Source organism: Paenarthrobacter sp. E2MeOHC11 (assembly GCF_058744955.1).
The window spans coordinates 2,455,184-2,676,803 of sequence record NZ_CP196673.1 but is presented as its reverse complement, the minus strand read 5'-3'; the positions used below and the strand labels follow the sequence as shown (position 1 = coordinate 2,676,803).

At 63.5% G+C, this 221,620-nt stretch carries 225 protein-coding genes, 1 pseudogene and 1 riboswitch (2 of these 227 cut by a window edge); of the genes and pseudogenes, 113 read left to right on the top strand and 113 right to left on the bottom strand.

Features of this window, described 5'->3' with window-relative positions:
- The 7 genes from ACSSVG_RS12575 to ACSSVG_RS12545 form a co-directional block, all read right to left on the bottom strand.
- Nucleotides 1–493, bottom strand: the 5' portion of a protein-coding gene (locus ACSSVG_RS12575) for an SGNH/GDSL hydrolase family protein (RefSeq protein ID WP_492415088.1). It extends 332 nt beyond the left edge of the window; only the first 493 of its 825 coding nucleotides appear in the window; the start codon lies at nucleotides 491–493; the stop codon falls past the left edge of the window.
- On the bottom strand, nucleotides 490–1,320 hold the full coding sequence (locus tag ACSSVG_RS12570; RefSeq protein WP_492415087.1) for an SGNH/GDSL hydrolase family protein: 831 nt from the start codon (nucleotides 1,318–1,320) through the stop codon (nucleotides 490–492). The genes ACSSVG_RS12575 and ACSSVG_RS12570 overlap by 4 nt, the downstream gene beginning before the upstream one ends.
- Nucleotides 1,321–1,523: 203 nt before the next feature.
- Nucleotides 1,524–2,579, bottom strand: a complete 1,056-nt coding sequence (locus tag ACSSVG_RS12565) for a siderophore-interacting protein (protein ID WP_492415086.1) — start codon at nucleotides 2,577–2,579, stop codon at nucleotides 1,524–1,526.
- Entirely contained in the window at nucleotides 2,576–3,400 is an 825-nt protein-coding gene (locus ACSSVG_RS12560) for an ABC transporter ATP-binding protein (RefSeq protein ID WP_492415085.1), read from the bottom strand. The genes ACSSVG_RS12565 and ACSSVG_RS12560 overlap by 4 nt, the downstream gene beginning before the upstream one ends.
- A gap of 1 nt (nucleotide 3,401) precedes the next feature.
- Nucleotides 3,402–4,511 carry a FecCD family ABC transporter permease gene (locus ACSSVG_RS12555; protein ID WP_492415084.1) on the bottom strand — a complete coding sequence of 370 codons (1,110 nt, stop codon included), beginning with the start codon at nucleotides 4,509–4,511 and terminating at the stop codon, nucleotides 3,402–3,404.
- The gene (locus tag ACSSVG_RS12550; protein WP_492415083.1) at nucleotides 4,508–5,623 is read right to left on the bottom strand and encodes a FecCD family ABC transporter permease; all 1,116 of its coding nucleotides are present in this window, start codon (nucleotides 5,621–5,623) and stop codon (nucleotides 4,508–4,510) included. The genes ACSSVG_RS12555 and ACSSVG_RS12550 overlap by 4 nt, the downstream gene beginning before the upstream one ends.
- A 5-nt stretch (nucleotides 5,624–5,628) precedes the next feature.
- Nucleotides 5,629–6,699, bottom strand: coding sequence for an iron-siderophore ABC transporter substrate-binding protein (locus ACSSVG_RS12545; protein WP_492415082.1), 1,071 nt, complete (start codon nucleotides 6,697–6,699; stop codon nucleotides 5,629–5,631).
- 447 nt (nucleotides 6,700–7,146) lie between these two features.
- On the opposite strand from ACSSVG_RS12545, the gene ACSSVG_RS12540 reads away from it, so the two are divergent.
- A complete protein-coding gene (locus ACSSVG_RS12540; RefSeq protein ID WP_231341735.1) occupies nucleotides 7,147–7,641 on the top strand; it encodes an FBP domain-containing protein in 495 nt (164 codons plus the stop codon).
- Nucleotides 7,642–7,726: 85 nt separating this feature from the next.
- On the opposite strand, the gene ACSSVG_RS12535 is transcribed toward ACSSVG_RS12540, so the two are convergent.
- From ACSSVG_RS12535 to ACSSVG_RS12505, 7 genes and pseudogenes are all read right to left on the bottom strand, one after another.
- Nucleotides 7,727–8,047 (bottom strand): 2Fe-2S iron-sulfur cluster-binding protein, encoded by a 321-nt coding sequence (locus ACSSVG_RS12535; RefSeq protein WP_231341736.1) that lies wholly within the window; start codon nucleotides 8,045–8,047, stop codon nucleotides 7,727–7,729.
- A 28-nt stretch (nucleotides 8,048–8,075) separates the two neighbouring features.
- A complete protein-coding gene (locus ACSSVG_RS12530; RefSeq protein WP_492415081.1) occupies nucleotides 8,076–9,311 on the bottom strand; it encodes an NAD(P)/FAD-dependent oxidoreductase in 1,236 nt (411 codons plus the stop codon).
- Nucleotides 9,304–10,575, bottom strand: coding sequence for a cytochrome P450 (locus ACSSVG_RS12525; protein ID WP_231341738.1), 1,272 nt, complete (start codon nucleotides 10,573–10,575; stop codon nucleotides 9,304–9,306). Before ACSSVG_RS12525 ends, ACSSVG_RS12530 begins: the two co-directional genes overlap by 8 nt.
- Nucleotides 10,576–10,709: 134 nt before the next feature.
- Nucleotides 10,710–11,489: an IclR family transcriptional regulator gene (locus ACSSVG_RS12520; RefSeq protein WP_492415080.1), complete on the bottom strand. Its 780-nt coding sequence runs from the start codon at nucleotides 11,487–11,489 to the stop codon at nucleotides 10,710–10,712.
- Nucleotides 11,490–11,511: 22 nt separating this feature from the next.
- Nucleotides 11,512–14,985, bottom strand: a complete 3,474-nt coding sequence (locus ACSSVG_RS12515) for an ATP-binding protein (protein ID WP_492415079.1) — start codon at nucleotides 14,983–14,985, stop codon at nucleotides 11,512–11,514.
- A 260-nt stretch (nucleotides 14,986–15,245) separates the two neighbouring features.
- Nucleotides 15,246–16,085, bottom strand: a pseudogene (locus tag ACSSVG_RS12510) (DUF4194 domain-containing protein); the annotation flags it as partial.
- The gene (locus ACSSVG_RS12505; protein ID WP_492415078.1) at nucleotides 16,078–17,535 is read right to left on the bottom strand and encodes a DUF3375 family protein; all 1,458 of its coding nucleotides are present in this window, start codon (nucleotides 17,533–17,535) and stop codon (nucleotides 16,078–16,080) included. The gene ACSSVG_RS12505 and the pseudogene ACSSVG_RS12510, both read right to left, overlap by 8 nt.
- 247 nt (nucleotides 17,536–17,782) lie before the next feature.
- Between ACSSVG_RS12505 and ACSSVG_RS12500 the strand changes: the two genes are divergently transcribed.
- Entirely contained in the window at nucleotides 17,783–18,085 is a 303-nt protein-coding gene (locus ACSSVG_RS12500) for a hypothetical protein (protein ID WP_231341742.1), read from the top strand.
- Between the two features lie 62 nt (nucleotides 18,086–18,147).
- Nucleotides 18,148–20,112, top strand: a complete 1,965-nt coding sequence (locus ACSSVG_RS12495) for an acyl-CoA dehydrogenase family protein (protein ID WP_492415077.1) — start codon at nucleotides 18,148–18,150, stop codon at nucleotides 20,110–20,112.
- Nucleotides 20,113–20,116: 4 nt separating this feature from the next.
- Here ACSSVG_RS12495 and ACSSVG_RS12490 read toward each other — a convergent pair whose 3' ends face one another.
- Complete coding sequence (locus ACSSVG_RS12490) at nucleotides 20,117–20,572, bottom strand: YchJ family protein (protein WP_492415076.1); 456 nt, start codon at nucleotides 20,570–20,572, stop codon at nucleotides 20,117–20,119.
- Between the two features lie 135 nt (nucleotides 20,573–20,707).
- Here ACSSVG_RS12490 and ACSSVG_RS12485 point away from each other — a divergent pair, with 135 nt between their 5' ends.
- Nucleotides 20,708–21,601 (top strand): hypothetical protein, encoded by an 894-nt coding sequence (locus ACSSVG_RS12485; protein ID WP_492415075.1) that lies wholly within the window; start codon nucleotides 20,708–20,710, stop codon nucleotides 21,599–21,601.
- Here the strand turns inward: ACSSVG_RS12485 and ACSSVG_RS12480 are convergent.
- Nucleotides 21,598–22,113 carry a hypothetical protein gene (locus tag ACSSVG_RS12480; RefSeq protein WP_492415074.1) on the bottom strand — a complete coding sequence of 172 codons (516 nt, stop codon included), beginning with the start codon at nucleotides 22,111–22,113 and terminating at the stop codon, nucleotides 21,598–21,600. The two genes, ACSSVG_RS12485 and ACSSVG_RS12480, sit on opposite strands and share 4 nt — an antisense overlap.
- A 64-nt stretch (nucleotides 22,114–22,177) precedes the next feature.
- On the bottom strand, nucleotides 22,178–22,669 hold the full coding sequence (locus tag ACSSVG_RS12475; protein ID WP_231341747.1) for a flavin reductase family protein: 492 nt from the start codon (nucleotides 22,667–22,669) through the stop codon (nucleotides 22,178–22,180).
- A 273-nt stretch (nucleotides 22,670–22,942) separates the two neighbouring features.
- On the opposite strand from ACSSVG_RS12475, the gene ACSSVG_RS12470 reads away from it, so the two are divergent.
- The 3 genes from ACSSVG_RS12470 (at nucleotide 22,943) to ACSSVG_RS12460 (ending at nucleotide 25,702) form a co-directional block, all read left to right on the top strand.
- Entirely contained in the window at nucleotides 22,943–23,977 is a 1,035-nt protein-coding gene (locus ACSSVG_RS12470; RefSeq protein WP_492415073.1) for an aldo/keto reductase, read from the top strand.
- Nucleotides 23,978–24,141: 164 nt separating this feature from the next.
- Entirely contained in the window at nucleotides 24,142–25,245 is a 1,104-nt protein-coding gene (locus ACSSVG_RS12465; protein ID WP_492415072.1) for a sulfite oxidase, read from the top strand.
- Between the two features lie 79 nt (nucleotides 25,246–25,324).
- Nucleotides 25,325–25,702 (top strand): RNA-binding S4 domain-containing protein, encoded by a 378-nt coding sequence (locus tag ACSSVG_RS12460; RefSeq protein WP_018779945.1) that lies wholly within the window; start codon nucleotides 25,325–25,327, stop codon nucleotides 25,700–25,702.
- A 199-nt stretch (nucleotides 25,703–25,901) separates the two neighbouring features.
- Here ACSSVG_RS12460 and ACSSVG_RS12455 read toward each other — a convergent pair whose 3' ends face one another.
- Nucleotides 25,902–26,036, bottom strand: coding sequence for a hypothetical protein (locus ACSSVG_RS12455; protein ID WP_492415071.1), 135 nt, complete (start codon nucleotides 26,034–26,036; stop codon nucleotides 25,902–25,904).
- Nucleotides 26,037–26,052: 16 nt separating this feature from the next.
- Between ACSSVG_RS12455 and ACSSVG_RS12450 the strand changes: the two genes are divergently transcribed.
- A complete protein-coding gene (locus ACSSVG_RS12450; protein ID WP_492415070.1) occupies nucleotides 26,053–26,484 on the top strand; it encodes a DUF6318 family protein in 432 nt (143 codons plus the stop codon).
- 182 nt (nucleotides 26,485–26,666) lie between these two features.
- A complete protein-coding gene (locus tag ACSSVG_RS12445) occupies nucleotides 26,667–27,425 on the top strand; it encodes a PKD domain-containing protein (RefSeq protein ID WP_492415069.1) in 759 nt (252 codons plus the stop codon).
- Between the two features lie 22 nt (nucleotides 27,426–27,447).
- Here the strand turns inward: ACSSVG_RS12445 and ACSSVG_RS12440 are convergent, their stop codons facing one another.
- The 3 genes from ACSSVG_RS12440 to ACSSVG_RS12430 form a co-directional block, all read right to left on the bottom strand.
- Nucleotides 27,448–27,909 carry a DUF3817 domain-containing protein gene (locus ACSSVG_RS12440; RefSeq protein ID WP_492415068.1) on the bottom strand — a complete coding sequence of 154 codons (462 nt, stop codon included), beginning with the start codon at nucleotides 27,907–27,909 and terminating at the stop codon, nucleotides 27,448–27,450.
- Between the two features lie 37 nt (nucleotides 27,910–27,946).
- Entirely contained in the window at nucleotides 27,947–28,582 is a 636-nt protein-coding gene (locus ACSSVG_RS12435) for a hypothetical protein (RefSeq protein WP_492415067.1), read from the bottom strand.
- 78 nt (nucleotides 28,583–28,660) lie between these two features.
- Nucleotides 28,661–29,167, bottom strand: coding sequence for a hypothetical protein (locus ACSSVG_RS12430; protein WP_492415066.1), 507 nt, complete (start codon nucleotides 29,165–29,167; stop codon nucleotides 28,661–28,663).
- A 199-nt stretch (nucleotides 29,168–29,366) separates the two neighbouring features.
- On the opposite strand from ACSSVG_RS12430, the gene ACSSVG_RS12425 reads away from it, so the two are divergent.
- The 5 genes from ACSSVG_RS12425 to ACSSVG_RS12405 all read left to right on the top strand — a co-directional run bounded on the left by ACSSVG_RS12425 (nucleotide 29,367) and on the right by ACSSVG_RS12405 (nucleotide 35,067).
- Complete coding sequence (locus tag ACSSVG_RS12425) at nucleotides 29,367–30,086, top strand: FadR/GntR family transcriptional regulator (RefSeq protein WP_231343380.1); 720 nt, start codon at nucleotides 29,367–29,369, stop codon at nucleotides 30,084–30,086.
- Nucleotides 30,083–31,114 carry an asparaginase gene (locus ACSSVG_RS12420; RefSeq protein ID WP_492415065.1) on the top strand — a complete coding sequence of 344 codons (1,032 nt, stop codon included), beginning with the start codon at nucleotides 30,083–30,085 and terminating at the stop codon, nucleotides 31,112–31,114. Before ACSSVG_RS12425 ends, ACSSVG_RS12420 begins: the two co-directional genes overlap by 4 nt.
- A gap of 13 nt (nucleotides 31,115–31,127) precedes the next feature.
- The gene (locus tag ACSSVG_RS12415; protein ID WP_492415064.1) at nucleotides 31,128–32,561 is read left to right on the top strand and encodes an aspartate ammonia-lyase; all 1,434 of its coding nucleotides are present in this window, start codon (nucleotides 31,128–31,130) and stop codon (nucleotides 32,559–32,561) included.
- 126 nt (nucleotides 32,562–32,687) lie between these two features.
- Nucleotides 32,688–34,196, top strand: a complete 1,509-nt coding sequence (locus ACSSVG_RS12410) for an amino acid permease (RefSeq protein WP_492415063.1) — start codon at nucleotides 32,688–32,690, stop codon at nucleotides 34,194–34,196.
- A 199-nt stretch (nucleotides 34,197–34,395) separates the two neighbouring features.
- The gene (locus ACSSVG_RS12405) at nucleotides 34,396–35,067 is read left to right on the top strand and encodes a FadR/GntR family transcriptional regulator (RefSeq protein WP_231340285.1); all 672 of its coding nucleotides are present in this window, start codon (nucleotides 34,396–34,398) and stop codon (nucleotides 35,065–35,067) included.
- A 13-nt stretch (nucleotides 35,068–35,080) separates the two neighbouring features.
- Here the strand turns inward: ACSSVG_RS12405 and ACSSVG_RS12400 are convergent, their stop codons facing one another.
- The 5 genes from ACSSVG_RS12400 to ACSSVG_RS12380 are packed head-to-tail and all read right to left on the bottom strand — an operon-like array spanning nucleotide 35,081 to nucleotide 39,802.
- Nucleotides 35,081–35,944, bottom strand: a complete 864-nt coding sequence (locus ACSSVG_RS12400) for an amidohydrolase family protein (RefSeq protein WP_492415062.1) — start codon at nucleotides 35,942–35,944, stop codon at nucleotides 35,081–35,083.
- Nucleotides 35,937–36,902, bottom strand: a complete 966-nt coding sequence (locus ACSSVG_RS12395) for an aldo/keto reductase (RefSeq protein ID WP_374110759.1) — start codon at nucleotides 36,900–36,902, stop codon at nucleotides 35,937–35,939. The genes ACSSVG_RS12400 and ACSSVG_RS12395 overlap by 8 nt, the downstream gene beginning before the upstream one ends.
- On the bottom strand, nucleotides 36,887–37,201 hold the full coding sequence (locus ACSSVG_RS12390; RefSeq protein ID WP_231340282.1) for an L-rhamnose mutarotase: 315 nt from the start codon (nucleotides 37,199–37,201) through the stop codon (nucleotides 36,887–36,889). Before ACSSVG_RS12390 ends, ACSSVG_RS12395 begins: the two co-directional genes overlap by 16 nt.
- A complete protein-coding gene (locus ACSSVG_RS12385; RefSeq protein ID WP_492415061.1) occupies nucleotides 37,194–38,501 on the bottom strand; it encodes an alpha-L-fucosidase in 1,308 nt (435 codons plus the stop codon). Before ACSSVG_RS12385 ends, ACSSVG_RS12390 begins: the two co-directional genes overlap by 8 nt.
- Complete coding sequence (locus ACSSVG_RS12380; protein ID WP_492415060.1) at nucleotides 38,498–39,802, bottom strand: L-fuconate dehydratase; 1,305 nt, start codon at nucleotides 39,800–39,802, stop codon at nucleotides 38,498–38,500. The genes ACSSVG_RS12385 and ACSSVG_RS12380 overlap by 4 nt, the downstream gene beginning before the upstream one ends.
- 141 nt (nucleotides 39,803–39,943) lie before the next feature.
- On the opposite strand from ACSSVG_RS12380, the gene ACSSVG_RS12375 reads away from it, so the two are divergent.
- Together ACSSVG_RS12375 and ACSSVG_RS12370 are read left to right on the top strand one after the other, a co-directional pair.
- Nucleotides 39,944–40,867 carry a fumarylacetoacetate hydrolase family protein gene (locus ACSSVG_RS12375; protein ID WP_492415059.1) on the top strand — a complete coding sequence of 308 codons (924 nt, stop codon included), beginning with the start codon at nucleotides 39,944–39,946 and terminating at the stop codon, nucleotides 40,865–40,867.
- 4 nt (nucleotides 40,868–40,871) lie between these two features.
- A complete protein-coding gene (locus tag ACSSVG_RS12370; protein ID WP_492415058.1) occupies nucleotides 40,872–41,633 on the top strand; it encodes an SDR family NAD(P)-dependent oxidoreductase in 762 nt (253 codons plus the stop codon).
- A gap of 16 nt (nucleotides 41,634–41,649) precedes the next feature.
- On the opposite strand, the gene ACSSVG_RS12365 is transcribed toward ACSSVG_RS12370, so the two are convergent.
- Nucleotides 41,650–42,756: an FG-GAP repeat domain-containing protein gene (locus ACSSVG_RS12365; RefSeq protein WP_492415057.1), complete on the bottom strand. Its 1,107-nt coding sequence runs from the start codon at nucleotides 42,754–42,756 to the stop codon at nucleotides 41,650–41,652.
- Between the two features lie 259 nt (nucleotides 42,757–43,015).
- Here ACSSVG_RS12365 and ACSSVG_RS12360 point away from each other — a divergent pair, with 259 nt between their 5' ends.
- A complete protein-coding gene (locus tag ACSSVG_RS12360) occupies nucleotides 43,016–44,314 on the top strand; it encodes an ATP-binding protein (RefSeq protein WP_253464865.1) in 1,299 nt (432 codons plus the stop codon).
- Nucleotides 44,315–44,429: 115 nt separating this feature from the next.
- The gene (locus ACSSVG_RS12355; RefSeq protein ID WP_231340275.1) at nucleotides 44,430–45,674 is read left to right on the top strand and encodes a low temperature requirement protein A; all 1,245 of its coding nucleotides are present in this window, start codon (nucleotides 44,430–44,432) and stop codon (nucleotides 45,672–45,674) included.
- A 26-nt stretch (nucleotides 45,675–45,700) separates the two neighbouring features.
- On the opposite strand, the gene ACSSVG_RS12350 is transcribed toward ACSSVG_RS12355, so the two are convergent.
- Nucleotides 45,701–46,237: an HD domain-containing protein gene (locus ACSSVG_RS12350; RefSeq protein ID WP_492415056.1), complete on the bottom strand. Its 537-nt coding sequence runs from the start codon at nucleotides 46,235–46,237 to the stop codon at nucleotides 45,701–45,703.
- A 101-nt stretch (nucleotides 46,238–46,338) separates the two neighbouring features.
- Entirely contained in the window at nucleotides 46,339–47,130 is a 792-nt protein-coding gene (locus ACSSVG_RS12345) for an SDR family NAD(P)-dependent oxidoreductase (RefSeq protein ID WP_231340274.1), read from the bottom strand.
- Between the two features lie 103 nt (nucleotides 47,131–47,233).
- Here ACSSVG_RS12345 and ACSSVG_RS12340 point away from each other — a divergent pair, with 103 nt between their 5' ends.
- Nucleotides 47,234–47,863 carry a TetR/AcrR family transcriptional regulator gene (locus ACSSVG_RS12340; protein WP_231340273.1) on the top strand — a complete coding sequence of 210 codons (630 nt, stop codon included), beginning with the start codon at nucleotides 47,234–47,236 and terminating at the stop codon, nucleotides 47,861–47,863.
- A 47-nt stretch (nucleotides 47,864–47,910) separates the two neighbouring features.
- Here ACSSVG_RS12340 and ACSSVG_RS12335 read toward each other — a convergent pair whose 3' ends face one another.
- Together ACSSVG_RS12335 and gluQRS are read right to left on the bottom strand one after the other, a co-directional pair.
- The gene (locus tag ACSSVG_RS12335; RefSeq protein WP_492415055.1) at nucleotides 47,911–49,056 is read right to left on the bottom strand and encodes a serine hydrolase domain-containing protein; all 1,146 of its coding nucleotides are present in this window, start codon (nucleotides 49,054–49,056) and stop codon (nucleotides 47,911–47,913) included.
- A gap of 25 nt (nucleotides 49,057–49,081) precedes the next feature.
- The gene (gene gluQRS, locus ACSSVG_RS12330) at nucleotides 49,082–49,969 is read right to left on the bottom strand and encodes a tRNA glutamyl-Q(34) synthetase GluQRS (RefSeq protein ID WP_492415054.1); all 888 of its coding nucleotides are present in this window, start codon (nucleotides 49,967–49,969) and stop codon (nucleotides 49,082–49,084) included.
- Between the two features lie 370 nt (nucleotides 49,970–50,339).
- Between gluQRS and ACSSVG_RS12325 the strand changes: the two genes are divergently transcribed.
- From ACSSVG_RS12325 to ACSSVG_RS12315, 3 genes are all read left to right on the top strand, one after another.
- Nucleotides 50,340–50,798, top strand: a complete 459-nt coding sequence (locus ACSSVG_RS12325; RefSeq protein WP_231340290.1) for an Lrp/AsnC family transcriptional regulator — start codon at nucleotides 50,340–50,342, stop codon at nucleotides 50,796–50,798.
- A 100-nt stretch (nucleotides 50,799–50,898) separates the two neighbouring features.
- The gene (locus ACSSVG_RS12320; protein ID WP_492415053.1) at nucleotides 50,899–52,380 is read left to right on the top strand and encodes a WXG100 family type VII secretion target; all 1,482 of its coding nucleotides are present in this window, start codon (nucleotides 50,899–50,901) and stop codon (nucleotides 52,378–52,380) included.
- Nucleotides 52,381–52,523: 143 nt separating this feature from the next.
- Nucleotides 52,524–53,036, top strand: coding sequence for a hypothetical protein (locus tag ACSSVG_RS12315; RefSeq protein WP_492415052.1), 513 nt, complete (start codon nucleotides 52,524–52,526; stop codon nucleotides 53,034–53,036).
- A gap of 21 nt (nucleotides 53,037–53,057) precedes the next feature.
- Here ACSSVG_RS12315 and ACSSVG_RS12310 read toward each other — a convergent pair whose 3' ends face one another.
- Entirely contained in the window at nucleotides 53,058–53,513 is a 456-nt protein-coding gene (locus ACSSVG_RS12310; RefSeq protein ID WP_492415051.1) for an Lrp/AsnC family transcriptional regulator, read from the bottom strand.
- A gap of 101 nt (nucleotides 53,514–53,614) precedes the next feature.
- On the opposite strand from ACSSVG_RS12310, the gene ACSSVG_RS12305 reads away from it, so the two are divergent.
- Complete coding sequence (locus ACSSVG_RS12305) at nucleotides 53,615–54,271, top strand: LysE family translocator (RefSeq protein WP_231340268.1); 657 nt, start codon at nucleotides 53,615–53,617, stop codon at nucleotides 54,269–54,271.
- Here ACSSVG_RS12305 and ACSSVG_RS12300 read toward each other — a convergent pair.
- From ACSSVG_RS12300 to ACSSVG_RS12290, 3 genes are all read right to left on the bottom strand, one after another.
- Nucleotides 54,268–54,735: an SRPBCC family protein gene (locus ACSSVG_RS12300; RefSeq protein ID WP_231340267.1), complete on the bottom strand. Its 468-nt coding sequence runs from the start codon at nucleotides 54,733–54,735 to the stop codon at nucleotides 54,268–54,270. The genes ACSSVG_RS12305 and ACSSVG_RS12300 overlap by 4 nt on opposite strands.
- A 32-nt stretch (nucleotides 54,736–54,767) precedes the next feature.
- Nucleotides 54,768–55,118 (bottom strand): ArsR/SmtB family transcription factor, encoded by a 351-nt coding sequence (locus ACSSVG_RS12295; protein ID WP_492415050.1) that lies wholly within the window; start codon nucleotides 55,116–55,118, stop codon nucleotides 54,768–54,770.
- A gap of 107 nt (nucleotides 55,119–55,225) precedes the next feature.
- Entirely contained in the window at nucleotides 55,226–56,197 is a 972-nt protein-coding gene (locus tag ACSSVG_RS12290; RefSeq protein WP_231340265.1) for a hypothetical protein, read from the bottom strand.
- A gap of 156 nt (nucleotides 56,198–56,353) precedes the next feature.
- Here ACSSVG_RS12290 and ACSSVG_RS12285 point away from each other — a divergent pair, with 156 nt between their 5' ends.
- The gene (locus ACSSVG_RS12285; RefSeq protein ID WP_159708264.1) at nucleotides 56,354–56,833 is read left to right on the top strand and encodes a DUF4383 domain-containing protein; all 480 of its coding nucleotides are present in this window, start codon (nucleotides 56,354–56,356) and stop codon (nucleotides 56,831–56,833) included.
- Nucleotides 56,834–56,922: 89 nt separating this feature from the next.
- Here the strand turns inward: ACSSVG_RS12285 and ACSSVG_RS12280 are convergent, their stop codons facing one another.
- From ACSSVG_RS12280 to ACSSVG_RS12270, 3 genes are all read right to left on the bottom strand, one after another.
- Nucleotides 56,923–57,726 carry an IclR family transcriptional regulator gene (locus ACSSVG_RS12280; protein ID WP_492415049.1) on the bottom strand — a complete coding sequence of 268 codons (804 nt, stop codon included), beginning with the start codon at nucleotides 57,724–57,726 and terminating at the stop codon, nucleotides 56,923–56,925.
- Nucleotides 57,727–57,812: 86 nt separating this feature from the next.
- Nucleotides 57,813–59,069: an aminopeptidase P family protein gene (locus tag ACSSVG_RS12275; protein WP_492415048.1), complete on the bottom strand. Its 1,257-nt coding sequence runs from the start codon at nucleotides 59,067–59,069 to the stop codon at nucleotides 57,813–57,815.
- Nucleotides 59,070–59,097: 28 nt separating this feature from the next.
- On the bottom strand, nucleotides 59,098–60,462 hold the full coding sequence (locus ACSSVG_RS12270; protein ID WP_492415047.1) for an MFS transporter: 1,365 nt from the start codon (nucleotides 60,460–60,462) through the stop codon (nucleotides 59,098–59,100).
- A gap of 471 nt (nucleotides 60,463–60,933) precedes the next feature.
- Here ACSSVG_RS12270 and ACSSVG_RS12265 point away from each other — a divergent pair, with 471 nt between their 5' ends.
- Nucleotides 60,934–62,133, top strand: a complete 1,200-nt coding sequence (locus ACSSVG_RS12265; protein ID WP_492415046.1) for an IS110 family RNA-guided transposase — start codon at nucleotides 60,934–60,936, stop codon at nucleotides 62,131–62,133.
- Nucleotides 62,134–62,458: 325 nt separating this feature from the next.
- Nucleotides 62,459–63,658, top strand: a complete 1,200-nt coding sequence (locus tag ACSSVG_RS12260) for an IS110 family RNA-guided transposase (RefSeq protein WP_492415046.1) — start codon at nucleotides 62,459–62,461, stop codon at nucleotides 63,656–63,658.
- Between the two features lie 299 nt (nucleotides 63,659–63,957).
- On the opposite strand, the gene ACSSVG_RS12255 is transcribed toward ACSSVG_RS12260, so the two are convergent.
- Nucleotides 63,958–64,629 (bottom strand): GntR family transcriptional regulator, encoded by a 672-nt coding sequence (locus ACSSVG_RS12255; RefSeq protein WP_492415045.1) that lies wholly within the window; start codon nucleotides 64,627–64,629, stop codon nucleotides 63,958–63,960.
- 152 nt (nucleotides 64,630–64,781) lie between these two features.
- On the opposite strand from ACSSVG_RS12255, the gene glyA reads away from it, so the two are divergent.
- Genes glyA through purU form a run of 7 tightly spaced genes read left to right on the top strand, consistent with a single transcriptional unit; the run spans nucleotide 64,782 to nucleotide 73,724 of the window.
- A complete protein-coding gene (gene glyA / locus ACSSVG_RS12250; protein ID WP_492415044.1) occupies nucleotides 64,782–66,176 on the top strand; it encodes a serine hydroxymethyltransferase in 1,395 nt (464 codons plus the stop codon).
- Entirely contained in the window at nucleotides 66,173–67,393 is a 1,221-nt protein-coding gene (locus ACSSVG_RS12245; protein WP_024818500.1) for a sarcosine oxidase subunit beta family protein, read from the top strand. The genes glyA and ACSSVG_RS12245 overlap by 4 nt, the downstream gene beginning before the upstream one ends.
- Before the next feature lie 21 nt (nucleotides 67,394–67,414).
- On the top strand, nucleotides 67,415–67,846 hold the full coding sequence (locus ACSSVG_RS12240; protein WP_492415043.1) for a sarcosine oxidase subunit delta: 432 nt from the start codon (nucleotides 67,415–67,417) through the stop codon (nucleotides 67,844–67,846).
- 2 nt (nucleotides 67,847–67,848) lie between these two features.
- Nucleotides 67,849–70,794: a sarcosine oxidase subunit alpha family protein gene (locus ACSSVG_RS12235; RefSeq protein ID WP_492415042.1), complete on the top strand. Its 2,946-nt coding sequence runs from the start codon at nucleotides 67,849–67,851 to the stop codon at nucleotides 70,792–70,794.
- A complete protein-coding gene (locus ACSSVG_RS12230) occupies nucleotides 70,787–71,431 on the top strand; it encodes a sarcosine oxidase subunit gamma (RefSeq protein ID WP_492415041.1) in 645 nt (214 codons plus the stop codon). Before ACSSVG_RS12235 ends, ACSSVG_RS12230 begins: the two co-directional genes overlap by 8 nt.
- Nucleotides 71,431–72,822, top strand: coding sequence for an L-serine ammonia-lyase (locus ACSSVG_RS12225; RefSeq protein WP_492415040.1), 1,392 nt, complete (start codon nucleotides 71,431–71,433; stop codon nucleotides 72,820–72,822). Before ACSSVG_RS12230 ends, ACSSVG_RS12225 begins: the two co-directional genes overlap by 1 nt.
- A 2-nt stretch (nucleotides 72,823–72,824) precedes the next feature.
- Nucleotides 72,825–73,724 carry a formyltetrahydrofolate deformylase gene (gene purU / locus ACSSVG_RS12220; protein ID WP_231340255.1) on the top strand — a complete coding sequence of 300 codons (900 nt, stop codon included), beginning with the start codon at nucleotides 72,825–72,827 and terminating at the stop codon, nucleotides 73,722–73,724.
- A 92-nt stretch (nucleotides 73,725–73,816) separates the two neighbouring features.
- Here the strand turns inward: purU and ACSSVG_RS12215 are convergent, their stop codons facing one another.
- The gene (locus tag ACSSVG_RS12215) at nucleotides 73,817–75,286 is read right to left on the bottom strand and encodes a PucR family transcriptional regulator (RefSeq protein WP_492419197.1); all 1,470 of its coding nucleotides are present in this window, start codon (nucleotides 75,284–75,286) and stop codon (nucleotides 73,817–73,819) included.
- 108 nt (nucleotides 75,287–75,394) lie between these two features.
- Between ACSSVG_RS12215 and ACSSVG_RS12210 the strand changes: the two genes are divergently transcribed.
- Complete coding sequence (locus ACSSVG_RS12210) at nucleotides 75,395–76,930, top strand: purine-cytosine permease family protein (RefSeq protein WP_253464882.1); 1,536 nt, start codon at nucleotides 75,395–75,397, stop codon at nucleotides 76,928–76,930.
- Nucleotides 76,927–77,880 carry a polysaccharide deacetylase family protein gene (locus tag ACSSVG_RS12205; RefSeq protein WP_492415039.1) on the top strand — a complete coding sequence of 318 codons (954 nt, stop codon included), beginning with the start codon at nucleotides 76,927–76,929 and terminating at the stop codon, nucleotides 77,878–77,880. Before ACSSVG_RS12210 ends, ACSSVG_RS12205 begins: the two co-directional genes overlap by 4 nt.
- A gap of 84 nt (nucleotides 77,881–77,964) precedes the next feature.
- Here ACSSVG_RS12205 and ACSSVG_RS12200 read toward each other — a convergent pair whose 3' ends face one another.
- Nucleotides 77,965–78,468, bottom strand: coding sequence for a DUF456 domain-containing protein (locus ACSSVG_RS12200; protein WP_492415038.1), 504 nt, complete (start codon nucleotides 78,466–78,468; stop codon nucleotides 77,965–77,967).
- Between the two features lie 256 nt (nucleotides 78,469–78,724).
- Between ACSSVG_RS12200 and ACSSVG_RS12195 the strand changes: the two genes are divergently transcribed.
- Nucleotides 78,725–80,293, top strand: coding sequence for an alkaline phosphatase family protein (locus ACSSVG_RS12195; RefSeq protein ID WP_492415037.1), 1,569 nt, complete (start codon nucleotides 78,725–78,727; stop codon nucleotides 80,291–80,293).
- 88 nt (nucleotides 80,294–80,381) lie between these two features.
- Here ACSSVG_RS12195 and ACSSVG_RS12190 read toward each other — a convergent pair whose 3' ends face one another.
- Nucleotides 80,382–81,572, bottom strand: coding sequence for an NAD(P)-dependent malic enzyme (locus ACSSVG_RS12190; protein ID WP_492415036.1), 1,191 nt, complete (start codon nucleotides 81,570–81,572; stop codon nucleotides 80,382–80,384).
- A gap of 281 nt (nucleotides 81,573–81,853) precedes the next feature.
- Nucleotides 81,854–82,462, bottom strand: coding sequence for a TetR/AcrR family transcriptional regulator (locus ACSSVG_RS12185; protein ID WP_231340249.1), 609 nt, complete (start codon nucleotides 82,460–82,462; stop codon nucleotides 81,854–81,856).
- 207 nt (nucleotides 82,463–82,669) lie between these two features.
- Here ACSSVG_RS12185 and ACSSVG_RS12180 point away from each other — a divergent pair, with 207 nt between their 5' ends.
- The 5 genes from ACSSVG_RS12180 to ACSSVG_RS12160 all read left to right on the top strand — a co-directional run bounded on the left by ACSSVG_RS12180 (nucleotide 82,670) and on the right by ACSSVG_RS12160 (nucleotide 89,613).
- Nucleotides 82,670–83,797: an FG-GAP repeat domain-containing protein gene (locus ACSSVG_RS12180; protein ID WP_231340248.1), complete on the top strand. Its 1,128-nt coding sequence runs from the start codon at nucleotides 82,670–82,672 to the stop codon at nucleotides 83,795–83,797.
- 51 nt (nucleotides 83,798–83,848) lie between these two features.
- Entirely contained in the window at nucleotides 83,849–84,997 is a 1,149-nt protein-coding gene (locus tag ACSSVG_RS12175) for an FG-GAP repeat domain-containing protein (RefSeq protein ID WP_231340247.1), read from the top strand.
- 8 nt (nucleotides 84,998–85,005) lie between these two features.
- Nucleotides 85,006–86,850 carry an FG-GAP-like repeat-containing protein gene (locus ACSSVG_RS12170; RefSeq protein ID WP_492415035.1) on the top strand — a complete coding sequence of 615 codons (1,845 nt, stop codon included), beginning with the start codon at nucleotides 85,006–85,008 and terminating at the stop codon, nucleotides 86,848–86,850.
- A gap of 143 nt (nucleotides 86,851–86,993) precedes the next feature.
- Nucleotides 86,994–88,268 (top strand): FG-GAP repeat domain-containing protein, encoded by a 1,275-nt coding sequence (locus tag ACSSVG_RS12165; RefSeq protein WP_231340245.1) that lies wholly within the window; start codon nucleotides 86,994–86,996, stop codon nucleotides 88,266–88,268.
- Nucleotides 88,269–88,440: 172 nt separating this feature from the next.
- Nucleotides 88,441–89,613 carry an FG-GAP repeat domain-containing protein gene (locus ACSSVG_RS12160; RefSeq protein WP_492415034.1) on the top strand — a complete coding sequence of 391 codons (1,173 nt, stop codon included), beginning with the start codon at nucleotides 88,441–88,443 and terminating at the stop codon, nucleotides 89,611–89,613.
- A 2-nt stretch (nucleotides 89,614–89,615) separates the two neighbouring features.
- Here ACSSVG_RS12160 and ACSSVG_RS12155 read toward each other — a convergent pair whose 3' ends face one another.
- Nucleotides 89,616–90,917: an MFS transporter gene (locus ACSSVG_RS12155; RefSeq protein WP_231340243.1), complete on the bottom strand. Its 1,302-nt coding sequence runs from the start codon at nucleotides 90,915–90,917 to the stop codon at nucleotides 89,616–89,618.
- Between the two features lie 158 nt (nucleotides 90,918–91,075).
- Between ACSSVG_RS12155 and rraA the strand changes: the two genes are divergently transcribed.
- The 3 genes from rraA to ACSSVG_RS12140 all read left to right on the top strand — a co-directional run bounded on the left by rraA (nucleotide 91,076) and on the right by ACSSVG_RS12140 (nucleotide 95,157).
- Complete coding sequence (gene rraA, locus ACSSVG_RS12150) at nucleotides 91,076–91,549, top strand: ribonuclease E activity regulator RraA (protein WP_231340242.1); 474 nt, start codon at nucleotides 91,076–91,078, stop codon at nucleotides 91,547–91,549.
- A gap of 132 nt (nucleotides 91,550–91,681) precedes the next feature.
- The gene (locus ACSSVG_RS12145; RefSeq protein ID WP_492415033.1) at nucleotides 91,682–93,334 is read left to right on the top strand and encodes an MDR family MFS transporter; all 1,653 of its coding nucleotides are present in this window, start codon (nucleotides 91,682–91,684) and stop codon (nucleotides 93,332–93,334) included.
- A gap of 353 nt (nucleotides 93,335–93,687) precedes the next feature.
- Nucleotides 93,688–95,157 carry a sugar porter family MFS transporter gene (locus ACSSVG_RS12140; protein ID WP_492415032.1) on the top strand — a complete coding sequence of 490 codons (1,470 nt, stop codon included), beginning with the start codon at nucleotides 93,688–93,690 and terminating at the stop codon, nucleotides 95,155–95,157.
- Nucleotides 95,158–95,229: 72 nt separating this feature from the next.
- Here the strand turns inward: ACSSVG_RS12140 and ACSSVG_RS12135 are convergent, their stop codons facing one another.
- The 4 genes from ACSSVG_RS12135 to ACSSVG_RS12120 all read right to left on the bottom strand — a co-directional run bounded on the left by ACSSVG_RS12135 (nucleotide 95,230) and on the right by ACSSVG_RS12120 (nucleotide 98,989).
- Nucleotides 95,230–96,468, bottom strand: coding sequence for an MFS transporter (locus ACSSVG_RS12135; protein WP_492415031.1), 1,239 nt, complete (start codon nucleotides 96,466–96,468; stop codon nucleotides 95,230–95,232).
- Nucleotides 96,469–96,515: 47 nt separating this feature from the next.
- Nucleotides 96,516–96,956 (bottom strand): MarR family winged helix-turn-helix transcriptional regulator, encoded by a 441-nt coding sequence (locus tag ACSSVG_RS12130; protein WP_231340238.1) that lies wholly within the window; start codon nucleotides 96,954–96,956, stop codon nucleotides 96,516–96,518.
- Between the two features lie 27 nt (nucleotides 96,957–96,983).
- Nucleotides 96,984–98,297, bottom strand: coding sequence for an HNH endonuclease (locus ACSSVG_RS12125; RefSeq protein WP_492419195.1), 1,314 nt, complete (start codon nucleotides 98,295–98,297; stop codon nucleotides 96,984–96,986).
- Nucleotides 98,298–98,482: 185 nt separating this feature from the next.
- The gene (locus ACSSVG_RS12120) at nucleotides 98,483–98,989 is read right to left on the bottom strand and encodes a GNAT family N-acetyltransferase (RefSeq protein ID WP_231340237.1); all 507 of its coding nucleotides are present in this window, start codon (nucleotides 98,987–98,989) and stop codon (nucleotides 98,483–98,485) included.
- A 103-nt stretch (nucleotides 98,990–99,092) separates the two neighbouring features.
- Here ACSSVG_RS12120 and ACSSVG_RS12115 point away from each other — a divergent pair, with 103 nt between their 5' ends.
- The 5 genes from ACSSVG_RS12115 (at nucleotide 99,093) to cycA (ending at nucleotide 102,976) form a co-directional block, all read left to right on the top strand.
- A complete protein-coding gene (locus ACSSVG_RS12115; RefSeq protein ID WP_141283837.1) occupies nucleotides 99,093–99,422 on the top strand; it encodes a PadR family transcriptional regulator in 330 nt (109 codons plus the stop codon).
- Nucleotide 99,423: 1 nt separating this feature from the next.
- Nucleotides 99,424–99,789 carry a DUF1048 domain-containing protein gene (locus ACSSVG_RS12110; RefSeq protein ID WP_231340236.1) on the top strand — a complete coding sequence of 122 codons (366 nt, stop codon included), beginning with the start codon at nucleotides 99,424–99,426 and terminating at the stop codon, nucleotides 99,787–99,789.
- The gene (locus ACSSVG_RS12105) at nucleotides 99,786–100,583 is read left to right on the top strand and encodes an ABC transporter ATP-binding protein (RefSeq protein WP_492415030.1); all 798 of its coding nucleotides are present in this window, start codon (nucleotides 99,786–99,788) and stop codon (nucleotides 100,581–100,583) included. The genes ACSSVG_RS12110 and ACSSVG_RS12105 overlap by 4 nt, the downstream gene beginning before the upstream one ends.
- Nucleotides 100,580–101,341, top strand: coding sequence for an ABC transporter permease (locus ACSSVG_RS12100; protein ID WP_253464898.1), 762 nt, complete (start codon nucleotides 100,580–100,582; stop codon nucleotides 101,339–101,341). The genes ACSSVG_RS12105 and ACSSVG_RS12100 overlap by 4 nt, the downstream gene beginning before the upstream one ends.
- Nucleotides 101,342–101,515: 174 nt before the next feature.
- A complete protein-coding gene (gene cycA, locus ACSSVG_RS12095; protein ID WP_492415029.1) occupies nucleotides 101,516–102,976 on the top strand; it encodes a D-serine/D-alanine/glycine transporter in 1,461 nt (486 codons plus the stop codon).
- 78 nt (nucleotides 102,977–103,054) lie between these two features.
- Here cycA and ACSSVG_RS12090 read toward each other — a convergent pair whose 3' ends face one another.
- The 7 genes from ACSSVG_RS12090 to ACSSVG_RS12060 form a co-directional block, all read right to left on the bottom strand.
- Complete coding sequence (locus ACSSVG_RS12090; protein WP_231340233.1) at nucleotides 103,055–103,813, bottom strand: iron ABC transporter ATP-binding protein; 759 nt, start codon at nucleotides 103,811–103,813, stop codon at nucleotides 103,055–103,057.
- 13 nt (nucleotides 103,814–103,826) lie between these two features.
- The gene (locus ACSSVG_RS12085) at nucleotides 103,827–104,843 is read right to left on the bottom strand and encodes an iron chelate uptake ABC transporter family permease subunit (RefSeq protein ID WP_231340232.1); all 1,017 of its coding nucleotides are present in this window, start codon (nucleotides 104,841–104,843) and stop codon (nucleotides 103,827–103,829) included.
- On the bottom strand, nucleotides 104,836–105,843 hold the full coding sequence (locus ACSSVG_RS12080) for an ABC transporter permease (RefSeq protein ID WP_492415028.1): 1,008 nt from the start codon (nucleotides 105,841–105,843) through the stop codon (nucleotides 104,836–104,838). The genes ACSSVG_RS12085 and ACSSVG_RS12080 overlap by 8 nt, the downstream gene beginning before the upstream one ends.
- Before the next feature lie 26 nt (nucleotides 105,844–105,869).
- Entirely contained in the window at nucleotides 105,870–106,820 is a 951-nt protein-coding gene (locus ACSSVG_RS12075; RefSeq protein WP_492415027.1) for a siderophore ABC transporter substrate-binding protein, read from the bottom strand.
- Nucleotides 106,821–107,141: 321 nt separating this feature from the next.
- Nucleotides 107,142–108,290, bottom strand: coding sequence for a mannitol-1-phosphate 5-dehydrogenase (locus ACSSVG_RS12070; RefSeq protein WP_492415026.1), 1,149 nt, complete (start codon nucleotides 108,288–108,290; stop codon nucleotides 107,142–107,144).
- Nucleotides 108,290–110,323, bottom strand: a complete 2,034-nt coding sequence (locus ACSSVG_RS12065; protein ID WP_231342401.1) for a PTS mannitol transporter subunit IICBA — start codon at nucleotides 110,321–110,323, stop codon at nucleotides 108,290–108,292. Before ACSSVG_RS12065 ends, ACSSVG_RS12070 begins: the two co-directional genes overlap by 1 nt.
- Nucleotides 110,324–110,389: 66 nt before the next feature.
- Nucleotides 110,390–111,112: a TetR/AcrR family transcriptional regulator gene (locus ACSSVG_RS12060; RefSeq protein WP_018780189.1), complete on the bottom strand. Its 723-nt coding sequence runs from the start codon at nucleotides 111,110–111,112 to the stop codon at nucleotides 110,390–110,392.
- A 129-nt stretch (nucleotides 111,113–111,241) separates the two neighbouring features.
- Here ACSSVG_RS12060 and ptsP point away from each other — a divergent pair, with 129 nt between their 5' ends.
- The 9 genes from ptsP (at nucleotide 111,242) to ACSSVG_RS12015 (ending at nucleotide 116,954) form a co-directional block, all read left to right on the top strand.
- A complete protein-coding gene (gene ptsP, locus ACSSVG_RS12055) occupies nucleotides 111,242–112,942 on the top strand; it encodes a phosphoenolpyruvate--protein phosphotransferase (protein WP_492415025.1) in 1,701 nt (566 codons plus the stop codon).
- Between the two features lie 29 nt (nucleotides 112,943–112,971).
- Nucleotides 112,972–113,250 (top strand): HPr family phosphocarrier protein, encoded by a 279-nt coding sequence (locus tag ACSSVG_RS12050; protein WP_231342384.1) that lies wholly within the window; start codon nucleotides 112,972–112,974, stop codon nucleotides 113,248–113,250.
- 29 nt (nucleotides 113,251–113,279) lie between these two features.
- The gene (locus tag ACSSVG_RS12045; protein WP_492415024.1) at nucleotides 113,280–113,981 is read left to right on the top strand and encodes a DUF8817 family protein; all 702 of its coding nucleotides are present in this window, start codon (nucleotides 113,280–113,282) and stop codon (nucleotides 113,979–113,981) included.
- 51 nt (nucleotides 113,982–114,032) lie between these two features.
- Nucleotides 114,033–114,452, top strand: a complete 420-nt coding sequence (locus ACSSVG_RS12040; protein ID WP_492415023.1) for a helix-turn-helix domain-containing protein — start codon at nucleotides 114,033–114,035, stop codon at nucleotides 114,450–114,452.
- An 80-nt stretch (nucleotides 114,453–114,532) separates the two neighbouring features.
- Entirely contained in the window at nucleotides 114,533–114,784 is a 252-nt protein-coding gene (locus ACSSVG_RS12035) for a hypothetical protein (protein ID WP_159706486.1), read from the top strand.
- A 3-nt stretch (nucleotides 114,785–114,787) separates the two neighbouring features.
- Nucleotides 114,788–115,102: a hypothetical protein gene (locus ACSSVG_RS12030; protein WP_231342372.1), complete on the top strand. Its 315-nt coding sequence runs from the start codon at nucleotides 114,788–114,790 to the stop codon at nucleotides 115,100–115,102.
- Between the two features lie 18 nt (nucleotides 115,103–115,120).
- Nucleotides 115,121–115,780 carry a maleylpyruvate isomerase family mycothiol-dependent enzyme gene (locus ACSSVG_RS12025; protein WP_492415022.1) on the top strand — a complete coding sequence of 220 codons (660 nt, stop codon included), beginning with the start codon at nucleotides 115,121–115,123 and terminating at the stop codon, nucleotides 115,778–115,780.
- Nucleotides 115,780–116,601: an alpha/beta fold hydrolase gene (locus ACSSVG_RS12020; protein ID WP_492415021.1), complete on the top strand. Its 822-nt coding sequence runs from the start codon at nucleotides 115,780–115,782 to the stop codon at nucleotides 116,599–116,601. Before ACSSVG_RS12025 ends, ACSSVG_RS12020 begins: the two co-directional genes overlap by 1 nt.
- 80 nt (nucleotides 116,602–116,681) lie before the next feature.
- The gene (locus tag ACSSVG_RS12015) at nucleotides 116,682–116,954 is read left to right on the top strand and encodes a DUF6480 family protein (protein WP_253464924.1); all 273 of its coding nucleotides are present in this window, start codon (nucleotides 116,682–116,684) and stop codon (nucleotides 116,952–116,954) included.
- On the opposite strand, the gene ACSSVG_RS12010 is transcribed toward ACSSVG_RS12015, so the two are convergent.
- The gene (locus tag ACSSVG_RS12010) at nucleotides 116,955–118,019 is read right to left on the bottom strand and encodes an ATP-dependent DNA ligase (RefSeq protein WP_253464928.1); all 1,065 of its coding nucleotides are present in this window, start codon (nucleotides 118,017–118,019) and stop codon (nucleotides 116,955–116,957) included.
- A gap of 45 nt (nucleotides 118,020–118,064) precedes the next feature.
- Between ACSSVG_RS12010 and ACSSVG_RS12005 the strand changes: the two genes are divergently transcribed.
- Nucleotides 118,065–118,295, top strand: a complete 231-nt coding sequence (locus ACSSVG_RS12005) for a hypothetical protein (protein ID WP_253464931.1) — start codon at nucleotides 118,065–118,067, stop codon at nucleotides 118,293–118,295.
- Between the two features lie 129 nt (nucleotides 118,296–118,424).
- Nucleotides 118,425–118,571, top strand: a riboswitch (cyclic di-AMP (ydaO/yuaA leader).
- Between the two features lie 2 nt (nucleotides 118,572–118,573).
- On the top strand, nucleotides 118,574–119,887 hold the full coding sequence (locus ACSSVG_RS12000; protein WP_492415020.1) for a hypothetical protein: 1,314 nt from the start codon (nucleotides 118,574–118,576) through the stop codon (nucleotides 119,885–119,887).
- 188 nt (nucleotides 119,888–120,075) lie between these two features.
- Here the strand turns inward: ACSSVG_RS12000 and ACSSVG_RS11995 are convergent, their stop codons facing one another.
- A complete protein-coding gene (locus ACSSVG_RS11995) occupies nucleotides 120,076–121,290 on the bottom strand; it encodes a PucR family transcriptional regulator (protein WP_492415019.1) in 1,215 nt (404 codons plus the stop codon).
- A gap of 209 nt (nucleotides 121,291–121,499) precedes the next feature.
- On the opposite strand from ACSSVG_RS11995, the gene ald reads away from it, so the two are divergent.
- A complete protein-coding gene (gene ald / locus ACSSVG_RS11990) occupies nucleotides 121,500–122,618 on the top strand; it encodes an alanine dehydrogenase (protein WP_231342354.1) in 1,119 nt (372 codons plus the stop codon).
- A gap of 84 nt (nucleotides 122,619–122,702) precedes the next feature.
- Here ald and ACSSVG_RS11985 read toward each other — a convergent pair whose 3' ends face one another.
- The 4 genes from ACSSVG_RS11985 to ACSSVG_RS11970 form a co-directional block, all read right to left on the bottom strand.
- Nucleotides 122,703–122,963, bottom strand: a complete 261-nt coding sequence (locus tag ACSSVG_RS11985) for a DUF559 domain-containing protein (RefSeq protein ID WP_492415018.1) — start codon at nucleotides 122,961–122,963, stop codon at nucleotides 122,703–122,705.
- A 454-nt stretch (nucleotides 122,964–123,417) separates the two neighbouring features.
- A complete protein-coding gene (locus ACSSVG_RS11980) occupies nucleotides 123,418–124,260 on the bottom strand; it encodes a hypothetical protein (protein ID WP_492415017.1) in 843 nt (280 codons plus the stop codon).
- Entirely contained in the window at nucleotides 124,257–124,808 is a 552-nt protein-coding gene (locus ACSSVG_RS11975; RefSeq protein WP_492415016.1) for an RNA polymerase sigma factor, read from the bottom strand. Before ACSSVG_RS11975 ends, ACSSVG_RS11980 begins: the two co-directional genes overlap by 4 nt.
- Nucleotides 124,809–124,896: 88 nt before the next feature.
- Entirely contained in the window at nucleotides 124,897–125,607 is a 711-nt protein-coding gene (locus tag ACSSVG_RS11970) for a hypothetical protein (RefSeq protein ID WP_492415015.1), read from the bottom strand.
- Between the two features lie 298 nt (nucleotides 125,608–125,905).
- Here ACSSVG_RS11970 and ACSSVG_RS11965 point away from each other — a divergent pair, with 298 nt between their 5' ends.
- The gene (locus ACSSVG_RS11965; RefSeq protein WP_492415013.1) at nucleotides 125,906–127,117 is read left to right on the top strand and encodes a WXG100 family type VII secretion target; all 1,212 of its coding nucleotides are present in this window, start codon (nucleotides 125,906–125,908) and stop codon (nucleotides 127,115–127,117) included.
- A gap of 34 nt (nucleotides 127,118–127,151) precedes the next feature.
- Complete coding sequence (locus ACSSVG_RS11960; RefSeq protein ID WP_231342337.1) at nucleotides 127,152–127,634, top strand: hypothetical protein; 483 nt, start codon at nucleotides 127,152–127,154, stop codon at nucleotides 127,632–127,634.
- Here the strand turns inward: ACSSVG_RS11960 and ACSSVG_RS11955 are convergent.
- From ACSSVG_RS11955 to ACSSVG_RS11930, 6 genes are all read right to left on the bottom strand, one after another.
- Entirely contained in the window at nucleotides 127,618–128,664 is a 1,047-nt protein-coding gene (locus tag ACSSVG_RS11955; protein WP_492415012.1) for a Gfo/Idh/MocA family protein, read from the bottom strand. The genes ACSSVG_RS11960 and ACSSVG_RS11955 overlap by 17 nt on opposite strands.
- Nucleotides 128,665–128,855: 191 nt before the next feature.
- Nucleotides 128,856–130,583, bottom strand: a complete 1,728-nt coding sequence (locus tag ACSSVG_RS11950; RefSeq protein ID WP_492415011.1) for an ABC transporter family substrate-binding protein — start codon at nucleotides 130,581–130,583, stop codon at nucleotides 128,856–128,858.
- A gap of 79 nt (nucleotides 130,584–130,662) precedes the next feature.
- Complete coding sequence (locus tag ACSSVG_RS11945; protein WP_231341931.1) at nucleotides 130,663–132,822, bottom strand: ABC transporter ATP-binding protein; 2,160 nt, start codon at nucleotides 132,820–132,822, stop codon at nucleotides 130,663–130,665.
- Nucleotides 132,819–133,781 (bottom strand): ABC transporter permease, encoded by a 963-nt coding sequence (locus ACSSVG_RS11940; protein WP_231341930.1) that lies wholly within the window; start codon nucleotides 133,779–133,781, stop codon nucleotides 132,819–132,821. The genes ACSSVG_RS11945 and ACSSVG_RS11940 overlap by 4 nt, the downstream gene beginning before the upstream one ends.
- Nucleotides 133,781–134,764, bottom strand: coding sequence for an ABC transporter permease (locus ACSSVG_RS11935; RefSeq protein ID WP_492415010.1), 984 nt, complete (start codon nucleotides 134,762–134,764; stop codon nucleotides 133,781–133,783). Before ACSSVG_RS11935 ends, ACSSVG_RS11940 begins: the two co-directional genes overlap by 1 nt.
- A gap of 333 nt (nucleotides 134,765–135,097) precedes the next feature.
- Nucleotides 135,098–135,703, bottom strand: a complete 606-nt coding sequence (locus ACSSVG_RS11930) for a TetR/AcrR family transcriptional regulator (protein WP_231341928.1) — start codon at nucleotides 135,701–135,703, stop codon at nucleotides 135,098–135,100.
- Nucleotides 135,704–135,828: 125 nt separating this feature from the next.
- On the opposite strand from ACSSVG_RS11930, the gene ACSSVG_RS11925 reads away from it, so the two are divergent.
- A complete protein-coding gene (locus tag ACSSVG_RS11925) occupies nucleotides 135,829–136,395 on the top strand; it encodes an NAD(P)H-dependent oxidoreductase (RefSeq protein WP_492415009.1) in 567 nt (188 codons plus the stop codon).
- Here the strand turns inward: ACSSVG_RS11925 and ACSSVG_RS11920 are convergent.
- Nucleotides 136,392–136,883 carry a hypothetical protein gene (locus ACSSVG_RS11920; protein ID WP_492415008.1) on the bottom strand — a complete coding sequence of 164 codons (492 nt, stop codon included), beginning with the start codon at nucleotides 136,881–136,883 and terminating at the stop codon, nucleotides 136,392–136,394. The genes ACSSVG_RS11925 and ACSSVG_RS11920 overlap by 4 nt on opposite strands.
- Nucleotides 136,884–136,992: 109 nt before the next feature.
- On the opposite strand from ACSSVG_RS11920, the gene ACSSVG_RS11915 reads away from it, so the two are divergent.
- Nucleotides 136,993–137,406, top strand: a complete 414-nt coding sequence (locus ACSSVG_RS11915; protein WP_253464937.1) for a GerMN domain-containing protein — start codon at nucleotides 136,993–136,995, stop codon at nucleotides 137,404–137,406.
- A gap of 40 nt (nucleotides 137,407–137,446) precedes the next feature.
- Nucleotides 137,447–137,920, top strand: coding sequence for a DUF1990 domain-containing protein (locus tag ACSSVG_RS11910; RefSeq protein ID WP_231341925.1), 474 nt, complete (start codon nucleotides 137,447–137,449; stop codon nucleotides 137,918–137,920).
- Nucleotides 137,921–137,925: 5 nt separating this feature from the next.
- On the opposite strand, the gene ACSSVG_RS11905 is transcribed toward ACSSVG_RS11910, so the two are convergent.
- The 3 genes from ACSSVG_RS11905 to ACSSVG_RS11895 form a co-directional block, all read right to left on the bottom strand.
- Nucleotides 137,926–138,465, bottom strand: a complete 540-nt coding sequence (locus ACSSVG_RS11905; RefSeq protein WP_231341924.1) for a hypothetical protein — start codon at nucleotides 138,463–138,465, stop codon at nucleotides 137,926–137,928.
- Nucleotides 138,446–139,477 (bottom strand): hypothetical protein, encoded by a 1,032-nt coding sequence (locus ACSSVG_RS11900; RefSeq protein WP_231341923.1) that lies wholly within the window; start codon nucleotides 139,475–139,477, stop codon nucleotides 138,446–138,448. The genes ACSSVG_RS11905 and ACSSVG_RS11900 overlap by 20 nt, the downstream gene beginning before the upstream one ends.
- 87 nt (nucleotides 139,478–139,564) lie before the next feature.
- The gene (locus tag ACSSVG_RS11895; protein ID WP_492415007.1) at nucleotides 139,565–140,413 is read right to left on the bottom strand and encodes an isocitrate lyase/PEP mutase family protein; all 849 of its coding nucleotides are present in this window, start codon (nucleotides 140,411–140,413) and stop codon (nucleotides 139,565–139,567) included.
- A 111-nt stretch (nucleotides 140,414–140,524) separates the two neighbouring features.
- Between ACSSVG_RS11895 and ACSSVG_RS11890 the strand changes: the two genes are divergently transcribed.
- The 3 genes from ACSSVG_RS11890 to ACSSVG_RS11880 all read left to right on the top strand — a co-directional run bounded on the left by ACSSVG_RS11890 (nucleotide 140,525) and on the right by ACSSVG_RS11880 (nucleotide 142,741).
- Nucleotides 140,525–141,832, top strand: a complete 1,308-nt coding sequence (locus tag ACSSVG_RS11890) for an aminotransferase-like domain-containing protein (protein WP_492419193.1) — start codon at nucleotides 140,525–140,527, stop codon at nucleotides 141,830–141,832.
- Nucleotides 141,829–142,257 (top strand): universal stress protein, encoded by a 429-nt coding sequence (locus tag ACSSVG_RS11885; protein WP_231341920.1) that lies wholly within the window; start codon nucleotides 141,829–141,831, stop codon nucleotides 142,255–142,257. Before ACSSVG_RS11890 ends, ACSSVG_RS11885 begins: the two co-directional genes overlap by 4 nt.
- Nucleotides 142,258–142,429: 172 nt before the next feature.
- A complete protein-coding gene (locus tag ACSSVG_RS11880) occupies nucleotides 142,430–142,741 on the top strand; it encodes a hypothetical protein (RefSeq protein WP_231341934.1) in 312 nt (103 codons plus the stop codon).
- Here ACSSVG_RS11880 and ACSSVG_RS11875 read toward each other — a convergent pair.
- Nucleotides 142,738–144,141, bottom strand: a complete 1,404-nt coding sequence (locus ACSSVG_RS11875) for an APC family permease (protein ID WP_492419099.1) — start codon at nucleotides 144,139–144,141, stop codon at nucleotides 142,738–142,740. The two genes, ACSSVG_RS11880 and ACSSVG_RS11875, sit on opposite strands and share 4 nt — an antisense overlap.
- Before the next feature lie 212 nt (nucleotides 144,142–144,353).
- Here ACSSVG_RS11875 and ACSSVG_RS11870 point away from each other — a divergent pair, with 212 nt between their 5' ends.
- Nucleotides 144,354–145,445, top strand: coding sequence for an amidohydrolase (locus ACSSVG_RS11870; RefSeq protein WP_492419097.1), 1,092 nt, complete (start codon nucleotides 144,354–144,356; stop codon nucleotides 145,443–145,445).
- Between the two features lie 39 nt (nucleotides 145,446–145,484).
- On the opposite strand, the gene ACSSVG_RS11865 is transcribed toward ACSSVG_RS11870, so the two are convergent.
- The 5 genes from ACSSVG_RS11865 to ACSSVG_RS11845 form a co-directional block, all read right to left on the bottom strand.
- Nucleotides 145,485–146,081: a phosphatase PAP2 family protein gene (locus ACSSVG_RS11865; protein ID WP_492419191.1), complete on the bottom strand. Its 597-nt coding sequence runs from the start codon at nucleotides 146,079–146,081 to the stop codon at nucleotides 145,485–145,487.
- Between the two features lie 73 nt (nucleotides 146,082–146,154).
- The gene (locus ACSSVG_RS11860; protein ID WP_492419095.1) at nucleotides 146,155–147,732 is read right to left on the bottom strand and encodes a dihydrolipoamide acetyltransferase family protein; all 1,578 of its coding nucleotides are present in this window, start codon (nucleotides 147,730–147,732) and stop codon (nucleotides 146,155–146,157) included.
- Nucleotides 147,733–147,787: 55 nt separating this feature from the next.
- The gene (locus ACSSVG_RS11855; RefSeq protein WP_159706430.1) at nucleotides 147,788–148,768 is read right to left on the bottom strand and encodes an alpha-ketoacid dehydrogenase subunit beta; all 981 of its coding nucleotides are present in this window, start codon (nucleotides 148,766–148,768) and stop codon (nucleotides 147,788–147,790) included.
- Nucleotides 148,768–149,961 (bottom strand): pyruvate dehydrogenase (acetyl-transferring) E1 component subunit alpha, encoded by a 1,194-nt coding sequence (gene pdhA / locus ACSSVG_RS11850; RefSeq protein ID WP_231341916.1) that lies wholly within the window; start codon nucleotides 149,959–149,961, stop codon nucleotides 148,768–148,770. Before pdhA ends, ACSSVG_RS11855 begins: the two co-directional genes overlap by 1 nt.
- A 151-nt stretch (nucleotides 149,962–150,112) precedes the next feature.
- On the bottom strand, nucleotides 150,113–151,231 hold the full coding sequence (locus ACSSVG_RS11845; protein WP_231341915.1) for a histidinol-phosphate transaminase: 1,119 nt from the start codon (nucleotides 151,229–151,231) through the stop codon (nucleotides 150,113–150,115).
- Nucleotides 151,232–151,303: 72 nt separating this feature from the next.
- Between ACSSVG_RS11845 and ACSSVG_RS11840 the strand changes: the two genes are divergently transcribed.
- Entirely contained in the window at nucleotides 151,304–151,732 is a 429-nt protein-coding gene (locus ACSSVG_RS11840; protein WP_090824234.1) for a phage holin family protein, read from the top strand.
- A gap of 32 nt (nucleotides 151,733–151,764) precedes the next feature.
- Here ACSSVG_RS11840 and ACSSVG_RS11835 read toward each other — a convergent pair whose 3' ends face one another.
- Together ACSSVG_RS11835 and ACSSVG_RS11830 are read right to left on the bottom strand one after the other, a co-directional pair.
- Nucleotides 151,765–153,114, bottom strand: coding sequence for a hypothetical protein (locus tag ACSSVG_RS11835; RefSeq protein ID WP_492419092.1), 1,350 nt, complete (start codon nucleotides 153,112–153,114; stop codon nucleotides 151,765–151,767).
- Nucleotides 153,114–153,425, bottom strand: coding sequence for a hypothetical protein (locus ACSSVG_RS11830; RefSeq protein WP_492419090.1), 312 nt, complete (start codon nucleotides 153,423–153,425; stop codon nucleotides 153,114–153,116). Before ACSSVG_RS11830 ends, ACSSVG_RS11835 begins: the two co-directional genes overlap by 1 nt.
- A gap of 166 nt (nucleotides 153,426–153,591) precedes the next feature.
- On the opposite strand from ACSSVG_RS11830, the gene purB reads away from it, so the two are divergent.
- The 4 genes from purB to ACSSVG_RS11810 all read left to right on the top strand — a co-directional run bounded on the left by purB (nucleotide 153,592) and on the right by ACSSVG_RS11810 (nucleotide 157,038).
- Nucleotides 153,592–154,998, top strand: coding sequence for an adenylosuccinate lyase (gene purB, locus ACSSVG_RS11825; RefSeq protein WP_231341912.1), 1,407 nt, complete (start codon nucleotides 153,592–153,594; stop codon nucleotides 154,996–154,998).
- A gap of 239 nt (nucleotides 154,999–155,237) precedes the next feature.
- A complete protein-coding gene (locus tag ACSSVG_RS11820; RefSeq protein ID WP_492419088.1) occupies nucleotides 155,238–155,894 on the top strand; it encodes a histidine phosphatase family protein in 657 nt (218 codons plus the stop codon).
- 127 nt (nucleotides 155,895–156,021) lie between these two features.
- A complete protein-coding gene (locus ACSSVG_RS11815) occupies nucleotides 156,022–156,525 on the top strand; it encodes a GNAT family N-acetyltransferase (protein ID WP_231343476.1) in 504 nt (167 codons plus the stop codon).
- Between the two features lie 78 nt (nucleotides 156,526–156,603).
- Nucleotides 156,604–157,038, top strand: a complete 435-nt coding sequence (locus tag ACSSVG_RS11810; RefSeq protein WP_159706417.1) for an acyl-CoA thioesterase — start codon at nucleotides 156,604–156,606, stop codon at nucleotides 157,036–157,038.
- Between the two features lie 25 nt (nucleotides 157,039–157,063).
- Here the strand turns inward: ACSSVG_RS11810 and ACSSVG_RS11805 are convergent, their stop codons facing one another.
- From ACSSVG_RS11805 to ACSSVG_RS11780, 6 genes are all read right to left on the bottom strand, one after another.
- Nucleotides 157,064–157,297 (bottom strand): hypothetical protein, encoded by a 234-nt coding sequence (locus ACSSVG_RS11805; protein ID WP_231343473.1) that lies wholly within the window; start codon nucleotides 157,295–157,297, stop codon nucleotides 157,064–157,066.
- Nucleotides 157,298–157,427: 130 nt separating this feature from the next.
- Nucleotides 157,428–158,177: an SDR family oxidoreductase gene (locus tag ACSSVG_RS11800; protein ID WP_492419086.1), complete on the bottom strand. Its 750-nt coding sequence runs from the start codon at nucleotides 158,175–158,177 to the stop codon at nucleotides 157,428–157,430.
- An 82-nt stretch (nucleotides 158,178–158,259) separates the two neighbouring features.
- Nucleotides 158,260–159,600 (bottom strand): MFS transporter, encoded by a 1,341-nt coding sequence (locus ACSSVG_RS11795; protein WP_492419084.1) that lies wholly within the window; start codon nucleotides 159,598–159,600, stop codon nucleotides 158,260–158,262.
- Between the two features lie 56 nt (nucleotides 159,601–159,656).
- Nucleotides 159,657–160,670 carry a 5-oxoprolinase subunit C family protein gene (locus tag ACSSVG_RS11790; RefSeq protein ID WP_492419082.1) on the bottom strand — a complete coding sequence of 338 codons (1,014 nt, stop codon included), beginning with the start codon at nucleotides 160,668–160,670 and terminating at the stop codon, nucleotides 159,657–159,659.
- Nucleotides 160,667–161,389, bottom strand: coding sequence for a 5-oxoprolinase subunit B family protein (locus ACSSVG_RS11785; protein WP_231340883.1), 723 nt, complete (start codon nucleotides 161,387–161,389; stop codon nucleotides 160,667–160,669). Before ACSSVG_RS11785 ends, ACSSVG_RS11790 begins: the two co-directional genes overlap by 4 nt.
- A gap of 1 nt (nucleotide 161,390) precedes the next feature.
- Entirely contained in the window at nucleotides 161,391–162,179 is a 789-nt protein-coding gene (locus ACSSVG_RS11780; RefSeq protein WP_492419080.1) for a LamB/YcsF family protein, read from the bottom strand.
- Nucleotides 162,180–162,446: 267 nt separating this feature from the next.
- Here ACSSVG_RS11780 and ACSSVG_RS11775 point away from each other — a divergent pair, with 267 nt between their 5' ends.
- Nucleotides 162,447–163,391: a LysR substrate-binding domain-containing protein gene (locus ACSSVG_RS11775; RefSeq protein WP_231340881.1), complete on the top strand. Its 945-nt coding sequence runs from the start codon at nucleotides 162,447–162,449 to the stop codon at nucleotides 163,389–163,391.
- Between the two features lie 124 nt (nucleotides 163,392–163,515).
- Complete coding sequence (locus ACSSVG_RS11770) at nucleotides 163,516–163,737, top strand: hypothetical protein (RefSeq protein WP_090824211.1); 222 nt, start codon at nucleotides 163,516–163,518, stop codon at nucleotides 163,735–163,737.
- A 228-nt stretch (nucleotides 163,738–163,965) separates the two neighbouring features.
- Here the strand turns inward: ACSSVG_RS11770 and ACSSVG_RS11765 are convergent, their stop codons facing one another.
- Together ACSSVG_RS11765 and ACSSVG_RS11760 are read right to left on the bottom strand one after the other, a co-directional pair.
- Nucleotides 163,966–164,640 (bottom strand): 4-carboxy-4-hydroxy-2-oxoadipate aldolase/oxaloacetate decarboxylase, encoded by a 675-nt coding sequence (locus ACSSVG_RS11765; protein ID WP_231340880.1) that lies wholly within the window; start codon nucleotides 164,638–164,640, stop codon nucleotides 163,966–163,968.
- A 13-nt stretch (nucleotides 164,641–164,653) separates the two neighbouring features.
- The gene (locus ACSSVG_RS11760) at nucleotides 164,654–165,862 is read right to left on the bottom strand and encodes an aspartate transaminase (protein WP_492419077.1); all 1,209 of its coding nucleotides are present in this window, start codon (nucleotides 165,860–165,862) and stop codon (nucleotides 164,654–164,656) included.
- Nucleotides 165,863–166,169: 307 nt separating this feature from the next.
- Between ACSSVG_RS11760 and ACSSVG_RS11755 the strand changes: the two genes are divergently transcribed.
- Both ACSSVG_RS11755 and ACSSVG_RS11750 read left to right on the top strand, forming a co-directional pair.
- A complete protein-coding gene (locus ACSSVG_RS11755) occupies nucleotides 166,170–166,712 on the top strand; it encodes a hypothetical protein (RefSeq protein ID WP_492419075.1) in 543 nt (180 codons plus the stop codon).
- 53 nt (nucleotides 166,713–166,765) lie between these two features.
- On the top strand, nucleotides 166,766–167,122 hold the full coding sequence (locus ACSSVG_RS11750) for a nuclear transport factor 2 family protein (RefSeq protein WP_492419074.1): 357 nt from the start codon (nucleotides 166,766–166,768) through the stop codon (nucleotides 167,120–167,122).
- Here ACSSVG_RS11750 and ACSSVG_RS11745 read toward each other — a convergent pair whose 3' ends face one another.
- From ACSSVG_RS11745 to ACSSVG_RS11715, 7 genes are all read right to left on the bottom strand, one after another.
- Nucleotides 167,123–167,560 carry a hypothetical protein gene (locus ACSSVG_RS11745; RefSeq protein WP_231340876.1) on the bottom strand — a complete coding sequence of 146 codons (438 nt, stop codon included), beginning with the start codon at nucleotides 167,558–167,560 and terminating at the stop codon, nucleotides 167,123–167,125.
- Between the two features lie 66 nt (nucleotides 167,561–167,626).
- Entirely contained in the window at nucleotides 167,627–168,430 is an 804-nt protein-coding gene (locus ACSSVG_RS11740; RefSeq protein WP_492419072.1) for an aldolase/citrate lyase family protein, read from the bottom strand.
- Entirely contained in the window at nucleotides 168,415–169,200 is a 786-nt protein-coding gene (gene hpaH / locus ACSSVG_RS11735) for a 2-oxo-hept-4-ene-1,7-dioate hydratase (RefSeq protein WP_492419070.1), read from the bottom strand. The genes ACSSVG_RS11740 and hpaH overlap by 16 nt, the downstream gene beginning before the upstream one ends.
- Before the next feature lie 4 nt (nucleotides 169,201–169,204).
- A complete protein-coding gene (gene hpaD, locus ACSSVG_RS11730; RefSeq protein ID WP_492419069.1) occupies nucleotides 169,205–170,299 on the bottom strand; it encodes a 3,4-dihydroxyphenylacetate 2,3-dioxygenase in 1,095 nt (364 codons plus the stop codon).
- Between the two features lie 104 nt (nucleotides 170,300–170,403).
- Nucleotides 170,404–171,915 carry a 5-carboxymethyl-2-hydroxymuconate semialdehyde dehydrogenase gene (hpaE, locus tag ACSSVG_RS11725; protein ID WP_144652317.1) on the bottom strand — a complete coding sequence of 504 codons (1,512 nt, stop codon included), beginning with the start codon at nucleotides 171,913–171,915 and terminating at the stop codon, nucleotides 170,404–170,406.
- Between the two features lie 34 nt (nucleotides 171,916–171,949).
- A complete protein-coding gene (locus ACSSVG_RS11720) occupies nucleotides 171,950–172,633 on the bottom strand; it encodes a GntR family transcriptional regulator (RefSeq protein WP_492419066.1) in 684 nt (227 codons plus the stop codon).
- Nucleotides 172,626–174,107 (bottom strand): fumarylacetoacetate hydrolase family protein, encoded by a 1,482-nt coding sequence (locus ACSSVG_RS11715; RefSeq protein WP_492419189.1) that lies wholly within the window; start codon nucleotides 174,105–174,107, stop codon nucleotides 172,626–172,628. The genes ACSSVG_RS11720 and ACSSVG_RS11715 overlap by 8 nt, the downstream gene beginning before the upstream one ends.
- Before the next feature lie 227 nt (nucleotides 174,108–174,334).
- On the opposite strand from ACSSVG_RS11715, the gene ACSSVG_RS11710 reads away from it, so the two are divergent.
- Nucleotides 174,335–174,901, top strand: a complete 567-nt coding sequence (locus tag ACSSVG_RS11710) for a YdeI/OmpD-associated family protein (RefSeq protein WP_492419064.1) — start codon at nucleotides 174,335–174,337, stop codon at nucleotides 174,899–174,901.
- A gap of 42 nt (nucleotides 174,902–174,943) precedes the next feature.
- The gene (locus tag ACSSVG_RS11705) at nucleotides 174,944–175,648 is read left to right on the top strand and encodes an alpha/beta fold hydrolase (protein ID WP_492419062.1); all 705 of its coding nucleotides are present in this window, start codon (nucleotides 174,944–174,946) and stop codon (nucleotides 175,646–175,648) included.
- A 7-nt stretch (nucleotides 175,649–175,655) separates the two neighbouring features.
- On the opposite strand, the gene ACSSVG_RS11700 is transcribed toward ACSSVG_RS11705, so the two are convergent.
- Nucleotides 175,656–176,087, bottom strand: coding sequence for a DUF4555 domain-containing protein (locus ACSSVG_RS11700; protein WP_253464956.1), 432 nt, complete (start codon nucleotides 176,085–176,087; stop codon nucleotides 175,656–175,658).
- Nucleotides 176,088–176,675: 588 nt separating this feature from the next.
- On the opposite strand from ACSSVG_RS11700, the gene ACSSVG_RS11695 reads away from it, so the two are divergent.
- From ACSSVG_RS11695 to ACSSVG_RS11685, 3 genes are all read left to right on the top strand, one after another.
- Complete coding sequence (locus ACSSVG_RS11695; RefSeq protein ID WP_231340868.1) at nucleotides 176,676–176,945, top strand: GlsB/YeaQ/YmgE family stress response membrane protein; 270 nt, start codon at nucleotides 176,676–176,678, stop codon at nucleotides 176,943–176,945.
- Nucleotides 176,938–177,198: a hypothetical protein gene (locus ACSSVG_RS11690; RefSeq protein ID WP_492419060.1), complete on the top strand. Its 261-nt coding sequence runs from the start codon at nucleotides 176,938–176,940 to the stop codon at nucleotides 177,196–177,198. Before ACSSVG_RS11695 ends, ACSSVG_RS11690 begins: the two co-directional genes overlap by 8 nt.
- Before the next feature lie 161 nt (nucleotides 177,199–177,359).
- Nucleotides 177,360–178,223 carry an AraC family transcriptional regulator gene (locus ACSSVG_RS11685; RefSeq protein WP_492419058.1) on the top strand — a complete coding sequence of 288 codons (864 nt, stop codon included), beginning with the start codon at nucleotides 177,360–177,362 and terminating at the stop codon, nucleotides 178,221–178,223.
- Nucleotides 178,224–178,241: 18 nt separating this feature from the next.
- Here ACSSVG_RS11685 and ACSSVG_RS11680 read toward each other — a convergent pair whose 3' ends face one another.
- From ACSSVG_RS11680 to ACSSVG_RS11670, 3 genes are all read right to left on the bottom strand, one after another.
- Entirely contained in the window at nucleotides 178,242–179,045 is an 804-nt protein-coding gene (locus tag ACSSVG_RS11680; protein ID WP_231340865.1) for a DUF1206 domain-containing protein, read from the bottom strand.
- Nucleotides 179,046–179,163: 118 nt separating this feature from the next.
- Complete coding sequence (locus ACSSVG_RS11675; protein WP_492419056.1) at nucleotides 179,164–179,358, bottom strand: hypothetical protein; 195 nt, start codon at nucleotides 179,356–179,358, stop codon at nucleotides 179,164–179,166.
- 120 nt (nucleotides 179,359–179,478) lie between these two features.
- A complete protein-coding gene (locus ACSSVG_RS11670; protein WP_492419054.1) occupies nucleotides 179,479–181,413 on the bottom strand; it encodes a DUF2264 domain-containing protein in 1,935 nt (644 codons plus the stop codon).
- A gap of 164 nt (nucleotides 181,414–181,577) precedes the next feature.
- Here ACSSVG_RS11670 and ACSSVG_RS11665 point away from each other — a divergent pair, with 164 nt between their 5' ends.
- From ACSSVG_RS11665 to ACSSVG_RS11600, 14 genes are all read left to right on the top strand, one after another.
- Nucleotides 181,578–182,057 (top strand): Asp23/Gls24 family envelope stress response protein, encoded by a 480-nt coding sequence (locus ACSSVG_RS11665; protein ID WP_231340862.1) that lies wholly within the window; start codon nucleotides 181,578–181,580, stop codon nucleotides 182,055–182,057.
- Nucleotides 182,054–182,245 carry a DUF2273 domain-containing protein gene (locus ACSSVG_RS11660; RefSeq protein WP_024818603.1) on the top strand — a complete coding sequence of 64 codons (192 nt, stop codon included), beginning with the start codon at nucleotides 182,054–182,056 and terminating at the stop codon, nucleotides 182,243–182,245. Before ACSSVG_RS11665 ends, ACSSVG_RS11660 begins: the two co-directional genes overlap by 4 nt.
- On the top strand, nucleotides 182,242–182,676 hold the full coding sequence (locus ACSSVG_RS11655; RefSeq protein WP_492419052.1) for a hypothetical protein: 435 nt from the start codon (nucleotides 182,242–182,244) through the stop codon (nucleotides 182,674–182,676). The genes ACSSVG_RS11660 and ACSSVG_RS11655 overlap by 4 nt, the downstream gene beginning before the upstream one ends.
- Nucleotides 182,673–183,254 carry a hypothetical protein gene (locus ACSSVG_RS11650; protein ID WP_492419050.1) on the top strand — a complete coding sequence of 194 codons (582 nt, stop codon included), beginning with the start codon at nucleotides 182,673–182,675 and terminating at the stop codon, nucleotides 183,252–183,254. The genes ACSSVG_RS11655 and ACSSVG_RS11650 overlap by 4 nt, the downstream gene beginning before the upstream one ends.
- A complete protein-coding gene (locus ACSSVG_RS11645; RefSeq protein WP_231340859.1) occupies nucleotides 183,251–183,856 on the top strand; it encodes a hypothetical protein in 606 nt (201 codons plus the stop codon). Before ACSSVG_RS11650 ends, ACSSVG_RS11645 begins: the two co-directional genes overlap by 4 nt.
- Before the next feature lie 95 nt (nucleotides 183,857–183,951).
- On the top strand, nucleotides 183,952–184,182 hold the full coding sequence (locus ACSSVG_RS11640) for a CsbD family protein (RefSeq protein ID WP_231340858.1): 231 nt from the start codon (nucleotides 183,952–183,954) through the stop codon (nucleotides 184,180–184,182).
- Between the two features lie 111 nt (nucleotides 184,183–184,293).
- On the top strand, nucleotides 184,294–184,878 hold the full coding sequence (locus ACSSVG_RS11635; RefSeq protein ID WP_492419048.1) for an RNA polymerase sigma factor: 585 nt from the start codon (nucleotides 184,294–184,296) through the stop codon (nucleotides 184,876–184,878).
- Nucleotides 184,875–185,504 (top strand): Asp23/Gls24 family envelope stress response protein, encoded by a 630-nt coding sequence (locus ACSSVG_RS11630; protein WP_492419046.1) that lies wholly within the window; start codon nucleotides 184,875–184,877, stop codon nucleotides 185,502–185,504. Before ACSSVG_RS11635 ends, ACSSVG_RS11630 begins: the two co-directional genes overlap by 4 nt.
- Complete coding sequence (locus ACSSVG_RS11625) at nucleotides 185,501–185,869, top strand: hypothetical protein (protein ID WP_253464981.1); 369 nt, start codon at nucleotides 185,501–185,503, stop codon at nucleotides 185,867–185,869. Before ACSSVG_RS11630 ends, ACSSVG_RS11625 begins: the two co-directional genes overlap by 4 nt.
- A gap of 84 nt (nucleotides 185,870–185,953) precedes the next feature.
- Nucleotides 185,954–187,054: a substrate-binding domain-containing protein gene (locus tag ACSSVG_RS11620; protein ID WP_492419044.1), complete on the top strand. Its 1,101-nt coding sequence runs from the start codon at nucleotides 185,954–185,956 to the stop codon at nucleotides 187,052–187,054.
- Nucleotides 187,055–187,199: 145 nt separating this feature from the next.
- Nucleotides 187,200–188,513, top strand: a complete 1,314-nt coding sequence (locus ACSSVG_RS11615) for an ABC transporter substrate-binding protein (protein ID WP_492419042.1) — start codon at nucleotides 187,200–187,202, stop codon at nucleotides 188,511–188,513.
- Nucleotides 188,514–188,573: 60 nt separating this feature from the next.
- Nucleotides 188,574–189,530 carry a carbohydrate ABC transporter permease gene (locus ACSSVG_RS11610; RefSeq protein WP_231340852.1) on the top strand — a complete coding sequence of 319 codons (957 nt, stop codon included), beginning with the start codon at nucleotides 188,574–188,576 and terminating at the stop codon, nucleotides 189,528–189,530.
- Nucleotides 189,527–190,441, top strand: coding sequence for a carbohydrate ABC transporter permease (locus ACSSVG_RS11605; RefSeq protein ID WP_492419040.1), 915 nt, complete (start codon nucleotides 189,527–189,529; stop codon nucleotides 190,439–190,441). Before ACSSVG_RS11610 ends, ACSSVG_RS11605 begins: the two co-directional genes overlap by 4 nt.
- Entirely contained in the window at nucleotides 190,438–191,442 is a 1,005-nt protein-coding gene (locus tag ACSSVG_RS11600; RefSeq protein ID WP_492419038.1) for a hydroxyacid dehydrogenase, read from the top strand. The genes ACSSVG_RS11605 and ACSSVG_RS11600 overlap by 4 nt, the downstream gene beginning before the upstream one ends.
- An 81-nt stretch (nucleotides 191,443–191,523) precedes the next feature.
- Here ACSSVG_RS11600 and ACSSVG_RS11595 read toward each other — a convergent pair whose 3' ends face one another.
- The 4 genes from ACSSVG_RS11595 to ACSSVG_RS11580 form a co-directional block, all read right to left on the bottom strand.
- Nucleotides 191,524–192,003 carry a hypothetical protein gene (locus ACSSVG_RS11595; protein ID WP_492419036.1) on the bottom strand — a complete coding sequence of 160 codons (480 nt, stop codon included), beginning with the start codon at nucleotides 192,001–192,003 and terminating at the stop codon, nucleotides 191,524–191,526.
- A 516-nt stretch (nucleotides 192,004–192,519) separates the two neighbouring features.
- The gene (locus ACSSVG_RS11590; protein WP_492419034.1) at nucleotides 192,520–193,614 is read right to left on the bottom strand and encodes a DUF998 domain-containing protein; all 1,095 of its coding nucleotides are present in this window, start codon (nucleotides 193,612–193,614) and stop codon (nucleotides 192,520–192,522) included.
- The gene (locus ACSSVG_RS11585) at nucleotides 193,611–194,039 is read right to left on the bottom strand and encodes a DUF7793 family protein (protein WP_492419032.1); all 429 of its coding nucleotides are present in this window, start codon (nucleotides 194,037–194,039) and stop codon (nucleotides 193,611–193,613) included. Before ACSSVG_RS11585 ends, ACSSVG_RS11590 begins: the two co-directional genes overlap by 4 nt.
- 109 nt (nucleotides 194,040–194,148) lie before the next feature.
- Nucleotides 194,149–195,564, bottom strand: a complete 1,416-nt coding sequence (locus tag ACSSVG_RS11580) for an MFS transporter (protein WP_253464989.1) — start codon at nucleotides 195,562–195,564, stop codon at nucleotides 194,149–194,151.
- Nucleotides 195,565–195,641: 77 nt separating this feature from the next.
- Here ACSSVG_RS11580 and ACSSVG_RS11575 point away from each other — a divergent pair, with 77 nt between their 5' ends.
- Both ACSSVG_RS11575 and ACSSVG_RS11570 read left to right on the top strand, forming a co-directional pair.
- Complete coding sequence (locus ACSSVG_RS11575) at nucleotides 195,642–196,871, top strand: GAF domain-containing sensor histidine kinase (protein WP_492419030.1); 1,230 nt, start codon at nucleotides 195,642–195,644, stop codon at nucleotides 196,869–196,871.
- An 88-nt stretch (nucleotides 196,872–196,959) separates the two neighbouring features.
- Nucleotides 196,960–198,414 (top strand): polysaccharide deacetylase family protein, encoded by a 1,455-nt coding sequence (locus ACSSVG_RS11570; RefSeq protein WP_492419029.1) that lies wholly within the window; start codon nucleotides 196,960–196,962, stop codon nucleotides 198,412–198,414.
- A gap of 64 nt (nucleotides 198,415–198,478) precedes the next feature.
- On the opposite strand, the gene ACSSVG_RS11565 is transcribed toward ACSSVG_RS11570, so the two are convergent.
- Nucleotides 198,479–199,858, bottom strand: coding sequence for a serine/threonine-protein kinase (locus ACSSVG_RS11565; protein WP_492419027.1), 1,380 nt, complete (start codon nucleotides 199,856–199,858; stop codon nucleotides 198,479–198,481).
- A 222-nt stretch (nucleotides 199,859–200,080) separates the two neighbouring features.
- Nucleotides 200,081–200,722, bottom strand: coding sequence for a TetR/AcrR family transcriptional regulator (locus ACSSVG_RS11560; protein WP_492419025.1), 642 nt, complete (start codon nucleotides 200,720–200,722; stop codon nucleotides 200,081–200,083).
- Between the two features lie 112 nt (nucleotides 200,723–200,834).
- Here ACSSVG_RS11560 and ACSSVG_RS11555 point away from each other — a divergent pair, with 112 nt between their 5' ends.
- The 5 genes from ACSSVG_RS11555 to ACSSVG_RS11535 all read left to right on the top strand — a co-directional run bounded on the left by ACSSVG_RS11555 (nucleotide 200,835) and on the right by ACSSVG_RS11535 (nucleotide 206,760).
- Nucleotides 200,835–202,292, top strand: coding sequence for a purine-cytosine permease family protein (locus ACSSVG_RS11555; protein WP_492419023.1), 1,458 nt, complete (start codon nucleotides 200,835–200,837; stop codon nucleotides 202,290–202,292).
- A complete protein-coding gene (locus ACSSVG_RS11550; protein WP_492419021.1) occupies nucleotides 202,289–203,497 on the top strand; it encodes a serine hydrolase domain-containing protein in 1,209 nt (402 codons plus the stop codon). Before ACSSVG_RS11555 ends, ACSSVG_RS11550 begins: the two co-directional genes overlap by 4 nt.
- Nucleotides 203,494–205,119, top strand: coding sequence for an amidohydrolase (locus ACSSVG_RS11545; RefSeq protein WP_492419019.1), 1,626 nt, complete (start codon nucleotides 203,494–203,496; stop codon nucleotides 205,117–205,119). The genes ACSSVG_RS11550 and ACSSVG_RS11545 overlap by 4 nt, the downstream gene beginning before the upstream one ends.
- A 64-nt stretch (nucleotides 205,120–205,183) precedes the next feature.
- Nucleotides 205,184–206,179, top strand: coding sequence for an alpha/beta fold hydrolase (locus ACSSVG_RS11540; RefSeq protein ID WP_492419017.1), 996 nt, complete (start codon nucleotides 205,184–205,186; stop codon nucleotides 206,177–206,179).
- Complete coding sequence (locus ACSSVG_RS11535; RefSeq protein WP_231340837.1) at nucleotides 206,167–206,760, top strand: histidine phosphatase family protein; 594 nt, start codon at nucleotides 206,167–206,169, stop codon at nucleotides 206,758–206,760. Before ACSSVG_RS11540 ends, ACSSVG_RS11535 begins: the two co-directional genes overlap by 13 nt.
- Before the next feature lie 31 nt (nucleotides 206,761–206,791).
- Here the strand turns inward: ACSSVG_RS11535 and ACSSVG_RS11530 are convergent, their stop codons facing one another.
- The 4 genes from ACSSVG_RS11530 to ACSSVG_RS11515 all read right to left on the bottom strand — a co-directional run bounded on the left by ACSSVG_RS11530 (nucleotide 206,792) and on the right by ACSSVG_RS11515 (nucleotide 209,022).
- Nucleotides 206,792–207,337: a hypothetical protein gene (locus ACSSVG_RS11530; RefSeq protein ID WP_492419015.1), complete on the bottom strand. Its 546-nt coding sequence runs from the start codon at nucleotides 207,335–207,337 to the stop codon at nucleotides 206,792–206,794.
- Nucleotides 207,334–207,897 carry a hypothetical protein gene (locus ACSSVG_RS11525; protein WP_492419013.1) on the bottom strand — a complete coding sequence of 188 codons (564 nt, stop codon included), beginning with the start codon at nucleotides 207,895–207,897 and terminating at the stop codon, nucleotides 207,334–207,336. Before ACSSVG_RS11525 ends, ACSSVG_RS11530 begins: the two co-directional genes overlap by 4 nt.
- A gap of 178 nt (nucleotides 207,898–208,075) precedes the next feature.
- Nucleotides 208,076–208,360 (bottom strand): hypothetical protein, encoded by a 285-nt coding sequence (locus tag ACSSVG_RS11520; protein ID WP_492419011.1) that lies wholly within the window; start codon nucleotides 208,358–208,360, stop codon nucleotides 208,076–208,078.
- 17 nt (nucleotides 208,361–208,377) lie between these two features.
- Nucleotides 208,378–209,022: a TetR family transcriptional regulator gene (locus ACSSVG_RS11515; protein WP_159706320.1), complete on the bottom strand. Its 645-nt coding sequence runs from the start codon at nucleotides 209,020–209,022 to the stop codon at nucleotides 208,378–208,380.
- Nucleotides 209,023–209,135: 113 nt separating this feature from the next.
- Between ACSSVG_RS11515 and ACSSVG_RS11510 the strand changes: the two genes are divergently transcribed.
- Both ACSSVG_RS11510 and ACSSVG_RS11505 read left to right on the top strand, forming a co-directional pair.
- Nucleotides 209,136–210,710 (top strand): APC family permease, encoded by a 1,575-nt coding sequence (locus ACSSVG_RS11510; RefSeq protein ID WP_492419009.1) that lies wholly within the window; start codon nucleotides 209,136–209,138, stop codon nucleotides 210,708–210,710.
- On the top strand, nucleotides 210,711–211,613 hold the full coding sequence (locus ACSSVG_RS11505; protein ID WP_492419007.1) for a carbon-nitrogen hydrolase family protein: 903 nt from the start codon (nucleotides 210,711–210,713) through the stop codon (nucleotides 211,611–211,613). It abuts the gene before it with no gap.
- A 93-nt stretch (nucleotides 211,614–211,706) separates the two neighbouring features.
- Here ACSSVG_RS11505 and ACSSVG_RS11500 read toward each other — a convergent pair whose 3' ends face one another.
- Together ACSSVG_RS11500 and ACSSVG_RS11495 are read right to left on the bottom strand one after the other, a co-directional pair.
- A complete protein-coding gene (locus tag ACSSVG_RS11500; RefSeq protein ID WP_231343064.1) occupies nucleotides 211,707–211,937 on the bottom strand; it encodes a DUF6458 family protein in 231 nt (76 codons plus the stop codon).
- 111 nt (nucleotides 211,938–212,048) lie between these two features.
- The gene (locus ACSSVG_RS11495; RefSeq protein WP_231343063.1) at nucleotides 212,049–212,945 is read right to left on the bottom strand and encodes an SDR family oxidoreductase; all 897 of its coding nucleotides are present in this window, start codon (nucleotides 212,943–212,945) and stop codon (nucleotides 212,049–212,051) included.
- Between the two features lie 113 nt (nucleotides 212,946–213,058).
- On the opposite strand from ACSSVG_RS11495, the gene ACSSVG_RS11490 reads away from it, so the two are divergent.
- Both ACSSVG_RS11490 and ACSSVG_RS11485 read left to right on the top strand, forming a co-directional pair.
- Complete coding sequence (locus tag ACSSVG_RS11490; protein ID WP_492419005.1) at nucleotides 213,059–213,682, top strand: helix-turn-helix domain-containing protein; 624 nt, start codon at nucleotides 213,059–213,061, stop codon at nucleotides 213,680–213,682.
- 50 nt (nucleotides 213,683–213,732) lie between these two features.
- Nucleotides 213,733–214,605, top strand: a complete 873-nt coding sequence (locus ACSSVG_RS11485; RefSeq protein ID WP_492419187.1) for an EamA family transporter — start codon at nucleotides 213,733–213,735, stop codon at nucleotides 214,603–214,605.
- Nucleotides 214,606–214,660: 55 nt separating this feature from the next.
- Here ACSSVG_RS11485 and ACSSVG_RS11480 read toward each other — a convergent pair whose 3' ends face one another.
- Entirely contained in the window at nucleotides 214,661–215,713 is a 1,053-nt protein-coding gene (locus ACSSVG_RS11480; RefSeq protein WP_492419004.1) for an NAD(P)-dependent alcohol dehydrogenase, read from the bottom strand.
- A 117-nt stretch (nucleotides 215,714–215,830) separates the two neighbouring features.
- Between ACSSVG_RS11480 and ACSSVG_RS11475 the strand changes: the two genes are divergently transcribed.
- Nucleotides 215,831–216,496, top strand: coding sequence for a TetR/AcrR family transcriptional regulator (locus ACSSVG_RS11475; protein ID WP_231343060.1), 666 nt, complete (start codon nucleotides 215,831–215,833; stop codon nucleotides 216,494–216,496).
- Between the two features lie 10 nt (nucleotides 216,497–216,506).
- Nucleotides 216,507–218,366: a glycoside hydrolase family 15 protein gene (locus ACSSVG_RS11470; RefSeq protein ID WP_492419000.1), complete on the top strand. Its 1,860-nt coding sequence runs from the start codon at nucleotides 216,507–216,509 to the stop codon at nucleotides 218,364–218,366.
- On the opposite strand, the gene ACSSVG_RS11465 is transcribed toward ACSSVG_RS11470, so the two are convergent.
- Nucleotides 218,335–218,535: a hypothetical protein gene (locus ACSSVG_RS11465; protein ID WP_231343054.1), complete on the bottom strand. Its 201-nt coding sequence runs from the start codon at nucleotides 218,533–218,535 to the stop codon at nucleotides 218,335–218,337. The genes ACSSVG_RS11470 and ACSSVG_RS11465 overlap by 32 nt on opposite strands.
- Nucleotides 218,536–218,667: 132 nt before the next feature.
- On the opposite strand from ACSSVG_RS11465, the gene gad reads away from it, so the two are divergent.
- Nucleotides 218,668–220,068 carry a glutamate decarboxylase gene (gad, locus tag ACSSVG_RS11460; protein ID WP_231343053.1) on the top strand — a complete coding sequence of 467 codons (1,401 nt, stop codon included), beginning with the start codon at nucleotides 218,668–218,670 and terminating at the stop codon, nucleotides 220,066–220,068.
- Nucleotides 220,069–220,088: 20 nt separating this feature from the next.
- Complete coding sequence (locus tag ACSSVG_RS11455; RefSeq protein WP_492418998.1) at nucleotides 220,089–220,955, top strand: class II glutamine amidotransferase; 867 nt, start codon at nucleotides 220,089–220,091, stop codon at nucleotides 220,953–220,955.
- Between the two features lie 84 nt (nucleotides 220,956–221,039).
- Here the strand turns inward: ACSSVG_RS11455 and ACSSVG_RS11450 are convergent, their stop codons facing one another.
- Nucleotides 221,040–221,620: the end of an MFS transporter gene (locus ACSSVG_RS11450; RefSeq protein WP_492419185.1), read on the bottom strand. Its footprint extends 802 nt past the window's final position; 581 of the gene's 1,383 nt are visible here — the last part of the coding sequence; the start codon falls outside the window, past its right edge; it ends in the stop codon at nucleotides 221,040–221,042.

Genomic DNA, 221,620 nt, shown 5'->3' with positions numbered 1-221,620 from the left:
CCTGGAACTTCTCGAAGCACCAATAGTCCACCAAGAGCGTTTGGTACTTCGCCGCAATCCGCCGGATGGTGCGGTTGTAGATTGCCGTGCGAACTTTGAGCGGCTCAAGCAGGGGCGACAAGGGAACGTTGTAGCCCGTGAACAGCAGGATCGTGGCACCGCTCGCTTTGAGGCGCCTGACCGCATCCTCGTAGTCCCTCATGAGCTTGGCCATGTCCAGCCGTGCCATGAGGAGATCATTGCCGCCTGCGTAGAAGCTGACCAAGGTGGGGTCCATGGCCAAGGCCGGCTCGATTTGTTCGTCCATGATCCGATGGAGGCGCCGGCCGCGGATGGCGAGGTTGGCGTAGCGCGTTGCGGCATCATTCCGCGCCATTTCTTCTGCAACACGATCAGCCCAGCCCCGGCAGTTGTTGGGGAGCCTGAGATCGTTGTCGCCCACACCTTCGGTGAAGGAATCGCCGAGGGCAACGAACCGGACCGGCTTCATCATTGCTTCGCCTCTTCCATGAGTTTCTTCAAACCACCCTTGCGGGGCACCTTCACGGGCTCCGGCCAGCGGGGGGTGAGCGTATCGCCGAGTGTGACCCCGCGCAGCTTGCGCCCAAACAGAGGAACCACCCAGTCGTTCACCCAGCGGCGCTGCCGGCGTTCCCATTCGCGCATGGACATTCGGGAGGGCGGGTCCCATTCCTTGGGCGAGATCTTGTGCGGGACGTCGAGGTGATCCAACACTTGGGCGGCCAAGTACTTGTGGCCTGCCTTGGACATATGCAGCCGGTCCGGGGCCCACATCCGCGAGTCTTTGTAGGCATCGAAACACCAATAGTCCACCAAGACGGCGCCGTATTTGGCTGCGATGTCGCGGACCCTTTGGTTGTACAAGGTGTTGCGCTTCTTGAAGGGTTCCAGCACGGCTGAAACCTTAACGTCGAACCCGGTGAACAGGACCAGGGTGGCGCCGGTTTCGCTCAGGCGTGCGACGAGCAGCTCGTAATCGTTGAGGAGCGCATCCATGTCAGTACCAAAGTCCAGGATGTCGTTGCCGCCCGCGTAGAGCGTGATCAGCGTTGGTTCCATGGCCAACGCAGGCCCAAGCTGTTCGTCGATGATGTGCCGGAGCCTTTTGCTGCGTACTGCCAGATTGGCGTACTCCCAGCCCGACTGTGCCTTGGCCAACTTCTCGGCAACCCGGTCGGCCCATCCGCGGACCCCGTTGGGCAGCACCTTACTGGGGTCCCCCACGCCCTCGGTGAACGAATCCCCGATGGCGACAAACCGCCGTCGAACGTTGTTCCCATCCCCGAAGTCGTCCCGCACCCCACCGAAGCTACCCGCCCCCGGTTAAGCCCGAACCAACCCAAAGTGAACACAGAAACCACCCCAAACCCGACGGAGAAGGAGAGGGCAACGAAAGGTGCGGCACGGCCGGTTGGCGGGCATCCGGCAGCGTGCGTCAAAGCGACGAAGGAGCAGCACGCCGAGGATGGCCGACAATCGGCCACCCAACGGTGGAGCTGGACTTAGCCCTCTGCCTTGCCCCGTCGCCAGTACCCCATGAAAGCAACTTGCTTACGGTCAATGCCAACGTCCCGGACCAGGTACCGCCGCATTTCCTTGATCACGAACGCTTCGCCGGCGATCCAGGCGTAGAACGGCAGGGCACCGGCGGGAAGGGTGGGGTTCTTGCTTGCTTCGATGGCCGCGGTGTCCATGCGCTGCGGGGTTTCCCAGAGGATGTCCTGGTCCACGTTGACGTCCTCGGGCTCGGGGCCGGCGGCGGTCCCATCACCCTTGATGCCAACCCAGCCCGGCACGGGAACGGCCTTGGCCACGGCTTCCTTGAGGAGTTCACCGTGGGGGCGCGAGCGTCCGATGGCGGCACCTCGCGCGAGCCACGTGATTTCGATGTCAGCTGCGGTGTTGATGTCCTGGAAGTCGGCGGCTTCGGGGACTTCGAGGAAGGCATGGCCGGTCATGTCGGCGGGCAAGCTTTCGAGGATGGCGCTGATCGCGGGGACGGCGGTTTCGTCGCCGGCCAGCAGGATGCGCTGGGCCAGGCCCGGACGCCATTCAATACCGCCGTATGCGCCGGCCGTGGTGCACTGGGCTGCGCGGTTGTTGGGGCCGATGATGGTGAGCGCGTCGCCTGGTTTCGCTCCAAGTGCCCAGTTGGCTGCGGGTCCACCGTGTCCGGCGTCGTCGAAGTGCATGACGAAGTCGATGTCGATTTCCGGGTACACAGCGTCAAGACGCTCGGACCGGACGGTGTACGTGCGCATGTCACCACGGACGGACGGGTCCATGGCCAGCCATTCCTGGTACCAACCGGCTTCTTCCATCCTGAAGGCAGGCAGCGGGATCTGCTGTCCGGCGGCGTCGGAGGACGGAATCATCAGTTTCACGCGCAGGTCCAGGGTGTCGCCTGCTACGCCGAAGTCGCGCAGCGAGTAGCCGCCGAACGTGATCCGGCGGAAGTTGGGGCTGAGCTCCTGCACCGCAGTGACCGTGACGTCGAAGGCAAGGGTCATGGGTTCCACTGCGGCACTTGCTTTGGCCTGGGTCGGTTGTGCACTCATGAGGCGATCTCCAGTTCGTTGGTTGAAGCGGGGCGTGCGTGGTGGCGTCCGATGGGGACGATCAGCGGTGTACCTGAGATGGGGTCTGGAACCACACGGGATTCCAGGCCGAAGACGTTGAAGACCAGCTCTTCGGTCACTACGACGGGAGCAGGACCTTCGGCCACGATGCACCCGCCCTTCATGGCGATGACGTGGTCTGCATACCGGGCTGCCAGGTTGAGGTCGTGGAGCACGATCGCCACCGTGGTGCCGCGGCTGCGGTTGAGGTCGGTGACCAGGTCCAGGACTTCCACTTGGTGCGCGAGGTCGAGGTAGGTGGTCGGCTCGTCCAGCAGCAGGACCTCGGTTTCCTGGGCCAGGGCCATGGCAATCCACACGCGCTGGCGCTGGCCGCCGGACAGTTCGTCGATGCTCCGCTCAGCGAGTTCCAACGTGGCGGTGGCGTCGAGCGCGCGCTGCACCGCGGCGTCGTCGGCTGCGCTCCAGCTGCGGAAGAAGCCTTGGTGCGGGTAGCGGCCGCGCCCCACAAGGTCCCGGACGGTGATGCCGTCGGGAGCAGTCGGGTGCTGCGGGAGCAGGCCGAGCGTCCGCGCTAGTTCGCGGGCGGGACGGGTGTGGATGTCCTTGCCGTCGAGGGTCACCGAGCCGCCAGCCGGCTTGAGCAGGCGGGAGAGGCCTCGCAGGAGCGTGGATTTTCCGCAGGCGTTGGCGCCCACGATCATGGTCACTTTGCCCTCGGGGATTTCGGTGGAGAGCCCCTCCACCACCTTGCGATGCTCGTATTGGAGCGTCAGGTCCTGGGCATTAAGGATGGCCATGTCAGGCCTCCTTTCGGTTCGACGTGACCAGCAGCCACAGCAGGAAGGGTGCACCGAGGGCGCCGGTGATGACGCCGACCGGGAGGACGGTTCCGTCGAGGATGACGGGGGCGATGTTGGAGGCGAAGAAGTCAGCGAGGAGCACGATCAGCGCACCGGTAAGGGCCGACGCCGGGAGGCTGGGTTTGCGGACGATACGACGCGCGATGGGTCCGGCGAGGAAAGCGACGAACGCCACCGGACCGGCAGCAGCAGTTGCGACGGCGGCGAGTCCGACGGCGGTCAGCACCAGTCCCAGCCGGGCGGCGTTGACCTTAATGCCGAGGCCTGCGGCGGCGTCGTCCCCGAGTTCGAGGATGCGCAGCGGGCCGGCCAATGCAATGACGGCAGGAATCAGGACCAGCAGGGAGGCCGCAAGGACGCCTGCCCGGTCCCAGGTGGAGGAGTTCAAGGATCCGTTGAGCCAGATGAGGGCGTCGGCGGCGGTGCGGATATCGGCGCGGGTCATGAGGAAGTTGACCACCGCATGGAGGGCTGCGGCGATGCCCACGCCCGCCAGGATGAGACGGTTGCCGGCGGCATTGCCGCGGCTGCCTCCGCCCGCGCCCGAACCGGTACCGCGGGAGATCGCGTAGATGATGGCTGCGACGCCGAGCGCACCGCCAAGTGCGGCTCCGGAAACCACTGCTCCGGAAGCTCCGAAAATCACGATGGCCGTCACGGCTGCCGCGCTGGCGCCGTAGCTGATGCCGATGATGTCCGGGCTTGCGAGGGGGTTGCGCAACATGGTTTGGAAGAGCGCCCCTGCCAAACCGAAGGCGACGCCGATCATCGTGCCAACCACTGCACGGGGCAGCTTGTGCTCCATGACGATGAAGCTGGCCCCCGGGATCTTCTCGCCGCCGGTCAGGTGGTTGATGACGATCGTGAAGAAGTCCGGGATGGTGACGGTGTAGCTGCCCAGGAGCACGTACACCGCGAACATAACGACTACAGCGAGCCCGAGGAAGAAGGTGGGGCCCAGCACGCGCCGAAGTGACAATTGATGGCCATGTTTGCCGGGATTATTGGCGTTAAGTGCCATATCGGGAGCGGCTTTGAGGGCGGTCATAGTCCGGCCCCCTTTCCACGACGGATGAGCCAAATGAAGACCGGGGCCCCGATGAGCGCGGTCATGATGCCGGCGGGCACTTCGCCCGGCAGCAGGATGACGCGGCCAACGATGTCGGCGCTGATCAGGAGGATGGGGGCCGCAACCGCGGAGAACGGCAGGATCCAGCGGTAGTCCGGCCCGGTCAGCGAGCGGACTGCGTGGGGGATGACAAGCCCCAGGAAGGCAATCGGTCCGGCCACAGCCGTGGCAGATCCGCAAAGCAACACGATGCCCAGCCCGGTGATGGCACGGGAGAGAGCGACGTTCTGGCCGAGGCCGCGGGCAATGTCGTCGCCGAGCGCCAGGCTGTTCAGAATGCGGCCGCCGGCCAGGACAATCACGGCCCCGATGGCAAGGAACGGCAGCGCAGGAAGGAGGACGGACCAATCACGTCCACCGATGGTGCCCACCTGCCAAAAGCGGAAACGGTCGAAAGTGTCCTGGCTCGAAACCAGGATGACGTTCATCAGGGAGAACAGTCCGGCGCTCAGGGCCGCACCCGCGAGGGCGAGCTTGACCGGCGTCGCACCGTCCCGTCCACGGGACGCAATGGCGTAAACGACGACGGCGGCCGCTGCGGCGCCGATGAAGGCGAACCAGATGTACCCGGACAGGGACGTGATGCCGAAAACGTAGATGCCGACTACCACTGCGAGGGCGGCACCGGCATTAAGTCCCAGGATGCCGGGATCGGCCAGCGGGTTGCGGGCCACGCCCTGCATGGCTGCGCCGGCCAGGCCAAGGGCAGCACCGGCCAGCAGGCCCAGGACAGTTCGGGGAATCCGGGCGATGACCACAGCATGGTTACCGTCGGCCGGATTGAAGTTGGTGAGTGCTTCCCACACTGTGTTGAGGGGAAGTCCGCGCGCGCCGATCGCCAAGGAGGCGGCGCTCACTGCGGCGAGTACGACGACGGCCACCAACAGCCAAGCAGTGCGCTTGCCTGCGGTGCCCCGGGAACCGCTTCCCCCTCCGGTTCCCACGGCGCCAGGGGTGATGCCTCCCGGGCCAGCCGGCACCGAAGTGCCGTTGCCCCGCCCCTGGGCCGCCGTCGTCGTACTCAGTTTCATTGCAGTTACTTGCCCGCTGCGTCAGCGGCCTTACCCAGCTGCGGCAGGAACGTGTCCAGTGCCCACGGCAGGCTCAGCGGCGAGGAGGCGGAGATGGAGAGAGTCAGTGTCTGGTCGGAATCAGCAACCAAGGCGCCCTTCTTGATGGCCGGGATCTGGCCAAGCAGCGGGTCGGCCTTGATGGCGTCAGCGGTGGTGGCATCCGGAACCCAAGTGACGAAAACGTCGGATTCGAGCTCATTGGCCTTTTCAGCAGACCACGGGATGAAGAATTCCGTAGCGCTCTTGGTGTTCTGCTCCACCACGGGAGCCAGCTTCATGCCGATTTCGGAGAGGAAGCGGGGGCGGTTGTCGATCGCGGTGTAGACATTGACGCCGTCGCCCTTGGCAGGTTCAAGGTTGCCGTAAATGAAGGTCTTGTCCTCAAGCTGCGGGAACTTGGAAACCTTGTCCTTGACAGTGGTTTCGGTGTCCTCGATCAGCTTCTTGGCTTCGGCTTCCTTGCCCAGAGCCTTTCCGATGAGGGTGGTGCTTTCCTGCCACGGCGTACCGTAGGCGAGCTCCGGCTGCGCCACAACGGGGGCGATTTCGCTGAGCTTCTTGTAGTCAGCTTCTTCCAGGCCGGAGTACGCGGCCAGGATAACGTCCGGGCTGAGCTTGGCGATCTCGGTGAAGTTGATGCCGTCCGCCTCGGAGAACTGGACCGGAGCCTTGTCGGTGCCAAAGCCGGCGCCGAGCTTCTCCAGTGCTGCGTCCTTCCAAGGGGTAGAGCCCTTGTCGTTATTGCCCCACTCGTTCTTCGGAACACCCACGGGAACAACGCCCAGTGCGATCGCGACGTCGTCATTGACCCACGAGACGGTGACTACGCGCTTGGGCTGTTCCTTGATGGTGGTCTCACCAAAGACATTCTTGATGGTCACGGGGAAAGCAGAGGATGCTGCCTGCTCAGTGGCCGGTGCGGACGTTGCCGGACCAGTGGAGCAGCCGGTGAGGGAAAGAGCGACGGCGGCCAGGGCGGCCGTCGCGGTTCCTGCTGTTTTGAGCAGGGCGCGGCGTGGGAGAAGGGAAGCCACGGGACTCCTTAAGTAAGTGATGCGAACCTAAGTAAGGCTAGCCTAGCCTGCCGATAATTAAGAAACGTTTGCGTCACGTAATCCTCCCATCGTGGCCCCTTTTCCGCCCAGTGAGAGGCAGATCACACCCTCGATCACCTCCCGGTGGACAGCATCACCGCAATTTTGGGAGGATAGCGGCAGCGGACTACCGCTTCCAAGGAATACGACGAGGGGTTGAGCATGCGCGCTGTTTCAGTTGCCGCTGCCACGGTTAGCGAGGTGGCCACTTTGGCCTGCTTGGCACTCCCCCTTACGTCGGCATCTTCCTGAGCTCACCAGGCACCCTGGTTTAAGGGGTCTTGTCGCTGTGCCCTGCAGCTCGCAAGATGACCGACGGCTTCTGCCATTCCGCGCGCTCCCACTGTGGCCGCGCGGACGTCGACCATTCCCGAAAGAAGCTTTGCCATGCAGAAAATCACTGCCCAACAGATCCGTTCGTCCTTCATCAACGCCAGCCGCTCCGAGGCCGCCAAGCTCAACCTTCCGCGCAACTTCGAAACCCTCGACTGGGACAACCTCGAATTCCTTGGTTGGCGCGACGAGAAAATGCCCCAGCGCGGCTACCTCGTGGTTCCGCACCGGGGCAAGCTCACCGGACTCCTGCTCCGGGCTCCTGAAGGCGGGTCCGGGAAGAGGCGCGTAGTCCTCTGCGAACTGTGCCGCGACGTTTTCTCCAAGGACGACGTTTACCTGTGGGTCGCCAAGAAAGCCGGGCAATCCGGCAAAGACGGCAACACCGTGGGAACCCTGATCTGCGCCGAGTTCGGCTGCAGCACCAACGTGCGCAAGGAACCGCCCGTCAACGAGATCAACCCGGACCCGGCCGCCGTCGTGGTTCGGCAAATCGCCGGACTGGAATCCAGGACCGGACAGTTCCTGGACCGGGTCCGGGCCAAGTAACCAGCTAGTCCCCAGTAGGTAGCAGCAAGCGCCGTTTAGAACCCTCAAAACGGCATGACCTGCTACCTACTTGGGCGCGCCGGACCTACTCCGGTGCGATGGTGACAGTGGCCCCTTCGCAGGAGCTCTCGAAACCCAACTGGCAGGACAACCGGGACCGATCCTCGACGTACGTGTCCGTTTCGACGAGTAATTCCAACTCGTCCTCGCTGCGCTCCCCGGCGGAAGGGAATGCTTCCTTCTCAAGGAACACATGGCACGTGGCGCAGGACGCGGTGCCGCCGCAGGACGCGAGGATGGGGAAATCGTTATCCCGCAGGACTTCCATGAGGGACTGATCGGCTGACCACTCGACGGCGTGTTCCTGGCCTTCACGGTCAATGACGTTAATGTTCTTGGTGCTCATTGCAGGATCCCTTTCCTGGGTCGAAAAATCAGATTGCGGCTTCTGCCAATGGGGTGCCCGGGACGGATGCGAGAACCGGGTCGACAGCTGCCCCGGCTGCGATCAGCTTCTTGGCAGCCATGAAGTCCTTGAGGGAATCAACTGTGTCCACCGCGGACAACCTGCCGCCGCGAAGGTAGACCACAGAGAATTTCCTGTCCTCCACGTTCCCCCGCACAATCACGTCATCGTCCGGGTGCCGTACGCCGGCGGTCTGGAGGCGAACGCCGTGCTGGACGGTCCAAAACCACGGAATGTCTGCGTCCTTCCTCGGTTTCTCCACGATGTGGTGGACGATGCTGTCGGCCTGGGCCTGCGCGTTCTGGATGCATTCCAGGCGGAGGCTCGATCCGTCGAAAGGACTCGTAAAGCGGGTGACGTCGCCTGCGGCATAGACCGACGGATGCGACGTCCGCCCGTGCTCGTCCACCAGGATGCCGTCGTTGCACTCCAGCCCGGCAGCTTCGGCCAACTGTTGGTTGGGCACCACGCCTATTCCGGCAATCACGACGTCGGCTGGGTAGCTTTCGCCGTCGGCCGTCAGTACCCGCTCGACCCGGTCGCCGCCCTCGACTGCTGTTACAGCGGCACCGAAAACGAAGCGCACCCCGTGGTTCTCGTGGTGCTGCTCGAAGAACCGTGAAACAGGCTCGGACGTCACGCGGCTCATGACACGGTCCTGGAATTCAAGGACCGTAACGTCACATCCGAGCGCAGCCGCGGCGCCGGCCACTTCCAGGCCGATGTAGCCTGCCCCGATGACAACTACTTTGGCACCAGGGGCGAGCCGGGCGCGGAGGCGGGTGGCGTCGTCGAACGTTTTCAGCGTTTGCACGCCCGGAAGGTCACCGCCCGGGATCCGCAACGCCCGCGCCGTGGAACCTGTGGCGATCACCAGCCGGTGATAGGCCCGGCTCGTACCGTTGGACAGCGTGACTGAGCAATTTTCGACGTCGACCACCCGGACTTCCAGCCCCAGCAACGTCTCGATGCCCCGTTCCCCGTAGTATCCAGCACGGCGCAAGGGTGTGACCTGGTCCGTGGCGCCGGCCTTCAGCAATTCCTTGGACAACGGGGGCCGCTCGTAGGGAAGCCGGTCATCGGCGTCGACCAGCAGGACTCCGCCTTCCCAACCTTGGCTGCGAAGCCCCGCTGCGACGGAGACACCTGCGTGCCCGGCCCCCAGGATGATGATCGGTTCTTCAGGGACGTGCGGCTCATGCATTGGACTTCTCCATCGTGACGAACAGGTGCTCCGGACCGGAGTTGGTGAGGTTGTTGCCGCGGACATACTCGATCGGCTTGTTGGGATCCAGCACCATAGTGGCGAGCCTCTGCGCCAAAAGCCCGATGGTCACGGTGGTTTCCAGGCGGGCCAGCGGGGCTCCGAGGCAGCTGTGCACGCCATGGCCGAAACCAAGGTGTCCTTCCGGCCTGCGGTCGATGTCGAATACTGCCGCGTTGGGATACTTCCGGTCATCCCAGTTGGCGGCAGCGGGCATGAGGCGAACCACTGAGCCCTTGGGGAGGGTGACTCCGGAGACCTCAACGTCCTCGGTAGTGATGCGGCTGACCCGCTGCACCGTTCCGCGGTACCGCGCTAGTTCCTCCATGAACAGTTCGGCGTCCTCCGGTGTTTCCCGGATGCGCTCCAGAAGTTCCGGATTCTCAGCGAACACACGGAAGGCGTTGGCGATCAGGATGGTGGTGGTGTCATGACCGGCCACGAAGACGAAGGCGCACAACTCCTTGGCTTCCTTCTCGCTGAGCAGCCCGTCCTTCCACATCCGCGCGATTTGCCCACCGACAGACTGGTTCTCCTCCGCATGCAGCCGCTCGAGGTTCTCCTTGAGGAAGTCGAAGAAGGCGAATGCGCTCTGTTCGTCGGTTCCTGTGCCATTGGCGTTGCGGGCGAGACGGCCGAAGTAGCTGAACGTCTCGTCGGACCAGAATTTGAGCTTGTCGAAGTCCGGGTTGGGGACGTCCAGGAGCGCGCTGATGGTGGACATGCTCAGGGGAATCGCGTAATCGTCAACGGCGTCACCACCACCGGCGGCGAGCATGTCGTCCAAGTACATGGTGGCGTTCTCCCGCACCCTTTCTTCAAAGGTCGCTACGGCCTTGGGTGTAAACGCCTGGGCCACCACCTGACGCAGCCGGCCGTGGTTGGGAGCATCGAACAAGGTCAGGAAGGTCAGCGGGATCGGGTCCACCACCTGGGACGAGAACATCTTGGGTGCACGGAGGCCTTTCCTCACGTCGTCGTAGCGGGTAATGAACCAGACATCGGACTGCGGCGTGAAGCAACGCAACACGGGAGCGTTCTCCAGCATCCACTGGTAGTGCGCGTACGGGTCGCCCTGGCTTCCGTCGTCCACCACCTTGAACGGCTCCAGCCCTTCGGGCCATTCCAGTTCATGGGAGTACGGCGGCAACTCGCGCGGTTCGTGCTCGACGGCGGCGACGGGGCACGTCAATGGCTCAGACATCGTTGTCCTACTTTCGGGCTGGTGGCGGGATCTGCGTGGTCGCCGCCGGGTTGATGTGGTGCAGGTCTCCAGTCTGTGGATCTGCGATCAGCGAATGAACAGCCCTTCCGCTCAGCGGAATGAGTCGCGTTAAATCAGAGCCTCCGCGAGCCCGGAAGCCTGTTGTCGGCACCAAGGCTCCGCGAGATGCCGTGGGCCGCCGTCAGCAGCGACGGGATGATGGCCGGTACGTTGGCCTCATCGCGGGGGACGATCGCATTCAGCGAGGCCGCAATTTTGCCCGATGCTCCGAAAACCGGAACCGCGATGCCAATCCAATCCATATGTCCGATGCCAGGGATGGCAACGTGCCCGCGCTGCCGGATCTCGGCCAAGTGCTTCCGGATGAGGGTTGGATCGGTGATGGTATCCGGGGTGACGGCTTCGAGGGGCTGCGAAAGAATCCCATCCTGGTAGGCCTTGTCGGAAAAAGCGAGGAGAACCAAACCGGACGATGCCGCGTGGATCGGCATGCGCTGGGCAATGTGGGCAGCATCCAGCGGAGATTCAGGATCCGACAACCGTTCGACGTAAAGGACCGATCCCCTGTCCAGCACGGCCAACGTGGTGTGTTGCCGGACGGTGGCCTGGACGTCTTCCATGTAGGGCAGTGCCACTTCCTGCAGGCCCAACGCCATGGATCCCCGGGCCCCGAGTTCCCACATCCGCATGCCGACGCGGAGCTCATCCCCGGAGACCTTCTCGATCAAGCCATGACGGGCCAACTCCTGGACAAGCCGATGGGTAGTCGTCAGTGGAAGGTCTGCCCTCCGGGCCAAACCCGACAAAGTCATGGTGGGCAGGGCTCGGTCGAAGGCCGACATCAACCGGACCACCCGGCTGATGACGGATTCCCCTGGAGTGGATTCGGTCATGCAGCGAGTTTGCCACGGACCTCTACCGCAGGACGATGTCCACCGGGTTGGCCTCCGACCGCCACGCGCCGGGCTCGCCCGGTCCGGCGATCACCGGTGCCGTGAGCACGCCCGAACGGTTGGTGCGCTTGTCCCTCAGGATTTCCGTGACGGACCCGAGGTGCCTGGACAAGTCGATCACGTTTTCAGGAGCAGCCAGCAGGAGCTGGAACCCGAACTCGTGAAGGGCCTTGATCCCGGCGCCGGCGAATTCCTCGGAAGCCAACACGAACGCTTCGTCCATCATCACGGTGCCGTACGTCGTGAAGCCCTGCTCGGCGATCCCCAGCTGGTAACTGAGTGCGGCGGCCATGATGAACGCGGTGAAACGCTGGCGCTCACCGCCGGACATGGAGCCAGTATCGGCATGCATGAAGACTTCGGTCTTCCGCTTGGCTGCCTTGCCGGTGCCGGCTTTGCCCGATTTCGAAGCAACCTCGCGGTGCTCCTTGCACTGGATGAACAGGTGCCCGCGAACGTCCAGCACCTCGGCCCGCCAGCGACGATCCTCCGGGGTCTGGGAGCCAAGACGCTTGACCAGGGTTTCCAGTGACTTATAGCGCGCGGTGAGCTCGGCGTCGTCGTCCATGTCTGTTGGTGAAACGGCAGTGCCGCGGGACGGACGCGTGTGCTTCGCCTTCAGGGCGTTCTGGATCGCATCCTTGAACTGCTTGGCCGTGGCCGGGAGCGTCTGCTTGATGTCCAATTCCAGGAAGCTGCCCTCGTGGAAGTTCACCTCGGACAGGATCCCGTTGAGGGGCAGGATGCGGCTGGTGATGCTGCGCCGTTCCTCATCGAGCAAGTGCAAAAGCGTGCTGAAGGACTCGTGCGTGCGCTGGTTGAAGAACAGCCGGAACTCGGCCTCCTGCGCGGGCAGGCCGTCGCTGACGATTGCGTGGTACCGGGATTCGAAATCCCCCGCGGCCCCGATCGACGTGCCGTGGTCGGCGCTGATGGCGCTGCCCCAGTCGCGGACGAAGGCCTCGAACATGCGGGTCAACCGTTCGGCCGTTGCCTGTCCACGCGATTCCGCGGCATGCAGTTCGTCGAGCAGTTTGTTGCGGACAGTGTTGGCGAGGTTGTCGAGTTCGTACAACTCGGAGACCTCGCCGACGCCCGCGAAGTACGGCTCAAGCGCAGTGACGGTGGAGCCCGACGGCGGTGCTTGCTCAAGCTTCAGCCTCGCGGCATCGAGCAGGCCGTCAGCTGTGGTCATCTTGTGGTCGAGCGCCTTGTATTCGCTCTGCAGCACCGCGGCCGCCCCTGTGGAGGACTGGTGCTTCTCGCGCACGGTCTCGATGTTTGCACGCAACGGCTCAAGGTCCGCCTGTGCGGCCAGGGCGTCCGTGAGGCGCTGTTCGATCCGTGCGAGCTCCTCGGCTGCGACGGCAGCGGAGACCTGCTCCCACGGGCGCTCATCTTCTGCAACCCGACGGAGTGCTTCCAACTGCCGGGCCATGCCCTGGTGCGAATCCTCGCGGCTTTGGGCCAGCTCCGCGGCTTTGGCCAGCTCGTTCTCCAACTCGCCCACGCGGGCCGCCACAAGCTCCAGCTTGGAGGCGTTGTCGAAACCGAGAACGTAATCCTGGCGGCCCGTGAAACGGTCGTCCTTCTCCACGGTGTGCCGGTTGCGCTTGACCACGCCGCCCAGGCTCAAACCCTTGTCCATCCCGGCGAGCTCGTCGGGATCTTCGACACACGGGTAAGCGAAGTCCAACGCGATCCGCTCGCGGATCCATTCCCCGGCGTCGGCATTGGCACCTGAGGTGAGGATGCTCAGCTTAGTCAAGAGGTCGCCGTCGGACACGTCCTCCACAGCCAGCGCGCCACCGGCGAGCGGCTTGGACACGTCGACCGCCCGGAGGGCACCGCGGACGGTGTTGTCATTGAGGTAGCGCGTCACAGCAGCAAAGTGCTCGCCCGGAACCAGCAACGTGGTGGCAAGGTTACGCAAGGCACGTTCGGCAGCCGGGCGCCAGTGATCCTGCCCCTCGTCAAGGTCAATCAACTCACCGCCAAACGGCATCCGCTCTTCCGGGACACCTGTTGCGGCCGCGATGGCAGCACGGTTTTCAATGCTCGAGGGCGGCAGCAAGGACTTGCGCGACCGCAACGACAGCAACTCCTGCTGGGCTGCTGCGAGTTCACGCTTCTTGGTCGCGTGGCCGTCGAAAGCCTCGAACCGAAGCTCCTTCAGGGCCTCCGAATCGTCCTTCAGTTCGGCCGATCGGGCCGCCGCCTGCTCATGTGCCTGGTCCCAGCCCTCGGCGGACCATTCGAGGTTCAAACCGGCCTCGGCCAAAGCCTTCCTCGCCGAATCCTCCACCTGCTGGCGCAGCTTCAGGCCAACTTTGGCGTTCTCCAACGACTGCTCAATCGCCGAAATCGCGTTGCCGCCGCGGTTGTTGTAATCCAGTTCAAGGTCGCGGAGTTCCTTGGCCAACGCATCCCGCACCGTACGCTCAGCGGCGAGTTCCTGGGCCTTGGACTGCGCCAACTCCTTGAAACGGGCCAACGTCTTGGCGTGGACCGTGACCGCAAGCTGCTGTTTGTAGGCCTCGAACTCCCCGCCGGCCAACTCGCGGAGGCGGTTCGCATCCAGCAATGCCTGCGCGTACTCCTTGTTCAGCCCTGGAACCGGAGCCAATTGGTCGCGCTGTTGCCGCACGTCCTCCAGCCGTTGACGAATCGACATCAGGTTGCTGAACTCTTCCACCACGTCATCCGCGGCAGCCAGCGTAGCCGGAGCGTCGAGCACCTGGTCGCGGAAGAACGTGTTTACACTGCCACCCAGGCCCTTACCGGCCTGGATCACGCGAAGCAGCGGCAGCGCCTGGTCGGAGTTGATTCCCAAGAGCCTCCGGAAACGCTCCGCGAACGCCTTGTGGACGTCGAAAACCTGGCCATCCGGGAAGATCGACTCCAACGCGCCCTTGGTAAACCGCTTCTGCGCGATCCCCTCAATGGCCTCAAGGTCCAACGGTTTGCTGTCGATCACATAGAAACGCCCGACACTCGACTCCGTGCCGTTCTTCGGCAAATCGAACAGCGCCGACACCGTCACCTTCGTGCCGGCCGCGTTATCAAACGTCAGCGCGACGGCGGACCAGGTGGCACCCGGGCGTTGGAAGGCACTCGCCGAGCTATCCCCCACCGCCTTATCACCCACCTTGCCGCGCATGTAGGTGAACGTGGTTCTCTTGTCCTCCACAGCGCCGCCGGACCGCTGGGCTGCAGCCTCATTCGAGCGCGGACGGGCATCGAAAACACGGAGCATCGCATCAAAGAGGGTCGACTTGCCGACGCCCGAGTTGCCAGTGAGCAGGGTGCCCTTGCGGTCCACGTGCATGGTGTGGGCGCCGTGGAAGGTGCCCCAGTTGACCACCTGCACGAGCGCCAAACGCATCTGGCCGGGGTTCGTGAGCTCGCCGAGCGGGAGCATGCTTGCGATGGTCACTTCTGTGTCCCTTCAGCGTCGGTTGTGTCCGCAGCGGTACCGTCCGCACTTGGGTCGCCTATCGCGGCGGTACCGGACACATGCTCTGCATGCTCGCTCGTACCTCGCTCAGACGCATGCTGCCGCATGTCTCCGGCATCGCCGCTCGCTTCGGTGAGGTGCTCGCGCGAGGTAGACGACGCCGATGCCGCCCCGGGAGTGGCTTCGGGCCTGTCGGAGCCGGCAGCATCGTCCGCAGGACGAGTGCTGTCCGGCGAAGGGGCGGGGGCGTCATCGGCGTCGTCGTCCCCATCCGCGGAGGATTCAGAGGGGTCCAGGTCCAGGAGGGGTTCTGTTCCGGATTCGTCGGCTGCTACTGCTATCAGGGCCTCTATTTGGGCTGGGATGTCGCCGATGTTTTCGAAAGGGAGCGCCAGGGGTAGGGCGTTGCTGATGGTGTAGCTATCGTCCAGCGGGGTGGGGAGGAGGAGCTGGCGGGCAAGGAGCTTGGTGATGGTGCGGGTGACCACGTCGGAGTCGCGCAGGGCGTCTTGCTGGCCCGCGGGAGTGTAGTTGGCCACGAGGTCCGAGATTTCCTCGCGGGTGATCGTTGGGTCCGTCTGGGCGGTGACGTGGCGGTCCAGCAGCAGGCGAAGGCGGAGCAGGACGATGGTTTCCACTCGGCTCAGGGCTCGCTGCTGCCGGAGGATGCTGGACCGGGAGCTTGCTCCGATGATGTCGGGATCGACCGGGCGGAGAACTGCGATCTTGCGGTCGTGATCGAGCTGGAGGGTGAGGAACAGCTCGGAGAGTCTGCTGCGGAGGATCAGCTGGTTGTCCAGGAGCGTGGTCCACAGTTTCTCGTCCCGGCCACCGTCGATGTACGGGCCTTTCAGGAGCTTCACCAGTGCATGCCGCACCTTCATGGGGAGCACCCCGGTGTCACCGGGGAACAGCGCCGCACCGTCCACGAACGAGTCGCGCGGTGTGACCCGGAAGGGATCCGCATGAGTGATTTCAGCAGCGGGCTCGGCCACCGGTTCGGCCGCGGCGGTCTCAACCACCTCTTCGGTGGCCTCATCCGCGTCGGTGACGTCCGTCGTCGTGATTTCCTCAGTCATCAGAATCCTCATTCAGCGTGACGACGGGCAGGTACGCCGTGCGGATGCTGCCGTCGATTTGTTCGAAGTCGATGTGTTCCCAGGCTGCCCGGTCGAAGCCAGCGCCCGATTGCAGTGCGATGGACAACAGGGTGCGGACCGTGTTGATGTGCCGTTCCTCGGCGGGCAGGTTGTCCCAGGCATCGCCCAAGGTAGCGGCACCCCCCATGGCAGCCCGCACAACAGCGGGTTTGGCTTTGCCTGTGCGGGCGGAGCGCACCCGGTCCGAGTCGCTGAAAGCGATTGGGTCCGCGAGTCGCGGAGGTGTGGCGAATTCGTCGGGGTCGAAGAGTTTGACCATGGCCAATGACTCGAACCCGGCGTTGAACAGGACGGGCCCGCGGACCAGTCCGGGACGGTCGCGTTCGTACGGCAAGGAGCGGATCGCCTGCTCGGCCTCTGCCAGCACCTTGCGCAGGCTGACGGATTGCCGGACGTCGTCGCTTTGGATGTACGTGTTCAGGCTCTCGGAGAGTTTGCCGTAGATCCTCTGGATGTGGCTGTGCTGCGTGCGCAGTTCGGCCACCAGGTTTTTCAGCGTCTCGCGGTCCTCGTGGGAGAGGTCATCCGCGAACTGCCGGCTCAGCACCTCACCGATCGCCGAGCGGAAGCGCAACTGCTGCTGCGGATCCTCCAGGAAGGCAGTGAAGGAGCGGAAGGTTCGCCCTTCGGGGCTCTGGCGCAGGCGCTTGTCGGCCTCCAAAACCTGGGCCATCGTAGCGCCCTTGCTCAGCGACTCCTCGATGATCTGGTTGCGGAGCTCGCCCACCAGTTCCTCGATGCGGTCACGCATCTTCTTGTAGTCCGCGGGCAGGCTGGCGGCGAGATCCAGGATGTTGCCGGCCGCTTCAACAGCTTCCTCGTCGTCCAGGAGACCGTCGAACTCCCCGGAGCTGATGTCCTCCACCAGCTGCTGGCGCTCGTGGATTTCCTCCTCCAGGGCCTCCAGGCGCGCGCTTTGGTCCGGGTTGGTTTCGTTGGCGAGCTTCTCCACATCGCCCAGAAGTGTGCCGAGCCGCGAACCGTTCAGCGTGGAACGTTCGCTGGACAGGCTGTCCAGGAAGGCGAGCACGCGGGCCGCGGGTTCTGTGACTTCGTAGACGATGTGGCCGGACTGGTTCCTTCGCGTCAGGAACTGCTTGCGCGTCCATTCATCTCCGAACAGCTTGCCGTTCTGCTGTCCACCGAGGGTGGGATCCTGGCGGCGGAGCTGCTCAAGGAAAGCGTCGACGTCGGCATGGAACTCTTCGAGCGGAAGCTGCGGCCGGGTGCGGGTGAAGGATGCTTGCAGCACTGCGATGACCCACGGCGCCGAACGCGTCAGGGCCCACGCTGGGCCCTTGGTCAGCTGTTCGAGGTCGCGAAGCCTCGCGCTGATGGCATCGGCGGAGGACATGGCTGAACGGGACAACTACTCTCCTTCAGCTGCTGCGAAACCTGACTGGCAGCGGAAACTGCCCCGTACAAGGTTAACGCAGAGCGTCAGAACCTCCCCACCGCAACCATTTCGTAACCTACCGCACGGTATGGTTTCGATCCCATATCAACGGAGCCGCGACGCGTTTCCGCTCTGGCCCGAAGGCACCCCCACCCCTAGTGTCAGAACATCGACGCAGCCACGCCGCGCCGACCCACGCACCGTCGCTCCGGGGGGAACCATGGATTTCGATTTCACTGCGCTGGAAACAGGCACATACGTAGTTATTGGAACGCTGCTGTTTGCTGCACTCTTGGTGGCCTTCATCGCAGCAGCAGCAATGGCAACAATCATTCTTATCGGGGCCATGGGCATGGCCTGGTACGCCGTTAAAGGCGTCCTCGGCGGCCTGGTCCACGGCATTAACTTTGCGTGGGAACGCCTTGTTCACCACGCTGGACAAGTGGAAATTCCGGCCGAATTCCAGCCGCAGATTTCCCCTAGCACGGGTAGCTACTCGCGGGTAGCATTGAGGGACAGCTGAAGGGTTCCCACCCAAGGCGGACCCTGGCTCCATCCGGCACAACCGGCTAGAGGAGTTACCCCATGACGTCCGCCACTGACAACAGCCTCGCCGCAGCAAGCGTCAATGCCACCGCAGAGGAAGCCCGCGCCGTCGCCGAAGCCGCGCGCGAAACCGAGTGGAACCGGCCCAGCTTCGCCAAGGGCCTCTACCTGGGCAGCTTCGACCTCAGCCTGATCCACCCATGGCCACAAGCGCGGGCGGACGATGTGGAGCGGGGCGAGGAGTTCATGGCCCGCTTGCTGACGTTCGCCAAAACCATGTCCGGCCGCACCATTGAAAAAGACGCCAGGATTCCGGATGAGTACCTCAAAGGGCTCGCGGACCTCGGCGTTCTCGGCATGAAAATCCCACGTGAATACGGCGGCTTGGGCTTGTCCCTGGTCTACTACGGCCGTGCGCTTGCCCTGCTGGGGTCGGTGCATCCAAGCCTCGGGGCCCTCATTTCCGCACACCAGTCCATCGGTGTCCCGGAGCCCGTGAAGGAATTCGGCACACCCGAGCAGAAGAAGGAATACCTGCCGCGTTGCGCCGCCGGAGCCATCACTGCCTTCCTCCTGACAGAGCCCGACGTCGGCAGCGACCCAGCGCGGATGGGCGCCACTGCCGTACTGTCGGACGACGGCGGTTCTTACGTTCTGGACGGCGTAAAACTTTGGACCACCAACGGCGTGATCGCTGAGCTCGTGGTGGTCATGGCCAGGGTTCCCGCACATACCGACGTTGACGGGACCGAGCACAAGGGCGGAATCTCCGCGTTCGTGGTGGAGATGGACTCCCCCGGCATCACCGTGGAGAACCGCAACGCCTTCATGGGCCTGCGCGGGATTGAAAACGGCGTGACCCGGTTCCACCAGGTGCGGGTACCAGTTGCCAACCGGCTCGGCCGCGAGGGCCAAGGACTCAAGATCGCCCTCACCACCCTTAATACCGGCCGGCTTTCCATTCCCGGTCTCTGCGTTGCCGCTGGGAAGTGGAGCCTGAAGATTTCCCGCGAATGGTCCAACGCCCGGACCCAATGGGGTCGACCGGTAGGCAAGCACGAAGCCGTGGGAAAGAAGATCGCCTTCATCGCCGCGACGACTTTTGCCCTGGAGGCCGTGTTTGAACTATCCGCCGAGATGGCCGACGCGGGCCAGAAGGACGTTCGCATCGAAGCGGCTCTTGCCAAGTTGTGGTCTACGGAGTTGAGCTGCCGGATCGCCGATGAGCTTGTCCAGATCCGTGGCGGCCGTGGGTTCGAAACCGCAGAGTCCCTTGAAGCCCGCGGCGAACGTGCCGTCCCGGCCGAGCAACTGCTCCGGGACCTCCGTATCAACCGGATCTTTGAAGGTTCCAGCGAGATCATGAAACTCCTGATCGCCCGCGAGGCAGTGGACGCGCACCTTGCCGCTGCGGGCGACCTCGCCTCAGCGGATGCGAGCTTGCAGGACAAGGCGAGGGCCGCCGTCGGGGCCTCTGGCTTCTATGCCAAATGGCTGCCGAAGCTTGTGGCCGGAGCCGGGATGGATCCCCGGTCCTACGCGGAGTTCGGGCGTCTGGCCAAGCAGCTGCGGTTCGTTGAGAGGTCCTCGCGGCGGCTTGCCCGGCAGACCTTCTACGGCATGGGCAGGTGGCAGGCAAAGCTGGAATATAAGCAGGCGTTCCTGGGCAGGATCGTGGATATCGGCGCCGAGCTGTTCGCCATGGCGGCCTGCTGCTCCCGGGCCGAAATGCTGCTCCGCAAGCACCCGGAGCAAGGTGCCGCCGCCTTTGAGCTGGCCGAAGCATTCTGCGAGCAGGCGCGCGTGCGGGTGGACGAATACTTCGACCAGTTGTGGAGAAACACGGACGACGTCGATCATGACCTTTCACGCAAGGTCCTCACCGGCGACTACGCATGGTTGGAGGCCGGGGTCCTGGACCAGTCCGAGGGAACCGGGCCGTGGATCGGCGATGCTGCCCCGGGCGCGTCAACCAAGGAAAACCTGCACCGCAAGTATCGGTGAGGCGCTAGCGAACGTCCCCGTCGACGTAAAACCAGCGTTTGCCTTCCCGAACAAAACGGCTGGCTTCGCGCTGGACGCCGCGTTCGCCGTCGAGCCTGTAGTGTGCGGCGAATTCCACGATGCCCGTCGTGTCCAAAGGTCCGCCGTTGGCGGTGCCGACGATGTCCAACCGGCGCCACAGCATGTCCGGATCGAGGTCCATGGATTTCGGTCGCGTTGAGGCGTGCCAGGTGCGCAGGAGGTAGTCGGGGTCCAGGACAACGAAGGCCGAATACCGGGAGCGCATCAATTGCTCCGCAGTGGGCGCGTCGGCGTCGCCGCGGTGGAAGCGTGCGCAGCAATCGTCATACTGCTCCCCGGAGAGGCAGGGGCACATGCCGTTGCGGAGTCGGGCAAGTTCAGGGGTCACGAGTTCCCAATCTGAGGCTGTAAATGAGAGCTGGGCAACATATTTTCCCACGCCATATAACAGCTTTGAAACAACCCCGCCAGAGTAGGGGGCGGGGCGTGATTCCGTCGGTGCTGGACCTTAGGCTAGATACGCAAGCTGGGTGGGCAATGCGCGCATCACAAAACGACAGCCAGGGGAGGCTACGTGGAGGATCCGACAACACTCGCCATCAACCTGACGTATTTGGGAACACTGGGGCTCGCCGTCCTGATGTTCCTGGGTCTCGGGTTGATCATCATCATCACCCTGGTGGTGGCTGGAGTTGGGCGACTGCTGTCGATTGTCCTCCTGGCGATGGTGGGAATCTTCCCCAAGAAGGAAACCACTCCCATCGTCCAGTTGCCCCCGCGTCCCGCCCGCGTTCCAGTCCCGGTAACGGGCGGCGTTGAGTCTGTCGATTCTCCGCTGGATGACCTCGCCTACCTCGAAACGGGATCCACCGCGCAGGTGCAGGCTGCGACAACTGTCGCACCGGCTTCAGCCCCAGCCAAGGAGCCTGCTGCCGCGCCATCGACGCCCGCGGCACCCAAACGGGACCTCTTTGGAGACGTTCGACGGCGGCTCTCGGGTACGGCGGCCGCACTCAAGGAAGGCGCATGGAAGTCCAAGGTTGACCCCCGAAACCTGCCCAAACCGGCAGAGGTCAAGTCAGTGGTGGGAAACCAGACCGCGCATCATCCAATCGTTGTGGCAGCAACCAAGGAACCCCCTGTCCTGTCCAAGGACTGGGCCGAAGCGGTTGCCAAAGCAGACGAACGGGCAGCCGCCCGCGCAAAGTCCGAGCAGCCGCCCGCCATCAAGGTCACAGTCCGCGACCTTGACGAGCCCACCCCTTCCTCCAACGGGAAAACGCCCGGACCGAAGCGGCCGGATGCCCCGGCCAAGAAGCCTGACGGCGGTCCCGCCAAGCCAACCGATGCCAAGACCCCGGTTCAAGGCAACGACGCACGGAAATCGGGCCCGAACACTTCCAAGAATGGGAAGTCTCCGAGCCCGATCCGAAAAGGGTCCCTCAGCAGCGCCAGCCGCAACTCTTAGGCGGGCTTCTGGGCGGTGCGTGGTCGGGCCCTCCCCTGGAGCGCCCACCTGTCAGCAACCCAAGCACCCATCGCAGCGCCGAGGACGAGTCCGGGTAGCCACACAATCACATGACCTATCCACATCCCAGTCGTGAAAATGTTCACCATGATATCGGCGGAGTCTACTGACCCACGGGGCGAATCGCCGTCGAGCATGAACACACCGTGGCGGTCCATCCAGACTGCTCCCTCAACTGCGAGCACAGCCAACAGGGCAACAGTGCTGGACAAGAAGGCGAAGGATCCGGTCATGAGCCCAACGCGGAATGAGCCAGCCAGGAAGGCTGCTGTTACAGCGGCAAGGAAGATGATGACGGCCGGCACAGGAACAGTCGCCAAGAGGACTCCGGGACCGCCGTCGCCCAGTTGAAACCGCGAGGTGACGAACACAATCGCAGCGACCAAAACGCCAGCGCCCAGCGGCAAGGTCACGGCCAAACTCCAGGCGGCGTGCCGAGGATTGCTCTCCATAAAGCTACTCTAGGTACGCAGCCTCCGGGTGGCCAGAGTATCCGCCCGGGCTTCGCGGGAACGGCTACGCGGCCAACTGCCGGAACGACGCGCCGTGGTAGATGAGCGGCTTGGATTCGAGGTTGATGGTGGTCGCTTTGACCTCCAAGACCACGATCGCGTGGTCCCCTGCAGGCGTCTCCGAGACAACTTCGCATTCAAAGCCCAGCACGGCGCCGTCGATCAGGACCGCGCCTGAGTCGCTGACGCTCGTGTCCAGCCCCGCGAACCGGTCCCTCGTTTTGGAGGCCAGCTGCAGCGCGGCACCTTCCTGGCCCTCGGCAAGGACCGAGACACCCAATCGTTGAGCCTGGCGGAGCTTCGGCCAGGTGGTGGAGGAGTTCTGCACGGCGAACATCACCAACGGCGGTTCCAGTGAAACGCCCACTGTGAAGGACGATGCCACCAGAGCTTCCGGCGTGAAATCCACCATCGCGCTGAACGCTGCGACTCCGGACGGGAACTGCGCAAATGCAGCCTTGATGGCTGCCGTTTCTTCCACTGTGGTCTGTGTCATTCCGCTGTCCCCTTCGTGCGTTGCTTGAGTTCCTTTCCATAATTCACCTGCATTCGGGAACGGCAATATTTGTTGATCCGGAAGACATTTGTGTTGCCGTGTGTCAAGAAATGTCGCGAAGTAAGGCCTCCTCCATTACCTCCCAAGACGAAAAGCGAAGAAGTTCTACCGCTTGCGTTTATGCCTCCGGCGGCCGTGTGTAGCCTCGATTGAACATCCAGGGCCACCGACTCAGGCCTGGACCCCAGCACTGTCCCACCACAGGAAGCCGACATGAGCCTCAACGAGCTACGAACGCTTGGACGCACTGGCGCCCTGATCAGCCCCCTCACGCTGGGCACCCTCAACTTCGGCACCGGCGCCGCACCCACGGGGCCCGCCGAGAGCATCCGCATCATCAAAGCAGCGCTCGACGCCGGTATCACCAGCGTGGACACCGCGGACATCTACTCCCAGGGCGAGGCCGAGACCATGGTTGGCCAGGCTATCCACGGCCGGCGCGATGACGTTTTCCTCGCCACCAAGTTCCACGGCCAAATGGGTTCCAACCCGGCGCACGCCGGCAACTCCCGCCGGTGGATCGTCCGGGCTGTGGAGGACAGCTTGCGGCGCCTGAACACAGACCGGATCGACCTCTACCAGGCGCACCGTCCGGACTACAACACCGATCTTCTTGAGACCATCACCGCCCTGAACGATCTCATCCGGCAGGGCAAGATCCTGTACTACGGCACGTCCGTGTTCAGCCCCGCCCAGCTTGTTGAGGCGCAGTGGATCGCCAACACCAACCACCTGACCCCGCCGGTAGTTGACCAGGTACCTTATTCCCTTCTGGTGCGCGCCAACGAACGCGACGTTTTCCCCATCACCCAGCAGTACGGCGTCGGGGTTCTGAGTTACGGACCGCTCGACGGCGGGTGGCTGGCCGGTAGCTACCGCGTCGGCGCCGGCCAGCCTGAAAGCTCTCGATCGGCTGCCGTTCCGGGGCGTTTCGATGTCAATGCGCCCTTCAACCAGGGCAAGCTGCACGCGGTCGACGCCTTGTCACAGTTGGCGGCCCGCCACGGGTTGACCCTCATTCAGCTGGCTGTGGGCTTCGCCCTGAACCACCCGGCGGTGACCAGCGTGGTCATCGGGCCACGCACCGAAGACCACCTGACTGACTACCTGAAGGCAGCAGACGTAGTGCTGAGCGAGGCCATCCTCGACGAAATCGACGACATCGTTGCCCCGGCTGTGAACTTCCTGGAGCGCGACGCCGGCACCGTGGCACCCCACCTTGAGTACCCGGAATTACGACGCCGGTAGTCGCCTTCCGTTGTGAGGCCCGGTTTGCGCGTTACGTGCTTCCGTAAGGGCGCAGAGCAGGCCTCACAACGAGCTATTGACGCAGGTTCGCCCGTGGCGTGATCCTTGTCCTAAGTGCTGCGGCACTCCGCAGCGATTAGCTTCCAGTAGAACGCCGCCGTCCCATGTCCAAACACCATGTCAAGCAAAGAGCAGCGAAAGCCGCCACCCCCGGACAGCCGACCGAAGGTCCCCTGACCCACGAAGAACTGCAACTTTCAGGGCGGAACCATTCCATGCCGCTGGAAGCCCTGCACGACGACATCACGCCGGCAGGCCTTCATTACTTACTCATCCATTTCGACATTCCGCACGTTTCCGTTGAGACATGGAGGCTGCGGTTGGGCGGGGCTGTTGAACACGGTCTTGATTTGAGTCTTGAGGACATCAAAGCCAGACCGGCTGTCACCCTGCCTGTGACCATGGAATGCGCAGGCAACGGGAGGTCGCTCCTGGCACCGCGACCCCTGAGCCAGCCTTGGGTCCATGGTGCGGTGGGCACAGCCGAGTGGACCGGAACTCCCTTGGCACCCCTGCTGGAGGAGGCAGGGTTGGCGAGTGACGCCGTCGAACTTGTCTTTACCGGTGCCGACAACGGTATCCAAGGCGGCGTCGAAGAGCAGTATGCCCGCAGCCTGACCGTCGCTGAGGCGATGCATCCCGAAGTGATGCTGGTCTACGCCATGAACGGGAATCCCCTGCCGATCCAGCACGGATTCCCCCTGCGGCTGCTGGTGCCGGGTTGGTACGGCATGGCGAGCGTGAAGTGGCTGACGTCGATTGAAGCCGTGACATCCCGGTTCATGGGGTTCCAGCAGGCGGTCGCTTACCACTATCTGCAAGGTCCCGACGGCCCAGGCCTGCCCGTGACGCACATCCGTGTTCGCTCCCTGATGATTCCTCCCGGGATTCCTGATTTCTTCACCCGACGCCGCATCGTTGACGCCGGTCCCGTTATGCTGCACGGCCGCGCGTGGTCAGGACACGGCGAAGTGGAACGGGTGGAGGTGGGGATCGACGGCGAATGGATGCCTGCACATGTAGATCCGCCGCTGGGTGATTTCGCGTGGCGGTCGTGGTCCATGGTGTGGGTAGCCAGTGCGGGCGAGCATGTGCTGCGCTGCCGGGCGATGGATACCTCGGGCGCACTGCAGCCCACCGACCAAGTGTGGAATTACCAAGGCATCGGGAACAACATGGCGCAGCGTGTTGAGGTGACGGTGCGGTAGGTGTCTTTTGGGCAATCTGCCGCGCTGCTTTCCGGCGTTCTCGCCTGCCCGCTCCGCCGCGGTTAGACTCGTTCCAATCATGAGCATCCCGTCTTCTTCCCCAGCCAACGTCCGAGTCGACGCCTGGTTGTGGGCGATCCGCGCCTACAAGACCCGCTCCGCTGCCACGGCCGCCTGCCGTGCAGGGCACATCCGCATCAACGGAAACCCGGTGAAGGCTTCGCAAAGCGTGATCATCGGCGACACCATCCGGGTCCGCGAATCCGGGTGGGAACGGATCCTCGAGGTGCGGCGCCTGATCGCCAAGCGCGTCGGAGCCGAAGCCGCCTCACACTGCTTCACCGACCACACTCCCCCGCGCCCCGTCGCCCCCAAACTCGGACTCCCCCAACGCGACCGCGGCGCCGGCCGACCCACCAAGAAGGACCGTAGGGATATGGAGAAGCTGCGGGGGTAGGTTGGGGTGTCGGGCACTTATCCACAGGCCGCCATTTCTGACATGAAACCTTCTCCGACCCCGGCCTAGACTGACCGGCACACCGCCAAACAGCTGCTGGGGAGCCTGTCATGCCACGCCTTTCGTCTGCCACTTTTCGTTTATCGAATGCCGGGACACTGGTCACGGGAGTGGCATTGGCGCTCCTCCTGAGTGGTTGTCAGGGCGCTTCCACGCCCAGCACATCACCCTCAGAAACAAGTTCGACGACGGCGTCGCCCACCACGAGCGCTACGGTTCCGGCGGCTTCGGCTACTCCTTCGGCGGCGGCCGCGTACAAGCCCGCGGATGCCAAGGGAAAGGCACAGAATGTGCCGGTTCCCGTGATGCCCGACCTGGCGAAGGAGAACTCGAAGGCTGGGTTGGAGGCGTTTATTGGGTACTGGTACGCGACATACTCTTATGCGACCGAAACCGGCGACCTGGGGCCATGGAGTCGGGGCACGGATGTCACGACGGTGTCCGGCGCCGCATACAAAAGGGCTGTAGAGCTCAACTACACGGAAGGCCGCTGGGTAGTCGGCGGCCGCATCACCACACCGGTCATAGAAGTCCTCTGGCGAGACGGGCTGGACCCGCAGGCCGCTAAGGTGCAGGTCCTTCAAGAGCAAATACAGTATTTTGACGCTGATGGGAGTTCCGGACAACAGTCGACGCCCGATTACAACACTGCCGAAGCTGTCAAGGTTAGCTATCGGAACGGCGGTTGGCAGGTCATCGACAACGGATTGATCGTGGGTTAGTTGTGCGAGTGTCTCACCGCGGCCTGATCGTTCTGGCGGCCATGACAGCGCAAGCCGTTTTCGGCAGTGTCCCATCGTTTGCAAAAGACGAGCCTCGGGTCAGCATCGGAAAACACGACACGGCCATAAATATCAGTGCCGAGTTCATTCTTGATCCAGTCACTGGCATACCTTCAACGAACATGGCATCAGACACGGCCGCCACACAGGACCCATACCAATACAAGGCTGACACCATGTGCCGCGTCGGTGGTGGAGGTCTGGGGTGCCAAGGACTTCAATGCCCGCCCACCACACCAGACAGCCCCGAGGGAACTCCCGTGGTCTGGAAGAAGGCTCCAAAGGCCATCACCAACCCAGACTGGACAGACTACCGAGCGATCACCGGCCCCACCTGTCTCTACGACCCCCAACCCGAGAACGTCCTGGCCAACATCGCCGCCAGAATCCTCAACGACTTCCGCCAACTACCCGTAAATCCAGGAACCCTCGAAGCCCAACCCTTCCCACACACCCTCAAAGGCGGACCCACCAACTTCTACGCCACCGCAGGAGAACAGGCTTTCGACCTCACCATCCTCGGCCAAGCCGTCCACCTCACCGCAACACCCGTTAGTTACACCTACACCTTCGGCGACGGAACAACCCTCGGACCGACCCCGGTAGCTGGCTACTCCATCCCCGAGACCGAATGGCTCAGCAACGAGACCCGCACCAGCCACATCTACACCGAAACCGGCAACTACCAAGCCACCCTCACAGCAAGCTTCACCGGCACCTACTCCGTCAACAACGGCCCACCACTACCCATCAACGGAACACTCGACATCAGCACAACGCCCAAAACCATCCAGGTCTGGAAAACACAGAGAGCACTCGTCGCCGACACCTGCGAAGAGAACCCCAAATCCTGGGGCTGCCCCGGCGCAGAGAGCGGATAACCCGTGAGCGGCTCGGCGGAGCCTAGGAGAACCAGGTGTCCGGAGGGCCCATGAACAGCAGGAAGCTAAACACTGCGCCCACGGCCACGAGTGTCACAACAACGGCAAGGATGGGATTCCTCAACACCCAGGCCTGGGCTTTTTCGAACCCTCCCTTAGGCGCGTCGCCACCGGCGGCCAAGCGCCAACCGCCGGCGAGGAGGCCTCGGTGGTCGAGCGACTTTTCCATGGGGATGGTGGCGTAAGGAATGACAGCCGACGCAATGGCAAGGAGTCCTGTGCGGGTTGTCCACTTCTGGTTGATCCAGGTGAAAGCGGCAGTCGCTGCATAGCAAAGGAACACGAAGCCGTGGATGCCTCCGGCGATACTCACCCCCACGTCGGTGGTCCGCGTGACGTACTTGAGGAACAGCCCGATCAGCAACAACGTCCATGTCACGGCCTCGGCAAAAGCGACGGTACGGAACAAGGTGCGGGGCTGCATGGAAGTCCTCAGGTAGAAAACGGGAGACACATCCAATTTACCGTGGTGGACGGACTCCTGAGGAATCACCCGGTATGGCAAGCGCCTGCCGGTTGCGGATGCGGGAATCACCGAATTCGATGGCAACCGGAGCGATTTCGACCACAGGCTCGTGCCGCGTACGGGCTTTACCCACAGCAATATGTGGAACCCACCGTGGTGACCTGTAGCCAAGAGCGGGTGAGCTCAGGATGAAGTCGTCAATGTTGTCGAGGCCCAGGTCGTCCAGCAAGACGTGCAAACCCTGCAACAAGAGCGCCTGGCAGTCGTGGACTTCCTGAGGAACGTCCACTTCGAGACCCATGACGCGTCCGCCGCCCAAAGGAATCAGCTTGTCTGACTTGCCTAAAAACGCGGCCAGGACGGGGATCTCCGTCAGCCAACTGGCAATTTCAGGAAGCACGTCCTCCGGCTTCGCTGCTCCCTTGGTCCACGCTGCGATGTCATGGGCCAGGTCGTCGAGAATCCCGACATGCAGCAGGGTCATATGTAAGCCCGAGGGATTTCGAAGCGAATCGACGAAGCGGTTAAGGCCCTCGTAGTCCGAGGCACCGGCCCCAACACGGAGAACGGGTACCTCAACGGTGACGCGAGGTCCATGCGGTTTGCTTCCAGTGGGGTTGCTGGCCGTCATGGTTGCCATTATGCGCCGGCCGCGAAGCAAGCGGGAGGCCGACGGCGGAACTCGGCTTCCGCCGTCGTGCGTTGTTCCTTACTTCTTGGAGCGGGCCTGGACCAGGTTGGCGAACGGAAGCCGACCGAAAGCCGCAATGAAATCAGCGTGGTAGGTCGCTTCGGCGGCATTGACTTCGCTTGCAGGAAGTTCCTTCCATGCAATCACCAAGTCCAAGGCATCACGCAGTTGCCAGATGAGCCGCGCGTCCCAGACAACGGTCGGACGTCCGCGGCCGTAATCCATGAACTCCTGGATCTGCTTGCGGAGCCCGCGGTTACCCTGGCTGCCGGCACTCGCTTTGCCGAGGTACACCACAGAAGCGTCCGGAATCCACTCTGCTTCCAGTGCTTCCCGTTTGAGGGAGGGGTCCTTCTTCTTGAACGTGCCAGCGGCGCTCTTGCTAAGGAACATGGGCTCGAAGTCGGCCGGGCGGAGGATCGCAAAGATGCCGGGGCCTTGGGGGATCCTCATGGGGTCGAGTTCGTCGAGCGGCCGGAAACCGGTGAACCCGTCGTCAGTGAGCGACTTTTTGGTGAAGAGCATGGTCCATTGTGTCAAGGATGGGTGGTCGGGTGGATGGCCAAGGCGGCTTCCCGTACCGCTGTGCCGTATCCGGGAAGTCGGCGTACGGCGACATTTGCGAATGTCGCCGTACGGCGACAGAGGGCAGTACCAGCCTCCAAACCCTGAAGCGGTTCTTTCAGCGTTGACAGGCCCTTGTGACCCGTGCCATATTCAAAGCGTGAACCTGTCAGACAGCCGGACAGCCGGACAGCAAGAGCCCCAGGGTGCGCATATGCCCATCTCCCGCATCTCCGCAGCTGAAGCGGTCTTCGCGGCCCTGAGGCGAGCCATCGAGGGCGGCCAGTTCGATATCGGCACCAAGTTGAGCTCCGAAGCAACGCTCGCTGGTCAGTACGGCGTCAGCCGCTCCGTCATCCGGGAAGCGCTGAGGTCCTGCAACACGTTGGGCCTCACGGTCACCAAAACCGGCAAAGGCACGTTCATCGTGGCGAACAAGGTTGCTAACGACCTTACCTTGGGTCAGTACAGCGCACGGGATCTCAACGAGGCACGTCCGCACATCGAGATTCCGGCGGCCGGGCTCGCCGCCCAGCGCCGCACTGATGAGGAGCTGGAGCACCTCAAGGAAATCGTCCAGGAAATGCTCAGCGAGAACGACCCCGAAGCCTGGGTGAACCTGGACGCGAGCTTCCATTCAGCCGTGGCCCGCGCCAGCGGAAACCGGGTGTTCGCCAGCGTCGTCTCGGATATCCGTGAGGCACTGGCCCACCAGTCCGAAACCCTTAACCTCGTAGCAGACCGGCAACACCGCTCGGACGAGGAACACGTTGCCGTGCTCAACGCGATCGAAGCGGGCGACTCCGAAGCCGCAAGTAAAGCCATGGCCGCCCACCTGCAGGCCGTCAGCGTGGCACTGGACACGATCCTCAGCAAATGACACACCCCAAGGACACCATCACCATGCCCGTCCCCGAAGCAATGGCCACACCCCAGGCCTCCGCGCCCCAAGCCCCCAAGCATGTCCCGCTCGTCGAGGTAACCCGCGACGGCTTGGTGGAGAGCATCCACTACGGTTCGCTGATCGCCCTGCGGAGCAACGGCACCACCGCAGTGGAGGCCGGCGAGCCTGACGCCCCGATGTACCCGCGTTCAAGCCTGAAACCATTGCAGGCCGTAGCCCTGCTCAAGGCCGGCTTGGATATCCCCCAAAACCTCTTGGCCCTCACGGCGGCCAGCCACTCCGGTGCGCAGATGCACCAGGCTGGCGCCACTGAAATCCTGAAGCTGCACGGCCTCACAGAAGCGGCTCTGGGTAACAGCACGGACCTCCCGTACGGCGTCCCCGAGCGCGAAGAGTGGCTCCGCCAGGGCAACGGCCCTACCCAAATCGCGCAAAACTGCTCCGGCAAGCACGCCTCCATGACTGCCGTGTGCGTCATCAACGGCTGGCCTGTGGAGGGGTACCTGCATCCCGAGCACCCGCTGCAGGTCCTGGTCCGCGACACCATCACCGAACTCACCGGGGAGGAAGCGGCCGCAGTGAGTACTGACGGCTGCGGGACCCCGCTCTTCGCACACTCGCTGCACGGCATGGCCCGCGCTTATGGCCGCCTCGCGGCCGCCGACGAGAGCACTGACGAAGGCAAAGTCGCCCACGCCATGCGCCGCTTCCCGGACATGGTGGCCGGCGAGGGCCGCGACGTCACCGCCCTGATGCGGGCCGTGCCAGGTCTGCTCGCCAAGGACGGCTTTGAGGGCCTCCAACTGGTGGGGCTCCCGGACGGCACGGGCATCGCCGTGAAGATTTCCGACGGCGGCGATCGCGCCCGCATGCCCGTCACCGTTGAGGTTCTTCGCCGGTTGGGCGTCGACGGCGGCAGCTTGGACACGCTCCAGAGTCCACCCGTGCTGGGTGGCGGCCTTCCGGTCGGCGAACTCCGCGTAGCCCAAATTTTCAGCAACTAAACCAAGGACAGCTATGACCACCGTCGATCAGGCAATCCCACTCCGCTCCGAACACGACCTTCTGGGGGACCGAAACGTCCCTGCGGATGCTTACTGGGGCGTTCATACGCTCCGGGCTATCGAGAATTTCCCCATCACCGGACAGCCCCTCTCAACCAACAAGCACCTCGTCAGGGGTTTGGCTGCCGTGAAGCAAGCTGCGGCCCGCACCAACCATGAGCTTGGCCTCCTGGATGCCGAAAAGGCGGATGCCATCGAGCAGGCGTGCCAGGACATCATGGACGGCATGCTCCATGAGCAGTTCATGGTGGACGTGATCCAGGGCGGCGCGGGCACCAGCTCAAACATGAACGCCAACGAGGTCATCGCCAACCGTGCACTGGAAATCCTGGGTCACCCCAAGGGGGATTACTCCAAGCTGCACCCGAACGACCACGTCAACCTGAGCCAGTCCACCAATGACGTCTACCCGACGGCGGTGAACCTCGCCACGATCTTCTCCGTCAAGGAACTCCTCCTGGCACTTGAAGAACTCGAGGTCGCTTTCGCCGAGAAGGGCCGCGAATTCAGGACCGTGGTCAAGATGGGCCGCACCCAGCTCCAGGACGCCGTGCCCATGACCCTGGGCCAGGAGTTCGGCGGGTACGCAGTGACCATTGGCGAGGACCGCGCACGCCTGGACGAGTCGCACATGCTGATCCACGAGATCAACCTGGGTGCCACCGCAATCGGCACTGGCTTGAACGCCCCGGCCGGTTACGCCGAAGCTGCCTGCCGCCACTTGGCTGAAATCACAGGCCTTCCCCTCCTCACCGCTGCGGACCTCATCGAGGCCACCCAAGACGTGGGCGCGTTCGTTCACCTGTCCGGCGTCCTCAAGCGCGTGGCAGTGAAACTCTCCAAGATTTGCAACGACCTCCGCCTGCTGTCCTCCGGACCGCGTGCGGGTTTGGGCGAGATCAACCTTCCGGCTGTGCAGTCCGGCTCGTCGATCATGCCCGGCAAGATCAATCCGGTGATCCCGGAAGTGGTCAGCCAGGTGGCGTATGAAGTCATCGGCAACGATGTCACTGTCACCATGGCCGCGGAGGCGGGCCAGCTTCAGCTGAACGCCTTCGAACCGATCATTGTGCACAGCCTGCACAAGAGCATCTCCCACCTGGAAGCAGCGTGCCGCACCCTTACGGCACGCTGCGTCCGGGGCATCACCGCAAACACCGAACGGCTACGGCTTACCGTGGAGCAGTCGATCGGTCTCGTCACGGCATTGAACCCCCATATCGGTTACGCCTCCGCCACCGCTATCGCCCAGGAGGCGCTGGCAACGGGCAAGGGTGTGGCAGAGCTCGTTCTGGAGCACGGCCTGCTGACCGCAGCGCAGCTGGAAGAACTTCTCAGCCCCGAACGTCTGGCAAATCTCAGCAAACAGGTCGAAACTGACCACTAAGCCCAGCGGCTTTAGTCAGCCGTCCCGCCCGATGAGGCATACCGCCACGAGGCGCTGTCTTGCGTGCCCGAATCCCTGACCGGACGCGCCCAGGACACCCCCAACAGGACACTCCTAAGGATTCCAATGACCAATCCCATCACGGACCACACGGTCCCGGCCCAAGCGCACGCCAGCGAAAAAGCCCTCCACCAGGAGGACTCCGGCTACCACAAGGACCTCAAGCCCCGCCAGATCCAGATGATCGCGATCGGCGGCGCTATCGGCACCGGCCTGTTCCTGGGCGCCGGTGGCCGGCTCAATGCGGCCGGCCCGTCCCTTGTCATTGCGTACGCAGTCTGTGGCTTCTTCGCTTTCCTGATTCTTCGCGCCCTTGGTGAACTCGTTTTGCACCGCCCGTCGTCGGGGTCGTTCGTCTCCTACGCCCGTGAGTTCTACGGCGAGAAGGCAGCATTCGTCTCGGGTTGGTTCTACTGGATCAACTGGGCCACCACCACCATCGTGGACATCACCGCAGTGGCGCTATATATGAACTTCTTCGGCAAATACATCGCCTGGATGGGCGCCGTTCCGCAGTGGGCCTGGGCGCTCATTGCCCTGGTGGTGGTCCTCTGCCTCAATCTGGTGTCCGTGAAGGTCTTCGGCGAAATGGAGTTCTGGTTCGCGCTGATCAAGGTGGCCGCGCTGGTGGCCTTCCTCCTTGTCGGCACCTACTTCGTCATCTTCGGCACCCCGGTGGAAGGCCAGGAAGTGGGCTTCAGCCTCATCTCGGACAACGGCGGTGTCTTCCCGAACGGCATCCTGCCCATGATCATCCTCATGCAGGGTGTGCTGTTCGCCTACGCCTCGATCGAGCTCGTGGGAACCGCTGCTGGTGAAACTGCCAACCCGGAGAAGATCATGCCCAAGGCCATCAACTCCGTGGTCTTCCGCATCGCGGTCTTCTACGTTGGCTCCGTCATCCTGCTGGCCCTGCTCCTCCCTTACACCTCGTACGAGAAGGGCGTCAGCCCCTTCGTGACATTCTTCGGCTCCATCGGCGTCGAAGGCGTAGACGTCATCATGAACCTCGTGGTGCTCACCGCCGCCCTGTCCTCGCTGAACGCCGGGCTCTACTCCACGGGCCGCATCCTCCGCTCCATGTCAGTGGCCGGCTCCGCCCCGAAGTTCGCGCAGCGCATGAACAAGGCAGGCGTCCCTTATGGCGGCATCGCCATCACAGCAGGCGTTTCGTTGCTCGGCGTTCCGCTGAACTACCTGGTTCCGTCCGATGCCTTCGAAATCGTCCTCAACGTTGCCTCCGTGGGCATCATCGTCACCTGGGCCACGATCGTCCTTTGCCAGATGCAGCTCAAACGCTGGTCCGACAAGGGCTGGTTGAAGCGACCGTCGTTCCGGTTGTTCGGCGCCCCCTACACGGGCTGGCTGTCCTTGGTCTTCCTGCTGGGTGTCCTGATCATGGTGTTCATCGAGTCCCCGCTCACCATGCTGGTCACTGCGATTGCCTGCGGACTCATGGTCTGGGGCTGGTTCCTGTGCCGTAAGCAGATCCACGAACTCGCTGCCACGCGCGACGGTTACACCGGCAGCGCACCGGTGATCGCCAATCGCCCGCTCCCCGGCGGCGATAAGTAGCAAGCAACAACCGCTGAGTCACGACGGCGGCACCCACGTTCCGTAACAGCGGAACCCGGGTGTCGCCGTCGTCGGTTAACGCGCCCAAGCAGGTCGCACTTCAGGTCGTTCCGAGCGCTGGGAACGACCTGAGCTGCGACTCAGTGGGTGCGGACGCGGCGGAAACAGACATCGGATCATTCGTGGCTACTATTGGTCCATGGCTGTCACAGACGAGGCGATCAGCAAGATCAAAGACATGCTGATCCGCGGGGAACTTAAGGCTGGCGACCGACTTCCGCCGGAAAAGGAACTGAGCGAGAGGCTTGGCCTTTCAAGGAGTTCGTTGCGGGAAGCCGTGAAGGCGCTCGAGCTGATCCGCGTGTTGGACGTCCGTCGCGGAGATGGCACTTACGTCACCAGCCTGGACGCCAAGCTGCTCAATGAAGCCGTGGCATTTGTGGTGGACCTGCACCAGGACAGGTCCATCCTTGAGCTCTTTGAGGTCCGACGAATCCTGGAACCGGCCACCGCACACCTGGCGGCGGGCAAAATCGGACCCGGGCAACTGCTGGCCCTCCGCAGCACCATGGACGGTATCGACGAAAACACGGACGTGGAAGAACTCGTGGCCCATGACCTCGAGTTCCACAGCATTATCACCGAAGCCGCCGGTAACGACTACCTCGGCAGCCTCCTTGAAGCCCTGTCAAGCAGCACAGTCCGGGCACGGATCTGGCGGGGACTGACCCAGGAAAAGGCTGTGGCGCACACCTTGGCCGAGCACCACGCAATCGCGGACGCCCTGGAACGGGGCGATGCCGAACTGGTGCGGGCTTTGGTTACCGTGCACATCAGCGGCGTGGAAAACTGGCTGCGGCAAGCCCTCTAGCTTTCCTCGCGCTCTAGGCGCCAGCGTGCGGAGCAAGGCCGTAGGTACGGATCGCAGTCCCTTCAAGCACAGCGTCCTGCTCGGCCGGACTCAGGGTGGAAACGAGTTCCAGCAGGACGTCCAGGGTCCGCCCATACGGCGCTCCGAGCGTACTGACCGGCCAGTCGCCGCCGATCATCAACCGCTCCGGGCCGAAGGCCTCCAGAGCTGATTCGAACAAGGTCAGCAAACTGTCCGCCGAGTACTCAACGCCCGGCACGTGAAGTCCGGACAGCTTGGCCACGGCGTTCGGCTGGCGCCCAAGGGAACGGAAATCGGCGTGCCACGAGTCCATGGCCCTGGGGTCGGCAAGAGGCGGCTTGCCCAGATGATCGAGCACTATGGTCAGTTGGGGCATCTCACGGGCCAGCCGGACCGCCGACCCCAGATGCCGGGGAAAGGCATCCGGGACATCGAAGGCGAGCCCGCGCCCTGCCACCAGCGCCAGCGACTCGCGAACGGCCGGCAGGTGGAGGAAGTCAGCCCGGGGATCCTCATGGATCAGGTGCCGGACGCCCTTGAAAACGGGGTGGGCGCCAAAACGGGCCAATTGCTCGGCGGCCTCGGTCGGTGACTCCAGCCGCACCCAACCCACCACTCCCAGTACCCAGGAATTCCGCGCGGCCACAGCCAACATGGCCTCGGTGTCGGCCTCGGTGTCGTCGGCCTGCACCAGGACGGCTCCCCTGGCCCCGGCAGCATCCAACACCTCATGGGCCTCGTCCTCGCCGTAGCTGCGGAAGAGCGCACCGTGCTGCGGACCGAGCCAGGAATAGGGGCGCGCTCCGCCGGTGACGAAGGTGTCCAAGGCCCACAGATGCAGGTGCGAGTCAATCACGCCCGGACGCCTCCAGTGCTTCCCACAACTCGTCGGGAACGGTTTCCTCCATCCGGGCCGCGTTCGTGGCGACCTGCTCGGGAGCGCTGGCTCCGGCGGTCACGTTCACCACGGCGGGATGCCGCAACGGGAACTGGAGTGCCGCCGTCGGAAGTTCCACGCCAAAGTCGCGGCAGACCGTCGCCAGGTGACGTGCCCGTTCCACCAGTGCTTTCGGTGCCCGGTCGTAGTTGTAGTGGGCGTCGTCGGGGACTTCCGCTCGGGCCAGCAGCCCGGAGTTGAAAGCACCAACGCTGACGACGCCGGTGCGGCGCTCCACACAGCGCTCAAGCAGCGGGACGCTGGGCTGCTCAAGCAGGGTGTAGCGTCCGGCGAGCATGACAAGGTCCAGGTCTGCGGCTTCGACGCATTCGAGCGCAGCCTCGGCCGAGTTGATGCCCACGCCGATTGCCTTGATCAGGCCCTCGGACCGCAGCTTTTCCAGTACCGGCAGCGCCTGGGAGATTCCGGCTTGGAGGTCGTGGACGTCGGGATCGTGGAGATACGCGATGTCCACATGGTCCAGGCCGAGGCGCTCCAAGGAGTCTTCGATGCTGCGCCGAATGCCGGCGTCGGAGAAGTCCCATACTCGCCGGGTGCTGGCAGGGACATCGAAGCCTTCCGGGTCCTGTCCACCGGCGTTGTTGGGTTCCAGCAGCCGGCCGACCTTGGTTGAGATGACAAACTCGTCCCGCGGCTTGTCCCGAAGGACGGCTCCAAGTCGCTGCTCGGACAGGCCCAGGCCGTAGTGCGGCGCGGTGTCGAAGTAGCGGATCCCGGCGTCCCAGGCAGCCAGGACAGTGGCGAGCGCCTCCCCATCGGGGATGGAACGGTAGAGGTTCCCGATCCCGGCCGCGCCAAAGCCGAGCCTGCCCAGATTAAGTGGCGTCAGTGATTCAGCATTCATGGCAACTCCCATACCTTTTGAATACCCTGATCCTCCCCTGAGTAATCGTCCTGGACCTCCAAAAGTTCTGCCATCCTGGCCTGCCACGGCACATTGGCAGGGTGGTCGGCGAGCGCGTGGCGCATCGATTGGTAGTCGTCGACGTCCACCACATGGAAGAGGTGGAGCCCGCTGCGCCAAATACGCCAGTTCCTGACCCCGGCGTCTTTGAGAGCCGCAACCAATTCAGGCGGGATGTGCTGGTGGGCGTCGGCGTATTCCTCTTCGGCTCCCGGTTTGAGCTTTGTGTGGAGGGCGATGCTCTCAGCCATGGGATGCCCCGCGCTCCGCAGTCCCGGGCTTCAGGAACAGTTCCAACACTGGAACTGCAACGTCGGGGCGTTGAACAGGCAGCTTGATGGTCAGTGTTCCTGGGGGTTGGCCGCCCGGTGTCATGTTCATTGCCTGCTGCCCGGGGTCCACCTCTTTGAGGAAGACCTCCGAGGCATCGTTCAGCAATTGCGCGTACTCGACCTTGCCCGCGAGGTCCGGCAGATGAACGTACTCGAATGGCCACGCAAAGAGGTGGACATAGAGCCGGTCGCCGCGCTGGGTGTAGCGGGCATCCGCTGGGGCCGTCAACGGCGAAGCCCCGGCACCGTAGATGGCGCGGGAGTGCAGCTTCATCCACTCTCCAATGCCCGCCAAGGAGGCGAGCGCCCGGGGATCGATGCTGCCCCGGCCTGTCGGCCCGACATTGAGCAGCAAGTTGCCGCCCTTGGACACCCCATCCACCAGCATGCGGATGAGCAGGTCCACGGACTTGTCATTCAGATTGTCCCGGTCGTAGCCCCAGCTGCCGTTGAGAGTCTGGCAGGCCTCCCAGGTGACCGGTTCGCCGTCGAGCATCATGGGGCCAGCGGGCTGGTACTGCTCCGGCGTGACGAAGTCTCCCGGTATGTCCAGCCGGTCATTGACGATGATTCCGGGCTGCAGCTCCCGCACCATGGCGAGCAGTGCTTCCGAGTCCCAGTCCTTGCGACCCTTGCCACCCCAATAATCCTCTTCGTGTCCACCTGTGTAGGAGAAGTCGAAGAACAGGTAGTCGATGGTGCCGTAGTTGCTCAGGAGCTCACGGACCTGCCCATGCAGGTAGTCCCTGTAACGGGCCATGTCCCGTCCGCTGTTCAGGCTTTCGACGTCGGCCGCGTTGCGTTGCGGATGGACCCCGTCAATAGTGAAATCGGGGTGGTGCCAGTCGATAAGGGAGTGGTAGAAACCAACCTTCAGCCCTTCGGCCCGAAGTGCTTCCACATAGGGGGCGACCAAGTCCCGGCCCGCAGGAGTATTGGTGGCTTTGTACTCCGTCAGGGCTGAATCCCACAGGCAAAAGCCGTCGTGGTGCTTGGTGGTGAGGACCACGTACTTCATCCCTGCTTCCCGGGCGGCGCGGGCCCACTCCCGGGGATCGTAGAGATCCGGGTCAAAGCGCCGGAAGTACTTGGAGTACTCCTCCACAGTGGTCTCTTCGCGGTTCATTACCCACTCGTGCCGTGCCGGGAGCGCGTATAGGCCCCAGTGCACGAACATCCCAAAGCGTGCTTCTTCGAACCAAGGTGCGTGCTGGATCAACGGGATTCCTTCCATACGGGGCCGTTCGGAAAGCTGTACGCGGCCAGTGTTTCACGGAGCATTTCGTTGCCGGCTCCGGGAGCCGACGGCGGCCAGTACGCGCCGCTGTGGACAACTACGGGTGTGATGAAGTGTTCGTGGAGGTGATCCACGAACTCAATGGTCCGGCCTTCCTTTGTCCCGGATACGGCGATGTAGTCGAACATGGACAGGTGCTGCACGGCCTCGCAGAGCCCAACCCCGCCGGCATGTGGGCATACCGGGACGCCGAACTTGGCGGCGAGCAAGAGGATGGCGATGTTCTCGTTGACTCCTGCCACACGGGCAGCGTCGATCTGCAGGACTTGGAGTGATCCGGCTTGGAGCATCTGTTTGAACACCACCCGGTTCTGGACGTGCTCCCCGGTTGCCACGGGAATCGGAGCAACGCCGCGGGCGATGGCTGCATGGCCCAGAATGTCATCCGGGCTGGTGGGCTCCTCGATCCAGGCAATGTCGTAGGGGGCCAGATGGGCCATCCAGTCGATGGCGTCCTGGACGTCCCAGCGCTGGTTGGCGTCCACGGCGATCCTGATATCCGGGCCAACTGCTTCGCGCGCAGCCCGGACGCGACGGATGTCATCCTCCAACGAGCCTCCGACCTTGAGCTTGATCTGCGTGAATCCGTCGGCCACGGCTTCCTTGGCCAGCCGTGTCAGTTTTTCATCGCTGTAACCCAGCCAGCCCGGCGTCGTGGTGTATGCAGGGTAGCCCTCGGCGAGAAGAGCCGCTGTGCGCGTTTCCCTTCCCGGCTCGGCGGCTCGAAGTATCGCCAACGCCTCGTCAGGGGTGAGCGCATCCGTGAGGTAGCGGAAGTCAACCAATGCCACGAGCTCTTCCGGAGTCATCCCGGCAAGCAGCTCCCAGAGGGGCAATCCGGCGCGTTTGGCCTTCAGGTCCCACAGGGCGTTCACCACGGCGCCGATGGCCATGTGAATGACGCCCTTCTCCGGACCGAGCCAGCGGAGTTGGGAATCGTGGGCCAACAGTTTCCAGGTGGCGCCCATGTCTGCGAGCAGGTCCTCAACTGTCCGGCCGATGATGTGCCCGCGGAGGGCATCGAGTGCCGCAGTTTCCACCTCGTTGCCACGCCCGATGGTGAACACAAAGCCGTGGCCCTCATGCCCGTCCCCGGCGTCGGTGCGGATGATCAGGTAGGCGGCGGAGTAGTCGGGGTCCGGATTCATGGCATCCGAGCCGTCCAGTTCGAGGGATGTGGGGAAGCGGATATCGTACGTATCCACTGCGGTAATGGTGCTCATGCGGCTCCTGAAGTGCGTCACGATTCTTCACCGAGCCTAAACATCCGATGTCTGCCTTGTCAATGGGTCACATTTCCGTATTATGGGGGGGAAACAGCACACTAGAGCTCGGATGTTAGTCCCGAACGCACGGAGGAAGCCATGACCTTGAAATTCGCCAGGCTGGGTACGGCCGGAAACGAACAACCGGCAGTCATCGCCCAGGACGCCGACGGCACCGAGAAGTACTTCAACCTTTCGAGCCTGACCAGCGACATCGACGGCACTTTCCTCGCCTCCGACGGCATCGAACGCACCCGTGAGGCCCTGAATAAAGGGGAACTTCCGGAAATCCCAGCCGCAGGCCTGCGCATCGGCGCTCCCGTTGCCCGCCCCGGTGCCGTGGTGGCCATCGGCCTGAATTACACGGCCCACGCTGCCGAATCCGGTGCGACGCCGCCCGAGGTTCCCGTAGTCTTCCTCAAGCCGAGCAACACCATCGCCGGCCCGTTCGACGCCGCCCCCATCCCGCCGTCGTCGGAAAAGTACGACTGGGAAGTTGAACTGGCGATCGTGATCGGCCGCGAAGCGTCATACCTTTCCTCTGTTTCAGAGGCTGAAGCATGCATCGCCGGCTACGCAGTGGCCAACGACCTCTCCGAGCGCGAGTACCAGATCCCCGGTGCGGCCGGACAGTGGACCAAGGGCAAATCCCTCCCCGGCTCCACTCCCTTGGGCCCGTGGTTGGTTCCCGCCTCGGACGTCGACCCCGGCAACCTGCGCCTGCAGACACTGGTCAACGGAGAAGCCCGCCAGGACTCCACGACCTCGGACATGATCTTCGACCCTGCCACGATCGTCCATCATCTCAGCCAGTACATGGTCCTCGAACCCGGCGATGTCATCATCACCGGCACCCCCGAGGGCGTCGCACTGTCCGGGCGCTTCCCGTTCATCCAGCCGGGTGACGTTGTGGAACTGGAGATCGACGGCTTGGGCCGTCAGCGCCAGGAGTACTTCCGGGCCACGTCCGGCTCGGCCACAGGTACTGGCCACGCCGTTTCCTTCGCCAGCACCACTGCCTGACCCGATGGCAACCTCGGTGGGCAATGAATTCGAAGGCCTCGCAGCTCTGGTGACCGGCGGCGCCTCCGGGATCGGAGCGGCCATCGCGGACCGCCTGGCGGCCGGAGGTGCGCAGGTGGCGGTCCTCGACCTCGCCCCGGAAACCAGCCCGCACTTTGGCGTGCAGTGCAACGTTGCCGATGACGCCTCGGTGCGTACCGCCGTCGAAAGCGTTGCCAGGCAGTTCGGCCGCCTGGACATCGTCATCAACAACGCCGGCATCGGCGCCCAAGGTGACATCGCAGCGAACGACGACGACGAATGGCTCCGCGTCCTCAACGTCAACGTGGTGGGAATCGCCCGGGTCAGCCGGGCAGCCCTGCCATATCTGCGTGAGTCGCCGGCTGCCGCGATCGTGAACACCTGTTCCATCGCCGCCACGGCAGGGCTCCCTCAGCGGGCGCTCTACTCTGCGTCCAAGGGGGCGGTCCTGTCCCTGACGCTCGCCATGGCGGCTGACCACGTGCGCGAGGGCATCCGCGTGAACTGCGTGAACCCCGGCACCGTGGACACTCCGTGGGTGGGCCGACTGCTCGATTCGGCCGCTGATCCCTCCGGCGAGCGCGCCGCGCTCAACGCCCGCCAGCCCCACGGCCGGATGGTTGACCCCACGGAGGTGGCCGGTGCCGTCGCGTACTTGGCGAGCCCGCTGTCAGGTTCGACGTCGGGCACCTCGCTGGCGGTCGACGGCGGCATGCAGGGTTTGCGGTTGCGGCCGGTTCAGTAACCGGTGTGGGGCTGGATCAGAAGAGCCCGTTGAAGATCTGCCAGCCCCAGCCAACGGTTTCGGCGCCTTTCCAACCACCGCGGCCATCGGCGTAGTACATCACCAGTTCGCCGGCCGCGTTAATACCGTGCACGTCATTGAAGCCATCGCGGTTGAAGTCCCCTGCGCTGCCGATGCTGGTCAGCGCGTTCCAGCCCTGCCCGATCCGGCGTGAGCCGGTCCATCCACCTGCGCCGTCTCCACCGTAGAGATGGAGTCCTCCGGCCTTGTCTTTGGCCAGGACATCCACGTTGCCGTCGCCATCAAAGTCGCCGGGACCGATCAGGAGGTCCATGACGTCCCAGCCCTGGCCGACCTTCACCCTGGGACTCCAACCTCCCCACGGATGCGAAGGGAAGACGTAGAGATCCCCGTTCGCCTCGCTGCCCAAAAGATCATTGAGGCCATCGCCGTTGAAATCGCCGGGACCCACCACTTTGTCCATGCTGTTCCACCCCCAGCCCACGGCATAGCGGAAGGTATAGAACCCGCCGTCACCCGTTCCTTGGAAGCGGTACAGCGTCCCGGAACCATCGGTGGCCATGAGGTCGGTGATGCCGTCAGTGGTGAAGTCTCCGGCGGCAAAGATCCTGGTAAACGCGTCCCATCCAGGGCCTACTTGCCGGGTTTCCTGCCAACCTTGGACCCCATCCCTCCCCAGGTACATCAAGAGTGTTCCGTCGCGCCTGCGGGCCATCAGCTCAAACACGCCCCGGCCAGTGAAGCCCTCCGCCCGCATTGGTTCTTTGCGGATCTCCTCCGACTCGCCGGTGACAACTTCCTTGCCGGCGCAGTTGGTAGGCGAGCCAGTGGCAATCGCAGAGATCCGGCCGCCAATGTCATCAGCTTCCAAGGGATAGAGGTATGGAGAATAGGGCGGACTGGTTTCCACGGGTTCGCCGTCCCGAAGCCACTGGATGGAATAGCTGGACTCGCCGCCCCCACCGCAGTTGGCGAAGTAGGCCGGCGCACCTTCCACGGACAGGACCGCGCCCACGATCGGATGGCCATAAACGCTCACATCCCGGGCGTCTGCTGCGTGCGCGGCCGGCATCAAGGTAGTGCCCACCAGCAACGCAGCCATGACTCCTGCCGCGCCGATTCTTTTCCCGCAAAACAGGCCCACGATTCTCCCTCGAAAGGTGCCATATGCGCCCATCCTAGGAGGCGCCTCCGACGGCGGGACGAACGCGGGGGGCGACAGGCCGCCGTCGTGCGCTGTTTCCTGCGGTGCCTCCATTGCGTAACGCAACTGGCCCGCAACGTCCGGCCCTCACGGTTCGCCTATGCTCAACCACAAGGAATCAACGGCGACTCACTTAGCAAACCCAGGAGACACGGCCATGAGCAACTGGCGCATCAGGGACTTCCACTCGTCCGACCTCGACGGCATCCTGCACCTGTGGGAATCACTCAAGGCCGATGGCGTGGAACCCGTCTACGCGTTGTCCGAGGTCCTGGCATCGTGCGAAAAGGACCACGCGGTGGTGGCCGTGCAGGGTGATCAAGTAGTTGGCGCCGCAGTGGGCCGCGCCGCGCACGACCAAGGCTGGATCGTCTTCCTGGCCACCCTCACCGAATTCCGCGGCCGTGGCATCGGAACCTCGCTGCTGTCCGCCGTCGAGAACCGCATGGCTCCCCACGGCCTGAACAAGCTGTCCGCGCTGATGCCGGAAACCGAGACGCGCGTAGAGGCGTTCCTTGGCCGCGGTTTCGTGGTGAAGAAGAACCTGCGCTACTTCGAACGGACCATTCCCGTGCAGCGGCAGGAGCTGGGCGCATTGGGGCTGCTCGGCGGGCGGATCCTGGCGCGGGATCTCTGGGAGAACGTGGCGGGCATGCGCCGTGAGAAGGAACTGCTGGAACGCCGCTTGGTGCTGCCGCTGGCCGAGGCCGACCTCGCCGACGAATACGGCGTGGTCCCGCCGCGCGCCGTCGTGCTGTTCGGCCCGCCAGGCACGGGCAAAACCACTTTTGCCAAGGCCATTGCTTCACGGCTCGAGTGGCCGTTCGTTGAGGTCTTCCCTTCGCGTTTGGCCGCTGATCCCAAGGGCCTGGCCGGTGCGCTGCGCGAGACGTTCCTGGAAATCGCCGAACTGGAGCACGCCGTGGTGTTCATCGACGAGGTGGAGGAAATCGCGTCACAGCGTGCCGGGGATCCGCCGTCGCCGTTGCAGGGTGTCACCAACGAGCTCCTTAAGATCATCCCGGCCTTCCGCGAGCAACCCGGCCGTTTGCTGGTGTGCGCCACCAACTTCATCCGCGCCTTGGACACGGCGTTCCTCCGCCACGGCCGCTTTGATTACGTGATCCCCATCGGCCTGCCCGACGTCCATGCCCGCGAGGCCATGTGGCAGCGATTCATCCCCGCCACCGTGGTGGACTCGGTGGACATCGCCCAACTGGTGGAACGGACCGAGGGCTTCTCGCCCGCAGACATCGAGTTCGCTGCCCGCAGCGCCTCCCAGCGTGCTTTGGAAAAAGCCGTGTACGACGACGACGGCTCCGGTCTTGCGAGCAACGGACGCAAGGGACCGGCCACCCAGGACTACCTCGACGCGATTGGCGACACCCGGACGACTGTGAGCCCGGAGGTGCACCAGGACTTCCTGGAGGACATCGACGTGCTGGGCCGGGTCTAGGGGCACTTTTTCGCGAGATCGCCGCAGCGGTGTGGGTTCGCCGGAGCAATCCGGCAATCTGGACGCAATCCGGCGATCTCGGCGCAGGGACATTGGCGACGGTAATCTTTGAGCCATGTCCACGAATCCCCTTCGCCATGCGCTTTCCCGCATGGGCGGCCGCGATCCCCATGAAAAGCACCGTACAGCCACTCCGTTGGAGCTGTTCTTCGACCTGACCTTCGTCATTGCATTCGGTGTTGCCGGCGGCCAGTTCGCCCATGCCGTGGCCGAGGCGCATTTCTGGCCAGGGTTGTTGGCATTTTCGTTCGCCATGTTCGCGGTGATCTGGGCCTGGATCAACTTCACCTGGTTCGCCAGCGCCTACGACACCGACGACTGGGTGTTCCGCGTCGTCACCATGGTTCAAATGCTGGGGGTGCTCATCCTGGCCATGGGCATCGAGCCAGTGTTCCACTCCATCATCGAGGGCAAGCACGTGGACAACGTCACCATGGTGCTCGGGTACATCGTGATGCGGGTGGCCCTGATCTTCCAGTGGCTGCGTGCTGCCCGCCAAGACCCCGAACGCCGCGAGACCTGTTTGCGCTACGCAAAGTACGTGGCAGCCATACAGGTCGGCTGGGTGGCGGTCCTCCTCATCGATGCGAACGTCCTCACGACGTTCCTCATGGCCACGCCCCTGTTCATCCTGGAGATGGCGGCACCGTACTTCGCCGAACGCAAGATCCGCACCCCTTGGCACGCCCACCACATCGCCGAGCGCTACGGACTCCTGGCCATCATTGCCCTGGGTGAGTGCCTGATCGGCGCCATCGAAACCCTGCGGGCGATCGTTGCCTTGCACGGTTGGACGCTGGATGCCGCCTTGGTTGGCCTCAGCGGAACAGGCTTGGCGTTCGCCATGTGGTGGATCTACTTCATCCTGCCCTCAGGTCCGGCGCTCCATTTCCAGCGGAACCGTTCGTGGGTCTTCGGGTACGGGCACATCTTCATCTTCGCTGCCATCGCCGCGACGGGAGCCGGCCTCCATGTCGCCGCCTACTTCATCGACCACGAAGCCCACATTCCTGCGGCCGCCGCGGTCGCCTCGATCGCGTTGCCGATCATCCTGTTCAAGGTGTCCCTGACAACGCTCTACAGCATCATGCTCGGGAGGGACCGCGAACTGATCTGGAGCACCACACTGGTGGTCCTTGCCCTTGCGGGAAGCATCGCCATGGCGGCGGCCGGGGCTTCGGTACCGCTGTGCATGCTGGAGATGATGGTGGTCCTGGGCCTGTCCATCGCCTACGACGAACGGCGTGGGCACAAGGGCAGGGCGGCAGCGCTTCGACGGCTGGAAGCTGCCGCCGGCTAGGGTTCTCTTCGCGTTGTGAGGCCAACCTACTCGGGAACGATCTCGTCCAATTCCGCGATCAGGTACGGATTGATCCGCTCCAGGATCATCAGGATTTCCTCGCGGGGAACCGCCGTGTACAGCACTGGGCGGGAATCAGCGTAGCGGGTCACCGGCGGCTTGTCCGGCCACTTCTCAGCGAGGGCTTGGACCCGCTCAGGGAGCGAGTTGTGGGCATTGTCGGCGATCTTCACCAACGTGGCGTCGTGGTCCTCGGCAACGTAACGGATGCCGGCGTCGTAATCTTCCGGGTCGTCGTGGAAGCGGCGGGTGACTCGTTCGATAATCGCGAGCGCCCGTTCAGAGACGCCCATGTCCAGCAACGCCTGCCGGGTGATGGGCGTGTCCTCAGCGATGTCGTGAAGGTAGCCGGCGATCTGGATGTCCTCGTCGAAGTCCGCGAGCGCATCGCCCACGGCCAGGACATGTTCCCGGTATGGACGTTTGAGCTTGTCTTTCTGCCGGTTGTGGGCCACCTCCGCCAGGACCTGGGCTGTCTCTACAGTGAAGCGTGGTTCGGTCATGCGGGCCTCCGGGTTGAACATGGGACCACGGGGATTGGTCCCATGTTCAGGCTATCCGCTGTTGAGTGACCGAAAGCGCGCTTTGCGGGTTGGGGACCTGTTTACCAATCCTGAACTGCGCGTGCGGCGATGGCGACGGTGACGGCCCTCGGCAAGCGCTGCGCGAACCCGGCCGCAATGCGGTTGACCCAGCCCGAGACGACGCTGCCGGGTGTTCCCTTGCGATCGAGGGCCTTGAGTGCAGTCCCCACAACCTGTGCAGAGGTCTGCATCTTGCCTACGGCCGCGGACTCACCGCCAAGGACTTCGAAGAACTCGGTGCGGGTTGCTCCAGGGCAAAGCGCCAGGACATTGAGTCCGGAATCCTTGGTCTCGTGGGCCACGGCTTCGGTGAAGCTCAGGACGAACGCCTTGGTGGCACCATAAACGGCCATGCCGGGGATGGGTTGGAATGCGGCCGTGCTGGCGACATTCACCAGGGCGCCCTTCCCGGAGGCGAGCAGGTTTGGCAGGAAAGCGCGGGTAATGTCCACGAGGGCGGCAACGTTCAGGGCAATCTCAGACGCGATGGTGTCCGGGTCCTCCTCGACCAAAGGACCATGGGTGCCGAAACCGGCATTGTTGATCAGCGTATCCACCGTGATTCCACGGCCTGCCAGCTCGTCGAAGAGCTCACGGCCAACGCCTGCGCGGCCCAGATCCATGGGGAGCACCGTCACGGTGACTCCGCTCTTGGAGCGCAGTTCCGTGGCCAGCTCCTCCAAGCGATCCACGCGCCGGGCAACCAGGACCAGGTTGGAGCCACGGGCAGCGAAGCGGTGGGCGAATTCAGCACCGAGTCCGGAACTGGCACCGGTGATGAGTGCGGTGGTGCCGGTGTAGGTCATGGTCATGGCATATCCAATCGGTTTGAGGCTGAAACTGATGTAGTCACTGTCAACATGGTAGGCAGTGTCTACTTTGTTGTCAATGACTACATTGGCCTAGACTTATCCCATGATCGAGCAGCCCTACCACCACGGCAAACTCCGGGAAGCCCTCCTGGAACGCGCCATGGAAACCATCGAAGAAGGCGGCGTTGACGGACTCTCCCTGCGGCAACTCGCCCGCGACGTAAATGTCAGCCACGGGGCCCCGGCCAAGCACTTCCGCGATAAACAAGCCCTGATTGATGCGATGGCACTGGCTGGCTTTGAGTCGATGAACAGCCTCATCCTGGAGGCCGCCCAGTCCGACAGCGATCTCCGCAGCCGCTTCGTCAGGGTTGGAAAGGCATACGTCGACTTCGCCGTTGCGCACCCGGCCCTCCTGACCGTGATGTACTCCACCAAGCACCACCCTGATTCCAGCACCGAATTGCGAAGCACAGGCGAGCAAGGGATCCAGGTTGCCCAGGACATGATCACCGAGGCACAGGAGGCCGGCGCCCTGGCTCCAGGCGACCCCGAAACGCTGGCCATGGTGTGCTTCGTGAGCCTCCACGGCGCCGCGCTGCTTGCGGCCGGCAATCATCTGGAGGGAACAACGGTGGACGCCGTAGTGGCCGCCACCACCGACACGTTATGGGCCGGCATGGCGGCCGGAGTCCGTTCCGCGCAGCTCGCGCAAGCAGCGCAGCCCAGCTAGGCGCACAGCACAGCCAGGCGCACAGCAGAGCTAGGCAGCGAGCAGAGCTAGGCAGCGAGCCCCGCGATCACTTCCCTCACCGCCGAGCTCAGCTGGAAGTTGCGGCAGCCCACTCCCCCGGGCTCGGCCTGCTGCGGCACGTACCCAAAGCCGAGTTCATACACGGGGTCCGCGAACCCCAACGATGCGCTGGCGCCGTCGTGTCCGAACGCGCGGTAGCTGCCGAACGGCATCCGGCTGTGCGACTTCATGAAAACTGTGCCAAAGCAGCCTGTTTCCCCGAAAACGCGGTCAATCCCGAACACCCGTTCGGCGGTTACCGCACGGATCGTTTCCTCGGTGAGAAGAGGCGCGACGGCGGCCTGACCGTCGGACACTGAAGCGTCGCCTTCGCCAACGAAGCCCGTCAAGGCCGCCGCATAGATCCTCGCCATTCCTTCGGCACTCGCCACGCCGGCAGCGGAACTCAACCCTGCTGCCCTCACTTCGCGGATGTTGGGCAGGTCCAGGATCTCACCCACCGCGGAGTTGGCCGCCAGGCCGAAGTGGCTGGCGGGATCCACCCATGGCCACGAAGGATCGGCGGTCCAACGGAACGGGGCAAACCGGGCTTCTTCGGAATCGGGCAGCCCGAGGTAGAAATGGGCTCCGGTCACCGCGCGGATCCGCTGTTCGAAGACTTTCTGCAGCGTGGAACCGGTGATACGGCGACACAGCTCTTCCATAAAAATGCCGATGGTCAGCGCGTGATATCCGAACGCCGCGCCCGGTTTCCACAGTGGTGGCAGCTTGGCGAGCTTCACTGCGGCGAGCTCGGAGTTATTAACCTCCTCAAGCGTCAGCCCGCCTTCTACGCCCAAAAGCCCGGCCTGATGGGACAGCAGCTGCCCAACGGTGATCGACGTTTTGCCCTCTACGCCAAACTCGGGCCAGTACTTGACCACCTCGACATCAAGGTCCAGAACTCCGTCCTGGACCAGCAGCGCCATGACCAGTCCCGCCATGCCTTTGGAACACGAAAATACGCCAGTCACCGAGTCCGGGCGGGTGTGCGGTCCGCCGCTAAGGTCCAGCACTTTGACGCCGCGGTGGTAGGCCGCGACTTGTGCCGAGTAGTCCGGATCCTGGTCGAGGAAACGGCCGAAGAGCTCGGCGACAGTTTCAAAACCTGGGGCGATCACCTGTGAATGCATCCAGACAGCCTACGTGGTGGGGCTCTCAGCTTCGGGGCGTTATCCACACCCAAGGCTCCTTCGGCAGGGTTCCAGGGCTGAATGCCGGGAGAGCCCCGGGCAACGGACCGGCTGGAAGATGGAGCGATTCAAGGATCAGGTCCCGCACCCGTTCCGCAGGAATTCCGACGGCGGCGAGGTCGCCCAGCGTGACCGCGCCGTCCCGCTTGGCCAGCCTGGCGCCGTCGTGGTTTACCACCAGCGGAACGTGGGCGTATTCCGGAGTCGGCAGGCCCAACAGCGTAGCCAAATACGCCTGCCGGGGAGTCGATGGAAGGAGGTCGTCGCCGCGCACCACCTGGTCAATTCCCTGGGCGGCGTCGTCCACCACGACTGCCAGGTTATAGGCGGTTACACCGTCGTTCCGGCGCAGCACGAAGTCGTCCACCACGCCCACGTACTTGCCATGCAACTGGTCCTCAACAGCCCACTCAGTAACGTCCGAAAGCAGGCGGATCGAGGCCGGACGTGAGGCGCGCCGGATCTCACGTTCGGCGTGGCAAAGCCGTCGGCACGTGCCCGGATACGCACCCTGAGGAGCATGCGGCGCGGACGGCGCCTCTTGGATCTCCCGCCGCGTGCAGAAGCATTCATAGGTACGGCCCTCATGGGTGAGGCGGGCGATCGCGTCGTCGTAGAGCGCCGCGCGCTCAGTCTGGCGTACGACGGCGGCGTCCCAACCGACGCCGATTGCCTCAAGATCGCGGAGCTGCTCCGCCTCCGCACCGGACCGGGCGCGGTCCAGGTCCTCGACGCGCAGCAGGAAATCACGGCCGCTGGACTTCGCGAACAGCCAGGCGAGGATGGCCGTGCGGAGATTGCCGACGTGCAACTCACCGGAGGGGCTCGGGGCGAAGCGGCCAGCAGAAGTCATGATCCAAGCCTATGCGGGTCTTTCGGGCCGGGCGGATTGTGCGCCTGAACTCCCGGCAACGCAAGAGCCCCTCAGCTACCGCAACGATCCGGTGGCTCAGGGGCTCTTACTGTGCTGCCCGCACGAACGGGCGAGTGCAGAATGACAATGCTGTGAACAAGAGTCAATCAGCGGCTGCTTCCTTGCGGGAAACCTGTGCAGGGCTCCGGGTGGTGTTCCGGGTGCCTGGTGCCTGCGGGGTCCGGCGGTAGCCTCGTCCTGCTTCGTTGTCACCATTTGAGCAGGAGACATACAGTTGGTGCAACGGACAACGATAAGAATGGTCGATCTGACCAGTCTGCTGTGAAAACATGGACAGGAAGTGGTCACATTGCAGGAACTCGACGCCACGGACCGCCGGATCCTCGCCGCGCTTGATGAGGACCCGAGGGTGCCCATCATGGTGTTGGCCCAAAGGCTCCACCTCGCGCGGGGGACTGTTCAATCCCGCCTGGAGCGGATGACCGCGGCAGGGGCCCTGCGCCCGAACAGCAGCCGTGTACTGCCGTCCGCCCTGGGGCGCGGTGTTGCCGCCGCGGTCAGCGCAGAACTCGACCAGAGCCATTTGAACGAAGCCATCGCCGCCCTCCGGAACATCCCCGAAGTCCTCGAATGCCATGCACCCGCAGGCGACACCGACCTCATTATCAGGGTGGTGGCCAAAAGCCCGGACGACCTTTACCGGGTCTCCGAGGAAATTCGTCTATGTCCTGGAATCGTGCGAACGTCCACCAGCATGTTCCTCCGGGAAGTCATTCCGTATCGAACCACCGGCCTGCTTCAGGAGTAGGCACGCACGTTTATCCACATAGGGCAGTTGTGCCCATGTGCCGGTCTCTGGCCCCGGCCTAGGATGGGACAGATCAACGGCAGACAAATCTGGGGGCATAGTGGCGGGCAACTTCTACGGCGCAGACGTCGCGCAGCTGCGCCAGTTGGCCAAGGAACTGGCCCGCAAAGCGGACCGCCTCACGGATTTGGGACAACAGTTGTCAGGGTCAATCACCAACAGTCCATGGCGGGGGAACGACGGCGACCGCTTCCGTCATGAGTGGAACAGCTCGCATCTGCGGGCCCTCCAGAGCGCGGCGTCCGGCATAAAATCCGCCTCCGAGAGTCTTCTCAAGAACGCCCAGGAACAGGACACTGCCAGCACAGGTGGCGGTCCCGGTGGCGCAGGCTCCGGCGGAGCTGGTTCGTCGGGCGGGAACGGGCAGGAGCTCACGGACCTGCTGAACGCCATGACGCCCGGGGAACGTGCTGAATACCTCCGAAGCGACGAATTCAAGAGGTGGGCGCTCGAACATCCCGACGCAGCCAAGGCAGCCATGGATGCGGCCGCCGATTCGGGGCTTATCGAAAAGAAGTCACCCGAATACTCCCAATTCCTCAGCGATTACTGGAACCAGCAGGCCATGCGGGAGATGGGCATCGATCCCTCCACTTGGGACACCAGCAAGGGCACCGAGTACAACTGGGAAACCATCAAGAAGGTCTACGACTTCTACGGACAGGCCTTCCTGGCCAACCCGGACCTCCAATGGGCCGGCATGGCCAACATGATCGGCCCCTCCTTCGCCGGCGGCTTCAAGGACATGGCCATGCTGCGCGACCTCGCCCAGCAAATAGCCGACAACCCGGCGTCGGACATCCCCGTCCCGGTGCTGGACCAGATCGAGCAACTGGCCGGCATGACCGATGCCGAGATCAAGTTCTATGAGACGTCCATGCTGGACATGAACAAAGAGATCTTCCTGGACCAGGCCCGCCAGCACCAGGCGTACATGAATGGCGGCATCGACGAGATCAACCGTCTCCGTGATTCCGGGGCCATCGACCCCGGAACTGCAGAGGCTTGGGCACAGATCGATTCCGGCGACCCCGCACAGGTCAAGGAGGGCAACACAGCCCTGTTGTACCGCGAGCAGAACGAAATCATCGCTGACGATTACACGAACATGCGCAACCACCCTGGCGGGGAAGCCGTGACCTACATGGTCACCCTGGCCGGTGAGCCATCCATCCCTGGAGCCAAGAGCTATCCCGAGGTCTTCCCTTACGAATTCAGCGTGGAGAGCCCGGGACCCGAGAACGTCCCCTTCACCAACTGGGATAACCCGGCACAGTTCCGCACGGATTTCACCACTGGGTTCCCGGACGGCAACATCGCCGATGCCGACCAACGGTGGGCGCTGATCCAGCAAGACACTCTCCCGGCCTACCAGGACCTGTTGGCCAACGATCCGCAGGAGGCCAGGGACATCATCGGATCAGACTTCAACGATCGCGTTGAGCAGTATCGGCCTACCAACAATATTCCCGGCATCATGGACCGGTTCCTGGATGGCTTCGACGCGGAGGTGCACCAATGATGCGGCCGTTCCGCGGGCTTCGTCAGCCAGCACTCTCCGTGGTTGTCGGTCTTGGACTCCTGGCCACGACCGCATGCCAAATGCCCGGCCCCGTTCCGCAGTCCCAGCCGTCAGAAACGTCCTCATCTTCCCAAGGGAGCACAGTGATTACCTCGGAATTCTCCACGCTCGACGCCGCAGGTGTTGACCGGATCAGGACGGACAAGCAGGCCCGGCTGGACATGAGTGGCGGTACCCTGCAGAAATCGGCCGTGCGTGTTTCCGGGGATAGCTACGGACCGGAAATCAATACTCAAGGCTCCGGCAAGATCAACCTCACGATCGTGGGCCCCAGTGGCGAGGTCAACGGCCAAACGGACCGCATCCGGTTCAAGACCACGGATGCCCGGCCCGACTTTACTGAGGTCACCTACTTCCTCACCGCAGATTCCTTGGATGGACTCAGCACTCTCATCCGCGACGGCGTGGAGAAGTACGGAATCGACTCCGATGATGCCGAGCGTTGGATTGACTCCGCCGGAGAGGATCCGGGGTCAAAGAGCGACTACTCGCTGACCTCAGGCACCAGCACGGGGCTTGAGGTGAACTACGACCTCCGCTTTGACGGCTCCAAGGACCAACACGTCATCATCGTTCACGTAAGCCCCGCCGACTGACCCGCCCGTTGCATGGAGAGGCTAGACGGGTGGACCAATGTTCGTCTTAAGGTTCTTCATCACCAGGGTTGATGTCAGGCGTTCCACCCCAGGAAGAGCTGCGAGCTCGTCGTCGTAGAAGCGCTGATAGGCAGGCAGGTCGGCGGCAATGACCTTCAGCAGGTAGTCCGGAGAGCCGAAGAGCCGCTGGGCCTCCACAATGTTGGGACTCGCTGTTACGCGCTCCTCAAACTCGCCCAAAATGGTGCGTTCCACCTGCCTGAGGGTGACAAACACAATCGCTTCGAAACCCAGCCCCACCGCGGCAGGATCGATGTCGGCGCGGTAGCCACGGATCACCCCTGAGGACTCCAAATCACGAAGCCGCCGGTGGCATGGGGCTACGGTCAAGCCCACCTTGGAAGCGAGCGCCGTGGCCGTCATCCGCCCGTCCTCTTTGAGGTGACGCAAAATGCTTCTATCAATTCCGTCAATCACGCAATAATCTTACCCAAAATTGCGGATACAGAGCTAAATCAGGGAACACTTATGGGGCCTTTTTCCCTAGAGTTTTCTTACCAACCAACTCTGGAGAGATCGTGAATCCGCAGCTGTTCCTCGCCTTCATGCTTGTGGCCGTCAGTTTGGCGTGCACCCCCGGCGTCGACTGGGCGTACTCGATTTCCGCCGGCCTCCGTCAACGGAGTTTCGTCCCCGCTGTTGCCGGCCTCTGCAGCGGGTACGTCATCCATACATTGCTGATGGCAGCGGGGTTGGCCGCACTGCTCGCAGGAGTCCCGGGACTCCTGGGGTGGTTGACCATCGCGGGCGCCGCGTACTTGCTTTGGCTCGGCGTGGCGACGATCCGCTCGTGGCGAGGGGCGAGCTTCAGTGCGGAAGGCGGCGTCGTGCAGTCCGGAAACCAGCTCCGAACGTTCATCCAGGGCATGGGTACCAGCGGCATTAATCCCAAGGGCCTGCTTTTCTTCGTCGCCTTGGTTCCGCAGTTCGTCAGCCCCGAGGCAGCGCTGCCCGTTCCGGTCCAGTCAGGCTTGTTGGGCCTGACCTTCGTAGTCCTTGCCGGTCTTGTCTACACCGGCGTGGCCTTGACGTCCCGGAAGTTGCTGGCTTCCCGGCCTGGCGCCGCGCGGGTTGTGACGCTGGTCAGCGGGATCATCATGATCGGACTCGGGACAGTGCTGTTGTCGGAACAACTCATTCCATTGCTGCCACTGCTGGCGTCGTCGGGCGCTTAGGCCGCCAGCAGCTCGTCCAGGCGCTCGTATCCTTCGATCACGCCGTAGTCCATGCCAGTGGCCAGGGCCATGTCGCGGGCTTCCACGGACGGATAGACCTCATGGGCCGACATCCGGGTCCTGCCATCGATTTCCTCGAAGGTGGTGGTGCTGATGACCACTTGGTTGGGAGCGCCGTCGAACTCGACTGTCTGGATGATCAACGCATCGGATTCAACGGTGTGGAAGACGCCGCGGAAGCCATACATCCCACTGTCGTCGCCACTTTCGTACCGCCAACTGCCTCCAGTGGTGGCGTTGTACTCGGTAATCTTCGTGACGGTGCTGCGCGGGCCCAGCCATTTGGCCAACAGGTCCGGGTCAACGTGGGCTTTGAAGACTGCACTGACCGGGGCATCGAATTCGCGGACTGTGTCAACGAACGGGACGCCATCGCCGGCAGTGATTGTTGTTGGATTGCTCATTTCAGTTCCTCTTTCTTCTTTGCTGGTTGTGTTTAAGGTTCTTGTTCCACTGGGCTGGCGCCCAACAGGTCATCCAGGCGCCGGAAGCGGGATTCGGCGATCAGGCGGTACTGGTCAATCCAGGCCGTCAAACGCTCAAGCGCCGCTGCATCGAGATGGACAGGCCTCCGCTGGGCATCGCGGGAGCGGGTCACCAACCCAGCGTGCTCCAACACCTGGATGTGCTTTGAAACGGCTTGCTTGGTGATGGCGAATGGTTCCGCGAGCTCGTTGACAGTGGCATCTCCGCGGGAAAGCCGGGCAACGATGGCCCGCCTGACCGGATCAGCCAATGCCATGAAGGCCTTGTCGAAGGTGTCAGGGCCCGGAGCATCGTGTTGCATCGCCGCGTCACCCTTTCGTCATCATCATTAATCAACCGCTTGCTTGATCAACTGCTTGGTTGATTACAACGATACGCCTCTCCTGTGGAAGGCACAATGGTTTTTTCCTACTCGCCGCCCAGCTGCCGGAAGTCGTTCTCCCACAACCTGCGCATTTCGGCGTCCTTGCGGATGACTTCCGAGGTCTCCAGCTCTGCCGGCGGGGCGGGCCGCTTGGACCGCGGAGTCAGGGTACGGCGGCCTTGGTCAACTGCCAGGAGTGCCCTGTCAGTGAGGGCGTCATTCTTCAACGCCAGATTGGTCTTCCGACGACGCAGGACTTCCTTCAAGGCAGCCTGCGCGGATTCGAAGTCGCCCCGGGCCCGCAGGGAACGTGCCCGGATCAACAACAACGCGGCCGAAAGGTCGTCCGTGTTGAGCAAACCCTCAGTCCAGAGCACAACGTCGCGGTGCCGCTGCAACGAGTATGCGGCTGTGCAGCGTGCCAGGGCAGAAGGCAACGACGGCGGCAGGCTCACCACAGCCTCCAGCGCCGACTCAGTCATCCCCATCTCCCGGAGGCAATGGGCCAGCGCCAGGAACACCGATTCCTCGCTGAACAAGACAGGAACCTCAATGCGTTCGGCAACCTCGACCCGGGTGACCACCTGCCCAAGGTAGATGGCCGAGAACTGGCTGGCGTCGTCGTCGATCCTTGTTGTCAGACCGCGCTGCAACAGCTCGGATGCCCTGAGGAACCCGCCGTGCTTGTATGCGAGCAGGCCAGCCATCACATTGCATAATCCGGCCCACCCCGGATTCATGCGGCCAAAAGCCAGGAGCCGGTCCGGTTCCGTGGACGTGAAGACGGCTTCGTGCATCGCCTTCGCTGTCTTGGGGGAGAGCATCTTCAGCCTCGGAACATTGCCCACCAAGGATAACTTCGCGTGGTCACGGCCGTTCAGGACCCCGGAGAGAACGTCATTGACACCGTCGGCCAAGCCGCGGACCGGTGTCCGGACGTAACCTTCCCGGAACGGTGTCAAATCCCGGGTGTCATGGAAGATCGTGTGCACGCGCCCGTTTGGAACTTGGCTCATGAAACCATGCTAACCGCCGCTGAACTGGGCACATCCCCTGCTATCGGAGGCATTTCAGGAGTATTATGGCGGCGTCGGCAAGGTTTTGCCACACCCCTTGCCGCAGGTCGGCTCTCCATGAGAAGAGCCGGTTAACCGCGTGAAAGGGAGGACTTGATGACCACCGCTTCGCACCCCGCCGAACACCACCACATGATGGGGTTGACACTTCGCAACACCGCCATGGGCGTTGGCATTGTATTTCTGCTGGTTGGTGTCCTGGGCTTCATCCCGGGAATCACCACCAATTTCGGCGCCATGACCTTTGCGGGACATGAATCCGGCGCCATGCTGCTTGGAGTCTTCCAAGTGTCCATACTCCACAACATCGTTCATCTGCTGTTTGGCGTGGCCGGCTTGGCCATGGCAAGGAACGCACGCATGGCCCGCCTGTTCCTCCTGGGCGGCGGCGCCGTGTACATCGTTCTTTGGATCTACGGCCTGGTCATCAACCAGGAAACAGGCGCCAACTTCGTTCCGTTCAACACGGCCGACAACTGGCTGCACCTGATCCTCGGCGTTGCCATGATCGGTTTGGGCGCCTGGCTGGGCAGGGATGCCATGGACGAATCACCGGCGGCGCGAAGGAACATGTAAACCTTCCTGCACGTCTTGTGAATCAACGACGGCGGCTGCCCCCTTCGTGGGGACGGCCGCCGTTTTGTTTTCGCCGAGGTTTTCTGGCTTTAGCGCGGGGCTCGTCCGCCCAACCGCGTGGTGACCTTGGCAGCTGCTGCAGCACACGCTTCGCCGAGGCTTGTCAGGGTGTCCTGCGAGACGCGGAATTTCGGCGCAGGGATCAGGACCGACGCCACGATGTCGCCCCGGTGGTCATAAACGGGAGATGCCACGCCCACCTCTTCGATGGACGTTTCCCCGAAGTTCACAGCCCAGCCGCGCTCCATCGATTCCTTCAGCCGCACGAGGTAAGTCTCGACCGCGTCCTCATCCATGCCAGAAAGGATGACCGAACCGCTGCGCAACAGCTGTCGCACGCGGTCCTCGTTCTCCGCGGCAAGGAACACTTGCACCGACGAACTCAGGGCCTCGTTGTAACGGGCACCCAGCGGAGCCAAGTGCTTGACCTGGTGCCTGCTGGGGATCTGTTCCACGCACATGGATTCGTTGCCGTTCCACACCATGAGCGCGCTGGTCTCCCCTGTACGTTCGGTGAGTTCGCGCAGCACGGGGTAGGCGACACGGCGCTCTTCGAGTTCCGCCAGGAGCGGGCCCGCCATGGCGATCATCCCCAGCCCCATGCGGAACCTGCGCGAATCGACGTCGCGCTCTACCAGGTTCTCCTGTTCCAGTGTCGCCAGGATGCGGGAGACTGTGCTCTTGTGCAGTCCGATCCTGCCCGCGATTTCAGTAACTCCCAAGAGGGGCTCGTCAGCCGTGAAGCTGCGAAGGACTGCTATGGCGTTGACGATCACCGACGTGCTTTTGTTATCGCCGTTGCTTGGAGCGTCGTTGGATTCCGAGGGGGTCATGGGTTCACTATATTTCGACGGCGGTCGCCGCGCCGGACCCGACTTGGCCGGTGGACACCGCGCACAGTATCCACCGGCCCAGGCACCTAGGCTCCGATGATGTTGTACTCGGGCCCAAACGGGAACTTGGTGATGTTCTCGGCGCCGTCTTCGCCAACCACCAGGATGTCGTGTTCCCGGTACCCGCCGGCACCCGGCTGGCCGTCAAGGACAGTGATCATTGGCTCCATGGACACCACCATGCCAGGCTCCAGCACGGTATCGATGTCTTCGCGCAGCTCAAGGCCGGCCTCACGGCCGTAGTAATGGCTGAGCACGCCGAACGAGTGTCCGTAGCCGAACGTGCGGTTGGCCAGGAGCCCGTGGCTGACGTAGATCTCGTTCAGCTCAGCCGCGATGTCCTTGCAGACCGCGCCGGGCTTGATGAGTTCCAGGCCGCGCTTGTGGACCTCCACGTTGACGTTCCACAGCTCCAGGGAGCGGGCATCCGGTTCGCCGTAGAACAGGGTCCGCTCCAAGGCCGTGTAATAGCCGCTGGTCATGGGGAAACAGTTCAGGGACAGAATGTCGTGTTCCTGGATCTTGCGGGTGGTGGCCCAGTTGTGGGCGCCGTCGGTATTGATGCCCGACTGGAACCAAACCCAAGTGTCGCGGATTTCGGAGTCCGGGAACGTGCGGGCGATCTCGTGCACCATTGCCTCGGTGCCGATCAGCGCGACCTCATACTCCGTGATGCCGGCCGTAATGGCGTTGCGGATGGCTTCGCCGCCCAGGTCGCCGATGCGGGCACCATGCTTGATGACCGCGATTTCCTCGTCAGACTTAATCATGCGCTGACGCATGGCCGCCTGGGCCACATCCACCAGTGTCGCGCCGGAGAAGGCGGCCTGGATCTTGTTTCGATTGTCCAGCGGCAACGAGTCGTCCTCGACGCCGATGCGGCGCGGGTTGATGCCGCGGGTTCGCAGGACTTCCTGGATGGCGTGGATGTAGTTATCACGACGCCAGTCCGTGTACACCAGGTTGTCGCCGTAGCTGCGGCGCCAAGGCATCCCGGCGTCGATATTTGCCGTAATGGTGACAGTGTCATCCTTGGTGACCACCATCCCGTAGGAGCGGCCGAAGTAGGTGAAGAGGAAGTCGGAGTAGTACTTGATGGAGTGGTAGCTGGTGAGGATGACGGCGTCGAGGTCCTTCTCGGCCATGATGCGGCGCAGGCCGCTGAGGCGACGCTCGAACTCTGCATCGGAGAACGTCAGCGAGACCTTCCCGCCATTGTTGAGGACCTTGGTGCGCTCGAGCTTGGCGACATCGTTGACGGCCTCGTTCTGGGTGATGGTCATGGTCTTTCCTTTCAAGGGGTTGGTAGTTCTAGTCCTGCAGCAAAGGCTTCTTGGAAGTCTCGGCGGCGAACAGGACTGCGATGAGGGAAACTATTGCGGCGGCCACGAGGTACCAACCGGGGGCCAGCTTGCTGGCGGTCATGCCGATCAGGAGGGTGGCCATGAACGGTGCGGTGCCACCGAACAAGGCGTTGGAGAGGTTGAAGCTGACGGCGAAGCCGGTGTACCGGACCTTCGTGGGAAAGAGTTCGGCGAGGAAACTGGGCAGGGTGCCGTCGTTGAGGGTAAGCATGCCGCCCAGCAGGATCTGCACCAGCACGATCATCAGGAAGTTCCGTGTGTCCAGGAGCATGAAGGCCGGCACAGTCAGCAGGATGAAGAGGACTGAGGCCGTGATGAGCATTCGTTTCCGGCCGAACTTGTCCGAGGCGATGCCCGTCAGGAAGATGAAGCCGATGTAGCTGGCCAGGGCAATGGTGGTGGCAAGGAACGACTCCGTGGCACCGAAGCCCAGTTCCTCGGACAAATACGTCGGCATGTAGCTGAGGATGACGTAGAACCCGACGGCGTTGAGCAGCACCGCGCCCGTGGCGATGATGAGCTGCTTCCGGTACGTCTTGAACATTGCCAAGGCCGGGGCTTTGACGCTGCTGTCCTTTTCAGCCAGTTCACGGAACGCAGGAGTGTCCTCGAGCTTGGTCCGGATGTACCTGCCGATGAGGCCCATCGGCGCGGCGAGCAGGAACGGCAACCGCCAGCCCCAGTCGCCCAGTTGCTCGGCGGTGAGCAACGAGCTTAGGAGCGCAGCCAGCAACGATCCCAGCAGCAGTCCCGCTGCTGTACTTGCAGGCACGACGGCGGCGTACAGTCCGCGACGATTCGGCGGCGCGTACTCCACCAGGAAGGCCGACGCCCCGGCGTACTCGCCTGCTGCGGAGAAGCCCTGGACGACGCGTACCAGCAGGAGCAGGATCGGCGCCATCACGCCGATGGTGGCGTAGCCCGGTATCAATGCGATGCAGAACGTCGCCACCGACATCAGGACGATCGAAAGGGAGAGCGCCTGCTTCCTTCCGAGGCGGTCGCCGATATGGCCCCAGATGAAACCGCCGAGCGGCCTCACGAAGAAGCTGATGGCGAAGACACCGAACGTCGCGAGCAGGGCAGTTTGGCGGTCGGACTCGGGGAAGAAGACTGTAGAGATAGTGCCGGCGAGGTAGCCATAGACGGCGTAGTCGAACCACTCAACGAAGTTGCCGATGAAGCTGGCAGTGACCACACGACGTCGGGTGTCCTTGCTGACTGTGTTGTTGGGGCTGTGTTCGAGGATGTGGTTGGGGCCGGAGGCGGAGGGAGTGCCTGGCTCGGCTGCCACAGAGGATTCATTGCTCATGTGTCCACCAAAATCATTGGGGTTGCATTCAACGCAACGCTGTTGCACCAGACTATGTGTGAGCGACGCCACGGTCAAGGGTTATTCTGAATCCCAGCTTTGACCGAAGATAAGACTCCGACTTAAGCAGACTCCGACGGCATGAGTTGATTTTGTTGCGATAGCGCCAACCCAGTTGCACTCACCAACCGATCCCCTCTCACCTTCCGGTCCTTTTTCAATGACGCCCGTTACCTTTTTCGTAGCCTGTTTCCTGGTGCAGGATATGGGTGTGCTGGCCTGCTGATCCCGGCATGATTGTGACGCTCTGTCAGTCGATGATCTTGAGAGTGTTGTCACCGGGGTTGGTAGGTGCCGGGAGACCGCTGATAGGGGCAGGACAGTTCGGGAACGTCGTGCGTAACGTGGGTGCCGGGTCCTGACACCGATGGTGGGCCAGTGGAGGTAGTTGACTACGACTGGAGGTGCCAGATGATCACGAACCACGACGGTGTCGAGGTGTTTATTGGGCTGGATGTTGGCAAGGGCGTCCATCATGCCGTTGCCGTGGATCGGGCCGGCAGGAAATTACTGGACCGGGCGCTGCCCAACGATGAAGCCAAAATCCGGGAAATCATCGCCGAACTTGTGGACGCCGGACGTGTGTTGCTGGTCGTTGACCAGCCAGCGACTATCGGCGCGTTGCCGGTAGCCGTTGCCCAGGCCGCCGGGGTGCTGGTCGGCTACCTGCCGGGGCTGGCGATGCGCCGGATCGCGGATCTTCACCCCGGAGAGGCGAAGACCGATGCCCGGGACGCGTTCATCATCGCCGAGGCCGCCAGGACCATGCCGCATGCCCTGCGCTCGGTTCAGTTGGTCGATGAGCAGCTCGCTGAGCTGAGCATGCTTTGCGGGTTCGACGAGGATCTGGCCAAGCAGGCCACGGCGACTTCGAACCGGATCCGCGGGCTGCTCACCCAGATCCACCCAGCTCTGGAAAGGGTGCTGGGACCCTACATGGACCACCCGGCGGTGCATGACCTGCTGCGGACCTGGCCTACCCCTAAAGCGCTCCGTCACGCGGGCCGGCGCCGGATCGGGACCCGGCTGAGCAAACTCGCGCCGCGGATGGGTGAACGTCTTGCCGATGACATCATCGAGGCCTTGGGCCGGCAAACAGTCACTGTCGTGGGAACGAACGCCGCGACCATCGTGCTGCCCCAGCTCGCGGCCATGCTCGCCGGGCTCCACGAAAGCCGCGCCACGGTCCTCACCCAGGTCGAAGCTCTCGTGGAGGCCCACCCTCTTCACCCGGTCCTGATGTCTCTGCCGGCCGTGGGCATCAGGACCGCCGCACGAATCCTCACCGAAGTCGCCGGGAAAGAGTTCCCCACCGCCGGGCACCTGGCCTCTTACGCCGGGCTGGCCCCCGTCACCTGGCGATCCGGGTCCTCCATCCGCGGCGACCATTCCTCAAGAAAAGGCAACAAAGTCCTCAAGCGAACCCTGTTCCTCTCCGCATTCGCTGCGCTCAAAGACCCGCCGTCCCGGGCATACTACGAACGCAAACGAGCCGAAGGAAAACGCCACAACCAAGCACTCATCGCCCTCGCACGACGACGCTGCGACACCCTCTACGCCATGCTCCGCGACGGCACCCTCTACCAACCCCCAACACCCAAAACCGCTTGACGAAAAACATAGGGACACTCTCACCTTCCGGTCCTTTTTCAATGACGCCCTCTCACCTTCCGACCCCTTTTCGGCAAACGCTCGTTACCTTTTTCGTAGCCTGTTTCCTGGTGCAGGATATGGGTGTGCTGGCCTGCTGATCCCGGCATGATTGTGACGCTCTGTCAGTCGATGATCTTGAGAGTGTTGTCACCGGGGTTGGTAGGTGCCGGGAGACCGCTGATAGGGGCAGGACAGTTCGGGAACGTCGTGCGTAACGTGGGTGCCGGGTCCTGACACCGATGGTGGGCCAGTGGAGGTAGTTGACTACGACTGGAGGTGCCAGATGATCACGAACCACGACGGTGTCGAGGTGTTTATTGGGCTGGATGTTGGCAAGGGCGTCCATCATGCCGTTGCCGTGGATCGGGCCGGCAGGAAATTACTGGACCGGGCGCTGCCCAACGATGAAGCCAAAATCCGGGAAATCATCGCCGAACTTGTGGACGCCGGACGTGTGTTGCTGGTCGTTGACCAGCCAGCGACTATCGGCGCGTTGCCGGTAGCCGTTGCCCAGGCCGCCGGGGTGCTGGTCGGCTACCTGCCGGGGCTGGCGATGCGCCGGATCGCGGATCTTCACCCCGGAGAGGCGAAGACCGATGCCCGGGACGCGTTCATCATCGCCGAGGCCGCCAGGACCATGCCGCATGCCCTGCGCTCGGTTCAGTTGGTCGATGAGCAGCTCGCTGAGCTGAGCATGCTTTGCGGGTTCGACGAGGATCTGGCCAAGCAGGCCACGGCGACTTCGAACCGGATCCGCGGGCTGCTCACCCAGATCCACCCAGCTCTGGAAAGGGTGCTGGGACCCTACATGGACCACCCGGCGGTGCATGACCTGCTGCGGACCTGGCCTACCCCTAAAGCGCTCCGTCACGCGGGCCGGCGCCGGATCGGGACCCGGCTGAGCAAACTCGCGCCGCGGATGGGTGAACGTCTTGCCGATGACATCATCGAGGCCTTGGGCCGGCAAACAGTCACTGTCGTGGGAACGAACGCCGCGACCATCGTGCTGCCCCAGCTCGCGGCCATGCTCGCCGGGCTCCACGAAAGCCGCGCCACGGTCCTCACCCAGGTCGAAGCTCTCGTGGAGGCCCACCCTCTTCACCCGGTCCTGATGTCTCTGCCGGCCGTGGGCATCAGGACCGCCGCACGAATCCTCACCGAAGTCGCCGGGAAAGAGTTCCCCACCGCCGGGCACCTGGCCTCTTACGCCGGGCTGGCCCCCGTCACCTGGCGATCCGGGTCCTCCATCCGCGGCGACCATTCCTCAAGAAAAGGCAACAAAGTCCTCAAGCGAACCCTGTTCCTCTCCGCATTCGCTGCGCTCAAAGACCCGCCGTCCCGGGCATACTACGAACGCAAACGAGCCGAAGGAAAACGCCACAACCAAGCACTCATCGCCCTCGCACGACGACGCTGCGACACCCTCTACGCCATGCTCCGCGACGGCACCCTCTACCAACCCCCAACACCCAAAACCGCTTGACGAAAAACATAGGGACACTCTCACCTGGGCGCTTGAGGCCCGACGTCGGTACTCAAGGAGGCATCGACGTCGGGCGCTGCCTTCTGGCGGCGGAGCACGCTGCCGCCGCCAAGACGAAGCCAGTCGGGACGCACGCGCGCAACGGCGCCATGCAGCGGACGTGAGAGAGCGCCGGGAAAACCCGGCCTAACCGTGAGAGAGCGCCAGGAAAAACCGGCCTAACCGTGAGAGAGCGCCAGGAAAAACCGGCCTAACCGTGAGAGAGCGCCGGGAAAAACCGCGCAAACGGTGAGAGGGGGTCAGAGGACCTTGCGGATGGTCTCTTCGAAGCTGACTACGTGGTGGAGGGCGAGCTCGGCGGCCCGGTCTTCGTCGCCGTCGGCGATGGCAGTCAGGAGGTCGGCGTGCTCGGAGATATGGCCGGAGACGGAGGGCATTTTCTCGAGCATGTGGCACCAGATGCGGGTGGCCAGGTTGTCGTACCGGATCAGGACATCCTCGAGGTGCGCATTGGCGGAAGCCTTGTAGATGAGCCGGTGCACCTGGATGTCGTAGCGCATGAGCTCTTGGGAGGAATTGTCCTGGCCTTCAAGATCACGGATGGCCGCTGCGACAGTGCGGAGTTCCGAACGCATGGAGGGACTGGCCATGCGGGCAGCCTTCCGGGACGCCAGAGGTTCCAGCAGCTCGCGGATCTCGGAGACCTCGGCGAGCTGCGTGATGTCCACGCCAGTGGCAAAGGTTCCGCGCCGGGGGTACGACACCACCAGATGATCGCTTTCAAGGCGCTTGATGGCTTCGCGGACAGGAGTGCGCCCGATGCCGAGTTCGGCGGCGATCTGGCCGTCGTTGATGGGGTCGCCAGGCTTGATGTCCAGCATGATGAGCCTGTCGCGCAGCAGCAGGTAGGCGTTCTCCGCCAGGGACGTACCCTGCGGAGCTGATTCCAGTGCTTCCAGTGCTGCGCTCATTGCTCTCTCCCGTTAGTCGCGTTCCCAGTCTGCTGGATGAGTTGGCGCAGACCTGTTGACGACTATGTGATCTCCAACATACTATGGCAATAGTTCTAATATATCAGTTGCCTAACAGATGGCTGCTTCAAGTACTTCAAAAGGAGAACACCATGGTTGAACCGCTGATCCGCCCGCTGGCACTGGCGGACCCGGAGGTCGATCAGGCGATCGCCCAGGAACTCATCCGCCAGCAGTCAACGCTGGAAATGATCGCCTCTGAGAACTTCGCCCCTACGGCCGTCATGGAGGCCCAGGGATCGGTACTGACAAACAAGTACGCCGAAGGTTACCCGGGCAAGCGCTACTACGGCGGCTGCGAGCACGTTGATGTGATCGAACAGCTGGCCATCGACCGCCTGAAGTCCTTGTTTGGCGCAGAGTTCGCCAACGTCCAGCCCCACTCCGGAGCCCAGGCCAACGCCTCGGCCATGCACGCGCTGATCACCCCGGGCGACACCATCATGGGCCTGAACCTCGCCCACGGCGGCCACCTGACGCACGGCATGCGGATCAACTTCTCCGGCAAGCTCTACAAGGTTGTTCCCTACGGCGTCCGCGAGGACACCCACACCGTGGATATGGCCGAAGTTGAGCGTCTCGCCCTTGAGAGCAAGCCACAGCTGATAGTCGCCGGCTGGTCCGCTTACTCACGGCAGTTGGACTTCGCCGAGTTCCGCCGCATTGCGGACTTGGTGGGCGCCTACCTCATGGTTGACATGGCCCACTTCGCCGGCCTCGTAGCAGCAGGACTACACCCCAGCCCGGTCCCCCACGCGCACATCGTCACCAGCACCACGCACAAGACCCTTGGCGGCCCCCGCGGTGGCGTGATCCTGACCAACGACGCCGACATCGCCAAGAAGGTTAACTCCGCGGTCTTCCCCGGCCAGCAGGGTGGCCCTTTGGAGCACGTGATTGCAGCCAAGGCCGTGGCTTTCAAGATGGCCGCCGAGCCCGAATTCCAGGAACGCCAGGTCCGCGTGCTGGAAGGCTCCAAGATCCTGGCCGAACGCCTCCTCCAAGATGACGTAGCCGCCGCCGGCATCTCCGTGGTCAGCGGCGGAACCGACGTCCACCTGGTGCTCGCCGACCTCCGCCACTCAGTACTTAACGGTCAGCAGGCCGAAGACACACTGCACCGCATCGGCATCACGGTCAACCGCAACGCCGTCCCGTTCGACCCCCGCCCGCCCATGGTTTCGTCGGGCCTGCGCATCGGCACCCCCGCCCTCGCCGCCCGCGGCTTCGGCGCCGAGGACTTCACCGAAGTCTCAGACATCATTGCGACGGCGTTGATCGCCGCAGCGAACAGCGGCACCGAAGCAGGCTCCCAGGCAGGCACCGAAGCCGGCACCGAGGGTGACGTGACCCTGGACGAGGCCACCGCCGTCGAACTCCGCAGTCGAGTGACCGCTCTGGCAGAGAAGTTCCCGCTATACCCCCACCTGAACAACAACGGCAACGGCGCCGCAACCGAAGCAGAACTGATTGGAGCAGCCCAGTGAGTGCAGACCACCTCCCCGAACACCCGGACTTCCTCTGGCGCAACCCGGACCCGAAGAAAAGTTACGACGCCGTGATTGTGGGCGGCGGCGGGCACGGCCTGGCCACCGCGTACTTCCTGGCGAAGAACCACGGCATGACCAATATCGCCATCCTGGAAAAGGGCTGGCTGGCCGGTGGAAACATGGCCCGCAACACCACCATCATCCGTTCCAACTACCTCTGGGACGAGAGCGCAGCCATCTACGAGCACGCGCTGAAGCTCTGGGAAATCCTCCCGGAAGAGCTCGAGTACGACTTCCTGTTCAGCCAGCGCGGCGTCATGAATCTGGCCCACACCTTGGGCGATGTCCGCGAAAGCGTTCGCCGCGTGGGTGCCAACAGGCTCAACGGCGTTGACGCCGAATGGCTTGACCCGCAGCAGGTCAAGGAACTCTGCCCCATCCTGAACATCAGCGACAACATCCGCTACCCCGTCATGGGTGCCACCTACCAGCCGCGTGCAGGCATCGCCAAGCACGACCACGTGGCCTGGGCCTTCGCCCGCAAGTGCGACGAGCTGGGCGTGGACATCATCCAGAATTGCGAAGTCACCGGCTTCATCAAGGACGGCAACCGCGTCACCGGCGTCCAGACCACCCGCGGCACCATCAACACCGAAAAGGTGGGCCTCTGCGCAGCCGGCCACAGCTCGGTCCTGGCAGAAATGGCCGGCTTCCGACTTCCCATCCAGTCCCACCCGCTCCAGGCACTGGTGTCCGAACTGCACGAACCCGTCCACCCCACAGTGGTCATGTCCAACCACGTGCACGTATACGTCTCCCAGGCCCACAAGGGCGAACTGGTGATGGGCGCCGGCGTGGACTCCTACAACGGCTACGGCCAGCGTGGCTCGTTCCACGTGATTGAAGAGCAGATGGCAGCAGCCGTGGAACTCTTCCCGATCTTCGCCCGGGCCCACGTGCTCCGCACTTGGGGCGGCATCGTGGACACCACCTTGGACGCCTCGCCGATTGTTGGCCTGTCCCCGGTGGAGAACATGTTCGTCAACTGTGGTTGGGGAACCGGCGGCTTCAAGGGCACCCCCGCGGCGGGCCTGACGTTTGCGCACACCATTGCCACCGGCGCACCGCACCAGCTGAACAAGCCGTTCGCACTGGAACGCTTCGAGACCGGTGCCTTGATCGACGAACACGGCGCCGCAGCCGTAGCCCACTAGCCAGGACAGGACAGGAAAGACATGCTCCTCATTTCATGCCCCAACTGCGGGCCACGCGACGAAACCGAATTCCACTATGGCGGCCAAGCGCACGTCGCCTACCCGGAGAGCCCCAACGACCTCTCGGACCGTGAATGGGCCGAATACCTGTTCTACCGGGAGAACACCAAGGGCACCTTCGCCGAGCGCTGGGTCCACAGCACGGGCTGCCGCCAGTGGTTCAACATGCTCCGCGACACCGTGAGCTATGAGATTCACTCCATCTACGGGATGGGCCAGCCACGACCGGAGCTCCAAGCAGGCGCTGCCAGCGCCGGGACAAGCAAGAGCGAACCCACCCAGCCGGGCGAGTTCACCCAGGCCGGGGACTTCGGCCAGGCCGGCGAACCGGGCCTCGCCCCCGGAGCCAGCTCGCCCACGGCCACCACCCCCATCTCCTCGGAAGGAGTCTAGAAGTGACCAGCAAGAACGCACGCCTCGCCACCGGCGGACGCATCGATCGCAGCATCTCTTGGCGCTTCACCGTGGACGGCCAGGAATTCACCGGCCACCCGGGTGACACCATCGCTTCGGCGCTGCTGGCCAATGGCCACATCAACGCCGGCAACTCCCTCTATGAGGACCGCCCCCGCGGCATCATGGCCGCTGGCGTGGAAGAGTCCAACGCCCTGGTCAAGATCGCTCCCCGCTTCCGCGGACATGTTGCCGAGTCCATGCTTCCCGCCACCGCAGTCTCGCTGGTGGACGGCATGAACATTGAGCTCTTGTCCGGCCTTGGCAAGCTTGATCCCAACGAGGACAAGGCCGAGTACGACAAGAAGTATGTCCACACGGATGTCCTGGTAGTCGGCGGCGGTATCGCCGGACTGGCAGCGGCCCGCGAAGCTGTCCGCACCGGTGCCCGCGTCATCCTCATTGACGACCAGCCCGAACTTGGCGGCACGCTGCTCTCCGGTTCAACGGCCGAAGGTCTGGCCGATCAGATCGAAGGCAAAGCGGCCCTGGAATGGGTTGCTGATGTGGAAGCTGAACTGGTCTCCGCCGGCGAATGCACTGTCCTGAACCGCACCACGGCGTTCGGCTCCTACGATTCCAACTACTTCATCGCAGCCCAGAACCGCACGGACCACTTGAGCGTTCCGGCAGCGTCGGGTGTCTCCCGCCAGCGTATTTGGCACATCCGTGCCAAGCAGGTTGTCCTGGCTCCGGGCGCCCATGAGCGTCCGCTGGTGTTCGAGAACAACGACCGCCCAGGCATCATGCTCGCCTCGGCCGCCCGCACGTACCTCAACCGCTACGCCGTCGCCGCCGGTTCACGCGTCGTCATCAGCACCACCAACGACTCCGCTTATGCTCTCGCCGCGGACCTGCAGGCAGCAGGCGTGGCGATTGCCGCCGTCGTCGATGCCCGTCCGCAGCTCAGCGCGAAGGCCGCCGCCGCCGTCGAGTCCGGTATCCGGGTCCTCATCGGCAGCGCCGTGGCTGATACTTCGGCAGAGGGGAATGGCCGCCTGAATGGCGTCACCGTCCGCAGCATTAACGACGACGGCGAACTCACCTCGGGCGTCGAACAGCTGGCTGCCGATCTGCTTGCCGTTTCCGGTGGCTGGTCTCCGGTGGTCCACCTCCACAGCCAGCGCCAGGGCAAGCTGCGTTGGGATGACGAGCTCGCAGCGTTCATTCCCACCAAACCGGTCCGCGACCAGCAGGTTGTTGGCGCAGGACGTGGCAGCTACGAACTGAAGGACTGCCTGGCAGAGGGCATCTGGGCGGGAGCGGCAGCATCCATCGCAGCCGGCTTCGAGTCCGCGACCACCCCGGTGGAACTGCAGGCTCCCGTGGCGAGCGCTCCCAGCCGTCAGCTGTGGCTGGTGCCGGGCCAGACCGGTGAGCCCGGCGAATGGCACCACCACTTCGTGGACTTCCAGCGCGACCAGTCCGTGGCCGATGTCCTCCGGTCCACCGGAGCAGGCATGCGATCCGTGGAACACGTCAAGCGGTACACCTCCATCAGCACCGCCAATGATCAGGGCAAGACCTCGGGCGTCAACGCGATCGGCGTCATCGCCGCCGCGCTGAAGTTCGGCGGTGCCGAGAGCATTCCCGGCGTTGGCGAGATCGGCACCACCGCGTACCGCGCACCGTTCACGCCCGTGGCCTTCGCAGCGTTGGCAGGCCGCCAGCGTGGCGAACTGTTCGACCCCGCCCGCGTCACCTCCATCCACCCGTGGCACGTTGCCCAGGGCGCACTGTTCGAAGATGTCGGGCAGTGGAAGCGCCCCTGGTACTACCCGCAGGCCGGGGAAGACATGGACACAGCAGTCCTGCGTGAATGCGCAGCCGTCCGCGACTCCGTGGGCTTCATGGATGCCACCACGCTGGGCAAGATCGAGATCCGCGGCAAGGACGCGGGCGAATTCCTGAACCGCGTTTACACCAACGCGTTCAAGAAGCTCGCCCCGGGATCCGCCCGCTACGGTGTCATGTGCACCCTGGACGGCATGATCTTCGACGACGGCGTGACCCTCCGCTTGGACGATGACCGCTACTTCATGACCACCACCACCGGCGGCGCAGCCAAGGTGCTGGACTGGCTGGAAGAGTGGCACCAGACGGAGTGGCCGGAACTCGATGTGGTCTGCACGTCCGTCACGGAGCAGTGGAGCACCATCGCCGTCGTTGGCCCGAAGTCCCGCGCCGTGATCGCCAAGGTTGCTCCGCAGCTGGCCGAAAACGGTGGCCTGGATGCCGAAGCCTTCCCGTTCATGACCTTCCGCGAGACCACGCTGGCCTCCGGGGTGCAGGCACGCGTTTGCCGCATCTCCTTCTCCGGCGAATTGGCCTACGAAATCAATATCCCGTCCTGGTACGGACTCAACACCTGGGAAGCCGTTGCTGCCGCAGGTGCCGAGTTCAACATCACCCCCTACGGCACCGAAACCATGCACGTGCTCCGCGCCGAGAAGGGCTACCCGATCGTCGGGCAGGACACCGACGGCACGGTCACGCCGCAGGACGCCGGCATGGACTGGATCGTCTCCAAGGCCAAGGACTTCATCGGCAAGCGCTCCTACCTCCGTCAGGACGCCAGCCGCGAAGACCGGAAGCACCTGGTCAGCGTCCTTCCCGTGGACCACTCGTTGCGCTTGCCGGAAGGCACCCAGCTGGTGGAAAAGGGCATCCCGGTCAACCCGGCTAATGGACCCGTCCCCATGGAGGGCTTCGTGACCTCCAGCTACCACAGCGCCGCGCTGGGCCGTTCCTTCGCCCTGGCTCTCATTCAAAACGGCCGCAACCGCATCGGCGAGACCCTTGTGGCCTCGCTGGGAGACCAATTGGTGGACGTGGTTGTTGGCGAAACCGTACTTTTCGATGCTGAAGGGACCCGCAAAGATGGCTGAAACAGCAACACCAGCAGAAACCGCACACGTCGACCGCGTCCGGGGCGCCCGCCGCAGCCCGGCCGAGCACTTGGCTGACGCTTTCACCTCCGGCTCCGTGCCGGGCACGGTGACGCTCACCGAAATCCCTTACCAGGCCATGGTGGGCGTTCGGGTTCACCGAACGTCCGACGCCGGTGCCCGCGTGGCGTCCGTGACCGGCGGCTTGCCTGCCGCTTGCGGTGACGTGACGGGCAGCGGTTCCGTGAACACCCTGTGGCTTGGCCCTACCGAATTCATGGTCGTCGCACCCGAGGAAGCCCACGATTCCCTCGGAGGCTCTTTGGTCAGCGATCTGACCACGGCCCTCGGTGGAGACGCAGGCCAGGTGGTGGACCTGTCCGCCAACCGCACCACGTTCGAGCTCTCCGGCAGCCACGCCCGCGCAGTGCTGGAGAAGACCTGCGCCTTGGACCTGCACCCTCGGGTCTTCAAGGCCGGCACGGCTGTTTCCACCGAGCTCGCCCACATCCCGGTGATGCTCTGGAAGACCTCTGACGAGTCCTACCGGATCTTTCCCCGGGCCTCGTTTGCCGATTTCCTGGGACGCTGGCTCCTCGATGCCATGCGGGAGTACGCCTCCCCAGAGGTCCCCTAATGGCATTGAGTGTGCTTGATCTGTTTTCTGTTGGCATCGGGCCGTCGTCTTCCCACACGGTAGGCCCGATGCGCGCGGCAAAGCAGTTCACGGACGGTCTTGAATCGTCCGGCCAGCTTCCGGCTACGGTGCGCGTCCAGGCTGAGCTTTTCGGCTCCCTGGGCGCCACCGGCCGGGGCCACGGCTCAGACAAGGCCGTGGTGCTGGGGCTGCAAGGCCACTCCCCCGAAACCGTGGACACCACCACTGCCGATGACCAGGTCGCAGCTGCCGCACTCGATGCAGAGCTACGCCTGGGCGGCAACCACCGCGTGGACTTCAACTGGGACGAGGACGTGGTCCTGCACCGGCGCAAGTCGTTGCCGGCGCACCCCAACGGCATGACGTTCCGCGCGCTGGACCACAGCGGCTCGGTCCTGCGGGAACGCAGCTACTACTCCATCGGAGGCGGCTTTGTGGTGGACGGGGACGTCTCCGGAGCCGACAAAGTGGTAGCCGATGACACCGTTCTGCCCTACCCCTTCACCACTGCCGACGAACTGCTGGCCATCTGCCTCCGCGAGGGTAAGTCCATCTCGGACATCATGCTGGCCAACGAGCTCGTGTGGCGTACGGAAGAAGAGCTACGCGAACGGCTGCTGGGCATCTGGGCCGTCATGCAGGAATGCGTGGAGAACGGCTGCTCTGCCGAGGGAATCCTACCCGGAGGCCTGAAGGTCAGGCGACGGGCGCCGTCGTTGTTCAAAAAGCTTTCCGAGACCGACGCGGACCTGAACGGAGCAAGTTCAGCGGATCCCCTCCTCGCCATGGAATGGGTCAACCTGTTCGCCCTGGCCGTGAACGAGGAAAACGCCGCGGGCGGCAGGATCGTCACCGCGCCCACCAACGGTGCAGCCGGCATTGTCCCGGCAGTGCTGCACTATTACACCAAGTTTGTGCCGGGAGCCAACGACGACGGAGTCGTGCGCTTCCTGCTGGCGGCGGCCGCCGTCGGAATTCTGTTCAAGATCAACGCATCCATTTCGGGTGCCGAAGTCGGCTGCCAAGGCGAGGTTGGTTCCGCCTGCTCCATGGCCGCTGCGGGGCTCTGCGAAGTCCTCGGCGGAACGCCTGAGCAGGTGGAAAATGCTGCCGAGGTGGGCATCGAACACAACCTGGGACTCACCTGCGATCCCGTGGGCGGGCTGGTGCAGATCCCCTGCATCGAACGCAACGCAATCGCCAGCGTGAAGGCCATCAACGCCGCCCGCCTCGCCCTGCACGGCGATGGCAGCCACAAAGTGTCCTTGGACAAAGCCATCAAGACCATGCGCGAAACAGGCGCGGACATGAAATCAAAGTACAAGGAGACCTCCCGTGGAGGCCTCGCCGTCAACGTAGTGGAGTGCTAGCCATGACTGCCATCCAAACTGAAACTGCTGCCGTTTCCCCCACTGAGACGACTGTGGAGCACGTCCTCACCCTCGACTGCCCTGAGGGTCCCGGAATTGTCCACGCGGTGTCCGGCTTCCTGCTGGAACACGGCTGCGACATCATCGACAACAAGCAGTTCGGCGATCGCGCCGAACGCCACTTCTTCATGCGGGTACACTTCGCGTCCGACGCCGGCACCTCCACTGTTGATGAGCTGCGGGCCGCTTTCTCTCCAGTAGGCGAGAAGTACGGCATGAACTGGCAACTCGAGCGCCAGGGGTACAAGCGCCGCGTGCTGATCATGGTCTCGAAGTTCGGGCACTGCCTGAACGACTTGCTGTTCCGCGCACGGATCGGTGAACTGCCCATTGACGTGGTGGGCGTCGTGTCCAACCACACCGACCATCAGGGTTTGGCAGAGTGGCACGGGATTCCGTTCTTCCACGTTCCTGTCACGGCTGCCACCAAGCCTGCAGCCGAGGGTCGCTTGCTGGAGATCATCGATGAACTGGACGTTGAGCTCATTGTCCTTGCCCGCTACATGCAGGTACTCAGCGACGACCTCGCCCGCAAGCTCGACGGCCGGGCGATCAACATCCACCACTCGTTCCTGCCGAGCTTCAAGGGTGCCAAGCCCTACCACCAGGCCTACGCGCGTGGCGTGAAAACTGTGGGTGCCACTGCCCACTACGTGAATGGCGAGTTGGACGAAGGACCAATCATCGCCCAGCAGGTAGTGGAGGTGGACCACACGTTCGGGCCGGACGATCTCGTAGCCGCCGGCCGGGACACAGAATGCAAGGCCCTCAGCAACGCCGTTCGCTGGCACTGCGAAGGGCGGATCATCCTGAATGGGACCAGGACGATCGTGTTGAAGTAGGCCTTGACTACCCGATTCGACGGTTTGCTGCGCGTTAGACGGTTTGAGCCGTCGAGTGGGCAGCGAGCCGTCGAATTGGTGGTTAAAGGCCGCTACAAGCGGGCAACCTTCGTTGCCAGATGCAAGGCCCCGAGCCGGCCAGTCCCCCGTGGATCTCCCCCGCACAGGTCAAAAATCCGCTGCAGCCTGTGATGCATGGACTGCCGCTCCAGGTGCAACCCACGTGCCGCTTGGGCCGTGTTGCATCCCGAATCCAACCAGACGGTCAGCGTGCGCAACAGCTCGGACTTTTTCAGGCGGTCATGCTCGAGGACGGCACCCAACTGCCGCTGGACGAACCCTTCGCGCGCGGCCGGGTCCAGGGACTCTTGGGCAAGGAGCTCCACCGCCAAGGTGTCAGCATCCACCACACCCCCGGTGCCCGGATCCAGGTCAAGCGCCCGCCGCGCCTCAGCCAGGGACCATGGCGCATCATCTATGCCGACACCCAACGGCCCGACAGCCACCGCAGAGCCGGCCGACACCTCCAAGCGACGCAACGCATCCAACAGCGAACGCCGGGTGGCAGCCCCGTCGCCCAAGGCAGCGAGCGCGATCAGTTCAGCATTGCCCGCATAGCTTGCGCTGTGCGGAACACACTCGCGCAGCAGGGCATCCACGGCCGGGCGCAAGTGCCCTGCGCCTGTTGATCGAATCACGACGGCGGCTACCGCGCCGTCCGTGGGGAAGCCCGACGCAGGTCCGAGCTGCTGAAGCTGCCAACGCTGACTCCCCGAATTGATGGCACGCATGAGCTCGATTCCCGCCAGCTCCTTCAACCCCGGCGGCATGCGTTGCATCAACGCCAATCCGAGGATGTCCACGGAACGCTCCCCGGCCACGCGCGCCAGGCCACCGTCGCCGCCGTCGGGCATGACCAACTCAAGGCGGGCCGCAAGGACTCCCCGCACCGGAACGTCCACCACGGTGACGCTCCCGCCGTCGTCCATTCCAGAAATGCCGCCGGCGGCGCCGAGGGTGAGGCCCGACGGCGAGACCAGCCGCGCGCTGGCACCTGTCCTTTCGGACAGGACAGCCAGGAGCTGGTCGAGTCCGCCGCCATGGGCAAGTTCGGCGGCCATGGCATGGCTGGCTTGGTCGGCATGTTGGAGGTGCTCCACGGATTCGCTGACCAGCAGGGAATTGATCTCCTGCATTACGCCGACGAACGGGACTACCTGGCGCAGTTCGATCACCGGCAATCCGGCAGCCTCGGCCACCTCCAGCATGATGGCCGGCACCTCGGGAAGCGCCGGGCCGGTTTCCAGCGCCAGCGCCGCGATCCCCCGGGCTGCCAGCTCGCGGACGTAGTTGGCCTGCCGTTCCGCGGTCACGCCGGCGAGCGCCTGCCCACCGCTGAGCAGCAGTTCGCCGCCGCTGAGGAGCGGGGCGATGTCCAGCACTTCGCTTGAGTGCACCCAACGGACCGGCCGGGAGAGCGCGTCCGGCACATCGTTGAGGACCCGGGGGTCCGCAGATTTCAGGCTTTGGTACTCCAGAGCTGCTCCCAGCACAATGGACATGACACTCCGTACGGTCATTGATGGCTTGTTTAGACACATAGTATCTTGTTGCTGTGATCTGGGGCACATACGCTGAAAGGGTCCCTTTCACACACGGAGGCTCTCCCCATGCAAGACAACCTCTCCCCTTCGCCTTCAAGCCCAGCGCAGTCAGGTCCGGCAACGGCGCCGGCCCACGACAGTGAAGCCTGGCTCCAACCCATCCCCGAGGCAGACCGTACGCGCAAGGTTTCCGGACAGTTCTGGATCTGGGCAGGCGCAAACCTCGCCCCTATTAACTGGGTGCTGGGTGCACTCGGAATCCACCTCGGCCTCGGCTTCGCGGACACCGTCATTGTCCTGGTCCTTGGAAACCTGATCGGCATGCTGCTCTTCGGCTGCTTCGTGCTCCTCGGCCAGAAAACCGGCGCTACGGGAATGGTGCTGGCCCGCGCAGCCTTCGGCCGCCGCGGCAACTACCTCCCCGCCGCCATCCAGGCCCTTTTGGTGATCGGCTGGTGCGCCGTCAATACCTGGATCATCCTGGACCTGGTGATGGCATTGTTCGGCACCCTTGGCTGGGTAGATCCCGAGGCCAAGAACTACGCCTGGAAGATCGGCGTCGCCACCGCCATCATGGCAGCCCAGGTAGCCATCGCCTGGTTCGGTTACAAGGCCATCGCAGCTTTTGAAAAGTGGACCGTCCCGCCCACCATCATCATCCTGGCTGTCATGTCATGCGTGGCGTGGTTCGGCATGAAGATCGACTGGGGGTACGCAGGTCCCGCCGGTAACATCCTGGAAGGATCCGAGCGGATCGCCGCCATGAGTGCAGTGATGACAGCAATCGGCATCGGCTGGGGCATCACGTGGTTCACTTACGCCGCCGACTACTCCCGCTTCGTCAGCACTTCGGTTCCCAAGCGCAAGGTTTACCTCGCATCAGTTCTCGGCCAGTTCATCCCCGTGGTGTGGCTCGGCGTCCTCGGTGCCAGCCTGGCTACCAACAGCGGCGAGATCGATCCCGGTAAGTTGATCGTCCAGAATTTCGGCGTCCTTGCCCTCCCGGTCCTTCTCATGGTCCTGCACGGCCCCATCGCCACCAACATCCTCAATATCTACACCTTCTCCGTGGCCACGCAGGCCCTGGACATCAAGATCAGCCGCCGCAAGCTGAACCTCTTCGTCGGGGTCTTCTCGCTCATCGCCGTCGTGTTCTTCATCTTCCAAGAGGACTTCGCGGCAGTGCTCGATGCCTGGCTGATCGGCCTGGTTGCCTGGGTGGCCGCCTGGGGCGGAGTCATGCTGGTGCACTACTTCTGGCTGGAAAAGCGTTGGCCTGCCAAGGTTGACCGCCTGTTCGACGCCGTGGGAACGCACCGCTTGCCCGTCATCAACTGGGCCGGAATCCTATCCCTGCTGATCGGCATCTTCTCCACCTGGCTGTTCATGTACGGACTGGTTCCCGCCATGCAGGGCCCCATCGCCGTGGCATTGGGCGGGTGGGATCTCTCCTGGCTGGCTGGGGGACTCACCAGCGCGGCAGCCTATGCAATCCTCGGGCCACGGGCCCACAAGAAGTTCATCCTCGCGGACTCGAACCATGTGTCGGCAACACAGCCGGTACCGGCCGCTCCGGCAGTTCCCGAAAGGACCACAGCATGAACCAGCCCGCTTTCGCTGATTCACTCCACCCGATCACGTGGCCCGAGGGCTACCGGGCCGCAGCGTCCTTCACGTTCGACGTCGATGCCGAGTCGTGCACCATCGCCCATGACCCTTCCAGCACGCGGCGCATGTCCCTTATGAGCCACCAGTCGTACGGCCCCAAGATCGCCGTGCCGCGTTTGCTCCAGATCCTGGACCGCCAGGACATCAAGGCTTCCTTTTTCATTCCGGGTTTCACAGCCGAGAGCTACCCTGACGTCGTTCGCAGGATCGCCGACGGTGGGCACGAGATCGCCCACCACGGCTACCTCCACGAGCCTATGCAGGGCATCGACGCCGCTACCGAGGCCAGTTATCTGGACCGCGGCCTGGAGGCCCTCGCGAACGCTGCCGGCATCAGGCCCGTGGGTTACCGGGCACCCTGGTGGGAGCTGAACTGGCAGTCACCTGCCCTATTGGCGGACCGCGGCTTCCTCTACGATTCGAGCCTGCTCGACGGCGATGCCCCCTACCGCATGGCCGTCGCCGAGGGCGATTCCAGGGACATCGTGGAGATCCCAGTGGACTGGGCACTGGACGACTGGGAGCAATATGGGTTCTACCCTGGCGTCACAGGGAGCGGGGTCATCGAGAGCCCGGCCAAGGCGCTCGAAATGTGGACCCTCGAGGCCCAGGCGCACCACGCCCAGGGAAGCTGCTTCGTCCTGACCAACCACCCGTTCATCTCCGGCCGGCCGTCCCGGGCTGTGGCTTTGGAACAGTTGATCGAGCGGGTTAAGGACCTGGATGGCATGTGGGTCACCACGTTGGCCAGGATCGCGCAACACACCAAGGACACCGTGCACGAAATCCACACCCACGCCCGAATCGACATCCCGCTGTTCCCGGGAGCCGGAGCAACCTTCCGCCCTGCACAGGTCAAAGCGCCCCTCCCCGCGCACCACTAATTCCACCGCCCAGATGGCAGAAGATGACAATCCTGGAGCTCGGGATTGCCATCTTTTGCCATCCCGGCGCGGTGTTTAAGGGCTTTAACCGTTCACGGCGTTGATCCACACTCCGATGATCCATGTACTTGCTGCGGCACACGCCAGCCCGAACTCCACCAGGATCCCGATGCCGGTGGCTTTGAGCGCGGCGCCACTGGATTTCAAGGCAGCAGGGAAGTTGCGGGTGCGCTGGACTTCGCTCAGGAGAAGTCCGACGGCGAACCCCACAAACAGCCCCACCACGGGAATGACGAACATTCCCACGACGCCCAGGACCACGCCGATCAGCACCGACCGGTTGGGGATGCCATGCTGCTTCAGCTTGCGTCCGGTCAGCACCGCGCTGGCGGCCATCCCCGCCACCACAAACACCATTCCGACGGCGAAGATCACCCATCCCAGCGGACCGGCACCTCCCCAGATGGCCCATGCCAACAGGCTTGCGCCGATAAGAATGCTGCCCGGAAGCACGGGAATGATGGTTCCGGCCACACCGACCGCGATGGCCAGGCCGCACAGGATGGTCACGATGAGTTCGGCGTTCATGCCCCTCAGTCTAGGTGGCGCCCGAAAACAAACGGCGTCCGCGAGCTGTATGAACAACTAGCCAACCAAGGCCAATGACGAAATCCTCGGCTACACAGAAATGATCGGGAAACAGCAGATTAACGCCAATCCAACTTGTCTATACAACTGGCGATTTTCCTTGATTAGCCCGTCTCCGCGCGGCAGGGTTGAGGAGTCAGGCTGTCGGCAACACTCAGCCAACAGCTCCCACTCGGACCCGAACCTGGAGAAAACATTGGACAACGCACGTCCTTTTCGCACCGCCACGGCAACTGCCGCACTAACGCTCGCCGCCGCCGTCGTACTCCCGTCCGCTGCGATAGCCGCGCCTCCGGCACCGGACGCGCCCGACACCCGGTCCGCAAGCACCGCCAGCCGCCCTGCCCATGCTCCATACGCAGGGCTTCCCGATGGGACCAAGCGCAAGAAGACCTTGGTGATTGGCCTCGATGGCGCCGCAATCGCCAAGTTTCCCGCTGCCGGCGTGCCGAATATCCAAAGCGTGGTCGACTCCGGCATGACCGCCAAGAGCAACCTGTTCGCTAACCCGATGGCCCCTACCGTCTCGGGAGCGGGCTGGTCGAGCATCGCGACTGGAGTGTGGCCGGACAAGCACAACGTGGTGGACAACAACTTCACGGCACCCAATTACAGCCAGTACCCGGACTACCTGAGCCGCCTCGAATCGACCCAACCCAAAGCCTCCACCCTGGTTGTGGGCACTTGGTCTCCCATCCCCCAAACGGTGTTCGGCGAAAAGGTTGACCTGAGGATCGCCGGAGGAAACGACGCCGGCACCACGGCGAAGGCCGTGGATTACCTTGCCAATGGCAACCCGGACAGCACGTTCGTCCACTTGGACGAGGTTGACGGCGCGGGCCACTCCTACGGCACCGAGCGTGAGGAATACCTGGCAGCCCTGCGCACGGCGGACGGCCAGGTCGGCGAGATCCTGAATGCCGTGAAAAACCGTCCCAGCTACACGTCCGAGGATTGGCTGGTGGTTCTCACAGCCGACCACGGACACACCCCCACAGGTGGCCACGGTGGCAACACACCCGCCGAGCGCCAGACGTTCGTCATCGCCGAGGGCAAGGGGATCAAGGCCGGTACCGTCCGCAACGACGTCAAGATCACGGACATCGCACCCACTGTGCTGAAGCACGAAGGAGTCAAGACCGACGCCGCCTGGAACCTCGACGGGCAGGCCATCGCCGACATCAAAGCAGACGGCTTCGATTCCCTGCGGGACAGCCTGCGCACCCGCGCCGACGAAACCGCGCCAGCCGCCGATGTGAAGGGGTGGACCACCACCGCGCCCGAAGGCTGGAGTATCGACAACTCCGCCATGCCGGCCGGCGGTGTGACCGAATGGCGCGGCTGGTCGTTCGCCACCGACGAGTTCTGGACCAACACCGACCGCAACCAGGGCCGCGAGACCTCCGTCCGCAACCGCAACGTCTTCGCTGTCGCCGACTCCGACGAGTGGGATGACAAGGCACACGACGCCGGACAATTCGACTCCACCCTCATAAGCCCCGAATTTAAGGTCAAGGGCGGCAAGGCGGCAACACTGTCCTTCGCCTCGAACTACAGGATCGACGGACCCCAGAGCGGCGAAGTGTTTGTCAGCTACGACGGCGGAGTCCCGCAGCTGGTGAAGGCCTACACCGCAAACTTCAACGGCTTCGAATCCCTTGCTCTCGAGGTCCCCAAAGGTGCCAAGAAGGCCAAAATCAGCTTCCGATATACCGGAACCAACAGCGCCTTCTGGACAGTTGACCAGGTGAGGCTGGACCGCTGACCCGCCAACGGCAGGCTTAACCAAAGAACGACGGCGACGCTCCCCAGCACGGGAGGCGTCGCCGTCGTCGGTCTTTCGTCAGTAGCCGCTATTCGGTGACTGCAGCAGCAACAGCTGCGGTGACGGCCGGTGCCACGCGGGCGTCCAGCGGGCTCGGCACGATGTAGTCGGCGGAGAGGTCCTCCGCGGCGAGCTCAGCAATGGCGTTGGCGGCGGCGATCTTCATGGCGGGCGTGATGCGGCGGGCCTTGGCATCGAGTGCGCCACGGAAGATACCCGGGAAAGCCAGGACGTTGTTGATCTGGTTCGGGAAGTCGCTGCGGCCGGTCGCAACAACGGCCGCGTACTTCTGGGCAACCTCAGGGAGAACTTCCGGGTCCGGGTTGGACAAGGCGAACACGATCGACTGATCGTTCATCAGCTTCAGGTGCTCTTCGTCCAGCTTGGAGGAGGAGACGCCCACGAATACATCGGCGCCGGTCAGCCCCTCGCCCGGACCGCCGGTGACGCCGCGGGGGTTGGTGCGCTGGGCCATGCGGGCCTTGACGCTGCCGGGCTCGGCCACGAGGTCGGCGCGCTCAGCGTTGACGACGCCCTTGGAGTCGAGCAGGATGACGTCCTTGATGCCAACAGCAAGAAGAATCTCGGCAATGGCAATACCTGCCGCACCTGCGCCGGACACGACGACCTTGAGGCCGGCGAGTTCGCGCTGGGTCACCTTGGCTGCGTTGGTCAGGGCAGCGAGAACCACGACGGCGGTGCCGTGCTGGTCATCATGCATGACGGGGCAGTCCAGGGCTTCGATAAGGCGCTCTTCGAGTTCGAAGCAGCGGGGAGCGGAGATGTCTTCGAGGTTCACGGCGCCGAAGCTGGGGCGCAAGCGGACCAGGGTCTCGATGATCTCGTCCACATTGGTGGTGTTGAGCACCAGCGGAATGGAGTCGAGGTCGCCGAAGGACTTGAACAGGGCTGACTTGCCTTCCATGACGGGAAGGGAAGCGCTGGGGCCGATGTTGCCGAGGCCAAGGACGGCGGTGCCGTCGCTGACCACGACGACCAGGCGCTCGGCCCAGGTGTGGGTGCGGGCGAGCTCGGGGTTTGCGTGGATTGCGCGGCTGACCTGCGCAACTCCGGGGGTGTAGGCAATGGAAAGGTCGCGCTTGTTGTCCAGCGGGACGGTGCTGGAAATGGTCAGCTTGCCGCCTTCATGGGCTGCGAAGATCTCTTCTTCGGTCAGTACCAGGGCGTCGTTGTCTGTAGCGATTGTCTCGATGGACACGTCTTTGTCTCCTCAGGCTAGCCGTGGACCCACGGCACGATTCGGGCAGGAACAGAACTGCTGTAGCGGACCAAGGGTGGCTGGTCCGGCGTTGCTTCTGCAGATAGGGGGCTGCTAGCCGCTTCGGTGTTTCCAGCCTAAGGAGGGGTTGAGGGTACAAGATTCAATACCAAGAGAGACGATTCGAGAGTAAAACGTTCAACCAGAGCCAATTGTGATCCAGGTCATACAAAAAAGCGTGTTCTGAGAGCCTCGCGGTCTAGACCAGTGGGAACTTTTCGTCATTCACCGGTCAGCAGGGTGCAGGCTTTCTTCAGATCCTTCTCCGCCTCAAACAACGACAACCGACGGCAACGCACCGCCTGGACAAGACCACTGACCAGGTGCAGCAGGATCCTGGCCCTGACAGCATCCTTGCCCGTGTCCTTGCTCAGTGAACCAACCACTTCCTCGGACAGCGCATCGATCTCCCGCAATAGCTGCGCGGTGTCATCGTCCTTGCCTGCGGGCCGGATAAGACAGTGCTCCACACCCGGCTGCATGACCCTCAGGTGGAAGATCTCCATCATCAAACCCGCGAGCGCATGGCCCTTGCCTTCGCGACGACGAACACCGTCGCGAAGCTCCCGCAGCTGCTGCCTGTAAACGGCCAGCATCAGGTGGGCTGTGGAGGGAAAGTATCGGTACAGCGTGCCGAGCGGGATGTCGGCCCGCGCGGCGACGTCGGAAAGGCTCAAGGTATCGAACTGCCGCTGGGCAAAGCCGGCCGCCGTTTTCAGGATCCGGGCATAGCGCAGCTGCTGCCGCGGTGTCGTCGGCGCGGCGGCCATACGGGGCAACCCCGTGGTCAGGTCAAGGGAGTACGGTTCCAGTGAGTTTGATACGGGCATTTCCGGCGATCTCTTGGCAGGCTGACAAGGAAGCGGCCGGCTGGGGTCAAAGACCCGTGGCTGGCCGATCGCATCAATGATACGGGAGCTAAATGACCGTTTCCTGAGAGCTCGCCTGACCTGGAAGCGCGCATGCCGCTCCCAGCCATTGGCGTTCCGCCCGCATACACTTCATGAAGGTTTGAGCTGCTGCTTGGGAGGAACACAATGGGGAGATTTCGACGCCGGATGGCAGCAACGCTGCTGACTGCCGCTGTGGCGGCCATGGCACTTTGTCCCCTGCCGGCGTCGGCCGCTACCAGCAGCGGGCCGGACCCCATCCTCAGCGGTGAAGCGTTCGTCGGCCAGAAGCTCACAACTGAGATCGGCCCCTACACGTTCTATGGCTGCGGGGGCGGCAAGGGCCCGGATTTCACCATCTACTGGACCCGTGACGGATTCCTGGTCGCCGGCGAGACCGCGCGGACGTATGCCCTGCAGGCGGATGACACCGGAGCCCGCATGGCCGTCCATGTCACAGCCAGCAAGACGGCCTGTGGTGGCGAGTCGCTGCACAGCGACGAGACCAAGCCCGTGGGCGCCGCCAACCGGGCTGCGGGTTTCACCGGCCGAAGCTTCGAACTCCTGACGCGCGGCAACGACGGCGCGTTGCAGCTCTTCGGTCGCAAAGGCACCGCCTGGGAAGCGGCCCGGACCGTGGGCTGGGGCTGGAACATCTTCAATCTGACCCTGTCACCCGGGGACTTCAACGGCGACGGCAAGGGCGATGTGATCGCGAGGGACGCCGCCGGAACCCTGTATCTCTACGCAGGGGATGGAACGGGCGGTTGGAAACCGGCACAGACCATCGGCAAAGGGTGGAACGTCTTCGACACGATCGTCAGCCCCGGAGACTTCAACGGCGACGGCCACAACGACATCCTCGCCCGCGAACCGGGCGGGGCCCTCTACCTGTACCCGGGCAACGGCTCCGGAGGCTGGTTGGCGAGAACCGCCGTCGGGCAGGGCTGGCAGGTGATGGACGCGCTGCTGACGCCGGGAGACTTCAACGGTGACGGCAATGTGGACGTGCTGGCGCGCGACCGCAGCGGGTACCTGTACTACTACGGTGGCAATGGGGCCGGCGGCTGGACCAGGTCCTGGCTCATTGGGGTCGGTTGGAACGCGTTGAAGGCTGCGGGCGCGGCCGGCGACTTCGACAATGACGGCTTCAACGACGTTTATGGCGTCGATCAGCAGGGCCGCCTGGTGATTTATTACGGCAACGGCCGCACCGGTTGGCGCGGGTCTGAGGTCGCCGGGAATGGTTGGGGAGGTTTCACAGCGATCTTCTAGAGAAAACCCAGTCGCGGTAGAATTAGCCGCATAAAGTCTGGGGAGGACATCATGAACGCACCAACGCGCCCTACGTCAGGTGTGCGCCGAGTGGTGGCTGGCATTGCAGCGGCAGTTGTTGCCGCGGTGGCTTTCGCGCCCGCACCGGCCATGGCAACCATGGACCCTTCGAATCCCGTGATTCATGGCGCGCCGTTTGTCGGCTCAACGCTCACGCTTGAGATCGATCCTGCTTCCTACCGTGGCTGCGGCGCCGCTGCCGGCCCGGACTACCGGATTTACTGGACCCGTGACGGCGTCCTCGCCGAGGACCACTGGGACTGGTGGCGCTACACGCTGGGCGAAGAGGACCGCGGCAAGACCATCGCCGCCCACGTCGCAGCCAGCCAGAACGGGTGCGAGCCGCTGGAAGTCTCCAGCGAAGAAACCGCCCCCATCTCTGCCTCCAACAGGGCAAACGGCTTCACCAGTCGCGGCAGTTACGAAATGCTCGCGCGCCGCACTGACGGCACGCTCATGCTTTACCCACGTCTGAACAACGCCTGGGAGTCAGCCAGAACGGTCGGCCCAGGCTGGAACGGCTTCGGCACGGTGGTTTCGCCCGGCGACTTCGACTCCGATGGCACCAACGACATCCTGGCCAAGGATTCCGCCGGAAATCTCTTCCTCTACGCAGGCAAAGGCGACGGCGGGTTCTACGCCGGACGCCAGGTAGGCAGTGGTTGGAACGCGTTCAATTCCGTGGTCTCCCCCGGTGACTTCAACGGTGACGGACACAATGACATCCTTGCCCGCGATTCCGCCGGGCTCCTGTATCTGTACCCGGGCAACGGCGACGGCGGCTGGCTTGGCCGGTCGGTTGTCGGCAGCGGCTGGAACGTGGTCAACAAGATGATCACGCCCGGTGACTTCAACGGCGATAACAACGTTGACATCCTTGCCCGCGACGCTGCCGGTGCATTGCGCTTGTACCGAGGCAACGGTGCAGGCGGCTGGAACGGAATGACCGTCGTCGGCCAGGGCTGGGGCGGCATGACCACCATTGGCGCGGCTGGCGACATCGACGGCAACGGCAATGCAGATGTTTACGCTGTGGACGGCTCCGGCCAACTGCTTGCTTACTATGGCGATGGCGACGGCGGCTGGAACGGCGCCGGTGCCATCGGTTGGGGCTGGGGCGGGTTCAACGCAGTGTTCTAGGGGGAACCATGACAACTCTTTCTTCCATGCGTGACGCGGGGACAGGAATTCGCATCCTCCTGGCCGCTCTTTTGTGCGCCGCGCTGGCGATCGCAGTTCCTACCCCGCGCGCCGTGGCCGCAGGACCGGACGTACCGCTGCCCACCGTAGTGACGCGGACATCGCCGGCCACAGTGGTACCGGGCAACACCATCTCCTTGTCGTTCACCCTGAGCGGCCCCGCCCAGGAAGTAGGATTCACCTACGTCAACGAAGACACGTTGGAGCAGGCAACCCTGTACGGGCCCACCAGCCAAGCGCCTGGACCGTACAGCGCCCAGGCCAAGATTCCCGCTAACGGCAGCGCATTTAAGCGGACAGGGCGCTACAAGCTCCTCAGCGTCAACATCGCGCTTCCAGCCGGCAAAGGCTCCGTCCGCTATGGCCGCGACGGCAACATCCTCTTCCTCAGCCAAGGCCTCGAAGCCCCGACCCAGCGGCCCGGCGCCCTGGACGGCGTCGACTTCTCCGTCAACAACCCCAACTTCCCGCTGATAGACAACCCCAACACCAAGCCCCCCGTCGTCTCCGGCGTGGCGCGCTATGACCAAGTGCTGACCACCGACAACGGCACCTGGACCTCCCCACCCACCGGCTTCGCCCACCAGTGGCTCCGCAACGGCCAGCCAATCACCGGCGCGACCCTCAACAACTACCGGGTAGCCGAAGCCGACCTGGACCAGACCCTGTCAGTCCGGGTCACGGCCACGAAGGCTGGATACCGGGCTGTGTCAGCATCCTCGCTGCCACTCACACCCACATCGCCCATCACTGCCACCGCCCCTACGCTGCAAGGCAGACTGACAGTTGGCGAGAAGCTCACCGGCGCGTTCAACGAGGGCAGCGTCGCCACGGGCACAGCCGGCGGCGCCGTCAGCGTCAAGTACGAATGGGTGCGGAACGGAACCCCAATCAACGGGGCCACCGCCAAAACCTACACCCTGACCGCAGCCGACCGTGGCGCCGTCGTCGGCTTCCGCGCGGTTGTCCAGGCTGGCAATCCCGCCACGGCCACGAGGCCGTTTACGGTCTACAGCCGCACTGTAGTGCGGAACAAGGCCCACACATCAGGGTTCGACGCCGGTACCTCCTTGGATCTGTTCGCCCGGAACGCTGCGGCGAACCTCCTCCTGTACCCCACAGACGGCGCCGGGCGTTGGCAAGCGGTGAAGACCATCGGGTTCGGCTGGGGTGGTTTCGATCTCGTTTTCAACGCCGGCGACTTCAACGGCGACGGCTTCAACGACGTCCTGGCGCGCGACGATGCCGGCACCCTGTTCCTCTACCCCGGCAATGGGACCGGCGGTTGGCTGCCGCGCAAGGAAGTCGGCTGGGGCTGGGACGTCTTTGACTCCGTCTTCGCCGCGGGTGACTTCTCAGGGGACGGCAACAACGACCTCCTTGCCCGGACGCCCTCAGGCGCCCTCGTCCTGTATCCCGGCAACGGGGTCGGCGGATTCCGCTCCCCCGGCGCCGTTGGCCAGGGCTGGGAAGCCCTCAACCAAGTCTTCTCCCCCGGTGATTTCGACGGCGACGGCAACCCCGATGTCATGGGCCGCGATGGTGCCGGGAACCTCCGGCTCTACGGCGGCAACGGCAAGGGTGGGTGGACGACAGCCAAGGCCATCGGCACCGGCTGGAACGTCATGGGCCGAATCGGCGGTGCGGGCGATTTCAACGGCGACGGCTTCAACGACGTCTGGGCCATCGACTCCGCCGGCCAACTGAACATGTATTACGGCAACGGCAGCGGCGGGTGGAAAGGCGCCGGTGTTGTTGGCTGGGGCTGGGGCGGGTTCACCGCTGTGTTCTAAGCCGATTTCGGTTGCGTTTTGGGTTTTGACTTGTCTTTTTCGTGAATCTTTGCCTGCGAATTCCCAGCCATCGGTTCTGCCAATGTACTCTCAATTCACTGACACCCGCCGGCCCCCTGGGACCGGCTTGAATTGGGGGAACAATGGGGAGCACTCGTCTGCGCCGTGCACGCACCTGGCTGGCCGCATTTGCGAGCGGCATCGTCGTGATTTCTGGTCTTGGTTTCGCGCCGGCTGCCCATGCCGACGACTTCTTCGCGCCGGTTCCGGTCGCCGTGTCGACGACGCCGAACTCGTTCGAGGCCGGAGGACAGGCAACATCGAGGATCACCTTCCAGGCAACAAGTCCCATCGCCGACGTGTACGTGGCGTTCCGACACGCAGCTACCAACACCGTTCACAGGCAGCTGACGCAGGGCTCCTACAACGCCTCTGACTCGACGTATTCATTTGACGTGTTCGCTGAACAGCAGACCCCATCAGGTGCCTATCTTGCCCAGTACGTAGAAATCCACACCACCGCGGGCAACGTAGTGGTCTACTGGCGCGACGGATCACTCATCGAGAACCAGGGCAACCTGGCTATCCCCGGAGTCGATGCAGTGAGGCTCGACGCCATGGACTTCACCTACTCCACCCCGCTGGATCGTCCCCACACCACCGGGTTCTACCGTGAGTACTGGGATCCCTACACCATGAACTTGATGGTCCGCGACCCCTTGGGCCGTCTGGGCATGTACACCACTGGAGGGAACGGCACATGGAAGGGAGCCTACGAAGTCGGCTCCGGATGGAACATCTTCAATGTGATGCTCGCAGCCGGCGACTTCAACAACGACGGCGAAAATGACGTGATCGCAAGCGACGCTTCCGGTGCCCTGTTCCTTTACCCTGGCGACTGGCATGGCGGCTGGTATCCGCGACAGCAGATCGGCTGGGGTTGGGGAATCTTCTCAACAATTATCGCAGCTGACGATTTCAGCGGAGATGGCAACAACGACCTCCTGGCGCGCAAGCCTTCCGGCGAGCTCGTTCTGTATCCAGGCAATGGACAGGGCGGCTTCCTCGCAGCAAGCACTGTCGGGTGGGGCTGGAACGGCATGACGTCCATCTTCTCCCCGGGCGACTTCGACGGCGACCACAAGCCCGACATCCTGGCCCGTGACACTGCCGGGAACCTGCGATTCTACGGTGGCAACGGACGCGGTGGATGGACCACCAGCAGCGTGATCGGCCAGGGGTGGAACGCCATCACCAAACTGGGTGGTGCAGGAGACTTCAACGGCGACGGCGCAAACGATGTCTGGGGCGTCGACACCTCCGGACAGATGCGCATGTATTACGGCAACGGCTCCGGCGGTTGGAAGACCTCGGGCGTAGTCGGTTGGGGTTGGGGCGGCTTCAATGCCGTCTTCTAGGAGCTTTCGATAGCTCATCCACGAGGATGCCCCGCCGATGGAATCGGGCAGGGTCCCTTAGAGTATTTTTCCAATTTATCTACCGCTGCCCGAATCAGGCAGCTTCTTTCCTGGAGGAAACCCCTTGGAGACCAGTACTCCTATGCCTGCCGTTGCGCGGAAGCGACGGCGCTTGTTTTCAGTCCTTGCCGCGTCTGTGGTGGCCGGTTTGCTTGCCACCTCGGCGCTGCCTGCACAAGCGGCTGTGCCGGCGATTGGGGTGCCTGCGCGCTTGGTCTCCATGGCACCACCGAGGCTCATAGGAGATCCGACGGTCGGCGGAGTGTTGAAAGCAGACGTCTCGTGGGCCAACCCGTCGGTATCGCCCGAAGGCGGAGCCCCCTCCTTCTCCTTTTACTGGACACGGGACGGCCAGGTAATTCCCGGCGCGACGAACCAGACGTACCGGGCCACGGCGGCGGACTATGGGCGAGCGGTCACAGCCTTCGCGACCGTAACGTATGATCCCGACTCTACGGTTACGCTCCAAGCCACGGAGACACTCCGCATTGCTGCAAAGCCTCGTGCGCGGGGATTCAACAGCGACAACACCATGGACATCTTCGCCCGCGACGCGGCCGGGAGGTTATTGCTCTACCCGACGGACGGCCGGGGGCACTGGCAGCCGGCCCAGGTCATCGGAACCGGGTGGAACGTCTTCAACCACATCTTCTCTCCTGGTGATTTCGATGGGGACGGCACAGTGGATGTCATGGCACGTGATTCCCAAGGACGGCTGTTCCTCTATCAGGGAAACGGCAGCGGCGGATGGAAGCGAGCAATCCAAGTCGGCCAGGGCTGGCAGGAATTCAACGCAATAGTGGGAGTCGGCGACTTCAATGGCGACGCCACTAACGACGTATTGGTCAAGGACAAGTCAAACAACGTCTTGCTGTACCCCGGGAACGGCAGCGGCGGATGGCTGCAGCCATACACCGCGGGGTGGTCATGGGGGCTCTACGACGTGATCGTGGGAGTCGGGCATTTCGGTGGAACGAGCAAGTTGGAAGTCGCCGGACGAAACGCGTACGGCGGACTCCAAATATTCCAGACCCGTCGCGATGGATGGTTCATCAACTTCGCAGAAACCGTTGGCTGGGGTTGGGGTGCCCTCAGCACGATCGGCTCCGCAGGCGATTTCAACGGCGACGACAAGATCGACGTTTTCGGCATTGACCGCAGCGGCCAACTGACCATGTACTACGGCAATGGCGCGGATTACTTGGCCAGCGGACTGCCCGGTAGCTTCTGGACGGGCCAATCGACTGTCGGCTGGGGCTGGGGTGGCTTCACAGCCGTGTTCTAGGCCTAGTCAACGCTCTTGATCTTCACCACGAACACGGCACCCAGGAGCCCGATGACTGCGGCGGCTACGTAGAGCGACACGTAGCCACCCCAGTACGTGACAAACGGGAAGGCGATCAGCGGGGCCACTACCTGGGGCAGCGAGTTGGCGATGTTGATGACGCCCAGGTCCCGCCCGCGGTCCATTGCGGTGGGCAGGACCTGGGTGATGAGTGCGAAGTCAACGGCAAGGTAGGCGCCGAATCCGATGCCCAGTACCAGCGCACCGGCAAGTCCCCCGATCCATGTGGGGGCAAACGCGAGGATCAACGACGCCACTGCGATGATGACGGATGACGCTATGACCAGAGGCTTCCGCTTTCCCATCCTGTCGCTCAGCCGCCCACCGAGCACACTGGTGATGATCACCGTGACGGCATACAGGCCAGTGAGGATCAGGACACCGAACTCTGGCTCTATGCCCTCAGTTTCCTTCAGGTGCACGGCGTCGCTGAGGAAGAAGAGCAAATACAGCGTGACCATGTGGTTGCCCGTGCTTACCAGCAGCCGCGTCAGCCAGGCCCAGGCAAAGTCCGGATAGCGTTTGGGCGAAATCCAGAATCCCTGGAGGAATTTCGCCAGGTTGAATGCGGGACGCTCGCCAAGCGGCAGGGGCTGATCGTCGCTCTTGAAAAGATAGAGCACGACGCCAGCCAGCAGCGCTGCGGCACAGACCCAGTAACCCATGGCGAAGTTACCGGCAACGACGGCGGCGATCACCGCGCCGACCAAAATACCCACCGTCTGCCCCATGGCAGCCAGCCCGCCCACAGTTCCGCGTTGCGGCACGGGTACGCGGTCCGGAACAGCGGCAGTGATGGCGGAGTACATGGCGTTGGCTCCGGCCTGCACGAGGCACCACAGGACGGTCATCACGGCAACGTTGGGAGCACCTGCCAAGGCAACCAACGCAACAGCGCCCAGGATGGCACCCATCAGCACCCAGGGAACACGGCGGCCGAACCTGGAGGTCGTACGATCACTGAAGGCGCCGAACAAGGGATTAGCGACCATGGAAACGGCTGCACCACAGCCGGTCACCAAAGCCAGGATCGCTTCCTTCTGCCCTTCGTCGAAGTGAGCTGCCTGCTGTCCCAAGAGCACTTGGAGTGGACCAAAGAAGGCCGCGTTGATGCCCAGGTTGACCAGCACCACTCCGGTGACCCATAGCGGCCGAACGCGTTCTACCGGTTCGGCAAGGGCCGTAGCGGTTCCCCGCGTTACGGCAGGATCCGGCACCGGACCCGGCAGGTCGGACAGGCTCATGGCAGGTTCCCCCTCGTTTCAATGTTTGGATTCAGCCTAGCGCGGCGTAGAGACACTGGACCGCCGTCGCGTTCTTTATCCACATAGGCCGAAACAAGCGCTGCTATAGCCCATGCACGAGCGTTAGTGTGGCCTCAAAGCTACTGAGGGGAAGCACTATGAGCGAGCAAGTAAATACCGCCGATCTTTACGACGAACGCGGCGAGGAACTTGAATCCATAGCCGTCCAGTTTCAAAACCTGGGTGGGCGCACCCACTTCAGCGGGCCGGTCCGCACTATCCGGTGCTTTGAAGACAATGCACTGGTGAAAGCCGTCCTCGGCACTCCCGGCGAAGGGGCCGTTCTGGTCATTGACGGGCAGGCGTCGCTTCGGACTGCTCTCATGGGAGACATGATTGCCGAAAGCGCGGTGGCCAACGGCTGGTCGGGTGTGGTGATCAACGGAGCTATCCGGGACCGCGAGGCCATTAGCCGGCTGCCGCTGGGCGTCAAAGCCCTGGGTAGCAACCCCAAGAAGAGCGCCAAGACGGGCGTAGGTGAAGTGGACGTTCAGCTGGTGATCGATCGCGTCCGCATCCAACCCGGAGTGATGATCTACTGCGACCCGGACGGCATCCTGGTGGAGCGCTGACCCTTCCCTCGTGGACGACTTAGACGGAAAGTGGAAGAAATATTCTCCCTTCGGGAATCAACTGGGCCGTAAGATAGTTACTGAAAGCAACTATCCTGCTTAATCCACTTTTCTGCCACCTCTGGAGAAGATATGTCCAAAACCACGCCCGTTCGGGCCGCCGGTGAGGTCCTGACCCATCGTCAGACCCTCACCGTCATGGTGGGACTCATGCTCGGCATGTTCCTGTCCTCGCTGGACCAGACCATCGTGTCGACGTCCATCTACACCATCGCCAACGACCTCGATGGCCTCTCGCTCCAAGCCTGGGCCACCACCGCGTACCTCATTACCTCAACGGTCAGCACACCCCTGTACGGCAAGCTCAGCGATATCTTCGGACGACGCCCGCTGTACCTCGTGGCCATCGTAATCTTCCTGGCAGGCTCTTTGTACGCGGGATCGGTGCACTCCATGACCGAACTGGCCATCGCCCGCGGCATCCAGGGCCTCGGCGCAGGCGGCTTGTTGGCGTTGGCCCTCACCATCATCGGCGACATCGTCGCTTTGAAGGACAGGGCTAAGTACCAGGGCTACTTCATGTCCGTATTCGGCATCTCATCTGTCTTGGGGCCGGTCATTGGCGGCGCCTTCGCTGGTTCAGCCAACATTCTCGGCTTCGACGGCTGGCGCTGGGTCTTCTTCATCAACCTGCCTATCGGACTCGCGGCACTCGTAGTGGTCTTCATGTACTTGCACCTGCCAGCGCGGCACGTGAAGCAGAAGATCGACTACTGGGGCGCCGCCGCAATCACACTGGCCATTGTTCCGCTGCTGCTGGTCGCAGAACAGGGCCGTACGTGGGGTTGGGCCTCCGCCGGATCGTGGCTCTGCTATGGCCTCGGCGTCATCGGCATCGTCGCATTCCTGCTCGCTGAGAAGCGCGCTGGAGACTACGCCCTGATCCCTCTGCGCCTCTTCAAGAACATGACGTTCGGGCTGTCATCGCTGCTGAACTTCATCATCGGCATCGGCATGTTCGGCGCCATCGCCATGCTGCCCATGTACCTGCAGCTAGTGAAGGGGCTGACTCCTACCGAGGCCGGCCTCATGATGATCACGTTTACCGTGGGCATCCTGTTCGGTTCCATCTCTGCCGGCCGCACCATTTCGTCGTCGGGCGTCTACAGAATCTTCCCGATCATGGGCACGGCCACCTTGGCAGCTGCGGCTACCGTCATGGGCCTTGTGCTTGGCGTCGACACCGGTCTGTGGGTTCCCGGCCTGATTGCCGTGTTCTTCGGCGTTGGTTTGGGCTTCTGCATGCAGCCCCTTACCCTTGCCATGCAGGTTTCGGTTCCTCCCAAGGACATGGGCGTTGGTACCTCCACAGCGGCGTTCTTCCGTTCCATGGGTGGTGCCGTGGGCACGGCAGTGTTCATCTCCATGCTGTTCAGCACTGCTGCCGATAAGATCGCCGACGGCATGAAGACAGCTGCGGCCAACCCGGACTACCAGGCCGTCATGAGGGATCCCGCAGTAGCCTCGGACCCCGCGAACGCCAAGCTGTTCGACTTCTTCAAGAACGGCGCCAATAACGAGTCCCTTAACGACACCAGTTGGCTCCACACAGCCAACAGCACGCTGACCAGGCCGATCACCGAGGGCTTTGCCCAGGCGATCGACATCGTCATGCTGACCGCAGCCGGGCTCATGATCATTGCGTTCCTGATCAGCTTCGCATTGCCGAATAAGAAGCTCACGGACCCGAAGGCTGCCGCCAAGGAATCGGTGTCCGCACACTAGGCAGGGACTCGCTCCAAGCACCATGAACAATAAGGGCAGGCAGTCCACGGACTGCCTGCCCTTATTGTGTGCGCCCGGCCAGTCCACTCTCGATAGTGCGTTCAACTAGTTGCACCAAAGTTCCCTCTTTTCACGCACTTGGCCCCGCGGAGGGCCCGCTCAGCCAACTCACAGCGGCCGAACAGACTTCGATGCGTTAACAACGTGAATACATGTCACGTCGGTCACTTGACTGGAACTCGGCCGATATGACGTGCCACACTGTGTAGCGCGAGTGCACCGGCGTCCCCGTCGGAACAGCCGACGACGTCCCTGCACTCCGATCCCACACCACAATCCCCCAAGGGAGTCCCATGTCCAGTTCCAGCACCGAAGGCGCGCCCCAAGTCTCCCGGAAGGTGATCGGCCTGGCCGTTGCCGGCGCGGTGGGCGGCTTCCTCTTCGGCTTCGATTCTTCCGTGGTCAACGGCGCCGTGGACGCGATGGCCGACGAATTCGTCATGAGCGAGGCCTTGACCGGGTTCGCCGTCGCCGTCGCTTTGCTGGGTTGTGCCGCAGGCGCCTTCCTGGCCGGCAAGGTGGCCGACCGCTATGGGCGCATTCCCGCCATGAAGATCGGCGCGCTTCTCTTCCTGGTGAGCGCTGTTGGAACGGGCCTCGCGTTCAGTGTTTGGGACCTCATCTTCTGGCGCCTCGTAGGCGGCCTCGGAATCGGGCTTGCCTCGGTAATCGCTCCGGCCTATATCTCCGAAATCTCCCCGCGGCACGTGCGCGGACGTCTGGCATCGCTCCAGCAATTGGCCATCACCACTGGTATCTTTGCAGCGCTGCTTTCCGACGCAGTGCTGGCCAATTCGGCCGGCGGCGCGGATGGCACCCTGTGGCTGGGCATCGAGGCGTGGCGCTGGATGTTCATCGCCTGCGCTGTTCCTGCAGCTGTGTACGGGTGGATCGCTTTCCGCCTGCCCGAGTCGCCGCACTTCCTGGTACTCAATGGCAAGGAAGACCAAGCCCGCACCATCTTCAACAAGCTGATCCCGGGCGACGACATTGAACGGCACATCCGTGAGATCCGCGAATCCATTCAGCAGGAGAAGCTCTCCACCAAAAAGGGCTCGCTGCGCGGCAACAGGTTCGGTCTCCTCCCCGTGGTGTGGATCGGCATCATCCTGTCCGTGCTGCAGCAATTCGTCGGCATTAACGTGATCTTCTACTACTCCACCACGTTGTGGAAGGCCGTCGGATTCCAGGAGAAGGACTCCCTGACGATCTCCGTCGCCACGTCGGTCACCAACATCCTGGTGACCCTCGTAGCCATCGCACTCGTTGACCGCATCGGCCGCCGACCCATCCTCCTGACCGGCTCCATCGGAATGGCCGTATCGCTTGGCGTCATGGCCTTGGCCTTCTCCTCAGCGACCGGCACCGGCTCGGAAATCTCGCTGCCCGGCGCATGGGGTCCTGTGGCCTTGGTTGCCGCGAACGTGTTCGTCATCAGCTTCGGCGCCTCATGGGGTCCCCTTGTGTGGGTGCTTCTGGGCGAGATCTTCCCGTCCCGCATCCGCGCCCGCGCCCTTGGACTGGCCGCCGCAGCACAGTGGATCGCCAATTTTGCGATCACTCTCAGCTTCCCCATCATGGCGGCAGGCTCGCTGCCGCTTACGTACGCCATGTACGCAGCGTTCGCCGCGGCGTCGTTCTTCTTTGTGATGTTCAAGGTTCCTGAGACGAATGGCATGTCCCTCGAGCAGGCCGAAACACTGTTCGTCCCCAAGGGCGCACCCGTGGCGCCGCTGCCAGTCGCCTCAGACGAACCCAAGTAATTGCGCAACCCCAGGTAGTACACAACGAGCCCCGCGGATCTCCGCGGGGCTCGTTTGCTTAAGGCGCAACCCTTACACCAGGTGCGGCTCGTGCGACCTCAGGTAGCTGCGGCCTCCAAAAGCAATGAGGATCGCAATCACCATAGCCACTGCGCCAGCGAAGAACGGCACCTGCGGTCCGAAGTGCTCGCCAAGCTGGGCTGCAGCGAATGGTGCCAACGCACCGCCCATCCAGCGCACAAAGTTGTAGCCGGCCGAAGCGACGGGACGCGGAGAATCAGACACGCCCATGGCCAGTTCGGTGTAGACCGTGTTGTTGATCCCCAGCAGGGCACCGGCCACGATGACAAGCACGACGACGGCGGTCACCGAGTGCCCAGCGGCCAGTCCCAGCCCAATCAGGTCGAGCATGAGGACGGCCAGGGTGCCGGTCAGGACCTTCACTGCACCGAAGCGCTTCTGCAGGACGGGAGCGACGAAGACCGAGAACACGGCAACAGCAACGCCCCAGCCGAAGAAGACTCCCCCGATCCCGTAGGCGTCCATGCCCAGGATGAACGGGGTGAAGGCGAGGATGGTGAAGAATCCGTAGTTGTAGAAGAGGGCACTGGCTGCGGTGGTTCGGAGTCCCTTGTGCCCGAGTGCCAGGAGCGGATCCCTGAGGCGGGATTTCCTGGCGGGAGCGGGTGTCTTTGGCAGCAGTGCCAGCAGGGCGATGAACGCTGCCGCCATCAGGACAGCGGTGCCGAAGAACGGTGCTCGCCACTGCCAGCCTCCCAGCAGGGCACCGAGCAGTGGGCCGAGCGAGATACCCAGACCGAGGGCGGCTTCATAGAGAATGATGGCCGTCCCGGTTCCACCACTGGCCACACCTACGATTACCGCAAGTGCCGTGGCCACGAACAGTGCATTGCCGAGTCCCCAACCGGCGCGGAACCCGACCAATTGTTCAACGCTGCCGGAAAGGCCGGACAACGATGCGAACACCACGATGATGGCCAGGCCGATCAGCAGCGTCTTCTTGCCACCGATTCTTGACGACACGAAGCCACTGATCAACATGGCGATGGCCGTCACCAGGAAGTAGCTGGTGAACAGCAGCGACACTTCACTGGTTGATGCCTCAAGGTTCTTGGCTATCGCCGGAAGGATGGGATCCACCAGCCCGATGCCCATGAACGCGAAAACGGCCGCGAGGGCGGTGGCCCACACCGCTTTCGGCTGCTTGAGGAAGGAGGCCTTCTCAGCCTCCAGAGTGGTTTCGATGGTTGTTTCGGCGCTTGCTGAAGCGTCAGCCAACTGGCGTGACATTCAATGGCTCCTTGTCGGTGCTGGTTTTCTGGTTGTGCTGGATTTTCTTAGTTCTGGAATGAGCTGTTGAGTTTGGCGATCACGGGCAATGCCGCGGCGAGCTGCTCGATTTCGTCGCTGGTGAGGTCCTGAAGGAGTTCGGCCACCATCGCGTTGCGCCGCTGGTTGGCAGAATCGACAGCGGACGTCCCCGCTTCGGTGATGACCACCTGGACTGCCCGGGAATCGTCGGGATCCTGCTGGCGGGTAACCAGGCCGGCTCGCTCAAGCTTGATGATTTGCTCAGTAGCGCTCGGGACTTTGATACCCAGGTTCTTGGCGATGTCGCCCACGCGAAAGCCGTCGTCGGAGATCATGGACAGCAGGCTGAGCTGCGCGGCCGTAAGGTCACCTTCAGGATCAAGACGTCGGAACATGTACACGCCGAGACGCAGTGACTCGCGAAACTCCTGCGCGAGGTCAAGGAGCCGGGGATCAAAGGTGTTCATATTTAGGCAGCCTAATAGTTAGGGTACCTAATAGTCAAGCCTGGCCGGTGAAGTTGGTCCGCGTCTGTGGCCCGGTGGCGCCGGAGCTTTTGATGTGTAGGTGTGGCCGGTTGGTGTGCGAATTTCAAGGGTGTGCACACCCTCGGGCAACGACTGGGCCGCCCAACCAGGGTTTTCCTTGGTGTGGTTGCAGGCTTCGCAGAGTCCTGCACTGTTGGTCACAGTGGTGGTACCACCTGATTGCCACGGGACGATGTGGTCGATATGCCTAATGGGCGCGTCGCAGTAGGGCGTACGGCAAGTATCGTCCCGGACTTCGATGAAACGCCTCAATCTAGGCGGGAAGAGTCGCGCCTTGGAGTCCATGGTGATGAGCTCCCCGGTGGACGGTGCTGTGTAGAGGCGGCGAAGCCACACGGTGAACTCGGGATCCTTCGTTGGCAACGGACTACCGCCCGCCGCATACGGCCTCCTTTCACCAGGCTCGTCAAAGGCAGCCCCTCCGGCGCCAACCAAGGCTCTCGCCCATGCCGCCGGGACGATTCCGTAGCCCTTGAGACGAGCCGGCTCACTGTCCCCTTGGAACAGCGCGCGGTCCGTCATGATGACCTCAAGGTCGACACCACTGATTCCGCCGCGCCTGCCGGTAATGCGTTCGACGAGGGTGTCTGCCATAACCTGGCCCCTGTTCCGTGATTCACCAGCGGAACGTACAGAGTCCGCCTTCCGGGTGAGTGCGGCATACACGGCAACCCCTTGGGCGACAGGAAGCAGGGCGGTCAGGTATGTCATGGCGTCCGGCGCGGGGCGCAGGCTGACGTTCCGCTCCGTGGCAGCGTGACTGGCGCGCTGGGCAACGGTACGGGGATCGCGACGATAGGCGGCGGCTTTCGCTGCGGCGATGATGGCTTTGTCGCCGACACCATCGAAGGTGCCGGCGTCAGGTGCGAGTTCCTCGTCCACGGCGCGCCGATCCTCCAAGGAGAGGCAGGCCGTCTCTTTCACGAGCAAGGTGGCGCGCCATTCATTGAGCTGTCCAGATTCCAAGGCAGCCATGGTGCGCGGCATCTCCGTCACTAACGCTTTGGCCAGCCCGAGGAGACGCGAGCCGCGACTTGGTGATCCACGACGCGCCAACGCGATCTCCGCGCCCGAACCCTGCCCTTGCTCAGAGGTGGGAATGCCAGCCGACGCTTGCTCGCTGCGACGCGTGAGGTCGAAGGCTACGGCCGCCCGGGCCTGGACGCTTGAGATAGCCGACTTCAGATCCTCTAAACCGCGCAGCTGATCAATCAACTCACCACAGGTCGACCCAAGGCAAAGGGCCCTCAGCAGCCCCATGAGAGCGGAGACGCTGGGCGCGGAGCTGTCAGGCTGGGGCGCCATCAGCAGGGCATGTGAGTCCGAATCAATCGCTTGCCGCTCCCGAATCTTCTCCATGGCCCAACTCTTCCAGCGGGCCAACGGCCCCGTAAGGCCGGAATCTGCCTATGTGGAAAACGTAAGCCGAACCACCGCGCCCCGGCTCAGAGCGTCAGCTTCATTCCCTCATGACTCGCGACGAAGCCGAGCCGTGAGTAGAAACGGTGCGCTGCCACACGGGATTTGTCGGTCGTCAGTTGCACCAGCGAGCAGCCCCGCTCGCGCGCCTGGTCGATAGCCCACTCGATCATCAGCGCCCCAACACCCTGGCCGCGCAGCACGTCCGACACCCGGACGGCCTCGATCTGCGCCCGCCAGGACCCCTTGCGGGACAACCCCGGAAGGTAGCTGAGCTGGAACGTGGCAACAACATCCCCGGCGAGTTCACCGACCACCAGAAGGTGGGCCGGATCGGCGTCGATCGCGTCAAAAGCCCGCTCGTAGGGCGCCAGGTCGTCGACGCTCTCGCGGGTGGCACCCAACTGATCGTCCGCCAGCAAAGCGAGGATCCGAGGCAGGTCGCCCTTGCGGGCCCGCCTCAGGCTGAACGTGCCAGGTTCGACGGCGGCAGTCATCAGGGCGGGTGCGGTACCAGATTCCGTAGTCACCATCCCAGCATGCCATTGTGGCTGGAACTCAGTATTGCTAAGTACCGGTACTTAGTTCTACTATGTAGTGGTAGCTAGTAATACTGAGTAGTGAGGGAGGTGTCCGATGGGCAAGCAAATGACGGAGATGCTCAAAGGCACATTGGAGGGCATTGTCCTGGCCCTCCTGACCGGAAAGGCAGCGTATGGATACGAGATCACCACGCTGCTCCGGGAACAGGGCTTCACCGAGATCGCTGAAGGCACCGTGTATGCGCTGCTGGTCAGGATCGAGCAAAAGGGGCTGGTGGACGTTGAAAAGCGGCCATCCGAGAAAGGGCCGCCCCGCAAGGTGTACACGCTCAACACACAGGGCGAAAAGGAACTGAACGAATTCTGGAACACATGGAGCTTCCTGTCCGGACGGATTGAAGAGCTCCGCAAGGAAGGAAAATAACATGGCAGCAAAATGGATCGAGCTGGTCACCGGATCACTCGAGCAGAAGAAGCAGTACAAGCAGGCCAAAGCACGGCTGGACGCCCTGCCCGAGCCGTACCTCACCGTAGCGACCGCCTTCAACAGGTACTTGATGTACTACGGCGGCGTCACCGAGGGAGACACCATGGTGCAGATGTTCACGGACCTTGCCGACCTCTGGGAACGCGCAGCAATCGATGGCACGCCCGTAAGCGAAATCGTCGGCGAGGATCCCATCGAGTTCGCCGAGGCCTTTGCCCAGGCATATGGCGGCAAGCGCTGGATCGACAAGGAACGCGAGCGCCTCACCAAGGCAATCGACAAGGCAAAGGAGGCTGAATCATGACTGCAACGGCAATCCGGGTAGAGGGCATTGAGAAGTCGTACAAGGATCTCCACGTCCTGCGCGGGGTGGACTTCGAAGTAGCGTCAGGCAGCATTTTCGCCCTTCTCGGCTCCAACGGAGCGGGCAAGACCACCATGGTGAAGATCCTGTCCACGCTGCTCAAAACGGATGGCGGTTCGGCCGCCGTCGAGGGTTTTGATGTGGCTGCGGAGCCGCTCCAGGTAAGGCAGTCCATCAGCCTCACGGGTCAGTTCGCCGCAGTGGACGAGGTCCTGTCCGGCAAGGAGAACCTGATCCTGGTGGCAAAACTGCGTCACTTGAAGGGCCCTGGGCAGATCGCGGATGAGTTGCTGGCGCAGTTCAGCCTCACCGACGCCGGGGCCCGCAAGGTAGCGACGTACTCCGGCGGCATGCGGCGTCGCTTGGATATCGCCATGAGCCTGATCGGCAATCCGAAAGTGATCTTCCTGGACGAGCCGACCACCGGCCTGGACCCGGAGGCCCGCCTGGAAGTGTGGCAGATCGTCAAGAACCTCGCCCACCAAGGGACCACGGTGCTGCTCACCACGCAGTACCTCGATGAGGCTGAGCATCTCGCAGACCGCATTGCCATCCTCCACGAGGGCCGCATCATCGCCAACGGCACCCTCGCGGAGCTCAAGCAGCTGCTGCCGCCGGCCAAGATCGAATACGTCGAGAAGCAGCCGAGCCTGGAGGACATCTTCCTGGCCCTGGTGGGAAGTGGCGGAAACGTCCCAACCGATAACAACGAGTCAGTAAAGGACAGGTCATGAACACCCATTTCTTCGCAGACACGTCCGTGCTGCTGGGCCGCTCCATGCGGCACATCTTCCGGAGCGTTGACACCATCATCACCACTGCGATCACCCCGATCGCCCTGATGTTGCTCTTCGTCTACGTATTCGGCGGAGCCATCAGGACCGACACCGAGAATTACGTGAACTACTTGCTCCCGGGCATCATGTTGATCGCGATCGCTTCCGGTATCGCTTACACGGCGGTCCGCTTGTTCACTGATATGCAGAGCGGCATCTTCGAGCGGTTCCAGTCCATGCCCATCGCACGTTCCTCGGTTCTCTGGGCGCATGTCCTGACCTCCTTGGTGGCCAACGGACTCTCACTGGTGATCATCGTGCTGGTGGCGCTCCTCATGGGGTTCCGGACGTCGGCCAACGTGCTTGATTGGCTGGCCATCGCGGGAATCCTGGCACTCTTCACCTTGGCGCTTACGTGGATCGCCATTATCGCCGGCCTCTCCGCGAAGTCCGTGGACGGCGCCGGCGGGTTCTCCTACCCGCTGATCTTCCTGCCGTTCATCAGCTCGGCCTTCGTCCCGACGGAGACCATGCCTGGCCCGGTCCGCTGGTTCGCCGAGAACCAGCCGGTCACCTCCATCGTGAACACCATCCAGGATCTGTTCGCGCAGCGTCCGGTGGGCGGAGACATCTGGGTTGCCCTGGCTTGGTGCCTGGGAATCCTGGTCGTCTCCTACGGCTTCGCAACTGCTGCTTATAAACGCCAGATCGCGTAGTGCCCGCAGCCTGAACTCAGCGCCAGAGAAGGCCTAAGCTCCCCCTCAACCAGGGCGGGAGCTTTCGCCATTCAGACGGATTCGCCATTTGTCAGACATTAGCTATAGCTTTATCGAACAGATTTGTAACGGCCGTCACTATTGTGGCGGGTCCTTCGAAGGGTTCTTGAACTAATGTCCGACCAGACAACACAGGGGCAGCTCCGCGCCTCCAGCAGGGACAGCGAGCCCCACCTGTCACGCTCGCTCAGCAACCGCCACATCCAGCTCCTGGCCATCGGCGGCGCCATCGGAACGGGCCTCTTCATGGGCTCCGGCAAAACCATCTCCGTTGCCGGTCCCTCGGTGATCTTCGTGTACATGATCATCGGCTTCATGCTCTTCTTCGTCATGCGGGCCATGGGCCAGTTGCTGCTGTCCAACCTGAACTACAAGTCCTTCAGCGACTTCGCGGGCGACCTCCTCGGTCCCTGGGCCGGGTTCTTCACCGGCTGGACCTACTGGTTCTGCTGGGTAGTCACCGGTGTTGCGGACGTCATCGCGATTGCGGGCTACGCCAACGAACTCTGGCCGGGAATCCAACTCTGGATCCCGGGCCTCGCCACCATCATCATCTTGCTGCTCCTCAACCTCCCCACGGTCAAGGCCTTCGGCGAGACCGAATTCTGGTTCGCACTCATCAAGATCGTGGCCATCGTGGCGCTGATCGTCGTAGGCCTGGTCATGATCTTCACCGGCTTCCAGTCCAACGCAGGCACCGCGAGCTTCACCAACCTCTGGAGCCACGGCGGGTTCTTCCCCAAGGAATTCATGGGATTCGTGGCCGGCTTCCAGATCGCCGTCTTCGCCTTCGTCGGCATCGAGCTGGTAGGCACCGCCGCAGCCGAAACCAAGAACCCGGAGCACAACCTGCCCCGCGCCATCAACGCCATCCCCCTGCGCGTGATGCTCTTCTATGTAGGCGCGCTCATCATCCTCATGTCGGTCACCCCGTGGACCGAGTTCAAAGCCGGCCAGAGCCCGTTCATCGCCATGTTCTCCCTGGCCGGCCTGGGTATGGCAGCCACCGTGGTCAACCTCGTGGTGCTCACCTCGGCCATGTCCTCGGCCAATTCCGGCATCTACTCGACCTCCCGCATGGTCTACGGCTTGGCCAACGACGGCGACGCGCCCAAGCTCTTCGGCCGGCTCTCCAGCCGAAAAGTACCCCAGAACGCACTGTTCCTGTCCTGCGTTCTGCTGCTGGCCGGCGTCGCCCTTCTCTACGCGGGCAAGGACGTTGGCGTCGCGTTCGATATGGTGACCACCGTGTCCGCGGTCTGCTTCATGTTCGTGTGGTCGATCATCCTGGCCAGCTACCTCGTGTACCGCAAGCGCCGGCCCGAGCAGCACGCGGCCTCGTCATTCAAGATGCCCGGCGGCATCCCGATGGTATGGGTGGTCTTCGCGTTCTTCGCGTTCCTGGTCTGGGCGCTGACCACGCAGCCTGACACGCTCACTGCCCTTCTGGTGACGCCCATCTGGTTCGCGATCCTCGGCATCGCCTATGCCGTGGTCCGCAAGACACCCCTCCACCAGGCCCGCGTGGCCGAGTGGAAGGCGATGTCCGAGGCGGAAACCGCGGCAGCGCGCTAGCGCCCAAAACAAGTGAAGCCCGACGTCGGAACCCAGCTTGGGTGCCGACGTCGGGCTTTCTTTGTACAACTGAAAGCGTCAGGCGAAGTACACGCCGATGCGGTTGCCGTCGATTTCCTCGATGCGGATGTCGATGTCGTAGACGTCGTGCAGCATCCCGGCGCGCATGATCTCCGAAGGCGTGCCCTGATGGATGAGCCGGCCGTCCTTCATGGCCAGGATGGTATCCGAGTAGCAGGACGCAAAGTTGATGTCGTGGACCACCAGGACAATGGTCTTCCCGAGCTCGTCCGCCAGCCGGCGCAGCAACCGCATCATCTCCACGGAGTGCTTCATGTCCAGGTTGTTCAGCGGTTCATCAAGCAGCAGGTATTCGGTGTCCTGAGCCAGAACCATCGCGATGTACGCGCGCTGACGCTGACCGCCGGAGAGCTCGTCCACGAATTTGTCGGCCATGGACGTGAGGTCCAGCTGCCGGATGGCCTCGTCCACGTGTTCAAGGTCCTCCACCGTGGGCCTGCCGCCGCTGTGCGGGAAGCGGCCAAAAGCCACGAGGTCGCGGACCGTGAGCCGCATGGTCAGGTGGTTTTCCTGCCGCAGGATGGCCATGGTCCTGGCCAGTTCCTTGCTGGGCGTCGCTGTGACATCCAAGCCAGCCACCGACACTCCCCCGGCGTCCATGGGCTGGAGACGGCTGATCAACGAGAGCAGCGTGGACTTGCCCGCACCGTTGGGGCCGATGATGGACGTGATGCCGCCGCGAGGGATCTCGCAGCTCACGTCGTCCAGCACAGTGGTGCCGCCGTAGCGCTTGGTCACGTTCCGGACGGTAATCATGGGCAGACCCCAGTCATTTCAGTGAGCCTTTCAGCAACAGGTAAAGGAAGAGGATGCCGCCAGTGAACTCGATGATGACGCTCAGCGCCGTGGCGAAACCGAAGACGCGCTCCAACAGCAATTGGCCACCCACCAACGCAATGGCACCGATCAGCACCACGATCGGCAGCAGCCAGGCGTGCCGGAAACCGCGGCAGAGCTGGTAGCCGAGGCTGACCACCAGGAGCCCGAAGAACGTCACCGGCCCCACCAGCGCAGTGGAAATAGCCACCAGCAGCGAGCACGCGAGCAGCACCCGCATCACCACGCGCTTGTGGTCGACGCCTACGTTGATGGCCACTTCCCGGCCCAGCGCCAGCACATCCAGGGTGTGCCGCATCCGCCACACCCCAACGCACACCAGAGCGATCAGCACCGCGGAAACACCCAGCAGGCCGGGATCCACATTGTTGAAGCTGGCAAAGAACAGGTCCTGCAGGATGATGAATTCGCTGGGTTCCATCAGCCGCTGCAAGAGCGAGGAAAAGCCACGGAACAGTGTCCCCAGGACGATCCCCACCAACAGCAACAGGTGCAGGGATCGCGTGGCGCCGGTGAACATCCACCGGTACAGGAAGGCGCTGAAGCCCACCATCAGGAGGATCTCGAGCCCAAATTTCAGCGTTGACGGAGCCGTCGCCAACGTCGCGGCACCCGCCACGAACGCCAGCGCGGTCTGCACCAGGATGTACAGCGAATCGAACCCCATGATGGACGGCGTCAGGATCCGGTTGGCCGTCACGGTCTGGAACAGCAGCGTGGAAACCCCCACCGCGATAGCCACCAGCAGCATCGCGGACACCTTGATGGCCCGGCGGGGCAGGATGTAGGCGATGTTGCCTTTGAGGTCGATTGTCAGGAAAACGGCAACGAGCACGACGGCGGCAATCGCCAGGATGCCGATCACCAGTCCCGGCGGGGTGCTGCGGATGGCCTCACGCCAGCGGGTGCGGGCGGACAGACGGGGTGCGGTCAGGAGCGCTTCAGGCATTGCGTTTCCTCAACAGCAGGAAAAGGAACAGGATGGCGCCCAGCACGGACATGACCATGCCGACGGGCACTTCATAGGGGAACCGGATGGCCCGGCCGATGATGTCGCAGACCAGCACGAACGCGGCTCCGAACAAGGCGGTCCACGGAACGGCCCGGCGGAGGTTGTCTCCGAACAGCAGGGACACGATATTCGGCACCACGAGCCCCAGGAAGGGAACGGCGCCAACCGTCGTGACGACAACGGCGGAGATCAACGAAACGATCATCAGCCCCAGCCGCATGGTGCGCGCGTAGTTCAGGCCGAGGTTGGTGGTGAAGTCCTGGCCCATGCCGGCCACAGTGAAGCGGTCGGCGGCAAAGAGGCCCAGCAACACCAGCACGGCCACGATCCACAGCAGTTCGTACCGTCCGCGGAGCACGCCGGAGAAGTCGCCGATCATCCAGTTGCTCAGGGTCTGGAGAAGATCGAAGCGGTAGGCGAAGAACGTGGTGACTGCAGCAATGATGCCGCCCAGCATGATGCCTACCAGCGGAATAAGCAGGGTGTTGCGGGCGGGGAGCCTGCGGAGAATGGCCAGGAAGAGCGCGGTGCCGAGTACGGCGAACACAGAAGCCACGATCATTTTGGTGAGGATCGGTGAGTCAGGGGCAAGAACCGTGACTACCAGGATTCCGAGCGTCGCTGATTCAACTGTGCCCACGGTGGAGGGCTCCACGAACCGGTTCCGGGCCATGAGCTGCATGATTAACCCGGCGACGGCGACGGCCATCCCGGCCAGCACCACAGCAACGGTGCGCGGCACCCGCGACACCCAGAAGATTTCCCAGGCTCCGGCGTCGTTCGCCATCAAAGCAGACAGGGAAACATCACTGACACCCACGAAGATGCTGCCCACGGCGATCACCAGCACAACGACAGCCGCCGCAACCAGTCGGGCGGTCTCGCCAGTCCGGTTGCGGCGTGCTGGTGCCGCGGGGCGCACGGCTGTAGTTGTCACGTCAGAACTTCAGGTAATGCGGGATATCAGGCGACAGAATCGGCCACTGCGGTGACCATGGCCTGGACGTTGTTCAGGCCATAGCCCACGAGGTACCAGCCGGCGGGATCGAGGTTGACGATCTTGTTGTTCTTGGCTGCGTTGGTGGACTTCACCAGCTCGTTGTCCAGGATGGGGTTGGCTGTGGAGCCTGCGGTGCCGATCGCGGTGTCGCGGTTGATGACGTAGAGGATGTCCGGGTTGGTTTCCTTGATGTATTCAAAGGAAACGGCCTCGCCGTGGGAACCCTCAGCTTTGACGTCGGCAGCGGTGGGAACGCCCAGGACGTCGTGGATGATGCCGAAGCGGGAACCCGCACCGTACGCGGTGACTTCACCGCCTGAGGTGAGGACGATCAGGCCCTTGCCAGCCGTGGCGGCCTTGGCCTTCGTGTCGGCGATGGTCTTGTCCACCTCGGCGAGCTTGGAAGCGACTTCGTCTTCCTTCTTGAAGATCTTACCGAGCTTCTCCGTCTGGGCCTTGAAGCTTTCCATCGGCTTCGCGGCGTCAACCGAGAGGTCGATGGTGGGGGCAATCTTGCTCAGTTCCTCGTAGGCGCCGGCAGTGCGGCCGGAGATGATGATGAGGTCCGGCGCTGCGGAGCTGACGGCTTCGAAGTCCGGTTCCTTGAGCGAGCCGACCTTGGCGTACTTGGCCTCGGAAAACTTCTTCAGGGCCTCCGGGTAGCTGGCCTCGGGAACACCGGTGGGCTCGACGCCGAGTGCGTTCATGGTGTCCAGGACGCCGAGATCGAAGGTGACAACCTTGGCCGGATTGACGGGAACGTTGGAGGTGGAGCCCTGGGCGTGCTCGATGGTGATGGTGCTGGCTTCTTCAGGCTGCGAGGACGCCGTCGCGCCGTTTCCACACGCCGTGACGGTCAGCAAGGCAGCGCCTGCAGCCAGTGCCCCAATGTAGCTCGACAGCCTCTTTTTCACGCCAGTACTCCACTCACTAATAAGTCATAGATGTGTTGCCTAATTGTTTTTGACTCTATTAGTAAGGTGAGGCTAACTTCAAAACCGAAAGGCCCTCCAATGGGCAAAAGTGAGCAAACTCACTGGTTTTTCTCCTGCCGGAGACCAAAACCCTCCCCACCCCTGTCCACGCCCTGCTGCAACTCGACGCGAAAGGCCCGACGTCGGCGCCCGGGTGAGTGCCGACGTCGGGCCTGTCTGGAGACAGTGAGAGACCGTCCGCCTGATCGAGCCGTTCCGTGAGAGAAGGTCAGCCTGAAGGGGGCAGAAGGTGAGAGAGGGTCAGGCCTCGGCCTTGCGGTCCTCCACGAGCTTTTGCAACGCCGGGAACAGTGGGTGCGCAGGCGTCAGTTCCGTGATGCGTTCGACGGCGGCAGCCGCGTCCATCTCCGACAGCATCCTTGCGAGCTCCACGGCTTCGTCATCGGCACCGTCGTCGAAACGAAGGGCTGCAGACATGGCCTCAAGCAGCGCTACCGGAGTGACGCCACGCTCGGCGAGCTCAGCCGCGGGGCCAACGAAGCGCTCGTGCCGGCCGAGCTTCCGCAAGGGCGCGCGGCCCACGCGGTTCACGGTGTCCGGCAGGTGCGGGTTGGTGAAGCGGGACAGGATCTTCTGCACATACGCTTCCTGTTCCGCCTCCACGAACCCGTGCTTGGCCACCAGAAGTTCCTTCGTTTCCTCCAGCACAGCCCGGACCTTCGCAGCCACGGACGGATCGGCCATGGCGTCGGAGATCTTCTCAAGACCGGCCTGGTAACCGAAGTATGCCGCCGAAGCATGGCCCGTGTTCACCGTGAACAGCTTGCGCTCGATGTACGGGCCCAGCTCATCCACGAAGGTAGCCCCGGGAATGCCCGGCGCACTATCGCCAAAAGGCGTGCGATCGATGACCCACTCATAGAAGGTCTCCACCGTGACGTCCAGGCCCTGGCCCGGCGCCTGGTTGGGGACAATGCGGTCCACTGCGGTGTTGGCAAAAACAGCGACGGCGTCCAGGTCGCCTGCCGAATCGTCCCACGCCGCACGGATCTCCGTGTGAAGGAGGTCCGTGGCGTTGATGGCGTTCTCGCATGCCATGACCTGAAGAGGTGGCAGATCCACCGGTCGGGCAGCCAGCCCGCGGGCAATCACGGGCGCCACGAACTTCAGGATGTGCGGCCCCACGGCAGTGGTGACCACGTCCGCCGTCGAGATTTCCTCAACAACAGCAGCTTCCTGCGAACCCGAGTTGAAGGCACGGAAACCGGTGACTGTCTTGACCGCCGGGTTCTCGCCTACCTCGTGGACGTCGTAGCTGCTGGCCGAGGCGAGCTGGGTGATCAGCGCGTCCGCAACATCCGCGAACACCACCTCATAGCCGGCTTCGTGGAGCAGCAGCCCCACGAAGCCCCGCCCGATGTTGCCTGCCCCAAAATGGACTGCCTTCACTATGCGTTGACCTTTCCGAACAGCTCCAGGACTTCGTCAACCGTGGTGGCTTCTTCCAGTTGGGCAACCTGCGCCTTGTTGGTGAAGATCTTGGCGATCGACGAAAGGATGTGGAGGTGTTCGTTGTTGATGCCGGCCACGCCGACGACGAACTTCACTTGCTTTCCGCCCCAGTCGATGCCCTCGGGGTAGCGGATGATGGACACTGCCGAGTGGTTGATGTGTTCCTTGGCATCGTTGGTGCCGTGCGGGATCGCCAGGAAGCTGCCCATGTAGGTGGACACGGATTCCTCGCGCTCGTGCATGGCGTGAACGTAGCTGACATCAACGGCACCGCGGTCCAGCAGGAGTTTGCCGGCTTCGTCGATGGACGCGTCACGGTCAGTGGCCGTGCCATTAAGGACCACGCTTTCGCGGAGCAGGACACCCTTACCCTCGACGGCGGCGGCCGGCTCGGCGGCATGTGCACCGTGGGTGGCGGCTGCTGTTGTGGCAGCTGCGGCGGGCTGGGCGTCTCCGGCGGGGGCCGCCGTCGTGCCTTCTTCGCTGTTGCTGCTCCGTACCAGTTCAACGATTTCGTCGTACCGCGGGCTGTTCATGAAGTTATCCACCGAGTAGTGCACGGCACTGGAGGTGCGTGGCTGGGCACGTTCGGTGAGGTCCTCGTGGGTGACGACAACGTCGTAGGTGTCGTTCAAGTTGGCGATGGCGGAGTTGGTGACCTTGACGTCCGGGAAGCCGGCCGCCTTGATCTTGTTGCGCAGCACCGAGGCACCCATTGCACTGGAGCCCATGCCGGCGTCGCAGGCGAACACGATGTTCTGGACCGGCCGGGTCAGGACGGTTCCGCCCTGGTCACCGGCGCGATCGCCGACGAGTGCCGAAGAGACGGAGCTCTTCTTGCCCTTCATGGCTTCCATGCGCGAGGTGGCCTCGGTGAGGTCGTCCTCGCCCTTGTTCTTGGAGGTGCGCAGGATCAACGACGCAATGAGGAAGGAGACGGCGGTCGCCAGGATCACCGCGAGGATCACGCCAACGTAGCTGTCTCGCGACGTCTGGGCGATCACGGCAATGATGGAACCAGGCGCTGCAGGAGCAACCAAACCCGAGTTGGTGATGGCCAATGTTGCGATGCCCGTCATGCCGCCGCCGATAGCCGCGAGGATCAGGATGGGCTTCATCAGGACATATGGGAAGTAGATCTCGTGGATGCCGCCGAGGAAGTGGATGATCGCCGCACCGGGAGCCGACGCTTTGGCGGCACCACGGCCGAAGAACATGTAGGCCAGCAGGATGCCGAGGCCCGGGCCGGGGTTGGCCTCCAGGAGGAACAGGATGGACTTGCCCTGCTCCAGCGACTGCTGGATGCCTAAGGGGGTCAGCACGCCGTGGTTGATGGCGTTGTTGAGGAAGAGGACCTTGGCGGGCTCGATGAAGATGCTGGTCAGCGGCAGCAGGCCGTTGTTGACCAGGAACTGGACGACGTTTCCGGCGCCGGTACTGAAGGCCGAAACCAACGGGGAAATGCCGTAGAAGCCAAGCATGGCCAACAGGGCGCCCCAGATGCCGGCGGAGAAGTTATTCACCAGCATCTCGAAGCCGGGGCGGATCTTGCCGTCCCAGAGGCGGTCAAGCTGCTTCATGGTCCAGCCACCCAGCGGGCCCATGATCATGGCGCCAATGAACATCGGGATGCCCGCGCCGACGATCACGCCCATGGTGCCGATGGCTCCCACCACGCCACCACGGACGTCATGGACCATCTTGCCGCCGGTGTAGCCGATCAGCAGCGGGAGCAGGTAGGTGATCATCGGGCCAACAAGGCCTATGTTGGGAACCCCCTCGGCATTGGTGCCGAAACCACCGAGCGCGGGAACTGGAATCCAGCCCTTCTCGATGAACAGCGCCGTAATCAGACCCCAGGCGATGAAGGCGCCAATGTTGGGCATGATCATGCCGGAGAGGAATGTTCCGAACTTCTGGACACCAACGCGCACGCTGGTGCGGGGCTTCGCAACTGTCTCTGTTGCCATGTGAATTCCTAACGTGTGTCCCGCGGCGGCGCGGGGTCAGTCGATATAGATCGAGAGAGAACAGCCTTAGGAGCTGCTGGAAATGCGGTGAAGCCATTCGAGGAAGAGCTTCAGTTCAGAGCTGGAAAGTTGGTCCGAATGCGAGGCCTGCAGTGCCGCATTCAGGGCGATTGCCGCAACAACTACCGAGGACTTACCGGAGTCGTCGGCTGCGGCGCCACGGGCGGTTTCCGTGGAGACGGCAAAAATCATGGAATCCCGGGTCATCGTTGAGAGCTCGAGGTTCCGTTCTTCCACCGGTTCGGCGATCAACATGAGCGTTACGCCCACATTGGCCGCCAGAATGCTGCGTGCCGCTTCGCGGGGCGGCACGTTGATCTGACCGGCAATGGCGGCCTTGTTCAGCATTTCTTCCAGGAGCGCTTCAGCATCGGCCACGATTGCTGGGCGGCTTTCCGGCCTGATGTTGCCGAACATGACCAGATAAAGATGGGGTTGGGTCAGGCCGAACTGGACGTGGTTGTCCCACATCCGCCGGACGTCTTCCAGAGGCTCCCCGGACGGTGCAAAATCCCGCTCTCCCGCCACGTACTCTTCGAAACCGGCTGAAACAACGGCGTCGAACAGTCCTTCTTTGTCACCAAAGTGGTGGTAAAGCGTGGGCGCCGTGACCCCGGCAAGCTTGGTGATCTGGCGCGTTGAGACCGCTGACCCCTCCGAATTCGCCAGCAATTCGGCAGCTGCGCGAAGCAACCGAATTTTGGGCGGAAGCTGGTCATCGAAACTCATAACCGCTACCCTAGCACCTATAGCGTTGCTATATGAAGTGGCTCACAAAGGAATTTTGTAGGCTAGTTTTCGAGGCTCCCGGTGCCGTCGCCGGCGGGCCTGAACCAACAAGCAGGAACAGAGGATTCAGTGCAGAATTTCCAAGGAGTAGGGGTAAGCCCTGGCCGCATCATTGGTTCCGTCCGCCAGATGCCCAAGCCGGTGAGTGAGCCGCCGTCGGGAGAGCGTTTGGCTGCGGACGTGAGTCCGGAAGACGCCGTCGCGGGCTTGAAAGCGGCTGCGCAGGCGGTCCATGACGAGCTCAAGGGACGTGCGGACAGTGCTTCCGGCGACGGCAAGGCCGTCCTTGAAGCCACTGCGCTGATGGCCAAGGACACCATGCTCCTGAAGTCGGCAGCCAAGCTGATCAACGGCGGCTCCTCAGCCGAGAGGGCCATCTGGGAAGCGGGTGCTTCCGTGTCTGAAATGCTGCACAACCTGGGCGGCTACATGGCCGAGCGCGCCACCGATGTCCTGGATGTCCGCGCCCGCATTGTTGCCGAACTCCGCGGGGTCCCGGCTCCTGGCATCCCCGCCTCGGAGACGCCTTTCATCCTGGTCGCGGAAGACCTGGCCCCGGCCGACACTGCAACGCTGAATCCCGCTGTAGTGCTGGCACTGGTGACCTCCGGCGGCGGGCCACAGTCCCACACCGCGATCATTGCCCGCTCCCTCGGCCTGCCTGCGGTTGTTGCCGCGCACGGGGTTGACTCCGTGGCCGACGGTTCCGAGGTGTACGTCGACGGCGCGGCCGGCTACGTTGCCGTTCCGCCCACCGATGAGCAGCGCACTGCTGCGACGGCCTGGGCGGAAACCTCCGCCACCCTCGCCGAATTCGACGGAAACGGCACGACGGCGGACGGCCACTTGGTGCCGCTGCTCGCCAACGTCGGCGGAGCCAAGGACGCGGTGGCAGCCGCAAGCCTCGGCGCCCAAGGTGTTGGCCTGTTCCGCACCGAGTTCTGCTTCCTGGAGCGTGACACCGAGCCCTCCGTGGACGAGCAAGCCGCGGCCTACAAGGCCGTGTTCGACGCGTTCCCGGGCAAGAAGGTTGTCCTCCGCACCCTGGATGCAGGCGCGGACAAGCCCCTGCCCTTCCTCACGGATGCCACCGAGCCCAACCCTGCACTGGGTGTCCGCGGCTACCGCACCGACTTCACCACACCGGGTGTCCTGGAGCGCCAGCTCGAAGCCATTGCCCGGGCAGCCTCCGGGTCCGAAGCCGATGTGTGGGTCATGGCGCCCATGATTTCCACGGCCGCCGAAGCCGGACGTTTCGCCTCGTTGTGCGCCGCCGCTGGAATCCAGACGCCCGGCGTCATGGTGGAAGTCCCCTCCGCGGCACTGACCGCAGCCACCGTACTGCGGGAGGTGGGCTTTGCTTCCCTTGGCACCAACGACCTCACCCAGTACGCCATGGCCGCCGACCGCCAGCTCGGCCCCCTCGCCGAGCTCAACACCCCGTGGCAGCCCGCCGTGCTCCGTCTCGTCCAGCTCACCGTTGAAGGCGCCGCGCAGGAAGGCTCCGGCCGCGAAGGTGATCCCAAGCCCGTGGGCGTCTGTGGTGAGGCAGCCGCGGACCCGGCCCTCGCCGTCGTACTGACCGGGCTGGGCGTCACCACACTGTCCATGACCGCGCGATCCTTGGCCGCCGTCGGGACTGTATTAAAGACCGTCACCCTGGAGCAGGCGCAGGAACTCGCTCGGCTTGCTCTGTCCGCGCCGAGTGCCCTTGAGGCCCGGGACTGGGTCCGCGCCAAACTCCCCGTGCTCGAAGAACTCGGCCTCTAATTCTCGTTTCCGACCTTTAGGAGAACACCATGCCCGAACGCACAGCCACCATCGCCAGCCGCTCCGGATTGCATGCCAGGCCGGCCGCTTTGTTCGCCGAAGCCGCCGGCGGGCAGCCGGTTGAGGTCACCATCGCCATGCAGGGCGAACCCGCCGACGACGCGCTCGACGCCGCCAGCATCCTTTCGCTCATGACGCTCGGCGCCGCGAAGGGCGACGTCGTGGTGCTGCGGGCAGAGGGCGACGGCGCCGACGCTGCTCTGGACGCACTGGTGAAGCTGCTGGAGACGGACCTGGACGCGGAGTAGCTCTCGCTGGGCTGGTGTAGGTTCGGGCTATGAACGAGCGCGCGATCCCCATCCTGCCGTGCCGGTACCTCGACGACATCGTGCCGTTCTACGAGGCCCTGGGCTTCAAAGTGACCTTCCGGCAGGCGCGGCCAAACCCCTACGTGTGCTTCAACCGGGGCGGGATCGACCTGCACTTCTTCGGCCTGGAGGCGTTCGAGCCGGAGAACTCGATGGGCACCGCCATCCTGCTGGTCGAGGATACGGGTGTGCTGTTCGACGAATTCGCAACCGGACTTCGTGCTGCTTTCGGCAAGTTGCCCATTGCCGGGATTCCGCGGATCACCCGCCCCCGCCGCAAGCAGGGAACGACAGCTGGGTTCACCGTGGTGGATCCGGGCGGGAACTGGCTACGGATCAGCGCCTTGGGTGAAACCGAGGATGATGGCTCCGGCTCGGAAAGCCGTCTGGAAAGAGTGCTGATGAGCGCTACCCGGCAAGGCGACTCCCATGGGGACGAAGCCCGGGCTATCTCGGTGATCGAGGCGGGGCTTTTGCGCCACGGGGAAGCAACGGGCGCCGAGAAGCTGCCCCTGCTGGTGTACCTCGCTGAGCTGCACCACCGCACCGGCGACCCCGGGCTCGCCGCTTCAGTGCTGGATAGCGTGGATGCCCTCACCCTGACCTCCGGGGAACGGGAAGCGTTGGCCGCAGAGCTGGCCAATGCCGCCGAACTCCGGGCGTCGTTGTAGTTGGGCCGCAACGAACGCCGGTCCGCGGCAGGCTCGCGCTAGGCTTCTGCCATGGCATTGATAGCTCCCCGCGTCACAGCAGGCCTCCCCGCCGATGACGCCCGGAATATGGCACGCTCGTTGGCGGACAGCAACGACATCACCGTGTTTGTGGACGGCACCGTCCATCGCCTGCCCGACCAGGCGAGGGACGCCGTCGTCGACCTCCTTGAGAGGCTGGGCCGGGGCGAAACGGTGACGGTCAGCAGCGTGGAGGAAATGCTCACCACCTCGCAGGCAGCGGAGCTCGCGGGCATTTCGCACACGTACTTGCGCAATATGACCGACCGCGGCGAAATCCCCGTGGAGTACCGCGGCACGCATCGTCGGATCCGGCAGGCCGCGATCATGGCGTGGCTGGAAACGCAGAAGAAGAACCAGGCTGAAGCGGCCGCGGTCCAGACCACCGAAAATGACTTAAGCGCCGGCTAAAAGTGTCGGAGTGATAAGGATCAAGCAACGATCCCACGCAACGGGCCAGCACCCCTTAAGGCCGGGGTTACGCTTGATCGGTGGGCAATTTCAAAGGGTGGCATATCGTGGCCGGGTTGGCCGCCATGGCCCTTGCCGCACCCTTGGGCTCTGCCATGGGATTGAACTTCGTGGCAACATTCATGTTCGCGTGCACAGTGTTCGTGGCCGTGGCCATGTGGACGGAATCGAGAATCGCACGACGCCGGGACGCGGCTGAGGCGGCCGCGGCGCCTGAGGCTTCACGTCCCGCAGTCGACCCCACTGAATCGGACGACGCGAACAGGGAATAGCCTATGGCCCAGGAAAGACGCGCCAAGTACTCCGAATGGCCGTGGAACCGCCCGTGGCTGTGGCTCGTCCTCATTTCCGCCACGGTCCCTTTCCTGGGTTTGATCTGGCTGCAAACCGGTGGTTGCGGTCAGGCCTCGGGCGATGTTGGTTTCGACACCTGCCAATCGGCGCCCTTCCTCGGCTACCCGGTGACCTGGGCTCTCACAGCGGCCGCGGCTGCCTTTCTCGTGTGGTGCGCAGCGGGGCTGGCAAGGTCCGTACAGTACTCCCGCAGGCCCTCGCGCAACCGCGTCTTCATGGAACCGCCCTCGCAGTAAACCGCCCGTGGCCGTGGCATGGGGTTCAATAGCAGTATGGCGTCGACTTCCCCTTCCATTGTCTGGCCCGTGGTCCATGAGGAACGCCGTGCCCTGATCAAGGATCTGGAACCACTCCATCCAGCCCAGTGGAAGACGCCGTCGCTGTGCCCTGGCTGGGACGTCCACGACGTCCTGGCTCACGTGATCGACAGCGCCAAAACCACGCGCCTCAATTTCATGAGCCGAATGATTGCTTCCCGGATGGATTTTGACCGCGACAACGCCGTGGGTGTGGAGCGCGAAAAGACCGGGGACCCCGCTCAGACCCTGGTCCAGTTGGAGGCCGTACTCTCCCGGACATCCGGTCCACCGGCCGGACTGGCCACCAGGCTGGTTGAGGCGTTCGTCCACGGCGAGGACATCCGCCGGCCGCTGGGCTTGCACCGCGAATATCCGGCCGCCCACGTCGCCACTGCCATTGACTACCAAATGCGGACCACCACCAAGATGGGTGGCGGCAAGGAGATCGCAGCCGGCTGGCGCTGGGTCGCCACTGACACCCGCTTCGAGTACGGTGACGGTCCCACCGTTGAAGGTCCCGCGATCGCGCTGCTGCTGGCGGTGTCCGGTCGACCGGTAGCGGAGAGCGAACTGAGCGGCCCTGGCGCTCCTGTGTTCCTGCAGCGGCAGTCCTGATGACAACGCTGGGGAAGCCGGCACCGCTGCTGTCTGCAGACGTCGAGGTTTTGGGACTGAAGGGGCGGATCCTCTGGACCGAGGGCACGCCTTCGCCTGGGCCTGGCTCCGAGTCGGGGTCTGAGGTGGGCGCCGAACCCGCGTACATCCTGATCCACGGCATCGGAGTCTCACACCGCTACTTGGCCCGGCTGCATGCCGTACTCGCCGCGGGCGCACCCACGTATTCCCTGGACCTCCCCGGTTTTGCCGGGACACCCAAGCCCGACCGGCAGCTCTCCGTGGAGGATTACGGTGCCTTCATCGCAGCGGCGCTCGCGTCCCATGGCATCGGTTCCTACGTGCTGGTGGGCCATTCCATGGGCGTGCAATTCACCATCGAAGCGGCCTTGCATGCGCCGGAATGCGCCCGGCAACTGGTGTTAATGGGACCGGTGGTTGATTCGCGCCACAAGAACGTGGGGCGCCAGTCCTTGGCTCTTATCCTCGACGGGCTGCTCCGCGAGAGCCCCTCGTCAAACTGGATCGTCATTTCCGACTACTTCCGCTCCGGACCGCGTTGGTACCTCACCGAGTTGCCGGTAATGATGAAGTACCCCACGGAGAAACGCCTGGCTTCGATCAGGGTTCCGGTGCTGGTGTTGCGTGGAAGCCGCGACAACGTGGCAGGTCCTGATTGGTCGCTTCGGCTGTCGCGGGCGGTTGCAGAGGGTCGCTTGGTGGAAATTCCCGGCGTCGGACACGTGGCTCAGCACATGCGCCCGAAGGCCGTGGCGGATGCCATCCGGAGCTTCGTTACTGCGACGACACTCCACGGCTAGGTGCCCTTGTTGGCTCAGCCCGTCCCGGATAGGCTGGCGGAGCAAGCGTATTAGTAAGTTTGCTTACGAAAGGGCTGATCGTGACCAGTAAAGACCCCCAGGACGAGCAGGGCTTCGGCGTGACCGGCGCTACGGGGCCCTACGGTGCCGCAACAACCCCCGCGGCCCGGAACGACCATGTGAACGCCGATCCGGAATTGCGCCAGGACGAAGACAATGACCCGGCAGCCTCCGCCAACCCCGATCCGTTGGACGGAAATGTCACGGGACTCGAGCCCGGCGGCGGAGTACCCCCAGGGGAAACCCCGCCCGCCGAGGGCAGCATGAGCAGCGACCAAGGGCACGAGGAGTAACTACGGCAGCCTCAGGATCTCACCGAGGTCGTACTCCGCCGGCTCCTCCAGCTGCGAATATGTGCAGCTTTCAGGGGTTCGGTCCGGCCGCCACCGCCGGAACTGCGTGGTGTGGCGGAAGCGGTCGCCCTCCATGTAGTCGTAGGCCACCTCGATCACCAGTTCGGGGCGCAGCGGCACGAACGAGAAGTCCTTGCCCCCGCTCCACCGGCTCTGGGCACCAGGCATCCGGGAACCCGCGACCCCTTCGCCCTGGCTGGCCCACTCGCCCCAAGGGTGCTCGCTGAGTTCAACCTGGTAGGGCTCAAGCTCGGCCACCAGGCTTTCCCGCTTGGCCATGGGGAATGAGGCCACCACCCCCACGTGCTGGAGGCGTCCGGCGTCGTTATAAAGGCCCAACAGCATGGACCCCACAACTTTCGCCGTCTTGTGCCAGCGGAATCCGGCCACCACGCAGTCCGCCGTCCGCTCGTGCTTGGTCTTGAACATCACGCGCTTGTTGGGTTGATAGGTCCCATCCAGCGGCTTGGACAGCACACCGTCCAAGCCTGCGCCCTCGAGCTGCACGAACCACTCCTGCGCCCGCTCAAGGTCTGTCACCGCGGGCGTCACGTAGACGGGAGGCTCAGCCTTGGCGAGCGCGCGTTCAAGGATGGCGCGGCGCTCAGAGAACGGCCTGCCCATCAGGTCCTCACCGCCCAGGGCCAGGATGTCGAAGGCGATCATGGATGATGGGGTCTTCTCAGCGAGCATCCGGACCCGGCTGTCCGCGGGATGGATCCGCTGCTGAAGCACCTCGAATTCGAGCCTGTTGCCCTGGATCAGGACAATCTCGCCGTCAATCACGCATTTGTCCGGGAGGTTCTTCCGCAGCGCGTCCACCAGCTCCGGGAAGTACCTGGTCATGGGTTTCTCGTTGCGGCTGCCCAGGATGACCTCGTCCCCATCCTTGAAGACGATGGTCCTGAAGCCGTCCCACTTGGGCTCATAGTGCCCAACATCGGGGATGGCCGGAACGGACTTGGCGAGCATGGGCGAGACGGGCGGCATCACTGGCAGGTCCATAGACAATGTCTACCTGCCGGTGCACGCCGAAGCTAGTCTTATGCCATGGATATCTTGGCCGTGTTGGCCGCAGTACTCGGAGTTCCCGCGCTCCTCGCCGGCCTCTGGTACTGGACCTCGCGGCAGTCCAAGCGCGGAGTCAGGCGTGCGGCGGCGGGCGGGATGCTGGGCATCGCCGACGAGATCTTCCGCCCTGAGACTCATCAGGCACATCAAATCCAGAAGATCCAGCACGAGCTCCCGGCCCCAGCGCCGGCCCCGAAGCGTAAGCGCTAGAGGCCCCTCAATGGGGGAGGCCTACCGCCCGTTACATTAATGTGACTTTACTTTCCGGCTCATGTACCGTCGTAGGGCGACCCTTATCTCCGCTGGGCCGCTTCCGGATTGACGCCGAGCTCTGCCGCAATCCGGGATCCGCCAGACCCGCGGCAGAGGCGGGGGACCCAAAAGTTCCCGGACTTGATTCAAGTCCTTGGGGTGAAGCCGCCTTGTGCGGCCGGACGGCCTCGTCCGAACCCGACAGCTAACCTCGAAGGCGTTGAGAGGCAACCACCATGTCCCCAACCATGGATCAGCCGCGCCGCGCCCAGACTGAACGCGAGCGCACCAAGCCAACCGGACGCCGTCGGGCCCAACCCAGCGGATCCCCCATCAGCGCGCCTGCAGACTCCGTCGCGGCGCCCGAAACTACAAGCACGACGCCGGAAGCCGCCACCACGGCCGTCCCCACCGTCGCAACGCCCACCACGCGCGCAGCCGTACGCGCGGCCGAGAGGGAGCAGGCAGCCCAGGCTGTGACCGCTCCTGCAGAGCCCGCTGCGGGGGAATCATCCCGGCCCGGGCCTGTTGAGGCGGCAACTGCAGCCATTCCGGTCGTTCAAGCTGAGACTCCGGCATCCACCACGCCGGGGCCTCCCACCGCGGCCATCCCGATCGTTAATCCCACAAGCCCTCAGCCAGGCTCGTCGGAACCAGCCACGACAGCCATCCCCGTGGTGGCAGCCCCCGATGAATCCGCGACCACATCCGCGGCTCCGGCCCCTGTGTCGCCGCGAGGCAAGTCCCCGGCCCAGGTCGCCGCGGCCGCAACTGCGTCGGCGTCACTCGCCGGCCGCAAGGATAATCGCAAGCAGGCAGCGTCAGCCGCTGCCGCCAAATCCAGCTTTGGTGGCTCCTCCTTTGGCCGGGAACCCCATACGGTTTTGCGGAAAGCTGCGTCGGTCAAGCACATGAGCCAGCGCATGGCCGTGGTGGCAGGTGCACTCGGCCTGGTCCTGACGGCCGGAACCTTGGGGCAGGCTCTCGAGCTGCCCTTCTTCGGCCAGGAAACGCCAGCCCAGGAAGCCAGCGGTAGCGGCACCGATCGAAACTCGGGCTCGGCAACCCCCGCGCCCAGCGCTTCGTACTCCACCGCCTCATCGCCTTCTGCATCAGCGGCGGCGACATCGGAAGCCGGTCAGCCGGCCACGGTTCCGGAGGCACCCGCCGCCGTTTCGCCGTCGTCGATTCCTACCCCGAAGATTTCACTGGCTGATCCGGTGTGGGTCCCGTCCGCTGTGCCTGCGACCATCGCCGCTGCGCCTGGTACCACCAGCCCGGCACCGGCTCAGCCAGCTCCGGCTCCTGGCGACGTGCCCTCGGACACGATCACCACGCCGCCCACGACACCGTCTCCGACACCCACGACGACGCCGACTGTCACTCCGACTCCGACTCCGACTCCCACTCCCACTCCCACTCCCACGGAAACGTCCACGCAGACGTCCAAGCCCCGGCCCACCGGCAAGCCCGTTGCGTCTACGACACCGCAGGCCTCAGGGACGGCTCTTGAAGAGATCCTCGACGCCGCAAAGGAAGCCCTCAAGTGAGCACCCGCCTGCCGCGCACCAGCACGCATGCGGGCTGGCACAGCCGGTACTGCAGCAGCAGCCGGACGGCCACCTTCCGTCGTCGATTGGGGCGCTGGAGCTGCCAGCGGTTGAAACGGTCCTAAAGCGAACCCTGCGAATGAGGCAGGCACCCACGACGGGTGCCTGCCTCATTCGTCCATCCACCCTCAAATCCGAGGCCGCCCCGCCCATCGCCGCGCTTTCAAGGCAGCATGCAACTCAAGCCGGATTGCGCCGCTCAAGGGATCAGCGCCGATGAGCTGGCGGATCCTGCCGAGCCTGTTGTAGATGCTGCTTCTGTGGAGGTGAAGTTTGGCCGCCACATCCTGTACTGAACCGTCGCTGTCATAGAGAAGCTCCAGGACGGGCAACAGTTCGCCGTTCTTGTCATGGTCCTCCAAGGACCGGAAGTGCACAGACCCGGTGTCATCCCAGCCCCCTGGTGCCAGCAGTCGGTCGAAGAGCTGGTAGACGCCCACTGCCCGGCTGTCCACAAGCTCCCCGAGTGGCTGATCGACGGCGGCCGCCTGCGCCGCAACCTTCGACTGCCGGTAGGCGCCGGCGAGCTGCCGGATGACGTGGAACGGCTCGCTGATGCCCAGGATCACCCGATCCACCGTCCTACCGGCCCGCTTGGCGAGCTCCAATTGATAGTGGACCAGCACCTGGGCGTGGTCCGCCCGGCCACCCGACTCGCGGAACAAGACCACAGAATGCGTCTCGGTTCCTGCACTGAACAGCGCGGCGTTGACACCGATTGTGGACTGCAGCGCGGCCGAGCGGTGGGTCAGGGTCGCGGCAATGGGGTCGACGTCGGACCGCACACCGTCCGCGTCCAGGATGGTCACCAGTTGCCACGGACCCCGGCCTTGGATTTCCTTCCACCCAGCCACCGCTGCCACCGCGTTCGATTCCCCGCTGCATGCCGAGAGGAACTCCTGCTCACGCCTGCGCCTGAACTCTGATTCAGCGGTGTTGGAATCAAGGAGCAAACCCGCCAGCAGGTCCAATTCGTCGCGCACGCCGGGCAATTCGGCGAGTATCGCCGTCGCGCTTTGCTCTTCAACGTCGAGCTGGACCCATAAGTAGCCCACACGGAAACCCCGCACAAGGAGGGGGACGCAAACCCGGCCCAACATGCCGAGCTCCTCGTTGGCGGGAACCACGACGGGACGCACCGCCGTGGCGATGCCGTGGGACAGCTGCCAGAGGCTGACATCGCTGGGGACGCGCTTGCTGAGGAGGAAGTTCACGCGGACGCGGTCGGCGTGGGACTGGTTGGAACTGTAGGCAAGGAGGACGCCGTCGAGGTCTTCGAGGGAGAGGCCTCGGCCCAGCTTCAACGCCACGCGTTCTACGATCTGTTCCACGTCCTGCTGCATCCTTCAAAGCGTACCAACAGCAGGCGACACCTGACGCTCCAGTGCTCGACAAATGTCGAGCCCATAAAGAGAAGACCCTTGATTTTCCGGGGTTTCGGCAGAAGCGGGCGCTGGAATCCTTGTCGCCTGCCTCACAGCCGGATTTATTCTTGAATCACAGCCCGCAACACATTTTCGGCCGAAGAGGCCGCTAACGATGGAGCCCACAGATGATCATCGGCGTCCCCAAAGAAATCAAGAACAACGAATTCCGCGTAGCCATCACGGCTGCAGGTGTCCACGAATTCCGCACCCACGGACACACCGTTCTGGTTGAACGCGGCGCAGGCCTCGGCTCGGGCATCACCGACGAGGAATACTCGATCGCCGGCGCTGAAATCGTCAACGAAGCTGATGACGTCTGGGGCCGTGCGGACATGGTCATGAAGGTCAAGGAGCCCATCGCCGCGGAATACCACCGCTTCCGCAAAGGCCTCATCCTCTTCACCTACCTGCACCTGGCCGCAGAGCCCGAGCTCACTGCCGAGCTCATCAACTCCGGCGTCACGGCCATCGCATACGAAACCGTTCAGGAAGGCCGCACCCTTCCCCTGCTCGCCCCGATGTCCGAGGTCGCAGGCCGCCTCTCGGTCGTAGTCGGCGCTTCTTCCCTCATGGCCCCGGCTGGCGGCAAGGGCGTCCTCCTGGGCGGCGTACCGGGCGTCCGCCCGGCCAAGGTCGTTGTCCTCGGTGCCGGCGTTGCGGGAACCAACGCCGCTGCCATGGCTCTGGGCCTCGGTGCTGATGTCACCATCATGGACATCAACATCAATCGGCTGCGCGAACTCGACGCCCTCTACCAGGGCCGGCTGAAGACCGTTGCCTCCAACGCCTACGAGATCGAGAAGTCAGTTATCGACGCAGATCTCGTGATCGGCTCCGTCCTGATCCCGGGTGCCAAGGCTCCCAAGCTGGTCACCAACGAGCTCGTCTCCCGCATGAAGCCGGGCTCGGTCCTGGTGGACATCGCTGTGGACCAGGGCGGCTGCTTCGAGGACACGCACCCCACCACCCACCAGGAACCGACGTACAAGGTCCACAACTCGATCTTCTACTGCGTTGCCAACATGCCTGGCGCCGTTCCGAACACCTCCACGTACGCACTGACCAACGTCACCCTGCGCTACGCCGTGGCACTGGCCAACCTGGGCGTCAAGGCCGCATTCGACCGCGACCCCGCGCTGGCCGCCGGCCTCAACATCGCCGCAGGCCACGTGGCACACCACTCCGTTTCCGAGGCGCACAACCTGCCCCTCGTCAACGACTGGCACGGCCTGGTTTCCGCCTAGCTTTTAGCTTCGCGGCGGCGATTGGACGTCGTTGGCCCGCTGTTCCGTTGCTGCCCAGCAACGGAACAGCGGGCTTTCCACGTGTTAGCGTCCGATCCCCCGCCGCCTGCCCAGCGCAAGCTTGAGCCGCTGCTCAACTTCCCACGGACGGCTGAGGTGATCCCACTCAACGCGGACAATCTGCCACCCCATTGCTTCGAGCGCCTTCTCCCTGCGACGTTCCTCGAAAATGACCTCGTCCGTGGGCGCGAACTCAAAATATTTGGCGCGGCCGTCGAACTCAAGGATGACCTTCTGTTCCGACCAGCCGAAATCTCCCCTGAACCTGCCAATGGGCGTCGCCACTGGTGACATGCACGTGTGGCCCGCCCTCCCAATCTGAGAATCCGTGGAGTCGGGCCGCACTCACATGGCTGTAGACGGCCTGGCTGGCGGGGTTGCTGCAGTGGTGCGCCTGGATGCGGAGCAGCTCCTGGTCCCAGGGTTTTCGGCGGCGCCAATCAGCTGCCCGGACGTAAGCGCCCCGCCTCAATCTCAGGAGCTTCCCGGAGCGTACGCCCGCCGTCAGGACCCGGTCGCCAAGCCCACTCCGCAGAAGCTCCGGAGTGGAGGCAACGGACGTCTCCGGCCAATGTGCGGTGATGAGGGCATCGAGTTTTCTTGGGTTCATGGACCCATGCTTGGCCGAACCCAGGCCCGAGGCCATCGAGCTTTGGCCTTATGTGGACAACAACGTTGATAAACCGCTTCTCCATGGCGGGGCGGCAACGATTTAGCGGTTTGGCAACGTGCTTGTGACCTACGGCTTGCCAGGAACGTCGGGAACGACGTGCGTGGGAACAGGAACGGGAATCTCCGACGGGCGGATCTTTGAGGGATCGATCGTCGGCGTATCGATGGCTGGTGGCGTCACAGGTACCACTGGGGGCGTGGGAATGACTCTCTTGCCGGGTTCATCGTGCTGCGGACCCTTGGGTGCTTGCGATGGTGCCGCCCCGCCCGGCTGCGGAACGCGATCAAGGGCGCCCGGCGTCGAAGGTGCTGGACCGGGCTGGTTCCGGACCGGGGGTGCAGGCGTTTCATCGGCAGGTGGTGCGGGTGCCGGACCAACAGGACCGCCCTGCTGCGGAGCATTTCCGGAGCCGGGCGCCAACTGCGAGACAACGGATCCGATGGCTGCGCCCAAATGCTGGAAGGCACCCGGAATCCCGCCATCGGACGCGGCCGCCGCAGTGGCACCTCCGGCCAAGGACACCACCACGGCCAGGCCAGCGATGGCGGTGCGACGCTTCTTCCGTCGCCGCGCTGCGATTTCCTCGACGGCTGCCAGTTCGTCGACAACTGCCGGCCCACCCACAGGGGCTTGGGCATGGGCCAGGTCAGCCGTGGCGAGTACCGCCGTCGATGCGCCGGACGGCGCGACCAGGGCCTCCGCCGTCGTGGTCTGTTGGGTGACTGCAGCGGGGCCGCCGACCATCAGGGCGCGGACTGCGTCGGACGGCAACGGGGCAGTGCTGGCCAGTGAGCGGAGCTCCAGGAGTTCGGTGCGGAGATCGGCGTCGCCATCGAGGCGTGATTCGGCCAGCAGGCGGTCGATTGCCAGCTCGTTGTGGCGTCCGCGTGACGGAAGGTGTTCGCTCATGATGTGCCATTCGTTCGTAGTGCACGCTTCTTCAGTGCGCTCAATGCCCTGCGCTGCAACTGCTTCACGGCGCCTTGGGACTTGCCCATGATGCCCGCTGTTTCTTCCACGGAAAGGTCGGCAACAACGCGTAAAGCCAGGACCTCCCGGTAGTCGTCCGTGAGGTCATCCAACAATTCGGTGACACCCACACCGGAGGCCCGTCCGAAAGCCTCGTCTTCCGCCGACGACGCTCGCCGTGAGTCCAGTTCCGACTCGTAGGGCGTGGAATCGGGTGTCCGTTCGCGTTTGCGGTAGTGGTCCACCATCCGGGCATGGGCGATGGAGAACAACAACGTTTTGGCACCCTGAAGTCCGCCATGGAGGGCTTCGAGCCTTGGATACAGGGCAAGGAACACGTCCTGAGTGACGGCTTCGGGGTCGTCCACGCCGCGTGCCCGGAGGTAGCCAAAGACAGGTCCGGCGAAGCTGTTGTAGGCAGCAGTGAACAGCAGCGCGGGGTCGTCACGGTCCGCCTGCACATATTCATCCGCCATGGGGTCAAGCACCCGTGGACGCCTCCATTCCACGTTACGAAAGCGGGGCTCCTTGTCCTAAGCCAAGGAGCCCCGCCCTTAAACCGTAGCTGCTGCGCGCTTAGCGGACAGAATCGAGGGGTGCTCCCGGAGCGGCAGGAACGTCCGCGGGAACGTGCGACGGCAACGAAGGAACGGAAGGCGTCGCCGGGACAGCGGGCGTCGCGGGCACAGCGGGTACGGCGGGCGTCGCGGGCACCGCAGGAACGGCCGGCTTTGCCGGAAGTTCAGGCGTTACTGCGGCATCGACGTCGGTTTCCGCCTTGGCCGAAGAGTCCGTCTTCGCACCGGCAGCCTTACCGGCATCAACCACTGCCTCGCAGTGCGCTTCCACCTTTGCTTCGCCACCGGCGGCGATGGTCAGGGATTCGAAGCCGGGGGCCTTGGAGTCGGACTTCAGGCCACCGTTCAGGAAGGCGGTGCAAAGGCCGAAAGCCTCCGGGGAAGTGGCATCTTTGGCTGCGGCCCCGGTGTCGGACACAGCCTCGGCAGCCTTCGCCTGGCCGGCGTCGGCGGCGTGGGCAGCCTTTGCCTGCGCAGTCTCGACGGCGTCAGTCGCCTTGGTGTTGGCGGTCTTGGCGGCTTCGGCTGCTTCAGCGGCCTTCCCGTCGAGCGGAGCCGGTGCACCAACGAGGTTGTGTGCAGTCTGCTGGAACTCGGTGGGAAGTGCGCCATTGAAGGCAGCGACGCTGGTTCCGCCGGCTGCTACGGCTCCGGCAGCCAGGACGCCGGCGGCGACTTTGCTGGTGGCAAGGACAGTGAAAAAGGACATGAAACCCTCCGACAAACGATTTGGGGATTGCCCCGGCAGCGGTTGGGTCGCTGCCGGATGATCAGCGTGCGGACGTGGCCCGCACTCCCCTTACATCGTTCGCGGCACCGGTGAGGTTACGCTTTGTCCGAAATTACTTCCGCGGAGTGCTGTCAGGCCCTTTGTGCACAGCGGCTAGATGTCCCCATGGCCGGGTTCGCTGCCGCCAACTATGCTCAGGGAATGCCTGGCGCCGTTGGCCCACTGGCTATTTGCACGTCACTACGTTCAGGGGATACGTAATGGGACAGGGTTCGTAATGGGACAGGGATTGGTGGGCGCGGACGTCGGAGACCTCCGGCGGTTGTCGGCCGTGATGGACGCTGAGGCTGAAAAGATCGCCGATCTCAGGCGCCAGCTCAACGGATTGATCCAGAATGGCAGCTACTGGCGTGGAAACGATGCAGACCAGTTTCGCAGCGCTTGGCACAGCGACCTCCAAGGCAGGTTGGGAGCGGCAGCTGCATGCTTGAAGACCAACGCCCGCGCCTTGAAGCTCAATGCCGAGCAGCAGGAGCAAGCGTCTCTGTGCGGATCGGGTGGACCTGGAGGTTCCAAGGGCGGACCGGGCCCGGGAGTCGGCAAAAGCCCAGAGGGAATGCCCGGATTCACTTTTGGTCCAACCACCTACGGTCCGGTGACGGTTGAGGGCGACGGGTCCTTGGTGGCTGAGGTCAATGGCGAGGCGCGCGGATCAGTCGGTCCTGATGGAGCGGCTTTTGAGGCCTCCGTTGACGGCAAGATCGGGGCCGAGATGACCTGGACTGCCACGTCCGGATTCGGCCCCGTCACGACCACCACTACCAACGAAACGTTCTCTGGAGCCCGCGGGGACGGGAAGATCGATGCCCGGGTTCCCTTCGGGTTGGGACTCCCGAGCCTCCAGGCCAACGGGGAGGTTTTCGTAGGCGTGGAGAACACCACCACAACCAAGAGCGAATTCTTTGACGGGTGGGCAACCAACACATCGACCGTCCGGGGCATGACCGGGGCGGAAGCAGGGATCCACGCGAGCGCGGAAACCCCCTTCCTGTTCGGTGCAGGCGGCGAAGCGTTTGCGGGCCAAAAGGTCACCTTCGGCAACGAAACGGAGTTCGCGGGAGGCTTGTTCAGCATTGGACAAGGAGCGGAGTTGCGCGGAGGAGCTTGGGCCAGCGCCGGCGAAGGCGAGGTCAGCGTCAAAAACGATGACGTCACCGGCAAAGTAGCCGGTGCCGGAGCTGGTGCGGAACTGACCGCCTCCCAGTACATTGAAGTGCTGGGCCAAAAGCTGTCTACGTCAGAAACTGTCGCCGCTGGCGCGGGCGAAGGCTACTTCTTCAACGCGTCAATGGACGAGGACGGCTTCACCTTGGGTGTGGGCGCGAAAATTACGGCGGAACTTGGACTCGGCGCCGGAGCCCAAATCACGATCAGTCCCTCCGGATTCGTGGATTCCGTGACCGGGTTCGTCGATTTCCTCAACAAATAGCCTCCTGACCAGACACTGCTCCGAAAGGACTCCCATGACATCACACCAGGTCTTCCCGTCCGACGCTTTCCCCGCCTACCCGTCCATCAAGCTCACACCGCCGGCCGGTTGGACGCAGCAAGTGGTTCCCGACGCGGTGGGGGCACTCATGGCCCCCGCCACTGCAGGAAACTACACGGCGAATGTGGTCATCTCCGTGTCGCGCCGCTTGCCGGAGTACGGCCTCCAGGACATCGCGGCCTCCGTGGACCAATTCCTGGATGCCCTGCCCGATGCTGTGCTGCTTGCCACCGAACCCGTGGTCATCAACGGCCGTGATTGGCACGTTCGCGAGGCGCGATACACACACCCGCAGGCCGGGTCCTTGGCGCAGTTCACAGCCGTCACGGTGGTCCATCACCAAACCGCCGCGGACATCGTCCAGTTGACCGGCAGTTGCCAGCCGGTTGAGGGGAACGACGACCTCAAGGCCATCTACTCGGTCGTTGCGAGCGCGGACGTTACGCCAGCGCCCTAGCCTGCTCAATCAGCTTCAGCACCGCAACCGAGTCAACCGGATCAACAGGTAACGGAAGAGCAGAGGCCGTGCCGCCGTCGTCGAGCTTGTCCGCCAGGATCCTGTAGAACTCGGGGTACGCCCCGCGCTCGGTGGGGACAGCGGTGCGCCGCCCGTTGACTTCCAGCGTGGCATGGTTTTCGGCAGGCTCGACGCCGTACCCGGGGTCCGTAGGCAGCCCACCGCCCAGCACATACGGCTCCTGCGGGTCGGCACCGAACTTTACGAATCCGCCCTCGGTGCCGAGGATGCGGAAGCGCGGTCCGTGGAGGTGGCTGTTGAGGTTGATGGTGACATGGGTGACCACACCCGATTGGTGTTGCAGGACAAGGAAGACGTCGTCGTCCGCACTTTCCTGGGGGCGGCGTGCTTGGATTTCTGCGTAGGTGACCTCGGCGGGGCCGAAGAAACGGAGAGTGAGGTCGAGGACGTGGGTGCCGAGGTCGAAGAGGACACCCCCGCCATCCTGGGCCGTGGCGCTGGCCTTCCATGCTTTGGCGATCTCCGGCGCCCATCGCTCCATGCCCACCTCAAACCGGGTCACGGTACCCAACGTCCCGGCGTCGAGCAGTTTCTGCACAGTGAGAGCGTCTGCGTCCCAGCGCCGGTTCTGGTACACCGTGAGGACGCGGCCCAGGCTCGCTGCAAGCTGGATTAGTTCCTCACCTTGGGCGCTGTGCACCACGAACGGCTTGTCAACGACGACGTCGAGCCCGGCTTCCAGCGCCGCTTTCGCCAGCGGGTAATGGGTTGCGGGCGGTGTGCCCAGGACAACGAGGTCCAGTTCGCCAGCGAGGGCCAGGACGTCCTCCGGCGTGTTGACGATCGTCGCCTGTGGGTAGCGGTCCTTGGCTTTGGATTGGCGCGATGCATCCGAAGTTGCGATGACGGCGAGCTCATAGGCGGGATTGCTGGCGATGAAGGGCGCGTGGAATACGCTGCCCGATAGCCCGAAACCTGCTACTGCGGTACGGATCGGCGTGGAAGTCATGACCCTAGGCTACCGATCCTCACTCACGTAACGGCCCTTTCACGCCAACCCTCTATCACCGGGTGATAGAGGGTTGGCGTGAAAGGCGCAAAAGGTGAGAGAGCGTGGGGACGGCGAAGGCCGGGAGCCTCTCCGAACCGGTCAACAGGTTCAGGGAAGCTCCCGGCCTTCAGGAACTTACAGCGGGGAGGCTACTTCTTGGCGCCCTTTTCCCAGCCGATGGTGGTCCAGTCAGGAACGTTGGAGAGGCTCTTGAACAGGGACGGGCCGTAGTTGGCCAGGCCTGTGCGCACAAACTGGATCTCCGGGCCGTTCAGCACGGTACCCATGGAGAAGTACTTCTCCATGTGCTTCTTCTCGACGTCCATGGCGGCCTTGTTGCGCTCTTTGTCATCAGCAATGGTTGCCAAGCGCGTGATTTCGGCGTCGAGCTCAGCATCACCCAAGCCGTTTTCGTTAGTGGCGGAGTCGTAGAACTGCTTCACGGCATCAGTGGCATCCGCGCCCACGGTGTAACCGGAGATGGTCACGTCGAACTCGCGTCCGCCGATGACCTTGCCGAAGTCAGCATCACCGCGCTGGTCAATGGACACATCCATACCAGCGGCCTGGAGCTGCTTCTGCAGGGTCTGCGAGGTTGCAGCCGTGGTGGGGTCGTCACCGAAGTTAGTGATCTTGAAGGAGACGGGGACGCCATCCTTCGCCATGATGCCCTTATCGTTGGCCGTGTAGCCAGCGTCGGTCAGGACCTTCTTGGCAGCCTCAGTGCCGGTGTCCTTCACAGGGTAGTTGTCCTGGTAGTACTCGGAGAACGGCATCAGCATCATGGAGCCGGAGCTTTCCTCGGACCAGTTCAGGCCGTTGAAGCGGACATCGCGGATCGCTTTGCGGTCGACGGCGGTGAAGATCGCCTGGCGTACTGCGACGTCGGTCAGAGCCGGGCGCTTAGCATTGATGTTGAGACCACCGGCGAACAGGCGCTGACCGCGGCGGACCTCGGAGTTGGTGGTTCCTTCGAGTTGCTTGTAGCGGCCCAGGGTACGGCCGTTGGCTGCGTCGATTTCACCGTTCTTGAACGCAGCGATGGTTGCGCTCGGCTCCATCTGGCGCCAGATGACCTTTTCGAGGACCGGCTTCTGGCCCCACCATTTGTCGTTGGGCACCATGGTGACCGTCTTGGCGGTGGTGTCGTAGTTCTCCACCTTGAAAGGTCCCGCCATCCATTCGGGGTGCATGTTGCCTGCAAACCCCGTGTTGAAGATCTCGGGGGTATTGATGGCCGGGTGGATCAAGCCGAAGAAGAGGCCTTCCAACGGAAAGACCGGCTGGGTAGTGGTGACAATGACTTCTTTGTCGTTGGCACCTGCCTTGACTGAATCGACGAAAGCGTAAGCACCAGCGGTCACGATGTCGATTGACTTGTTTTCACCCTTGAGCATTTTCCAGGTGTTTTCGAACGTCTTGACGTCGATGGGCGTACCATCGTTCCACGTCGCTTTGTCGTTGACCTTGATGGTGATGGTCTGCTTGCCGTCCTTGACTTCGCTCTTGACGTCTTCGCAGAAGTCCTTGTTCGGCTCTGCCTTGCCATCGAAGTCCAGCTTCCAGCAGCCGCCAATGCCACCGCTGTTGATGGAGGCAGTGTTGACGGGAGTCATCAGGGCCGAATTGTCAGCGCTGTTGCCCACATTTGAGAAGCCATTGAAGTCCGGACCAATGCTGCCGACAGCAAGGGTGACCGTGCCACCCGGTTCCAGGTCTTTTGCTTCCTTGGCGTTGACGCTGATCAGCTTGCTGATGTCACCGCCTGCTTCTTCGGCCTTCTGCGAGGCCGGACCCGACGGCGTTCCCCCGCCGCAAGCGGTCAGCATGAGCGTCGCTGCGAGCGCTACGCCGCCGATCGTCGTGTATTTCTTCATGGTTTGCCCTTCATGTTTACGACTGGAATTTCATTTGCGAGTTGAGACCAGGGATTCATTTCAAGTGCGTCATATGTCGTCAGGCATGCACCACCAGCATGTCGGCATCTATCTCTCCGTCCGGGAAGAAGCATGCGAAGTCCTGCGCGCCTTCCTTCTCAGAAGCCAGTGGCGGCTCCAGAGTAAGGCACTTCTCCTGCTTCGCGGCAGGTAGCGCGGCGAACACAGGACAACGCGTGGCGAAATTGCATCCCTTGGGCGCATCCAACGGGCTGGGAAGGTCACCCTGCAGGATGATGCGTTCGCGGGTGCGCTCCAGGTTGGGGTCCGGCACCGGGATGGCGGACAGCAGGGCCCTGGTGTAGGGGTGGCGTGGGTTGTCGAAGACGTCGTCCACGTCGCCGGTTTCCACGATCTTGCCCAGGTACATCACGGCCACACGGTCTGAAATGTGGCGGACCACCGAAAGGTCGTGGGCCACCATCAGGTAACTCAGCCCCAGTTCGGCCCGGAGCTTGTCCAGCAGGTTGATGACCCCTGCTTGGACGGAGACGTCCAAGGCAGAGACCGGTTCGTCCAGGACCACGAGCTTGGGATTGACCGCGAGCGCCCGGGCAATGCCGATACGCTGACGCTGGCCGCCGGAGAATTGGTTGGGGAAGCGGTTCACGTGGTCCGGCTGCAGGCCTACCAGCTTCATGAGTTCCATGATGCGTTTCTTGATGGCGGCCTTGGGCATCCCCAAGTTCTCAAGGGGTTCCGCCAGGACTTCGTACACGGTGAAACGCGGATCCAAGGCGCCTGTGGGGTCCTGGAACACCATCTGCATTTCCTTGCGCATGGCCATCTTGGTCTTGTGATCCGTGGCCACCTTGTTGCTGACACCGCCGATGATCACTTCGCCCACCTGGTCCGGGTGGAATTCCATAATCTCCAGGAGCGTGGTGGTCTTACCGCAGCCGGACTCACCCACGATCGAGACACACTCACCCTCGCGGATATCGAAGCTCAGGCCGTCCACGGCCTTGACCGTGCCGATCCGCCGCTTGATCAGCGCACCCTTGAGCAAGGGGAAGTGCTTTTTCACGTCCTTGAGTTCCAGGACCTTGTCGCGCTCGACGCGGGCAACGCCGTCGAACTTTGAGATGGGCTTGGGCGGCGCGTGGAAGATCCTGTGGGCGTCAGCGTCGTTGGACAGCTCCTGCGACTTGATGCACGCTGCCTTATGCCCCAGCGTCTGGCCCTCAACACCGGGCACGGGTAACAGCTCCGGCTCGCCATGCAGGCAGGCGTCGCTGACCAGGGGGCAACGGGCCGCGAACGAGCAGCCCGTCACCGGCAGGGCGAGGTTGGGCGGAGTCCCTTCGATAGGTACCAGCGACTGCTTGGTGGCCGTGTCTACTCGCGGAACCGCGCCGAGGAGGCCCAGTGTGTACGGCATCCGCGGGTTGTAGTAGATGTCCTCCACCGTGCCGGTTTCCACGGGCTTGCCCGCGTACATGACCATGATGTCGTCGGCCATGCCGGCAACGACGCCGAGGTCGTGCGTGATCATGACGACGGCGGCGCCGGTCTCCTCCTGCGCGGTGTGCAGGACTTCCAGCACCTGCGCCTGGATGGTGACGTCGAGCGCCGTCGTGGGTTCATCGGCGATGAGTACCCGCGGATCGTTGGCGATGGCGATGGCGATCATGACGCGCTGGCGCATGCCGCCGGAAAATTCGTGCGGGAAAGCCTTCAGCCTGTCCTTGGGGCTCGGGATACCCACCATGCGCAAGAGGTCGACGGCGCGGGCTTCTTTGGCCTGCTTGCTCATGGTCTGATTGTGGACGGTCAGTGCCTCGATGATCTGGGTGCCCACCGTGTAGACGGGGGTGAGCGAGGACAGTGGGTCCTGGAACACCATGGCGATGTCGTTGCCGCGGTGCTTGCACATGGCTTTGTCGCTGAGGCCCAGGAGTTCCTTGCCTTTGAAGCGCACCGAGCCGGTGATGTCCGCAGTTTCCGGGAGGAGCCCCATGATGGCCATGGACGTCACGGACTTACCGGAGCCGGATTCCCCCACGATGCCCAGGGTCTTGCCTGGCATGAGGTCGAAGTCCACTCCACGGACGGCGTGGACCACGCCGTTTTCGGAGTTGAAGCGCACGTTCAGGTCGCGGACGCTGAGGACAGCGTCGCCGGGTGCGTAGAGTCCGGCGTCGCGGAGGCGCTCGGCGGGTGTGGTGTTGGTGCTCATTTGTTGGTCTTCTTTGCGGTCTTGGTCTTCGCCCGGCCAATGGAGCTGGAGCTGGGGTCGAAGGCGTCACGGAGGCCGTCGTTCATCATGGCCAGCGAGCCGGTCAGCAGGAACATGACAGTCAGCGGTACCCAGAACATCCACGGGAAGGAGGACACCTGGCCCGTGGCCTGCCCAATGAGGACGCCGAGGCTGACGTCCGGGAGCTTAATGCCGATGCCGATGAAGGAGAAGGCGACTTCGGCAAGGATTGCCCCGGTGATGCCACGGGTGAAGTCGAGGACCAGCAACGAGCCGATGTTGGGAACCAGGTGACGCCAGACGATACGCCGGGACGGGACGCCCATGTACTTGGCGGCCTTGACGTAGTCGCGCTGCATCAGGGACATGGACAGCGAGCGCACCAGGCGGGCGGTGCCCATCCAGCTGAAGAACAGCAGGACGATCACCAGCAGGAGCCAGCTGGGAAGGTCCTTCAGGCCACCGCTTCCGCTGGTTGCCACGGCCACCACCAGGATGGCGGGCATCATGATGAGTGCTTCGAGGATGAACAGCATGGTGGCGTCCACCTTGCCCCCGAAGAACGCCATGGTGCAGCCATACACGGCGGAGATCAGCACGGACAAGCCGCCCACGATCAGGCCGATGAGAATGGAGGTCCGAGTGCCGTCCACTATGAGTGCCATGAGGTCGATGCCAGCCTGCGTGGTACCGAGCAAGTGGTCCGGTGACGGCGGCATGCCGATGTTCAGAGGATCAAGAGTGTCCTTGTCCCACGGCGTGAGGAAGCCGCCAAAGATGGAGAAGAGGAACAACGCCACGAAAACGAACAGCCCGGCGACGGCGGTCCGGTTCCGCATGAACCGACGGAAGATGATGCGGGACTTCCCAATGACGACGTCCTGGTCAGCTACCCGGGCCTCGTCGATTTCCGCGATGGGATCGATGATGTTGGTCATTACTGGACCCTCACTCGCGGATCGACCAGCGTGGTGGCGAAGTCGGCAAGGATCGCGCCGATCGCGAAGATCACCGAGCCGTAGGCCAGCGTGGCCGTGGCCACGTTGACGTCCTGCAGGCCAATCGACTGGATACTCCACAGGCCGATGCCCGGCCAGGCGAAGATGGCCTCGGCGAAGAAGCCGCCCGTGAAGATTGCCGGGATGGTGAACGCGATGCTTTGCGCCACTGGGATGAAGGAGACGCGCAGCGCGTGCTTCCTGATCGCCTGGTTCCGGGTCAGCCCCTTGGCCCGGGCAGTGCGGACAAAATCGGCGTTGACGTTGTCAAGCAAGTACTGCCGCTGGGCGATCTGGTAGCCCGCCCAACCGAAGATGGTCATCGCGAAGGTGGGCACGGCGTAGTGGGCCACGAGGTCAACGAACGCGGGCCAGCCTGGCTCAATTCCCGGCGTCGAAATTCCTGTGACGAAGAAGATGCGCTCGCCTACGGCCTCATTGACGCTGATGGCACCCAGCTGCACCAGGAAGTAGGCGATGGGAGCCGGGAGGATGTGGACCAGGTAGCTGTAGGACGTGATGACACGGTCTTGGAACTTGTACTGGCGTGCGGCGGAGTAGACCCCGAGGGCGACGCCGATGACCAGCGTCAGGATGATCGAAGCAATGAACAGCCGGGTGGAAACCAGCACGCGGTCGGCGAATTCGGCGTTGACGAACGCGCCGTTCGGGCTGCGGCCCCAGTCCCAGCGGGTGATGATGCCACCGAGCCACTGGACGTAGCGTTCCCAAGGGTTCAAGTCCGGGTCCAAGCCCAGTCCACGGAAAGACGCAGCTACCTGTTCAGGGGTTGGCCGCGGAATTTTCTCTTGCTCGAGAACTGCGGGCTTGAGCGATGAGACCGCCAGGAAGTAGCCAGCGCTTGTGGTCAGGAAGATCATGATCAGGTAGATGCCCGACCGCTTCATCAGATATTTCAGCATGTCGGGTGGCTGCCCCGAATCGTGGCAAAACTCAATGCTCGTCCTTCCGCGGTTCCCGGCTGTGGCCGGCGTCAGCTACGAATTGGCGCAGCGGGTTGTTGGGTCCCCCGCACCCCTTCAGTGATCACCAGCCCTGTATGGCATGCGTCACATTCAAGAGGAAACTACCACAATAACTGCTTCACGTTTTGCTTCCCTGCCCTCAGTTTCGCGCCTGCAGCCAGATTGTTATGTGCAGACTGCGTCACGCTTCCGACCCTGGAGACACTGATACGCCCACGGCGGCCGCGATGGGGGCGCTAACAGAACAGGTTCGGCGGGAGGGCTGCGGCGCTAGGCCGTCCGCAGGAGGCGCGTGATCAGCTCGCGCCAGGAGTCGGTCAGGCGTGTGGGTGAAATGCCTCGAACGCGGACGTCGTCCACTATCCGCTCGGGATCCAGCGCGTAGGTGAGTGACATCGCCATGACCCAAGGGTCGGCGATACCACCCTCCCGAAGCAGGACCTCCATGTGGCGATGCGAGAGCTTGGTGGCCGGAACGTCGAACCTGTTGCGCGTGGCAGCACCCGCGGCCTTCAGGAGTTCACCATTTTCAAGGACGAAATAGATCCGGCCTTCTCCAAACGCCATCAGCCGCTCGAGGGGCGGTGCGCCCGGACCCAAGGGTGGTGGACCGAACATGAAGCCGTGCTGGAACTCAGACTCAGAATCGCTCAGGAGAGTCATCATGAGCCCCGCCCTGCTGCCAAAGCGGCGGAACACGGTCCCTTTGCCCACGTGGGCCTTGCAGGCGAGTGCATCCATGGTCAGCGCTTCGGCGCCGAACTCAGCCACCAAGTCCCGGGCAGCGTTGAGTAGGCGCTCACGATTCCTCGCTGCGTCACTGCGCTCGTGCGGGGCACCAAGGGGCACGTCCGGCCGGATTGGGATCGAGCTCACAGAAATATTCTAGACCCCGGGAATAGAAAGCGGACCGTGGTCCGTTTAGTATCGGTGAAGGCTCCACAGCCCAGTTACCGCAGGTCCGGTTCCGCGAGGGACTGGGCCAGACACAAGGAGACACCATGTCCAAGAGCACAGTTCTTACCCTCGTCGGCAGCCTGCGCGCCGATTCCCACAACAAGAAGCTCGCCGAAGCCATCCAGCTGAACGCACCCGAGAACGTCGACGTGCAGATCCACGGCTCACTGGGCACCATCCCCTTCTACAACGAAGACATCGACGTCGAAGGCCAGGTCCCCGCCGAAGCTGCCGCCCTCCGCGCTGCAGCAGCCGATGCCGACACGATCCTGTTGGTCACCCCCGAGCACAACGGCACCATGCCCGCATCGCTGAAGAACGCCATTGACTGGCTGTCCCGCCCGTTCGGCGCCGGCGCCCTCTCCGGCAAGCCGACCGCCGTCGTCGGAACCGCTTTTGGCCAGTTCGGTGGCGTGTGGGCGCAGGACGAAGCCCGCAAGGCTGTGGGCATCGCCGGCGCCAAGGTCCTGGAAGATGTCAAGCTGGCTGTCCCGGGTTCCATGATCCGCTTCGCTGAACTGCACCCGAAGGACGACGCCGAGGTTGTTGAGCAGATCAAGGGCATCTTCGAGCCCCTGACGGCCGTCCAGGAAGAAGAAGCGGCCGCCTAGTCTCTTCGCTTCTGATGCCCCTGTTCCGCAGCTTGCGGGACGGGGGCATTTGCCTTCCCACGCGTCGCCGGACCGCTGCCGGCTTCAGCGTGATCAACTCTTGTCCGAACCGTCACCGTAGCGGCATGTTGCGCTGCGCCCATGCGTCCTAACGTTGGAGGTACAGGTGGACGGACAGGAGCGCGGGCTGTCATGCATGCCGGACGGGGATTCACAAGTACGACGGCGATCGCCGCTGCCTGCCTCGTCTTCAGCCTGGGGGTGGCTGGCTGTACATCGATTCCGGCCAGTCCCGAAGGCGCAGGGCCCGCAAGTGCCCGTCCTTTGCCGACGGTTTCCGTGACTGCTTCGGCCAGCATGACGCCCATAGTTTCCACGCCTGGCACTCCGTCTGTTGCCGTACCCGCCGCACCTCCCTCGACCGCCTCAGTTTCCTCGGCCCCCTCACCAACGCCGACGCGGTCCCCTCCCAGCGCTCCGGCAGCCATCCCCGCGCCTCCTTCGGCCTCTCCAACTGAGCCAGGTTCCGCCGTCGAGCCTTCCCCCGAACCGGGCACCAGCGCGCCCGAACCTTCACCAACCGCCACCGTGGTCCCCGTGGATGCAGACACCTCGGGGCCGGCGGTCTACTACGTGGCAATCGACGACGGCGGCTCCCGCGGCGTGCGCTTCGGCTGCAACGACAGCCTGGTTCCGGTCCGCGGCGTGGCTGTGCCCGGCGATCCCCTGACCGTTGCTCTGGGAAGACTGCTGGAAGCCGGAATGCCCGTGGACAGTGATGCCGCACTCTACGACGCACTGGCAGGTTCCTCGTTGCGCTACTTGTCCGGCTACATGAGCGGGGCCACCGTAGTGGTGAACCTCAGCGGATCATTGAGGCCCGGAGGGGTGTGCGACATTCCGCGCATCCAAGCGCAACTGACGCACACCATCGTGTCGGCCAGCGGAGCGTCGCGGGCCGAGATCTACGTCAACGGCCGGACATTGACCGAGGCCTTGAGCGTGCGGTGAGCATAGGCTTGGGGGACATCTTGATGGGGGGAAACGCTGCATGACCAGTCCTGAACTTCACGTGTGGCCACGGTTTGATGGCGGGTACCGCCGCTCGGACGTGTGTGCCGTGGTGGGTCATGGTGATGAGGTCTGGGAGCGCGCCACGGAGCAGGTGCTCCGCTGGGGTGTGAAGACCGCGAGCGGGTTCTCCGTCAATTCACCGGAGCCCGTGTCTGCCGGCGATCGGGTGCTGGTCACAGCGCATTTTCTGGGCTTTCGGGTGCTGGAACCGGTGGAAGTTGTGGCCGTCGTGCAAGAGCCGGACAGGGTGGGATTCGCGTACCGCACCCTGCCGGGGCACCCTGTTTCAGGCGAAGAAGCGTTCATCGTGCACCGTAATGGGGAGCAGGTGAGCTTGACCATCCGTTCGCTGACAGCGCCGGCGCCGCAGCAGCCGTGGAGAGTGCTCTACCCGGCTCTCCTGGTGCTGCAGAAGGTGGTGCGGCGTAGGTACCTCCGGACGCTGCGCTGATTCCTTCACGCCGTCGCTATGGCCAACACCCTCCGCAGGGCCCACGCCACGCGCAACAAGGCAAGGACAGAAGCGAAGGCCAGCACGAACACCACGGCTTCGGGAATCCATAGTCCCGTGGCGGCGCCTCCTTCGAGGACAACCGTGACCAAGGCGGCAACCACCAGAAGGCCAAGACCCGGGATGGCGAACAGGAATACCTCACCGATCTGGCGGCGGTGGGCTGCTGACAGCTTCTCCAACGGTAGTTCCCGCTGGCCCGGCGCTGCCTTCTTGCCGAGCACGTTAATGAGCATGGAAACACTCGTGAGGGTCAACCCTGCCGTGGCACCGGCCAAGGTGGCCAGAGTCTGGAAGAGGGTTCGCCGGGCTCCGGCATCAACACCTTCCAGCATCAGCGGCTGACGCGCCAACAACCCGATCCCCAGCCAGATCACAACAGCGAGAACCGCCCAAAGGAAGTCGGCTGTGGGGTGCAGCAGGAACCAGCGCCACAGGGTCCGGCGACGCCCTGTGTGCTGGAGATCAACCTCGTACAAGCTCATGTCCCGCACCGCCCTGGGCTTCCTCATCACGCCTTGTGGCGGCCACTAGTGCTTCCCGCACGGCGGCCATTCCGCCCGCGACGATGTCCGGTACCAGGCTGGCGTCAGCCGAGCCTTTGACGTCCGGCAAGGTCCTCGCGAAAAATTCCTCGTTGTCCCTGGCCTGCTTGTTGAGGATGGCGATGGCCTCGGCCACCGACTTCTGCGGATCGTTGAATACGTCCGGGTCAACCTCGATATGCGAAATGAACCGCTCCTTGAGCAAATCCACCACCTCACGATCGCCGGTCAGCGAGTCCTTGCCCTCCGCCACGACGTAGTCAAAGTGCTCCACGGACCCTGCCCTGCGGAAGAGGTCGATGAGTTGTTGAATGCGGTCCCGGATCCGCTGCTTGTCCTCCGCCTTTCCGGACCGGCCAACGCTGAGGGAAATGCGAAACGTTCCCTCGTTCATGAGGCGGGAGGCACTGTCCAGGACGTCGGCCCATTCGCCTTCCATCAGCTTCCCCGACAGGCGCTCTGCTGGAAGGGCGAACTCGAAACGGCTCACTTCAAGCCGGGTGAGGATTTCCTCGATGTCCTCCCTCACCACCGGAACAAGGCTTGGTTCCAGTCCCAGCATTCCGCCAAGGTACTCCGCCATCCGTGAGGCCCGGGGACCGTTGCCGCTGGTGAGTACCGCGATGACGTTCCTCTTCAGGAACGCGAAATACGTGGTCTCCAGCAGGTGGTCGCCCGGAGCCAGTGGCAGGGGTTTCCGTCGACCAAGGGCGTCACCGACACTGGGCAGGTTGGTGTCCCGGACCCGGTCAAGCAGAATCACGGGATGCGGCGAAGATGCCACTGCCTGGGCGAGCAACACCGTTCCGTCCACGCTGGTGAAATGCCGGTCCGTCGCCGCATCCTGGGCTTTCTTCAGGACCTCTGCCACCCGTCGCGCTGGAAATGGACGGCTGAGCTCGTCACCGTTCAGCTGTTCCATGCGCCAGAACTGCACACTACGCCGTGCCATGGAGCCTCCCCTCGTCTTCCACATGACCAAAGCTACCGGCGGGGTCCGACAATAAAGGCGGGTGCCGCCGTCGTACCTTCCGCCGCTTCAGAGGCTGTATTTGGGCCCCTCTGCGAAGAGGGCGTCCATCTCGTCGTGACTCCGCGTGCCGGCGAGGCCGGCCCAGTTGCCGTCCCCGAGGATCTCCTTGGCTACCCGCGCAACCTTGGCGTAGGCCGCTTTGGCGGTGCTGCCTCCGATGCTGACGCGACGCACGCCGGCGTCGTGCAGTTCAAGCGGCGACGGGGCACCCACACCCGCCAACGCGTTGAGTGGCGCCGGAATCCGGTTGGACAACTCGTGGAGGACATGCAGATCCACGACTCCGGGCACGAAAACTCCGTCAGCGCCGGCAGTGAGGTAAGACTCGGCACGCCGCAGCGTCTCGTCATATGCAGCGTCCGGGAAGCGGCCGGAGAGGTAAGTGTCCGTGCGTGCATTGATGAACAGCGGGATCCCGCGATCATCGGCCGCGGCGCGGATGAGGGCAATCCTGCGCGACTGTTCGCCGATCCCGGTGAGCGGTTCGGCGCCGGAGTCTTCAATATTGATCCCAACAGCGCCCGCGTCCAGGACGGCATGGACGGTGGCCCGGAGCTCGTCGTCGGTCCGCCCGTACCCGGTCTCGATATCCGCGGTCACGGGCAGAGTGGTGGCGCCGACCACCCGCCCCAAGGCTGCCATCGCCAACCCCCACGGCACGTGATCCCCATCCCGGAACCCCAGGCTCCAGGAGACGGCCGAACTTGAGGTAGCAATCGCCGTTGCCCCTGCATCCTGGACCACGCGGGCGGAAGCCGCGTCCCATACATTCACGAGCACCAGGGGCGTAGGCCCGGCGTCGTGGAGTTTGTGGAACTGTTCGGCCTTGGTCACGGATCCCCGGTGCGCTGTCATAGCTACATTCCAGCCCTTCCGGATCGCGGCGTAAAGCGTGACCTGCGAAACTGGGACAGATTCGAAAACAACTGTTGCCTCATTAGCAACATCGAGGAGTATCCTGTGACTGTGACCCACGAAACATTGGATGCCGGCGCAACGTTGCCCGCTGAAGCCATCGACGCCATTGAGCGGGCCGCCACGGCCGCCCACCCGCACGAGGAACTTTTCTCCGAGCGGGCCGCCAATATCAAGCAATCCGCTGTCCGCGACGTCTTCGACATCTCGATGCGGCCAGGCCTTGTATCGCTCGCAGGCGGCAACCCGTATCTGCAGTCGCTGCCGCTGGACAAACTCGGCCAGACCGCCGCCCGCATCATCGCTGAAGAGGGAATGACTGCCCTGCAGTACGGCGGCGGCCAGGGCACCGAAGAGCTCCGCAGGCAGATCTGCGACATCATGGCCGCCGAGGGAATCACCGATGCCCTTCCCGAGAATGTGGTGATCACTGCCGGGTCCCAGTCGGCCCAGGACGTGGCCACCAAGGTCTTCTGCAACCCTGGGGACGTTGTCCTGGTGGAGAACCCCACCTACGTAGGCGCCCTGAATACGTTCGAGGCGTACCAGGTACAGGTGGAACCGATCGAAATGGACGACGACGGCCTGGTGCCGGAGCTTCTGGAGGCCCGGATCGCGGCGCTCCAGTCAGAGGGCAGGAACATCAAGTTCCTCTACACCATCCCCAACTTCAACAATCCCTCCGGAATCACGCTGGCGGAGGACCGCAGGCAGCGGATCGTAGATATATGCCGCGACGCGAATATTATTGTCCTGGAGGATAACCCGTACGGACTCCTGCGCTTCGACGGCCGCCCGATCGCCCCCATGCGCGCGGCCAACCCGGACGATGTGATCTATCTTGGCTCCTTCTCCAAGATCTTCGCACCCGGGCTCCGGATCGGCTGGGCACTTGTTCCGGCCCACTTGCAGCGGCGTTTCTACCTCGCATCCGAGGCCGTGACGCTCTGCCCGCCGCCGCTGAACCAAATGCTCGTCTCGGCATATCTCCGCGAGTACGACTGGCAAGGCCAGATCGACACCTACCGTGAGCTCTATGCAGAACGCTGCAAGGCACTGCTCTCCGCTCTGGACGCGTACATGCCGGACGGCCTGACCTGGACGCGGCCGGATGGCGGGTTCTTCGTGTGGGTCACCCTGCCCGAAGGAGTAGACACCTACCCGCTGCTCGCGAAAGCCATCGACGCCGGTGTGGTCTTCATCCCCGGCGCGGCATTCTCCCCCGCTGACGGACCCTCAAACAAGCTCCGCCTCGCGTTTAGTGCCGTTCCCCCGGATACGATTGCCGAAGGCGTCCGCCGCTTGGCACCAGTTTTGGCAGAAGCCATCACAGCCACCAATGAAGGAGCAGCACAATGACCGGAGTTGTGATTGTCGGAGTAGACGGCAGCGAGACGGCGATGAGGGCAGCCCAGGCTGCCCAGCAACTGGCGATTGGCCTCGGAGCCAACCTGCGCGTGGTCAGTGCTTTCGACAGCAACCGCACTGAGGTGGTCGAGATCGGCACCGATAAGTGGATCGTTTCCGACGCCGCCGAAGCTGAAGCAGTGGCCCGCACCGTGGCTGAACGGCTGACGGATGACCGCTTGGAAGTCACCTACTCAGCTGCCCGCGGCAAGCCGGGCGAAGCCTTGGTTAAGGAAGCAGAAATGCAGGACGCGCGCCTGATCGTCGTAGGCAACCGTCGCATGCAAGGCCTGGGCCGGGTGCTGGGCAGTGTGGCCAACACCGTTGCCCACACCGCCCCTTGCGATGTCTACATTGCCAAGACCGACCAGCCGTAAAGAGAGTTGAATCACTCCGCCGGGTGGGGAGACTCACCCGGCGTTTGGCGTATTTTGGGACCGCCTTCAATCCCAACCGTTATAAAATCGAGATGCCCCCAATGGCGTGCGCCACCATCCACTTCTCGATTTCAGGGGAAATTTCTTGCTTACCTTGCAGCCGCGCCAACGCGTGGGCCACGACATCCTCCTTGCCCGCCACGGCAACAACATCAGCACCATGCGGTACGACCGCAGCAACGATCGCATCATCGCGATGCTGGATGACGGCTCCTGGGACAGCGCCCCCAACATGATCTCCCCCAGCCTCGAGATGCCCGAGACCTTCGGCAGCGTCTTCCGCAAGGACTGGCGTTTCCTCTCCGTGGCCTGCGTTGCCATGGTCACTGTGGCCGCCATTGCCATGGGCATCAGCGTTGAAATGGCCAACAACATGTCGACGACGGAACTTCAGGCGCTGCTGGTCAGTTACCCGGCGTTCTAGCGGCTGCCCGCCACCTCGGGAGACTGCGCGGCCCCATCGACGCGCGTGCCGTCGTCGAAGTTCAGTCCGACGTGACCTCCCGCTTTCCGGCGGCGCACGAAGAAGATCGCCAAGCCCACGGTAAGCCACGCGGCTCCCAGCAGGTACGTGAACCAAGCGAGCGACGTCCAGAGCCATCCGATGGACGCAAACCCGAGCAGGGGCAGGACCAGATTCCGCAGGGTCCCCTTCGCTCCCCTCTTCCGCAGCTCGAAGAACAGCACCTTGATGGTTGCCAGGTTCACCACTGCGAAGGCGATCAAAGCCCCGAAGTTGATCATGTACACGGCTTGCTCCAATGTAATGAACAGGGCAACCAGGGATATTGCCGATACCAGCAAGGCGGCAACGTACGGCGTCCGGAAGCGGGGCTGGAGTTTCGCGAGTCCGCCGGGCAGGATTCGGTCCCGTCCCATTGCATAGATGACGCGGCTGACACTCATCTGGGCTGCGGTACCGCAGAGAACCAAGCCAGCGAGGTTGACCACCACGAACACCACCATCAGCACGTCTCCGCCAGCACGCTGCATGAGCTCCGTGCCCGCAGCGTCGAGGTTTTCGATTGATCTCCAGTCCGGTGCAATGACGCTTCCCGCCACGGAAAAGAGTGTGTAGCCCAAACCGGCGAAGAGCGTGGACAGGATGATGCCGCGCGGCACGTCCCTTTTGGGGTTTCTCGTTTCCTCGGACAAGGTGGAGACGCCGTCGAATCCCAGGAACGCGAAGGCGACAATGGCCGCCGCGGCCATGACCGGCGCTATGCCCCCGTCGCCCAAGGTCAGCGGACGGATGACGCTCTGGACCGAAAGGTCCGGGGCGTTGAGTACTGCCAGAACAACGAAAACAAGGATGACCAGCACCGATGCGGCCACCACCACGAAGTTCATCTTCTTGATCCAGGCAACGCCGATCACGCTGAAAAGCCCCACCACCAGAAGACACACCAAGACTGCCAGCTGAGGCGGTATGCCGGGCAGCAAACTGTTGAGGTAGAGGCCAAACAGCAGGAAGTTCACCATGGGCAGGAATACGTAATCCAGCATCATGGCCCACCCCACAAGGAAGCCCACCGGCTTGCCGAAGGCGCGGGAAGCGTACGCATACGCGCCGCCGGTCACCGGAACGTGGCGTGCCATCTGGCCGTAACTGTGGGCCGTGAACAGCATTGCGATCAGGGCCGCCATGTAGGCGGCCGGCAGATGCCCGTCGCTGATCTCGGTCCCGGCGCCGTACACCGCCACCACGGACAGAATGCCCATGGAGGTCAGGCCGAAGGCGACCAGTGACGGCAAGCCAAGGACACGCTTGAGGGTAGGCCCTGATGCAGGAGCCTCCGGCGCGCTGGTTGGGGTGGTGTGCATGGCGTTCTCCTCGATGCGATCCGCATCACATAAATGAATGTTGTTCATTAGATTAGGCGAGAGCGGCGCTCAAGTACAGGTTTTGGTATGCCAAATCTAGAATCTAATGAGATTGATGCTGACATAGGCGCCTATGGGCGCCGTGTAGCATTCCTTGGAACTCAACGTTTATGGATTTTGGTATACCGTAATGGTTCACGAGAGGACCCTCAATGACTGCACCCGAAATGCCGGCGAAGGCTCATGGCCACGTGCCCGGAGGGCATCCTCCCTTGCTGACGCCAGGGTTCGTGGACGCACACATCCATCCGGACAAGACCACCTGGGGCGGCCGGTGGTTGTCCCGCCCACATGCTCATACGCTGGCGGAGCTCATCGGGAACGACCTGAAGGCGCAGCTTTCGTTTCCCGATAATGTTGAGGAGCGCGCCTACTCACTCATGAGGCAAGCCGTTGTCAACGGGACCATGTCCATGCGGGCGCACGTGGACGTAGGCACGCAAATCGGCCTCAAGAATATCCACGGAGTCAGGGCAGCTGCTGAGCGGCTGGCCCCTTACCTCGACGTCCAGATCGTGGCTTTCCCGCAATTCGGGTTGCTGAGCAATCCCGGCACGCGGGACCTCATGGAGGCCGCACTGTCGGAAGGGGCCGACCTGGTGGGCGGCATCGACCCTGCGACGCTGGACGGAGACCTCCACGGCCATCTGGACGCCGTCTTCGGAATCGCGAACAAGCATGGCAGGGACCTGGACATCCACGTCCACGATGGGGGCACGGAAGGACTGGCCCAGCTGCGTGCGGTCGCGCAGCGTACCTTGGCGGAGGGCATGCAGGGGCGTGTCACGATCGGGCACGCCTTCGCACTCTGCGACACCGCCCACCCGGAGCTTGGGGCCACCCTGGACGCAATGGCGGAGGCCGGGATGTGGATGGCGACATGTGCCCTCGGTGCAGATCCCGTCCCCACGCTGGATCTCATGGAGAGCCATGGGGTCAAGGTTGCCCTCGGATCAGACGGTGTCCGCGATGCTTGGTCACCCTACGGCACGGGCAGCATGATGGACCGTGCACACCTTCTGGGTTACCGCACCGGCGCCTTGACCGATGCAGAACTCGAACGCTGTTTCCGGATCGCTACCACCGCCGGGGCAGAACTCGTCGGATCGGCAGCGGTGATCGGCTTCTCCGACGCCGGGTCCGATGATCGACTGGAATTCGCAGCCAATTCAATCCCAGAGTTGGTGGTGGACAGGCCTGCCCCGCTGCGGGTTGTCCGGAACGGGCGAACGGTGACCCTTTAGGCGGTGACCGGTGAGGCGGTGCCCCTTAAGGCTCAGTGCCTAGAGCATCCACTCCCGCAGGAGCCACCACAGTCCTGCGATCACCACTCCGCCGAACAGCGAGCCCACGATGACTTGGCCCAGGGTGTGGGCACGCAGGACCAAACGAGACCAGCCCACTGCAGGTACCAGGAGCAGCACCGGCAGCCAGGCTGGTCCAAACATCGAAACGACAATGACAGCGGCCGCAGCGAGGGCAGACGCGTGCCCGCTCATCTTCCAGAAGGCACTCACCACCGCCAAGACGGCGATGCCTCCGATGAGAGCGATGATCATCACCGATACGCTCGCCGGTCCATCCAGCAGCTGCAACACCATCAGCCCGACCACCACTGACACCAGGGCCATCAACAGCAACGCTGGCCTTTGGCGCCGGTCGCTGACATGGTGGTCCGTGATCCTGCCCAATTTGACCATCACCAATACGTACGCCAGTGGCAGGACACAGACGAACAGGGCCGCAAGCAGTCCGAACCACATTGTCCCCGGGAAACCCGGTTCGATTGCAGGGCTGATCAATAACAGCACCAACACGACAATTGGCGGTTGGAACACTTCCGTCAGCACACGGGCAACCGTGCGCCAGGGCCCCGTCACCAGCTGAGGAGGCAGGTGGCCGGTTTCCGGCGCTGCCTCCAATCCGGAAGAGGTTGGGGCAGCAGCTTTCCGGTCAGTCAAGCAACAGCGCCGGTTCTTCGAGAATCGCCGCAACGTCTGCCATGAATCGCGCCGACAGATCGCCGTCCACCACGCGGTGGTCGAATGAGCCGCCAAGCGTGGTGATCCACCGCGGAATAACTTCGCCATCCAGAACCCAGGGCTTCTGCTTGATGGTTCCAAACGCGATGATGGCAACTTCGCCCGGGTTGATGATGGGTGTTCCGGTGTCAATGCCCAGGGCGCCGATGTTGGTGATGGTCAGGCTTCCGCCCTGCATCTCAGCAGGCTGCGTCTTCCCCGCGCGGGCTTTGGTGGCCAACTCGTTGAGCGCCAGGGCCAATTCCTTGAGCGAAAGGTCTTGGGCGTCCTTGATATTCGGGACCATGAGTCCTCGCGGGGTTGCAGCGGCGATACCCAGATTCATGTAGTGCTTGACCTGGATCTCGGCGTTTCCGTTCCCGTCGGCATCATCCACCCAGGTGGCGTTGACGCTGGGGTTGCGGGCTGCAGCCCAGATCACGGCCTTGGCCAGGATGAGCAGGGGCGAGACCTTGATGCCTTCGAAGTCGCGGGAAACCTTGAGGCGCTTGACGAACTCCATGGTGCGGCTGGCGTCCACATCCACGAAAATGCTGACGTGGGGAGCCGAGAAGGCTGAATCCACCATGGCCTTGGCCGTGGCCTTGCGGACGCCCTTGACCGGCATGCGCTCCACGCGCTGGTCCTGCGGCTTCTTGGACGCACCCCAGAAAGAATCCGCCTGATCGTGCTCGGCGTCGCGCTGCGCCTGGTAGCTCACCAGGTCTTCGCGGGTCACCTCGCCGCGCTGCCCCGTTGCCACCACATCGGCGAGGTCGATTCCGAGGTCGCGGGCAAACTTGCGCACGGGAGGCTTGGCGAGAACCTTGTTGACCAGGCCGCTGATGGTGCCAGTAATCGCTGCGCCGCGGGATGCTGCCGTCTGCCCGACAGAAGATTGCGGGGTCTGCTGTTGTGGGGCAGGAACCTGGGTGGACGGGGCCTGGAGGACCGGCGCCGGGGCGACGGGCTCGACGGCGGCGCGTGCCGGCGTCGTACGATGCGAGGCCGGGGATTCGGCTGCTTTGGCGGCCAGTACGGCTTGGTTGTCCTGGACCGTGCCTTCGGCGTTCTCGGCGACGGCAGCTGCCTCAACCGAGCCCGCCGGACGCTTGCGCGCACGGCGTTTGACGGCGTCGGCCTTGGGTCCTGAACCTACCAGCGGACCGCCGGCCGGACGGTTATCGTCGTCGTCGGCCGGGAGCTTGCCGTAGAGGGGCATCTCGACGGCCGGTGACTCAGGGGCAACCGGCGTCCCTTCACCCTCCTGGCCTTCGGAAACAGCGATGATCGCCGTGCCGACCTCAACCGTGATGCCTTCCTCGACGAGCAGCTCCGTGACAGTGCCCGCAAAGGGCGAGGGCAGCTCTACGAGCGACTTGGCCGTCTCGATCTCGCACAAGACATCGTTAATGGCAACGACGTCGCCCGGCTTGACCTTCCAAGCCACTACCTCGGCCTCGGTCAGGCCTTCGCCAACGTCCGGCAGGTTGAATTTCTTTACAGTCACAGTGGTCCTCGATTTCCGGTTACCAGGCCGCGAAGCCCGGCAGGATCTGGGCGGTTTAGTAGGCCAGGGAACGGTCGAGCGCTTCGAGGATCTTGTCGATGTCCGGCAAGTAATCCTCTTCCACCTTGGCAACGGGATAAGGCATATGGAACCCGCCCACACGGATCACGGGAGCTTCCAGGTGAAGGAACGCCCGCTCGCTGATACGCGCTGCGATCTCGCCTCCAATACCTCCAAAGGTGGGGGCCTCATGGGCAACGATCAAGCGCCCGGTCTTCTTGACCGAGGCTTCCACGGTGTCGAAGTCCAGTGGTGAGATGGAGCGGAGGTCGATGACCTCGATGCTTCGCCCGTCCTCCGTCGCCGCGTTGGCGGCCGCAAGCGCAACCGGCACCAACGGTCCGTAGGCCACAATCGTGGCGTCGGTACCTTCACGGACAACATGCGCCTTGAACGGATCCTCCGAAAGGCCGGCGTTCTCGACATCCACCTCGCCCTTGAGCCAGTAGCGGCGCTTGGGTTCGAAGAAGATCACCGGATCCTGGCACTCAATGGCCTTTTGGATCATCCAGTAGGCATCGTGGGCATTTGAAGGCGAGATGATGCGCAGGCCGGCGGTGTGGGCGAACAGCGCTTCGGGGGACTCCGAGTGGTGCTCGATCGAGCCGATGCCTCCGCCATACGGAATGCGAATGACCACAGGAACGGTGAGCTTGCCGAGGCTGCGGGAGTGGATCTTGGCCAGCTGCGTGGTGATCTGGTTGAAGGCTGGATAGACAAAACCATCGAACTGGATTTCGCACACCGGCGAGTACCCGCGCAGGGCCAGCCCGATTGCCGTGCCAACAATGCCCGACTCTGCCAACGGAGTGTCCACGACGCGTTCGTCGCCGAACTCCTTGATGAGGCCGTCGGTGACACGGTAAACGCCGCCCAGGTGTCCGATGTCCTCACCCATGAGCAGGGACTTGGGATTGCTCGTCAGTGATGCGCGGAGACCCTCATTGATGGCCTTCGCAATGGTCATGGTTGCCATCAGTTAGCTGTCTCCTCGTCGCTTTCGAAGCCTGCCGAATATTCCTCGAACCAGGCCAGTTCCTCCGCTATCAGCGGGTGTTGTTCCGCGTAGACGCTGGCGAAGGCATCCCGGATGTCCGGAACTTCAAGGCCATGCGTGGTGCTGCGGACGTACTTGGCCAGCTCATCGCCGTCGGCCTTCACTTGGTCGAAGAAGGCCTCGTCTGCAAGCCCCTCGGCGCGCAGGTATTTCTCCAAGCGGTCCAGCGGATCCTTTTCGCGCCAGGCAGCTTCCTCGGCAGACTCCCTGTACTTGGTGGGGTCGTCGGCGGTGGTGTGCGCGCCCACCCGGTAGGTGTAGGCCTCGATCAGCACCGGCCCGCGACCCTCGCGCGCATGCTCCAAGGCCCACTCGGTGACGGCGTGGACGGCGATGACATCATTGCCGTCCACCCGGATTCCGGGGAACCCGTACCCTTTTGCACGATTGGCCAGTGGAACCTTCGTCTGCACTTCGGTGGGCACCGAGATGGCCCAGTGGTTGTTCTGGCAGAAGAACACCACCGGTGCGTCGTAGGACGCAGCGAAAACCATGGATTCGTGGACATCGCCTTCGGAGCTGGCGCCATCGCCGAAGTAGGCAATGACGGCGGCCTTGGGGTCGTTCGAGTCCGTGGCGGCCGCGAGCTTCTGGTCCCGCTGGATACCCATGGCATAACCCACTGCGTGGAGTGTCTGCGCCGCGAGGACCAAAGTGTAAAGGTGGAAGTTGTTCTCGCGGGGGTCCCAGCCACCGTTGGACACACCGCGGAACTGCTTGAGCAGCTCGGCGAGGTCCACGTTGCGGACCAGCGCGACACCGTGTTCGCGGTAGGTGGGGAAGATGTAGTCCTGGGGTTGGCTTGCATGGCCGGACCCGATCTGAGCAGCCTCCTGGCCGGTCAGCGGGACCCACAGTGCCAGCTCACCCTGGCGTTGCAGGGCAGTGGCTTCTTGGTCGAACCGACGGATCCTGGCCATGTCCGTGTAGAAAACACGCAGCTTCTCAGGGTCGATCCGCTTGGCGTAGTCCGAGAAGACGGGGTCGGTACCCAGCTTTCCGTCGGGGCCTAGCAACTGAACCATTTCCACCGGTTCGCCTGGCGCGGCTGCTGCCGCGGAGGTTGCCGCGAGAGTTTCTTCCGTCCCGGGGGGCAGTTGTGTCGAGCCCATTCCGTCTCCTTGCTTGCCGCGGCGGGAGCGCCGGGCAATGTCTGTCGCTGGGATATATGCCCGTTCCGGAATGCATTCCGGAACGGGCATACTTTTGGCTTTCGTCCCTTACTTTATCGGCAGTAAGTAATGTTGGCGCATTTGTTAACCGCTAGGAACCCAGCGGTGCATTTGTATAACCTGCACAGAGTTTCAAGAATCGGCTGTTGGCCTCGACCTCTCCGATACTCACCCTGACACCTTCGTTTGCGAATGCCCGCACGGACAAGGCCTGCTCAGCTGCCAGCGCCGCAAACTCGCCACTGTGCTCGCCGAGATTCAGCCAAACAAAGTTGCCCTGGGCTTCGGGAACAAACCAACCAAGTTCCCGCAGGCCAGCAGTAACCCGATCCCGCTCATTCACCAGGCTTTGTACCCTTTCCACAACCTGATCGAAATTCTCGATAGAGGTAACGGCGGCGCGTTCCGCTATTTGGGAAACGGCAAAGGGAGTGGCCGTGACCCTCAGGTGCTGGGTGAGCAAGGGCCCGGAGACACTGTACCCAACCCGCAAACCGGCCAAGCCATGGGCCTTGGAGAAGGTCCGCAGAACCACGACATTGGGATAGTTGCGGTAAAGCTTGATCCCATCCACCGCGTCCGCATCCCGCACGAATTCCTGGTACGCCTCATCAATGACCACCACCACGTTGGGCGGTACCGATTGGATGAAGCGCTCCGTTTCCTCTGCCGTCAGGATTGGACCGGTGGGGTTGTTTGGGGTGCACAGGAGGATGACCTTGGTGCGCACCGTGACGGCCGACGCCATGGTCTCAAGATCGTGGCGTCCGTCAGCCAGCAAAGGGATTTGGACACTGGCTGCACCGGCGAGACCGACGCAGATGGGGTATGCCTCGAAAGAACGCCAGGCGTAGATAACCTCGTCCTGCTTGCCGTCGTCGTTCTGCCCGGCGAACGTTGCGAGGATCTGGTTCAGGGCTCCGAGGCTGCCCGCACCGGTGACGACATCGTCAGCGGGGACATCCAGGAAACCGGCCAGCGAGTTCCGCAGCTTGGTAGCGAGGGGATCGGGGTAGCGGTTGATATCGGACTGGTCAGCGATTGCCTGCAACACTGCAGGAATCGGAGGCAGCGGGTTCTCGTTGGACGACAATTTGTAGCTGGTGAGGCCCTCGATCGCAACAGGGGGTTTACCTGCCGCGTACTTGGGGAGCCTGTCCACGACCGGACGAGGGAGTACGCCCTCCGGTGCGTTGTCAGTAGTAGTCATGGCTTCAAGCCTACTTGCCTGCTGAGGGCTAATGCTGAGCCGATTAACAGGTCCGTGTGAAACCATGGGGCCATGGGTTCATTCATCATTCGCGTCCTGATTAACGGGCTTGCCCTCTGGGTGGCAACTTGGCTGCTGCAAGGCATGGATATCACCACCACGGCAACCGAGAAGGCCGCCACCAACGCGGGACTCACCCAAGGCGCAGACACTGCCGGCATAGTTCTCGCGTACCTCTTCATCGGGCTGATCTTCGGTGTAGTGAACGCCTTCGTCCGCCCCTTGGTCAGGCTGCTGTCGCTCCCGGTGACCATCCTGACGCTTGGCCTTTTCACGATCGTCATCAACGCCGCGATGCTGTACCTGACCGCATGGCTGAGTACATTCACACCGGTCCACCTCACCCTGGACTCCTTCTTCTGGACGGCCATCCTGGCCTCGATCATCATCAGCATTATTTCGATGGTGGCTGGACTCATCCCTGGCGCCCGCAAGCGCTAGCAGCAGGCATTCGTCCTCCGCAGCTTGAAGCACTACCGAGTCCCAGCGCCCTTCTTCGTGTCCCGGACCGTTGGAAGTGAATCAGGCTGCACCGCGGACAGCCGGACTGGCGTGGGCGCCCTTTCCAGCTTGAACCGCGTCACCTTGGCCATCCCGCCCGCACCCACAACGCCCGCGAACACGGAAGTCGAAGCGGCCAGCGACTCGTCCTGGCTCGCCTCTACCAGCTCTGCTCCTGCCGCGTAGTTCCCCTGGTCATGTCCCGGCCCCAGGCCAGGGTCTTCCCCCTCGGGTGTCCTGACCTCGTCGGTCAGGGTCACAGTCACCCTGTCCTTTGTGTCGGGATTTATCCGGCCATCGGCTCCCGGGACCCAGTCCTGAACGTGTTCCAAGTGGAGTGAACTGATGCCGGGCTCCGCTGTGATGCCACCGACAGGAGCTCCAGCGGTCAGCACGTACTTAAGGTCGAACTCCTTGAGGAAAGCCTTGTTCCGACTGAGATTCATGGCGTGAACGCCGCCCTGGCTATGCCCCACTGCCACCACTGGATCCCCGGCCGCAGCACCCGCCTCATGGAGCGCTTGGCCAACGGCAGGCACGACCTCTTCCGAGTCGTAGCCCAGCGCCTCGCCGATTCCTTGGATGTCAAGGGGATTTGTCGTGGGTGACGAGGGTTGGGTTCCCGGAATGAGGACCATCCATGAGGACGATCCGTTGTTATCGAAGTGAATGACCTCAATTTCGCCGTCGTTCCGGGCATGCAGCCTCTCGAGACGCCGCAGGCTTTCTCCCATGGAGGGTTCCACGTACTCAACCGATTCGTTGGTCTTCCCGATACTCACCGGTCTTGGCCGCATTTCCGGACGTAGTGGCGATTCCAGAATGCCTCGAATGACGCCGCGTGAACCCGCCCAGAAGGGAAGGACCATGGTGGCGAGATTGTGCGCGACTTCGCGGCTCGGGGGCAAAATCGACGTGGTCAACCTCATCTCGTCCAGAGTCAGGACCCGCGGAAGAACGTTTTTGGCCTCCGTCTCCACATAGTCCCGGTGGCTGGCCCGCACGCTTGCGCTGACGTCCACCAACTCCTGGCGCACGCGCCCCACTTCCTTCCGGCTCTCTGCCACCGCATTGATGGCGTTGCAGCCAGTCTCGTAGGAGTCGTAGAGGAACGGTTCCAACTCATCCTGAACCCGACGTGCTTCTGCCTCGACATCCAGGAGTTGCTGGACCGCGTCATCAAGGACGCTGGCGCCCCTCAGCAGTTCCTCAAGCTGGAACGACATCCCTGCGACCCCACCCCGGATCGCCAGGATCCCGTCCGGAGCCGGGGGCAGCGGCAGGGGCGCTTCGCCGGCGCCAACAGGAGCTGCGTCGGACATCAGGGACCCCTCTTGCCCGTGACGGACACGCTTTGGGAGTGACGGAGCACCACGGCAACTGCGGAATCCAACGACTCCCGGGCACGCATCAGCGCCGAAGCGTGCAAGGCGATAGTGGTCCGGTAGGCACGTCCCGCGGGCGAGAGCCAGTGGTCCATCTGCGCCCGCCGCAGGGTTGCAAGGACGGTGTCCGCTTGGTCCACGCACGTTTTGATGCGCCAAGCGAGCCGCTGAACTTCATGGCTTCGGGAAGCACACTCCAGGGGGTCGAAAGTGGGCGGGTTGGCTGCAGGCATCAAGCCGACGCTCATGTCCGGGTACTCCATCGATTGTTCTGCTGATCGGTAGGCTCGACGCTACGGAGCGGCAGAGCGCAGCGGAAGCGCGGCCGTCGCGTATGTGGATAACCAGCGGGTCGTCCACATAGCGGCCGTCACCGACTCGGGCACCATGGCGGAACATGAAAGAATAGGCACCATGGCTGAATCCCCTCGCGTGTCCCTCGCTTCCGAACCTCTCGCCCTTGGCGCCCTCGACGGCCGCTACCGTGCCGCCGTCGCACCCCTCGTGGACTACTTGTCCGAGGCTGCCCTCAACCGCGATCGCGTTCACGTTGAAGTCGAGTGGCTCATCCACCTGACCAGCCAGTCCGTCCTGCCCGGCGCCGGCCCGCTGTCCGATGAGCAAATCGCACAGCTGCGAGCCATCGTCACCGATTTCAATGCCGCATCGGTCAACGAACTCGCCGAGATCGAAGCCGTCACGGTCCACGACGTCAAGGCTGTTGAGTACTACATCGGCCGTCGCCTGCCGGCCATTGGCATCGAGAACCTGACGGCCATGGTGCACTTCGGCTGCACGTCAGAGGACATCAACAACCTCTCCTACGCCGTAGGCATCAAGGGTGCTGTCGAGGACGTGTGGCTTCCCAACGCCGCTGCCCTCGTCCAGCAGATCGAAGCCATGGCGGAAGAAAACCGCTCTGTACCGATGCTCTCCCGCACGCACGGCCAGCCCGCCACCCCCACCACGCTCGGCAAGGAACTGGCTGTCATCGCGCACCGCCTTAACCGCCAGCTGGCACGTATCGCCAAGACCGAATTCCTGGGCAAGATCAACGGCGCCACGGGCACCTACGCAGCGCACGTAGCGTCCGTGCCGAGCGCTGACTGGGAAGCCGTCGCCAAGACGTTCGTGGAAGGCCTGGGCCTCACGTGGAACCCGCTCACCACGCAGATCGAAAGCCACGACTGGCAGGCCGAGCTCTACGCCGACATCGCGCGCTTCAACCGCATCCTGCACAACGTCTGCACGGACATCTGGAGTTACATCTCCATCGGATACTTCCGCCAGATTCCGGTTGCCGGCGCCACGGGTTCTTCCACCATGCCGCACAAGGTCAACCCCATCCGCTTTGAAAACGCGGAGGCCAACCTTGAGATCTCCAACGGCCTCCTGGATACCCTGGGCGCCACGCTGGTCACCTCCCGCTGGCAGCGCGACCTGACGGATTCCTCCTCGCAGCGCAACATCGGCGTCGCCTTCGGCCACTCGCTGTTGGCCATTTCCAATGTCGCCAAGGGCCTGAAAGCCCTTGATGTCGCCGAGGAAGTCCTCGCCGGCGACCTCGACACCAACTGGGAAGTATTGGGCGAAGCCATCCAGATGGTCATGCGCGCCGAGGCAATCGCCGGTGTCGAAGGCATGGAAAACCCGTACGAACGCCTCAAGGACCTCACGCGCGGCCAGCGCGTAGACGGCGCCCGCATGCAGGAATTCGTGCAGGGCCTCGGCCTCTCCGCTGACGCCGAAGCTCGCCTGCTCGCTTTGACCCCGGGTAAGTACACGGGCATCGCTGACAAGCTCGTGGATCACCTGCAGTAATTCAGAACGTTCGACGACGGCGGGCCGGGGCTGGATGCCTCGGCCCGCCGTCGGCGTTTCGGCTGGTGAGCGGAGGCGGGTTCTTTCCGCGCTGCTCTGCCAAGCATCCTGTCTGGAGCTTCGGGACACGGCGTGTCGGGCTGTGCACGGCATGCGGCGACTGATTGGCTGGAAGCAACTGGGCAGGAGCGCAGCGCCTCCGTGCCCGAACAGCTACGACGTAAAGGAGCGGAGCAACCATGAAGCTCCTGTTGATCAGGCACGGACAGACACCCGGCAACGTAGCGGGCCAGTTGGACACGGCGTTCCCCGGACCGGGGCTGACCGAACTCGGCGAGCGTCAGGCGGCAGCCCTGCCCGAAGCCCTGGCCGACGAAGGCATCCAGACCCTCTATACGTCGACGCTGCTGCGCACCCAGCGAACGGTCGCTCCTTTGGCCAAAGCCACGGGCTTGGAACCGACAATCCTGGACGGCGTCCATGAGATCGAAGCCGGCGCGCTGGAGAAAAAGACTGACCACGAGTCCCACCTGCGGTACATGAGCACCGTGTTCTCATGGACGGACGGAGACCTCGACGTCCGGATGCCAGGCGCCTTCAACGGGCACGACTTCTTCGCCCGCTTCGATGCTTCCGTGGAGCTCGTTGCGGCCGCGGGACACGAGACGGCCGCGATCGTCAGCCACGGAGCGGCGATCCGCTGCTGGGCGGGTCGGAGGGCGACGGACATCGACACCGTTTTTGCCGAAACCCACCAGCTCCCGAACACCGGAATCGTGGCTCTCGAAGGCGACCCACGAAATGGCTGGAAGGTGCTGCACTGGGACCAGATCCCTGTGGGCGGCATGGCCCTGGCAGACCAAACCGCAGATGACCCCACGGGTGAAGCGCTTTAGCCCCACAACGCAGAGGCAGCCAGCATTTCTCCCGACGCTTACGCGCAGGAAACACCACGGTAACCACCGCTCCGTAGGCTTGAGACGCATAGACACCTCCGACGAAACCCGGCGAATTGAGGCACAAATGCAGACCAACCCACGGCTCAACATTCGGCAGGTCACGTGGGCCAACCCCGTGGGCGCCGATCTCCGGGCAGCACAGCAGGCCGAACTCGACGCGCGGTTCGGCAGCACGGATCATGAGCCCGGACCTCCTCCATCGGAAGCAGACACGGCCGTCTTCGTTGTTGCCTACGAGAAATGCTCCGGACAGCCACTGGGATGTGGCGGGCTGCGGATGCTCGATGAGAAGACAGCCGAAATCAAGCGGCTGTATGTGGTCCCCTACGCCCGGGGGTCAGGAGTAGCGAGCTCCATCCTGGCGGCGCTCGAAGCCCAAGCCCACTCCCATGGATTCAGCGTGATCGCAGCTGAGGCCGGGTCAGCCCAGTCGGATGGCCGAAGCTTCTACGAAAGTGCCGGCTTCGCCTCCGTGCCGAACTTCGGCCCGTATGTGGGCGTCGACGAATCGTACTGCTACTCCAAGCGCCTGGACTCCCACAGTGCTTCGCACACGGCGATGGCTTAGCACCGCGATGGCCTGGCGGGCTGCGGAACCCATGCGCAACATCAAGCGGAGGCCGCGTCAGTTCGATAATCTCGGATTATGGAAAAAGCAGACATCACCTTCCGCACCCGTAAATGGGTGCGGCCCGAGGACCTCAATGCCAACGGCACGCTTTTCGGTGGGAGCCTGCTGAAGTGGATCGATGAAGAGGCCGCGATCTACGCCATCCTTCAACTGGGCAACGGCCGCGCAGTCACCAAGTACATCTCCGAAATCAACTTTGTGAGCTCAGCAGTCCAGGGCGACCTGATCGAGATGGGGCTGACTGCGAAACGCTTCGGACGCACGTCGCTGACCATGCGCGCGGAAGTCCGCAACATGATCACGCGGCAGGCGATCCTGACCATCGAGGAGATCGTGTTCGTGAACCTTGGCGCGGATGGCCGTCCGCAGCCGCACGGCTATACGGAAATCACGTATGACCGCGACCGCATCCCCACGCACCACCTGACAGAGACGCTCGACGAAGACTGAACCACCCGCCGTCGGGCGCTGGCCGCTACTGCAGGTACCGGAACACGGTCCATGTGCGGGAGTTCAGGCAGCAGTCGTCGGTATGCCGTGCGCTGAACGTCGCTTTACGGCCAGGCCCGGCGGTGCGGAACATTGCCTTGCCCCCGCAGGCCATGCAGATCAGCTGCTGCCTCCGCGGCTCCTGCCGGTATTCGTCGAGGTTATCGAAGTCCTCGGCGTCCCAGTCTCTCCTGTCGGCGAGGCACAATGCCCTTCTCATCAGCTGTGACTTTCACTCGTAAAACAGCGGTTAAACGGGTGCTGGCGGCCGCGGGAGAGCGGCCGCCAGCTTGTATTTCCGGTGACGGGAGTGATGCCACCGGAACCTTAGGGCTGCTGAATCGGGACAGTCAGCGGCGGTCGAACGTCAGGCCACCAGGAACTTGGAACGTCGGCATGAGTTCAAGCATGCCCACGTTCACGTGGCGCGGCGTTTCGATGGCGTAGTCCAGGGCGTTCACGATGTCGTCGGTCGTGAGCGACTCATAGCCCTCGTAGTAGGTCTGCCAGGCTTCTTCCATGGCCTCGGGCGTGCCGCCCAGGTTGCGGCCGAAGATCTCTGTCTCCACCCGGCCCGGGCAGATCTCGGTCACGCGGATGCGCTTGCCCACGGTGTCGTTCCGGAGTTGGCGGGAGATCTGGTGCACGGCCGCTTTGGTGGCGTGGTAAACCGTGTGGCCGTAGAAGTTGTAGACACCGGCGATGGAGCTGATGTTGATGACGTGGCCGAGGTCGCGCTCCACCATGCCCGGCAGGACCAGACGGGTGAGCTGCAGCAGGCCACGAAGGTTCACGTCCACCAGCTCGTCGATGTCCTCTTCGGACGAGTCCAGGATGTTGCCCGGCCGGGAAACTCCGGCACAGTTCACCAGGACGTCCACCTTGAGGTCGCTCACGACGGCGGCCAGCGCGGCTGTGTCGGTCAGGTCCACGACGTGCGGGATGGCTCCGGTGCGGTCGGCCAGTTCGGCGAGGCGTTCCTCGTTGCGGGCCATGGCATGTACGGTCAGGCCGCGCTTGGCAAGCCGTTCGGCAATGGCTGCACCCATACCGGTGGAAGCTCCGGTGACGAGGGCGGTGGTGTAGTCAGAAAAGGACATTGGGTTCTCCAAAAGGTGGGGAATCGGTGGGGCTCAGTGCGCCGAGCCCGGAAGCCCGGCGCACTTCACTGTGTGGGTAGGGCTAGGCGTCGCGCAGCGGTTCGTGGGCGCGGTCCTTGACCGTGCTGACCGCGATGAGCGTGCCGAGCGCGGTAATGACTGCGTAGAAGGCCGGCATGTAGATGTTGCCGGTGCTGCCGATCAGCCAGGTCATCAGCAGCGGTGCCGTGCCGCCAAAGAGGGCCGAAGAGATGTTGTAGCCGAGGCCGTAAGCGGAGTAGCGGACACGGGTGGGGAACAGTTCGACGATCAGGATGTGGATGACGGCGGTGTGGCCGGCGAAGACGATGGCCATGATGCAGGCGCCCAGGATGGCCAGGCCCATCTCGCCGGTGGCAATCAGGGCGTAGGACGGGATTCCAAGGACTGCCATGGCGATGGCCGAGCCGGCGATGACCTTCTTGCGACCGACGCGGTCGGACAGGGCTCCCATGAACGGGATGGCGATGCAGATGACAACCAGGCTGCAGGCGGTGACCAGGAGGGCTTCACCGATGGTGAAGTTCAGTTGCTTGCCCTTGAGGAACGTGGGCATGTAGGAGAACAGGACGTAGTAGCCGGAGCCGTTCATCAGCGGGATGAAGAGGGCCAGGAGCATTGCGCGGCGGTGCTCCTTGGACTGGAAGGCTTCCTTGAGCGGGTTCTTGGAGAGACCGCCCTCTTCCTTCAGCCTCTCGAAGTTGGGGGTGTCGCTGATGGCCTTGCGGATGTACCAGCCGATGATGCCCATGGGGATGGCGACCAGGAACGGGATGCGCCATGCGAACGAACCGAACCCTCCGCCGTCGATGGCTGCCTGGGTGAGCCAGGGAGACATGGAGAAGGCCACCAAAGTGCCGGTAAGCAGAGCTGCGAAGGAGGCGATCTGTGCGTAGGAGGTGATGATGCCGCGCTTGCCCTCCGGGGCGTGCTCAGCGAGGAAGGTCATGGCGCCGGCAGCCTCGCCACCAACGGAGAAGCCTTGCAGGAGGCGCAGGAGGACCAAGAGGATGGGCGCCGCGACGCCGATGGCCGCATAGGGAGGCAGCAGGCCGATACCGGCAGTGGCCACACTGATCAGGAGGATGACAAAGACGAGAAGCTTTTGCCTGCCGATCCGGTCTCCAAGGTACCCACACACCACAGCGCCAAGCGGGCGGACGAAGAACGACACCGCGTAACCGGCGAACACGAAGAGCAGTGCGTTGTCCGGGTTGCCCGGCGCGAGGAAGACGAGGGCCAGTGTTCCCGCCATGAAGGCGAAAATGCCGTTGTCGTACAGTTCCACGAAGATGCCAACACAACCTGCGGTGACAACCTTGCGGGTTTGGCGGCTGGTGAGCCGCTCATGCTGCACTGGCGCAGCGTTGGTGCTTGCGGTCATGACTTTTCCTTACTGGGATGAGCGTAGCAACGCCTACTGGTCTGACGACAGGGTTATTAGCTGCATGCCGCAACTGGTAGGTCCTGCCACTGGGGACGGCATCCGATGCCGAGGAGTCCGAAGACGGTGTTGACGGATTCGCGGAGGGTTTCAAGTTGGGCCCGCGAGCGCCTGTGGGTGGCAGTTGCTTCTGCCACTGTGGTTTTCCGAAAACGGACTTTGTCCCCTGGCCTCGCTTGGGCCAGGACATCCAGTCCGGTGCTGGTAACTACTGCGAGTACGGGATACCCGGCGGTGACGCCGCGGCCCCGGTGCAGTACCAGCAGCTCTTCCCTTGAAGGAACCTCGACGGCGCCCACTGGCACTCCGCGGGAAAGGACTTCGCCGCTTGAGGTTCTTTCCGGAAGTTCCCCGCCGAGCCGCAAACCGATGTGGTTGCTGCGGCCACTGACGGAGTATTCCGAGGTAAAGAGCAACTCGCCGGATTCACCAAACTCGGCGACGTCCGGCCCGTCGGTCACGTCGACCAACAAGTCTGAGTCCATGCGGGGCCGTTCAAGGCCCAGCCGGAAGAGCGGAAGATCAAAATACGGCTGACGAACGGGGCCAACACTCTTGCGGGCCAGGAGGCTGGTCCCTTCTTTGAGCTGAAGCCCGAAGCCCACCACGGTGTCCGGGGCGACGCTGCCCAGCAGTGTTTCTGCCTCGATCGAGCCGTGGACGGCCAGGTACGCGCGGAGGCCGTGGTGGATCCCCCGGATGGACACTGTTTCACCTGCACGGACCGAGACGGGTTCCCACTGGCTGGAGGGGCGCCCACCAATGGTGAGCGTGAGCGGAGCACCAGTGACGGCGATCAGGATGTCGGTGGTGGCCTTCATCCGGAAGTCGAGGGCGGTGATCTCTACCAAGGGATGGTTGTCCAGGTTGCCGGCCAGGATGTTGGCGGCACGGGCCGAGTACTGGTCCAGGGCACCGTTGACGGGAAGTCCGAAACGGGGGCCGCGGGTCCTTCCAAGGTCCGTGACAACCGAATTGCCGGGCTGCTGGATCAGGATTTCGCCGCTCATGGCAGGGGCTCCAGTTCCATGCCCACGAAGTCGCTGAAGTCCTCGGAGCGGATCTGCCGGAACCGCAGGATGTCGCCCGGCTTGTAGGGGACCAACGGTTCACGACGGATGTTCAGGACTGACAGCGGGGTCTGTCCAATGACGCACCAGCCTCCGGGGGCCACCGCCGGAGCGATGACAGCTTGTCGCCCGGCTACGGCCACTGCACCAGCGGGAACGCTGAGCCGTGGGTCCTTGAGGCGCGGCACCGGTTTGGGGAACGCGGGGCCATCCATCATGGGCGAGCCTGCGGGCGCGCCCAGGCAACGAACGGTGTAGGTCTTTTCAGTGTGGAGGCGGATGACTTCGTCCGCAGCAATCCCTTGGTACTGCGCAACGCGCTCCAGGTCCGGACCGTACTCGCCGCCATAGGCCACGGGAACGTCGAACTCGCGGGGTGCGTTGGCTGTCTCGCCGGAATGGGCGATTTCCAGGAGACCGAGTTTGACGAAGGCGCGCACCTGGCGTGCCGAAACGAGGATCGGATCGAATTCAACCAGCACGGAGTCATAGGTAGGAACTGCTCCGTGCAGGCCTTCAGCGCCGCAGCTTTCCAGCCAGTCGGCCAGTCCGTGCACGGTCAGCCAGTTCTGTTCGCCCGCTTCGGAGATAGCAACCACACGCAGTGCGGAGTCTCCGGATTCGTAGATCTCGGTGGGAGCCGCTGTGAGCACGGGCATCTCAGGCCGCCTTCCTCTTGGCGTCCATGACCTCCGTGAGGGGGGAGATGGTGACGCCGGCGGAGATGAGTGCGGAACGGATCCGGCGGGCCAGTTCCACGGCGCCGGGGTTGTCCCCGTGCAGGAGGAGGGTGTCGACGTCGATGTCCAGGTCCACACCGTTGGCGCAGCGGATCTTGCCCTCAACCACCATGCGGAGCGTGCGCTCAACAATCTCCGTGGGATCGTGCAGCACAGCACCTGGCTGGCTGCGGGGAACCAGCGTGCCGTCTTCCTGGTAGGCACGGTCCACGATGCCGACGATTGCGACGTCGAGCCCGGCGTTGCGTGACGCTGCAGCCAGTTCGCCTTCCTGGGCCACCACGATGAGCTCGTTGTCCACGCGGGCCGCAGCGTCAACCACAGCCTGGGCGTAGTCGGCGCGGACAGCGACGAGGTTGCCGAGCCGGCCGTGCGGAGCGATGTGCGTGACCTTGGTGCCGTGGAAAGACGCGAAGCCGTTGAGGGCACCCAGTTGGTACAGGACATCGTTCTGTACCTCGCTGGCAGAAAGTCCCATGTCACGCCGACCAAACCCACGCAGGTCCGGGAAGCTCGGGTGAGCCCCGATGCCTACTCCGCGGCGAACGCATGCGGCAACAGTGGCGGCCATGATGTCGGGGTCACCGGCATGGAACCCGCATGCGATATTGGCACTTGTTACGATCTCCAGGAGTTCGGAGTCGTCGCCAATGGTGTAGGCGCCAAATCCCTCTCCAAGATCCGCTACAAGATCAATTGTCGGGTTCACGTGGTTCTCTTTCCGTGGGTTTTTTCATTGGAATTTAATTCCGAGGAAACGGCAGGCGCTCCTGGAATCCCAAAGCGTCGCCTGAAGTTCTTTCCAAAAGTCTCGCATCGGTCAACCACGTTGCACAAAGACCTAATAGCTATCCCGTGATAGCTCTCCGTTATGACCTGCACCACCCTGTACTGTGTCTTGGGTCCCACAGGCGCCCGGATAGAATTTCCCTAACGCATGCCACCCGGGGACGTGGCCCTCCAGGAAGGCAGACCGATGGATACGCGCAAGCTCTCATACTTCGTGCAGATCGTTGATTCAGGCAGCATCACCAAAGCCGCGGCCGCGCTCCACGTGGCCCAGCCGGCCTTGAGCCAGCAGGTATCAGCGCTGGAGAACGACCTCAAGCAGCGCCTGCTGATCCGTAGCAAACAAGGCGTGGAACCCACCGCTGCCGGGCACACGCTCTACCGCCACGCACAGTCGATCCTGCGGCTGGTGGAACAGGCCAGGCAAGACGTCGCATCCTCGGGGGCCGCACCCTCCGGCCGCGTCTCCATAGCGATCGCGCCTTACAGCATGGCCTCCAGCCTGACACCCCAGATCATCAGCGAAGTTGGCCGGCGCTACCCGGACATCGTGGTCCATCTGACGGAGATCTTCGGCGGCGTATTGAGCGAGGCCATCAAGAACGGCCGCCTGGACATGGCACTGATCTACGAGCCCGGGAAGATCCGTGGGGTTCAGTTCACCACCATGATCGTGGAAGACCTCCACTTGGTGGTGCACCCTGATGTGGACATCGACCACGGCAGGGACACCATCACCCTTGCCGAAGCCAGCACCGTGGGGCTGTTCCTCCCGGAAAAGAACCACACCCTGCGCCAGCTCATCGAGAAGGGTTTGGCTGATCAGGACCTGCCGTTGAAACTGGTGGGCGAAGTGGAATCCGTCCCCTCCCTCACCCGGCTCATCCGCGCCAACCTCGGCGGCACGGTGTTGCCCAAGTCGGCCGCGGATGCGCTCTTCCCGGACCAGGACTTCAAGGTGCTGCGGATCGTGGAACCCGGACTGCAGAGCAAAATCGCCCTCTGCACCCCGGACCACGAGCCACTGTCCGAGGCTGCCTCTGCCGTGCTGCTGGTGGTCAAGGAGATGCTGCATCAACAATTGATCAACAAGTATGGGACCGACCCCGTGCAACTCCCGGCCCATCCATAACAAAGCCTTATCCGGACAGACAGCTTTGGTCTTATTCAAGACCGTATTAATTTCCTAATATCGAATTAACAAACAATTCGAAACCAGCTCACGGATTCCGCGGGCAAGTTCAAAGGAAACAACGGTGAAAAAGATCAGCACAGCCGGATGGGTATCAAATCCAACCCGCGGAACGGTCAGCGCACGGACCGGATTCCATTGCCCCCGGAATGGTTTTTGGCGTCCGCTCGGAGGGATCGGCGAGCCGCTGTTCGTCTTTGAAGGCAGCCTGATGCCCACGCACGCCGGCAACAGCATCGAATGGCACTTGGTGGACACACGGCCCGGGCACTCCGGACTGGACTGAGCCAGCCCCCGCGACCCGGCCACCCGTCGTCGAACGTCAAGCAGAGCTGCAGCATCCTAAGGCGCCATGCCCCCCGTAGAGACCTAAGAGTCCTAGTGACCCAGGAGTCCTAGTGACCCAGGAGTCCGGGCAAGGCGCCTTTCCCATGCCCAAAAACATGCTGGAAGGCACGCCGAAAGGGCCGGCCCCGCGCCCTTCAAGACGCGGAGCCGGCATTGGCGCAAGAGCCTAGTCTTCGACCAGGAGGCCCTTCTCCTTGAGCTTGTCGGTGAGGCCGCACAGCTCGATGGTGTTGCCACCGTCGTGGTAGAGCTTGATGAGTTCGCGCTCGTGGTCGTCGCGGGCCTGGGACAGTGCGATGACTTCCTCCGCCTCCTCGCGGCGGACAACCACCACGCCGTCAGCGTCACCACGAAGGATGTCGCCGGGATAAATGATTTCGTCGCCGAAGACGATCGGGTGGTTGATGGGGCCGAGGGTTTCCTTGACAGTGCCCTTGATGCTGACGCTGCCGGAGAAGACGGGCAGGCCGAGTTCAATCAGGTCCTGGGTATCGCGCACGCCGGAATCAGTAACCATCGCGGCGATGCCCTTGGCCTTCATGGCGTTGCCCAGGACGTCACCGAACGTGCCGGCTTCCGCCATTTCCTGGGCGCCGACCAGCACCACGTCGCCGGCCTGTGCGTAGTGGATGGCGACCTGGAGCATGAGGTTGTCCTGGGGTGCGCAGGCGACCGTGACGGCGGGACCGCAGAAGGACATGGAACGGTCGATCGGCTTGATCCTGGAACTCAAGGCGCCACGGCGGCCCTGTGCTTCGTGGATCGTGGCGGAGGAAAAGGCCGCGAGGCGGCTGACGACGTCCGCATCGGGGCGCTCGAATTTGGTCTTGACGTGGATCATGGTCTGAATCTTTCTAGTTGAGGGCGTTGACGGCATCGCGGATGGAGTCCACGCCGGCGTTGATGGTCTCCAGCGAGGTGGCGAAGGAGATCCGGAAGTACGGGCCCAGGCCGTAGGCCGAGCCTTGGATGACGGCCACGCGTGCGGCGTCCAACAGGTAGAGCGTGAAGTCCTGGTCGTTCTCGATGACCTTGCCGTCGGGCGTAGCCTTGCCGATTACCCCTCCGCAGTTCACGTAGGCATAGAAGGCGCCTTCAGCCGGCGCGACGGACAGGCCGTTGATGGCGTTGAGACCCTCGACGGCGGCGTCCCGGCGCTTGCGGTACACCTCCACGCTGTCGCGGACGAACGACTGATCACCGTTCAGCGCCGCCACTGCGGCGGCCTGGCTGATGGACGACGGACACGATGACGTCTGGGATTGCAGCTTGTTCATGGCCGCAATCAGGGGAGCCGGACCTACGCCGTAGCCGAGCCGCCAGCCGGTCATGGCATAGGCCTTGGAGACGCCGTTGACCAGCAGGATGCGGTCCTTGAGCGCCGGCACCGCCGTGACCAGGCTGGTCACGCGGCCGTCGCCGAAGTGGATTTCGTCGTAAATCTCGTCAGTGAGGATGAAGACTTGCGGGTGCTGCTCAAGGACCGCACCGAGTGCCTGCAGTTCCTCGCGGGTGTACACGGCGCCGGTGGGGTTGGACGGCGCGTTGAGGATGAGCCATTTGGTGTTGGGGGTGATGGCCTTTGCAAGGGCATCCGGGGTGAGCTTGAAGCCCGTATCTTCGCCGCAGGCAACGATCACAGGAGTGCCGTCGTTGGCGAGAACCATGTCCGGGTAGGAAACCCAGTACGGCGCGGGGACGATCACTTCATCGCCCGCATTAAGGGATGCCATCAGGGCAACGTACAGGACCTGCTTGGCTCCGCCGCCGATGGTCAGCTGGTTGCGCCCATAATGGTGGCCGGTGTGGCCCTCGATTTTGCGCAGGATGGCGGTCTGCAGCTCCGGCGTGCCAGTCACCGACGTGTACTTGGTCTCGCCGTTGTTGATCGCCTCGATGGCGGCGGCTTTGATGTGGTCCGGGGTATCAAAGTCCGGCTCGCCGACGGTCAGGTCGATAATCGGGATGCCTTCGGCTTTGAGTTCGCGGACGCGGGCGGCCGCGGCGACGCTCGCTGAGGACTTGATGCGGGTGACCCTCGACGCCGGCAGGTAGTCGGACATGTCTCCTCCAGGAATGTGGGACTCAGGACGCGCGGATTCGCGTATCCCCTTTTTCGAGACTAGGGATCCGTGGGCGCTGTGGATAAGACCTAATGTGCGTGGATCTATAAGGGGGTCTTATGACGTGGATCCCGCTGTGGGGTTTCTGCAGGCATTGGCTGGACAGAATCCGCACAGACGCGCCTTGGGACACTTCTTCCATGCACTTTGCTTATGGGTTCACGCGGTATTGGTATTTCCTTGCACCGGTGAACACTGCCTAGATTCGAAGGGTCAGAAGCGCTGTTCCGGAACCGAAAGGGAGCCAATGCCGGCCCAAACCAGCTCAGCCCCCGGCGTTTCACTGCAAGGTCGCGCAGCCACCGGACGGTACGCCTACCGGGCGAAGGCAACGCGACCGCAGGCCCCGGACCACGCTGAACGTGCCAAGCTCGCGCAGGCCTTAGGGGTCCATCGGCAGGTCCTGTCCCACGCAACGGCCGCCATCCGCACCCTTACTGCTGCCCGAAACGAGCTGATCGCCCAGGCGATTGAGGACGGGCTCACCATCGCCACTGTTTCAGCGGTCACCGGGGAAAACATGAAATCAGTCAGGACCATCGCTTTGGCTTATGACGATCTCCATCCGAGCGGCCTCCCCCGCAGCACGCAGGTGGCTGCGTTGAAGCAGAAAAGCGGGGAGCTCAGGACAGCCGAACGGCATCGTGACCAGATCACGGAACGCCGCGGGGCACTGATGGTGATCGCCCTCCGGAACCAGGTCTGCGATGACTTGGAGCTCGCCTCGCTGACCGGACTCACTCCTGACCACATCCGCCGGGCAACGCGGGGAATCGCCCGGCCGGCCTAGTGTCTCCGGCCCTCACCGTTGAACCCGCCGGCCCCGGAAGGTAGAACGGGTAGATGAGCAACGATGTGAATTCCTGGATGGACAAGTACGAACGCGCCTGGACGTCGAATGAGCCCGACGACATCCGGGCGCTCTTCACGGAAGACGCCGTCTACAACGACAGGCCCAACACCTCAAAACCCTGGAACGGCCACGAAGAGATCGTCAAAGGGTGGGCCGACGCCGGTGACAAGCCCGAGGATTGGACCTTCGAGTGGACGCTCCTGGGCAGGGAAGGCGATACTGCCTTCGTCCAAGGCCTCACCACGTATCTGAACGGGGACCCCACCTACGACAATCTGTGGGTGATCCGCTTCGCTGAGGACGGCCGGGCACGCGAGTTCACGGAATGGTACATGGCCCGCAAATAGCTAGCGGGGTTTGTACAGGAGGTTGGGGTGGACCTGGGTCCATCCGTCGTATTTCGACTGGCCGGCATCCACGCCGTCGTTGATGAGCTTCGCTTGTGAATCGTCAAAGTTAGTCAAGGTGACGATGTCCTCACCAGTCGCTACCGCTGCGCACCCCGCCCTCCACCGCCCCGGGAGTCCTACAGGCACCGTAATCAAGCAGGCAGACCCACCAGTGGAACTCTTGGCCGCGAAGTACTCCACATCGTCGTGGGTGGCCAGCAATCGGGCTGACCCCGCTTTGATGTCCGTATCCACACTGATGAGGCTCACGGTCTCCGGAAGCTCGTCCTCGGCCGTCGCTTCCCGCGCCAGGACATCCGGGCCAGTCGGCGACGAACAACCGGCCAGTCCGAGCACGGCAACAACGGAAGCTACAGCTACAACACGACGATTCATGGCACTGCCCCCTCAGGCTCTCGTTCCCTCGAGCCTAGCCCACCGTCTACCGCGGACAAGAACAGGTCAGTAGCTTTCGCGCTCAGCCGTTTCAGACACGGGAATGAACGTTGACGCGAACCCTTCCGACGCGCGGGCCAGCACCGCGACATCGGCGCCGACCAGCACAAAGGAGGCACCGGCGTCGAGATAGGCCCGGGCGGTTGCCTCGTTGAAGGCGTTCACGCCGGCCGGTTTCCCAGCCGCTTTCGCGGCTTCAAGGCAATGCTCGACGACGGCCCTCACCATGGGATTTTCCTGCTGTCCCAGCAGGCCCATGGAGGCTGCGAGATCCGAGGGGCCCAGGAAGATGCCATCCACGCCGTCGACGGCCAGGATCTCCTCCACCGCGGATGCTGCGGCTTCGGATTCGATCTGGACGGTGAGGCTGATGGTCTCCGAGGCGGTAGCCAGGTAGTCCGGGACGCGATTCCAGCGTGCAGAACGGGCCAGTGCGGATCCGACGCCGCGAACACCGTGCGGCGGGTAGCGGACAGCGGCAACCGCAGTTGCGGCGTCAGAGGCCGAGTTCACCATGGGGATCATCAGGTTCTGCACACCGAGGTCCAGGTACTGCTTGATGACCACGGTGTCGTTGACCGGCGGGCGGACCATCGCCTGCACGGGGTAACCGCTGACGGCATGGAGTTGGGCGAGGATCGACTCGAGCCCGTTGGGACTGTGCTCGGCGTCGATCAGAACCCAGTCCAAGCCTGAACCGGCGCAGATCTCGGCGACCAGTGGGCTGCCGGAACAGACCCACATGCCCGCCAGGGGCCGGCCGGCCTCAGAGAGTGCCGAGTAGAAGGTGGGGCTTAGTCGAATTGGCATGTCACCACTCCCAACGGTCCGTAGTCCGCGTGCACGGTATCCCCTTTGTACACCCACAGCGGGCGCGTAAACGAGCCCGCGAGGATGATGTCTCCGGCCTTCATCGAGTCCCCATGCGCGGCGATCTTGTTGGCCAGCCAGTGGACACCGTTGGCCGGGTGGTCCAGAACTCCGGCTGCGACTCCGGTCTCTTCCACGGTCTGGTTTTTGTACAGGATGGCGGAGACCCATCGGAGGTCGACGGCGTCCGGCCGCACCGGGCGGCCGCCCACCACCATGGCGCCCATCGCCGCGTTGTCCGAGATGGTGTCCACGATGGTCCGGCCCTCCATCTCGATCCTGGAGTCCAGGATTTCGAGGGCCGGAACCACGTAGTCGGTGGCGTTGAGGACATCGAAAATGGTGCATCCGGGCCCCTTGAGGCCCGACTTCAGTACGAACGCCAGTTCCACTTCAACCCGTGGGTGCGTGTACTTGTCCCACTGCACCGAACACCCGGTATCCAGGACCATGTCATCAAAAATGGCACCGTAATCCGGTTCGGTGATGCCTGTGGCGGCTTGCATGGCCTTGGACGTGAGGCCGATCTTGCGCCCCACCAACGTGCGCCCGGCTTCCTCGTTCCGCCGCATCCACAACTGCTGCACGGCGTAGGAGTCCTCCACCGTCATGTCGGGGTAGCGGGCAGTCAACCGAGGAACCGGCGTACGGGAGCGGCCGGCTTCGAGGAGCTCGTCGGCAATGGCTTCGATCGTCTTCGCGTCCAACATGGTTCTAGACCTGCGCCCCGAGCTTGAACCCTTCGGCAGCTTCGCCGGACGCCGCGTCCGGGCGGGTGTAGGAGAAGCCGTCGGCGCCCACGGTGACGGCCATTTCGGATTTGTCTTCGCGTTCGATGATGGGCTGTGGGTTGCCGTCGAGGTCCAGGACCAGGGAGGCCTCGGTGTACCAGGACGGGACCACGGGGTTGCCCCACCAGTCGCGGCGCTGGTTGTCGTGGACGTCCCAGGTGACGGTGGGGTTGTCGGGGTCGCCGGTGTAGTAGTCCTGGGTGTAGATCTCCACGCGGTGGCCGTCCGGGTCCAGGATGTAGAGGTAGAACGCGTTGGACACGCCGTGGCGTCCGGGGCCGCGTTCGATGCGGTCGGAGATGCGCAGGGCGCCCATCTTGTCGCAGATCTGGATGATGTTGTGCTTCTCGTGCGTGGAGAACGCGATGTGGTGCAGGCGGGGTCCGTTGCCACCGGTCAGGGCGGTGTCGTGCACGGTCTGCTTGCGGTGCATCCACGCGGCGTAGGTGACGCCGTCGGAATCCTTGATGTCCTCTGAGACGCGGAAGCCGAGGTCCTCCAGGTACTTGCGGCCGCGCGGGACGTCCGGGGTGACCTGGTTGAAGTGGTCCAGGCGGACCAGTTCGCCGGCGGAGTAGAGGTCGTAGCGCTGGGTGAGGCGTTCGACGTGCTCTACGTCGTAGAAGAACTCGTACGGGAAGCCCAACGGATCTTCCACGCGGACGGAGTCGCCCACGCCTTTGGTGAAGCCGTCCTTGCGGCGCTCCACCCGGCAACCCAGTTCGCGGTAGTACGCCTCGGCGGCGTCCACTTCAGCCGGGGACTTCACGCGGTATGCGAATGCTGCTGCTGCGGCCACCGGGCCCTTGCGGAGCACCAGGTTGTGGTGGATGAACTCCTCGAAGGAGCGCAGGTAGATGGTGTTCTCGTCTTCCTCGGTGACGTGCAGGCCGAGGAGGTCCACGTAGAACGCGCGGGATTTGGCCAGGTCCGTGACTACGAGTTCCAGGTAGGCGCAGCGGACGATGTCCGGTGCCGGGACCGTGGGCGTGGGGATGGGGCCGGTGAAGTTGCTCATGGGATTCTCTCTTCGTTGAAAGGGGTCATTTGGATGGAGTTTTTGTACAGGTACGGCCCTTTAGAACGGGTTTTAGGGGCGTTATCTGTACAAAAACTCCGAGTTTAGGCGCCGAATTTGGGGGTGTGAACGGATCCGAGCGTGATGTGCACGGCCTGCTGGTCGGTGTAGAAATCGATGGAGCGGTAGCCACCCTCATGGCCCAGGCCGGAAGCTTTCACGCCACCGAACGGGGTCCGGAGGTCGCGGACGTTGTGGCTGTTGAGCCACACCATGCCGGCCTCCACGTTTTGGGAGAAGTTGTGGGCCCGGGTCAGGTTCTGGGTCCAGATGTAGGCCGCCAGGCCGTACTTGGTGTTGTTGGCCAAGGCGAGGGCTTCGTCGTCGTTCTCGAAGGGCGTGATGGCCACGACGGGACCGAAGATTTCCTCCTGGAAAATCCGCGCGTCAGGCGCGACGTCGGCAAACACCGTGGGTGCGATGTAGTTGCCTTCGGGCAGGTGGTCGGGTCGGCCGCCGCCGGCCAGGAGCCGCCCTTCAGACTTGCCGATCTCCACGTAGGACGCCACCTTGTTGTAGTGCTCCGGGTGAACCAAGGCACCAACCTGGGTCTTGGGATCGTGGGGATCGCCCACCACGATGTTCTTGGCCCGGGCGGCGTACTTTTCACAGAATTCGTCGTAGATGGCCCGCTCCACCAGGATGCGGGAACCGGCCGTGCAGCGTTCGCCGTTGAGGGAGAAGACCCCGAACAATGCCGAATCGATCGCGGCATCCAGGTCGGCGTCGGCGAACACGACGCACGGGGACTTGCCGCCGAGCTCCATGGACAGGCCCTTGAGGTTGGCTGCGGCGTTGCGGAAGATGGTCTGGCCCGTGGTGGTCTCGCCGGTGAAGGAGATCAGCGGTACGTCAGGGTGCTTCACCAGGGCATCGCCGGCTTCTTCGCCCAGGCCGTTGACCAGGTTGAATACACCGTCGGGCAGGCCGGCGTCCTTGAAGATCTGCGCCCACAGGGACGCGGACAAGGGGGTGAACTCAGCAGGCTTGAGCACCACAGTGTTGCCCGTTGCCAAGGCCGGGGCGAGCTTCCAGGACTCCAGCATGAACGGGGTGTTCCACGGGGTGATGAGGCCTGCGACGCCGATCGGCTTCCGGTTCACGTAGTTGATCTGCGAGCCCGGGACCTTCATGGCGTCGTCGAACTGGGCCACGATCAGGTCCGCGAAGAAGCGGAAGTTCTCGGCTGCTCGGAGCGCCTGGCCCTTGGCCTGGGTGATCGGCAGGCCGGTATCGAACGTTTCGAGTTCGGCGAGGCGGGCTTCCTGGGCCTCCACGGCGTCGGCGATCTTGTTCAGCACACGGGCACGTTCGCGCGGCTTCATCTTCGGCCACGGGCCATTGACGAAGGCTTCGCGTGCCGCGGCGACAGCGAGGTCAATGTCTTCCTTCTGGCCTGCAGCCGCGGTGGCGTAGTTGCCGTTGGACACCGGATCCAGGACATCGAAGGTCTTGCCGGACACGGAGTCAACGAACTCGCCATTGATGAAGTGCTGGATGTGGGACGGCAGGTTCTCGGGAATGTAGTGCTTGGCGGTCTCTACAGAGGTCGTCATCGTTGAAGTCCTAACTGGTGATCAGTGTGGCGGTTTACTGTTTGGCTTGCGCCAAGTACGCGTCCAGGGTGGCGGCGCGGTGCTGGCGGGCTGCTTTTTCGATGGTGTCGGCGTCGGCCGCACGCTCAATGAGCTGCAGCAACGCCTCGTGCTCACGCACCGATTCCTGCGCGCGGCCGGGGACGAATCTGAAGGTTGAGGACCGAAGCGAGGCCAGCCTGTTCCAACCCCGGTGGACCAGGTCGAGAATGTGCGGGTTGGGGCAGTGTTCAAACAGGACACTGTGGAAATCCTGGTTCAGCGCGGTAAAGCGGACGGGGTCGAAGTGCTCCAGGCACTCACGCATCTCCTCGTTCACCGCACGCGCCCGGGCAATGGCTACCGAGTCGATCAGCGGTGCGGACAACGCGGTGGCCGCACCCTCCACGATGCTCAGGGTCTGCATCGTATAGAGGTACTCGGTGGGGTCGATCCCGGCCACCGTGGCGCCCACGTTCCGTTCAAACTTGACCAGCCCTTCGGCCTCCAGACGCCGGATCGCCTCCCGCACGGGAACCACGCTGAAGCCCAAATCCTCGGCAATTTTCGCGAGCACCAGCCGGTAACCCGGCGTGTACGTCCCTTCAATAATTCGAGCCTTCACGGCGGCATACGCCTGCTGTGACTTGCTTTGGGAGGCACTTTCGACGGCGCTGCTTCCGACGGCGGTTTCAGTCACTGTGGACTCCTTCCCCGGTTTGCCGGCGAGCGGACCATTCCGCGTACCGTGCCTGCCATGCCGCGTTCATGGGGTAGAGCCCATCCACGCTGTTGCCTTCCTGGACCATCTGGAAGATGAACGTCTCTTCCTTTTCCTGGGCGATGCAGTCATCCACCAGTTCCTCGGCGATGGCCGGCGGGATCACCAGGATGCCGTCGGAGTCGGCCACGATGATGTCACCCGGCTGGACCGTCGCTCCGCCGCAGGCGATGGTGATGTCCGTGTCCCACGGAATGTGCCTGCGCCCGAGGACTGCGGGGTGGGGGTTGGCGAAGTACGTGGGCATCTCCAGATCGGCCACCGCCGAGTAGTCGCGGACGCCGCCGTCAGTGATGATCGCAGCAGCTCCCCGAACCTGGGCACGAAGCGCCAGGATGTCCCCCACAGTGCCAGTGCCCTTCTCGCCACGGGCTTCCATGACCAGGATTTCTCCTTCGTTCACGGAATCGATCGCGCGCTTCTGGGCATTGAAACCGCCGCCATGGGTCTTGAAGAGATCCTCGCGGTTGGGCACATAACGCAAGGTCCTGGCCAGGCCCACCACCTTGCGGTCCGGGCGGGTGGCCTGCAGGCCGTCGATGCTGACGTTATTCAGCCCGCGCTTGCGGAGCTGGGAAGAAAGGGTTGCCGTGGCGACGCTTTCCAGCTTCGCCTTCAGCTCCGGTGTCAGGACACTTGCGGCAGCGGCCGGTTCAGAAGGCAGCCCTGCCGCTTCCCGCGATCCGTACGCTTCCTCCCGCTGGATGTCATCAATCTTGGGCCGGGCACCAAAGTCAGCGAACGGCGTCGTACCTTCCGTTACCTTGGTGGCCAAACGGCCGCTGCTGAAGCCGCCACCGGTGACCTCAATTTCGACGACGTCACCCGGCTTGGCGACCGACGCACCGGCGGGGGTGCCGGTGAGGATGATGTCGCCCTCTTCGAGGGTGAGCAGCTGCGAGAGGTCGGCGACGAGCTGCGCGAACGGGAAGAGCAGGTCCTCGGTGGTGTCGTCCTGGACGAGGTCCCCGTTATGCCAGGTGCGGATCCGCAACTGGGTGGGATCGACAGCGTCGGCCGGGATGAGCGCGGGTCCAACGGGGGTGAAGCCGTCGCCGCCTTTGGACCTGACGTTGGAGCCCTTGTCTGCGTAGCGGAGGTCGTAGACGCCGAGGTCGTTGGACGCAGTGACCCATTCGACGTGGCTCCATGCATCGTCAAGGCCAACGCGGCGGGCGGACTTGCCGATGACCAAGGCGATTTCGCCTTCGTAGCCCAGCAGTTCACAACCCGCGGGACGCTCAACGGCGCCGGGAGAGTCAGCGGAGCCGAGCGCCAAGGACGAGGACGGCTTCAGGAAGTACGACGGCTGCTGCGGAGTACGCCCGCGCTGTGCCGCACGGCTGGGGTAGTTGATGTGGACCGCAATAACCTTGCGCGTCCGGGCCAGCATGTCCTGGCTCAGTTCCTGGGTCCGGAACTCCAGTGTCACGGCGCCTCCTCTTCGTCGGGCTGCATCAAGTACGAAATCGTATACGATAACTATGACCCGCGATCAGCGTCCCGTCAACCCCCTCCCGGAACCCACCTAAGTCGCAACAGAGGGCGTTTTGAGCGCTCATAACACCCTCTGCTGCGACCTACTTGGGGGATGCTGGTAGTGGGAAAGGGAGGTCCACGGTGGAGAAGAACGAGCCCGAGCTGCTGAGGTTTGCCAGCGGAGCAGACTGGGAGGGCTGGCTGGCTGTACACCACGACACTGAAGCCGAAGCCTGGCTGATAATCGGCAAGAAGAACTCAGGCGCCGGACTCATCAGCATCGAAGACGCCCTGGACGGCGCACTCTGCTTCGGTTGGATCGACGGCCAACGCCGCGGAAACGACGAGAAAACCTTCCTGCAGCGATACTCGCGTCGCCGGGCCCGCAGCTCGTGGTCCCAAGTCAACGTGGGAAAAGTGGAGGCCCTGATCCAGGCTGGACGCATGCAGCCGGCGGGCTTCGCCGAGATAGACGCCGCCAAGGCTGACGGGCGCTGGGAAGCAGCGTACGTTTCGCAAGCCAACGCCGAGGTTCCCGAGGACCTGGAGGCCGCGCTCGCAGGAAATCGCGCCGCCAAGCAAGGTTTCGAACGGCTGGGTAAGACCGAGCGCTACCTCATCATCCTGCAGGTACTCAAGGCCCGCACCCCGGAGTCCCGCGGCAAGATCCTGGCGAAGGTTGTGCAAAAGCTGGCCGACGGAGACTAACGGCCCCTACAAACTGTCGGTGGGCTCCCGTAGGGTACCCGCATGGACATCATCCTTGTACCCGGTTTCTGGTTGGACGCCTCGTCATGGGAGGAGGTGACTCCCCCGCTGGTGGCCGCAGGACACACGGTTCATCCGCTGACGCTCCCTGGGCTGGAATCCGCCGACGCCTCCCGCGCCGGCATCGGCCTGCGCACACACATAGATGCCGTCGCGGCGAAAGTTGACTCCCTGGACGGCAAAGTCATCCTTGTAGGCCACTCAGGTGGCGGGGCCATCATCCATGGCGTGGCAGATGCCCGCCCAGACCGGGTGGCCCGTGCCATCTATGTGGACAGTGGCCCTCTCGGTGAGGGCGGGGTCATCAATGATGAATTGCCCGACGACGGCGACGACCTCCCGCTGCCGCCGTGGGAAGCGTTCGAGGACGAGGACCTGGTGGACCTCACCGATGACCTGAAGGAAGCTTTCCGCGCACGCGCCATCCCCGAACCCAAGGGCGTTGCTTTTGACCAGCAGCATTTGAGCGACGTCCGGCGCTACGACGTTCCTGCCACCATCATCGCCTGCCAGTTCCCGTCGTCATTGCTGAAGGAGTGGATGGACGCCGGCCATCCCTTTACCGCCGAGCTCGCAAGGATCCACGACGTGGACTACATCGACCTGCCTACAGGACACTGGCCCCAGTTCACTAAGCCCAAGGAACTAGGAGAGGCAATTTTGACGGCCGCGAACCGCAGCATCTAGCTGGGAACTAGGGACGGGGCGGAGTATTCGTGGCTGGTCCTTCCGGCGCTGCGCCGCCCTCGTCCGTCCAGTCACTTCCGGTGGTGTCATCCAGGGCGGGATCCGACACTACGTCTGACTTGATGGTAGGGACGGTGGTTGCTGCCGGTTCATGCGTGGACGAACCCGTCCGTTGGCCCGCCTTCGGCGAGGTGATTCCAGGGAACATCGCCTCGGCCCTTTCCATCAGCTTCTTGCCGGCCTCATAGAGGTTGTCCAAGACATCCGGCACCGACTCCTGTACAGCTTCGGCGGCCTGGTGTACGTTCTCTTGGACGTCAGGGTTCTTCCAGAGCTTTTCCGTGCCTCCACGTACCCGCCGAAACACCTCCGGCCAGGACTTCGATCCCCATACGTAGCCGACGGCCACTCCAACGGCGAACAATGCTTTCCCTTTCACAGGAATCACTCCTTTCGAGGCGTTATTCCTCGACACTATCCCCGTAGCCTGCGCGCTGTCACCTGCGCATTGATTGCAGGCCGACCAACAAAGATTTGCTGGAATGGGACAAACGACTAAAATAATGCGCCAAGCGGCGGATAATCGCCGGCGGCCCCCGAACCACGACCCGAGGAGTGAAAACCATGGGACTGGATGACTGGATGATGAATACTGCTGAGGAATCAGTTGGCAGGCCAAGGAGGCCGCCAAGGAAGTCGGAGACTCCCCGTGGATGACCAGCAGCCCCGTAATCCGGCCAGCTCGGGGCTCCATCCACGGGCAAGTAGATAATCAGGTTACTTGCTACTGGTTCCCGGAGCGGCTAGCGTTGCAGTTGTAGTACTGAGCCCGACCCCCCATCGGCAGGAGTGCTTTACTGGCTGCATTTAACAAATTCATCGGGTTGCATTGGCTTTTCCGTTCCCGTACATCGCGCGGCCTCCAAGGGCCGCATTTCGGCGCCTTAAATGCGGAAAAGGCGCCCGATGAAGTGACCGCTTCAACACGTTCATGGAATTTCCATCGACAAAGAAAGTAGGAGCAAAAATGGGTTTCTTTGGTTTTCTTCTGCTCGGTCTTTTGGCCGGTGCCATCGCAAAGCTTATTCTTCCCGGACGCCAAGGAGGCGGCTGGTTCATAACCCTCTTGCTGGGCGTGGTCGGCGCCTTGCTGGGCGGCTGGATCGGCGGCCTGATCTTCGGCGAGGGACTAACGGAGTTCTTCGCCATCCGAACCTGGCTCCTGGCTATCGGCGGCTCACTCATCGTGCTGCTGGTCTACGGGCTGGTCACCAGCCGCAGGACGCACCATGGCTGATCACCCGAACCGCGACGCCAACGGCGACGAACTCGAAGGCCAGTACTCCGAGGGCGATTACGGCGACACCGGAGTGTCCCCTGAGACCCTGAAGGACGACGCCGGCGGCGACTACACAGAGGGCGATTACGCCGAGAAGACTGTTCCCTCGGCCGACGCCGAACTCGACGAACACAATACGGAAGAGACCCCTGCGGACCGGCCCTTCTCATCCGAACCTGATGAAGAAGCGTCTGGCTCCAGCCGGCCGTAGTACCTGAACGCCGGCTCCTCCACGAGATCCAGGAACCCGGAGTGCTGCAACTGCAGCCTCCGGGTTCTTGCGTTGTCCGGAGCCTGATAATTTCGGGCAAGGATTGTTGGGCCATCACCACTGTGGCCCGCGTAGCGTCGGTGCAAGGAATGGAGGCGACTGTGCACGAATGGAACAGGGCCGTGGAGCTGATCGAGCATGACCTGACCGCGACCGTGGAGGTGAGCACCCTGGCCCGGACCGCTTTGACGTCCGAATATCACTTCCGGCGGATGTTCTCCTCCCTGGCTGGCCTCCCCATCTCGGAGTACATCCGCAGGAGGCGGCTAACGGCGGCCACTGCGGAAATCCTTGAGGGCGGAACAGTCCTGGACGTTGCGGTCCGCTACGGATACGGCTCAGCTGAAGCGTTCACCCGCGCCTTCAAGGCCATGCACGGGCTGACGCCGTCTGAGGCCAGACAGCCTGGCGCCGTTCTCCATTCCCAGCCTCAGCTGAGGTTCCATCTCCGAGTCGAAGGGAATACCGACATGAAGCACCGCATTGAGGACAGGCCTGCTTTCCGCCTTATTGGAATGAAAGCGCGCGTCCCCCTGGTCCACGAAGGACCCAACCAGGCCATCATCGATTTTCAAAGGGGCCTGGACCCCAGTGTCACCCAGCGCATGCTCGGGTTCGCAGACATGGATCCTGCCGGCCCACTGTCTGTCACCGACGCCATCGATGAGCAGCGCACCGAGGGAAGCGAACTGGACTACTGGCACGCCGTGGCATCCAGCCAGGCCGCACCGGAAGGTTTGGACGCCCTTGAAGTGCCGGCAGGTCTGTGGGTCGTTTTCGAAACCGAAGGGAAGTTCCCGGAGGTCCTGCAAAACATGTGGGCGGACGCAGCAACGGAATGGTTCCCGGCCAACCCGTACAGGTGGGCGCCTGGACCTGAAATGCTCAGCGTCCAGGTGGAGGCAGGCGGCACGCACGGACGTGGGCAGTTGTGGATCCCCATCGAGAAGGAAGAAGCAAGGTGATGCGAGTCCACGTAGAAGCTAAGTCCGGAGCGTCCGTGCTTTGACCATCAGGAACAGGCCGTAGGCGATGAGCCCCAGCGCAACAGCTGCCAACAAGTACACCCCATACGGCTGTTCCCGCAGGGCTTTCAAGCTGCCATCGAGTCCGGTTGACTGCTCAGGCTCGGCACGGACCGTAGCGATAACCACCAGCAGGCCCACCAGGAAAAGGGCGATCCCCTTGGCTATGTAGCCCACCACGCCAACACCGAGCTGGAATTTGCGCACGGATTGGTGGGAGGACAGCGAGAGGTCCTTGGTGAATTTCTGCCGAAAGCCCCGCACTGCGAACACAATGCCCGTGATCGCGATGCCGGCACCGATGGCGATCAGCAGGAACATCCCGAACGGGGCCTTCATGAGTGTGACGGTGTAGTCGCTGGTGGACTCCCTGCTGTTCTGGCCCTTGCCAGCGACGAACGAGACGATGGTGGCGGCAAGGCCGGCGAAGACGATCGCCTGCCCTACGGCGGAGAGTCTCTTGGTGAGCTTGTTGCCCACGCCGCCCCGGAAGCCGAGTATCGCGTTACCAAGTTGCCACAATGCCAGCGCCGCGCACGCTGCGAAGCAGGCCCAGAGCAGGAACGGACCGGCCGGTTGGCGGGCCAGCTCCGTCACCGCTCCGCTGACATCGGCCTCACCGCCGCGGCCCACTGCCAGTTGCAGGGCGATGACACCGATCAGCAGGTGCAGCAGTCCACTCACCACGTAGCCGGCCCGGGCAACAGCGGCAAAGGTACGCGAATTCGCGGCTTCCTCGGCCACACCAGCGGCCTTCCTCATCTCTTCCTTGATGACAAGCCTCCTTATTTTCGAGCTGGACTCCATCGTCGCTTAAACGACGCCGGGCGGGCACCTTTCCGAAGGAAAAGGTGCCCGCCCGGTTCAAAGTTGTTGGGCCCTAGAACCCGACGACCGATTGCGGCCAGATGCTCCGAAGCCCCACGCCAAGGGGGTTGAACTGCTCACGAACGGCCACCACGGCACGGTTCTGGCCCAGGACCTCCCCAGCATGGCGGACTGCCTCGGCAGTTCCCGACAGGGAATCGCGGGCAATGCCGGCGTTTGCGGACTTGCTGGAGATCTGGTCAGTCATTTCGGTGGTCCTTCCTGGAAGCTCCCATCAGCAGATTGGCTGATGTTTCAACCATCGGATGGACTGCTCAAGAAGGACGCCGGGTCATCTCAAGATTCGCTCAAGATTCGCTCCCGCGCCTCAGAAGGCGAACGACACCTCCAAAACCTGTCCCGAACCCAAGGCAAGGCGCGCGCCGATGCGGCTGTCGTCGTCGAGCACGTCAAAAACTGGACGCCCGACGGCGGGAGGAACCCAGGCAGGAGGCTCACCACCGAGGTACACCAGTGAAGCGAAGCAGCTGCGTTTGCCGGACAGCTGGCCTTCCAGATAGCCGCATGCGGCCAGCTCGCCCAATGGCGACGCGCCTTCCGCCCGGTAGGTTCCGACGCCCGTATAGCCGTAAAGGGGCCATATGGCGGTGTGAAGCCGGCCGTCGCTGAGCACACCATCCCGGTTCTCCACGGGGCGGCTACCGGCCAGCGCGTAGCCGCCATCGCGGACGGCCAGGCCAGAGGCAACATGGGACACCACGGCGTGGACCCGAAGTTCGTACCCGCCTGCCGCGGCCGTTCCCGTCGCGACCCGCCAGGGTGAATCGGCGGGGTCGTCGGTGTCATCCCACACGGGGGCATGCCAACTGGCTGCCTGTTGATGCCAGGCCTTGGGGCGGTGGATCTTCGCCCGGCGGCTGGGCGTGCCGGAGTCATTGAGGACAGCGAAGTGGTTGTCGACCGGGTGCGTGGTGAATAGTGGCGCCGTGTGGCTTGAGTAGGCGAGGCGGCGGTACAGGGGATCGTCCGGACCCGGCGCGTAGTACTTGTCGCTGCCGTGGTTGAGCAGACGGGCAATGCCGTCAGCGGCAGTGGAGTGGAGCAGGTAGTTGGGCGCCTCTGCGTGCTTCAGGCCGTCATCCCCCTCGAACGGAGATGGTTCCTCGACGGCGGTCCACACCGGGTGGTCGGCGGGCAGGAGCAATCCTACGAACGCCTTGGACGTCCAGTACGGCGAAGCGGGGCCCGAGTATCCCTGGGTCATTGGCTCGAAAGCGCCGAACCACCCAAGTGACGGCAGGCCGTCGTCGTAAGCGCCGCCGTCGAGGAAGTACTTCGCCGCGCCGCTGGCGATCCTACGGGTCTGGCCGGGGTTGAGCGGCGTCGCGGCGATCGCCTCACCCATGAAGAGGGGCGCCACCGCGGCGTAGCGGTAGATCAGCGAACGGCCTTGGAAAATCGGGGCGCCGTTGGAACCGAAGAACCTGACGTGGTCCTCCAGGAAAGCCGCGAGCCGGGTCCGATAGAGGTCCAGGCGGCGGTCGGCTTCAGGGTACCGGCCGGCAGCGAATTCGGCCCAGAGGATGGGGTAGAGGTGCATGGCCCAGCCGCAGTAGTAATCGAAGAAATCGCCGGTACCGCCGTTGTCCCCGTCCCTGTACCACCCTCCGCCGGCGTACCAGTCCTCCAGGCGCTGCAGGCCGTGTTCGATCTGGCGTTCGTTGTGCTCGAACCCGGCACCGGCCAGGAACTCGGCGATCATCACTTGGAAGAGCACCCAGTTGTTGTCCACACAGGTGCTGCGCGAGGAGCCCTGCAGCCAGGCGGCAACCTGCGCCTGTTCGTCGCCGCCGAGGGTGTCCCACAGCCAGGCCTTGGTGATCTGGAGCCCAAGGACGATGGATGCAGCCTCCACCATGGGTTGCGAGCGATCAGTAATCGGCAACCACGCTTCAGGTCCGTCCCCTTGGGTCCCCTGAAGCAGGCCCTCGCGGTAAAGGTCCACATGGCCGTGGGGGTCATCGCCGCCCTCGCCCGCCACGCGGAAAGCCGCCAGCAGGAACGTTCGGGCGAAACCTTCCAGGCCGTCGGACACAACTCCCGACGACGACGGGCGGCCGCCCAGCCGGATTGTCGCCTTGCGGGGTGAAAAGTAGGGGCGAACCGCGAGCAACTGCTGATCCGCGAGGGCCAGCCAGTGCTCCCGCGTCCATCCAGTGATGGGGCTGAGGTCGAAATCCGGGGCGGGCATGGTGAAGCCGATGGCCATGAGTCTCCTGCGGGGGCGTAGTTCCAGCTTCATTACAGTAGGTTGTCCGCAGCTGGATCGGAGTGAGTTGAACAATAGTGAACGACTAAAGAGTGATGCAGCTCACACAAAAGTCACCGTGAGGATCCTTCACTTCGTTGCGTCCTATTCATGACGGCGCAAAAGAACGCCGCACACAACGGACAGGAGTGATTGCCATGACGATCCAGACCCACACCCCCGCAGACGTCCCCGCAAAGAACACCCCGGCGCCCATCCAGGACAAGCCAATCCAGGACAAGGGCAAGGACGGCCGTGGCGCCACCACAGTGGCCGACGGCGTCGTAGCCAAGATCGCCGGCATCGCCATCCAGGAAATCCCCGGCGTCCATGCCCTGGGCGGCGGCGCGGCCCGGGCCATCGGCAACCTCCGCGAAAAGGTTGGCCAGAAGGACCTCACGCAGGGTGTCAGCGTAGAAGTTGGCCAAACCCAGGTGGCCGTGGACGTCACCCTGGTTGTTGAATACCCCCACCCGCTCCAGGAAGTCGCAGACAACGCCCGCGACGCCGTTTACACGGCCATCGAGGACCTGGTGGGCATGGAAGTCACCGAAGTGAACGTCACCATCACGGATATCCATGTGCCGTCCGAGGATTCCGACGCCGATGATGCCACGCGTGAGCCGAGGGTCGCATGAGCCCCACAGTTACGGGCATGGCCGTAGGAGCGGTCCTGGCACTGGCCGGCTTGGCCTTCGGATTCTGGGGGCTGCTGCTGACGGCGTTGTTCGTAGGAATCGGAGCCGTGCTGGGCCGCTCCGCCGAGGGAAAGCTTGACCTGGGCGGGGTGCTGGATGCCCTGCGGGGCAAGCGCTCCTCCTCATGATCAGCGAAGCCGGTGGCCCGGCACCGGAGAACAACGCCGGGAACGAAGCCGGGCACAGGGCCGGGCACACCCGAATTGCCCGGACCGCGCTCCGCAAAACGGTGGAAACCATCACGGCCCGCGCTTTCCAGGTAGGCGGGAGCAACGTCACGGCTGAACTGGACGACGACTCCGGCAGGCTCGGCGTCAGGGTTTCAGTCCAGCTTGCGCTCCCGCCCCTGTTGGGGCCCCGGCCGGATGCGGGCACAGCCCTGGACGGCAAAGCAACGCATGGCACCGTGTTCGAGAAGGCCCAAGCCGCGCGGACAGAGCTGGTGGCCCGCAGCCTGGAACTCACCGGCATGGAACTTGGCCGCGTCGACATCCGGCTCACTGGATCCAAGCAGGCACAGTTGAAGGAAAGTCACTCCACGGAAAGGAGGGTGCAGTGAAGCAGGACCGAGTCATCCGGCGCATGATCCGCAGGGACACACATTCTTCAAGGTCCATCCCGTCCGTGGTGGCGGCCTCCCTTCTTCTGATCACGTTCCTCTGGCTGGCGCTGGAATCCGTGCTGTGGCTGCTCATGGACCAGCCCTTGCTTGCCAGCCCCGCCCAGCTGCGGAAGTGGCTGCTTGACCTTCCCGCCAACACCATCCCGGCGGGCATGACCGCAGCTGGCGTTGGCTTGGGAATTCTGGGGCTGCTGATCATCGGCATAGCGGTCGGCAAGGGACGCCGGCCCAGGCGCGCCCTGGCCAGCGACCGCACGGCAACGGTTGTCGATGACGATGTCATCGCCGCAGCCGTGTCCAGCAAGGCCCGGCTTGCCGCGGGCTTGGCGCCAGGGCAGGTGACCACCACCGTCGGCGGACGGTCCGTACGCGTCCAGGTGCGTCCGACGTCGGGCGTTCCCCTGAACCTTGAGTCCATCAAAACAGCGCTCGACGGCGAACTGGCCGCCTATGCGCTGGATCGGCCGGTCAAGCACAGCGTACGGGTATTGAACGAAGGAGCAGTGGGGCAATGAGAAGGACCAACCGTGCAGTGAACCGCATCCTGCTCACCGTGGTGGGGCTGGCCCTGCTGGGCACCGGAGCCGCACTCATCGCGGCCGGAACCCTGCCGGGAGCAGCGGATACCTGGCGGGCCATTGGTTCTACCCTGACGGATCAAGCCCGCACCCTCTCCAGCACCGCTCTCTTACCTGAACCGGCGAGAAGCTGGTGGCTGGTGGCCGGCGTTGCGGCGCTGCTGCTGGGCGCCGTACTCAGCGCCGCTTGGCTGGCATCCCAGGGCGGCGGCCGGACACCCCGCCTGGCAGAGCAAGCCGACGGGAGCAACGGCCGAACCGTGGTGGACGTTGGACTCATCTCCGCAGCAGTCCACCAAGCCCTGAACGGCAACAAGAACGTCCTGGCTGCTTCAGTCTCCGCTTGGGAATCACGGAGCGGGACGGCGCTGCGGCTCCGCATGCAAGCGCGCAAGGGAACCTCACCCAGGGAGCTTGCCGACACCGCCGAAGAACTCATCCAAGGAATCGACGCCTGGCTGGGCCATCCAATACCGGTCCTGGTCCGAATCACCAGCGGCGCCCGGACCCGGGTGTCCGGTTCCCGTCGTACCCGGTGACCGTCTCTCATCAGTCACCGCAGTGAAACAGCTTTCCACCGAATAAAAACCGGCACGGCCCTCAAAGGCCGTGCACAACAAGAAAAGGGAACACCATGGGTATCAACGACAAGATCAACAACGCAGCCACCGAGCACCTCGGTGCCGCCAAGGAAGGCGCAGGAAAGCTCACGGGCGATCAGGCGCTGGAGCGCGAGGGCCAGCAGGACCAAGCACAGGCCAAGCTCCAGCAGGCCGGCGAAAAGGTCAAGGACGCTGCAGCGGACATCAGCGAAAACATCAAGGATGCCGCCCAGAAGCTCAAAGAAGGTTTCACCAAGAAGTAAGACCGGGTCGGGACGGTTCCACCGGCATACGGAACCGTCCCGAACCTACCGCCTCGATTCACTATCCAAGATTCAGACTCAAGTCCACCGTGTACTGGGAAGGCAGGAAACGTGACTGGTTCACCCGCGGCGCAGCACCAACTGGACCTGGTTCCCGATGCTTTGCTGGCAGGCAGGGCCGCAGATGGTGACACGGCCGCTTTCGAGGCCCTCGCCAGACGCCACGGCCCCCTGATGCGGGCCACGGCCCGTCGGTTGACCGGCTCACTGGCCGACGCCGACGACGTCGTCCAGGAAACACTCGTCCAGGCCTGGAAACAACTGGACAGCTTGCGGGACCCGGCTGCGGTAAAGGGTTGGTTGCTTCGCATCGTTGGCAGCCGCAGCATCGACCACCTCCGGAAGCGCCGCAACCACGCGGACCTTGGCGACGTGGAAAACACAGTGGATTCCACTTCCCCGCCCAGGAACAAGGACCCGGAAACCAACGCCGTCAACAGCTCCCGAATCGAGGCCCTGAAGGCGGCGCTCTCCAAGCTTCCAGAGGAGCAGCGGCGTTGTTGGGTGCTCAAGGAGTTCAATGACCAAAGCTACGAGGAAATTGCGCTGACACTGAACATCAGCCCAGCCAGTGTCCGCGGCCGCCTGGCCCGGGCACGGATCACTCTTGCGCGCACCATGGAGGAATGGCGATGAACACCACCAGCGACACCCTCGAATGCGGCCACAGCCTCGCGGAGCTGAGCGCCTACTTGGACACTGGACAGATTGCAGATCCGGTCCACCTGGAAACATGCCCCGAATGCCAGGCCGGCTTGGCCTCGCTGCGTCACCTCTCCGAGCTGGGACGCGAACTGCTCAGCTCCGACGTGGCGGATGCCGGCTCCGGCACGGACGACTGGATGCAGTCCATCCTGGACAACCTCCGGCTGGAGTTACGGCCGGGACGGAGCATTCCTTTGCAGTCCGGGAACCCCAACGACACTCTGTGGGAAACGGAAGGATCCATCTCCGCACTCATCCGTTCCGTAGCCGACGCCCTTCCGGGAACAGCCGCCGGCAAATGCCGCCTGCACGGAGACGTCACCACACCCGGAGCCGGGATCACCGTGGACGTGGAAGTAGCAGTCGTTTACGGACACCCCATGGAAGAACGTGCCGCCACGCTTCGCCAGGAGCTGGCAGAAACCCTGGCTGCCCATACTGAACTGACCATCCAAGCCATCAACATCACTGTCACCGATGTGCTGGAGCCGCCCAAGCCAGCAAGCCCTGCAGATGCCACTACCCCTGCAGATCCCATGACCAAGGAGCAGCCATGACCGAGCCTTTGGAAGTCGGGGATGCCGCCCCCGCAAGTGTTTCGGGCACCTGGGTAGAGTTGGGCGGTTTGGCCGAACAGCTGCTCGGCGTGGTTCAGGCGGTGGAAGGTGTCAGCGCGGTCTACCCTGCCCAACCGCTGTGGCAGTCCATTGCCGGCGCCGCGTTGTCCGCCTTGACCGGGGAGACTCCTTCTCTGATCAGCCTCACTGACGATGCCGGGGTGCTCGCAGTAAAGATGCGGATCGCGGTGGCCACGTCCCGTCCGGCCCCGGTTGTGGCCCGCGAAGTAGCCGAAGCCGTGCGGCGGCACCTGCTCCCCCGGCCGGCCGCCGTCGAGGTCTCAGTGGTGAAGGTCGGCACATAAGGCGTCGTGGATCCGCGTCCGCACTCTGTTCTGGTTCATAATGAACAAACTGAACATAAGTGAACTTGATAGGCGGAGACCTGCATGCTGTCCGAGGATCGTCAACAGCTCATCCTGAGGGAGCTGGCTCTGCATGGCTCCCTCAATGCCGGGGAATTCGCGGCCAAACTGGGGACATCGGGGATGACTGTCCGGCGTGATCTCGCTGTGCTCGCCGAGCAAGGCCTGCTGGAGCGTGTGCATGGCGGCGCTGTCTCCACCGGCGGTAAGCCCGCTGGCCCTGCGGCCCCGCAGTCGACGTCGTGGCGTCCCGGCGGACGGCGTCCGTTGGCGACGATCGGCATGATCGTTCCATCGGCGTCGTACTACTTTCCGGGCGTGATCCGCGGCGCCGAGGCCGCCGCGCAGGAAGCTGGCGTGCGGTTGGTGCTGGGGGTTTCCAACTACTCCGCTGCCGAGGAGCGACGGCAGCTGCGGCGGCTCTACGATCACGGGGTCGACGGAATCCTCATCACCCCCAGCGAGCAATCGTTGGCCAAAACCGAAACGCTGGACCTCTTGGCGGAATCGGAGGTGCCAGTGGTGGTGGTGGAGCGGTCCATCGACGACGCACTGGACCACGGCCGGCTCGAATCAGTCCGGAGCGACCATGTGCGCGGCTCGGAGATAGCGGTGAACCACCTGCTGGGACTCGGCCACCAGAGGATCGCCATCTGCCTGCGCGAGAACAGTCCTACGGCGTCGCAGCTCATTGATGGATTCCACATCGCCATGCAGCGCGCCGGACACCCCCACGACGACTCGATGGTGCGTGCCATGTCCCGTGCGCAGAATGATCCGCAAGCCCACCGTGAGCTGATGAACGGGATCCTGGATTGGTGCGCCTCGACGGGAGTGACGGCCGCTGTTGTCCACACCGATGAGGATGCCCTCCAGTTTGTGAGCGCATGCCTGGAACGGCAGGTCCGAGTGCCGGAAGACTTCGCGATCGTTTCCTACGATGACGAGATCGCGGCGCTCGGGGCCGTCCCGCTCACCGCCGTGGCACCGCCGAAATACGACGTCGGCCACCAGGCGTTGGTGATGTGCCTGAACCGGATAGGGGGAAGGCGTGGGAGCACTTCAGCGCTTCAACGCGTGAACCTGTCCCCCGCCCTGGTGGTGAGGGACTCAACGCAGGCCTAGTCCCCGCCAGGACGGCGGGCTCAGGATTGTTTACTTCTGTTCACTTCATTGCTGATGTTCATTTTTGTGGATTTCATGGTGCGTAGTCCAAAGGTGCCCCAGAGCACACCACGACTTCGCATCGTGAACTTCAAAGGAGAACAGAATGAAGCGTCGCCAGCTTCTACTCGGAGCAGTCAGCCTGATGGCAAGTGCTGCCCTCATCACCGGCTGTGGCAGTTCCCCGGCCGCCACACCAGCCCCCACCCCCACCGAAGACCCCTCCGGCACCATCACCTTCTGGTCGTCCATGGCGGGCATGGACAAGGTGGCCGAGGCGTTCAACGCCAGCCAGAACAAGATCAAGGTCACCTTCGAAACCATCCCCAACGGCGGCGCTGGCGGCTACGCCAAGCTCTCCACCGCCATCACGGCAGGCAACGGCCCGGATGTTGCCACGATCGAATACCCGCAACTGCCCCAGTTCGTCAGCAATGGCCAACTGCAGCCTTTGGACGGCTTCATCAACAAGGCCGAAACCGTAGACAAGCTCACTGACGAGACCAAAGCTTTGGTCCAGTTCGGCGACGCAACCTACGCACTCCCTTACGATGCCGCGCCCATGATCATGTGGTACCGCAAGGACATGCTGGACAAAGCCGGTGCAGGAGTCCCCAAGACCTGGCAGGAATTCGAAGAAGCCGGCAAGAAGATCAAGGCCGTAGCACCGGAAGCGCACCTCGCCAGCTTCAACCCGAACGAAGCCGCGCTGACCGCAGCCCTGTCCTGGCAGGCCGGCGCCAAGTGGTTCGGCACTGAAGGCGACAGCTGGAAGGTAGGCGTCAATGACGAAGCCACACAGAAAGTGGCCAACTACTGGCAGAAGCTGATCGACCAGAAGATCGTCAAGGTCCAGCAGTCCTTCAGCGACGAGTGGTCGGCAGACTTGGCGAGCGGCGCCGTCGTCGGCGTCCTTGGCGCCAACTGGAGCGCAACCGGCATCCAGAAACGCACGGAAGCCAGCGGCCAAAAGGGCCAGTGGATCGCGGCCGAGGTGCCCAACTGGGGAACACCGGCAGACGCTTTCTACGGCGGTTCCAGCTTCAACATCACCAAGAGCAGCAAGAACCCGGCCGCTGCGGCCAAGTTCATCGAGTTCCTGGCCACCAGCAAGGACGCCATCACAGCCCGCGGCAACACCGGCTCCGCGTTCCTCGCTTTCCCGGGCCTGACACCAGTAGCGCAGAAGGCGTTCGATTCCAGCTACTTTGGCAACGACATCTACTCGGTCTTCGACAAGGCCTACGCCTCCATCACTCCTGGTTGGCAGTGGGGCCCCAACTGGGACATCACCAACACCGCCCTCAAGGACGCCTACGGAAAACTGACCAGCGGCGGCAAGGTCCTGGAAGCCGTGGACACGGCGCAGAGCGCCACGGTGGCCGGACTCAAGCAGAACGGCCTCTCCGTCAAGGAGTAGGCCCGCACGGTGGGGCGGCTTCGTGACTGCGATGCCGCCCCGCCAGCGAGGAGATTAATCATGGTCACCCAAGCACCCACCAAGCCGTCCATCACCGGCCAACCCAAGGTTCGGACACAGCGTAAGCCCCGCGCCATGTCCGGAACCGGGGGCCGCACCGCCGCACTGTTCCTGACACCCTTCTTCACGATTTTCGCCCTCGCAATGGTTGCGCCGGTCATCTACGCGATCGTGCTCAGCTTCTTCGCACAGCAAAAGTCCGGATTGGGCTTTGGCGAGGCCAAGACGTCGTTTGTGGGCTTGGAAAACTATTTGCAGGTCCTGCAGTCCGAGAGCTTCGTCGGCGGCATTGGCCGCCTCGCCTTGTACTGCCTGCTCTACATCCCCTGCATGGTGGGTGGTGCCCTGGCGTTTGCCCTCCTGATGGACGCAGCAGTCGCCCGGGCACGGAAGCTCTTCCAGCTCCTGGTCTTCCTCCCCCACGCAGTGCCCGGCGTCATCGCAGCGCTGATCTGGGCATACCTCTACACGCCCGGCGTCAGCCCGATCGTCTCCGTCCTGGAAACCGGCGGAATCTCCCTGAACTTCCTGGACAACCAGATGATCCTGCCTTCCATCGTGAACATCGCCGTCTGGGAGTGGACGGGCTACAACGTGATTGTGCTCTTCACCGCGCTGCAGGCTGTTCCGAGGGAGATCCTGGAGGCCGCCCGCGTGGACGGCGCCGGCGAAATCCGTGCAGCCATCAGCATCAAGTTGCCCCTGATCCTGCCTGCGTTGAGCGTGATCATGCTCTTCACGGTGATTGGCACGCTCCAGCTGTTCACCGAGCCGTCCATCATCTCCAAGGCCACGGCGTCAGTCACCAGCACCTGGGTTCCGAACATGTGGGCCTACGACGCCGCCTTCAACCGCCATAACCTCAACCAGGCCGCGGCCGCCTCCATCATCATCGCGCTCATGGCCGCCGTACTGTCCTGGGCCGTTACCCGCTTCAGCTCGAGGAACAAAGCATGAGTACCTCTACGATGTCCCGCGACCACACCTCAACACCGGCACCCACGCCCAGGCGCCGCCGACCGATTGCCCGGGCCGGCGGCTTCGGAAGCACTTTCACGGTAAACGCGTTGCTGATCCTGGGCTGCGCCTACATGGTCCTCCCCGTGGTGTGGCTGTTCTTCGCTTCCACCAAGAACACCGCGGACCTCTACGGCACAGCCGCCTACGCCTTGGGAGAGCCGGCGTTCTTTGAGAACATCATGGCGGTCCTGAACCAGGATGGTGGAATGTTCCTCCGCTGGATGGCCAACTCCATGTTCTATGCAGCATTCGGAGCGATCCTTGGCGGCCTCATCTCCGTCATGGCCGGCTATGCCTTCGACAAATTCCAGTTCCGGGGCAAGGATTCCTTCTTCGGAATCGTCCTGGTGGGCGTGCTGATTCCCAACACGGCAACTGTGCTCCCCATGTACCTGCTGGCCTCGGTCTTCGGCATCACCAACACCATCTGGGCCATCCTCATCCCTGTGCTGTGCAACCCCTTCGGCGTGTACCTGGCCAGGGTCTACTCGGCGGCGTACGTTCCGGCGGAAACGCTTGAGGCCGCGCGCGTTGATGGCGCCGGACCCATCCGGTCCTTCTTCTCCCTGGGGCTTCCCATGATGATGCCCGGCTACATCACCATCGCCTTGTTCCAGTTCGTGGGCGTATGGAACAACTTCATGCTTCCGCTGGTAATGCTCCAGGACCAGAAACTGCTGCCCGTGAGCGTCGGCATTTCCATCTGGCAGGGCTACTCCATTCCCCAACCCGAATTCACGCCCATGGTCATCACGGGTTCGCTGCTGTCCATCATTCCCTTGCTGGTGGCCTTCATCATGCTGCAGCGGTTCTGGAAGTCCGGACTGACAGCGGGGAGCGTCAAATGAGTTTGAATGTTGCCTTGGCCATGCCGTCCCACACGGCGCGGGCGGTGTTTCCGCCGCGGAGCCTGGACCCGTTGGAGCCCGCACTGACGCTCTTGAGCCGGGAACCCATCCAGGACTTCACCTCAGCGGAGGGCCGCTCCACCCTGGCAGAGGCAGACATCCTCCTCACCGGCTGGGGCTGCCCAGTGATCGACCACGCCGTCCTCGATGCAGCACCCCGCCTGCGCTACGTCCTGCATGCCGCAGGCAGCGTCAAACACCATATCGGCGACGCCTGCTGGGAACGCGGCATCCAGATCAGCTCCGCGGCCGATGCCAACGCCATCCCGGTGGCCGAGTACACCGTGGCCATGATCATCCTGGCCAACAAGCGGGTCCTCCAGATCGCCCGTGCCCTGCACACCACCCGGACCGATGTCCTGGCGGAGCAGCTGTTCCCGGACATGGGCAACTACCGCAAGCGCGTGGGCATCATCGGCGCCTCAAAAATCGGCCGGCACGTCATCCGGCTTCTAGCCCCCTACGATCTGGATGTCGTGGTTGCCGACCCCTACCTCTCCCCCGAGGAAGCCAGCGTTCTGGGGGTCGGGCTGGTCACGCTGGATGAACTCGTGGCGGGCAGCGACGTGGTCAGCCTCCACGCGCCGTCGTTGCCGTCCACCAAGAACCTCGTGGATGCCGGACTGATCGCACGGATGCGGCCGGGCACCACGTTCATCAACACGGCACGCGGTGAGCTGGTCGATCAGGACGCGCTGCTTGCCCGGGTGGAGAAGGGCGACCTTTACGCGGTCCTGGACGTAACAACACCCTGGGTACTCCCCTCTGATTCCCGGTTCTACACGCACCCCAACGTGCTGCTCACTCCGCACGTTGCGGGGTCCCTCGGCAACGAGCTTGAGCGTATGGCGGCGAGCGCCGTGGAGGAGGCATTGCGTCTGTCCCGCGGCGAACAGTTGCAGTTCCGGGTGAAGCTGGAGGACCTGGCGTTCACGGCGTAGGTGACCCGGGAGCGTCCTGACGCAAGGGCACGACGGCGACGTCCCGCCGTCGTGCGCTTGTTTCGTTGTGTTTGATGCGGCTTAGCGCGCGTCCTTCTTGGCTTGGCGTTGGGCACCCTGCGAGCGGCTGGACGCGTCCCGCTTCACTCCGCCCGTGGTTTTCTGGTGCGACCGGGCCCGCCCCGAACCAGTGCCGGACTTGGTACCTGTTCCTGAGCTGTCCGGCCCGGATGATTTGCCTGCGCTGGCGCGTTCCAGCCGCTCGTCCTTCAGCTCCTCGGCGGCCTCGTGGGCCACGCGGGCAAGTTCTGTGCTGACGATCGAGAGCGCTTCTTCGAACACAAAGGCCCGGGCCCGGGCTTTGTCTGACTTGTTCGCCGCGGCTCCACGTCCACCAGCCTCCAGGACTTCATCGGCCGCTTTGCGTCGATAGTTGGTGGTGTATTTGTTGCGGGCCCGCCGTACCCGTTTATGCAAACTGAGCAGGCCTTCCTCGTCGAGCAGCTCAAGCCTGGCCGGCTCCAATTCGCGAATCAAATCAAGTTGATCTTGCTTCAACACCCACAGATATTGGTCCATTCGCCGATAATTCCATACCTCCCTTCCAGGGGATAGGGAGTTGGGGAGTTCTCACTCGAAGAGGGGGATGAATCCCGTGTTACTCGAAGAGCTCCGGCGAGGCGGTGAGTGCAACATATGCACGCTAAACAACCGCAACGACGCTTCCTCAACAGAAACATCCGGCCACAGAGCATCCCTATCCGACTCAGGCACCTGAATGCGATCCCATAACTCATCCGGCTCCAGGGGCATCCTGAAAGTTCTGGAACTCCCGCGATCATCGGTGAATATAATTTCGAATTCCCGGTTAACTTCGTTGAAGTTCGCCGTCAGTTCGCGGTCGTTCATTTTCGCAAGCAGGGCAGTGAGACGTTCAGCTGGGGTGGTCAACAGGCATGTCCTCGCAACTAGTGGGAAGGGAACGCCGCAATAATTCGCTCGTTCCAAGCCTTATGGAAACGACTGGCCTGTAGGTTGCAATGACCTGGACCTCTGCCTGGACCTCTGGGACGACCATTAGTCGTTGCCGGTGGCGAGGGCGTCGAGCAGGCGGATGAAGACGGCGATCCAGCCGTAGATGATCACGAAGGCGATGAGTTCAAAGGCTGTGAGGTTGAAGTAGCCCACCGGGAAGAAGAGCACGAGCGAAACGATGAGGGCGGCCAGGAACGCGCCGCAAAGAAGGAAGAAGCGGCGCGGCAGGCCTCTCAGAACAAACGGCGAGGCCAGCAGCAGGAGGATGAACACAACCGCCATCCCGGAAGCGAACAGCGTATGCACCAGGAAACTGACTGACAACGGAACCACGCCCACCCCGGCGAGGAGAAGGCCCATGGCCACAAACGTGCCGGAGCAGACGCCTGCGCTCCACGTGTTGACCAGCACGCCCCGCGCTATGAGTGAGCGAAGGTCGCGGTCCAGGTACACGGCGAAGGTGGTGATGAAGAAGCCCGCGACGATCAACGAGAGGTTGAACAGGCCACTGGATGCTCCACCCAACGTGCCGAGTTGGCTGAAATGGTACTCCCACCATTGGGGGTCCTGGGAGGTGGCCATGCTCGCCACCGTGCTCATCACCATGAACAGGACCAGAAGGCCGGACAACGTGCGGGTGCTGATGTCATACACCGAGAGATAGATCCAGTACACGGCCAGTCCGGATCCCACCGCCATTCCCACGGTCGCCGCGTAGATGTCCACGGTGAGTCCTTGGAAGCTGCGCTGCAGGAGGAGGAAAGTGGCGATAGTTGCGATCGCCGCGATCAAGGCATGGACCAGGGCCACGGTTGAGGAGTCAACGATGAACTTCCACGGCGGAAGGTTGAGCCGCCAATGCTGCTCCGGGAGGTACCGCGAACGCCAGTAGCCCACATAGGCGGCGGACAATCCGAGCACCAGAACCGCGCCCGCCGTCGTTATTCCCAGGGACACGCCTCCCCACAAAGGCGGGGTGCGGCCGAAGAAGATGAGCAACGCGGCCACGCCGGCCACGACCGCCGCCGAGGACGCCGCCAGAAGGGCTTCGGACTCGTTGGCCACCCGATGCTGCCGGGTTGAACTCCCGGGTGCGGGGGCAGCAGTTTTGGTAGCGTCCGACGCCGGTTCCGTCATGGTGCGGCTCTTCCGCCGGAGCCGCTCCGGTCCTTGTGCTCCTCGTGTTGCAGGTCCTCGGAGGAGCTCCGGAGCCAGGCGATCGCTTCCGTTTCGGAGGTGAAGAAGCGGGTGGGGCACGGAGGTTCTTGAACGGCCAATTGGTAGTCGGCGAGCATGCGGTCCACGGGGTTGTTTCCCAACAACGCGATCCTGGAGGCAGCGCAGGGTTCAACGAACACGTCCCGGGCTGCGCGGCTGAGATGAGCGGTGTCGGCCATGGTGACCAGCAGGGGATACCTGCTGCCCGCGGCGAGGCGGTTCACTGCCTCTACCGCTGCGCGGGCATTGGCGGCCTCGATGCGGACACCGGGTTTCCACGCAAGGAACATGACGTCCCCGGTCTTGAAGCCGATGAAGTAATCACTGGGGTCCTTCTGAGCCATAGAACCGTCTCCATCTCTGCAGGACCGCCCGCCCACCACGAACTGACTCCACCCTGCACCTGCGGGCAATCACCCGGTCTCATCCGAATAGAGTGATTTTTGCGGTCTCTCAGTTCGGGGACGCCGTGTCCACGTTTTCATTTTCCGGTTCTTCTGCAGCCGACTCCGCATACGAGGCGGAGACCCGCCGGTAGACCGGAGACAGGAAAGCAATCAGCGCCACGGCGATCATGATGAGGCCCGCGGCCAGGAACACCAGGGCGATGCCCCGGGAGATGCCTTCACCCAGCAGCGGTTCCAGCTGGGCCGCACCTTCCTCGGACCGGGCGTAAGGGATGAGCCAGAACTGGGCGATCGGGGCAATGAGGAAAGCGGTGATGGGTGCCGCCGCAGACTCGAACGCCATGGCGAAGCCAAACACCCTCCCTTGCCGGGGCAGGGGGACCACCTTTTGGATGACGGTCTGCTCTGCTGCCTCCACCACGGGAACCAGCGCCATGTAGAGCCAGATCCCGACGATGTAAAGCCACGCCCACTCCCGCACGGTGAACAGGGCTCCAATGAGCCCCATCAACGCAACAGCAATGAGCATGGTGCGCAACGGGTTGGAACCGAGCCCGAATTTTCCGATCAGTGCGCCGCCCAGGATGAAGCCCGTAGCGCCTATCGCGAAGACAGTTCCCCACATCTCCACAGAGAACATCTCCAGGCCGTAGGGATCCATCAGGGCCATATAGACCCCGCCGATGAAGTTGTTGAACGTGGAGAACAGGATCAGCGCGAACAGCCCGGAAATAGCCATGACGGCAGCCCATGAACCGCGCAGGTCGAATCCACCCTGGGCGTCGGAGGCGGCTGCCCGTACTTCCTCCGGCAGGCGCAGCGTGAGCAGGTGCCCGAAGGCCAAGGCCGTGAGGACCAGAGCCACAACCACGGTCCATCCCATGCCCAGCAATCCCACCGATAGCCCGGATAGCACCGAGGTGACAATGAACATGAGTCCCTGCACCATGCCCACCAGCCCGTTGGCGTTGGCCCGCCGGTCAGGCTCAATGAGGATGGTGACGGTGGTTGAAAGGGCAATGTTGCGCATGTTCTCCACCACCGCGCCGATCAGGATGATCATGGTGAAAATCCAGAACCAGGGTTGTGTCAGGTCCAACAGCGCCTGCTCCGGTGTCAGCAGGAACATGACTCCGGACAGGACGAACATCACGAGCGTGAAGGCGGCGGCGAAGCGCATGACCGCCAGCTTGCGGTAGCGGTCAACGAAGGTGCCGAAGCTGATGCTGGAGAGGGCGATCAACAACATGTACGCACCGCCGATGACACCCGTGGCGATCACGTTCCGGGTCTCCAGGTACACCCAGAATGTTAGGGCGAACCACAGATAGCTTGTGGTGATGTTGGCGAGCGCGGTATTGATCAGGATCCCGGTGAAAGTGCGGGATCTCTGCGCGGGAGTTCGCACGGAAAGGTCGATGTTGTCGGTAGACGCAGCGGAGGCAGGTTCCTGCTCGGTCATGCGTCCCAGTAAACCACCGGGGCCAACCTGCCGGTAGTATCGGCAGGGAATTCACGAGACTCTTGGGGGATTGTTTTATGACGGAAATTCAGGGGCAGTTGTCCTTCACGAAGGATGCCGGCCGGGACTTGGAACTCCAGGAGTATGGCCTTAACCCGGCTGTGGATTCCACCCTTCTTCCCAATGCCGCGGTCCTGAGTGCCCTGCAGAACCTCGTGAGGCTTGCTACTGAGCTGTGTGGCGCACCGTTCGGCGTGGTCAACATCATCAGCGCCGAGTACCAGCACCAAATCGGCGCCTGGGGCGTCGACCCCGGGGTGTGCTCGCGTGAGGATTCCATGTGCGCCAAGGTGTTCCTCTCGGGTGAGAGGACCGTGGTGGCGGACGCCTCCCAGGACCCCCGTTTCGCGGACAACCCCTTTGTCACCGGCGAAATCGGCAACGTCCGCTTTTACGCCTCCGTACCGCTCCAGACCGACTCGGGATTCGTCCCCGGAACCCTGTGCGTTTTCTCCGACAAGACCAAGGAGCTGCGTCCGGAACAGGTCGGCATGCTGGAGGTCCTGGCCAAGCAAGTTGTGGAACTGCTTGAACTGCAGCACCGCACGGTCCAGTTGGATCGGACCTACTCCGAGCTCAGGGAAAGCAACGCCAAACTCGCCGGATTCGCCGGCCGGGTGAGCCACGACCTCCGCATCCCACTAACCACCATCCTCGGGTACGTGGAGTTGGTGGAAGATGACCCGGATGTAGAGCCGGAAAGCACCGCAGCACGATACCTGGACCGCATCGGCGCCAGCGGCCGGCGGATGCTCGGCATGCTTGAAGACGTCCTGAGCTACTCGCGCGTGGGTGGCGGCATCCGGCCCGCCGAGGTGTCCCTGCGTGAGGTCACCGATGAGGTTGTCCGCGACCTTGGAATCGAAAGCCAGAGCATCGTTGATGTTGAGGACCTCAGGCTCCACGCGGACCGAGGCCAACTCCGCACTCTGCTGCAAAACCTCCTCTCCAACGCCATGAACTACCGCAGCCCGGATCGCGGGCTCCGCATCCGCATCAGCGGCGTCTCCAACTACCACGGGGCCACAATCTTCGTCGCCGATAACGGCAAGGGCATCAACCCGCAGGACCGTGCCAAGGTCCTGGAACCTTTAGTTCGCCTGCGCCGGCAGGGCGACGGCCCCGGCTCCGGCCTCGGACTTGCCACCTGCAGCAGCATCGCCAAAGCACACGGCGGCGAACTCACCCTCGGGGAAACCCCCGGCGGCGGAACAACAGTCGCGGTCAGCTTTCCCTCTGGAAGCTAGGCTCCCCGGGGTGTCTCCGGTTCCCTTGGCGTTGCACCTGCCATTATTCGAGGCATGACGACGTCGCATTTCCGCTAGGGCACCTGTGATGCGGTCCGCCCCAGTCCGCTCACCGTTCACGATCTTCCTCATGGGCATCGTGCTCCTAACAGCCGCCTGCGTCCCGATGACGGTTCAGCCCTCTTCGCTGACCCCACCAGCGATTGCGGTCATCGGGACGGCACCTCAGAAGATCATCCCGGGCCCGTCCATTGTTGATATGACCACGCGTACGGCCGGGACCTCTCCGACGGTCGCCACGTGGCAATACATCAGCGGCGCAGAGTCTTTCAACAGCAGGCTCGATGCCCGGCTGCTCAGCATTCTTGATGCCCGTGCCGGCGGGCGCCACCAACCCGAGGCCCTGCCACCCACTCCTTCGGCGCTCCTGTCCGACGGAGTTTCGATCACCCACGAAATCATCCTTGCCGCCGGAAGTGTTGTTGGGTCCAGATTTGTTCAAACAACAATGGTTGGGGGCGAGCGGGTCGGGCTCGTCGACGAGATCATCTATCAGGACCTCAGCACCGGAGATGTCACGGACAGTGCCGCTTTGATCAGCCCGGCCATGACCGGCACCTTACGGGCAATACTCGGGGAAAACGGGGGGCCCGCGCACCCAGAGCCGCCACCAGGTTCAGCTGTTGCCCCCGGGGTGCTGAACGCCATCGCGTTCACCGCCGAGGGGAACCTCAGCGTCACCCTCCACCACGACCCCGTCACAGGTGCGCCAAGGCACCCTGTCACCATGATCGTGAACGCCGAAACCACTGGCGAGGTCCTTTCGCCTGCAGGCCAAGCCCTTCGCAGAACAATCATGGCAAAAACACCGCCCCACTTCCCCGCGCCCGCCCCGATGGGCCTTGAACATATCGACTGCGACCTCGTCGCCTGCGCGGCCCTTACGTACGACGACGGACCCAACGCCCAAACCACCCGGCTCCTGGGGATACTCGAAAAGCACAAGGTGTTTGCGACGTTCTTCCAACAAGGCGGATATGTCAGGGCCAATCCGAAGGTGGCCGCGTCAGTGGCAGCAGCGGGCCACACGGTCGCAAACCACACCATGAGCCATCCGAACCTGACAAAGCTTTCATCCGCGGGCATTGAGGGCGAGATCAACGGCGCCCGGAAAGAAATCGAAAAGGCGACAAGGGTGGTGCCGGGCTACTTGCGGCCGCCCTACGGTGCAAGCAATGCCTCGGTTGCCGATGCCGTGGGGTTGCCGCAGATCCTCTGGGATGTCGACTCCATGGATTGGCAATCAAAGGACAAGGCGGTCTACCTCCCGCGGATCATGAGGCTGGTCAAGCCTGGATCAATCATCCTCCAACACGACGTTCACGCGTCGACGGTGGACGGCCAGGATGAGCTGATCACGCAACTCAAGGGCAAAGGCCTTTACCTGGTGACCCTCCCGCAGTTGTTCGCCGGCATCGACCTGAAGCCCGGGGCTAGCTACAAATGCCGGGGCACCACAGCAGGTTGTGTTCCCGGCCGCTGAACTTCCGGAACCGAGCGCACGACGGCGGGAGGTCGCCGTCGAGCGCTTGCCACCGCGTCCTGGACTACTTGTCGGAGCCCTTCAGCTGGTCCTTTTCAGACTTCTTGTCGCGTTTGCCTTCACTCTTTTTATCGCCGGCATCCTTGCCCGTTAGGGGCGCTTGGACGGCGGTTTCCTGGACGGCGGTTTCTTCGAGGGCGGGCGGCTGGAGGGCAGGGGCTGGAACCTGCTCCGGCAGGGTCGTCTCCGGAAGACCGACCACTTCTGCCGGCACGGCCTCCGCGGGCTCCGGGCCAACGGGTGAAACCGGGACGTCGGGCACGCTGGGCTGCGGTTCTGCCTGTGAGATGCCGGGATCAGCAGGCTGTGATGGATCCACGGTGTTGTTGCCTGTCGGAATGATGCCCTGGGAGAAGATCAGCAGGGCGAGCGGAATGGTCACCGCGGCAGCCGCGACGCCCCGGACCGTCTTGGGCCGGCGCTTGGTCAAGGCGCGGAGGCCGGTAACGGTCGCCTGCTTCCGGGTCGGCGGCCTAAGCGGGGGCCGGGACGGCACCGACGGCAGAACCGCAGTCCTTCGTCCCGACTGGATCCCCTCAGCAGAAAGCGCCTGCTCGACTTCATGCGCCCCCGGGCGGTTTTCGGGATCCATGTCCGTCATTGCCTCAAGGAGCGACCGCAGCGGGGCGGGCAACTCCAACGGGATCTGCGGTGCCCGGTGCAGGCGGGCCGATGCGGTTTCAATAGGTGTCCCCGGAAACTCGGCCCTGCCCGTGAGGCATTCCAGGAGAACCAGGCCCAGCGAGTAGATGTCGCTCGCGGGAGTCAGCGCCAGGCCCTGTGCCTGCTCCGGGCTGAGGTACTGGGCGGTGCCTACGGTGAAGCCGGTAGCGGTAAGGCGGTTGTTGTTCATCACCAGCGCCACGCCGAAGTCCGCCAGTTTCACCGACTCGCCCAGCCCGTCGTCGTCGGATACCAGGATGTTGGCTGGCTTGATGTCGCGGTGGATGACTCCCTGCGCGTGAACCTGCGACAGCGCCCCGGCAAGCCGGATCCCGATGCGCGTGGTCTCAGGAACGGTGAGGGCCCCTTCGGAGAGCACGGCCCGCAGGTCCCGGCCTTCGGCCAGTTCCATGACCAGATACGCGCGTTCTTCGTCGTTCCTCGTGTCGACGCCGGCATCCAACGCCGCCACCAGCCCTGGATGGTCAAAGGAAGCCAGAAGCCTCATTTCGGTTTCTTGGCGATCGCGGAAAGAGTCGTCCCCCGAGCCGGGCAGGAAGATTTTGATGGCCACCTCGCGGCCGAGCAGCAGGTCTGTCGCCTGGTACACGGCGGACATGGCCCCCCTGCCCAGGATTGCGCCCAAGTGGTAGCGGCCGTCCAGTGTTTCGTCGATGGAATCGGGGACGCGGGAGTCCACGGCCTCGTCATTGTTGCCCACGAATTGTCACGCCCTTCAGGCCCCTTGGGTGTCACGGACCTGGGTGCTGTCCGTCGTTACCAAGCAACGCCGTCATACAAACTTCACGGTAGTCGCCCGGCCGCCTGCTTCAGCCACTGCGACTTGAGCAACCCCCAGCCCGATACAGCATCATCCGGTTTCGCCGGATCAGTCATCAGGATACTGATTAAACGGCCGGAAGGACAATGCGACGGCCCTTCATCAGGCCCCCCGCAGCCGGTCAACGGCCGCACGGAGCGTGCCCGCGCGCACGCCCAGCGACCATTCGGCCACATCCGTGACGAACCGCGTGAAGGCTTCATAATCGAATGAACCCGCATTGTTCGCATAGGAGCCCACTCCGTCGATCGCCACCCAGATCCGGATGCAGGCCACGAAGGGATCCTCCACCACGAAGTCGCCGGAGGCAACACCATCCTCGATGAGGGCGGTCAGTCGGGTGCGATCCAGGTATTCCTGGGCCAACATTGCCTCCCCCAGGGCCGGAGTAAACCGGCAGAGGTGCCTTGCGTTGAGCCACAACCGGGTGAGCTCAAGGGCGCCACTTCCTTCGATGCGCGAAATCAGGTGGGCCATGCGCCGGAGGGGTGTCCCGGCGTCGGGAAACAGCTCCTCCCGCTCCTCCGAGACGGCGCGGACGAAGGCCGCGATCACCAGGTCCTCGGCGGCGGGATAGTAATGGCTGATCAGCCCGGGCCGAACCCCCAGCTTGTCAGCTACGGCACGGAGGGTTATCCGCTCCAGCCCCTCATTCAGGGCGATGGAAGCGGCCTCGGCAAGGATCTCGGCGCGGCGTTCGTCAGGTAATTTTCGGACGCGTTGGGATGTGGGGCTTGACACCATGCCCCACATTCTATTGGATAAGTGACCAATAGCACGTTGGTCGCATGACCAATAGCGTCAACGGACCGGTATCCCAGCGTTGCGAGCCGGTCCTTGCCCGAGAGGAACAGCGTTGTCCCAGCCCCATTTGACCGATCCGGCCAGTTATCCGGAGCCACTTGCCCACCCCGAGACCCGCGGCATTGAACTCATCGAAGCCTCAGAGCGGCACGGCCGCGCCCGCGATCTCTTCCCTGTCTGGGCGGCCCCCAACGTCAGCGTCCTGAACTTCACCGTTGGTGCATCGCTGATCCTGCTTGGCCTGGATCTTTGGCAGGCCCTCCTGGTCATCGTCGCCGGCAGCCTCCCCTGGATCCTTACCGGCATCGTGGCCACGAGTGGCCCGGCCGCAGGAACATCCGGGTCCGTGATTACCCGCGCCATCTACGGAATCCGCGGCAACAGGGTGATTGTCGCCTTCTTCGGCTGGTTCATTTCCGCCGTCTTCCTGGCCCTGAACTGGCTCGCGTCATCGTTCATGGGCGCTGAACTCCTGGCACAACTTGGCTTCACGGATCCCGTGGCCGGGCCGGTGCTGGTCACCATCGTCGTTGCCGCAATCACGGTGCTGGTGGCGGTATTCGGTCACACCCTGATCCTGCGCAGCTACCCCGTAGTGGCCTCGGTCCTGTTGGCCGTGTTCCTGCTGGTCACGGCCTTCGTCCTGCCGCACGTGCAATGGGGCTACACGGCCCCGGCACCCTTGGAAGGCGCACCGCTCTGGTCTGCGATGACCATCGGTTTCGCCATCCTGGCCTCCACTCCGCTCTCCTACACCAACAGCCCCGACCTCGCGCGCTATCTCCCACAGTCCACCAAACGGTCACACATCATCGCGGCCACGGCCCTGGGCGGCGCCCTTCCCTGCATGTTCTTCACGGCCGTGGGTGCACTTCTGGCTACCGGCGTCAGCGCAGCGGCCATGGACCTCGGCATCGAATCGGCACTCCTGGCCCTGCTCCCGGCATGGCTGGGTACCATCTTCGTGGTGGGGGTCATCATCAACACCATCTCGCTCAACGGCATGACCACCTACACGGCGAGCATGGCATTCCAGTCCATCGGCGTACCGATCCGGCGCATCCCGTCCGCGATGGTGGTCGGAGCGATCGGCACAGCACTGACCATCTACCTCGTGATGTCCACAAGCCTCCTCGATGCCGTCAACCTGATGTTGCAGCTGCTGGTCCTCATCTCCGGGCCCACCATGACGATCTTCGCCGTGGACGTCATTCTTCGCCGCAACCGCTACGACGGCGAGGAGCTGTTCAACGAGAAGCCCGGCAGCCCCTTCTGGTACAGCGGAGGCTGGCACATCCCCGGCTTGCTGGCCGTCATCCTCGGCGCCGCCGTCGCGTCGCTCTTCCTCACCAACGCCGTGTTCACCGGCCCCATCGCAGCGGCCATGGGCTTCCTGGACCTTTCCGTGCCGGTGTCCGTGATCGTCACCGCCGGGGTGTACATCGCCTTGGTCCCCGCCCTGCGCCGCGCCCGCGGCAAAACACCCGTCCCCGAAGGAGCCCGAGCATGACCACCACTGGAACCCATCCCGCGCGATACCCCGGCGCCGCCGGCCAACCCACCCTGGACACCTGGCAGGAGGGACCGCACAACCGCTGGACGTTCGCGCACCTGGGCGAGCTGCTTCCGACGGCGTCAGTCTCCCACCGCTTCCCGGCCGCCCCTGTTGAGGCTACTGACAGATTGGATGCGTTGGCGCTCCCGGGCCTGAGGCGCCGGCTCGAAGAGACGTATACCGACGCCTTCCTGGTCCTGCACCGCAACCGCGTCATCGCGGACTACTACAGCCCCGGCTTCGCCCCCGATGACCGACATTTGGTGATGAGCATTTCGAAGTCGATGTGCGGCCTGGTTGTCGGTGCATTGATTGACTCCGGAGAGATCGTCCCCTCCGCCCGCGTAGTGGACTATGTTCCCGAGCTCGCCGGATCGGCCTATGACGGACCCACCATCCAGCACGTGCTCGATATGGCCATCCACCTCAACTACAGCGAGAACTACGTGGACCCGGCCTCTGAAGTGCAGACCCACGACCGCTCCGCCGGGTGGCGAACCCGCCGCCCGGGCGACCCCGAGGACACCTACGCGTTCTTGGCCACGCTTACCGGCAACGGCACCGTGGGCGAATTCCAGTACTGCTCGGCCAACACGGACGTCCTCGCTTGGATCATCGAGCGGGTCACCGGCCTCCGCTACCCGGAAGCCCTCTCAAAGTATCTTTGGTCCAAGCTCGACGCGGATCGGGACGCCACCATCACGGTGGACACTGCCGGCTTTGGCTTCGCGAACGGCGGGGTCTCCTGTACCGCCCGCGACCTCGCCCGGGTGGGGCAGTTAATGCTCGACGCCGGAAACGGTCCAGGCGGCAGGGTGGTGTCCGAGGGGTGGGTCCACAGCATCCTCGAGGGCGGGGACCCCCAGGCCATGATGGATTCCTCATTCACCGCGATCCACCCTGGCGGTTCCTACACCCGGCAGTGGTGGTGCACCGGCAACGAGCGAGGCAATGTGACGGGGATAGGAATCCACGGCCAATACCTTTGGATCGACCCCGCCACGGATACCGTGATCGTGAAGCTCTCCACCTGGCCGGAGCCGGAAAGCGACCAGCTTCACGAACGTCAGAACCAGTTGCTGCTGGACGTCAGCCGATCCCTGGACCAGCCCTCCGCAGCAGAAGAAACAGCACCGGAAAGCAAGGAAAACGCAGCGTGACCACCCAGCTCTACACCAATGCCCGCATCTTCACCTCCGATACCCGCCGCTGGGCCGAGGCCTTGCTGGTCCAGGACGAACGGATCCTCTACGTCGGTGACGCGGACACTGCCGTACGCCTGCGCCCGGACGCCGATCGCCTGGACCTTGAGGGCCGCTTGGTGGTGCCCGGGTTCGTGGACGGCCACGCACACGTGGTCGGCACCGGCGAAGCCTTGGGGCAGGTCAGCCTGTGGGGTGCCAAGTCCGTGGAAGAGATCCAGCAACGGATCAAGGCACGCGATACCGGACACCCGGACGTGGACCGCATCCTCGCTACCGGCTGGCTGCATGGCGCAGTCCCGGGCGGTGTACCGGACGCAAGGATGCTCGACGCCGTCGTCCCGGACAAGCCCGTCTATGCCTTTGCCTACGACTTCCACTCCGTGTGGGTGAACACTGCGGCGCTGGCTGAACTCGGAATCGATGACCACACACCCAACCCCCACGGCGGCACCATCAAGCGCGACGCCCACGGTCACGCCACGGGCTATATCGACGAGAACGCCTTCTATGACGTGGTGCTGCCATTCCTTGATGCCCAGGTCAGCGAGAGCGAACACACGTCCAGCATCACCGCCGTCCAGCAGGCCTATCGAGAGACCGGCGTGACCACCGCCTGCGACATGGGCTTCAACGAGACCGACCTTGAAGCGTTCAAGCGTGCTGACAAGGACGGCACACTGACCAGCCGCCTCATCGCCTACTGGCGGGTGAACAACACCGGCTCCGTGGAGGAAAACCTCGCCCAGGTCCAGCGGGCGGCGAGTCTCGCCGTCGAGCATGAATCGCCTTTCCTGCGCGTGGTGGGGATCAAGGTGATCATCGACGGCACCATCGATGGCTGCACTGCCACCCTTGGCATGCCGTACGCCGACGGGTCGAACGCTGAACCGATCTGGAGCCTCAAGGAACTCGCGCCCGTGGTTGCCGCGGCCGACGCTGCCGGCTTGAAGGTGGCGATGCACGCGATCGGGGATGAATCGGTGCGGATCGCCATCGGAGCCGTGGAACACGCCGTGGCGGAGAATGGCCCCCGCGAACGCCGTCACCGGATTGAGCATCTTGAGTTGGTGGACAGGGCCGACGTCGATCGCCTCGCCGCGCTGGGAATCACAGCCAGCATGCAACCGGTCCACGCCGATCCTGCCATCAGCGAAAACTGGGCCGCCAAGCTGGGCGACGACCGGGTGGAGCGCGGATTCGCGTGGCCGTGGATCACGGATGCCGGCGCCCGGCTCGCTTTCGGCACGGACTCCCCCACGTCCCCCCACGCCCCGCTTCCCAACATGTACGTGGCCACCACACGTGCGTCGGCCTTGGATGCCTCAGCGGGAACCAACGTCCCGGAATTCGCACTGCCCCTGGCCGAATCGATCCAGCACGCCACCCGTGATTCCGCGTGGACGTGCGGAGCGGAGAATGACATCGGCCGTCTTGCCGCCGGCCTGTACGCAGACTTCGTGGTCCTGGACACCGACGTTTTCGCCGCAGACAATGCTGGAGCGCTCTTGGAAGCAAAGGTCCTGCGGACGGTGGTGGGCGGGCGCACGGTTTACGAAAAGGACCAGTCAGCAGGCTAGGAAGGCCCTGCCGATCCAGGACGCCCGCTGCTCCGAATCACGGTCAAAGGGTGAGGAGCAGCGGGTGGTCACGGACGTTCTGCAGGAAACGGCGGCATCGCGCAGCGCAGGGGTATCGCGCAGCGCAGGGTTTCACCGCGAGGTGATCGATACCGCACTGGGCCCGTGCGCTGTCCGCGTACAGGAAGCCCCCGACGCACGCAGCCACATCGCCGATGTGTACCTTCATGGCGCTGCGGGATCCTGGACAACGTTCCTGCCACTGCTGTCCGACTCCCCCGAACGTGACCGCGTCCTCATCGACCTGCCCGGCTGGGGCGACTCCACCGGAGGTGCGCGGCTTGGGTCCGCCACCGTCGAGGCCATGGCAGGTGCCGTCGTCGAGGTCTTGAACGGCCTCGGATACCGCAAGTGGAACCTTGTGGGCCATTCCATGGGTGGCGTCATTGCCCTGCACATTGCTGCGGAGTGGCCCGGGCAGACCCTCAGCGTAGCGGCGGTTTCGGCCACCATGCTTGGAGTGGCCGAGGCGGCCCGGCAACCATGGCGTGGGCTGTTCCGGATACCGTTTTTTGTCGTCATGATCCTTCTCATGCGCTCCACCGCAGTCTTCGGAAAGGCAGGGAGGGCACTGATCCGGTTGGTGGGGAACACGCCATTCATGCGGCTGCTCCTGTCGCCGCTGTTCGCGGACCCTGCAGCCATCCCCGCGCACGTCATCCGGAGGCTCGCACACGAGGCCCGTCCCCCTGCGTTCTACGCGGCGACGCGGGCCGTCGCTCAGTACGATTTTGCCCAATGGCGCAGCATCAGCTGCCCGGTCCTTGCCACCCGCGGAGAGTGCGATGCGTTCACGCCCCAGTCCGACCTGGATCAGTTGGCTTCCCTTGGATCCCATATCCGCACAGTGACAGTGCAGGGCTGCGGACACTTCGCGATCGCCGAGCAGACCGCCGTCGTTCAGCAACTGCTGGATGAGACGTACGGCGACGTGACATACGGCGACGTGACATACGGAACTGCGGCCGGGCAGGCCCGCAGGGCACAATGGACAGCATGACCCTCACAACTTTCGCCCTCGTCCGCCACGGCCAAACCGACTGGAACGCCGAGCGCCGGTTGCAGGGTTCCACCGATATTCCGCTGAACGACGTCGGCCGCGGCCAGGCGCGCGACGCCGTCGCCGTCCTGTCGGATCGCCAGTGGGACGCAGTAGTGTCCTCACCGCTGGGTCGCGCTGCGGAGACGGCGGAGATCATTGCGGAGGGACTGGGCCTGAAGGTTTCCCGCCTGGTTCCCGAGCTCACCGAACGCAGCTTTGGGCCCGCAGAGGGACTGCAGGCAGGTCCCGAACTGGAGGCCCTGCGCATCCCCGGCGGTTTCCGCGGCGGCGAAAGTGACGAAGCCGCCGCCGATCGGGGCATCACTGCCCTGGAAGAACTGGCCGAAGAATTCGCCGGCAAGCGTGTGCTGGTGGTTGCCCACGGCACGCTGATTCGTTTGACGCTCAACCGCGCTATCGGCCGGACCCTGGACGGTGTCCAGAACGCCGCCCTTAACCTGGCCCACCACGATGCTACGGACGGCTGGCAGCTGGAGTACTTCAACGGCGAGCGCGTCACGGCCGACGTCGGGGCGTAGCGGCGCACCGGCAGTCAGCGACGCGACGGGGCTAGCCGTTGGTGGGGCCCTGGGCCTGCCCGCTCAGGGTTGCGGCCAGCAACCGGTCAAAGCTGGCAATTCCGTTGCGTGGGGAGACGGCCGTGATGACCGCACGCCATCGCTCGGGAGCATCGTCCCCAACTGCCAGGACCCGTTGCACCTGGAGTCGCAATCCGGGCATCCCGCTGACCAACAGCGGAAGGGCCTCGCCGCTCCTGGCCAGATGGCGGAGTTGCTTCGCTGACAGGTCTTCGTGGGTGCTGCCCGTGACCTCATGAATCGTGTCATTGATCCGCGTGGTGAGGCGCCGCATGAAGGTCCTCCGGGCTGCCACCGCGGGGACCGTGAGGATGCCGGCGAAGGCCACCGTGAACAATGCCACGGAGCCGACGTTCCTGAGTCCCGTCATGAAGACCATCATGGTCAGCGCCACCATCATGCCGAGAATGCTGAAGAGGACAAACCTGATAACCGGGTTGTCGCCAGGCTTCCTCTCCCACGACACAACGGTTACTGCGTCTTGAGGTGATGGATGGCGTGCTGGATTCTGCATCATCGGGGTCCCTTCACTTCCATGAGCGCTTCGGCAAGGATGACTGCTTCGCGGGCCTGCCTCAGATCGCTGAGCAATCCGGGATCGGGTGTTGCTTTCGCGGCACCCCGTGGGCCGGCGAGTTCATAAAGGGCCCTGTTCAGGTTGTTCCGGTCTTGCGACAACCGCCTGGACGTCTTCAGTTTGGTGCTGCTGGCCCCAAGCTCACCGAGTGACTGCTGGATGGCATCGCGTTGTCCCTGCATGAGGTGCAACTTTTCGGCGATTCGCAGGGTCTGTGAATGGTGAAGCGTCACCATTTTCACGGCGGTATCGTGGAGTTCGCCCAGGGCTGCGTAGGTCTCCGGCCCACCCGCATGACGGTCCAGTTCTTCACTGACGCGGGCCCGGCGTTGCTCCCACTTCAGCGATGCCGACTGGTACTTCTCCAGGAGCAAAGTGACCGCCGTGAGTGCCTTGTCCACCGATCGGAGCCGGGTGGTAAGGCTGGCTGCGGCGTCATCCAGCCGTTCGAGGAATGCTGCGTAGTTGTCAGGGGACGGAACGTGGTCCTGTTGGTTCATGGGCCACCCCGCCCACCTCGACGATGGTCCTGCGTCCGCCCGCCGGAAGGTACGGTCCCGCCAATGAAGCGGGAGCCTGGCAAGGAAAACGCTCCCCGAACGCCCATGTCACGAGGATAGAGGCTCTGCGTCCCTTGTCATAGGCCTGAGCGTTCGCGTGTGGTCGCCGGTCCAACTACTACCTGGCGTCGAGGCGCGCCTTCAGCTGTTCCGTGTAATCCGGGTAGGCGGCAGCGATCTCTTCGAGGTCAACCGTCTGGGGGAAGTCGATCACTGGCTGGTGTTCTGCCAAGTACGCGGTGGTTTCGTCAACGATCAGCTGCTCATCGAATCCGTCCAGGCCGGCTTCCGCGAGGAATTCCGGGTTGGTGTGGACCAGGGATTCGCCGGTTTGGCCTTCCGATGCCCAGCGCACCAAGTATTCGTTGTGATTCACAAGTTCAATGTCGAACGTCTTCTCCATGGCAGCAGCCTACGCCGTTACGGAGCAGGTGCTGACACGCCCCGGGCCGCAATGAGCTCGAGCAGGTTCTCCGCTTTGAAGCCCAGAAGAGCAGCGGCGAGGCTTCCCATCAGGTCCAGTACGTACTCGCTGCTGGCACTCCCGGCCAGCACGTCCATCACCAGGCCGTCTTCCTGGGCAACCAGGGTCCGGGCGATCTTGTCCGGGTGCAGAAGGGGCGAGAATTCGCCCGAGCGGGTTCCGGCGTCGATGATTTCCCGGTAGACGCGTTCCTGGGCGCTGGTGAGCTGTTCCTGGATCCGGCGCTGCTCGGGGTCGCGCAGCATGTGGGGCCAGTACTCGTAGAGGATGCGGGAGACGTCGTCGTCGAGTCCGGCGGTGGTTCCCGCACTGATGACGGCGGCAAGCCGGGCTGTGGGGTCCATTCCCGGATCAACAGCTTCTGCGAGCTTTTCCAGGAACCTGTCCGAGGATGCGTGCACGGCGGCAGCGATGATCTCGGCGTGGCTGCCGAAATAGTAGAGCACGGCGTTCGCCGCCATACCGGCTTCGGCGGCGATGGCGCGCAGGGTGGCCCCCTCGGCGCCGTCACGCGCGGCCACGGCCTGGGCTGCAGCCACGATTTCCTGTCGCCGGATTTCCTTCTTGTCGACCCTCGCCACTGCCGCTCCCCTGTGGACCCTTGAAGATTTCTGTTGACATTGACTCTAGACGGGTATTGAATGGCATTCAAATTTGAATGTGATTCAAATTACTGATTCAACGAGGAGTCTCCGTGTCACATCCCCCTTCCCCACCCATGGTCACCAAGGGCCCAGCACCCAAGGATCCCGCCCCTGGGGATCCAAGCTCCAAGGGCCTCAAAGCCGGGTCCATCGGCATCGGCCCCACCGTCGCCCTCGGCCTGGCTGCCGTCGCCCCCGCCTACAGCTTGGCCGTCACGCTCGGATTCGTAGTCCTGGCCGTTGGCGCAAGCACCCCCGCTGCGTTCCTGCTGGGATTTGTCCCGATCCTTTTCACGGCGCTTGCCTTCAGGGACCTGAACAAGGAGATGCCTGACTGCGGCGGTGTTTTCGTCTGGATAACCCGCGTTTTCGGCCCAGAGGCAGGCTGGTTCCTCGGCGGCTGGGTTCCCCAGATGGCCACCTTCATTGCGAGCGCGGCGCTGGCCCAGGTGGCCACCACCTATCTGCTCAACTTCTTCGGCCTGGCGTGGATCGCCGCGGAGCCCATAGCCGTTTCCGCCATTGCGTGCGGGCTGGTTGTCCTGAGTGCATGGATCGCGGCGAGGGGAATCGAACTCTCCGCGTGGGTCCAGTACGCGCTGATCGCCCTGCAGCTGGTGGCTCTCGGCGGATTCTGCGTCGCGGCCTTCATGGCAATGGCCGCGGGGACTTCCGCCGGAACGTCAGAAGGCGGCGGGCAGCCAAGCCTGGCCTGGTTCAATCCGTTCGCATCCGGCGACATGTCCGGACTCGTGTCCGGCGTCATCCTGTGCCTCTTTATCTACTGGGGATGGGACGCGCTGATAGCCGTGAATGAAGAAACCACCGACCGCAAGGGAACACCTGGCAAGGCCGTTGTCATCACTACCGTCATCCTGCTGTTCTTCTACGTGGTGACCGCCACGGCCGCCGTCGGATTCGCCGGAACCGCGGGGATCACCGATCCGGAAACCGTCTCGGACGTCCTCTCGGTCCTCGGCCCGCAAGCTGCCGGCGAGGTGTTTGGCCACGTCATCATCCTGGCAGTAGGCCTCTCAGCGTTGGCGGCCCTGATGACCGTGGCAGTCAGCACGCCCCGGACCTGGCTGAGCATGGGCACTTACGGTGCGCTTCACCGGGCGACCACGCGGATGCACGCCAAGCGCGGAACCCCCACCACCTCCATCATCTGGTGGGCGGTCATCACCATGGCAATATCGCTGGGATTGACGGCCATCAGCGCCGACTTCATCGGACTGGCCATCCTCTCGGTGGGGCTGATGATCGCGGCCTACTACGCAGCCACCGCACTGGCCTCGGTGGTGTACTTCGCACCGCTGATGCGCACCTCCGCATCCGCCCTGATCCTGAAAGGCATCCTCCCCGGCCTCGGCGCCATCCTCATGATCGGCGCGTTCGCGTACAGCGCCGTGGACATGCTGTCCCCGGAGTACGCCGGCCTGTCCTGGCTGGGCATCGGCTCGGTGTTCTGGATCGGCATCGGCGCCTTGGCCCTCGGCCTTGTGGTCACCGCGGTCTTGAGGCCCAGGCTCCGTCCCTTCTTCTCCGGCAAAACGATTCCCCGCGGAAACGTCACTACCCGCCACCAACTTCTATCAATTCTCAGCAACGATACCGAGGCATAAATGCGCATCCTGTCCATCGCAGCAATCCAGACCAACCCCGTCCCGCACGACCTCGAGGCCACGTGGGCACGGTTCGAGGCCCAGGCCGAGTCGGCCAAGAGGCTCGGCCCCGACGTGGACGTCATCGTGGTTCCAGAGCTCCTGCTTTCCGCCCCTGGCGAGTTCCTGATGCCGGACCCGGAAGGCGAAACCCGCTCCGCCGCTCCGATCCCCAGCCCGCTGACCGACCGCATCTCGGCACTGGCCCGCAGGCTCAACGTGTGGCTCGTACCAGGCTCCCTTCTGGAAACAGACAACGGGAACACTTTCAACACAGCCATCGCCGTTTCACCGCAAGGCGAGATCGTGGCCCGCTACCGGAAGCTCTTCCCTTGGCGTCCGTTCGAAACCACCACACCCGGGGATTCGTTCGTCACGTTCGACATCCCCGGCTGCGGACGCATTGGCCTGGCCATCTGCTTCGACGGCAGCTTTCCGGAAGTGGCGAGGCAGCTGGCCTGGCTGGGCGCCGAAGTCATCATCCAGCCAACCCTCACCACCACACGGGACAGGGCCATGGAGATTGTCATGTCCCAGGCCAACGCCTTCGCCAACCAGGTCTATGTGGTGAACGTCAACGGCGCGTCCCCGTCCGGGGTTGGCGAGAGCGTCATCGTGGATCCCGAGGGCACCATCATGCAGCATGCCCGGGGTGGGGAAGAGATCCTCTTTGCCGTCCTGGACCTGGACCGCGTTACCCAACTGCGCCGCTACGGAACCCACGGCATCAACCGCCCGTGGACCCAACTCCGGGACCAGGAAGGCCTGTTGTCCTTCCCGATGTTCGGCGGCGCCCACTTCCAGTCCCCGGATTGGACCGAGCCCAGCACGGCGGGCCAGCGGAGCACGGCTGCACCGGCCTGACCAGCCCCGGCTTTAATTGGAGAAGCGCACGACGGCGGCCACCGGCGTCGTGCGCTTCTTGCGTCAACAGCGGCTGCTGGAGAACAGCGGCTGCTAGACCTCGGGGCGCCGTTCGACCACCGTTTCAGGGGCCGTGCGCCGCTCGACTACGGTCCTGCGGGTCCTGCTGGACATCGCGATGGAAATGATGAGCCCAACGACGCCGACCACCATCAGGATGTAGCCCACCAGGACCTGGTCCAGGAAGGGGATGAGTCCGGGGGCGAGCGCGAAGGCCAAAATGGCTCCGACAGCAATCAGGGCAATGGAAGAACCGATTCTCATAGCGTGCTCCTCGTGTCCGTTCGGCGCATGGTCAGGGAACTCCGGCCGAATCTGTACCGTCAGCATACTTATGATCTATGGCCTCCACCAGACATTGCGCCACCGCACCAATCAGTGTCCGTAGCGGGCGGCCAGCCTGGCGATGGCATCTTCCGGGGTTGGCGCAGGCCCGAACACCTGCTCCTGCCGGGTGGTGTCCGCAATGTATTTTCCGGTCTCGAACCACGCCACCATGCTTGCCATATCGCCCACCAGCGGAAGGATCTTCGACGTGACCTTGCCAAGCCCGGCGATGGCACCCGCCGGCACGGTCATGACCTTGATCGGCTTGCCTGCCCGGCGCCCCGCCACCTCCGCAGCTTCCTGGATGCTCACAGGCCGGCTCCAGCCAATGTCGATGCGCTCCCCCTCGACGATGTCCGCGTCAACAGCCTCCGCGAGGTACCGCGCTACGTCGCTGGCCAGGACGAACGTCAGCCGCGCGTCCTTCGAACCCAGCCACACGAAGCGCCCCTTCGCGAACGGGTCTCCGCCCATCCCGACCGCCTGGTCAAAGAAGGCGCCCGGCCGGAGGGCCACGAACGGAACACCAAGCTCCTCGAATTTATCCTCGGCGAGCTTCTTGTTCCAGAAATGCGGGATCTGCGGAGTTTGGTCGCTGGTGACAATGCTGATCAGCACGAATCGGGGCACGCCGGCCTGTTTGGCAGCGACCGCCAGGTTGCTGTTCCCGTAGGTATCGATCGCCTTGGCGTTCTTGTCGTTCCGGGTATAGCCGGCCGCGGTCGACACCACCGCTGAAACTCCCGTCATCGCGGCAATCAAGGAGGCGGCGTCCAACATGTCTCCGCGCGCAATCTCAACGCCTTTGGCCTCAAGCTTGGCGGCATTGGACTTTGGCCTCACCAGTGCGCGGACTTTCTTACCGCCCTTGAGAAGCTCGTCCACCACTTGGCCACCCAGGAATCCCGTGGCACCAATAACAAGGACAGGCAGGTCTTCGGCCACAATTTCTCCTTAGGGTTTTGTTCCTAGCTCAGTGGTAGCACGGGGCCGGGATCCCGGCTAGACCCCAAATCGCCAAGACAACCAGTGCACTCTTGGTGCAGTATTATGCACTTATGGATGAAAGCACCACTACCCTTTCCCTGGCCATCGGCGCCAGGGTCAAGCAGGAACGCCAAACCCGCGGCTGGACCCTTGACCAGCTGGCTGCGGCCGCCGGCGTGAGCCGCCGCATGATCGTCAATGTGGAGCAAGGCGCGGCGAATCCCAGCATCGGCACGCTGCTTCGGATCAGCGACGCCCTGGGCGTCGGGCTACCGGCGCTGGTGGAGCCGCCGCTCCCGAAGCCGGTCAAAATCACCCGGAGCGGCGAAGGCGCCGCACTGTGGACCAGCGGGCAGGGCGGCCGGGGAATACTGGTGGCCGGAACCGAGTCGCCGGACGTGGTGGAACTGTGGGACTGGACCCTGGGCCCCGGCGACAGCCATGGCAGCGAGGCACATGCCCCGGGCACCAAGGAACTCCTGCAGGTTCAGGCCGGCACCGTGACCGTCGATGCAGGGGAACAAATGGTGACCCTCGAAGTGGGCGACTCCATGACTTTCCCCGGCGACGTTGCCCACTCCTACGCCAACCAGGGCACCGGGCCAGCCAGATTCATCCTCGCAGTGTTTGAGCCGGGCGTAGGTTCGGGGCACCGGCAAGAGGCCGATAACCCCGGCCAGGGCACCAACTCGTGAGCGCCCCCAAAGGCGGCCCCATTCCGCCCTGGGGACTCGCCGTGGCAGCGATGCTCTCGGTGCAGCTGAGCTCCGCCTTGTCCGTGGGGCTCATCGCCGAGGTCGGCCCGGCCGGAACGGCGTGGCTGCGGCTCAGCCTGGGAGCCATCATCTTCCTGGCCATCGCCCGGCCACCGCTGCGCTCCGTTCGCCGGCACGACGTCCTGCCGCTCCTGGGACTTGGCATCGCTACCGGACTGATGACCATCATGTTCCTGGCCGCCGTGGAGCGAATCCCTTTGGGCACCACGGTCGCCATCGAATTCCTTGGCCCCCTGACGGTCGCGGCGGTCCGCAGCCACAACCGCCGGGCCCTGGCGTGGCCACTTCTTGCGCTGCTGGGAGTCGTCCTGCTCACCGAGCCCTGGCACGGCCACGTCGACCTGCTGGGCGTCATGTTCGCAGCCATTGCCGCGGCCGGATGGGGCGCATATATCCTGCTGACGCAATTGATCGGCGATCGCTTCACAGGAATCGGGGCTCTCTCGCTGACGGTCCCCATTGCCGCCGTGACGGCCGCCGTCGTCGGAATTCCGCAGGCAGTGGGCCACCTCAACTGGGGCATCCTCGCGGGCGCGCTGGGCGTAGCCATCCTGATGCCGGTACTGCCGTTCGTGTTGGAGCTGAAGGCGTTGCGCCGCATGACCTCCACTGCGTTCGGCACACTGATGTCGCTGGAGCCCGCATTCGGAGTCCTTCTGGGGTTGTTGGTGCTGCACCAACAACCGTCCCTCATCCAGTTCATCGGCATCGCGCTGGTTGTCTTCGCCGGTGCCGCCTCCCAGCGCGGCGGCAACCGGAACACGCCGCCCTTGGCCGAGCCAACCACCGTGGCGCCCGCGCCGGCGGCAGTATCAGCCGACCGCCCCAGCAAGGAGGCGTAACGCACGACGGCGACCTGCCGCCGTCGTGCATTCCTTGCGTCGGGCAGCGCGGACCTCAGATGGTGATGGCCACCTTGCCACGCACGTTGCCCGCATCGAAGTAGCGCATGGCCTCCGGGACCTGCGCCAGCGGATAGGTGCGGTGGATGGCCGGCGTGATGGTTCCGGCGTCCAGGAGTCCGGCAAGGAACTCTAGATCTGCAGCCTTCTGCGTGCCCACGATCATGGTGAGCCGCTGGCGGATGAAGGGGGAGAGCGCCGCTGCGCGGAGCTGCCTGTCCATGCTTCCCGTCCACGTGCCGCCTTCCTCACCCCCGGTGATCACGGCCGTCCCCGCCGATGTGAGTGACCGGCGTAGACGCGAAACGGAGGGGTTTCCCGCGATGTCGAGGATGACGTCGTACTGCACGGATCCGTCAGCGAAACCCTGCTGGGAGTAGTCGATGACATGATCGGCGCCGAGGGCACTCACCATGTCCACCTTCGCCGTGCTGGCCACTCCGGTGACTTCAGCACCGGCTGCCTTGGCGAGCTGCACCGCGTAGCTGCCTACTCCGCCCGAGGCTCCGGTGACCAGGACTTTGACCCCCTGCGATGACGGGCCGCGGCCGGGGTCGATGCCGCCCGCGCGCAAGGCGATCAGGGCGGTGCAGGCGGACACCGGCACCACTGCCGCCTGCTCGTAGCTGATGTTGTCCGGCTTGTGGGCCAACTGGCTTTCACGGGCAGCGGAGTACTCGGCGAAGGTCCCTTTCCCCGACCCGAAGACGTGGTCGCCCACGGAGAACCGGGTTACTTTCGCGCCGACGGCCTCCACGGTGCCGGCGAGGTCCAGCCCGGGAACAGGGTTCTTCGGGGTCTTGAACCCGTAGACCGGGCGCAACGCATACGGCAGGCCTGTGGTGAGGTGCCAGGTACCGCGATCGAGCCCGGCGGCATGGACCTTCACCAGCACCTCATTCTCTGCGATGGCGGGCCGTGGGACCCGTGCTTCATGGAGGACATCGGCGGGACCGTAACCCTCCTGCACAATGGCCCGCATGGTTGGACCCGGCAACGCCTGATTCTTGTGGTGACGGGATTCCTTGGCTTGCTGACCAGTGGTCATGGCCGGACCTTTCAGTACTTGTGGGGCTGGGGCTTGCGGTTCTTCGTACGCTGTACCAATGAGATTACCGTACACTGTACTAAACCGCTAGAGGCCAGCCCTGAACCAAGGAGTCCCGTGTCCCCCGCAGCATCCCAGCGACTCTCCCTCAGCCGGGAGCGAGTGCTTGAGTGCGCCGTTGCCCTCGCCGACGAGTCGGGCATAGCGGGACTGACAATCCGCACGCTCGCCCAGAGCATGGGAACCAAACCCATGTCGCTCTACTACTACGTGGCCAACAAGGACGAGATCCTGGATGGCATCGTGGACATGGTCTTCAGTGAAATCGAACTGCCGGCGCCCGATGGAAACTGGCGCGAGCAGATGCAGCTGCGGGCCCACCGCATGAGATCTACGCTCAGGCGCCATCCCTGGGCCGTCGGGCTGCTGGAAAGCCGGACAGCGCCCGGCCCCGCAACCCTCCGCCACCACGAAGCAACGCTTGCGACGCTGCGGAGTGCAGGATTCTCCGTGCAGCTGACCGCCCACGCCTATGCACTCCTGGACAGCTACATCTACGGATTCGTCCTCCAGGAAGCTGCCCTTCCTTTCGAAGGCCGCGACACCGCCGCCGAGATCACCAAGCCCATCATGGAACGCTTCGCCACAGGTGAGTATCCGCACATGGTGGAGATCGCCGTCGAACATGTCCTCAAACCCGGCTACGACTTTGGCGACGAATTCGGGTTCGGCCTGGACCTCATCCTTGACGGCCTCAGCCGTCTGGCAGGAGACGCGGACTAGGATCTGATCCATGGCCAGGATTGAGGACTACGCGATCATCGGGGACTTGAACACCGCCGCCTTGGTGGGGCGGAGCGGGTCCATTGACTGGATGTGCCTGCCACGGTTCGACTCTCCCGCCTGCTTCGCGTCCTTGCTGCACACTCCCGACGCCGGCCGCTGGCTCCTGGCTCCCGCCGGCACGCCCGACGGCGGCAACTGCACCCGACGCCACTACCGCGAGGACACCCTCGTCCTGGAAACGGAGTGGGAAGTGGACGGCGGCGCTGTCCGGGTCATCGACTTCATGCCGGTCCGCGACGACGCCGTGGACCTGGTGCGGATCGTGGAGGGCATATCCGGCCAGGTGGACATGCACATGGAGCTGGTCCTGCGCTTCGACTACGGCAGCGTGGTGCCGTGGGTCCGGCACAGCAAGCACGGCATCAGCGCTGTGGCGGGGCCGGACTCGGCCTATCTCACCACCCACGCCCCGCTTGAAGGCCGGGACAAGCGAACGTACAGCGACTTCACCGTCAGCGCAGGCGACAGGGTTCCGTTCGTGCTGCGCTGGGCACCCAGCCACGAACGGGAACCACGGCGGATCGATCCCTTTCGAGCGCTCGAAGCAACAGAGTCGTTCTGGCTGGAATGGATCGGCCGCAGCGAGATGGCAGGGAAGTACAAGGAGCCCGTGGAGCGGTCCCTGATCACCCTCAAAGCGTTGACCTATGCGCCAACCGGGGGCATCGTGGCCGCCGCGACGACGTCCCTGCCCGAGCAAATCGGCGGACCCCGCAACTGGGATTACCGATACTGCTGGCTCCGCGATGCCACCCTGACCCTGCAATCCCTGTTGGCGGCCGGCTACACCGAGGAGGCATCCGCGTGGCGGGACTGGTTGCTGCGCGCTATCGCCGGCGACCCATCGGAACTTCAGATCGTGTACGGGCTCGACGGCGCGAGGAGACTCCCGGAAGCGGACATACCGTGGCTCTCCGGTTACGAAGGGTCCATGCCGGTGCGCACCGGAAACGCTGCGGCTCCCCAGCTTCAACTGGATGTGTGGGGTGAAGTCCTGGATGGCCTCTCCCTGACGCGCGCGGCTTTCCAGGACGGCACCGTGGACAACTCCTGGGACATCCAGATCGCCCTGATGGAGTATCTCGAAGGAGCCTGGGACCAGCCGGACAACGGTCTCTGGGAAATGCGCGGACCGAGGCAGCACTTCACCCACTCCAAGGTCATGGCATGGGTGGCCGCGGATCGGATGGTCAAGGGCGTAAGGACCTCCGGGCTGCCCGGCCCGGCCGACAGGTGGGCGGCCCTCCGCAGCGAAATCCACGCGGACGTTATGACCAAGGGGTTTGACGAGGAACTCAACACCTTTGTCCAGTCCTACGGCAGCAAGGACCTGGACGCGAGCCTGCTCCTCATCCCGCGCGTCGGATTCCTCCCGCACCGCCATCCAAGGGTCGCCGGAACGGTAGCAGCAATCCAGGAAGGACTGACCGACGACGGCCTGGTCCTCCGATACAGAACCCAGTCCGGACACGACGGCCTGCCCGGCGACGAAGGAGTGTTCCTGGCCTGTTCGTTCTGGTTGGTGGATGCACTGCTGGGCATTGGCCGCTCAGGCGAGGCCACCAGGCTCTTTGAGCGGCTGCTCACCCTCCGCAACGACGTTGGTTTGCTAAGCGAGGAGTGGGACCCCCGAACCCAGCGCCAACTCGGCAACACTCCCCAGGCGTTCAGCCACTTCCCCCTCATCCACAGCGCCCTGCAGTTGCACCACGGAGAGGCCCATAAGAGCGACACTCCGCTCGGCCACCCCAAGCACCCGGGGCAATCCAGCGGCTCTACCCTTCGGAATGATCCTCGCCTTCGCTAACGGGCGGTTCGCCCTTATGGCTCGCTTCCTCCAGATGAAGGTCCAGCTTGCGCTCGGCCTCACGCCGCCGCTGGCCGATGGTCCGCATCTGCTGGGTTGTGGGGTCTCCCCTGTCCTCCAACGCTCCGCCTGACGGCGCGGCGGGCTGCACATTCTCTTGTTCGCCCATAAGTAAATCGTCCCATCGCCACTGCTTTTGCGATAGCAGCAATTGCTTGCTTGGGTGGCTGGCCCCCGACCGGTAGCGTGAGCCACAGACAGGTTGCCCCGCTGCGGGCGAACGATTCCAAGGAGCTGGCCCATGAGCAGATCCCACCGAGCGTCACACCACCAACCGGACACCGCCGTCGAACTCAACCCCCTGTTCAGCAGGCCCGGTGAATCCACTATCTTTCCCCGCTTCACCCTGCCGGACGGCGAATCCCTGCCGGGCACCGCGTACCAGGTAGTCCACGACGAAGCCATGCTGGACGGGAACTCCCGGCTGAACCTGGCGACGTTCGTCGGGACGTGGATGGAAGCGGAAGCAGCGAAGCTCTACGCCGAGACGTTCGACAAGAACATGATCGACAAAGACGAGTACCCCCAAACGGCGCTCATCGAAACCCGGTGCTGGCGGATGCTGGCGGATTTGTGGAACGCCCCCGACCCCGAGAAGAGCATCGGCACCTCCACCATCGGGTCCTCCGAAGCCTGCATGCTGGGCGGCTTGGCCTTGAAGCGACGCTGGCAACATGCCCGGCGGGCCGCAGGTGAGTCCACGGAGAAGCCCAACCTCGTCCTGAGCTCGGCGGTCCAGGTGTGTTGGGAGAAGTTCTGCAATTACTGGGACGTGGAGCCTCGTTTCGTCCCGGTCTCCACCGAACATCCCACGCTGGACGGCCACGACCTGGACCAGTACGTGGATGCGAACACCATCGGCGTTGTGGCCATCCTGGGCGTGACCTACACCGGCTTGTACGAACCGGTGGAGCTGATATCCAATGCGTTGGACGACATCCAGGCACGCCGCGGCCTGGATGTCCCGATCCACGTGGACGGCGCTTCCGGAGCGATGGTGGCCCCGTTCCTGCAACCCGAAACCGTATGGGATTTCCGGCTCCCGCGCGTAGCCTCGATCAACACCTCCGGCCACAAATACGGACTGGTGTATCCCGGCCTCGGATGGGTGGTGTGGCGGGACGCAGCGGCACTCCCCGAGGACCTGATCTTCCACGTCAGCTACCTCGGCGGGGACATGCCAACTTTTGCGCTGAACTTCTCACGGCCCGGCGCCCAGGTCCTGCTGCAGTATTACCTCTTCCTCCGTCTCGGGTTTGCCGGCTACAGGTCCGTCCAAGCGACGTCCCGCGATGTCGCGCTGTACCTGTCCAGCGAGATCGGAGCCATGGATGCGTTCACCCTCTGGAGCGATGGTTCCGACATCCCTGTGTTCGCGTGGCAGCTCACCGACGGCCACACGGAGCACTGGAACCTCCACCATCTATCCGAGCGCCTGCGCATGAATGGGTGGCTTGTTCCGGCCTATCCCTTGCCTGATGGTTTGAGTGAAGTAACGGTCCAGAGGATCGTGGTCCGCAACGGTTTCACGCGCGATCTCGCGTCCAGTTTCCTGGCCGACCTCACGAAGGAAGTGGACTACCTCGACAGCCTCACTGCACCGATGCCCACGGACAAGCAGGCCGAGGGCTTCCACCACTGACTCTTGGATGGGAGACCTCCATGTGCCGACTCTTCGGACTCCACGCCGGTCCATGGCCGGTCCGCGCCACGTTCTGGCTCCTGGACGCCCCGGACAGCCTGTCCGTTCAGAGCCGGCGGGAGCCTGACGGTGCCGGCATAGGAACCTTTGATGCGGCAGGCAAGGCGCATGTGGCCAAGCAGCCTCTGGCCGCGTGGGAGGATCACGCCTTCGCCCGCGAAGCGCGTGACCTGAAGAGCACCACCTTCCTTGCCCATGTGCGGTACGCCAGCACCGGTGCGCTCACCATGGTCAACACGCATCCGTTCGAGCAGGATGGGCGACTGTTTGCGCACAACGGTGTTCTCCACGGGCTCGAGCAACTCGATCAGCGCCTCACCGAACTCGGGGTGATGGACCTGGTGCTGGGTCAGTCTGACAGCGAGCGCCTGTTCGCGCTCATCACGGCTGAAACCCGCCGCGCCGGTGGGGACGTCGGCGCGGGCATCACCCACGCCATCGGCTGGATCGCCGCGGCACTGCCGGTGTTCAGCCTCAACTTCATCCTGACCACGGCAACGGACATGTGGGCGCTGAGATACCCGGCCACACATGCGTTGTATGTGCTTGAACGGAACCCTGCCGCACCAGATCCGGCAGCACCGCTCGAGGCCCGAAGCAAGCGGATCCATTCGCGAAGCACCGAGCTGTCCCGATCCCCGCACGTCCTTTTCGCTACCGAGCCAATGGACCACAATCCGGGCTGGCGGGCCATGGATTCCGGCGAACTGGTCCACGTGGGAGCGGATCTGGCAGTGACCTCCACGGCGCCCTTCCCGGATGCGCCTGCACAGTTGCTCAGCCTGGCCGACCTTGAACCGACTGCGGCGGCGTCGCAGCAGCCTTGACCGCGGCTTCAGATGCCGGAACCAGGCGCCGTCAACGCACGACGGCGACCTGCCGCCGTCGTGCGTGGACCGCCTTGCGTGGCGTCAGGCGGAAGCTGGCCGCTTGAGGAACCCCGCCACGGCCAGGGCTGCGGCGAGGCAGAGGGCGGCGTTGACTGCGATGGCTACCGTGATTCCGTTCAGCACACCGGACGTGTCACTCGCTGGAGAGGCCAGCAATTGGGCTGTGAAAACCGCACTCATCACCGGGATGCCCAGGGTAATCCCGATCTGCTGGCTCATGGTGGCCAGCCCGGTTGCCATCCCCTGGTCGGCGTTCGGCAGCCCGGACGTGGCAGTAACCATGAAGCCAACGATGACCACGAGGTTCGCGACACCCCCAATGAATGTCGCCACCAGCAGCAGCCCGATGGAGGCAGGGTCGGCGCTGAGCATGATCAACGCGCCCGTTGCGATGGCCTGCACAACGAAGCCATGGACAATTGCCTTCTTGCTGCCGAGCCTGGCGATCACCTTTGGCCCCAGCACGCCGCCGAGGACCGTGCCCAGGCCCAGGACTGCGAAGGACAGACCAGCACCCAGCGGGGTGTAGCCCAGGACCTGCTGCAGATACAGGGTCAACAGGAACACCAGCGACGTCTCGGTGGCGAACGCCAGGGCCCCGG

What these genes read in the sequence shown, in the direction of transcription:
- ACSSVG_RS11745 (WP_231340876.1), bottom strand. Translation starts at nt 167,560, where the DNA reads ATGAATCGTCGTGTTGTAGCTGTAGCTTCCGTTGTTGCCGTGCTCGGA.
- ACSSVG_RS12020 (WP_492415021.1), top strand. Translation starts at nt 115,780, where the DNA reads ATGACAACGCTGGGGAAGCCGGCACCGCTGCTGTCTGCAGACGTCGAG.
- ACSSVG_RS11785 (WP_231340883.1), bottom strand. Translation starts at nt 161,389, where the DNA reads ATGCCCGTGCTCACAGCGGCTCCCACCGAGATCTACGAATCCGGAGAC.
- ACSSVG_RS11905 (WP_231341924.1), bottom strand. Translation starts at nt 138,465, where the DNA reads ATGAGCTTGTACGAGGTTGATCTCCAGCACACAGGGCGTCGCCGGACC.
- ACSSVG_RS12170 (WP_492415035.1), top strand. Translation starts at nt 85,006, where the DNA reads ATGACAACTCTTTCTTCCATGCGTGACGCGGGGACAGGAATTCGCATC.
- ACSSVG_RS11805 (WP_231343473.1), bottom strand. Translation starts at nt 157,297, where the DNA reads ATGAGAAGGGCATTGTGCCTCGCCGACAGGAGAGACTGGGACGCCGAG.
- ACSSVG_RS11740 (WP_492419072.1), bottom strand. Translation starts at nt 168,430, where the DNA reads ATGCCAATTCGACTAAGCCCCACCTTCTACTCGGCACTCTCTGAGGCC.
- ACSSVG_RS12410 (WP_492415063.1), top strand. Translation starts at nt 32,688, where the DNA reads ATGACCAATCCCATCACGGACCACACGGTCCCGGCCCAAGCGCACGCC.
- ACSSVG_RS12290 (WP_231340265.1), bottom strand. Translation starts at nt 56,197, where the DNA reads ATGAGCCAAGTTCCAAACGGGCGCGTGCACACGATCTTCCATGACACC.
- ACSSVG_RS12265 (WP_492415046.1), top strand. Translation starts at nt 60,934, where the DNA reads ATGATCACGAACCACGACGGTGTCGAGGTGTTTATTGGGCTGGATGTT.
- ACSSVG_RS11575 (WP_492419030.1), top strand. Translation starts at nt 195,642, where the DNA reads ATGACGGAAATTCAGGGGCAGTTGTCCTTCACGAAGGATGCCGGCCGG.
- ACSSVG_RS12280 (WP_492415049.1), bottom strand. Translation starts at nt 57,726, where the DNA reads ATGACCCCCTCGGAATCCAACGACGCTCCAAGCAACGGCGATAACAAA.
- ACSSVG_RS12415 (WP_492415064.1), top strand. Translation starts at nt 31,128, where the DNA reads ATGACCACCGTCGATCAGGCAATCCCACTCCGCTCCGAACACGACCTT.
- ACSSVG_RS11470 (WP_492419000.1), top strand. Translation starts at nt 216,507, where the DNA reads ATGGCCAGGATTGAGGACTACGCGATCATCGGGGACTTGAACACCGCC.
- rraA (WP_231340242.1), top strand. Translation starts at nt 91,076, where the DNA reads ATGAGCGAGCAAGTAAATACCGCCGATCTTTACGACGAACGCGGCGAG.
- ACSSVG_RS11775 (WP_231340881.1), top strand. Translation starts at nt 162,447, where the DNA reads ATGGATACGCGCAAGCTCTCATACTTCGTGCAGATCGTTGATTCAGGC.
- ACSSVG_RS12565 (WP_492415086.1), bottom strand. Translation starts at nt 2,579, where the DNA reads ATGAGTGCACAACCGACCCAGGCCAAAGCAAGTGCCGCAGTGGAACCC.
- ACSSVG_RS11670 (WP_492419054.1), bottom strand. Translation starts at nt 181,413, where the DNA reads ATGAAGCTGGAACTACGCCCCCGCAGGAGACTCATGGCCATCGGCTTC.
- hpaE (WP_144652317.1), bottom strand. Translation starts at nt 171,915, where the DNA reads ATGACGACCTCTGTAGAGACCGCCAAGCACTACATTCCCGAGAACCTG.
- ACSSVG_RS12465 (WP_492415072.1), top strand. Translation starts at nt 24,142, where the DNA reads ATGTCCAAACACCATGTCAAGCAAAGAGCAGCGAAAGCCGCCACCCCC.
- gad (WP_231343053.1), top strand. Translation starts at nt 218,668, where the DNA reads ATGAGCAGATCCCACCGAGCGTCACACCACCAACCGGACACCGCCGTC.
- ACSSVG_RS11885 (WP_231341920.1), top strand. Translation starts at nt 141,829, where the DNA reads ATGACCGGAGTTGTGATTGTCGGAGTAGACGGCAGCGAGACGGCGATG.
- ACSSVG_RS12375 (WP_492415059.1), top strand. Translation starts at nt 39,944, where the DNA reads ATGACCTTGAAATTCGCCAGGCTGGGTACGGCCGGAAACGAACAACCG.
- ACSSVG_RS11480 (WP_492419004.1), bottom strand. Translation starts at nt 215,713, where the DNA reads ATGACCACTGGTCAGCAAGCCAAGGAATCCCGTCACCACAAGAATCAG.
- pdhA (WP_231341916.1), bottom strand. Translation starts at nt 149,961, where the DNA reads ATGGGCTCGACACAACTGCCCCCCGGGACGGAAGAAACTCTCGCGGCA.
- ACSSVG_RS12210 (WP_253464882.1), top strand. Translation starts at nt 75,395, where the DNA reads ATGCAAGACAACCTCTCCCCTTCGCCTTCAAGCCCAGCGCAGTCAGGT.
- ACSSVG_RS11750 (WP_492419074.1), top strand. Translation starts at nt 166,766, where the DNA reads ATGAGCAACGATGTGAATTCCTGGATGGACAAGTACGAACGCGCCTGG.
- ACSSVG_RS12065 (WP_231342401.1), bottom strand. Translation starts at nt 110,323, where the DNA reads ATGGCAACAGAGACAGTTGCGAAGCCCCGCACCAGCGTGCGCGTTGGT.
- purU (WP_231340255.1), top strand. Translation starts at nt 72,825, where the DNA reads ATGACTGCCATCCAAACTGAAACTGCTGCCGTTTCCCCCACTGAGACG.
- ACSSVG_RS11500 (WP_231343064.1), bottom strand. Translation starts at nt 211,937, where the DNA reads ATGAGAATCGGTTCTTCCATTGCCCTGATTGCTGTCGGAGCCATTTTG.
- cycA (WP_492415029.1), top strand. Translation starts at nt 101,516, where the DNA reads ATGTCCGACCAGACAACACAGGGGCAGCTCCGCGCCTCCAGCAGGGAC.
- ACSSVG_RS12430 (WP_492415066.1), bottom strand. Translation starts at nt 29,167, where the DNA reads ATGCTCTTCACCAAAAAGTCGCTCACTGACGACGGGTTCACCGGTTTC.
- ACSSVG_RS11585 (WP_492419032.1), bottom strand. Translation starts at nt 194,039, where the DNA reads ATGGCTCAGAAGGACCCCAGTGATTACTTCATCGGCTTCAAGACCGGG.
- ACSSVG_RS12405 (WP_231340285.1), top strand. Translation starts at nt 34,396, where the DNA reads ATGGCTGTCACAGACGAGGCGATCAGCAAGATCAAAGACATGCTGATC.
- ACSSVG_RS11580 (WP_253464989.1), bottom strand. Translation starts at nt 195,564, where the DNA reads ATGACCGAGCAGGAACCTGCCTCCGCTGCGTCTACCGACAACATCGAC.
- ACSSVG_RS12535 (WP_231341736.1), bottom strand. Translation starts at nt 8,047, where the DNA reads ATGAGCACCAAGAACATTAACGTCATTGACCGTGAAGGCCAGGAACAC.
- ACSSVG_RS12495 (WP_492415077.1), top strand. Translation starts at nt 18,148, where the DNA reads ATGACGTCCGCCACTGACAACAGCCTCGCCGCAGCAAGCGTCAATGCC.
- ACSSVG_RS11550 (WP_492419021.1), top strand. Translation starts at nt 202,289, where the DNA reads ATGACCACCACTGGAACCCATCCCGCGCGATACCCCGGCGCCGCCGGC.
- ACSSVG_RS12395 (WP_374110759.1), bottom strand. Translation starts at nt 36,902, where the DNA reads ATGGGAGTTGCCATGAATGCTGAATCACTGACGCCACTTAATCTGGGC.
- ACSSVG_RS11950 (WP_492415011.1), bottom strand. Translation starts at nt 130,583, where the DNA reads ATGAAGAAATACACGACGATCGGCGGCGTAGCGCTCGCAGCGACGCTC.
- ACSSVG_RS11995 (WP_492415019.1), bottom strand. Translation starts at nt 121,290, where the DNA reads ATGCAGCAGGACGTGGAACAGATCGTAGAACGCGTGGCGTTGAAGCTG.
- ACSSVG_RS11840 (WP_090824234.1), top strand. Translation starts at nt 151,304, where the DNA reads ATGGGTTCATTCATCATTCGCGTCCTGATTAACGGGCTTGCCCTCTGG.
- ACSSVG_RS11485 (WP_492419187.1), top strand. Translation starts at nt 213,733, where the DNA reads ATGCTCTCGGTGCAGCTGAGCTCCGCCTTGTCCGTGGGGCTCATCGCC.
- ACSSVG_RS11920 (WP_492415008.1), bottom strand. Translation starts at nt 136,883, where the DNA reads ATGGCTGCCGGAGCGCTGGGAGGGGACCGCGTCGGCGTTGGTGAGGGG.
- ACSSVG_RS11925 (WP_492415009.1), top strand. Translation starts at nt 135,829, where the DNA reads ATGTCCAAGAGCACAGTTCTTACCCTCGTCGGCAGCCTGCGCGCCGAT.
- ACSSVG_RS12030 (WP_231342372.1), top strand. Translation starts at nt 114,788, where the DNA reads ATGGCCCAGGAAAGACGCGCCAAGTACTCCGAATGGCCGTGGAACCGC.
- ACSSVG_RS12090 (WP_231340233.1), bottom strand. Translation starts at nt 103,813, where the DNA reads ATGATTACCGTCCGGAACGTGACCAAGCGCTACGGCGGCACCACTGTG.
- ACSSVG_RS12000 (WP_492415020.1), top strand. Translation starts at nt 118,574, where the DNA reads ATGTCCCCAACCATGGATCAGCCGCGCCGCGCCCAGACTGAACGCGAG.
- ACSSVG_RS12230 (WP_492415041.1), top strand. Translation starts at nt 70,787, where the DNA reads ATGGCTGAAACAGCAACACCAGCAGAAACCGCACACGTCGACCGCGTC.
- ACSSVG_RS12215 (WP_492419197.1), bottom strand. Translation starts at nt 75,286, where the DNA reads ATGTCCATTGTGCTGGGAGCAGCTCTGGAGTACCAAAGCCTGAAATCT.
- ACSSVG_RS11980 (WP_492415017.1), bottom strand. Translation starts at nt 124,260, where the DNA reads ATGAGCGAACACCTTCCGTCACGCGGACGCCACAACGAGCTGGCAATC.
- ACSSVG_RS11790 (WP_492419082.1), bottom strand. Translation starts at nt 160,670, where the DNA reads ATGAGCGGCGAAATCCTGATCCAGCAGCCCGGCAATTCGGTTGTCACG.
- ACSSVG_RS12120 (WP_231340237.1), bottom strand. Translation starts at nt 98,989, where the DNA reads ATGGTGACTACGGAATCTGGTACCGCACCCGCCCTGATGACTGCCGCC.
- ACSSVG_RS11655 (WP_492419052.1), top strand. Translation starts at nt 182,242, where the DNA reads ATGATCAGCGAAGCCGGTGGCCCGGCACCGGAGAACAACGCCGGGAAC.
- ACSSVG_RS11690 (WP_492419060.1), top strand. Translation starts at nt 176,938, where the DNA reads ATGGCTGATCACCCGAACCGCGACGCCAACGGCGACGAACTCGAAGGC.
- ACSSVG_RS12010 (WP_253464928.1), bottom strand. Translation starts at nt 118,019, where the DNA reads ATGGACCTGCCAGTGATGCCGCCCGTCTCGCCCATGCTCGCCAAGTCC.
- ACSSVG_RS11505 (WP_492419007.1), top strand. Translation starts at nt 210,711, where the DNA reads ATGCGCATCCTGTCCATCGCAGCAATCCAGACCAACCCCGTCCCGCAC.
- ACSSVG_RS11465 (WP_231343054.1), bottom strand. Translation starts at nt 218,535, where the DNA reads ATGGGCGAACAAGAGAATGTGCAGCCCGCCGCGCCGTCAGGCGGAGCG.
- ACSSVG_RS12365 (WP_492415057.1), bottom strand. Translation starts at nt 42,756, where the DNA reads ATGGCTGCGTTGCTGGTGGGCACTACCTTGATGCCGGCCGCGCACGCA.
- ACSSVG_RS11560 (WP_492419025.1), bottom strand. Translation starts at nt 200,722, where the DNA reads ATGGTGTCAAGCCCCACATCCCAACGCGTCCGAAAATTACCTGACGAA.
- ACSSVG_RS12135 (WP_492415031.1), bottom strand. Translation starts at nt 96,468, where the DNA reads ATGTCACGCCAGTTGGCTGACGCTTCAGCAAGCGCCGAAACAACCATC.
- ACSSVG_RS11895 (WP_492415007.1), bottom strand. Translation starts at nt 140,413, where the DNA reads ATGACAGCGCACCGGGGATCCGTGACCAAGGCCGAACAGTTCCACAAA.
- ACSSVG_RS11760 (WP_492419077.1), bottom strand. Translation starts at nt 165,862, where the DNA reads ATGTCCGACTACCTGCCGGCGTCGAGGGTCACCCGCATCAAGTCCTCA.
- ACSSVG_RS12350 (WP_492415056.1), bottom strand. Translation starts at nt 46,237, where the DNA reads ATGACCGAACCACGCTTCACTGTAGAGACAGCCCAGGTCCTGGCGGAG.
- ACSSVG_RS12225 (WP_492415040.1), top strand. Translation starts at nt 71,431, where the DNA reads ATGGCATTGAGTGTGCTTGATCTGTTTTCTGTTGGCATCGGGCCGTCG.
- ACSSVG_RS12550 (WP_492415083.1), bottom strand. Translation starts at nt 5,623, where the DNA reads ATGAAACTGAGTACGACGACGGCGGCCCAGGGGCGGGGCAACGGCACT.
- ACSSVG_RS12555 (WP_492415084.1), bottom strand. Translation starts at nt 4,511, where the DNA reads ATGACCGCCCTCAAAGCCGCTCCCGATATGGCACTTAACGCCAATAAT.
- ACSSVG_RS12125 (WP_492419195.1), bottom strand. Translation starts at nt 98,297, where the DNA reads ATGGGGCTGCTGAGGGCCCTTTGCCTTGGGTCGACCTGTGGTGAGTTG.
- ACSSVG_RS12335 (WP_492415055.1), bottom strand. Translation starts at nt 49,056, where the DNA reads ATGCATTCACAGGTGATCGCCCCAGGTTTTGAAACTGTCGCCGAGCTC.
- ACSSVG_RS12145 (WP_492415033.1), top strand. Translation starts at nt 91,682, where the DNA reads ATGTCCAAAACCACGCCCGTTCGGGCCGCCGGTGAGGTCCTGACCCAT.
- ACSSVG_RS12060 (WP_018780189.1), bottom strand. Translation starts at nt 111,112, where the DNA reads ATGAGTTTCGATGACCAGCTTCCGCCCAAAATTCGGTTGCTTCGCGCA.
- ACSSVG_RS11645 (WP_231340859.1), top strand. Translation starts at nt 183,251, where the DNA reads ATGAGAAGGACCAACCGTGCAGTGAACCGCATCCTGCTCACCGTGGTG.
- ACSSVG_RS12165 (WP_231340245.1), top strand. Translation starts at nt 86,994, where the DNA reads ATGGGGAGCACTCGTCTGCGCCGTGCACGCACCTGGCTGGCCGCATTT.
- ACSSVG_RS11660 (WP_024818603.1), top strand. Translation starts at nt 182,054, where the DNA reads ATGAGCCCCACAGTTACGGGCATGGCCGTAGGAGCGGTCCTGGCACTG.
- ACSSVG_RS12440 (WP_492415068.1), bottom strand. Translation starts at nt 27,909, where the DNA reads ATGCAGCCCCGCACCTTGTTCCGTACCGTCGCTTTTGCCGAGGCCGTG.
- ACSSVG_RS11455 (WP_492418998.1), top strand. Translation starts at nt 220,089, where the DNA reads ATGTGCCGACTCTTCGGACTCCACGCCGGTCCATGGCCGGTCCGCGCC.
- ACSSVG_RS11620 (WP_492419044.1), top strand. Translation starts at nt 185,954, where the DNA reads ATGCTGTCCGAGGATCGTCAACAGCTCATCCTGAGGGAGCTGGCTCTG.
- ACSSVG_RS11765 (WP_231340880.1), bottom strand. Translation starts at nt 164,640, where the DNA reads ATGATCCACGTCAAGACCAAATTCGAGCGCCCCGATGCGGACGTCGTC.
- ACSSVG_RS11530 (WP_492419015.1), bottom strand. Translation starts at nt 207,337, where the DNA reads ATGATGCAGAATCCAGCACGCCATCCATCACCTCAAGACGCAGTAACC.
- ACSSVG_RS11625 (WP_253464981.1), top strand. Translation starts at nt 185,501, where the DNA reads ATGACCGAGCCTTTGGAAGTCGGGGATGCCGCCCCCGCAAGTGTTTCG.
- ACSSVG_RS11940 (WP_231341930.1), bottom strand. Translation starts at nt 133,781, where the DNA reads ATGACCAACATCATCGATCCCATCGCGGAAATCGACGAGGCCCGGGTA.
- ACSSVG_RS11935 (WP_492415010.1), bottom strand. Translation starts at nt 134,764, where the DNA reads ATGCTGAAATATCTGATGAAGCGGTCGGGCATCTACCTGATCATGATC.
- ACSSVG_RS11570 (WP_492419029.1), top strand. Translation starts at nt 196,960, where the DNA reads ATGCGGTCCGCCCCAGTCCGCTCACCGTTCACGATCTTCCTCATGGGC.
- ACSSVG_RS11705 (WP_492419062.1), top strand. Translation starts at nt 174,944, where the DNA reads ATGGACATCATCCTTGTACCCGGTTTCTGGTTGGACGCCTCGTCATGG.
- ACSSVG_RS12560 (WP_492415085.1), bottom strand. Translation starts at nt 3,400, where the DNA reads ATGGCCATCCTTAATGCCCAGGACCTGACGCTCCAATACGAGCATCGC.
- ACSSVG_RS11800 (WP_492419086.1), bottom strand. Translation starts at nt 158,177, where the DNA reads ATGTCCTTTTCTGACTACACCACCGCCCTCGTCACCGGAGCTTCCACC.
- ACSSVG_RS12255 (WP_492415045.1), bottom strand. Translation starts at nt 64,629, where the DNA reads ATGAGCGCAGCACTGGAAGCACTGGAATCAGCTCCGCAGGGTACGTCC.
- ACSSVG_RS12110 (WP_231340236.1), top strand. Translation starts at nt 99,424, where the DNA reads ATGGCAGCAAAATGGATCGAGCTGGTCACCGGATCACTCGAGCAGAAG.
- ACSSVG_RS12185 (WP_231340249.1), bottom strand. Translation starts at nt 82,462, where the DNA reads ATGCCCGTATCAAACTCACTGGAACCGTACTCCCTTGACCTGACCACG.
- gluQRS (WP_492415054.1), bottom strand. Translation starts at nt 49,969, where the DNA reads ATGACTTCTGCTGGCCGCTTCGCCCCGAGCCCCTCCGGTGAGTTGCAC.
- ACSSVG_RS11970 (WP_492415015.1), bottom strand. Translation starts at nt 125,607, where the DNA reads ATGTCCTTTTTCACTGTCCTTGCCACCAGCAAAGTCGCCGCCGGCGTC.
- ACSSVG_RS11680 (WP_231340865.1), bottom strand. Translation starts at nt 179,045, where the DNA reads ATGAGGAAGGCCGCTGGTGTGGCCGAGGAAGCCGCGAATTCGCGTACC.
- ACSSVG_RS11695 (WP_231340868.1), top strand. Translation starts at nt 176,676, where the DNA reads ATGGGTTTCTTTGGTTTTCTTCTGCTCGGTCTTTTGGCCGGTGCCATC.
- ACSSVG_RS12005 (WP_253464931.1), top strand. Translation starts at nt 118,065, where the DNA reads ATGGATATCTTGGCCGTGTTGGCCGCAGTACTCGGAGTTCCCGCGCTC.
- ACSSVG_RS12175 (WP_231340247.1), top strand. Translation starts at nt 83,849, where the DNA reads ATGAACGCACCAACGCGCCCTACGTCAGGTGTGCGCCGAGTGGTGGCT.
- ACSSVG_RS12360 (WP_253464865.1), top strand. Translation starts at nt 43,016, where the DNA reads ATGAGCAACTGGCGCATCAGGGACTTCCACTCGTCCGACCTCGACGGC.
- ACSSVG_RS12390 (WP_231340282.1), bottom strand. Translation starts at nt 37,201, where the DNA reads ATGGCTGAGAGCATCGCCCTCCACACAAAGCTCAAACCGGGAGCCGAA.
- ACSSVG_RS11590 (WP_492419034.1), bottom strand. Translation starts at nt 193,614, where the DNA reads ATGACGGAACCGGCGTCGGACGCTACCAAAACTGCTGCCCCCGCACCC.
- ACSSVG_RS11525 (WP_492419013.1), bottom strand. Translation starts at nt 207,897, where the DNA reads ATGAACCAACAGGACCACGTTCCGTCCCCTGACAACTACGCAGCATTC.
- ACSSVG_RS12445 (WP_492415069.1), top strand. Translation starts at nt 26,667, where the DNA reads ATGGCATCAGACACGGCCGCCACACAGGACCCATACCAATACAAGGCT.
- ACSSVG_RS12180 (WP_231340248.1), top strand. Translation starts at nt 82,670, where the DNA reads ATGGGGAGATTTCGACGCCGGATGGCAGCAACGCTGCTGACTGCCGCT.
- ACSSVG_RS11945 (WP_231341931.1), bottom strand. Translation starts at nt 132,822, where the DNA reads ATGAGCACCAACACCACACCCGCCGAGCGCCTCCGCGACGCCGGACTC.
- ACSSVG_RS12260 (WP_492415046.1), top strand. Translation starts at nt 62,459, where the DNA reads ATGATCACGAACCACGACGGTGTCGAGGTGTTTATTGGGCTGGATGTT.
- ACSSVG_RS12105 (WP_492415030.1), top strand. Translation starts at nt 99,786, where the DNA reads ATGACTGCAACGGCAATCCGGGTAGAGGGCATTGAGAAGTCGTACAAG.
- ACSSVG_RS11600 (WP_492419038.1), top strand. Translation starts at nt 190,438, where the DNA reads ATGAGTTTGAATGTTGCCTTGGCCATGCCGTCCCACACGGCGCGGGCG.
- ACSSVG_RS11965 (WP_492415013.1), top strand. Translation starts at nt 125,906, where the DNA reads ATGGGACAGGGATTGGTGGGCGCGGACGTCGGAGACCTCCGGCGGTTG.
- ACSSVG_RS11855 (WP_159706430.1), bottom strand. Translation starts at nt 148,768, where the DNA reads ATGGCAACCATGACCATTGCGAAGGCCATCAATGAGGGTCTCCGCGCA.
- hpaH (WP_492419070.1), bottom strand. Translation starts at nt 169,200, where the DNA reads ATGTTGGACGCGAAGACGATCGAAGCCATTGCCGACGAGCTCCTCGAA.
- ACSSVG_RS11870 (WP_492419097.1), top strand. Translation starts at nt 144,354, where the DNA reads ATGACTGCACCCGAAATGCCGGCGAAGGCTCATGGCCACGTGCCCGGA.
- ACSSVG_RS11665 (WP_231340862.1), top strand. Translation starts at nt 181,578, where the DNA reads ATGACGATCCAGACCCACACCCCCGCAGACGTCCCCGCAAAGAACACC.
- ACSSVG_RS12285 (WP_159708264.1), top strand. Translation starts at nt 56,354, where the DNA reads ATGACCACCGCTTCGCACCCCGCCGAACACCACCACATGATGGGGTTG.
- ACSSVG_RS12130 (WP_231340238.1), bottom strand. Translation starts at nt 96,956, where the DNA reads ATGAACACCTTTGATCCCCGGCTCCTTGACCTCGCGCAGGAGTTTCGC.
- ACSSVG_RS12475 (WP_231341747.1), bottom strand. Translation starts at nt 22,669, where the DNA reads ATGACACAGACCACAGTGGAAGAAACGGCAGCCATCAAGGCTGCATTT.
- ACSSVG_RS12520 (WP_492415080.1), bottom strand. Translation starts at nt 11,489, where the DNA reads ATGACCGAATCCACTCCAGGGGAATCCGTCATCAGCCGGGTGGTCCGG.
- ACSSVG_RS11810 (WP_159706417.1), top strand. Translation starts at nt 156,604, where the DNA reads ATGGAAAAAGCAGACATCACCTTCCGCACCCGTAAATGGGTGCGGCCC.
- ACSSVG_RS12270 (WP_492415047.1), bottom strand. Translation starts at nt 60,462, where the DNA reads ATGAGCAATGAATCCTCTGTGGCAGCCGAGCCAGGCACTCCCTCCGCC.
- ACSSVG_RS11820 (WP_492419088.1), top strand. Translation starts at nt 155,238, where the DNA reads ATGAAGCTCCTGTTGATCAGGCACGGACAGACACCCGGCAACGTAGCG.
- ACSSVG_RS11835 (WP_492419092.1), bottom strand. Translation starts at nt 153,114, where the DNA reads ATGTCCGACGCAGCTCCTGTTGGCGCCGGCGAAGCGCCCCTGCCGCTG.
- ald (WP_231342354.1), top strand. Translation starts at nt 121,500, where the DNA reads ATGATCATCGGCGTCCCCAAAGAAATCAAGAACAACGAATTCCGCGTA.
- ACSSVG_RS11795 (WP_492419084.1), bottom strand. Translation starts at nt 159,600, where the DNA reads ATGACCGCAAGCACCAACGCTGCGCCAGTGCAGCATGAGCGGCTCACC.
- ACSSVG_RS11875 (WP_492419099.1), bottom strand. Translation starts at nt 144,141, where the DNA reads ATGCACACCACCCCAACCAGCGCGCCGGAGGCTCCTGCATCAGGGCCT.
- ACSSVG_RS12155 (WP_231340243.1), bottom strand. Translation starts at nt 90,917, where the DNA reads ATGAGCCTGTCCGACCTGCCGGGTCCGGTGCCGGATCCTGCCGTAACG.
- ACSSVG_RS12275 (WP_492415048.1), bottom strand. Translation starts at nt 59,069, where the DNA reads ATGACCATCACCCAGAACGAGGCCGTCAACGATGTCGCCAAGCTCGAG.
- ACSSVG_RS11490 (WP_492419005.1), top strand. Translation starts at nt 213,059, where the DNA reads ATGGATGAAAGCACCACTACCCTTTCCCTGGCCATCGGCGCCAGGGTC.
- ACSSVG_RS11910 (WP_231341925.1), top strand. Translation starts at nt 137,447, where the DNA reads ATGACCAGTCCTGAACTTCACGTGTGGCCACGGTTTGATGGCGGGTAC.
- ACSSVG_RS11520 (WP_492419011.1), bottom strand. Translation starts at nt 208,360, where the DNA reads ATGGAGAAGACGTTCGACATTGAACTTGTGAATCACAACGAATACTTG.
- ACSSVG_RS11960 (WP_231342337.1), top strand. Translation starts at nt 127,152, where the DNA reads ATGACATCACACCAGGTCTTCCCGTCCGACGCTTTCCCCGCCTACCCG.
- ACSSVG_RS12200 (WP_492415038.1), bottom strand. Translation starts at nt 78,468, where the DNA reads ATGAACGCCGAACTCATCGTGACCATCCTGTGCGGCCTGGCCATCGCG.
- hpaD (WP_492419069.1), bottom strand. Translation starts at nt 170,299, where the DNA reads ATGAGCAACTTCACCGGCCCCATCCCCACGCCCACGGTCCCGGCACCG.
- ACSSVG_RS12500 (WP_231341742.1), top strand. Translation starts at nt 17,783, where the DNA reads ATGGATTTCGATTTCACTGCGCTGGAAACAGGCACATACGTAGTTATT.
- ACSSVG_RS11605 (WP_492419040.1), top strand. Translation starts at nt 189,527, where the DNA reads ATGAGTACCTCTACGATGTCCCGCGACCACACCTCAACACCGGCACCC.
- ACSSVG_RS11640 (WP_231340858.1), top strand. Translation starts at nt 183,952, where the DNA reads ATGGGTATCAACGACAAGATCAACAACGCAGCCACCGAGCACCTCGGT.
- ACSSVG_RS12355 (WP_231340275.1), top strand. Translation starts at nt 44,430, where the DNA reads ATGTCCACGAATCCCCTTCGCCATGCGCTTTCCCGCATGGGCGGCCGC.
- ACSSVG_RS11715 (WP_492419189.1), bottom strand. Translation starts at nt 174,107, where the DNA reads ATGCTGGCCCGGACGCGCAAGGTTATTGCGGTCCACATCAACTACCCC.
- ACSSVG_RS12380 (WP_492415060.1), bottom strand. Translation starts at nt 39,802, where the DNA reads ATGAGCACCATTACCGCAGTGGATACGTACGATATCCGCTTCCCCACA.
- ACSSVG_RS12340 (WP_231340273.1), top strand. Translation starts at nt 47,234, where the DNA reads ATGATCGAGCAGCCCTACCACCACGGCAAACTCCGGGAAGCCCTCCTG.
- ACSSVG_RS11630 (WP_492419046.1), top strand. Translation starts at nt 184,875, where the DNA reads ATGAACACCACCAGCGACACCCTCGAATGCGGCCACAGCCTCGCGGAG.
- ACSSVG_RS12345 (WP_231340274.1), bottom strand. Translation starts at nt 47,130, where the DNA reads ATGACCATGACCTACACCGGCACCACCGCACTCATCACCGGTGCCAGT.
- ACSSVG_RS11830 (WP_492419090.1), bottom strand. Translation starts at nt 153,425, where the DNA reads ATGAGCGTCGGCTTGATGCCTGCAGCCAACCCGCCCACTTTCGACCCC.
- ACSSVG_RS11675 (WP_492419056.1), bottom strand. Translation starts at nt 179,358, where the DNA reads ATGACTGACCAGATCTCCAGCAAGTCCGCAAACGCCGGCATTGCCCGC.
- ACSSVG_RS12480 (WP_492415074.1), bottom strand. Translation starts at nt 22,113, where the DNA reads ATGGAGAGCAATCCTCGGCACGCCGCCTGGAGTTTGGCCGTGACCTTG.
- ACSSVG_RS12040 (WP_492415023.1), top strand. Translation starts at nt 114,033, where the DNA reads ATGGCATTGATAGCTCCCCGCGTCACAGCAGGCCTCCCCGCCGATGAC.
- ACSSVG_RS11535 (WP_231340837.1), top strand. Translation starts at nt 206,167, where the DNA reads ATGGACAGCATGACCCTCACAACTTTCGCCCTCGTCCGCCACGGCCAA.
- ACSSVG_RS12530 (WP_492415081.1), bottom strand. Translation starts at nt 9,311, where the DNA reads ATGCATGAGCCGCACGTCCCTGAAGAACCGATCATCATCCTGGGGGCC.
- ACSSVG_RS12300 (WP_231340267.1), bottom strand. Translation starts at nt 54,735, where the DNA reads ATGAGCAATCCAACAACAATCACTGCCGGCGATGGCGTCCCGTTCGTT.
- ACSSVG_RS12435 (WP_492415067.1), bottom strand. Translation starts at nt 28,582, where the DNA reads ATGACGGCCAGCAACCCCACTGGAAGCAAACCGCATGGACCTCGCGTC.
- ACSSVG_RS11610 (WP_231340852.1), top strand. Translation starts at nt 188,574, where the DNA reads ATGGTCACCCAAGCACCCACCAAGCCGTCCATCACCGGCCAACCCAAG.
- ACSSVG_RS12370 (WP_492415058.1), top strand. Translation starts at nt 40,872, where the DNA reads ATGGCAACCTCGGTGGGCAATGAATTCGAAGGCCTCGCAGCTCTGGTG.
- ACSSVG_RS12045 (WP_492415024.1), top strand. Translation starts at nt 113,280, where the DNA reads ATGAACGAGCGCGCGATCCCCATCCTGCCGTGCCGGTACCTCGACGAC.
- ACSSVG_RS12295 (WP_492415050.1), bottom strand. Translation starts at nt 55,118, where the DNA reads ATGCAACACGATGCTCCGGGCCCTGACACCTTCGACAAGGCCTTCATG.
- glyA (WP_492415044.1), top strand. Translation starts at nt 64,782, where the DNA reads ATGGTTGAACCGCTGATCCGCCCGCTGGCACTGGCGGACCCGGAGGTC.
- ACSSVG_RS12470 (WP_492415073.1), top strand. Translation starts at nt 22,943, where the DNA reads ATGAGCCTCAACGAGCTACGAACGCTTGGACGCACTGGCGCCCTGATC.
- ACSSVG_RS11615 (WP_492419042.1), top strand. Translation starts at nt 187,200, where the DNA reads ATGAAGCGTCGCCAGCTTCTACTCGGAGCAGTCAGCCTGATGGCAAGT.
- ACSSVG_RS11900 (WP_231341923.1), bottom strand. Translation starts at nt 139,477, where the DNA reads ATGGCACGGCGTAGTGTGCAGTTCTGGCGCATGGAACAGCTGAACGGT.
- ACSSVG_RS12025 (WP_492415022.1), top strand. Translation starts at nt 115,121, where the DNA reads ATGGGGTTCAATAGCAGTATGGCGTCGACTTCCCCTTCCATTGTCTGG.
- ACSSVG_RS11815 (WP_231343476.1), top strand. Translation starts at nt 156,022, where the DNA reads ATGCAGACCAACCCACGGCTCAACATTCGGCAGGTCACGTGGGCCAAC.
- ACSSVG_RS12460 (WP_018779945.1), top strand. Translation starts at nt 25,325, where the DNA reads ATGAGCATCCCGTCTTCTTCCCCAGCCAACGTCCGAGTCGACGCCTGG.
- ACSSVG_RS12420 (WP_492415065.1), top strand. Translation starts at nt 30,083, where the DNA reads ATGACACACCCCAAGGACACCATCACCATGCCCGTCCCCGAAGCAATG.
- ACSSVG_RS12140 (WP_492415032.1), top strand. Translation starts at nt 93,688, where the DNA reads ATGTCCAGTTCCAGCACCGAAGGCGCGCCCCAAGTCTCCCGGAAGGTG.
- ACSSVG_RS12540 (WP_231341735.1), top strand. Translation starts at nt 7,147, where the DNA reads ATGCAGAAAATCACTGCCCAACAGATCCGTTCGTCCTTCATCAACGCC.
- ACSSVG_RS12085 (WP_231340232.1), bottom strand. Translation starts at nt 104,843, where the DNA reads ATGCCTGAAGCGCTCCTGACCGCACCCCGTCTGTCCGCCCGCACCCGC.
- purB (WP_231341912.1), top strand. Translation starts at nt 153,592, where the DNA reads ATGGCTGAATCCCCTCGCGTGTCCCTCGCTTCCGAACCTCTCGCCCTT.
- ACSSVG_RS12525 (WP_231341738.1), bottom strand. Translation starts at nt 10,575, where the DNA reads ATGTCTGAGCCATTGACGTGCCCCGTCGCCGCCGTCGAGCACGAACCG.
- ACSSVG_RS12205 (WP_492415039.1), top strand. Translation starts at nt 76,927, where the DNA reads ATGAACCAGCCCGCTTTCGCTGATTCACTCCACCCGATCACGTGGCCC.
- ACSSVG_RS11845 (WP_231341915.1), bottom strand. Translation starts at nt 151,231, where the DNA reads ATGACTACTACTGACAACGCACCGGAGGGCGTACTCCCTCGTCCGGTC.
- ACSSVG_RS12115 (WP_141283837.1), top strand. Translation starts at nt 99,093, where the DNA reads ATGGGCAAGCAAATGACGGAGATGCTCAAAGGCACATTGGAGGGCATT.
- ACSSVG_RS11955 (WP_492415012.1), bottom strand. Translation starts at nt 128,664, where the DNA reads ATGACTTCCACGCCGATCCGTACCGCAGTAGCAGGTTTCGGGCTATCG.
- ACSSVG_RS12100 (WP_253464898.1), top strand. Translation starts at nt 100,580, where the DNA reads ATGAACACCCATTTCTTCGCAGACACGTCCGTGCTGCTGGGCCGCTCC.
- ACSSVG_RS11755 (WP_492419075.1), top strand. Translation starts at nt 166,170, where the DNA reads ATGCCGGCCCAAACCAGCTCAGCCCCCGGCGTTTCACTGCAAGGTCGC.
- ACSSVG_RS12240 (WP_492415043.1), top strand. Translation starts at nt 67,415, where the DNA reads ATGCTCCTCATTTCATGCCCCAACTGCGGGCCACGCGACGAAACCGAA.
- ACSSVG_RS12050 (WP_231342384.1), top strand. Translation starts at nt 112,972, where the DNA reads ATGCCCGAACGCACAGCCACCATCGCCAGCCGCTCCGGATTGCATGCC.